This is a genomic window from Solimonas fluminis (assembly GCF_002930645.1).
Classification (GTDB): Bacteria; Pseudomonadota; Gammaproteobacteria; order Nevskiales; family Nevskiaceae; genus Solimonas_A; species Solimonas_A fluminis.
In genome coordinates this window covers 386,367-555,776 of sequence record NZ_PSNW01000002.1, presented here as the reverse complement: position 1 = coordinate 555,776, position 169,410 = coordinate 386,367, and the positions used below count along the sequence as shown (strand labels likewise).

The window sequence follows — 169,410 nt, the reverse complement described above, 5'->3', positions numbered from 1 at the left end:
GACATCGTCGATGCCATGAGCGCCGGCGGCGACGTGGAGGCGGTCATCGCCCGCGTCCGCGGCGAGGTCGAGCAGCTCTGCGCCGGGTTCCCGGTGTACGGCTCGGTCAGGAAGGCCGCCTGAATTGATCGGCGGGTGAAAGCAGAAAGGCGGGAGCCGCTACAGGCCCCCGCCTTTTTTGTTGCAGCCGGATTCAGTCGTCCCGCATTTCCAGATTGCGGTTCACGCCCAGCGCCAGCAGCGTGCCGACGGCGCCCGAGAGCAGGTAGAGGCCGACGTAGCCCACACCCAGGTTCGAGGCCAGGAACAGGGCCACCAGCGGCGCGAAGGCCGCGCCCACCAGCCAGGCGAAGTCCGAGGTGACGATGGCGCCGCTGTAGCGGTAGCGGCTGGGGAAGGTGGAGTTGATGGCGCCGGCCGCCTGCGCGTGGCTGAAGCCCAGCAGCGTGAAGCCCACCAGGATGAACAGGTAGGCGCCCAGGCGGCTGCCTTCCTGGAAGACCGGCAGCATGCCGACGATGCTGAAGATGGCGATCAGCACGGCACTGATGGCCAGCGTGGCGCGGCGGCCGATGCGGTCGGCCACCTTGCCGGAGACCAGCATGCTGATCACGGCCAGGGTGGCGCCGGCAATCTGCACGAACAGGTAGTCGGTGATCGCATCCTGCGTGAACAGCGAGGCCCAGGACAGGGGGAACACGGTGACCAGGTGGAACAGCGCGAAGCTGCCCAGCGGCGCGAAGGCGCCCAGCAGGATGCTGGCACGCTGCGTGCGGAACAATTCCCCGAGCGGCGCCGGTTCCAGTTCGCGCGATTTCAACAGCTGCGTGAACTCCGGCGTCACCACCAGGCGCAGGCGGGCGAACAGGGCGACCACGTTGATCGCGAAGGCCACGCAGAAGGGATAGCGCCAGCCCCAGGCCAGGAAGTCCTCCGGCTTGAGTTGCAGCAGCAGGAACACGAACAGGCCGGCCGCCAGCAGGAAGCCCAGCGGGCCGCCGAGCTGCGGGATCATGGCGAACCAGCCGCGGCGCTGCGGCGGCGCATTCAGCGCCAGCAGCGAGGGCAGGCCGTCCCAGGTGCCGGCCAGGGCCACGCCCTGGGCGATGCGGCAGGCCGCCAGGATCACGACGGAGGCGACGCCGATCTTCTCGTAGCCGGGCAGGAAGGCGATGCCGGCGGTGGCGGTGCCGAGCAGGAACAGGGCGATGGTCAACTTGGTGCCGCGCCCGTACCAGTCATGGATGATGCGGAACAGCAGCGAGCCGAAGGGACGCGCGACGAATGCCAGCGAGAAGATGCCGAAGGAGTAGTACATCGCCGTGGTCTTGTCGACGAACGGGAAGACCACGGACGGGAATACCAGGACGGCGGCGATGCCGAAGACGAAGAAGTCGAACATCTCCGACAGGCGGCCGATGATCACGCCGATCGCGATCTCGCCGGGGGCGACACGGTGCTGGTCGGCCCCGGCTACGTGGGCCTGGCCTTCCAGCGAGCCGGGGCCCGCATTCGATTCATGGCTGACGGTCGACATCCTGCTCTCGCTCGCTTGAGGGATTACCCCATCTGGTGCATAAGCTTCACATGGTCCGGGGTACGCGCGACATAGGACAAAACGTCCAATCGCGAGGCCCGGCCCGGCTGCTTAAAGTGAGTCATCCGGTATAACCGAAAGATACGCCATGGCTGCCAGAATTGCTCGCTGCATCCTGTTGTTACCGCTGGTCTTTCTCCTGGCCGGCTGCGACTGGGTGGTGCTGCGCCCCTCGGGCGACATCGCCATGCAGCAGCGCGACCTGATCGTGGTGTCCACGATCCTGATGCTGCTGATCGTGCTGCCGGTGATGGCATTGACCGCGCTTTTTGCATGGCGCTACCGCCAGTCGAACAGGGAAGCAGCCTATGACCCCGAATGGCACCACTCGACCCAGCTGGAGCTGGTGATCTGGTCCGCGCCGCTGCTGATCATCATCGCCCTGGGCGCGGTGACCTGGATCGCCACGCATACCCTGGACCCCTTCCGCCCGCTGGAGCGCATCGACGCACAGCGCGAACTGGCCGCCGACGTGAAGCCGCTGAAGGTGCAGGTGGTGGCCATGGACTGGAAGTGGCTGTTCATCTATCCCGACTACGGCATCGCCAGCGTCAATGAGATGGCGGCACCGGTGGACGTGCCCATCGAGTTCAGCATCACCGCCTCCACGGTGATGAACTCCTTCTTCGTGCCCGCGCTGGCCGGCCAGATCTACGCCATGCCCGCCATGGAGACCAAGCTGCACGCCGTCATCAACCAGGCCGGCGACTACGAGGGCTTCTCGGCCAACTACAGCGGCCACGGCTTCTCGCACATGCGCTTCCGCTTCGCCGGCCTCAGCGGCGCCGACTTCGACGCCTGGGTGGCCAAGGTGAAGGCCGCCAAGGACCCGCTGAACCGCGAGGAGTACCTGCGCCTGGACCAGCCCAGCGAGCGCGAGCCGGTGCGCCACTACGGCACCACCATGGCGGGCCTGTTCGACGCGGTGGTCAACCTCTGCGTGGACCCCGCCAAGATGTGCATGCGCGACATGATGGCCATCGACGCCCGCGGCGGCCTGGGCCTGGCCGGCGTCTACAACGTCTCGCGCCTGGCCTACGACCGGCCGCGCTCGCGCGACGTCCGCACCCAGGCCGAAGCCTTCGTGCTGTCGCTGTGCCAGGTCGGCCCCGAGGTGATGCTGTCGCCCGCCACCGATGCCCCGATGTACGGCCTGCTCCGCTAGAGATTCGTCATGCAAGAACGTTCGGAACTGATGCAGACCCTGTTCGGCCGCCTCACGCTGGAGGCCATCCCCTACCACGAGCCGATCCTGGTCTGGACCTTCGTGGCCACCGCGATCCTGGGCATGTCCCTGCTCGCGTACATCACCAGGAAGCGCGCCTGGGGCACGCTGTGGAACGACTGGTTCTGCAGCATCGACCACAAGAGGATCGGCGTGATGTACATGGTCCTGGGCATCGTCATGCTGCTGCGCGGCTTCGCCGACGCCATCATGATGCGCGCCCAGCAGGCCTTCGCCTTCGGCGACTCGATGGGCTACCTGCCGCCGCACCACTACGACCAGATCTTCACCGCCCACGGCGTGATCATGATCTTCTTCGTGGCCATGCCCTTCGTCACCGGCCTGATGAACTACGTGGTGCCGCTGCAGATCGGCGCGCGCGACGTGGCCTTCCCCTTCCTGAACAACTTCAGCTTCTGGATGACCACCGCCGGCGCGGTGCTGGTGATGATGTCGCTGTTCGTCGGCGAGTTCGCTCAGACCGGCTGGCTGGCCTACCCCCCGCTGTCGGGCATCGCCTACAGCCCCAGCGTGGGCGTGGACTACTACATCTGGGCACTGCAGATAGCCGGCGTGGGAACGCTCTTGTCGGGCGTGAACCTGCTGGTGACCATCGTCAAGATGCGCGCCCCGGGCATGACGCTGATGAAGATGCCGGTGTTCACCTGGACCGCGCTGTGCACCAACGTGCTGATCGTGGCCGCCTTCCCGGTGCTGACGGCGGTGCTGGGCCTGCTGTCGCTGGACCGCTACGTGGGCACCAACTTCTTCACCAACGACTTCGGCGGCAACGCCATGATGTACGTGAACCTGATCTGGATCTGGGGCCACCCGGAGGTCTACATCCTGATCCTGCCGCTGTTCGGCGTGTTCTCGGAGGTGGTCTCCACCTTCAGCGGCAAGCGCCTGTTCGGCTATACCTCGATGGTCTACGCCACCGTGGTGATCACGATCCTGTCGTACCTGGTGTGGCTGCACCACTTCTTCACGATGGGCTCGGGCGCCAGCGTCAACTCGTTCTTCGGCATCACCACGATGATCATCTCGATCCCCACGGGCGCCAAGATGTTCAACTGGCTGTTCACGATGTACCGCGGCCGCATCAAGTTCGACGTGCCGATGCTGTGGACCATGGGCTTCATGTTCACCTTCGTCATCGGCGGCATGACCGGCGTTCTGCTGGCCGTGCCCCCGGCGGACTTCGTGCTGCACAACAGCCTGTTCCTGATCGCGCACTTCCACAACGTGATCATCGGCGGCGTGGTTTTCGGCGTGTTCGCCGGCATCAACTACTGGTTCCCCAAGGTGGCCGGCTTCAAGCTGGACGAGTTCTGGGGCAAGGTTTCGTTCTGGTTCTGGCTGGTCGGCTTCTGGGTGGCCTTCGCGCCGCTCTACGTGCTGGGCCTGATGGGCGTGACCCGCCGCGTCAGCCACTTCGAGGACATGAGCCTGCAGATCTGGTTCCAGATCGCCGCGGTGGGCGCGGTGCTGATCGGCGTGGGCATCCTGGCCTTCCTGATCCAGATCTTCGTCAGCATCCGCCGCCGCGACAGCCTGCGCGACGAGACCGGCGACCCCTGGAACGGCCGCACCCTGGAGTGGGCCACCTCGTCGCCGCCGCCGGCCTACAACTTCGCCTTCACGCCGCGCGTGCACGACCAGGACGCCTGGTTCGACATGAAGCGCCGCGGCCACCAGCGCCCGGTGAGCGGCTTCGTCGACATCCACATGCCGAAGAACACCGCCGCCGGCATCGTGCTGGCCGGCATCGCCACGGTCTGCGGATTCGCCCTGATCTGGCACATCTGGTGGCTGGCTGCGGCGTCGTTCTTCGGCCTGATCGCCGCCACCATCATCCACACCTTCAACTACGACCGCGACTACCACATCCATGCCGATGAGGTGAGCCGCGTCGAGGACCAGCGCACGAGCCAGCTCGCGGCGCTCCAAAAGGCCTGATCCATGAGCGCACACGCCGCTGAAACCACTTTCCCGCCGGACAGCTTCTACGATACCGGCGAGCATCACCCGCAGAACGGGACGATGCTGGGCTTCTGGCTCTACCTGATGAGCGACTGCCTCATCTTCGCCGTGCTGTTCGCGATGTACGGCGTGGTGGGCGCCAACTATGCCGCCGGTCCCGGCCCGAAGGACCTGTTCGACCTGGGGCTGGTGGCGGTCAACACCTCCATGCTGCTGCTGTCGTCGATCACCTACGGCTTCGCGATGCTGGAGATGGCGCGCGGTCGCCAGAACGCCGTGCTGGGCTGGCTGGCCGTCACCGGCCTTTTCGGCCTGGCCTTCGTCGGCCTGGAACTCTACGAGTTCAACCACTTCATCCACGAGGGGGCCGGCCCGCAGCGCAGCGCCTTCCTGTCGGCCTTCTTCGCGCTGGTAGGCACCCATGGCCTGCACGTCAGCTTCGGCATCGTCTGGCTGGTGGTGCTGATGGTGCAGGTGCGCAAGATGGGCCTGACCGAGCCCAACCGCCGCCGCCTGGCCTGCCTCAGCCTGTTCTGGCACTTCCTCGACGTCGTCTGGATCGGCGTCTTCACCTTCGTCTACCTGATGGGAGTGCTGCGATGAGCACCGCCGACACGGAACGCGCCTACGACCAGCGCCACGTCCACAGCCACCACCACCCCGAGGGCGAGGCCCACGGCACGTTCAAGGGCTACATGACGGGCTTCATCCTGTCGGTGATCCTGACGACGATCCCGTTCTGGCTGGTGATGGGCGACGTGCTGCCCAGCAAGCAGGCCACGGTGTTCATCATCATGGGCTTCGCGGTCGTGCAGATCCTGGTGCACATGATCTACTTCCTGCACATGAACACCAGTTCCGAGGGCGGCTGGAACATGCTGGCGCTGATCTTCACGCTGGTGCTGGTGGTGATCACGCTGGCCGGCTCCCTGTGGGTCATGTTCAACATGAACGACAACATGATGCCGGTCTCGGCGCACGAGATGCGCAACGCGCCGTGACGCCGGACGAGGCCAGGCCGCGCTCCGCCGCAAGCCTCGCGCTGCTGGGGATCGTCGGCCTGGCCCTGTTCGCCGGGCTGGTCTGGCTCGGCAACTGGCAGGTCCAGCGCCGCGCCTGGAAGCTGGACCTGATCGAGCGGGTGGAGCAGCGCCTGAAGGCCGCCCCGTCTCCCGCCCCCGGGCCCGAGGCCTGGGCCGCCATCGGCAGGCCCGACGAATACCGCCGGGTCTTCGCCGAGGGCGAGTTCCTTCACGACCAGGAAACCTGCACCCAGGCCGCGACCAAGCTCGGCGCCGGCTGCTGGGTCATGACCCCGCTGCGGCAGGCCGATGGCTCCCTGGTCTGGATCAACCGTGGCTTCGTGCCGCCGGAGCGGCGCGACCCGGCCCGCCGCCTGGCGGGACAACTCGTGGGGCCGCAGCGGGTGGAAGGCCTGCTGCGCCTGACCGAACCCGGCGGCGGCTTCCTGCGGCGCAACGATCCCGCCGCGAACCGCTGGCATTCGCGCGACGTGGCGGCCCTGACGGGCTCCCGCGGCCTGCGCACGGACCGCACGGCACCCTACTTCATCGACGCCTCCGCCTCGGCCGAGAACGGCCCGGTCGGCGGCCTGACCGTGGTGAGCTTCCACAACAGCCACGCGGTCTACGCCCTGACCTGGTATGGGCTGGCGCTGATGGTGGCGGGCGGCCTGGGCATGGTGGGGCGGCGCGAATGGCGGCTGCGGCGCGGCCGGCACGCTTGAACGCACGCCGGAGCTCCGAGCCGCCGCCATACCGGGGCAAGCGGGTATCCAACCGATCCGACGTCCACTCCCGTTCGGTACCGGATATCGGCTTCCGCCGGGATGACGGTACATCCCAAGCTCTTGCCCACGGTAGGATCACGCCCATGTCGCTGATCCAGACCACGGCCAGAAACCTGTCGCTGCTCGCCTCCATGGGCCAGACGGCGGGGCAGCAGAACCTGATGCAGCTGATCCAGCTGCGCTGGATGGCGGTATTCGGCCAGGTGCTGACCATCGCCCTGACTACCTCCCTCTTCGGCATCCCGCTGCCGCTGCAGGAGATGTTCGCGGTGGTGGGCTGCCTGATCCTGCTCAACCTGTTCAGCCTGCTGCGCCCGCGGCGGCTGGGCGAAGTGCGCAACGCCGACCTGCTCGCCGGCCTGCTGCTGGACGTGGCGGCGCTCACGGCGCTGCTCTACTACAGCGGCGGCGCCACCAATCCCTTCGTGTTCCTCTACCTGCTGCAGGTGGCGCTGGGCGCGGTGCTGCTGGAAACCTGGTCGGCCTGGCTGCTGCTGGGTGTCACCAGCCTCTGCTTCGCCGGCCTCATGCACTGGTACCGGCCGCTGCAGATGCCGAGCCACGAGGAACTGTTCCAGCTGCACGTGCTGGGCATGCTGGTCTGCTTCGTGCTCGACGTGGCCCTGATGGTGGTGTTCATGACCCGCATCAACGCCAACCTGCGGCGGCGCGACGCGCGCCTGGCCGATCTGCGCCAGCAGGCGGCGGAGGAGGACCACATCGTGCGCATGGGCCTGCTGGCCTCGGGTGCCGCGCATGAGCTGGGCACGCCGCTGGCGACGCTGTCGGTGATCCTCGGCGACTGGAAGCGCATGCCGCAGTTCCGCGACGACCCCGAGCTGCTGCAGGAGATCGTGGACATGGAGGGCGAGGTGCGGCGCTGCAAGTCCATCGTCACCGGCATCCTGATGTCGGCCGGCGAGGCTCGCGGCGGCGCCCTGGCGGTGACGACCGCCGGCAGCTTCCTGGACGAACTGGTCGGCGAATGGTGCAACACGCGCCCATCGGTGAGCCTGGACTACCGCATCGACGATACCTCGAGCAGGACCTGGATGAAGGAGCCGGTGATTTCCGACTCTGCCCTCAAGCAGGTGATCTGCAACGTGCTGGACAATGCCGCCGACGCCTCGCCGGCCTGGGTGGGCCTGGCGGCCGGCTGCACCGACGGCCTGCTGACGCTGACGGTGCAGGATCGCGGCCCCGGCTTTGCTCCTGAAATGCTGGAGAAGATCGGCAAGCCCTACCAGTCCAGCAAGGGCCGCCCGGGCGGCGGTCTCGGCCTGTTCCTGGTGGTGAACGTGCTGCGCAAGCTCGGCGGACAGGTGCGCGCGGAAAACCTGCCGGAAGGCGGAGCCCGCGTGCGCCTGCAGCTGCCGCTGTCCGCCCTGGCGATCGGAGAGGATGATGAACGACGCGGCTGAACGCCTGATGCTGATCGTGGAGGACGATGCCGCCTTCGCGCGTACGTTGAAGCGCTCCTTCGAACGGCGCGGCTGCCGCGTGCTGCACGCCGCCAGCGTCGAGGAAACCCGCGAACTGCTGAAGACGCAGGCTCCCGAGCGCGCCGTGGTGGACCTCAAGCTCGGCCAGGAATCGGGCCTGAGCGTGGTGCAGATGCTGCATCAGCACGATCCGGAGATGATGATCGTGGTCCTGACCGGCTTCGCCAGCATCGCCACCGCCGTGGAGGCGATCAAGCTCGGCGCCTGCAACTACCTGGTCAAGCCCTCCAACACCGACGACATCGAGGCCGCCTTCAGCAACGAGCCGGCGGAGCCCCAGCTGCAGGCTCCGGTGGCGGCGCGTCCCACCTCCATCAAGACGCTGGAGATGGAACGCATCCACGAGGTGCTGGCCGAGACCGGCTTCAACATCTCCGAGACCGCGCGGCGCCTGGGCATGCACCGGCGCACGCTGGCGCGCAAGCTGGCCAAGCGCTGGGTGCCCTAGGAAAGCGCTGAAAGGTCCGTTCGAGCTGAGCCTGTCGAAGCACGGGCGGACCTCCCCCCGTCGGTCAACGAGTTACGTCCACCCGTCGACAGGCTCAGGGCGAACGGTGACTTCTTCGGAGTTTCCCTAGGGCCCCACGACCTCCGCAAACGAGTAGCGCTCCGGCCCGCCGTCGCGCGCCGCGTCCACCTGGCCGGCACAGCCCAGGCGCAGATTCTCGCACTTGAAGCGGCCGCCGCCACGCAGGCGGATGTCGAGGCGCGAGTGGTAGTGCCAGGAGAGCAGGTTGGGATCGCCGGCCGCATCGGCCTGCGCCGTAGCGCTGTCGTCCTGCCAGCGCCTGCTGAGCAGCAGGGCATCGGCGCCGGGATCGTTCTTCAGGTACTTGGAAAACCAGGCCGCGGTGTACCAGGCCACCAGATCGATGCCGCGCAGCGACGCGGGCAACACCGCGGGCACGTCGTTGAAGTCGAAGTGCGTGCCGCCGCGAATGACGATGGTGCCCGTGTCCACGCCTTGCTGGGAGTAGATGTGCGAAGCCTCCGCCTTGATGTCCGGATCGGGCGGGGCCAGGTAGGGCGCGGGCACCAGCAGGTAGTCGGAGGTAATGCTCAGCGCCGGCTTGGTGATGGCCGGGGCAGGTCCGGCCGGAGCGCCGAAGCACTCCGTGGGCAAGCCGTACCCGGCGGGCAGCGGCAAGGCGCCGGCGAGACGGTTGACAGGCGCAGTAGCCAGCGCGATGGCTTCATCCGGCGAGGGAGAGACCGGAACGCAGAGCGCGTCCCAGGCCACCGCGGCAGACAGGCGCGAATCCTGCTGCACCAGCCAGCTGGCCGCCTCGGCACCGTAGGAATGCCCGGCGATGCCGATGCGCGAGGCGTCCAGCAGTTGCCACAGCGGGTTGTACGCGGCATTGAGTCCCGCGGCGACGCGGCGTTCCTGCTTCGCGGCATGCGAGGTGCCGGAACTGCGGCTGGGCACCGGCACATAGGGCGCCGTGGGCGTGGACAGCAGGAAGTCCAGGGCGTCGGCGCCGCCATCGTAGAACGGCAGGCCATTGCCGCCGAGGCCGAAGCCGGCGACATCGGCCGGTTTCACCAGGCCCAGCGCCGGGATGCCCGCGAAGGCGGCTTCCAGCTGGTCGGGTGCCTCGCCGAATTGGTCGGACATGCCCTCGCCCTGGGCGTCGAAGGTCATCACCACGAAGCCGCTGCGCGCCAGCGTCTGCGCGGCATACCAGTAGATCGGCTCATAGCCGACGACGGAGCCATTGACGATGATGACGCCCGGACGCTTTGCCGGCCCTGCGGCCGTGGCCCAGACATGGCCGGAGATGGTGGCGCCGGAACGCGAGGTGTAGAGCACCGGCGCGACCAGTTCGCCGGCAGCCTCCCAGCCCTGGACCCGCGGATCGATCGGGCACAGGGCGATGGCCGTGCAGCTGTTGGGATTGGGCTGGCGCTCGGGATCGGTCAGCAGCAGCGAAAGCCTTGCCACCTGGTAGCGCGTGGTATCGGACAGCAGTCCCGGCAGCAGCGCCGTATGCAGCGTGGTGTTCTGCAGCGTATTGGCGATGTTCTGCGCCTCGCATAGCGTCCACGCCGCCGAGGGAAATGCCGCGGCATCGCAGCCCCGGGCCTCACCGGTCACCGGGTTCTCCGCCGGAGCCTCCGGCAGAGACGAAGACGAACCGCAGCCGGCCAGGGCAGCGGACAGGACCAGGACGCCGCCGGCGGCACGACGGCGGAACTTGCCGGACATCTTCATGAGCCTTCTCCTCGACGACAGGGCCGGGGCGCTCGGACAGCCGCCCTCTCATATAAGTAACATTAGTGTTATTTTTAATCGTAACAATGTTGTTAAGATTTTGGCAAGCCCATCCCGTCCCTTTCCTGGCCCATGAGCCGCAGCAGCCCCAGTTCCCGCAAGCCCGTCCGCCGGCGCCGGCCGGGCCGGCCGTCGGCAACGGAGCCCTCCGGCGAGCAGCTCCGCGAGGCGGTGATCGAGGCGGCGATGCGCGTGTACGCCGAGCATGGCTACCAACGCAGCTCGGTGGAGTTGATGCTGCAGGCTGCCAACATCTCGCGCCCGACCTTCTACCGACTGTTCTCCGACAAGCGCGAAGTCATCCGCGAGGCGCTGGGACGCGCCTACCTCGACCTGCTCACGGCGCTGCCCGCCGCGGTAGCCAGTGCCCGCACGCTGGAGCAGGGCATCAACCTGGCGCTGGACGCCTACTTCGACTGGGCGCGCCGCAACGTGCCCGGAGTGGGCGCGTTCTATCGCGAGATCCACGACCGCGACTCCCCCGCCGGCGAACTGCGCGGACAGGCGCTGGAAACCCTGCAGGAGGTGGTAAGGCAGCGCGCCGAACAACTGGGGTTGCCCGGCATAGACCCTACCTTCGTCGAAACGCTGCTGCATGTGGCCGAGCACGTAGGAGGAAACTGCTTCGCGCTGGAGCAGCCCACGGAAGATCAGATCCGGCACGCCCGCAAGGTGACGGGACGGATCATCCTGGCGGCCGTGCTCAGCGGCCTGGACAACCAGGCGATACCGCCGCTGTCGGATTTCCTCACCCTGGGCGGCGGCTCGCAGTCGCGCTAGACGGGCTTGCGGTAGAGCTGCACGATGCTGGAAAAGTCCAGCGCGCCGGCGGCATGGCTGTGCAGGCCATAGAGATTGCGCGCCAGTTCACCCAGCGGGATCGGGCTGCCGCTGGCGATGGACGCCTCCGCCGCCAGCCCCAGGTCCTTGAGCATCAGGCTGCTGCCGAAGCCTCCCTGATAACCGCGCGAGGCGGGCGCGTGGTCCTGCACGCCGGGCCAGGGGTTGTACAGCTCCAGCGACCAGTTGCGGCCCGAACTCTTCACCATGATCTCCGACAGCACCTTGGGGTCGAGGCCGTTGGCCACGCCCAGCGCCAGCGCCTCCGCGGTGCCGGCCATGTGGATCGCCAGCAGCATGTTGTTGGCGATCTTGGCCACCTGCCCCGCGCCGCTGCCGCCGGCATGGAAGATATTCTTGCCCATGGCCGACAGGCAGGGGCGCGCACGCTCCAGCGCCCCGGCCTCGCCGCCGACGATGAAGGTCAGCGTGCCGGCCGCCGCGCCGGCGGTGCCGCCGGAGACCGGAGCGTCGATGAAGACGATGCCACGCGCCTGCGCCGCCTCCGCCACCTTGCGCGAGCTGGCGGGCGCGATGGTGGAACAGTCGATCACCAGCGTACCGGGCGCGATCTGCGCCAGGAGGCCATCGGTGCCGAGGTACAGCGATTCGACATGCCGGCTGGCCGGCAGCATGGAGATCGCGGTCTGCGCTCCCTGCACGGCCTCCGCCGGGCTGGCCGCCACCGTGGCGCCGGCCGCACGCGCGGCCTCCAGCGCGGCGGGCGAAAGATCGAACACGCGCAGGGCGTGGCCGGCCTTGATCAGGTTGAGCGCCATGGGACCGCCCATGTTGCCCAGGCCGATGAATGCGATGTTGCTCATGTTTTTCCTCTATCTGGTCTCCTCTCGCCCGCTTGCGGGAGAGAGCATTTGGCATTGCTTCGGGAGTGGCTCGCTGTCACTCCCAAGGGGGCTCGATGCGGGAGAGAGGGAGCCCGATCAGGCACCACCCTCTCCCTAGCCCCTCTCCCGCAAGGGAGAGGGGATCTGGTTACGCGCCCACCGACGCCACGCTGTCCGTCCAAGGTGCATGGAAGTGTTCTTCCACCCACTCCGGCGTGACTTCGGCCAGCGTCGGCGGCGTCCACTTCGGCGCGTTGTCCTTGTCGATCAGCAGGGCGCGCACGCCTTCGGCGAAGTCCGGGTGGGCGCAGCACTGCAGCGCCACGATCAACTCCAGGCGGAAGACCTCGGCCAGGCTCAGTCCCGCGACGCGCTCGCGCAGCGCCCAGACCAGCGCGGCGGTCGTGGGGGAGCCGGCAGCGAGCGTCGCGGCGGCGCGCTTGAGCCAGGGATCATCGCCGGCATAGCCGGTGATGGCGGCATGTACCTCGCGCAGCGAGGCCCCCGCGGTGAGCGCCTCGATGGCCTGCGCATGCTGCAGCAGCGGCGAGGCCGGCATCAGGTCCTGAGCACGCCCGGAGAACCCGGCCAGCAGCGCGCTCAGCGCAGCGCCGTTGCCGGCCGCGTCGTCACTCCAGTCCACTGCGGCGAGCTGGCGGAACAATGTCTCGCGGTCGGCACTGCGGACGAAGTGATCGCCCAGCCCGGCCACCAGCAGGTCATGCCCGTTGATGGAGGCCCCGGTCAGGGCCAGGAATAGCCCCGTGCGGCCGGGCATGCGACGCAGGAACCAGCTGCCGCCCACGTCGGGGAACAGGCCGATGGTGATTTCCGGCATGGCCACGCGCGAGGTCTCGGTGACCACGCGGTGGCTGGCCCCCGCCATCAGGCCCAGGCCGCCGCCCATGACGATGCCGCTGCCCCAGACCATCAGTGGCTTGGGATAGCGGTGGATGCGGTAGTCGAGGCTGTATTCCTCGTCGAAGAAGGCGAGGTTCGCCAGGTTGGGCGGAGGTCCCTGGTGCTCCCGGATGGCGCGATACAGGCTGCGCACGTCGCCGCCGGCACAGAAGGCCTTTTCGCCGGCGCCCTGCAGCACCACGCAGGCGATGCCGGGGTCCGCAGCCCAGCGCTGCAGTTGCGGGTCGAGCAGGCGGATCATCGGCAGGTCCAGCGCGTTGAGCGACTTCTCGGCGTTGAGCTGCGCGAAGCCGATGCGCTTGCCGTTGGCCGCCTCCTGCTCGCGGAACAGCACCGGGGCTTCCAGCGTCGTCGTGTCAGCCATTGCGCCACTCCGGCTTGCGCTTCTCCAGGAAGGCGTTGACGCCCTCCTTCTGGTCCTGCGTGTCGAACAGGTCGACGAAGCGCTCGCGCTCCACCGGCAGGATCTGGCGCAGGGGATTGCCGCGCGCGCCCTGGATCAGGCTCTTGCAGGCCGCGACGCTGGTCGGGCTTTGCTTGGCCACCTGCCCGGCGAGCTGCAGTGCGGCCTCCAGGGCGCCGCCGCTGGGCACCACCTGCTCGACCAGGCCGATGCGCAGGGCCGTGGCGGCATCGACGCGCTCGCCGCAGAGGATCAGGCGCTTGGCCCATCCCTCGCCCACCAGCCAGGGCAGGTTCTGCGTGCCGCCGGCGCAGGGCAGCAGACCCACGGTGGCTTCCGGCAGCGCCATCTGCGCGTGCTCCTCGGCGATGCGCAGGTCGCAGGCCAGCGCCGCTTCCAGGCCGCCGCCCATGGCATAGCCGTTGATCGCGGCGATGCTGACGCCGCGGAAGTCCGACAGCGCCTCGAAGGCCTCGCCGAAGCGGCGCGCCAGTTCGCGCGCACGCGCCTTGTCGCCGTCGGCGAACAGCTTGAGATCCGCGCCGGCGGAGAAGAACTTGGCACCCTCCCCGGTGATGACCAGGGCGTAGATTCCGCGGTCGGCGTTCAGGTCGGCGACCAGGCGCTTCAGGTCGGCCAGGCTTTCCGCCGTCCAGGTATGGGCCGGCGGATTGTTCAGGAACAGCACCGCCGTGTGGCCGCGCTTCTCCAGCTTCAGGTTGGTGTAGCTCATCTCAACTCCTCGGTTGCGCCCTCGCGCAAGATGGCGCGGGCGACGATCACCCGCATGATTTCGTTGGTTCCTTCCAGGATCTGGTGCACGCGGTTGTCACGCAGGTGGCGCTCCAGCGGAAACTCCTTCATGTAGCCGTAGCCGCCATGCAGCTGGAGCGCCTCGTTGGCCACCTTGAATCCGGCGTCGGTGGCGTAGCGCTTGGCCATGGCGCAGTAGGTCGTCGCATCCGCGCTGCCGGTGTCCAGCTTCCAGGCCCCGAGCCGCACCATCTGCCGGGCCGCCACCAGTTCCGTCAGCATGTCGGCAAGCATGAACTGCAGGGCCTGGAACTGCGCGATGGGGCTTCCGAACTGCTTGCGCTCGTGGATGTAGCCCTGCGCGCGATCCAGCGCCGCCTGGGCCGTGCCGATCGAGCAGGTAGCGATGTTGATGCGCCCGCCATCGAGCCCCTTCATGGCGATCGCAAAGCCCTGACCCTCGGCACCGATCCGGTTCTGCTCCGGCACTTCGACGCGATCGAAGCTGATCATCCGCGTGGGCTGGCTGTTCCAGCCCATCTTGTGCTCCTTCTTGCCGTAGGAAATGCCCGGGCTGTCGGCCGGCACCGCGAAGGCGCTGATCCCCCTGGCCCCCTCCGCCCCGGTGCGCGCCATCACCACCAGCCAGTCGGTGGACCCTGCACCGGAGATGAACACCTTGGTGCCGTTGAGCACGTAGCGATCGCCGTGCTTCTCCGCCCGGGTCTTCAGCGAGGCCGCATCGGAACCTGCGCCCGGTTCGGTCAGGCAGTAGGAGGCCAGCAGCTCGCCGGCCGCGAGCCGCGGCACCCATCGGCGGGCGACCTCTTCCTGCCCCCAGGTGGCGAACATCCAGGTCGCCATGTTGTGGATCGTGATGAAGGCCGTGGTGCTGGTGCAGCCGGCCGCCAGTTCCTCGAAGATGACCGAGGAGTCGAGGCGCGACAGGCCCAGCCCGCCGAATTCCTCCGGCGTGTAGAGGCCGCAGAAGCCCAGTTCGCCCGCCTTGGCGATGGTCTGGCGGGGAAACTCCGAATCCGCGTCCCATTGGGCGGCGTAGGGCGCCAGCTCATGGCGCGCGAAGTCGCGCGCCGCCGCCTGCAGCGCGCGCTGCTCGTCGTTGAGTGAGAACTCCATGACGCATGGCCTTACTTCAGGCTGATCGTGGTGTTCACGCCGACCGACAGGGTGCTGTCGTCGAACCAGCGCTGGGTGACCGTCTTGGTCTGGGTGTAGAACAGGATGACCTGCTTGCCATAGGGGCCCAGGTCGCCCAGCTTGGAACCGCGCGAGCCGGTGAAGGAGAACAGCGGCACCGGCACCGGGATCGGCACGTTGATGCCGACCTGGCCGACGTCGATGTCTTCTTGGAACCTGCGCGCGGCGGCTCCGGACTGGGTGAACAGCGCCACGCCGTTGCCATTGGGGTTGCGGTTGATCAGCTCGATCGCATCGTCCAGGGTGTCCACCGAAACGATCACCTGCACCGGCCCGAAGATTTCCTGGTCGTAGATCGACATGCCGGGTTTGGCGCCGGAAAAGATCGTGGGGCCGACGAAGTTGCCGCTCTGGTAGCCGGGGACGGAGGGGTTGCGCCCGTCCAGCTCCAGCCTGGCGCCGTCGGCGAGCCCGCGCGCGATCAGGCCGTCGACACGCTCGCGCGCCGCGCAGGACACCAGGGGCCCGACATCGGTGCCGGGCTCATGGCCGGCGTTGACCTTCAGCGTCCTGGCCTTGGCGACGATATCCGGAATCCAGCCATGGGCCTCGCCCACCAGCACGGTCACCGAGGCCGCCATGCAGCGCTGGCCGGCGGCGCCGAAGGCGGCCCCGGTAAGGTTGTTGAGCGCCTGTTCCTTGTTGGCGTCAGGCAACACCACAGCGTGGTTCTTGGCGCCCATCATGCACTGGGCGCGCTTGCCGGCCAGCGTGGCGCGGTTGTAGACGTGCGTGCCGACCCTGGTAGAGCCCACGAAGGACACCGCCTTGATGTCGGCGTGGTCGCAGATGCCGTTGACGATGTCCGGCCCGCCGTGGACCACGTTGAGCACGCCCTTGGGGATTCCAGCCTCCAGGGCCAGTTCCACCAGGCGCATGGTCACCATCGGGTCCTGTTCCGAGGGCTTGAGCACGAAGGTGTTGCCGGTGGCGATCGCCATGGGGAACATCCACAGCGGGATCATCGCCGGGAAGTTGAAGGGCGTGATGCCGGCGCAGACACCCAGCGGCTGCAGGATGGTGTAGGTATCCACGCCACCGGCGACGTTGGTGGCCAGTTCGCCCATCTGCAGCGTGCCGATGTTGGCGGCGTGCTCCACCACCTCCAGGCCGCGGAATACATCGCCCTCGGCGTCCGGCAGGGTCTTGCCCTGCTCGGCGGTGAGGATGGCGGCGAGTTCCTTCATGTTCTCGCGGATCAGCTGCTGGTACTTCAGGAAGATGCGCGCGCGAGCACCGATCGGCGTCTTGCGCCAGGTGCTGAAGGCCTGCTTCGCCGCGGCCACGGCGGCGTCGAGTTCGGCCGGCGTGGCGAAGGGCACGCGGGCCAGCACCTCCTGCGTGGCGGGGTTGACCACGTCGCGCCACTCGCGCGAGGTCGATTCGATGAATTCGCCGTTGATCAGCAGCTTGACGCTGGGAATGGCCGCATTGGGCTTGAGGACAGCCGACATGGTGTGTGCTCCGCGAGATGTCGCGGTTTGCCCGGCAAGGCGCGCACAGCCGCCCGGCCGGGCAAGGCTCGGGTCAGGGCACGCGCTCTTCGTGTTTCCGTCTGCAAACCGCCATGCCGTCACGCCCTCCGCGAACGGGATTCTTGAACGCATGGCCTGTCGATCCAGGTCATGCGCATGCAGGCCGGTCTCCGGACTTGCAAGGATTTCTGCGCGGCCTTCCCGATGCGGGACATCAGTGGCGTAGAGGCGCAGCGACGCTTGCTTACCGTTGCGGGGGCAGTTGCGGAATGGCCGGGCTTGTCGCCCAGGGCACCGCATTCCCGTTTCACCCGGATCCGGAAAGGACCAGGGCACCTGCATGGCGCGGATTCTAGTGCGGCAGCCCGGCGGATACAGTGACGGAAGCGATCCGTTCAGCTGGATTCTTTTGCCATGCCGGTCCGCCGACCTGCGGCCGGGATCAGCGCAGACGCTCGAGGATCGCCGCCTCGTCGGCCGCCGCGAACCCGGCATGCAGCCAGCCTTCTTTTGCAATGACCGGCCGCTTCGCCAGCGAGGGCTGGGCCGCGAGCAGGGCGGCGGCATTGCCGGCCGTGAGGCCGTCCCGGGTGGGCGCGTGGAGCTTGCGCCAGGTGGTGCCCTTGCGGTTGACCACGGCGTCCACGCCCAGCGCGTCGATCCAGGACTGTGCCAGCTCGCGCGGCAGGCCCTCGGTCTTGAAGTCGTGGAAGCGGTAGGCGAGCCCGGCTTCCGCCAGCCGGCGCAGCGCGCGCTGCACGGTGTCGCAGTTCTTGATGCCGTGGACGACGATCATGGGGAGGTCCGGGAAGATTCGGCCCGCGAGCTTACTCCTTCAGCCGTCCGACAGGATGGTCTGCATCAGCGCGCGGTAGTAGGCCACGCGCGGGAAGCGGTTGATGCCGAGGTTGAAGGTCCGGTAGCTGACGCCCCAGTGGTGCGTGCGCACCGCGCCCAGGTGCCGGTTGTGCGCCACGGGCAGCTGCGGGGCCTCCGGCAGCAGGTTGTCCGGCAGCGCGACCTGTCCGTCGTTGTAGACGGTGATGGGGTCGGTGACCAGGGCCTGGCGGTGCATGGCCCAGTCATCGAGGTTGAACTGCCACCAGCGGCGACGGTAGTCGGCCAGCGGCATGATCGCCGCCGCCGTGTAGTAGCGCAGTTGCGGCGGCAGGCGCGGCGCATAGTCGCGCGCCCGCTCCTGCCGCACCGCATGCCCCAGCGCGCCGACGCCATGCATCATGTCGTCGCACAGCTGCGGCGTGCCCAGCCCCGCCAGCTTGCCGAACCAGGGATGCCGCCGCGCGAAGGCCACCAGCTTGTCCATGGCCACCAGCTGCGGCGATTCGCCGAGGCAGTCGTCGGCCAGGTACGAGCCGCCGATGTCGCCGCAGAGGCCGAGGAAGCCGCGTGTCGCCGGCAGGATGAACTCGTCGGCCAGGACGCCGCCATGCAGGTCGGCCAGCAGCTCCAGCGACAGCGGCGCGCCATAGGAGTAGCCGATGAAGAACAGGCGATAGCCCTCGGCCACCCAGCGGCGCAGGCTCGGGCTGCCCTGCAGCAGGCGGAACATCGCCGGCACGATGTGCGGGCTGGCGGCATTGGAGCGCGGGTAACGCAGGTAGACCAGTTTCAGCCCGTCGCCGTCCTGGTAGAGCTGCTCGCGCGTGCCCTCGCCGTCCGGGTGCAGCATCAGCACCGTATGCGGCGAGTCCTTGCGCTGCACCTGCTCGTGCCAGGAGAAATTCTTCAGCGTCTCGTGCGTGAAGCCGGGCACCATCACCAGCACGGTCTTCTCTCGGCGGAAGAAATGCTCGTCGATGCGCAGCGAGGGTTCCGGCAGGGTCTTCAGCAGCTCCTCGATCTCGGCTTCGCCATAGGCCAGGTGATCCAGGCCGCGGTCGCGCTGCGGCCCGAGGATGCGCAGCGCCGCCGGATCGTAGGGCTTCCACATCCACCGCGCGATCTGCGCCGGGGCATGGCCCTCGGCGCGCAGCTGCCACAGGAAATGGTCCCGGAACCGCCGGGCGGCCTCGTCGTGCATGGTTCCCCTCGTCCTATGCGCTTGTTTTGCCGACTACGGTAGCGCGAAGAACCTTCGTTCATCGAGCGACGCTTGAAATGTACCATTGGACGATGTAAATATTACGTCGAAGCATGCCGACCGCCGGAGTCCGAAACATCATGACCAGCCGCACCGAGCGCCACGTCCTCCAGGCGCGCCGCGCCCAGTTCGATTTCAGCCAGACGCCGCTGCACTGGATTCCGGACGATCCCTTCGCGACCCACATGGTCAACGGCATCCACCTGCTGCTGCCGGCCGGCGAGCTGTGGTTCTGCCGCGTCTACAACCAGGCGCTGCCGCTGGTGACGGACGCCGCGCTGCGCCAGGACGTGGAAGGCTTCATCCGCCAGGAGGCCTGGCATGCGCGTGCGCACATCGGCGCCCACGACTACCTGCGGCGCCACGCCCTGGAGACCGACGGGTTCCTGGCCCGGGCCAACCGCCTGTTCGGCGACCTGCTGGGCGATACGCCCTTCGGCCTGAAGCTGCTGAAGCGCGAGCCGCTGAAGCGGCACTGGCTGGTGCTGCGCGTCGGCCTGATCGCGGCGATCGAGCACTTCACCGGCATGCTGGGCCAGTGGGCCATGGACAACCGCAGCTGGGACAAGGCAGACCCGGTGATGGCGGACCTGTTCCGCTGGCACCTGGCCGAGGAAGTGGAGCATCGCTGCGTCGCCTACGACCTGTTCGAGCATCTGTGCCGCACCCAGCTCGGCTTCTACGTGAGCCGCCAGGCCCTGATGGCCGTGGTCTTCCCGATGTTCCTGTTCGCGCTGTCCGAGAGCTACCGCGAGCTGGCCAGCCAGGACCGCAGCGACCGCGCAAGCCGCGCACTGTCGCGCCGCTCGCTGCTGCGCCTGCTGCTGGAACTGGAAAGGGTCGGGCACCGCACCGAGAACGTCCCGCCGTTCAGCTTCCTGGTGGCGGGGGCGCTGCGCTGGATTTCGCCGCGGTTCCACCCCGTCACCGAGGGCGACACGCAGCAGGCGCTGGACTACCTGTCGCGCTCGCCGGCCGCGCGCGCGGCCATGCAGCAATAAGCAGGCGCGGCAAGCCCTAGTGCTTGCCGTCTTCCTGCAGCTCGGCCCCCGGCAAGTAGGACACGCCCTTCATGCCGGAGTCCAGGATCGCCTGGCGCAGCACGGCGATGGCCTTGCGGCGCGGCCAGGACTTGCGCCAGACCAGGGCGATGCGGCGATTGGGCGACGGCGGCACGAAGGGCTTGGCCAGCAGGTGGCCCGGATCCTGCGCACGGTTCTCCACCGAGGCACGCGGCAATACGGTGATGCCCAGGCCGCCCACCACCATGTGGCGGATCGTCTCCAGGCTGCTGCCGCTCTGCGGCCTCGGGCCATCGCCGTCCGGCTCCACGCACTTGGGGCAGGCCTCGATGACCTGCTCGCGGAAGCAGTGGCCGGGCCCGAGCAGCAGCAGCGGCTCGCCGGCGAGCTGGCGCGCCGGCACCTGCTTCTCCTTGGCCCAGTGGTGGTCGCTGGGAATCAGCACCACGAAGTCCTCATCGTAGACCGCCCAGGCAGCAAGGCCGGTGAGGTCCACCGGCAGCGCGAGGATCGCCACGTCCAGCTCGTTGTCGCGCAGCTGCTCCAGCAGCTTGGCGGTGAAGTTCTCCTCGATCACCAGCGGCATCAGCGGCGCGCGCTCTCGCAGCAGCGGCACCAGGCCCGGCAGCAGGTAGGGGCCGACGGTGTAGATCGCGCCGAAGCGCAGCGGCCCATTGAGCTCGTCGCGCCCTTCGCGCGCCAGGTCCTCGATCAGCTTGGACTCGGCCAGCACGCGGCGCGCCTGGGTGATGATGCGCTCGCCCACCGCCGTGGGCTTGGCCTCGCCGCGGTTGCGCTCGAACAGGGTCACCCCCAGCTCGTCCTCGAGCTTCTTCACCGCCACCGACAGCGTCGGCTGCGACACGAAGGAACGCTCGGCGGCGCGGCCGAAGTGGCGCTCCTTGTCGAGGTTCACCAGGTAACGGAGTTCGGTGAGGGTCATGGTGCCCAAGGGTAAACGCTGGCGGCGGCGGCGCAAAGCTGCCCCCGGGTTATGCTGCGGGCCGCCCTCCCCCTGGATGGAATCCCGTGCTGCGCCTGCTGCTGACCCTGCTCTGCCTCTGCGTCCTGCCCGCCCGCGCCGGCTTCACCGACGAGCGCCCGGACCTGCAATCCCTGTTCGGCGGCACGCCCGGCTGCTTCGTCCTCTACGACCTGGGCGCCGACCGGCTGCTGCTGGTGAACCCGGAGCGCGCACAGCGGCGCTACATCCCGGCGTCCACCTTCAAGCTGGCCAACAGCCTGATCGCGCTGGAGACCGGCGCGGTGCACGACGCCGACGAGGTGATTCCCTACGGCGGCCGACCCCAGCCCTTCAAGGCCTGGGAGAAGGACATGCCGATGCGCGAGGCCTTTCCCGTGTCGAGCGTGCCGGTGTACCAGGAGATCGCGCGGCGCATCGGCCTGCCGCGCATGCAGGCGATGCTGCGGCGGCTGGACTATGGCAATCGACGGACCGGCCCGGCGGCGGACCGCTTCTGGCTCGACGGCCCGCTGCAGATCAGCGCGGTGGAACAGGCCCGGTTCGCCGCCCGGCTGGCGCAGGGCAGCCTGCCGCTGTCCGCACGCAGCCAGTCCACCGTGCGCGAGATCGCCCGGGTCGGCAGCCGTGACGGCAGCACGCTCTACGGCAAGACCGGCTGGGTCTTCGGCACGCAGCCGCAGATCGGCTGGTGGGTGGGCTGGATCGAACGCGAAGGCCGCGTCTACGGCTTCGCGCTCAACATCGACATGCAGGGCGAGCAGGACATCGGCAGGCGGACGCAGATCGGCGAGGCGATCCTCGGGAAGCTGGAGTTGTACTAGCCGGCCCGTACTCGTCATGCCGGCGAAAGCCGGCATGACGGCCTCTCTTCAGATCCAGTCCCGGGGCTTTAGGTAGCGCTCCAGCAGCGCCGCCTCGGGCGAGCCGGGCTCGGGATGCTGGTCGTACTCCCAGCGCACCTGCGGCGGCATCGACATCAGGATCGACTCGGTGCGGCCGCCGGACTGCAGGCCGAACAGCGTGCCGCGGTCCCAGACCAGGTTGAACTCCACGTAGCGGCCGCGGCGCAGCAGCTGCCACTGGCGCTCGCGCTCGCCGTAGGCCTGGTCCTTGCGGCGCTCGACGATGTCCGCGTAGGCCGCGCCGTAGGCATCGCCCACGCGCTGCATCAGGGCGAAGCCGGCGTCGAAGCCGCCCTCGCTCCAGTCGTCGTAGAAGATGCCGCCAATGCCGCGCGGCTCGTTGCGGTGCTTGAGGAAGAAATACTCGTCGCACCACTGCTTGAGCTTCGGATAGACGTGATCCCCGGCCGGGGCGCAGGCATCGCGCGCGGCGCGGTGCCAGTCGCGGCAATCCTCGTCATGGCCGTAGTAGGGCGTGAGGTCGAAGCCGCCGCCGAACCACCATACCGGCTCCTCGCCCGGCTTCTCGGCCAGGAACAGGCGCACGTTGCAGTGGCTGGTGGGCGCATGCGGGTTGCGCGGATGCATCACCACCGACACCCCCATGGCGCGCCAGCTGCGGCCCTGCAGCTCGGGGCGATGCGCGGTGGCCGAAGGCGGCAGCCTGGTGCCGTGCACCAGCGAGAAGCCCACGCCGCCGCGCTCGAACACCGCGCCATCCGCCATCACGCGCGACACGCCGCCGCCACCCTCGGCGCGCTGCCATTCGTCGCGGCCGAAGCGGGCCTGGCCGTCGATGGCCTCGAAGCGCTCGCAAAGGCGCTGCTGCAGGCCGCGCAGCCAGGTTTCGACGGCGGTGAAGTCGGGAGTGCTCATCGGCGCAGGATATGCCCGGTGGTTACGTCGCGGATGGTGGTCGGCTTGGCCAGGTGGCCGAGCGCGCCCGGCATCAGGAAGTCGATCTCGTTGCCGAAGTAGAGACGCACCTGCGCCACCGTCAGCGCCGGCGCGCGGCCGGCCGGGTTGGCGCTGGTGGAGACGATGGGGCCGCCGTAGGCCTCGCAGAGCGCCACCACGGCCGGGTGGCTGCTGACGCGCACGGCGACGCCGTCATGGTCGCCGCTGATCCACATCGGCGTATGGTCGGTGGCGGGAAACACCCAGGTCGCCGGCCCGGGCCAGGTGGCCGTGGCGCGCTTCAGGGCGTTGTTGGACGGCACCTGCACGTAGGGTTCGACCTGCTCGAAACGCGAGGCGATCAGGATCACGCCCTTTTCCCAGGGCCGGCCCTTGAGCGCCAGCAGGCGCATCACCGCGCGCTCGTCCTGCGGCTCGCAGCCCAGGCCCCAGACGGCCTCGGTAGGATAGGCGATGACGCCGCCGCGCTGCAGCGCGCGGACGGCGGCCTTGAGGCGCAGCGGCGCGACGTCCGGCAGCACGGCTCAGCCCTTCTTCTTGGTCGCGGCCTTCTTCGCCGGGGCCTTCTTGGCCACGGCTCTCTTCGCCGCCGTCTTCTTCACGGTGGCCTTCTTGGCGGCCGGTTTCTTCGCCGCTGCCTTTTCGGCCTTCCCGGCGGCGGGCGCGGCGGCCTTCCTGGCGGCCGCCTTGCCCTTCTTGCCGCCCTTCTTCGGCGCCGCCGCGGCGGCTTCCGCCAGCCAGGCCTCGCACTCGAAGACCGTCACGCCATCGACATCCCGGTTGCGCGGAACGTTCGCGCGGCGGCTGCCGTCGGTGATGTAGGCGCCGAAGCGGCCCTTGATGATGCGGATGCCGGTGCCGTCGAAGACCTTCAGCGTCGCCGCTTCCAGCGCCGCCGCCTTCTGCTCGATCAGCTCGATCGCGCGCGGCAGCTCGATGGTGTAGGGATCGTCGTCCTTCTTCAGGGAGACGAAGCTCTTGCCGTGCTTCACGTAGGGCCCGAAGCGGCCGATGTTGACCTCCACCTCGTCGCCGTTGGGCAACTGGCCGATCCTGCGCGGCAGCTGGAACAGCGCCAGGGCCTGCTCCAGCGTGATGGTGTCGATGCGCTGGTTGGCGCGCAGCGAGGCGAAGCGCGGCTTGTCCTCGTCATCCTTGGTGCCGATCTGCACGAAGGGCCCGAAGCGGCCCAGGCGCGCGCTGACCGGCTTGCCGGAGGCCGGGTCCACGCCGATGACGCGAGCCTCCGACACTTCCTTGCGCGACAGCTCCATCTTCTCCTCGATGCGCGGCTTGAAGGAGTTCCAGAACTGCGCCAGCAGCGGCTTCCACTGCTTCTCGCCGCGCGAGACGGCGTCGAGATCGTCCTCCAGATGCGCGGTGAACTCGTAGTCCACGTACTGCTCGAAGTGATCGGTGAGGAAGCGGTTGACGATCATGCCGACGTCGGTCGGCACGAAGGCCTTGCCCTCCAGGCGCACGTAGTCGCGGCCCTGCAGGGTGGAGATGATGGTGGCGTAGGTCGACGGACGGCCGATGTCGAACTCTTCCAGCGTCTTGACCAGGCTGGCTTCGGTGTAGCGCGGCGGCGGCTGGGTGAAATGCTGCTCGGGCAGCAGCTCCAGCAGCTTGACGCGCTCGCCCTGCACCAGCGCCGGCAGGCGCTTGTCGTCCTCGTCGCCCTCGTCGCGGTCTTCCGGGTCCTGCGCGCGGATGTCGTAGGCGGCCAGGAAGCCGGGCTCCACCAGGACCGAGCCGGTGGCGCGGAAGGCATGCTCGCTGCCGGCGCGCAGCTCGGCGCTGACGGTATCGAACACGGCCGCCTCCATCTGCGAGGCGACGGTGCGCTTCCAGATCAGCTCGTAGAGCTTGGCCTGGTCGGGCTTGAGGAACTGCGCCACCTGCCGGGGCAGGCGCGCCGCCGAGGTGGGGCGCACGGCTTCATGCGCTTCCTGGGCATTCTTGGACTTGGCCTTGTAGGTCCGCGGCTCGGAGGGCAGCGCACCGGCGCCGTACTGCAGCTGGATGACGTTGCGGATGTCCTTGATCGCATCCTGCGACAGGGTCACCGAGTCGGTACGCATGTAGGTGATCAGACCCACCGTCTCGCCGGCGATGTCCACGCCCTCGTACAGCTGCTGCGCGGTCTGCATGGTGCGCTTGGAGGTGAAGCCGAGCTTGCGGTTGGCTTCCTGCTGCAGCGTCGAGGTGGTGAAGGGCGCGCCCGGATTGCGGCGGCGCTGCTTCTTCTCGATGGCCTTGACCAGCAGCGTGCCGCCGGCCGCGGCCAGGATCTTGTTCTTCGCGGCCTCGGCGGCGCCGGCATCGCCGAGGGTGAACTGCTCGACCTTCTTGCCGTCCAGCTCGATCAGGCGCGCGGTGAAGGCCTGGGCGGACTTCTCGGCGCGCGCGTCCAGCGACCAGTATTCCTGCGGCTTGAAAGCCCGGATCTCGAGCTCGCGCTCGCAGATCAGGCGCAGTGCCGGCGACTGCACGCGGCCGGCCGACAGGCCCGGCTGCACCTTGCGCCACAGCAGCGGCGACAGGTTGAAGCCCACCAGGTAGTCCAGGGCGCGGCGCGCCTGCTGGGCGTTGACCAGGTCCTCGGAAATGTCGCGCGGGTTCTGGATCGCTTCCTGGATCTCGCGCTGGGTGATCTCGTAGAACACCACGCGCTTGACCGGCTTGCCCTTGAGCGCGTTCTTCTCGCGCAGCAACTCGGCCAGGTGCCAGGAAATGGCCTCCCCCTCGCGGTCAGGGTCGGTGGCCAGCCACAGTTCGTCGGCCTCCTTCAGCGCCGAGACGATCGCCTTGACGTGCTTCTCGTTGCGGTCGATCACCTGGTACTTCATGGCGAAGCCGTTCTGCACGTCCACGGCGCCGTCCTTGGGCACGAGGTCGCGCACGTGGCCGTAGGAGGCCAGCACCTCGAAGTCCTTGCCCAGGTATTTCTTGATCGTCTTGGCCTTGGCAGGCGACTCGACGATGACCAGGTTCTTAGTCATTTAAATGATGCATTCAGCGCGGCGGGCGGCTGCCCGCAGGGGCCTGCTTATATGCGGAAGACGCGCCGCCTGTCCAGCGCCGGAACGCGGCACCCGACCGGCAAATTACTGATTCAATGAAGGAATTCGCCGCTGTAGTAAACCATCTCCTCGAGATGGGCAAAGGCGTCTTCCGCGTCCGGCTCGTTCATCAGCACCAGCAGGCAGACCCATTTGACCCTTTCGAGGTCGATTTCCTCGTTCAGCGCCATCAGGCGGTCGATCACCAGTTCGCGCGCCTGGGCGCCGAAGATGCCCAGCTGCTCCAGGTACATGATGAAGCCGCGGCATTCGGTGGAGAGCTTGGACATCTCCTCGCGGGCATAGATGCGCACCGCACCGCCCGGGCTGAAGATGATCGGCAGCTGCCGCTGCTGCGCCAGTCCGTCGACCCAGTCGAACGCATGGGCGACCTCTTGGTCGGGGAATCCGGCCGCGACCAGCTCGTCGCGCAAAGTGACCTGATTGTCGGAATCGGAGAACTCGCCTTCCTGGTAGTTCTCGAACAGGTACATCAGCACATCCAGTACGGTCTCTTTCATGAAACGCTCCGGTGCTGTGTGTTTTTAATGTATTTCAGAACAGAATTGTTGAAATTATATGAATCTCGCGTTTCTGTCTGATCTCCATGTGATTTTGTATACCACAATTTGCAGGAACCTCAAATTAAATCACGCCCCGGGGGGCGATGCCCTTGATCTGCAGCAATCATGCCGGAACCCGCAACCGCTGGTAGGTCCCGCCGGCCGCTGCGGCCACTTCGCCGGCCAGCTCCAGTGCCAGCAGGGCTTCGCTGAGCGCGGCGGCATCCAGCCCGCTGCCAGCCTGTAATTGATCGAAAGACTGGGGTTCGGTTCCCAGGCATTGCAGCAGCCGGGCCTGCAGGGGGTCTTCCGGCGGCGCGTCGGCCGCCACCAGGGCTGCGCGCCGCTGGCGCAGCTGCGGGGCGATCTCCTCCAGGATGTCGTCCACCGACTCCACCAGCTTGGCCCCCTGGCGGATCAGGCGGTGGCAGCCCCGCGCCTGCGGGTTGTGGATGGAACCGGGGATGGCGAACACCTCGCGGCCCTGCTCGTTGGCGTAGGCCGCGGTGATCAGCGAGCCGGACTCGGGCGCCGCCTCCACCACCAGCACGCCCATGGCCAGCCCGGAAATGATGCGGTTGCGGCGCGGGAAGTGCTCCGGCAGCGCCGCCACCCCCACCGGGAACTCCGAGATCATCAGCCCCTCGCGGACGATGTCATGCGCCAGCTCGCGGTGCCGCGCCGGGTAGACACGGTCCAGCCCGGTGGCACAGACGGCGATGGTCATGCCGCCGGCCTCCAGGGCCCCGCGATGGGCGGCGCCGTCGATGCCCAGCGCCAGGCCGCTGGTGATGCACAGCCCGCGGCGCGCCAGTTCGGCGGCAAAGGCGCGGGCGTTCTCCAGGCCCTGGGGCGTGGCGGAGCGGGCGCCGACGATGGCCAGCTGGGGCAGTGCCAGCAGGTCCGGATCGCCCTGGTAGAACAGTGCTCCCGGCGCCTGCGCGATCTGCCGCAGCCGCTCGGGATAGCGCGGGTCCTCCAGCGTCAGCAGGCCGCGGCCGGGCTTGTCCAGCCACTCCAGGTCGCGGGCGATGCCCTCGGGATCACCCTTGGAGAAGAACTGCAGCGCCTCCTCGGGCAGCCCCAGCGGGCGCAGCGCCGCGGGGCCGGCGGCCACCGCCGCCTCGGCCGAGCCGAAGGTGGCGAGCAGGCGCGCCACGGTGACGCCGCCCACGCCAGGAGCGCGCAGCAGCGTCAGCCAGGATTGCAGGGCGGGGAGGTTCACGCCGGGAGCGTGAAACAGAACGCCCGCCGGTAGCAAGCCGCGTTTGTGACGGCTTGCCGCGGGCGGGCGCGGTAAATCCTTGGAAGCTACTCGATGGCGACGCGCGTGCCCGGCTTGACCACCTTGTCCTTGGCATGGACCGGGCGGATCGCCGACATGACCAGCGCGTAGGACACGCGATCCTCGAGCTTGAATACCATCACCTGGCCGGCATAGGTCTCCGGCAGGGCGACGTAGCCGACGCCATGCGGATCGCGGGCGGTGCGGCCGGCCTGCAGGATGTCCAGCACATGGCCGGCCTCCAGGCCGTCGCGCGCACCCTTGCTCAGCGTCACGACCTGGTACTGGCCGATCTGCGAGACGCCGTCGAACACCGACAGGATGCGGCCGGTGAACGGCGCCTTGGGCACGTGCGGGTAGAAGTTGGCGTCGAAGGTTTCCGACAGCGGCTTGATCAGGTAGTCGCCGGCGCGGGTCTCGCGGTAGCTCTTGGTCAGCATCACCGTGCCGGGCTCGGCGAACTCGCGCACCTCGACCTGCGCCACCGGGATGGCCTCGTAGCCGAGCAGCTCGTTGCTGTCCGGGTCGATGTAGCTCTGGCCCAGGCGCACCGCTTCCAGCGCGCTGCCATGGCTGCGCTTGAGCTTCTTGACATAGGCGCCGTTGCCGCTGGCGCCGACGATGTGCAGGTCCACGAAGTCCAGGACGTAAGGCGCCTGCTTGAGCTGGTCCAGCGTCACCAGGCGCGGGCTGCGCAGGAAGTCGCGGATCGCGTCGAGCGGGATCACCGGGATGGCGGCACCCAGGTCGGACTCGCGCACGCGCGGCGACAGGCGGTCGGTGGCTAGCTCCGGCTCGCGCGCCACGCGCGGGCGGCCGTCGCGCCAGATCAGCGTCAGCACGTCGCCGGGATAGATCAGGTGGGGATTCTTGACCTGGTCGTTGACGATCCAGACCTCGGGCCACTGCCAGGGCTCGACCAGGAATTTCTGCGAGATGCCCCAGAGGGTGTCGCCCTTCTTGACGACGTAGCGCAGCGGCGCGTCTTCACGCACCAGCCCGCCTTCGTCGGCGGCGGGGGACACGAAGCGCTCGTCGGCGCTCAGCCCGTCCACTTCCGCCTGCAGCGGCTGCGCCGGAGCGGGACGCGCCGCAGGCGCGGGCGTCACGTTCGCCGAGCTGCGTTCGCCGGGCGTCGTGGCACAGCCGGCCGCGAGCGCGGCAGCAGCCAGCGCCAGAGCTTGAACACGGTATAAAACGCTATACTTCCGCATGGCGGCACCTTCCCCGCGGTTACGCCGGATTTGCGGCAAACTCTAGATGAGTCAATCGTTTGCCGTCAAATCCAATAGTCGTTTCTAAGTTGTAGGCTGGTTCCTGACATGGCATTACTCGAAATCCTGCAGCATCCCGATCCCCGCCTGCGGCAGAAAGCCGCCCCGGTGACGCAGTTCGACGAGGCCCTGCAGCGCCTGATCGACGATATGTTCGAGACCATGTACGACGCCCCCGGCGTCGGCCTGGCCGCCACCCAGGTGGGCGTCGCCAAGCGACTGGCGGTGATGGACACCAGCGAGGACAAGGCCCAGCCGAAGCCCATGGTAATCATCAACCCCGAGATCTTCGAGGCCGGCGACCGCCAGACCATGGACGAGGGCTGCCTGTCCGTGGCCGGCTACAGCGACAAGGTGGAACGCTACAACAAGCTCCGGATGCGTGCCCTGGACCGCCACGGCCAGCCTTTCGAGCTGGAAGCCGAGGGCCTGATGGCCCAGGCGATCCAGCACGAGATCGACCATCTCGACGGCAAGCTCTACATCGACTACCTCTCCAGCCTCAAGCGCGAGCGCCTGCGCAAGAAGATGGAGAAGGACGCCCGCCACAAGGCCAAGGCCTAGACCGGATTCCCCACGATGCGCCTGGTGTTCGCCGGTACGCCGGACTTCGCGGTTGCGGCGCTGGACGCCCTGCATGCCGCCGGCCATGAGATCGCCGGCGTCTATACCCAGCCCGACCGCCCCTCCGGGCGCGGCCAGAAGCTCAGCCCCTCGCCGGTGGCGCAGCGCGCCGCCGCCCTCGGCCTGCCGCTGTTCAAGCCCGAGAAGCTGCGCGGCGAGGCGGTGGACGAGTTGCGCGCCCTGCAGCCCGAGCTGATGGTGGTGGTGGCCTACGGCCTGCTGCTGCCGCAGGCGGTGCTGGACATCCCCCGGCACGGCTGCTTCAACATCCACGCCTCGCTGCTGCCGCGCTGGCGCGGCGCGGCACCGATCCAGCGCGCCATCGAGGCCGGCGACACCCGGACCGGCGTCACCATCATGCGCATGGATGCCGGCCTGGACACCGGCCCGATGCTGCTGGAAGAACCGCTCGACATCGGCCCCGAGACCACCGCCGCATCGCTGCACGACCAGCTCCAGGCCCTGGGCAGCCGCCTGATCGTGGACGCCGTGGCCCGGCTCGCGCGCGGCGAGCTGCGGGAACGCGCGCAGCCCGCCGAGGGCGCCACCTACGCCAGGAAGCTGAGCAAGGACGAGGCCCGCGTCGACTGGACCCGGCCCGCGGCGGAGATCGCGCGCCGCATCCGCGCCTTCAACCCCGTGCCGGTGGCCTGGAGCGAGCTGGGCGGCGAGCGCCTGCGCCTGTGGCAGGCGCGCGAGGAGGCCGGCGCTGCCGGCGGCGAGCCGGGCACGATCCTGGCGGCGGATGCCCAGGGCATCGCGGTGGCGGCGGGCGAGGGCGTCGTGCGCCTGCTGCAGCTGCAGTGGCCCGGCGGCAAGCCGGTGGCCGCGGCGCAGGCCGCCAGCGGCCGCAAGCTGGTCGGGGAGCGTTTCGCATGAGCGGCGTGCAGCCTTTCCGGTATCCCACGCCGGACGAAACCGACCTGCCGCCCTACCCGGACCAGCCGGACTGCTGCAACGGCGGCTGCGCCGTCTGCGTGCTGGAGGGCTGGCCCGAGGAAGTTCAGGCCTGGAAGGACAAGGTCGAGCAAATCCGGGCAAAGCGAGCCGTCACGCCGCCCTCCGCGCCGTGACTCGGCGCCTCGCCCGTTCCTGAAAAAACGGGCGAGGGCTTCGCCACCCTTACCGCCCCCGCGATCCGTTGTGCCGCCGTCCATGGCGAGACAGAGGTGCTCTTTTCCACCCCCGGCCCGTGTTTGGCTTACTTCGGCATGACATCGAGTCATCCCTCAGCGAGGCCAAACACTCCATGTGCGGGGCGTTCGCCGGCGCGGAGTGCCATTCAAGGCACTCCGCGAAAACCCCGGCTCACCCCCCGCGATTCTTCCGGGCCTTGCGCCCCAAGCAGCAATTCCAGCTGCTGCGGCGCCATCGCCGCCCCCAGCAGGTTGCCCTGCACCAGGTCGCAGCGGTGCTCGCGCAGGAAGGCCAGCTGCTGCGGCGTCTCCACGCCCTCGGCGACCACCTGCAGGCCCAGCGTCCGCGCCAGGGCGATGATCGCCTTGCAGATCGCGGCGTCGTTGTCGTCCACGCTGATGTCCCGTACGAAGGTCTGGTCCACCTTGAGGCGGCTCAGCGGGAAGCGCTGCAGGTAGGCCAGCGAGGAATAGCCGGTGCCGAAGTCGTCCAGCGCGAGCTTCACGCCCATGCCGCGGATTTCCTGCAGGATGCCGGCCACGCGGGCGACGTCCTGCATCAGCACCGACTCGGTCACCTCCAGTTCCAGCCAGCGCGGCTCCAGCCCGCTGGACTGCAGCGCGCGCCCCACCTTGGCGACGATGTCGCGCCGGTAGAGCTGGAAGCCCGACAGGTTCACCGACACCGGCAAGGCCTTCAGGCCGCGCCGCTGCCATTCGCGGGCCTGCCGGCAGGCCTCGTTCAGCACCCAGTCGCCGATCTCCTCGATCAGGCCGCTTTCCTCGGCCACGCGGATGAACTGCCCGGCCAGCAGCAGGCCGCGCTGCGGATGCTGCCAGCGGATCAGCGCCTCCATCGCCAGGATCTCGCCGCTGGCCGCGTCGAACTGCGGCTGGTAGTGCAAGCGGAACTCGCCGTTCTTGAGCGCGCTGCGCAGGTCGTTCTCCACGCGCAGGAACTCGCGCACCCGGGCGTTCATGTCGGCGGTGAAGAACTGGAAGCTGTTGCGCCCGGAACTCTTGGCCACGTACATCGCGGCGTCGGCATTCTTCAGCAGGCTCTCGGCATCCTCGCCGTCGCCCGGATACATCGCGATGCCGATGCTGCAGGTCACGCTCAGCAGGTGCTGGTCGATGGTCAGCGGGCGCTCCACCGTGGCCAGCATCTTGGTGGCGACCTGGGAGACCTGGGCCGCGTCGTGGACCTGCGGCAGCACCACCACGAACTCGTCGCCGCCGTGCCGCGCCAGCGTATCGCCCGCGCGCACGCAGACGCCAAGGCGGCGCGACATTTCCTGCAGCAGCGTGTCACCCGTGCCGTGTCCCAGCGAGTCGTTGATGTTCTTGAAGCGGTCGATGTCGATGAACATCACCGCGAACGGCTGCCGGTTGGCGCGCGCCTCGGCCAGCACATCGCCGAGCCGGCTGGCGAGCATCGAGCGGTTGGGCAGGCCGGTGAGCGCGTCGCTCTGCGCCAGGTAGCGGATGCGTGCCTCGGCCTGCTTGCGCGCCTCGATGTCGGTGCAGACCACCACGTAGTGCTGCGGGCGCGAGTCCCCGCTGCGGATCGCGGAAACGGTGGAGTCGGCCCAGGCGTGGCGGCCGCCGGCGGCGCGGAAGCGCTTCTCGATGCGGTAGCTGTCGCGCCGGCCGGACTCCACCTCGCGGAACAGCTCCATCTCGCGCGGCGCGTCCTCCGGATGCGTCAGCGAGGGAAAATCCATGCTGCGCAGGGCTTCGGCCGAGTATCCGAGCTGGGCCTGGAACGCCGCGTTGCTCTGCAGGATGCGCCCGCGCGCGTTGGCGAAGGCGATGCCGGTGCTGGCGCTTTCGAAGATGCCGCGGAAACGCTCCTCGCTCTCGCGCAGGGCGGCCTCGCTGCGCTGGCGCTGCTCCACCTCGCCGGACAGCGCCCGGTTCTTCTGCTCCAGTTCGTCGGTGCGCTCGCCCACCAGTTGCTCGATGCGCGCCGCGCGCCCCGTCAGCACCAGCAGGAAACCGCCCAGCAGCCCGGAGAACAGGAACACGCCGGCCTGCGTGACCCAGGCCTGCAGCGAACGATGGGCCTGCAGGTAGGCATTGCCAGCCACCACCTGCAGGCTCCAGCGCGCCGGCCCGAAGGCCAGTTCGCCCTCATGGACCAGGCTGTTGGCGTCCCGCGACGGCAGCCGCCCGGCGCTGCCGTAGAGCAGTGCCCGCTCGGCTGCCGCGCCGCGATCCACCAGGGCCACCTCGACTCCCGGCGGCAGGCTGCCGCCCAGCACCTGCTCGATCAGGGTGTCGAACTGCAGCAGGGCGAAGACCAGGCCGTCGATGCGCCAGGAACCGTCGCGCTGCAGCCGGCCCAGCGGCGTCGCGGCCAGCACGCCGCCGCCGCCGCTGGCCACGGCGGCGGGCAGTGCCCGCGACACCGCCATCGCCCGCGAGGCCGTCAACTCGCCCAGCAGCGCCTGCTGGCCGACATCCGCGGCCAGGTCGTGGCCCAGCAGGGCCATGTTGCCGTCGCGCGGCATGATGTAGGTGACGGGGTAGCGCTCGCCGGACAGGCGCGGCGCCCAGCCCAGCGAGCGGATGCCCGGCGTGCCCAGCAGCTGTCCGCCGGCGAAGGCGATGAAATCCTCGGACGTCACCTCGCTGGAGGCCTGGTAGAAATCGCCAAGCGTGCGCACCGCCCGCTCGGCGCCCATCAGGCGCTCGGCCAAGCCCCGCTCCACCGTCTGGGCCTGCTCGCCGAAGGCGCTGCGGATGCGGCTGTTCTCGACCAGGTTGGTCTGCTGCACCACCAGGGCCCCCAGCAGCACCGACACCGCGACCGAGCCGACCACCGTCGGCAGGCGCCGCTGCCAGCTGCGGCGCCGCTCCAGCGCCCAGACCACCAGCAGCGGGGCGATCAGGAACACGCCCATGGCATCGCCCACCCACCAGGTGAAGCCGGTGAACAGCAGGTCGCCCGGCACGACCCGGCCGCTGAAGTACAGCGTGGCGGTACCGACGCTGGGCGCGATGACGCAGGCCAGCATGCCGCCCAGCAGCATGAAGGCCAGCACGTCGCGGCCGGAGTCGAGCATGGTCGGCCAGCCGACATGGCGCCGGATCAGGGTCGCGCCGCAGACGGCCTGCAGGCTGGAGCCGCTGGCGATGGACGCCGCGATCAGCACGCCCTGCAGGGTCAGGCTGCCGGCCACCTGGTAGCCGACCACGCAGTTCAGCAGCAGCGAGCCCAGCCAGACGCCGGGCCAGAGACCGCGCCCCCAGAGCAGCAGCAAGGCCAGCGAGATGCCGGAGGGCGGCCAGATGGCCGTGGCGTAGCCCGGCGGCTGCGCCAGCTGCAGGCCGAGCCAGCCGGTGGCCAGGTAGGACAGCGCCAGCGCCAGCAGGCGCCAGACGATGCCGGCCCAGGTGTCGGCAGGGCGCGCAAAACGCCGGCGCCAGTCGCCCGCCTCGTCGCCGCCGCGGCGGGCAGACGGTCCTTCGGCGGTTCCGGCCAGGTCCAGGATTCTCATCCTGCCAAGCTACGCCGATGCTCCTGGCCGGGCAGTAGATACTATGTACCCCGCGGCGCCGTTGCCGCCGCAATCGACACCGCCTGTCGCAAAGCCATGAAAGCCATCGTCATCGACCGCCCCGGCAGCTACGAGCGGCTGCAGCTGCGCGAGCGGCCGGACCCGCAGCCGCGGCCCGGAGAGCTGCGCATCGCCGTGCGCCATATCGGCGTCAACTACGCCGATTGCGTCATCCGCATGGGGCTCTACGAATCGGCCAAGCGCCTGGTGGGCTGGCCGATCACGCCGGGCTTCGAGGTGGCGGGGGAGGTCGAGTCCGTGGGCGAGGGCGTGCCGGGCTGGCAGGCCGGCGACCCGGTGCTGGCCCTGACCCTGTTCGGCGGCTACGCCAGCCGTCTCTGCGTGCCGGCCGCGCAGGCCTTCCGCATCCCGCCGGGCCTGGACAGCGCCCAGGCCGCCGCCCTGCCGACCATCTTCCTGACCGCCTGGTTCGCGCTGCACGAGCTGGCGCACCTGCGCCGCGGCGAGCGTGTGCTGGTGCATTCCGCTGCCGGCGGCGTCGGCAGCGCCGCGGTGCAGCTCGCCGCCCAGGCCGGCGCCGAGATCACCGCCGTGGTCGGCAGCGCCCACAAGCGCGAGTTGCCGCGGCGGCTGGGCGCACACCACGTCATCGTCAAGTCTGAACAGGCGTTGTGGGCGGAGGCGGAGCGCCTTGCCCCCGGCGGCTACGACGTGATCCTGGACCCGAACGGCGTCGAGACCCTGGGCGACAGCTATCGCCACCTGGCCCCGATGGGCCGCCTGGCGATCTACGGCTTCCACACCATGCTGCCGAAGAAGGGCGGGCGCCCGGACTGGCTCAAGCTGGCCTGGGACTGGCTGCGCACACCGCGCTTCGATCCGCTGAAGCTGACGGTGGAGAACCGCAGCGTGCTGGGCTTCAACCTCAGCTTCCTCAGCGAGCGCGCCGACCTGCTGCTGCCGGCGATGACCCGGATCCTGGCCGGCGTGGAAGCGGGAACGCTGCAGCCGCCGCCGCTGACCGTCTACCCCCTCTCGGCCGCCGCCGAGGCCCACCGCGCCCTGGAGTCCGGCCAGACCCAGGGCAAGCTGCTGCTGGCCCCCGACGCTTGAAATGACCGCCATGCCTGACACAAGCTGCCCGCCGGGGGAGACCACGATGAGCGAACTGCTGCCGGACACCGACACCTACTACATGGGCATCGCCTTCGCCGTGCGCGAAAAGGCGAACTGCACCGGCAACCGCGTGGGCGCCGTGATCGTGAAGGAGAACCGGGTCATCTCCACCGGCTACAACGGCGTGCCGGAAGGCATGCCCAACTGCCTCGACGGCGGCTGCCTGCGCTGCCGCAACCCCGGCGGCCAGTTCAGATCCGGCGTCGGCTACGACCTCTGCATCTGCGTGCATGCGGAGCAGAACGCGCTGCTGTCCGCCGCGCGCTTCGGCATCTCGGTGCAGGACGCCACGCTCTACACCACGATGCAGCCCTGCTTCGGCTGCGCCAAGGAGATGCTGCAGGCCAAGATCAAACAGGTGCTCTACGTGCACCCCTGGACGCCGAGCGATCCCGACCCCGAGATGGACCGGATGAAGAAGGCGGAGTACGACCGCATCGTGACGCGGCTGGGGGCCAAGCAACTGAAGATCGAGGATGCGCGGGCGGCATGGGCGGTGACGAGTTTGCGGAAGGCGCCCTTGTTGTAGTCGTTCATCCGTGAGCGCAGCGAATGCTGTTGATGGTCCGGGTTCCCTTCCACCGGGCAGGTTGCTCCGCCTCAGCGGGACCGCGGATGGAGGGGGTCCTTTCTCTTGGTTACTTCTCTTCGCCTGGAGGCGCCTCCAGGCGAAGAAGCAACTCGCCCTTGGGCGAAACGAACCATCAGGGAGCCACCACGCCCGAGCGGCCTCAGGGCCGCCGCCCCCAGCCAGGCGCGTGCCTCGATACACCGCTTCGCGGCACTCGGCATGAACGGTTTTGGGACCACGCGAAAAAAAGGCCGCGATCTCTCGCGGCCTTCTTGCTTCAATCCAAAGCAGCTTCGCTCAGCGCGGCGCCTCGATCGCCGCCACCGGCACCACCGGCAGCACGATGCTCGACGGATGCTCCGCATCGCTGCGGATCGTCATCACGCCCAGCAGCTGGTTGAGCAGGTCGCCCACCGGCGGCAGGCCGTGCGGGAAGTCGGCCGTGCTGATCGCGATGCGCAGGCTGTGGCCCTTCTTGATCACCGTGCTGGTCGGGAAGATCTCCACGCTGGCCAGCACCGGCTCGCCGGACTTCAGCGGCTGGCGCGACTCTTCGGTGTACGGGTGCCAGGGCTGGATCATCACGCCGCCGATCTTGCGCGAGCGCGACTCGTCCACCAGGCGCATCGAGGCGGTGAGGATGCCGTTGGTCAGTTCCGTGGAGCTGCCGTTGGGCGCCACCGAGGTGATGCGCGCGGCGATGCCCGCATCCGTCGCCAGGCTGGAGATCCACAGGTCGGCCTGGATCGGTCCGTTGATGTAGTAGTCCTGCTCCATCGGCTCGGTGGTGTAGGTCACCGCGCCGATCAGCGGCAGCTCGTTGAGGTTGTTGTTGCCCTGAAGGCAGGGCAACGGCACCAGGCCCAGCAGGCCGGCGGTCCATTGCGAGGTGCTCAGCGAGCAGAGGTTGAGCAGCGACACCACCGGCAGCGTGACGTTGCTGCCTTCGTCGGCGGCCGGCTGCTCCTGGGTCAGGCCGCGGTCGCCGCGCAGGTACCAGCGCTCGGCGCGGGCCTTGGGATGCGGCCAGTCGCCAGCGATGGAATAGCGCTCCTCGCCGGTGAGGTACTGCGTGACGTTGGGCACGCGCTCGGCGCCGGTGTTCAGGCCCTTGAGGTACTTGTCGAACCACATCAGCGCGATGTGGTTCAGGTCGGGCACGCCGTCCAGCGGCAGGCCGGCGCCGGTGGAGGCGCCCAGGTGCTGCCAGGGGCCGACCAGCAGCTTGGTGGTGGTGTTGCGCTTGATCACCTCGTACAGCATCGGCTCGCCGCGCTGGAAGATGTCGTTGAGGCCGCCGACGATGAAAGTGGGGATCTTCACGCGGTCCGCCACCTCGATCGGCGAGCGGGTGCGCCAGAAGTCGCTGTCGTAGTTGCGGCCGTCGGCGCCGGTGACGGCCTCGACGATGGTCGGCACCTGGAACTTCAGCACCGCATCCAGCGCGTGGTCCAGCGAGACCAGCAGCGTGGAGGGATCCGCCTCGGCCGGCAGCACGCCCAGGCCGGTGACCAGCAGCATCCACAGCGGGATGAAGCCGGCGTTGACCTGCCCGCCGGAGAACACGATGTCGCGGTAGGCGTCGCCCATCGGCACGATCGCGAACACCGTCTTGTGCGCCGGGTGCTGGTGGGCGGCGGTGAAGATCTGGGTGATGCCCATGAACGACGGACCCCAGGTGCCGACCTTGCCGTTGCTCCAGGGCTGCACGGCGACCCAGTCCATGATCTCCTTGTAGTCCAGCTGCTCGCGCTCGCTGAACGCCTCCCAGTCGCCCTCGGAGACGCCGGTGCCGCGCACGTCGACGGCGACGTGGGCGTAGCCGCGCTGCACGAAGAAGCTGTTGAAGGTGGGGAAGGCCGGGATCACGGTGGCCAGGCTCTTGTTGTAGCCGGTCTGGGTCAGGATCACCGGCAGCGGGAAGTCCACGACGTTGCCTTCGGCGTCGGTCGGCAGGGCCACCTTGACCGACAGCTTCACGCCGTCGCTCATCTCGACCTTCTGCTCCGGCATCTGCTGCATGCCGGCGTACTCCTCGGCACGCTCGTAGTCGAACCACTTGGCGCCGGCGCTGCCGGCGGCCTCGTCCACCGACTCGGAGGAACCGCCGCAGGCGGCCAGGGACAGGGCGACGGCGAGCGCAGACGCCCGCAGCAGGGACTTCATCATCGGGGGATTCCTCCGGACAGAACTTTTGTAACCACTAATGCCGCCATTATGGGGCGCGGCCCGGTCCGGTTCCATCCTCCGTCCACGGCAATCCGCCGTCGGGGCGGGGCCTACGATACGGGCCGCCCCCTACATCGCCTACAGGGCGAGGCCCTCCGGGTCCGCCGCCTCGGCCAGCTGGTAGCGCAGCACGAAGTCGCCCGGGGCGATGCTCCGGCCCGGCGCCAGGCCGATGTCCCAGGCCCAGGGCGAGCGGGGGCGGGCCCGCAGGGCATGGCTGCTGCTGACGCTGCGAACCGGCAGGCCGCCGTGCAGGGCCACCTTCAGCGACAGCCGTCCGGGGTCGACGGCCTCGCCGCCCCGGGCCAGGGGCAGCGCCAGTTCGTGCATGCCGCGGAAGGCCGGCACGGTCTGGCGGTAGCGCAGCACGATGCGCACCGGCTGGCCGGGGGGAAGCGCCGGCAGGCGCTGCACGAACTCCTGTCCGCCGGCATCCGCGGCGGTCTTGCGGACGAGCGGGGCGGCCTCGGGCAGCGCCGTCTCGGCACCCTCGCCGATGGCCAGGCGCATCTCCTGCACCGCGGCGTCGCGGTACAGCGGGAACCGGTAGCAGGCCTCCAGCGCCTGCCGGTGGGGGTTGAGAAAGACCTGCACGACCGTGATCTCGGCGCGGTCGCCCCGGATCTCGGCGCGGATCTCGGTCTTCAGGCTCGGCAGTTCACCGCCCTGCCCGGCGGTCAGCGTGCCGGCGATGGGCTGCGCGGCCTCGGCCGGGGCCAGCAGGACCGGCAGCAGGAACAGCGCGGCGACGAAGCCGAGGAACAGCAGGCTGCGGCGGCGCAATCCGGGTGAGGTGTGGATCGCGGTGGCGGCGTTGGACATGTCAGGCACTCCCTGTGGGGACGGAGTGCAGTGTCCGGCCCGCCGGTGCAAGGACCCGGCGGGCCCGGTGCAAAGCCCGAGGAAGATTGTGCAATTGCGGTGCAGTCCGGGTTTTCGCCGCGGCACCGACGCTAGGCTGCGCCGCAGTTCCCACCTCCGGCCGCCATGTCAGCCCAAAAACCGCCGCAACGATCCTGCCTCGGCCTCTGGCCGGCCTTCTGGCTGGTCTTCATGCTCGCCGGGCACGGCTACCTGGCCGCCACGCTGGCCCTGGTGTTCTGGGCCGACGACCTGGGCTGGGGCGCCGGCCTGCGCGGCATGTTCCTGGCGATGCTGCTGTCGCCCTCGCTGATCATCCTCGCGGCCCTGCCGGTGCTGCGCGCCCCCGACCGCGGCGAGGGCCGGCTCTGGCATGGATTGCTCAAGACCTGGACGGCGCTGAACGCCATCGCCTGGCTGCCCTTCGCACCGCTGGCCCTGCTGCTGCTCGCCGCCGCCCTGGGTCGCGGCGCGTGAGCCTGCTTGCCGCCACCCCCGCGCTTGCCGCTAGGATGCCTCCACCTTCACCGACGCCGCCCCCGAACATGCAGACCATCCTGGTCGTAGACGACGATCCCAACATCCGCGAGGTGGTCTGCTTCGCGCTGCAGAAGGCCGGCTTCCGCACCGTCACGGCCGACAACGGCGCGCAGGCCCTGCAACGCCATGCCGGCGAGCGTCCGGACCTGGTGGTGCTGGACATCACCATGCCCGAGCTGGACGGCACCGAGGTCTGCCGCCGCCTGCGCGCCGACCCCTCGCAAAGGCAGACGCCGATCATCTTCCTCAGCGCCCGCGACGACGAGGTGGACCGCATCATCGGCCTGGAGCTGGGCGGCGACGACTACATGGCCAAGCCCTTCTCGCCGCGCGAGCTGGTGGCCCGCGTGCGGGCCTGCCTGCGCCGCTACAGCGTCCCGGCCGAAGCCGCCCCGCAGCGCCTGCAGCATGGCCGCCTGAGCCTGGACCCCGAGCAGTACAAGGCCTGGTGGGACGACCGTGAGATCGTGCTGACGCTGACCGAATTCGGCATCCTGCGCACGCTGATGACACGCCCCGGCCGCGTCTGCACCCGCGACCTGCTGATGGGCGAGGCCTACGAGCTGCACAAGATCGTCAGCGACCGCACCATCGACAGCCACGTGCGGCGCGTGCGGGCGAAGCTGGAGGCGGTGGGAATCGATCCGATCGAAACGGTACACGGCATCGGCTACAAGCTCGGGCCCTGCACTTGAAGAAGTGGTTCCGCCTGCGGCTGCGCAGCATCCTGCTGCTCACCAACCTGGTGATCCTGGCGCTGCCGCTGGGCGGCATCATCTGGCTGCGGCTCTACGAGAGCGCGCTGATCCGCCAGACCGAGTCGGAGCTGATTGCCCAGGCCGCCTTCGTGGCCGCCAGCTATCGCGCTACCGCCGAGCGGCTCACCGCGCCGGACAGCGGCGATCCGATCGCCGCCAACCGCGCGCTGGAGGACTACGGCTACGTGCTGGTGGCCGCGCCGAAGGGGCGCGACCCCAATGAGCACTGGCGCCCGCGCGCGCCGGTACTGGACCTGGCCGAGGACCGCGTCCTGCCGACTGCACCGCCGCCGGAACCCGGCGCCGACAACGCCGATCCGCTGGCCTGGCGCATCGGGCAGGAGCTGAACCCGATCCTGCAGCAGGCCCAGCGCACGACGCTGGCCGGCATTGCCGTCGTCGACTACCGCGGCGTGGTCGTGGCCTCCACCCGCGACCGCGACGAGGATGATCTCGGCCTGTCGCTGACGAACCATGAGGAGGTGCGGCGCGCGCTGGGCGGCGAAGCGGTCAGCAGCCTGCGCGCACGGCGCAACGACCAGCCGGCACCGCCGCTGGATTCCATCAGCCGTGGCGCGCGGCTGCGCGTCTACGTGGCCGAGCCGATCCTGCGCGAAGGCCGCGTGCTGGGCGCGGTGCTGCTGGTGCGCACGCCCGCCAACCTGCGCCAGGCCATCGAGGGCAAGCGCCAGCCCCTGATCCTGGCGGGTCTCGCCCTGCTGGGCCTGGTGCTGGCGCTGACGCTGTTCAGCGCGCTGACCATCAGCCGGCCGGTGCGCCAGCTGGTGGAACAGGCACACCGCGCCGCGCGCGGCGAGACCGGCGCGGTGACGCCGCTGGCGCATCCGGGCACCCAGGAGATCGCCGAGCTGTCGGAAACCGTGGCCGCCATGGCACGCACCCTGGAACAGCGCGCGCAGTACATCCGCGACTTCGCCGCCCACGTTTCGCACGAATTCAAGACGCCGCTGACCGCGATCCAGGGCTCGGTAGAGCTGCTGCGCGAACATGGCGCGGACATGTCCGCCGCGGAGCGCACGCGCTTCCTCGACATCCTCAACCAGGACGCCCAGCGGCTGGAGAACCTGGTGCGCAAGCTGCTGGAACTGGCGCGCGCCGACGTGATGCGCGTGGGCGACGAATCCTGCGAGCTGGCGGCCGTGCTGGCCGGCGTCGCGCAGCGCCAGCAGGCGCTGGGCCTGCGGGTGCAGCCGCCCGCCCGCGAGGACTCGGTGACGGTCGCCATGGCCGCCGAGACGCTGGACTCCATCCTCGGCAACCTGCTGGACAATGCCCGCCACCACGGCGGCGCCGGCGTCAGCGCCCGCCTGGACTGGGCCGTGGACGGCGGCGCCGCGCCCTGCGCGGTCATCACCGTGGCCGACGACGGCCAGGGCATCTCCGCCGCCAATGCCGAGCGCATCTTCGAGCCCTTCTTCACTACCCGGCGCCAGAGCGGCAACACCGGCCTGGGCCTGGCCATCATCCGCTCCCTGCTGACCGCGCACGGTGGCGGGATCGAACTGGCGCCGGCGGAGCGGGGAGCCTGCTTCCGGGTACGGGTGCCGCTGAAGGGCTGACGCCGCGCCCGGCGGTGCGCCCTGGCGGAGAGCGCCAGGCCGAGCTGAGCGATAATGGCGGCATGAAGCCCTCCCGCAACAGCCGCGTGAACGCCGCGCGCATCGTCGCCCGCGTCATGCTCGGCCACTCCCTGGACGACTGCTACGCCAGCCTTCCCCCGGACCTCCCGGACCTGTCCTTCATGAAGGCCCTGGTCTACGGCGTGATCCGCGACCACCGCCTGCTCTCGGCCCTGCTGGACCGCCTGCTCGACAAGCCGCTGTCCCCCGATCCCCTGCTGCATGCCCTGCTGCTCTGCGGCCTGTACCAGCTGCGCTCGATGGACGTGGCCGATCACGCCGCGCTCAACGAGACCGTCTCGGCGGTCGAAGAGCTCAAGTTCGCGCCGGCGCGCGGCCTGGTCAACGCCGTGCTGCGCCGCTACCAGCGCGAGGGCAAGGCGCTGGAGGCCCAGTTGCCGGCCGATCCGGCGCTGCGCAACTCGCACCCGGACTGGCTCGCCGGCAAGCTCGAGGCCGACTGGCCGCGCGACTGGCAGCACTTGCTCGCCGCCAACAACCGGCAGGGCCCGATGACCCTGCGCATCAACCGGCGCGAGATGTCGCGTGAAACCTGGCTGGAGCGCGCCCGCGGCATCGGCATCGGCGCGCAGGCCCTCGACGACTGCCCGGACGCGGTGGTGCTGGACGAGGCCCGGCCGGTGGCCAAGATTCCCGGCTTCAATGCCGGCCACGTCTCGGTGCAGGATGCCTCGGCGCAGCTCGCCGTCGAGCTGATGGACCTGCGATACGGCCAGCGCGTGCTGGACGCCTGCGCCGCGCCCGGCGGCAAGACCGCGCACATGCTGGAGCGCCAGGCGCTGGAACTGACCGCGCTGGACAGCGACAGCCGCCGCCTGGTCCGCGTCGACGAGAACCTGCGTCGCCTGAAGCTGCGGGCGCAGCTCATCGCCGGCGACGCCGCCACGCCCGCCAAGTGGTGGGACCGCAAGCTCTACGACCGCATCCTGGTCGACGCCCCCTGCTCCGGTACCGGCGTGATCCGGCGCCACCCCGACATCAAGTGGCTGCGGCGCAAGACCGATATCCCCCAGCTGCAGCTGCAGCAGCTGCGCCTGCTCAAGTCGCTGTGGCCGCTGCTGGCGCCGGGCGGGCGCCTGGTCTACGCCACCTGCTCGATCCTGCGTGCCGAGGGCGACGAGGTGATGGGCCGCTTCCTGTCCCTGTCCGACGACCTGCAGGCGACCCGGATCGAGGCCGACTGGGGCGAGCCGACCGAGTTCGGCCGCCGGATCGCGCCGGGCGATACGCACGACGGCTTCTACTACGCGGTGCTCGTCAGAAACGTCTGACAGCCAGCCCCCTCCCGGCCTGCTATACCGCTGGCACCCGAGGCTTGGCGAGGGGAAGCTCATGGCGGACGGAAAGGGATTTTCCGGGGCGGCGCTGCGCGCGGCCCTGACCGGGATGGTCCTGCTGGCCGGCGGCGGCGCCATCGCCGCGCCGGGCGATCCGCTGGGACCGCCGAAGCGGCCCACGGCGGTCGCCGCCCATGCCCAGGAGGGCCTGCTGCTGGCGCGTGCCGCGACCGGCGCCCATGCCGCCGCCTGGTTCGACCACATCGACGACCTCTCGCAGCGCGCGCTCTGGGCGCGGGCCTATGCCGCCGACGGCAGTCCGCGCGGAGCCGCCTTCGAGGTCGATCCTGGACGGCAGGGACTGCAGCGAAGCCCGCGCCTGGCGACGGACGGCCAGGGCCGCTTCCTTGTCACCTGGATCGATGATTCGGGCCTGGTGGGCCGCCGCTTCGCCGACGACGGGGCGCCGATGGGCGACCGTTTCAGCATCGCCACGTTCGCCACCGGGCTGATCGACGACTACGGCTTGGCCATGGCGCCAGATGGCCGCTTCGTGGTGCTGACCCAGCGCCCGCTCACGCAAAGCGGTGCGATCCCCCTGGGCCTGTTCGGCTTCCTTCTGGAACTGCGGCCTTGCCTGCTGACCGTGCAGCGCTTCGACGCCGACGGCAGCCGCCGCGGGCTCGCCATCCCGGTCGCCACGAGGCTGGACTCCAGCCTCGACCTGCCGCTGGGCATTCCCACCACGCTGCCGCCCTCGGTCATCACGCGCCAGCAGACCAGTTCGGTCGATCTGGGCATCGCGGCAGACGGCGGCTTCGTGGTGACCTGGTCGGACTACGCCCAGGCGGGCGTCACTCCCGGCTACTACGGCAACGGCCCCGACTACGCGCCGCTGAAGGCCGAGATCCTGGCACGCCGCTACAGCGCCGCCGGCTTCGCCAAGGGTGCGCTGATCAGGGTGGACACGATCTCCGGGCTGCCCGGCCCCGGCCTGCGGCGCTGGGACAGCGCCCCCGTGATCGCCGCGGGACCGGGCGGCGACTTCCTGGTGGCCTGGAAGCGTCCGGACGAGCGGCTGATGGCGCGGCGCTACGATGCCGGCGGCGCGGCGCAGGCCGCCGCCGCGGAGGTTGCCGCGGGCGCCATCACGACGCCGGCCGAGATCGACGCCAGCCTGGCCGCCGACGGACGCGGCATCGTGACCTGGGCGCAGCGGGTCCCGCCCGGCCCGTCCTACCTCAACAGCAAGGTACTGGCACGGATGCTGAACCCGGATGCCAGCCCCGCCGGCGCCATCCTGTTCGCCGACAACGCCGACCCTTCCGCCGGTGAGTCGGACCCGCAGGCGGCTAGCGACGCACAGGGCAACTTCGTGCTGGGCTGGCAGGGCCTGCGCCAGACCGGCCCCGCGCAATACGAGGCAACGGTCTGGCTGCGGCGCTTCTCGGGCCTGTAGCCGGGCTGTCATCTCCTCGGTGGCCGCCGGGCGTAGACTCGGCGGCATGAGCGCGCTCGAGACCTGGGAGTTCCTCAGCTACGTGGTGACCGTGATCGGCCTGCCGCTGGCGATCTTCGTGTTCGTCTACGAGCAGCGCAAGGAACGCCGCAACGAGGAAGAGGAGATCTACCAGCAGCTCTCCGACGAGTACGCCGAATTCCTGCACCTGGTGCTGGAGCATTCCGACCTCCACCTGCTGCGCCGCCACGGGCCGCCGCCGGAGCTCAACGAGGAGCAGCAGGAGCGCAAGGGTGTGCTGTTCGACCTGCTGATCTCGCTGTTCGAGCGCGCCTACCTGCTCGTCTATGAGGACGACATGCCGCGCCAGGCGCGGCGCATGTGGCAAAGCTGGGAGGACTACATGCGCGAGTGGTGCCGCCGCGAGGACTTCCGCGCCGCGCTGCCGGAACTGCTGCGCGGCGAGGACGAGGATTTCTGCCGGCACATCCAGCGCATCGCCGAGGAAGAAAGCACCCCCCATTAGGGGTGTGCCATGCCCCCCATCAGGGGTGCGCTGCACGACGGCCCCAGCCTCTAGGCTTTGGCGCAACCGTTCCAGTCCGTGGACGGACGCCATCCAGACCCAGAGGGAATTGCCATGCGTACCACATCGATCCTGGCGGGCAGCCTCGCGCTGCTGGCCGCCGCCCTGAGCGGCGTCGCGGCCGCCGAGGAAACCGCCGCCGCTTCCGCCACCGTCTCCGCGCCCTCGGCGCTGGATCCCGACGCCTACTTCAAGGGACAGACCGGCGGCACCTTCGGCAAGAGCGTCACCAGCGTGCTGCTGCCCAAGACCAAGCGCGTGGCCGTGGCCGGCTTCCGCGTGGTGTTCATCAACTACAACACCGTCAGCGCCCAGGTCCGCGCCAGCTACCTGCCGGGCCGCGACACCAGCGGCGCCAAGGCCTCGATGAACGTCACCCTGGAGGGGGTCGACTCCGCCACCATGCAGGCGATCACCGACAAGGCCTATGCCGACTTCCTGGCGCAGCTCGCCGCCGCCGGCCGCGAGGTGGTGCCGGCTTCGGAACTGGCCAGCTTCCATGCCGAAGTGGAGCCCAGCGCGCAGCCCTACGAAAAGGAGGTTGCCGGCGCCAAGGGGATTGCCTTCGCGCCGAGCGGAACGCCGCTGTTCTTCACCTATGCCGACTTTGGCTGGACCGACAAGACGCCGTTCAACCAGAAGAGCTACCGCCTGCTGGCGCCGCTGTCGGAGAAGCTGCAGGCCATTGTCGTGGCGCCGCTGATCGTGGTGGATTTCGCCAACATGACCAGCAGCGGCAACCGCTCGGGCCTGATGGCGCGCGACGCCGAGGTCGGCGCCTCGCTGGCCATGTCGGTCAAGAGCTTCTACACGCCGATGATCCGCGCCGAGGAATCCAAGATGGGCATGACCTCCAAGGGCGAGGAAGCCAACGCCACGCTGCAGCAGGCCATCGTCAGCGACCTGGCCTTCGGAACCCTGGAGCAGATGGAGCAGACCGACAACGAGTCGACAAAGAAGATGTTCGACATGATCGGCGGCTTCATGGGCATGGCCAATGCCGGCGGAGCCGCGCGCAAGAAGTCCAGCAATTCGGCCAAGACCGACAGTGCCGCCTACAGCGCCGCCGCCCTGGACGCGCTGGGCCGCAGCACCGCGACCTTCGCGGCCTGGTTCCAGAAGTACCCCGCGCCGTAACGCCGAAGGGCTCTTCACCGCTTCATCCGAAGGGCGCCGCAAGGCGCCCTTCGGCTTTCCGGCGGCCCCGCCCGCCGGCTTGTCATCGCCGTTCGCCGCCTTGGTGTTACCCTCGGCCAAACCGTCCAGGTCCATGATCCGCATGACCGACACCGCCGCCCCGACGACCGACGCCGCTCCCTCGCTGCGCGTGCTGTCGCTCAACATCCAGGTGGGCATGCAGAGCCACGGCTATCATCACTACCTGACCAATGCCTGGAAGCATGTGCTGCCCTCGCGCGGCACCAGGGCGCAACTGGACCGCATCGCCCATCTCGCCAGCCAGTACGACGTGGTGGCGCTGCAGGAGGCCGATGCAGGCAGCCTGCGCACGCAATCGCTGAACCAGGTGGAGTATCTCGCCGCGCAGGGCGGCTTCCCGCACTGGCACGCGGCCGTGAACCGCGACCTGCGTCCCTTCGCGCAGCATGCACTCGGTTGCCTCTCGCGCGTGCCGCTCAAGGTCCTGCGCCACCATCCGCTGCCGGGCCGCTTGCGCGGCCGCGGCGCACTGGAGCTGGAGCTGCAGCCGCAGGGCTCGGCGCCGCTGCGGCTGATCGTCACGCACCTGGCGCTGACCCGCAGCACCCGCAGCCTGCAGCTGGAATACCTGGCGGAGATCATGCGCGCGCACCCGCGCAGCCTGCTGGTGGGCGACCTCAACTGCGAGCCGGCGGAGCTGGCGGCGCATGGCGTGCTGCAATCCTGCGGCCTGCGCAGCCTCCATGAGATGCCCACCTACCCGAGCTGGAAGCCCTCCCGCATCATCGACCACGTGCTGGCCGGCGACGGCCTGCGCATCAGCCGCGCGCACGTGCTCGCCGAGCGTCTTTCCGACCACCTGCCGGTGGTGACCGAAATCGCCCTGGACACCGCCGGCCCATGATCCACTGGCACCTGCTCGGCACCGCCGTCGCGCTGCTGCTGTCCCTGTTCGCCTGCGGCCACGCGCTGCTGCTGAAGCGCGATCCGCGCGCCGCCTGGGGCTGGATCATCGTCTGCCTGATGCTCCCTTACGGCGGCGCGCTGCTGTATTTCCTGTTCGGCATCAACCGCGTGGAGACGCGCGCCCACCGCCTGCGGCCGCCACGCCATACCCTCGGCCGCGGCGTCGGCCTGGATCATGAACGCGATGCACGCCACCGCCGCAGCCCCGGCCACGAGCGGCCCGCCGTCCCGTCCGCCTTCGAGCAGCTGGCCCGCACCGCCGACGTCATCACCCGCCGCCCGCTGCTGGACGGCAACCTGGTGGAGCCGCTGCACGATGGCGAACAGGCCTATCCGCGCATGCTGGAGGCGATCGCCGCGGCACGCCAGTCGGTGCTGCTGGCCAGCTATATATTCGACGTGGACAAGACCGGCGAGCAGTTCATCGCCGCGCTGGCGGACGCGCAGAAGCGCGGCTTGCAGGTCTGCGTGCTGGTGGACGGCTTCGCCGAATTGAGCCTGCGCCGCGGCTGTGCCAGCCGCCGGCTGCGCCAGCTGGGCGTGAACACCTTGCGCTTCCACCCACCCACGCTGCTGCCGCCCTCGCTGCACCTCAACCTGCGCAACCACCGCAAGCTGCTGATCGTCGACGGCGACCTGGCCTTTACCGGCGGCATGAACATCAGCCTGCGGCACATGGCCCACGATCCGGAAAACTCCAGGCCCGAGCATGACCTGCACTTCGAGCTGCGCGGCCCGGTGGTGCAGCAGCTGGCGGAGGTCTTCGGCCAGGACTGGCGCTACGCCGGCGGCGGCGACTGTCCCTGTCCCGCACTGCCACCACCGGAAGTGGAGGGCGGGGCGATCTGCCGCGTGATCACCGATGGCCCCAACGAAGACCTGGGGCAACTGACCCTGGTGCTGCTGTCGGCGCTGGCCTCCGCGCGCCGGCGCGTCCGCATCATCACGCCCTACTTCCTGCCGCCCCGCGAACTGGTGGCGGCCATGGAGGCCGCCGTGCTGCGCGGCGTGCACATCCAGATCCTGCTGCCGGAGAAATCCGACCAGGGCAAGATGCACCGCGCCATGCGCCACCAGCTGCCGCACCTGATCCTGCGCGGCATGCGCATCTACTACCAGCCGCCGCCCTTCGCGCACAGCAAGCTGCTGATCGTGGACGACGAGTACGTGCTGCTGGGTTCGGCCAATCTCGACCCGCGCAGCCTGCGCCTGAACTTCGAGCTGGTGGTGGAGGCCTACGACCGCCAATTCGCCGGGCGCATGAGCACGCACTTCAAGGAATTGCGTACGCGATCGCGGCTGCTGCACGCCAAGGCCCTGCAACGGCGGCCGCTGCCGTCGCGGCTCTACGACGCCTTCTGGTGGCTGTTCTCGCCGTACCTCTAGGGGCTGGAGGCTACTCGAACCAGGCGATCGCCCGGTTGCGGCCTTCGCGCTTGGCCTGGTAGAGCGCAGCGTCGGCGTGGCGCAGCAGTTCGGCGAGATCGCGCGTGGTCGGCAGCAGCGTGGAAATGCCGATGCTGACCGTGTAGCTGAGTTCCTGGCCCTGCAGCGGGATGCGCTGGGCCGCGATCAGCAGGCGCAGGCGCTGCGCCATCTCCAGTGCCGCCTGCTTGTTGGCACGCGGCAGCAGGATCGCGAATTCCTCGCCGCCGAGGCGGCCCAGCAGGTCGATCTTGCGCAGGTTGTTGCTGCAGGTGCGCGCCAGGCCGATGATGGCCGTGTCGCCCACCTCATGCCCATGGGTGTCGTTGATCTTCTTGAAATGGTCGATGTCGAGCATCGCCAGCGACAGCGGCTCGGCGAAGCGGCGCGCGCGCTCGATCTCCTGCTGCGCCGTCTCGTTGAAATGGCCGCGGTTGAAGACGCCGGTGAGCGGGTCGCGCGTGGCACGCAGGTACAGGCGTTCCTCGCGCTCCTTCTGCTCGCTGATGTCATGGAATACCTCGACGAAGCCCAGGATCTCGCCGGCGTCGTCGCGCACCGCATCCAGCGTGCTCAGGGCGTAGAACTCCTCGCCCCCCAGCCGCCGCCGCCGGTGCTCGTCGCGGCAATGGCGGTTGTTGGCGGCGAAGTCGAGGTTGCGCAAGGCCTGGCCTTCGCGCTGGGCCTGCTCGGCGAACAGCGCGCTGAAATGCTGTCCCAGCATCTCCCGCTCGCCGAACCCGGTGAGGTTCTCGGCGCCCTGGTTCCAGCTCTGGATGCGGCCCTCGCGGTCCATCAGGTAGATGCCGAAGGCGGTGACCGTGCGGACCATCTCGGCGTAGCCGCCGGGATCGGTGCGCAGCAGTGCCTCGTGGCGGCCCGGATCGAAATCCCCCGCCTCCGTGCGCGGTTCCCCGCGGGTCATCGGGTATACCTTGCCGGCCTTCCAGTTCATCACGTTCATGAGCCGATTCTAGGCCTCCCGGCGCCCGCGGCCTATCCTCCGGCGGACCCGCCGGGGGTAGGAAAGCACCGACTTCCCGGTCAGGTCTTGCCGAGGATCGCGGACAGGGCGCCCGGCAGTTCGGGATACTGGAAGCGGAACCCGCCGTCCAGCGCCCGTTGCGGAAAAACCCTCTGTCCGGTCAACAGGATATCGGCGATACCGCCGGCCATGGCCTTGAGCGCCAGGCCCGGCATCGGCAGCAGGGCCGGCCGGCCCACCGCCCGGCCCAGCTCGCGCGCGAAGTCGGCATTGGTCACCGGCTCGGGGGCGGTGCCGTTGTAGACGCCGCGGCAGCGCTCGTCCTCCAGCAGCCAGAGGATCATCGCGACCAGGTCCGCGCGATGGATCCAGGACATCCATTGTCGGCCGCTGCCCAGCCGGCCGCCGAGCCCCGCGCGGAACGGCGGCAGCATCCTGGCCAGGGGGCCGCCGTCGCGCTCCAGAACGATGCCGGTACGCAGCAGGCAGACGCGCAGCCCCAGCTTCTCCGCCTTGCGCGCCTCGGCCTCCCAGGCGCGGCACAGCAGCGACTGGAACTCGTCGTAGCCCCCCGAATTCGACTGCTCGTTGAGCACCTCGTCGCCGCGGGCCCCGTACCAGCCGATGGCCGAGCCCGACACCATCACCCGCGGCAGATCCCCGGCCGAGCGCAGGTGATCGACCATGCGCCGCGTGGTCTGCACGCGGCTGTCGATGAACAGTTGCCGCCGCTCCTCGGTCCAGCGATGCTCCGCCAGGCTCTCGCCGGCCAGGTTGACCACGGCATCGAAGCCGCCGATGCCGTCCATCTTCATCGCGATGCGCGTGCCGAACGGCAGTTCGCGCGCCTTGCCGCCGTTGCGGGTCAGCACCGTCACCTCGTACTCGCGCTCCAGCAGCGCCTCGCAAAGCGCCTTGCCGATGAAGCCGGTACCGCCGGTGACCAGCACGTGCATGAAAGACCCTCTGGAAGAATGGCGCGTACGTTAACGCGGCCCGCGCCATGGCGCATCTACCCCCGCTCCGGCACACTGCGCGCCGTCTCGCCCCAGCCGGATGCCCGCGTGAACGACTTCCACGACCTCAGCCTGCTGCTGCGCTCGCGCTTCCCGATCATCACGGTCGATACGCACGAGGAGTCGCGCCTGCTCGAACTGCTGGCCCGCGCCTGCAACCTGGAGCAGTGGCCGCTGTACCGCTGGAACATCGCCGACGGCCTGCGCGCCCACGCCGGCACCACGCCCGACCCGCACACGGAGGGCGCCGAGACCCGCGAGCTGGAGACGACCCTGCGCCTGATCGAGCGCTCGATGTCGGTGGGCGTCTACGCGCTGATGGATGCCCACGCCCTCCTGCAGTCGCCGGCCTGCCTGCGGCTGGTCAAGCAGATAGCGCTGGACCACGAACGGCGCGCGCGCACGCTGGTGTTCGTGGGACATGGCGTGGAGCTGCCGGAGGAATTGCGCCGGCTCAGCGCGCGCCTGTCGCTGAGCCTGCCGGACCTGGAGCGGCTCAAGGCCATCCTGCGCGAGGAGGTCGCCGCCTGGGAGCGCGGCCCCCGGCTGGCCAAGCTGCGCGGCGAGGCCGCCGCGGTCCATCAACTGCTGCAGCAGCTGGTGGGTTGCGCCGAACCCGAGGCGCGCCGCCGCATCCGCCACGCGATCCGCGACGACGGCATGCTCACCCGCGAGGACGTGCACCGCCTGCTGCAGGCCCGGCACGAAACCCTGGGCCAGGCCGGCGCCCTGAGCCTGGAACTGGACGCCGCCTCCCTGGACGAGGTCGCCGGGCTGTCCAATCTGAAGCACTGGCTGGAGCGCCGCCGCCCGGTCTTCCAGGACCCCGCCTCCAGGCTCGACCCCCCACGCGGCGTGCTGCTACTGGGCGTGCAGGGCTCCGGCAAGAGCCTGGCCTGCAAGGCCATCGCCGGCGCCTGGGGCCTGCCGCTGCTGCGCTTCGACATGGGCGCGCTGTTCAGCAAATGGATCGGCGAGACCGAGAAGAACCTTCGCGACGCGCTGAAATCCGCCGAGGCCCTGGCGCCCTGCGTGCTGTGGCTGGACGAGATCGAGAAGGCCCTGGCGCCCGACGGCGAGGACCAGGGCGTGGGCCGCCGCGTGCTCGGCACCCTGCTGACCTGGATGAGCGAGCGCCGCGCCCGCGTGTTCGTCGCCGCCACCGCCAACGACATCTCGGCCCTGCCGCCGGAACTGCTGCGCAAGGGCCGCTTCGACGAAATCTTCTTCGTGGACCTGCCCGATGCCGCGGCGCGTGCCGCGATCTTCCGCATCCATCTCAAGCGCCGCGAACTGGACCCCGCGCGCTTCGGCCTGGAGGCTCTGGCCCAGGCCGCAGAGGGCTTTTCCGGCGCCGAGATCGAGCAGGCCGTGGTCGGCGCGCTGTACGAGGCCGCCGCCCTCCAGCGTCCGCTGGACGACGCCCTGCTCAGCGCCGAACTGGAGCGCACGCGGCCGCTGTCGGTGGTGATGGCCGAGCGCATCGAATCGCTGCGCGCATGGGCGCGCGAGCGCACGGTGCCGGCTTGAGCGCCGACGAAACGCGCAAGGGCCTGGCCGCCGCGCTGGGCGCCTACTTCATCTGGGGCCTGTTCCCGCTCTACTGGAAGATGCTGGCCGCGGTGCCCGCCGTGCAGACCATGGCGCACCGCACCGTCTGGTGCGCCCTGCTGGTGACGCTGTGGCTGGGCCTGCGCGAGGGCTTCGGCTGGCTTCGCACGCTGTCGCGCTGCGCCGTGGGCATGCTGCTGATCAGCGCCCTGCTGATCGCCTGCAACTGGTGGCTCTACATCTGGGCCGTCACCGCCGGCCACATCGTCGAGACCAGCCTCGGCTACTTCATCAATCCGCTGCTGAGCGTGCTGCTGGGCGTCTTCGTGCTGCGCGAGCGCCTGCGCCCGCTGCAATGGCTGGCCGTGGGCATCGCTGCCGTCGGCGTGGTCTACATGACCGCGCAGGCCGGGCGCCTGCCCTGGATCGCCCTGGCCATCGCCGCGAGCTTCGGCGGCTACGGCCTGTGGCGCAAGCTGATGCCGGTGCCCGCCGTACAGGGCCTGGCCGTGGAGAGCGGCCTGCTGTTCCTGCCCGCGCTGGCCGCGCTGCTGTGGTGGGAGCACCAGGGCACGGGAGCTTTCGGCCACCAGGGCCTGCAGACCGACGGGCTGCTGGCCTTCGGCGGCTTCGTCACGGCGCTGCCGCTGGTGTGGTTCGCCTACGGCGCGCGCCGCATCCCGCTGTCGCTGGTGGGCCTGCTGCAGTACCTCACGCCGACGCTGCAGCTGCTCTGCGGCGTGCTGGTGTTCCATGAGCCGTTCCTGGAGGTGCACTGGATCGGCTTCGGGTTCATCTGGAGCGCGCTGGTGATCTATGCGGGCGAGGGTGTTTGGCGAATGCGGAACAGCCCGTCACGCTGAAGCAGGAATTCGCAATCCATCAACCGCAGGGTGGGAAAGCGCAGCGCATCCCGTCTCCTGCGCGTCATGAACGGTTCGCGTCTTCCCCGGCAGCGATTCAATACCCCGGTGCCGCCCCCGGCAACGCCGCCGCATCGATGCCTTGCTCCCGCAGGTGCGCCACCAGCGTCTCGGTATGCCCGTGCATCGCCAGCACGCGCCTGGCGCCGCTCTGCCCGATGCTCAGCAGCAGGCCGTCCCAGTCGGCATGGTCGGACAGGATGAAGCCGCGGTCGTAGGCCTCGCGCCGCAGGTCCTTCTGCATCCAGCCCGAGGCGAAACCGCAGCGATACGGCCGGAAGCGCTTCATCCAGGGCGTGCCCCGCGCCGCCGGCGGCGCCAGGATCAGCTCGCCGGCGAAATCCTTCGTGCGCGGCGGCGCCACGGCGGATTCGGTCGGCAGCATCCTCACGCCGGCCTTGCGGTAGACCTCCACCAGCGGCGTCATCGCGCCATGCAGCCAGACCTTGCGGCCGGTATAGCGCGTCAGCTCCGCCAGGATGCGCTGCGCCTTGCCCAAGGCATAGGAGAACAGCACCGAGGCCTGCCCTTCGGCGGCGTTCTGCTCCCACCACTGGTGAATCTCGCGGGCAGTCTCGCTGGCCGCCGGCCAGCGATACTCCGGCAGGCCGAAGGTGGCCTCGGTGACGAAGACGTCGCAGGGCACCGGCTCGAAGGGCGTGCAGGTAGGATCGTCGTCGCGCTTGTAGTCGCCGGAGATCACCCAGACCTGCCCCTCGGCCTCGATGCGCACCTGCGCCGACCCCAGCACATGGCCGGCGGGATGCAGCGAGACGCGTGCCGCACCGATCTGCGCGGGCTGCCCCCAGTCCAGGGCGTTGATCCAGGTCTTCTGGCCGACCCGCACGCGCAGCAGGGCCTCGCCTTCGCGGCTGGACCAGTACTGCATGGAGCCCTTGCGCGCATGGTCGCCATGGGCATGCGTGATCACGGCCCGCGCCACCGGCTTCGCGGGGTCGATGTAGAAGTCGCCGGCCGGGCAGTACAGGCCCGAGGGGCGCATCACCACCAGCTCAGACACGGTCGAGCAGGACCAGCAGCTTCTGCAGCGCACCGCGATTGGCGACCACGGCACGGCGGCCGGCGTCGCCCATGGCGTTGCGCCGCGCCGGGTCCTGCAGCAGCCGCAGCAGTGCCGCGGCGAGTTGCGCGGCATCCGCCACCTGCTCGCCCGCATGCTCTCCCAGCAGCAGGTCGCGCGCGGCGATGAAGTTGTGCATCTGCGGCCCGAACAGCACCGGCAGGCCCAGGGCCGCCGGCTCCAGCACGTTGTGCCCGCCCACCGGCACCAGGCTGCCGCCGACGAAGGCGACCTGCGCCGCGGCGAAGTAGGCGAACATCTCGCCCATGCTGTCGCCCAGCAACACGTCCGCCGACAGCGCCTCGCCGCCCCAGGTCCGGCGCCGCGCGCAGGAGAAGTCCCGCGTCACCAGCTTGGCGATGCCGTCGAAACGCTGCGGGTGTCGCGGCACCAGGATCAGCGCGGCGTCCGGCAGGCTCTTGCGCAGTTCGCGATGCGCCGCGAGGGCGGCTTCCTCCTCGCCTTCGTGCGTGCTCGCGGCGATCCAGACCGGGCGCTGTCCCAGCGCGTCGCGCAGGCTGCGCCCCAGTTCCAGCTGCGCCTCCGGCACGGCCAGGTCGAACTTGATGTTGCCCATGGTGCTCACGCGCGGCGCGCCCAGCGCGCGGAAGCGCGCGGCGTCCGCCTCGCTCTGCGCCGCCACCTCGCTGCAGTCCGCCAGCACGGAGGCGGTGAACCCGCGCACGCGGCCGTAGCCGCGGAAGGAGCGCGGCGACAGGCGCGCATTGGCCACCAGCAGCGGCACGCCGCGCCGCGCCAGCGTACGGAACAGGTTGGGCCAGAGCTCGGTTTCCATCACCACGACGCGGCGCGGGCGCATCCGCGCGACATAGCGGGCCACCACGCCGGGCAGGTCGTAGGGCAGGTAGGTATGCAGCACCTGGGCCCCCAGGGCCTCGCGCACGCGCTGCGAGCCGGTGGGCGTCATGGTGGTGACCAGCACGCGGCCCTCGCCGTGGCGCGCGACCAGCGCGCGGATCAGGGGCAGGGCGGCCAGCGACTCGCCCACCGACACGGCGTGCACCCAGACCTCCACCGGCTGCGCCGGCGCCGGCACGAAGCCGAAGCGCTCGCCCCAGCGGCGACGGTAGTCGGGCAGTTCGAAACCCTTCCACCACAGGCGCAGCAGCACCAGGGGCGTCAGCAGGTACAGCAGGCAGGAATAGAGCAGTCGCATCCCGGGAAGCGTAACCAGCGGCGGCGGCGGCTACAATTCACGGATGGCCGACCGATCCTTCCAGCCTGCCTTCCTCTCGCCCCGCTACTGGCCGACCTGGTTCGGCATCGGCCTGATGCGCCTGCTGTGCCTGCTGCCGGTGCCCTGGCTGCTGGCCCTGGGGTCGGGCCTGGGCCGCTTCCTCGGCCGGGTCATCCCCAGCCGCCGCCACATCGTGCGCCGCAACCTGGAGGTCTGCTTCCCGGAATTGCCGGCCGCCGAGCGCGAGCGCCTGGCGGACGAGCATTTCGCCGACCTGGGCGCCGGCGTGTTCGAGGCGGCGCTGGCCTGGTTCGCCTCCGACGACAAGCTGCGTCCCCATGGCGAGGTGGTGGGGCTGGAGCACCTGGACGCGGCCATGAAGGACGGCCAGGGCGTGCTGCTGCTGACGGGGCATTTCACCACCCTGGAGCTGGGCGCCCGCTACCTCTGTCTTGCAAATCGCCCGTTCCATGCCATGTACCGGCCCTACGAGAACAAGGTCATGGACCACTACATGCACCACTGGCGCGAGGCCCGTTCCGGCCTGCCGGCCCTGCCGCGCGAGGACCTGCGCAAGCTGGTGAAGGCCCTGCGCGAGGGCCGCTGCATCTGGTACGCGCCGGACCAGACCCTGGACCGCCGCAACGCCGTGTTCGCGCCCTTCTTCGGCCACCCGGCGCTGACCATCAGCGCCACCGGCCGCCTGGCGCAGATGGGCCGGGCCAAGGTGGTGCCCTACTTCCCGGCCCGGATCAACGGCCGCTACCGCGTCACCTTCTTCCCGGCGCTGGAAGACTTCCCGGGCGGAGACGACGTGGCCGACACGGCGCGCATCAACCGGGTGCTGGAAGAGGGGGTGAAGCTGGCCCCGTCGCAGTACTTCTGGGTCCATCGCCGCTTCAAGAAACGCCCGCCGGGCACGCCGGACGTCTACGCGCGCTGAATCCTCCTTTCCGGTGCCGCTTCCGCAGGCGCGTTGCTGATATATTTAGCGGCAAATCAAATCACACTCAATGCCCGAGGTCGGCGTGATGCTCAAGTTCTGCCGTATCGCCGCTGCTGCGATCGTTTTCGCTTCCGCTCCCGTGCTGGCCGCCAGCGTCGCCGAGGAAGCCCAGGCCCTGCTGAACCAGGGCAATGCCGCCGACGCCCTGCGCAAGGTGGAAACCCACCTGCAGGCCAACCCCCAGGACGCGCAGGCCCGTTTCGTCCGCGGCCTGGCCCTGGTGCGCCTGAACCGCACCGAGCAGGCGATCCGCGTGTTCGCCGACCTGACCCGCGACTACCCGCAGCTGCCCGAGCCCTACAACAACCTGGCCGTGCTCTATGCCCAGCAGGGTGACTACGAGCGCGCCCGCGACGCCCTGGAAGCCGCCCTGGCCACCCACCCGAGCTACGCCACGGCCCACGAGAACCTGGGCGACATCTACGCCGCCCTGGCCGGCGCCTCCTACAACCGCGCCCTGATGCTGGACCCCGGCAACGGCGCCCTGCGCCGCAAGCTGAGCCTGGTCGGGCAGCTCGACAACGCCCCCAGCGACCCGGCCACCACCGTCGCCGCCCCGGCGCCGCGTGCCGCCGCCCCGGTGGCGTCGGCCCCGGCCCTGGCCCCGGCGCCGGCCACCATCCCGCCGCCGGCCGCCGACATCGACGCCGCCACCACCCAGGCGGTCACCGCCACCCTCGCGGCCTGGTCGCAGGCCTGGTCCGGCAAGAACCTGGAAGCCTACTTCGCGCTCTACGCGCCGGACTTCCTGCCCGAGGGCAGCCTCAGCCGCGGCGCCTGGGAAGCCCAGCGCCGCGACCGCATCAGCCGTCCCAAGCGCATCAGCGTCAAGACGGTGAACCCGCAGATCGCCCGCACCAGCGACGGCCTGCGCGTCAGCTTCCGCCAGGACTACGAGTCCGACGCCTTCTCCGACCAGGTCGCCAAGACGCTGGAACTGAAGCAGGTGGGCGGCAGCTGGAAGATCAGCCGCGAATACACGCGCTGAGCGGCAGCTGACCACCCACCCAGCTTCGATGCCAGGTCGCTACACCCTGTGGATAGCCTCGCTATCCGCCCTGGCCGCCGTGTGCTTCACCGCGCTCGGCGCGAGCTTCCTGTTGCCGCGGATGGCACAGAACGATGCGCCGCCGGCGGTCAGCGTGCCGATCGCCCAGCTGACCGTCTCGCGGCCGCCGCCACCGGTGCCCAATGCCGCCAAGCCGGCCGCCCCGCAGCGCGTCGCCTGGAAGGATGACGGCCAGCCGATCGACGCCGAGTGGGCCCTGGGCGAAGCGATCCGGCATCTCGAGGCGGGCAAGGCCGGCGAGGCCTTGAGCCTTCTGCAGGACATCACACACAAGGAGCCGGACTTCATCCCGGCCCGACCGGTCTACCGCCAGCTGCTCGCCGCCTCCGAGAAGGGGGCCCCGGAACCCAAGCGCATGGCCGAGCTGGCCGAGGAAGCCCGCATCCGCCTGGACAGCGAGAAGGCCGTACCGCCCGAAGGCACCGTCCCCAACGCCGTGCTGCAGCTGCCGGCCTCGCACAAGCACCTGCTGGTCACCGACCTGCAGCGCGCGCGCCTCTACGTCTTCGAGAACGACGGCGGCAGGCTTCGGCTGATGCGCCATCACTACGCCGCCATGGGCAAGAACGGCGCCGGCAAGGAAGCGCGCGGCGACAACCGCACGCCGATCGGCATCTACCACATCACCCGCTGGCTCAAGGACGAATCGCTGCCGGAGCTGTACGGCGCCGGTGCCTGGCCGACGAACTACCCCAACCCCTGGGACGTCTTCAAGCGCCGCACCGGCCACGGCATCTGGCTGCATGGCGTGCCGCGCGACACCGAAAGCCGCGCCCCGCGCTCCAGCGAAGGCTGCGTGACCATGGCCAACGACGACCTGCTCTCGCTCAAGCCCTACATCGATCTGGGCGACACCCCGGTGGTGCTGAGCAACGAGCTGGAGTGGGTCACGCCCGCCGCGCAGCAGAAGGACCGCGAGGAATTCCTGGCCCGCGTCGAAAGCTGGCGCGCCCGCTGGTCCGCCCGGGACACCGAAGGCTACCTGTCCTTCTACGGTCCCGAGTTCACCGTCAGCGGCATGAACCTCAAGCAGTTCACCGAGCACAAGAAGCGCGTGAACGCCGGCAAGAAGCACATCGACGTGAAGCTCGGCAACATCAGCCTCTACCGCTACCCGGGCGCCGGCACGCCGCTGCTGCTGGCCGAGTTCGAGATGGACTACCGCAGCGACAACTTCAACCAGCGCAGCCGCAAGCAGCAGTTCTGGAAGCAGGACGGCGAAGGCGTGTGGAAGATTTTCCGCGAGGAGAACCTTTAGGATCCGGGCGCCTGATCGCGTTCATCCTTCGACAGGCCCAGGACGAACGGGTGCGTCATCGCGCTTCGGCCCGGCCCCCATGGCATGGCCTGCGATGGAGCACGGGCGGCCATGGAGGGCCGCCCTGGGGCTCGATCCGGAAGTGAAGTCCCGCCAAGGATGGCTACCCGGATGCCTTCACCCTTCGACAAGCTCAGGGCGAACGGCTGGGGCAACCGCTTCACCCGTCCCGCAAGCCCTCTCGGCAACTGCTCCTGCGTTGCCCTAGCTGCGGGCGTCCTGCCCTTGTCGGCCATTGCTCCATGCGCGGCCCTGCCTCGGGCATCCATGTCCTGGCCCACCGTCTCTCCGCTTGGCCAGGAGCGGGCGGCGGACAAGGAAAAGGCCGCTTCTAGCGGCCTTCGTTCCCACCATTCCAGGGATGGTCGTCCAGCCGCTGGTACAGCGCCGGCTCGGTCTTCGGCAGGTTCTTCTCCAGCCACTGCAGCATGTCGTTCCAGATGCGCTGCGACTGCGCGGAGGACGGCATGATGCCCGCGTGCGGCAGCTCCAGCGTGATCACCGGCATGCCCAGGTACACGCCCGCGTAGTTGCCCAGCGAGCCCGGATAGGTGCCCAGCTGGTGCAGGTGCAGGTAGCCGAAATTCTCCGGCGCCTGCGCCGGGCCGTCGTAGTCGAGCAGTCCGTAGGGCGCATGCACCGACACGATCGCGTCCGGACGGAAGGCCTTGATCGCCTCGTCCAGCCAGCGGCTTTCCGGCTCCGACAGCGGCGAGGGACCCGGGTAGCGCCGAGGGTCCTTGCGGGTGCGGTTTTCCCAGTAGGCCAGCGCGTCGGACTTCCAGTCCGGCGTCATGAAGTTGCGGTTCAGGTCCACGCCGCGGGCGTTCACGCGCGTCGGCGGGCGCAGCAGCATGCCGTCGGGATTCACGCAGGGCGCGACGCGCCAGTAGAAGGCCTGGTCCTGCTTGGTCTCCAGTTCCTTCATCCACTGGAACACGGTGCTGACCGAGGACAGCTCGTCGCCGTGGATACCGCCGATCAGCAGGATGCGGCGCGGCGTGGCCTTGCGGCTGGTGGGAGCGAAATCCCGCCACAGGATCGGCAGGCCGTTGACGCTCTGGCCGCCGCTGGGCCGCAGGCCGGCGTTGAGGCAGTTCTCCACGCCGACGCTCTGCAGGCGGCCGCCGATCAGCTCGCAGGCCTTCTGCAGCGACACCAGCGGCGTCGCCACCCTGGGCGCCGCCGCAGGCCGGGCCGGGGGCTTGGGCGGCGTCTGGGCCTGGGCCGCGCCCACAACAAAAAGCCCGGCGAGGAGCCGGGCCAACCAGATGTTGCGGGGCCTGCGCTTAGCGGCCGCCACGTTCCTTGCGCACCTTGACGACCAGGGCATCCACCACCTTGAGCATCGACTCGAAGCTGCCGGCCATGGCGGCGCTGGTCATGTACTTGCCGCCCACCACCACGACCGGGACGCTGGTGATGCCGTAGTCCTTCGACAGCTGCTCCGACTTGCGGAAGCGCGCATCCACCGCGAAGCCCTTGAAGGTGTTGCCGAAGATGTCCGGCATCAGGCCCAGCGTGCGATTGAACACGGCCGCGATCTGCGCCTCGTTCTCCAGGTGCTGGCCTTCCTTGTGGATGGCGTCGAACAGCGCCGGATGCATCTTGTCGAGCGCGTTCAGCGATTCGGCGGTGTAGTAGGCCTTGGCGTGCAGCGCGCCCACCGGGCGGCCCAGGGTGTTGGGCACGCGCGTGAAGTCGACGTCCGCCGGCTTGGTCTTGGCCCAGTTGGTGATCGCCGGGTCCAGGGCATAGCAGTGCGGGCAGCCGTACCAGAAGAACTCCTCGACCAGGATGCGCTTCTTGTCGGCCGGCTGCTGAATCTCACGCACCTTGCGGTACTGCTTGCCCTCGGTGAACTGGCCGTCCTGCGCCGAGCAGGCGAGGGCGGTCAGGGCCAGGAAGGCAGCGCTGAGGTAGCGGGCGAAGGCGCGCATGAAGAATCCTTTGAGGAACGTTTGGACGGTTTAACGCAGCTTTACTGCAGGCCGTTGACGTAGGACGCGAGCGAGTCGATTTCCTTGTCGGACAGCTTCGCTGCGACAGCGGCCATCATCTTCTGGTTCCCGTCCGGCAGCTCGCCCTTCAGGCCCAGTTCGCGATAGTTGCGCAGGCGGGCGGCGACATAGGCGGCGTGCTGGCCACCCAGGCGCGGGTAGGCGGCGGCGGCATTGCCGGCGCCGGCGGGGCCGTGGCAGCCCGAGCAGGCCGGCAGGGCGCGGCTGGCGTTGCCCGCCAGGTACAGCGGCTTGGCGACGGCCACGGCGTCCTTGCTGGCCAGGCCCGGGGCCGGCTTCTGCAGGGCGTAGTGGGCGGCGAGGTCACGCATGTCCTGCTCGCTCAGGGCGGCGACCTGGCCCTGCATGATGGGGTTCTGGCGCGTGCCGCTCTTGAACGCCTTGAGCTGGTCGAAGATGAAGCGCGAGCTCTGGCCGGCCAGCTTCGGCCATTCCGGCATGGCGCTGTTGCCGTTGGGGCCGTGGCAGGCGCCGCAGGGGGCGGACTTGGTGGCGCCGGCAGCGGCATCGCCCTGCGTGATCGGGTCTTTCTTCGCCGGAGCCGCTTCCGCGAACACGGACAGCGGGGCGCACAGGGCGAGGACAAGCAGGACGCGCTTCATCTGGAAAACTCCCTAAAAATGAGTTCTGTATCTTGACGGTGGCTCGCGCAAGGCTGGCTTTAAAGCGCGACAATAGATTCTTGAACCCCCAATTCTACATGGCCGACGCCCGATGCTGAATCCCTTTGCCCAAGCCGGCTTCATCCTGTCCTGCGCCCGCCTGGACCAGCTGCCCGCGGACGCCCTGCCGGAAATCGCCTTCGCCGGCCGTTCCAATGCCGGCAAGTCCAGCGCCCTCAACCTGATCTGCGGCCAGAAACAGCTGGCCCGGGTCAGCAAGACCCCCGGCCGCACCCAGCTGATCAACCTGTTCGGGGTTCCCGGGGGGCGCTTCGCCGACCTGCCGGGCTATGGCTACGCCGAGGTGCCGGAACAGGTGCGCCGCGACTGGGGCAAGCTGATCGGCCGGTACCTGGAAGACCGGCAGAACCTGGTCGGCGTGGTCCTGATCATGGACATCCGCCACCCCCTGGGCGACCACGACCGCCAGATGCTGGCCTGGGCCGACCACCGCGGCCTGCGCGTCCATGTCCTGCTGACCAAGGCCGACAAGCTCGGTTTCGGCGCCGCCAAGGGCACGCTGCTGAAGGTGCAGAAGGAACTGGGCGGCTCGGCCACGGTGCAGCTGTTCTCCTCCGAGAACCGCGCCGGCCTGCCGGAGGCGCAGAAGCTGCTCCGGGAGTGGCTGGGGATCGAGGAGGACGCGACCTTCGCCAAGGTGGGAGGGGGACTCGGCGATCGCAGTTGATGCCGTTTAGGCATCAACTGCGATCGCCGAGCGGGCGGCCATGGATGGCCGCCCAGGGGTTCATTCAGGGGGAATCGCTGCCCGGCCATGGATGGCGTCACCACCGGTCTGCACGGGACCGCGTTGAATCGCATCACCTGGGCCGCCCAGCGCCCGCCACGGACGGCCACCTGAATACGTCCCCCTTCGACAAGCTCAGGGCGAACGGTTGGGTCAGCGCGTCTCGTTTCCCTCTTACGCTTGTGGGAGAGGGGCCAGGCGAGGGCATGGAGTCGTTGCCGTGGAGAGGGCCTCTGTGAAGCCTGCCTGGGTTGACCCTGCGAGAGTTACAGCAACCCTCTCCCGGCCTTCGGCCACCCCTTCCCGCAAGCGGACGAGGGGAAGAAGGGAACTTCCCGCTTCTCAGCCCCACAAATAAAAATGCCCAGCGGACCGGGGGAGGATCCGCTGGGCAACTGCTCCGGCTTGGGGGCGCCGGATTTCCGTCCAGGGAGTCGAGACGGATGAGTGTGACAGGGAGAATCAGCACTCGAAGGATTAGATGGGGCCGCGCCCGCGAAGTTCAATGGAGTTTCATGTTCCCCTCGATATGTTTTATTCGATAGAATAAAACACTTCCAAAACAGATCGTTAGCTTGACAACAATCGCGGCTTTCGGGGCGGTTTCAAACTATAAATCGATCTTTTTCAGCTACTTGCGTGACCCTCGGCCTCGTGCGCCGCATCCCAGTTGGAACCGGTGCCCCAGTCCGCCACCAGGGGGACGGCAAGTTGCGCGACCTGGCACATCAGGCCGGCAATCTGCGGCGCGTGCTCCTTCAGCAGGGCCGCCGGACCCTCGAAAACGAGTTCGTCGTGCACCTGCATGATCATGCGGATGTCCGGCAGATCCTGGCGCAGGTGCCGGTGCAGTTCGATCATGGCCTTCTTGATCAGGTCGGCGGCGGTGCCCTGCAGGGGCGCGTTGATCGCGGTGCGCTCGGCGTACTGGCGCAGGGCCTGGTTCTTGGAGTGGATGTTCGGCAGGTAGAGCCGGCGGCCGAACAGGGTTTCCACGTAGCCCGTCTCATGCGCCTGCACGCGGGTTTCGTCCATGAAGCGCTTCACGCCGGGATAGCGGCCGAAGAAGCGGTCGATGTAGTCCTGGGCCTCGCCGCGCGGGATCGCCAGCTGGCGTGCCAGGCCAAAGGCCGACATGCCGTAGATCAGGCCGAAGTTGATCGCCTTGGCGGCGCGGCGCTGCTCGGCGCCGGTTTCCTCCAGTGTCAGCCCGAAGACCTCGGCGGCGGTGGCGCGATGGATGTCCAGGCCGCGGCGAAAAGCATCCTGCAGGCGTTCGTCCTTCGAGAAATGCGCCATCAGGCGCAGCTCGATCTGCGAGTAGTCGATCGACAGCAGCGCATTGCCCGCCTCCGGCACGAAGGCCTGGCGGATGCGGCGCCCTTCGGCGTTGCGTACCGGGATGTTCTGCAGGTTGGGGTCGGACGAGGACAGGCGGCCGGTGGCGGCGATGGCCTGGCCATAGGACGTGTGCACCCGGCCGCTGCGCGGGTTCACCGCCAGCGGCAGCTGCTCGGTATAGGTGGAGCGCAGCTTCTGCATGCTGCGCCAGTCGAGGATCAGGCGCGGCAGCGGGTGCTGCGCGGCCAGTTCCTCCAGCACGTCCTCGGCGGTGGAGGGCTCGCCCTTGGGCGTCTTGCCCAGCACCGGCAACTGCAGCTTCTCGAACAGGATCGCCTGGAGCTGCTTGGGCGAACCCAGGTTGAACTCGCCTCCGGCCTGCTCGAAGGCGGCCTTCTGCAGCTCGTCCATGCGCTGGGCCAGCTCGCCGCTGATCTGGCGCAGCAGCGCCACGTCCAGCTTCACGCCGCGCTGCTCCATCGCGGCCAGCACCGGCACCAGCGGCATCTCGATGTCTTCGTAGACGCGCAGCAGCGGCGGGTCCGCCTCCAGGCGCGGATGCATGATCTGGTGCAGGCGCAGCGTGATGTCGGCATCCTCGGCCGAGTAGTCGGCGGCCTTGTCCAGCGGCACCTGGTTGAAGCTGAGCTGGTTCTTGCCCTTGCCGGCCACGTCCTCGAACTTGATCGTGCGATGGCCCAGGTACTTCTCCGCCAGCGTGTCCATGTCGTGACGGTTGCCTGCGGCGTCGAGCACGTAGCTCTGCAGCATGGTGTCATGGGCCAGGCCCTGCACCGCGATGCCATGGCGCGCCAGCACGTTGATATCGTACTTGGCGTGCTGCGCCAGCTTGGGGATCGCAGGGTTCTCCAGCACGGAGCGCAGGCGGTCGCGCAGCGCATCGAGCTTCAGCTGCTCCGGCGCCCCCAGGTAGTTGTGCGCCAGCGGCAGGTACCAGCCCTGCCCGGCCTGCACCGAGAAGGCCAGCCCGACGAGGCCGGCGGCGTTGGAGTCCAGCGCGTCGGTCTCGGTGTCGAAGCAGACCAGCGGCGCGGCCAGCAGCTTCGCCAGCATCGCCTCGAAGGCCGCCTCGTCGAGCACGCATTCCACCTGGGTGGGCTGGGCATTGCCGGCCGGAGACGGCGGGCTCTCCGGCGCGGCCGCCAGCACCGCCGGAGCGGCTTCAGCCACCGCCGTGGCCGCCTCCGCAGGGCGGGAGAGCTCCTCCGCCCAGCGATTGAAGCCCAGCCGGCGATACAGCGCGGCCAGCACGCCGGGTTCCGGCGCCTGCGGCCGCAGGTCTTCCAGCGTGACCGGCAGCGGCACCTCGCAGTGGATGGTGGCCAGCTCGCGCGACAGCGGCAGCTTCGGCAGCGCTTCGCGCAGCTTCTCGCCGACCTTGCCGCCGACCTTGTCGGCCTGCGCCATCAGGTTGTCGAGCGTGCCGTACTCGTTGATCCACTTGGCGGCGGTCTTGGGTCCGACGCTGGGCACGCCCGGGATGTTGTCGACGCTGTCGCCCATCAGGGTGAGGTAGTCGACGATGCGCTCCGGCGGCACTCCGAACTTCTCGACCACGCCGGCCGGGTCCATGCGGACGTTCTTCATCGTGTCCAGCAGGTGGACGCAGTCGTTGACCAGCTGCGCCATGTCCTTGTCGCTGGTGACGATCAGCACATGGCGGCCGCTGGCGCAGGCCTGCCGGGTCAGCGTGCCGATGACGTCGTCGGCCTCGTAGCGCTCCACGGTCAGCACCGGCAGCCCCATGGTGCGCAGCATCTCGGTGACCAGCGGGAACTGCGACAGCAGGTCCTCCGGCGTCTCGCTGCGGTTGGCCTTGTACTCGGGATAGAGCTCGTTGCGGAAGACGTCGCCGCGCGGGTCGAACACCACGCAGAAGTATTCCGGCGCGTAGTCCTTCATCAGCCTGCGCAGCATGTTGCCCATGCCGTACACGGCGCCGGTGGGCTGGCCGTCCGGCGCCGTCAGCGGCGGCAGGGCGTGGAAGGCGCGGAACAGCCAGGACGAGCCGTCGATCAGGATCAGCGGCTTGTCCGCGGGAGGGTCTATTGGCATATGTCTGGTCGCTGCGCCGGAGGCTGCTTTTGCGCCCCGCCAGGCGCGAGGAGTGCGGTGTACTTAATGTACATCAGCGACGAGCAACAACGCGGGGCGCAAAAGCAGTCCCGGCCCTGCGGGTTGCTGCCCGGAATGCGCCACGCGGCGCCAGCCGTCACTATTTGAAACCCTGAAACATCTCCAGATCCGCTGGGCTGGCGCGATTCCGGGCGGCAACGCAGCGACCAGGCATGTGCCGATAGACCCTCAGCTCACAGCAGGTTCTCGCCGCGCAGCAGGTCGTCGATGGTTTCGCGCGCGCGCACCACGTGCGCCCTGCCGCCGTCCACCATCACCTCGGCGGCGCGGCCGCGGGTGTTGTAGTTGGAGGCCATCACGAAGCCGTAGGCGCCAGCGCCGCGCACCGCCAGCAGGTCACCCTCCTCGATGGCCAGGGCACGGTCCTTGCCCAGCCAGTCACCGGTCTCGCAGACCGGGCCGACCAGGTCGTATTCCGTCGTGGCGCCGTCGCGCGGCGTCACCGGCACGATGTCCATCCAGGCCTGGTACAGCGTCGGGCGGATCAGGTCGTTCATGGCGGCATCGATCACGGCGAAGTGCTTCTCGCCGCTGTCCTTGATCGCCTCGACGCGCGTCACCAGCAGGCCGGCATTGGCGGCGATGGCGCGGCCGGGCTCGGTCAGCACGCGCAGGCCGCGGCCCGCGAGCCTGGGCAGCAGCGCCGCGGCCCAGTCCGAAGGCAGTGGTGCCACCTCGTCCTTGTAGCGCACGCCCAGGCCGCCGCCGACGTCGATGTGGCGCAGGCGGATGCCGGCGGCCTGCAGGCGGTCTATCAGGCCCAGGACCTTGTCCAGCGACTCCAGCAGCGGCGAGATGTCGAGCAGCTGCGAACCGATGTGGCTGGCCACGCCCAGGATCTCGATGCCGGGCATCGCCGCGGCCTCGCGGTACAGCGACTCGGCGGTGGCGAAATCCACGCCGAACTTGTTCTTCTTCAGCCCCGTGGAGATGTACGGATGGGTCTTGGGGTCCACGTCCGGATTCACGCGCAGCGCGATCGGCGCGCGGCGGCCCAGCGATTGCGCCACGCGATCCAGGCGGCGCAGCTCGGATTCGGATTCGACGTTGAAGCAGTAGATGCCCGCGTCCAGCGCCTCGCGCATCTCGGCCTCGGTCTTGCCGACGCCGGAGAACACCACCTTGCCGGCGCTGCCGCCGGCACGCAGCACGCGCTGCAGCTCGCCGCCGGACACGATGTCGAAGCCGGCACCGGCCTGGGCCAGCGTCTGCAGCACCGCCAGGTTGGAATTGGCCTTCACCGCGAAGCAGACCAGGTGGTCCACCGGCGCCAGCGCGCTGTCGAAGGCGCGGTAGCGCTCCAGCAGGGCGTTGCGCGAATACAGGTACAGCGGCGTGCCGTGGCGCGCGGCCAGCTCGGTGACAGGAATCTGTTCGGCCAGCAGCTGGCCGTCGCGGTAGGTGAAAGCGTCCACTAGGGGGAGTCCGGGGAAGAGTCGTTCTTGGGCTTGGCCACGGCGGCAGGCGGCGCCTCGGGCACCGGGTTCTGCGCGGCGTCGGCGGGCGGATGAGCCACGGCGGGCGGCGGCGCCTGCGGCACCGGCGCCTTCTCCTTTTCGGGCAGGTACAGCGCGCCGGACTGGCCGCAGGCGGCCAGCAGGAGGGTCAGGGACAGGGCGAGGGTCGGCAGCTGGGTCATGGCGGCGCTCCGGGGGCGGCAAGTGTACCAAGTTGGCACCCTGGGCCGGCTGTAGAATCCCGCCCCATGAAAAAGCACGAATCGGCGGACGCGGTACGACTCGAGCCGGACGCCCCGGCGGATGCCACGGTCATCTGGCTGCACGGCCTGGGCGCGGACGGGCATGACTTCGTGCCCATCGTGCCGGAACTGGGACTGCCGGCCGGCCACCGCGTGCGCTTCCTGTTCCCCCACGCGAAGATCCAGCCGGTGACCATCAACGGCGGCATGCCGCTGCGCGCCTGGTACGACATCCCGGCCCTGGACCGCGCGGCGCGGCAGGACGAAGCCGGCCTGCGCGAGTCCGAGAAGCGCATCGCCGGACTGATCGGGGCCGAGATCGCCTCCGGCATCCCGGCGCGGCGCATCCTGCTGGCCGGCTTCTCGCAGGGCGGCGCCGTCACCCTGCACCTGGGCGTGCGCCATCCGGAACCGCTGGGCGGCCTGATCGCGCTGTCCACCTACATGCCGCTGCACCAGAAGGTGGAATCGGAAATCCACCCGGCCAGCTTCCGAACGCCGATCTTCATGGCGCACGGCCGCTTCGACCCCATCGTACCCTTCGCCTGGGGCTCGGACTCCGCGCGCGGCCTGCGCGCCGCCGGCTACGAGCTGGAATGGCACGAGTACCCGATGCAGCACCAGGTCTGCGAGGAAGAGATCGAGCAGATCGGGCGCTGGATGCGGGAGCGGCTCGGCGCCGCCTAGGGTTCGCCTGCCGGCGGCGCGACCGACGGATGGAACTCCAAGGGGACGCTGGCGCGAACGTCCACCGGCTGGCCGCCGCGCAGCGGCGGCGTGAACTGCCAGCGTGAAACCGCGGTGACCGCAGCCCAGGCCAGGCCCTCGTCCGGCGAACTCAGTGCCCGGGGCAGCTGCGCCCGACCGTCGCGATCGATGAAGAATTCCACGACCACGGTGCCGCCGATATCGGCGCCCCGCGAGCCCGGTGGACGCAGCGGCACGGGCTGGTGGACCGGCAGGGGCAGGGCGTCGAGGTCCGCCAAGCCAGGAATGTCGGGCTGGCCTTCCTTCAGCACCCGCAGCAGGCGCAGGGCCGACTCGCCCGGGGCATCGCGTCCGCTGCGCTCGAACTTGGTTTCACGGGTGATCAGTGCCCAGGCAGGCTTGCCCTGCTTGCGTGCCGGCTCGAACTCCCAGGCTTCCATCGCGGCGCGCGCCGCAAGGCCGAATTCCGGACGCGTAGCGTTCAGGATGCGGGCCTCCTGCACCCTGCCGTCCGGACGGATCACCGCGTTGACCGTGGCCGAGCCGGTGACACCCTCCGCCAGCAGCTCGAACGGATAGGCCGCGGCCTGCGCCAGCTTCACCTGTGGCGGCTGGTCGTAGCGGAACTCCTCGGGCAGGTTCTCCGGAAAGCGCAGCTCCCCGGAGAGGGCATAGGGCTCGGCCGCCGTCAGCCGCAACATGCTCAGCGGCGCGTTCTGCAAGGAGAACGGCAGCCTCATGGAGAATTCTTCCGTCACTGCCTGGCCGCGCCGGGTTGCCGGCGCAAAGCGCCATTGGCCCAGAGCCTCCACCACCGCGCGTTCCAGCGCCGGGTGCGCGGACTCGATGACCCGGATACCGCGGGGCTCACCCCCGGCGGTGACGGTGAACGCCACCTGCACGTCGCCCTGGTTGCCTGACTTGCGCAACTCGAGCGGATACTCCGGCATCACCCGCTTCACGGCGGCAGGCAGCGTCGTGAGCACCAGCGGAATGCGCAGCAGGCCGGCAACCGCCTTGCCCTCGCGCTGCGCCGGCTCGCAAGCGCGGCCGCGCCGCAGCGCGGCTAGCACTGCGGCGAGGGAAAGCTCCGGATCGACGGACTGGAGCACGCGGACACTCTTGATCTCACCGTCGGCGGCCACCGCCGCTTCGAGCAGGATCTCCGGATCGGCACCCTTCCAGGTCTTGCCCTCCGGATAGAAGACGCGCATCTCCTTCTTCAACCGCGCCGGCGCATCGGCCGCGGGCAGTGCCGCGAAAACGAAGCCGATTTCGCGGGTCCAGGCGACCGGCCTTCCCTCCTCGCGATCCGGGCGGAAGCGCCAGCCCAGCAGGGCACGCGTCACATCCTCTTCAAGCTCCGGCCGGCTGGACGACAGCACGCGCGCGTGCAGCACCACGCCCTCGGCATCCCCCCGGAGTTCCACACGCAAGTCCGGCTCGGCCTTGCCGTAGGCCACGAAGAAATCCTCGGGGTAGCGCAGCGCGGCCGCGGGTTCCGCGGCAGGGACCAGGCTGGCCCAGGACAGGCAAAGCAGCAGGAGCAGGCGCATGGCGAAAATCCGGTCTCGTCGACTACAGCCTGTCGGCACGGCCCATGCCGCGCAAGCTGACGACATCGTCAGGTGCTCAACGCTCGATCGTGTACAGCAGGTCGCCGCCGGCCTCCACGCCGGATTCGGTCTGCAGCTTGAAGCCGTGGCCCAGATCGTAGGCCAGCTTGAAGATGTTGCCCGGCTGGAAGATGCCGATGCCGTAGCTGACGTAGAGCTTTGGCGAGAGGTACTTGCCCACGGTAAGGCGCGCCTGGTCGGAGGTCTCGCCGGGCTTGGAGCCCACCGTGATCTCGTCGATGCCGACGCTGGTGCCGAGGCGGTTGGCCAGGAAACCGCCGCCGCTCAGGCCCAGCGCCAGCGCGGCGCTGGCCAGCATGTTGCGGTCGCCCTCGGTGTTGTTGCCCTCGTCCATCGGGCGGCCGAGGATCAGCCAGGACAGCTGCTGCTGCTGCGTCATCGACGGCGTGGAGTAGACGCTGAACTGCGGCTTTTCGAGCGTGCCGCGCACCAGGATGCCGACGGTGACGTCCTCGCTGGGCTTGCGCTCCGCCTTCAGCTCCAGCAGCGGGGTGGTGATGAAGCCGCCGTTGTAGATCAGCCGGCCGGTCTCGATGCTCAGGTCCTGGCCATAGGCCTTGTAGCGCCCGCCGATCAGGTTGATCTCGCCCGCGGCGCGGGTGTCGCGGCCGCTCTCCTCGAAGATGGTGATGCCGCCGCCGAAGCGGGTGGTCAGGCCGTAGCCCTTGAAGCTGACCTGGTCGCCCAGCTTGAGCTGCACCTCCGCCAGCAGCTTGAGCAGCCCGCCCGGCTCCGGCAGCTGGCCGTCACGGCCGACGATGATCTGGTCGGAGCTGGGGCCGATGCCGGTGGCGAAGTCCGGCGGCGCGATCTCGGCGCGCGGCACCAGCACCTCGCCGGTCACGCGCAGCTGGCGCTTGCTCAGGCCGAGCTTGAGATCGGGCGAGATCCAGACCTTGGCGCTGGGCAGGCGCGCCGCCTGGAAGTCCTTGCCGGTGACTCGGATGTCGGCCTGCACCGGGTCGCTGCGCGGATCGATGCGGCCGGCGACGCGGACTTCGCCGCCGCCCGAGAAGCCGGAGACGTCCAGCTCCAACACGCCCTCGGAACCGCCGCGCAGGCTGCCCTTCAGCGGGCTGATCTCGATGCCCGGCGTGGCCAGCCGCAGCTTGCCGTCGCGCAGCGCCAGTTCGCCCTGGGCCAGCGGCTTCTCCAGCGTGCCGCCCAGCTGGAACTTCCCGCCGATGGATCCCTCCACCGAGGTCACCTCGGTGGTGAACAGCCGCAGCCAGGTCAGCTCCGGCAGCTCCACCTCCAGCTCGCCCGACAGCGGGCGCTGCGCCAGCAGCGCTCCCGGCCCCAGGCGCGCGTCGAGCCGGGCCAGGCCCTGGGCAAAGGGCAGGTCCAGCCTGGCGCGCAGCGAGTCGCCCTCCTGCGCCAGCTGGGCGGTGCCGGCCTTGAACTCGAACAGCCTGCGCTCGTTGACGGTCCATTGGCCGGCGCTGGTGGCCAGATCCGCACGCAGCACGGCGATGCGCCCGGCGGGCGTCAGGTCGATCTGCCCCGAGCCATCGACGCTGCCGTCCACCTCCCAGCCCTTGGGCATGAAGGGCTGCAGGTAGGCATAGGCGAAATCCTCCAGGCGGAAGGCCACGCGTTGCACGCGGGGGTCGCGCAGCAGGCGCAGGCAGGCGCGCGCCGGCGCGCTGCGCCAGCAGGCGGGCTCCAGCGATTGTGCCGTGGCGGACAGCTCCAGCGCCGCCGGCTCCTGTAGCGTCCAGGCGGCGAGCTGCTTCGGCGCCAGGCGGCCGCTGGCCAGCTGGCCGCGCCAGCGCTGGCGCGGCAGGTCGGCGGCGCCGCGCAACGCCAGTTCCGCATCGCCCTGGTCGGTCTGCGCCGCCAGGCGCAGCTCGTGCTGGGCAAGGCGGCCATCCAGCTCCAGCGTGGCCACGGCGATGCGCAGGCCGGCATCCGCGTCGGCCAGCCGGACCCTCAGGCGGTTGTCGCGGCGCAGGTCGAGATGGCCGTCGAGCTGCAGGCTGGCGGCGCGGAGGTCGCCAGAGGCCAGGCTGCGCGCATCCAGCGTCGCCTGCAGCTTCCAGTCCTCGGGATTGCTGCTGCCGCGCAGGTCGGCGTCGGCCTGCAGCTTCAGCGATGCCAGGCCATGGGACTGGTAGCGCAGCTGCTGCGCCTCGGCCTGTGCCTTCACGCGCGGGCCTTCCACCGGCCCCTGGGCCTGCGCGCGAACCTGCAGCTTTCCGCCAAGCCCGGGCCACAGCGGCGCCAGGTCGGTACTGGCCAGTTCGGCCTGGGCATCCAGCGTCGGCCAGACGCGGCCACTGGCCTCGAGCCGCGTGGGCCCGCTGCGCAGCTCCGCGGCGGCCAGCGTCAGCGTATCGTCGGCGTAGAGGCCGTCCGCCTTCAGGTCGAGCCGGTAGTCGCGCCACACCGAGTCGTACAGCGCGGCGCTGAAGCCGATGCGCGGCTTGCCGTCCTGCAGCTGCGTCTGCACGCGGAAGCGGCCGTTGAGGATGCCGGCCAGTTCGGGCAGGACCTGCTCGGGATGGATGCTGCGCATCTCGCCCTCGGCCTCGACGCGCAGCTGCGGCGCCCAGGCGACGTCGGCCTTGGCGTCGAGCCGCCCGCCCAGGCCCCGGGCCTGCAGGCGCTGCAGCCGCAGCGTCTCCATCGTGCCCTCGCCCTCGGCTTCCAGGTCCACCGCGGCACGCGCCTCGGCGAAGCGGGCCTTGAGCCGGTAGGCGTAGGATTCCGGCGAGCCCTTGACCGCGGCCTCGCCCTTCGGGCTGGTCAGCATGGGCTCGTCCAGCAGCGGCCAGCGCAGATCCCGCCAGCGCAGCGTGGCATCGAACTGGCCGGCATAGGCGTATTCGCCGTGCAGCTCGGCAAGCCCGGGCCCGCTCAGCCTGAACTGCTCCACCTGCACGCGCTCCGGCGACAGCCGCAGGTCAGCCACCGCCAGCAGGGGGCCGGTCTGCGGCAGCGTGGCGGCGAGCCTGCGCAGTTCCACGCGGCGGCCGACCCAGCGCAGGTCCAGGCCGATGGCGTCGATCTGCAGCGGCGCTTCCGCGTCAGGCAGGCGCAGGCGCAAATGCTGCACGCCGGCATTGACCACGCGCAGGCCCAGCGGCAGCTCGCTGATCGGCGGGGTCTGTTCCTCGTCCGGCGGCGTGTCGCGCAGTGTCACGTCCACCTTGCCGGCCTGCAGATCGGTGATGCGCAGGCGGCCGCGCAGCAGCGAACGCGGCCGCCAGCGCAGCGTCGCCTCGTCGATCTCCACCGTGGCGGCCTCGTTCTCGAAGCGCAGGCCGCGCAGCACCAGGGGGCTGAGCAGCGAGCCCTCCACCGATCCGATGCGCAGGCCGGGCACCCATTGCTGCGCCTGGTCCGCGGCGAAGCGCGTGCCCGCCTCCGTACCCAGCAGCCAGGCCGCCAGCAGCAGCGGCAGCGCCGGCACGGCCAGCAGCGCGAGCAGCACGACCAGGAGGCGCTTCACAGGCCCACCCGGATGCCGATGTGCAGGCGCACGCCGCTGTCGTCGCCATCCAGCGGATGCGCGATGTCGGCCTGGATGTAGCCGACCGGCGAGCGGTAGCGCGCGCCGATGCCGATGCCCTGGAACAGCTTCGGCATGACCTCGTCGTCGGCACCGCCGGCGTCGTAGAACACGGCGGCACCCCACTTGTCCCAGAAGTAGTAGTCGGTCTCCAGGCTGGCGCCGGCGAGGAACTTGCCGCCCACGACCTTGCCGTCGGCGTCCTTCGGCCCGATCGACTGGTAGCTGTAGCCGCGCACCGACTGGTCGCCGCCCGCGAAGAAGCGCTGCGAGGCCGGCAGCTCGGAGAAGTCGTCGACGATGTTGGCGCCGTACTCCGCGCGCCCCAGCACGCGCCACCGGCGCGAGAGCGGATAGACGCCGCGCAGGATGCCGTGGGCCTGGACGAAGCTGGCGTTGGACAGCAGTCCCTTCTGCGCACCGTGGGTATCGAGGAACACCGCCCAGCCGCGCCGCGTCAGGATCGGATCGTTCAGCTCGCTGCGGTTCAGCTCCAGGCCCGGCATCAGCAGGTCCGCGGTCTGCGCCTTGTCGGACAGCTCGGATTCCTCGTGCTCGAAGCTCAGGTACCACTTGCGCTTCCAGTTGCCGGGGAAGCGGTTGAGGCTGGTGTTGAGCACGTACTTGAGGCTGTCGCCATCCTCGTAGCGTTCGGTCTCCACCGCGCCGCCGAAACCCCAGTATTCGCCGGGCTTGCGCCCGAGGGGGATGCGGTACTCGGCGCTGGCCTTGTTCTTGATCTGCGACAGCTGCATTTCCGCGTGCAGCTTGTGGCCGGAGCGGTTGAAGTAGCGCACGTCGTTGGCCACCGAGGTGCGGGCGCCGGTGTCGGTGCCGTAGCCCACGCCGAAGTCCCATTTGCGCTTGGGCCGCGGCGTGGTGTGGATCTCCATCGGGATGCGATGGTCCTCGGCCTTGTCGCGCCGCGGCTCGATCTCCACGCTCTGGAAGTAGTCCAGGTCGGTCAGGGCGAACTGCGTGTCCACCAGGACCTGCGGATCGAACGGCGCCCCGGGCTGGATCGTGACGTAGCGCTCCACGATACCGGGATCGAGGTGGGTCTGCTCCACCGTGACCGGGCCGAAGTAGTAGCGCGGCCCGGTGCTGAGGATCAGTTCCACCTCGGCGCTGCGCTCTTCCGGATTGACGCGCAGCTGCGAGCTGGTGAAGGTGGCATCGAGGTAGCCCTCGGCGTAGGCGGCCTGGGCCAGGCTGGTCTTGGCCTGCTCGTACTCGCTGTGCTGCAGCCGCTCGTAGGTGGTCAGCGGAAAGCGCCGGAAGATGCGCCGGAAGATGCGGTCCTTCTGGCCCTCGCCCTCCACTTCCACGTCGATGCGCGTGATCAGGGTCGGCAGGCCCTTGTCCACGGTGTAGCGCGCCTTCCAGTGGGGCGCCTCGCCTTCCAGCGAGGACTCGATCTTCGGGCTGTAGTAGCCGAAGGGCTGCAGCGCGCCGCGGATGTCGTCCCCGGCACGGGCATGCAGGCCCTCCACCAGCAGGTCGTCCAGCTCCTCGGACCTGGCCGAGGCACGGATGCGCAGGCGCTGCTCGACGTTCTCCTTCTCCGCCCCCTCCAGGCCCAGGACCTCCACCTCGACGCCGGCATGGGCAAACCCCGCCCACAGCAGGAGTGCAGGAAGCAGCCGGCGGCAGGCAGGTGAGAAGGGGATCGACGTCACGGCATCTGTCTTGCTTGGGCTCGTATTATTTGTGATTGTGACGGCCACAGTGAAGTGAAGCGTCCAACCGGACGCCTTCCGGCCAGGGAGTGCCGCATGCAGCAGAAACTCACGCTCGTTCTCGGCAGCAAGGCCCGCTCCAGCTGGTCGCTGCGGCCCTGGCTGTTCCTGCGCCACCACGAGGTGCCGTTCGACGAGATCCTGCTGCCCCTGGGCCAGCCGGACAGCCGCGCACGTATTCTTGAACACTCGCCCAGCGGCAAGGTTCCCTGCCTGCTGCAGGGCCGGCTCAAGGTCTGGGAATCGCTGGCCATCTGCGAGTACGCCGCCGAAACCCTGGCCCTGCCGCTGGCCTGGCCGCTGGACCCGGCCGCGCGGGCGCTGGCCCGGGCCATGTCCGCCGAGATGCACGCGGGCTTTGCCGACCTGCGGCGCGAACTGCCGTTCGACGCGTTGCGCAAGCCGGCGGCCCGGGAGGTCGGCGAACAAGCCGCGTCGGACATCGCCCGCGTGCGCGCCCTGTGGCGCGAGGCCCGCAGCCTCCATGGCCGCGGCGGGCCCTGGCTGTTCGGCCGCTTCGGCATCGCCGACGCCATGTTCGCGCCGGTGGCCCTGCGCTTCCATGCCTACGCCGTGGCGCTCGACGGCCCCGAGCGCGAGTACGTCTACAACGTGCTGATGCATCCGGCGGTGCAGGAGTGGCTGGACGCGGCGGCGGCCGAATCGCCGCAGGAGCCGGTGGTGGAAACGCCGGCCGAGCGTACCGCGGAATTCCTGCCGGAGCCGGAAACGCCGGCGGCGGTCGCCACCCGCTACGTCGACGACCCGGCGGAGACGCAGGAGACGCCGCTGGAGAATACCCACCGCGACCTGCCGCCGGCCGCCAGGCCGGGCGAGGAGTCGCTGGCGGACCTGCTGGCGCCGCGCGATCCGGCGACGCGGCCGGCCCCGGCACCGCTGCCGGTGATCGAGAGCCAGGCGGCGGAGCCGCTGCCGGTGGACCCGGTGAAGCTCCGCTCCTTCATCCTGCCACCCTAGGCCGCCAGGTCCTTCAGCGCAGCCGCGCCTGCGGCGGCAGCGCCCGCCGCGGCGACCCGGCGGCAGCCTGGTCGGCCTGCTGGATGCGGTAGCCCTTCTGGCGCAGCAGCGCCACCAGCCCGTCGGGGCCGTAGAGATGTGCGGCGCCCACGACCACCATCTGCGGCTTGTCGCCGTCCATCGCGGCCTGCAGCCGCGGCAGCCAGGCGCGGTTGCGCGCCGCCAGCAGCCGCTCGTAGACCAGCGGGGCACGGGCCTTCAGCTGCCCGGCGACCTGTTCCAGCGCCTCGGCGTCGCCTTCGCGCCAGGTGCGCAGCAGGTCCTCCGGCTCCGTGCCGGCCTCCACCAGCTCGTCCACGGTGGCGGAGAGGAACTGCTCGGACTGCGCCGGCGTGGTGTCGATGAACAGCGCCAGGTGCGCCTGCGGTTCTTCCAGCCAGCGCACCGGCTTTTCGTCCTGCACGGCACGCTGGAAGAACTGCTGGTCGATGCCCAGGTCGGCACGGAAGCCTGCGTGCTGGTAGCTGAACAGTTCCAGCGACAGCGCACAGAACCAGGCGCGGAAGGGCTCGCAAAGCGCCATCGGCATGCCGACGTCGGCGGCGCGTCGCACCAGGCGCTCGTAGAGGGCAGGCGCGACGCTGGCCTTGAGCGGCTTCTCGGCCTTGGCCGCCGCCAGCAGCTTGGCCTGCATCTCCGGCGACGACAGCGCGGCGATGTCGCTTTCGAAGATCAGCTCGGCGGAGCGCAGGTAGGCCTGCTCCAGGCCGTCGGGCAACTGCCCGGCGTCCTCCGGCAGCAGGTGGACCGAGCCCAGCAGGTAGTGGCGCGCCTTGCCGCCCTCGACCTCCCACAGGAAGGGAGCCCGCGAGGGTTCCTGGGCCAGCGCCGGCAGCGCGGCCAGCAGGCCCAGCAGCGGCAACAGGCAGCGGCGGATGATGTTCATGTCAGCGAGGCCTCTGCGCGCTCGGGCGCACCTGCAGCCAGGCGGCGTGCTCTTCGCGCGTGCCCAGCGGATCACGGCCCTGCAGGAACAGGTCCATGTATTCCAGATCGTCGAATCCCCAGAACAGTTCCGCGTGCCCCGGCGCCTTGCAGACCCGCATCGCCGGCACGCCGAAGACCCCGGCGGCGACCGCCGCTTCGGTGTTGCGCCGCAGGCGATCCTTGGCCGGCGCGGAGGCCGCTTCGCTGAGCCAGGTATCGGCGTCGACACCGGACTCCGCCAGCACCGAGCGCAGCGCCTCGGCCTCGCTCACCGGCCGGCCCTCGGCCCAGGCGGCGCGGAACAGGGCGTCGATCAGCTTCAGGCGCTGGTCGGCATCCTGCCCGCAGCAGGCCAGGCGCAGCGGCAGCAGGGGATTGAAGGGATGCGAGTGCGGCGGCGCCAGCGGGATGCCGAGCTGGCGGGCCTTGCGCAGCACGTTCCAGATCATCCACTGGTTCTTGGCCGGCACCTCGGCCGGTCCCTTCTGGCCATGGGCATTGAGCAGGCCGGCGAACAGCACCGGGACCGGCTCCAGCGCCAGGCCATGCCGCCGGGCCAGCTCGGGGATGCGGTTCCAGGCCAGCCAGGCGTTGTGGGAGATGAAGTCGAAGAAGAAGTAGAGGCGGCCGGGGTCGTCAAACATGGCCGGACTCGTCGCCGGCTTCGGCGCCCGGCATCAGCCAGTCGCCGCCGCCGCGGCTGTCGCCGCCCAGGCCGGCGAAGTCGAACAGCTTCGGATCGGCCAGCTGCGAGGGCGCCACGTTGGTCAGCGACGCGAAGACCTGCTCGATGCGCGCCGGGTGCTCCTTCTCCCAGCCTTCCATCATGCGGCGCACCTGCTTGCGCTGCAACTGCTCCTGCGAACCGCAGAGGTTGCAGGGGATGATGGGGAACTGCTTGAGCTGGGCGTAGGCGGCGATGTCGCGCTCGCGGCAGTAGGCCAGCGGGCGGATCACCACGTTGCGGCCGTCGTCGGATTGCAGCTTGGGCGGCATGGCGGACAGCTTGCCGCCGTGGAACAGGTTGAGGAAGAAGGTGGCGACGATGTCGTCCTTGTGGTGCCCCAGCGCGATCTTGGTGTAGCCGTGCTCGGCGGCGTAGCTGTACAGCGAGCCGCGGCGCAGGCGCGAGCACAGCGAGCACATGGTCTTGCCTTCCGGGATCACGCGCTTGACCACCGAGTAGGTGTCCTGCTCGATGATGTGGTACGGCACGCCCAGCGACTTCAGGTATTCCGGCAGGATGTGCTCGGGGAAGCCCGGCTGCTTCTGGTCCAGGTTCACCGCCAGCAGCTCGAACTTCACCGGCGCCTTCTGCTGCAGCTGCAGCAGCATGTCCAGCAGGGTGTAGCTGTCTTTTCCTTCTATCGGATATAAATCGTTCAGCATATTAATAAATGCATGAATAAATTGATGTATCCGATGGCAGCCGATTTGTTTCTTGTAGCCGAATCGGGCGCTGCCGGGCTAAAGCTGATTCGACTGGTTTCGATGAGCTTGGTCTCACAGCGAACCGGGAGTCTCGGTCTTCAGTGTCGTTCAACGACTCTGGCGCCGCAACCAGCGAATCGTCTGCCCCACGCCAGCCGGTCTGCGCATCGGCCCCCTAGCAAATGCGCACTGACGCCAAGACGCTGCGCATTTACATCAGCCAGTTGCTCAACGGCATCAGCTTCCTGCTCACCCTCCTCCCTGAGCCTGCGCACCCTTGACCGCAACAAGCGGGCGCCGATCGATGAAGATCGGCGCCCATCTTAGGGCTGCCTCAGCCGAACTTCACCAGATTGTGCGTAGGCAGCGACCCACCCGGGAACTGAGCCAGCCGGCCACCCACCGCCAATGGACCGAGGTCCATCGCGAAGAAGCCGAGCCGGTCGATGAGCGCAGTCACCTTGGCCTTGGCCGCTGCATCGTCGCCCGACACGAACAGCACGCGCCGTCCACCCTCAGCCCGAGGATCACCTGAAACCAGCGCGGGCTGCAGGTGGTTGAAGGTCTTCACCACCTTCGCGCCCGGAACGAGGTCCGAAAACACCTCGCTCGATACACGGCCATGCAGCTCGGCCGGCTGAAACAGCGGCGCCTCGATCGGATTGTTCGCGTCGATGACGATGCGACCATCCCAGTCCGGCAGTCCCTTCAGCGCCTCCGGCAGCTTCGACCAGTTCACCGCGACCAGGACGATGTCCTTCGACGCCGCTTCCTCTCGCGTCCCCGCCATGATCGAGGGCCCGAGTTCCTTGACCAGTTGCGCGAGCGATTGCGGGCCGCGGCTATTGGCGAGAGTGGCCTGGAGGCCGGCGCGCGCCAGCGCGCGAGCAAACGCCGAGCCGATGCTGCCGGCGCCGATGATTCCGATAGTGCTCATGGAGGTCTCCTACGTATCAGGCAGTAAAGCCGCCGTCAGCGACGATGTCGGCACCCGTGACGAAGGAGCCGTCCGGTCCGGCGAGGAAGGCCACCACGCCGGCGATCTCGCCCGGCTGACCGTAGCGGCCGAGCGCCAGGCCCGGGCCCACGATCTGCGCGACGGGGCCAGTGGCTGGGTTCATGTCCGTGTCCGTCGGACCGGGATGGACCGTGTTGACCGTGATGCCGCGCGGCCCGACGTCACGGGCCAGGCTGCGGTTGAAGCCCGACACCGCGCTCTTGGTCAGTGTGTACACGGACGCGGTACCGAAAGCCGCATAGCGCGTCATCGAGCTGCCGATGTGGATCACCCGGCCGCCTTTCTTCATATGCCGCACGGCCTCCTGGGTCGCCACGAACACGCCGGTGACGTTGACATCGATCATGCGCTGGTAGTCCTCCAGCTTGTACTCGTCGATCGGCGCGTTGATGGCGATACCGGCGTTGTTCACCAGGATGTCGATGCCGCCCAGCTCCGCCACCGTCTGGCGCACCGAGGCGCGCACGGCTTCGGCGTTGCCCGCGTCCGCCTGGATGGCAACAGCCCGGCCGCCCGCCGCCTGGATCTCATCCACGACGGCCTGCGCCTTGTCCGGAGACGCGCTGTAGGTGATGGCGACGGCGGCGCCATCGCGGGCGAGCCGCTTCGCGATGCTGGCGCCGATAGAGCGTGAGCCGCCGGTGACGAGGGCGACCTTGCCGCTGAGGGGGAGCTGCTGGTTCATGGTGAATCTCCTGCGGGGTTGGAAAGTGAGGCCAGTCTCCCAACTTGATTGACCCTTGATTAGTGGGTAATGATTGGTTTCATTTATTACTTTTGATTGAAAATAGGGCGAAGCATGGAAACGCTGGCCAACCTGGAGTCCTTCGTCCGCAGCGCCGAGAACGGCGGCTTTTCCGCCGCCGCCCGCCAGCTGGGCCTGACGCCGGCGGCCGTCAGCCGCAACGTGGCCATGCTGGAACGCAATCTCGGCGTGCGCCTGTTCCAGCGCAGTACACGCAAGCTCACGCTTACCGAAGCCGGCGAGCGCTTCCTGGAAACGGTCCGTGGACATCTGCGCGGACTGCAGTCGGCCATCGCCGATGTCTCACGGGATGACGAGGAGCCGGCGGGGGTCCTCAAGGTCAGCATGGCGCTGACGTTCGGCATGGATTACCTGCTGCCCTTGCTGCCGGAGTTTCTGGCGCGCTACCCGAATATCCGCATCGACTGGGACTTCGAGAATCGCCAGGTCGATCTGATCTCCGAGGGTTTCGACGCGGCGATCGGGGGCGGCATCGAGCTGGCGCCCGGCGTCGTCTCCCGGCCGCTGGCTCCGGCGCACATCATCGCGGTGGCTTCGCCCGCGTATCTGGCCGGAAAAGACCTGCCCACCGATCCCTCGGAACTGCTCAAGTTCACCGGCATCGGCATGCGGTCCGTCCGCACCGGGCGCATCCGTAACTGGACCATGCGGAATGTCGCCGGCCAGGAGATGGCTGCGCAGACGACCGATACGCTGGTGATGAACGATCCCGAGGCGATGTGTCGCAGCGCGCTGCTCGGCCTCGGCGTCGCACTAGTCGCGGTGCCGCATGCCTCGCCGCACTTGGAAAGCGGCAGGCTGGTGCGTGTCCTACCGAAGTGGTACGCGGACGCTGGCCCTATTTCACTGTACTACGCGACGCGGACGATGCTGCCAGCCAAGACCCGTGTTTTCGTGGAGCATGTGGTAGAGGCGTTCAAGAAGCAGCGGCTGGCACAGCGGTTCGCTGGAAGTCTTGGTTGAAGGCCACAGCGCAAGTGACTCGCCTTGGATATGTCTTCCGCTTTGGTAATCCCAACGACAATCGACGCAGTAGATATCGTTGTCAATTCAGATGGATCGAGAACACTTTTCGCTGCTTCGCCGTCAGAAGGTAGTGCGCAAGTCTGCTGGTGTCGCCGCGCGAGTTGGCTGGCGTTTTGTGCGCAACGAGATGGCGTTCTGTAATATCCCGGGGCACGGCAGCCAAGCAGCTCTTTGATTGTGGTTGCAAAGCCATCCCATGCGGGAATGTCGTGCCCTCTGGGCGATGGCACAGCCCAGCATCAGGACCAGCGCCGCCCGATGATATCGGCGGCGTCATCAGGCGTCGCCGAGCCGCTTCGCCGGCTTACCCGGGCATGGAAGGTGGGCGCATGCTTATCCAGGAAGCGCGTCATGGGGCCGCGAAAGCGGAAAACATCGGCGGGAATGTCTACGCCCAGGTGGCGAGCTATGGTGCCGGCAAAGCGCACCTGTCGATCCGTCGGCGGCTGCAGGTCGAAGTCCAACGTATGGGCAACAGCGTCGGCCACAACTGTCGACACCCGACGGAATAGCGCGTCGCGGCTTACTTTATCCGCAATGCGCTCCAGCTGGATCGCAAGCGCCTCGGCGACATGCTCAGGCAGCACAGCCCTAAGCTCTAGTTCGCCGCTATCCGGATGGAGACACAGATGCATGGTGTCGCTGCGGCGCGGAAAGCGCGGGCCTTGGGATATTGCAATTAATGAACACTATAGATTGTAGCTCTATAGTGTGCAAGAAACTAAATAGGTGGCTCCTCTTCGGGAGCCACCATGAAGCTTGCAGGCGCGTTTGCCGAGTCCCTTCGCAAGGTTCGCCTGTATGCGGACCTCAGCCAGGAGGACTTCAGCGATGTCTCGAGTCGAACCTATATCAGCAGCCTGGAACGGGGGATGAAAAGCCCGACGCTCGAGAAGGTGGATGCCCTCGCCGGAAAGATGCGTGTCAGCCCGCTTTCCCTCTACGTGCTGACCTACGCCATATTCACGCGGACCACGCCCGCCGCATTGCTCAGACAGGTGAGCGACGAGGTATCGCAACTGCAGGGCAAGGCACCGAACGCTGATAGGATTAGGCCCTCTCGTGGGCGTATCAATGTAGCCGGGGGGAACCCACGAGGTGGATAAAGCGGACCGAGCAGGACACTCAGACGTCTGCATCGAGGCTGCGAGATCAATGATCTCTTGATTTTTCGTTGGCCACTTGCAGTACCGCTCGCTCCGAATCGCTCAGCCACGATAGGTTAGGGAGCGTGGTCGGGATACTCGCGTACTCGGTCACGGGCATATCCGGCTCGCGTCGAGGATCGGGCACCTGCCAGTAGTACCCCGAGAGCAACTCGACCAAGGTCAGTCGACCATCCTCCATACCGGCGCCGGTGTCCAAATGCAGACGATTTCGCGCTAAAAGCGGCTGCCTGGAGGCCAGGGTTGTATGCCCGGAGACCAGCAGGTCAAGCCCCAAGACGGGGCACGTCGCCAATTCGTGCTCGAAGCGAGTCGCTGGCGGATACAGGCGGTGGATGTCCTTTTCGATGTCAGGGATGGAAGCAATGCCAGCGGCGATCGTCGTGCTTCGATCCCAGAGAATTCGTCTCTGAAGACGGCCGTATCTCTCGTACAGGTCTGATCCATGCTCGTGCATGTCGCTAACATCTGCCCAGGTCCATTCGTTGGGTAGGCCGGCATGGACAATGCCGACCTTGCGCCCATCCGCCAGGAGAATTTCAAAGGCCAGCGGCAGACGGCTTAGTATCTTCTCCATGCGTGCCTGATCGTTATTGCCAGGCCGCAAGGGATCATTCGGACCGAAGTACTCGCACATCGAATAGACCAGGCCTCGTTCCGATGAAATGGCGCCACGATAGGCCCCCATCTGCATGGCTTCGTGATTGCCCATGACAGCATAAAACCAAGGCTTTTCCGCCAGCCGTAGGCACTCAACTGACGAAGGCCCGCGGTGCACCAGGTCTCCGACGGAAAACAAGCGATCCTGTCGGGGGTTGAAGCGGACCTCGAAGAGCAACCGGTTCAGCATCTCCAAGCAGCCGTGGAGGTCCCCAATGCAGAAATCTCTTCCCATTGAGTTGGGCGGCAAAGTGATGAAAGGCTTTTCGAACAGCATATGGGGTGCCATTTACCAATGAATACTATAGGGTTCATATTGTACCGGCAGTTCCCCCCTTACACAGCCCCGACCGAGGCGCAACTGAGCTAGGGACTGCCGCCCTGCGGCGGCAGTGCGCTCGTCGCAGAACTGCTGAGTCGACCTTAATGGCGGTCCGCGGTCACCGGCGGTGGATCAGGATTGAACAATCCTGCGTTCCCCCAGTAGGCACGGTGGCGATGCAGAATCCAAGGAAGGATCGCGATTCTGGCCTCCCTTTTTTCTACAGTCCGCCAGCTTGTTGCGCAGCTGCTTTCAGCGAAACTGCGCAGTGGCTCCATGGGAGCTGAATGACGGCTTCCGTGAAGCTGCGCAGGAAGTGCGAAGAAGAACTCCCCCTGATGGTCCGCGACAGGTTCTAAGCCCCAACGCGGGCCCGCTTGAAGCCCCACGCCGGGGTGTGGTGCATGCCTGCCTAGTTTCGGAAGCTGAGCAGGGCTGCTACGGCATTGCGCATGGAGAGTCTTCGCAAGATTGGGTTTCGGTCGTTCGCTGCTGACCGTAACGAGAAATTGGAATAAAAGCTGCGGAGGTCTCCGTTCAGGCATCATCAGCGAAGCTCTATCCGTAAATGTTGCCGATGTGGCCGAGTCTCATGCAGACATCTTCAAGCTCCTTTTGCATAGGCGGGCGTATCTCGGGTGGGGAGCCGATACCAGAGCGCGTAGAGCGCGGGCACAAAAAGCAGCGTGATCGCCGTCCCGACGATAACGCCGCCAATCAGCACCACTGCCAGCGGTCCCCAGAAGCCGTTGAAGGCCAGGGGAATGAATGCGAAGGCAGCAGCGGCGGCGGTCAGAACCACCGGCCGTGCGCGTCGAACGGCGGCCTCGACGACCGCCGCGTAAGTGCTCATCCCGTCGGTGAGGTTGTCGGACACCTGCTGGGTGAGAATCAGCGTGTTGCGCATGAGGATGCCCGCCAGGCCGATGATGCCCAGCGTGGCCACGAAGCCGAAGGGCATGCCTGAAAGCAGCAGTGCCGCGACCGCTCCCATCAGACCGAGCGGTGCAGTAGCCAGCACCATGAACATGCCTGAGAAGCTGCGCATCTGAAGCATGATGAAACTCATCATCAACACTACAACCAAGGGTTGCAGCTTCTGGATGGCAGCATTGGCTGTTTTCGAGCGTTCGACCGAGCCGCCGATCTCGATGCTGTATCCGTCCGGCAATTCCGATCTAAGTGGCTCCAGCGATCGCCATACTTCTGCGGTCACGTCATTGACTTGCGCCCCTTCGATATCGGCATGTACAGGAATGTAGAGACGCCGGTTGTACCGCCGCAGCACCGGGTCCTCGAAGTCCACCACGAAGTCGCCGAGCTGCGCAATTGGAATCTTGCGCCCTTCGCGCGTCTTCAGTTCCAGCGAACCGCCGTCTCGACGATAGGCCTCAGAGCCACGCACGCGCAGCTCGACGCTGCGTACGTCTTCACGAATGATCGTCGCGGTGCTCCCGTGCAACTCCCCCTGCATTTGCTCGGCCACGTCGCGTGGTGTCAGGCCGATCAGGCGCAGGCGTTCGGCATCGGCACGTAGCCTGATGGTGGGCACCCGCTCGTCCCACTCCAGATGGGTCATCCGCGTGTTGGGGTGTGCAGCCATTGCGGCTCGCACCTTCTCCGCGATGCGGCGCAGCTCGACAGGATCATCGCCAAGCACGCGCATCGTCACCGGCCAGTCAACCGGCGGCCCGTAACGCAGCCGGGAAACGCGCACCATCACGCCAGGGAAAGCTCCGCCGTCGATCTGGGCCTGTAGCCGGCTGATGATGGTCTCGCGCGCGGCAACGTCTTCGCTAATCACCAGCACACGGGCGAAGGCTGGATTGGGCAACTGCGGAGACGCCGAAATGAAAAATCGTGGTGCTCCGGCACCGACGTAGGTGGAGTGGCTTCGGACGCCCGGCATCTTGACGAGCTGCGTCTCGACCGCCCGCGCCACAGCATCGGTGGCGGCAATCGAACTGCCTTGCGGCAGGTATATGTCGATCAGCACCTCTGGCCGATCCGAGGGTGGAAAGAACTGCTTTTCCACCAATAGGATCATGCCCAGCACCGACAGCACCAGCAGCACCACAGTGCCACCGACGACGGTGCGGCGACGGTGCACGCACCATTCGATAACCCCTCTCAGACGGCGATATCCGGAGGTGTCATACAAGCCGGCCCCACCGTGCTGTGCAACGGTAGCTGCTGGCGGCGGCAGCAGGCGCGCGCCGAGATAGGGGGTGAAGGTGACGGCCACGATCCAAGACAGCAGCAGGGCAAAGGCCAGAACCCAGAAAATGCCTCCGGCATACTCGCCGGTGCTCGACGCTGCAAAGCCGATGGGCACGAAGCCGGCGATGGTGACCAGTGTCCCGAACAGCATCGGCGCGGCCGTGCTCGTCCAGGCGAAAGCGGCCGCATGCAGACGATCAAGGCCCTCCTCCATTTTTACCAGCATCATCTCGATGGAGATGATGGCGTCATCCACCAGCAGGCCGAGCGCAAGGATCAGCGCACCCAGTGTCACAAGGTTGAGATCGTGTCCGGCGAGGTGCATCAGGAAGAACGTCAATCCCAAGGTCACTGGCACAGCGATGCCCACCACCAGGGCAGCGCGCAGGCCGATTGCCACCGCGCTCACCAGCAGCACCACGCCGACGGCAATGAAGAACTTCAGCTGGAAGAGGCTGACTGATCGGTCGATTGACTCGGCTTGGTTGGTAAGCCGGGTTAGATTGATGCCCAGTGGCAGTTGGGCGTGTTCTGTGGTCAGGAATTTGTCCAGCGACTTGCCGAGTGTCAGACCATTGAAGCCGGATTTCATGACCACTCCGATCAGCACCGCGTCCTCACCGACCGCGCGAACGAGGTAACTCGGAGGTTCTTCGTAGCCGCGATGGATGGCGGCAATCTCATCCAGACGCAGGATGCGCTCGCCGATGCGGATCGGAAGCGCCAGCAGATGCTTGATGTCCGAAAGGTCGGCGTCCACGCGGAAATAGATGCGCGGTCCGCGGGACTCGATCAGGCCAGCCGGCAACAGGTGGTTATGGTCTTCGAGAGCAGCGAAAATCTGCTCCGGCGGTATGCCCAGATTGAGCAATCTGTCGTTGTCGATATCCACGTAATAGCGTTCGGGGCGCTCCCCCAGCAGCAAGGCCTTGTGGACTCCGGGAACGGCCTGCAGCCGGTCGCGGATGGCTTCAGCCTGACGCAGAACCAGCCGCTGCGGCAGGCCGGGTGCGGTCAGCGACAACAGGCAAAAATAGACATCGCTGAAGTCTTCATTGACGATGGGACCGATGGCTCCAGGCGGTAGTGTTCGCGCTTCCTCCTCCATCCGGCGCCGCACCTCGTAACGCAACTGGCGGGCACGCTCGCTACTGATGTAGTCCTGAAACTCGACCATGAGGTCCACCCGGCCGGGGCGGATAGTGGTGTCGACGTGATGGACTTCGTCAACCTCTTGGATACGCTTTTCCAAACGTTGCGCGACCTGATCGCGCAGCGTTGCGGCGTCGGCCCCAGGCCACAGCGCCGATACCACCATCACCTTGAGCGTGAAGCTGGGGTCCTCGGCGCGCCCCATGCTGAAGAAGGTGTAGGCCCCGACGGCGAGCGACAGCAGCAGGAAGAAAAGAGTGACCGCGCCCTCGCGCACAGAAAGTGCGGATAGGTTGGGAAGCCTCATTGCCGCCGCTCGCGCACCGCCATGCCAGGTCGCAGCAAATTCCCGCCGACAGCGACGATGCGCGCCTCCGGCGGCAGTGAAGTCTGCACACGTGCGGTGTCTCCTTCAAGCGTAAGCACCCGCACCGGAACGGGCTCCACACCGGCGTTGGTCATACGCCAGATTCGAGGACCTTCGCCGCGCTCGTCAACGGCGGAGAGGGGCACGCGATAGACCTCTGCTGTGGCTGCTTGGTCCACTTTCTGTCCTGGCTCTGGTTGCGGAACGTCGAAGCGTGCACGCACTACGGTGCCCAGCGGCAATTGCGCGGCTTCTTGCGGCAGCTGATAGCGCGCACGCCAGGTGCGGCTGATGGCATCCGCAGCACCTGCTGCCTCGCGCAGGGTCAGCTTGAGTGTCGAGCTGTCATCCAGCTGCAGCAGGCCGCTCGCAGGCGGGCGCAGCCGTTCGGGCAGAAAGACTTCGACCTCGTGTAGGGCCCCGCTGGCTAGACGACCAACGGGTTCGCCGGCGGCGACCACTTGGCCTGGCTCGCCGGTGACCTCGATCAGCACACCGTCTTGCCGAGCGGAGATACGCGAATAGCCGAGAACATTGCGCGCCTGCTGAAGCCGGGCTTTTGCGGCCTGCTCCTGCGCGCGCGCTTGCTCGTCCGCCACCTGCTCGCGTTGCAGCGCCTGGCGACTGATCGTGCCTTGCGCTGACAAGGTTTCTGCGCGAGCCAGGTCGGCACCACGCAGGCTTCTTGCGGCCTGCGCGGAGGCAAGGTCCGCTTCAGCAGCACGCATGGACTGCTCGAAGTCCTTCGGATCCAACCGAAAAAGCGGCTGACCAGCCACTACCTTGTCCCCGGCTTCGGCGAGACGCGCCGCGATGCGCCCACCGACCTCAAAGGACAGTAGCGTCTCGAAGCGTGCGCGCACTGTGCCGGACACGACCACTGCTGTGCCTGAAACAGGCTCTAGCGCCACGCTCAAAACCCATGGAGCGGGCTCGGTGACGGGTTCATCGCTGCGCTTACAGCTCATGAGCGCACCACATAGGAGAGCCAGCGACATCGCGAAAAGATGGCGCGCAGGAGATGCTGCATCGTTGGGAGATGAGGAGACCAGCGGATTCGGCGAGAGGCGGATGGCTTGCGTTCTCATTGCGTTTGGCCGTCTGTCTGCGCGCGCGTCCCGGCTTGCTGCGCCAGCAGGCGCCTGATGGCGTCCGCGACCGCCTGCGGATGCTCCATTGGCAAAAAGTGCGTCGTGTTCGTCACGGTAGTGACCTCGGCAGCCGGCAAGACAGTCCTCAAGCGCTGACGCGCGGCCGGCGCAAAGGTCGAAGCATGCGACGCGCTCAGTGCGATGACGGGACAGCGCAATCGGCGGATGTCTGGCCAGGCGTTGTGCTCGGTATGCGTGAAGGTCGCGCTCTCCCAAGCCGGTGCGCAGGCCAGGCGAACACCCATGTCGTCATCCACGAAGCCGTGCTCGACGTAAGCATCCAGCCACGGCGCTGGCCAACTGCGGAAGCCGCCTCTCCCGCGATATTTCTCGACGGCCTCGGCGCGGGATGCAAAATGCGCGCGGCGGCGCGCCGCCCCCGCAGCTAAACCGAAGCGGTGCGATTGCCGCAGCAGCTTGGCGGTGCGCAGCTGCAAACCCTGCACGCGGTCGAGGATCACCGGCTCGGCCAGCACCAGGCCCTGCACACGCGCTGGCAGACGGGCAGCCGCCATGATACTGGCGGTGGCGCCAATCGAATGGCCGGCCAGCCAGACTGGCTCTTCCTGACTCTCGACCAGCGCGCAGAGGTCATCGTAGTAAGTCCGCCAGCCACGGAAGCTGCTTAGTGCGCCCGCTGCCGCGCTGGCACCGTGGCCGCGCATGTCCCAGGCCAGCACGTTGAAGTCTTCGGCCAGCGTATCGAGCAAGGGGTGATAGGTGCGACCGTGGAAGCCGGTGGCGTGTGCCCAGTGCAGCGTCGGGCGACCGCGCTGGTGCGGCCAGCGCCAGACGGTGATCTCCTGGCCATCCGGTGCGACGATGGCAACGGGTTCAACGCCCATGCGACCGGCATGCGCATCGCTACCCAAAGTCATTGCTTCGGCAGTCGCGGTCACGCGGATGCCTCCGCCGCAGAGGGTTCCGCACTGGCGGTGGACGAATTGAGAAGAATCTGCACGCGGCCGGTTGCCACCGGCACGCGATCCTCCGACTGCCAGCAGACGACCCTGGCCAGCACGGTGCGTCGGGTGCGGCGAACGATCTCCGCCGTGGCGTAGGAGTCCACCGTCCGCGCCGAACGCAGATAGTCGATGTCGCAGTTGAGGATCCGCAGCGCGCTGTTCTCGCCCTGGCCAGCTCCGACGGCCACGCGCGCGGCCTCCTCGATCAGACCACCCAGCACGCCACCATGCAGGGCAGGAATCTGGATATTGCCGATCAGCGCTTCACGGAAAGGTAGATGCAGCCGCAGGCCATCACTCCCACCAAGCACTTCAACGCCTAGATACTGCGCGTAGGAGCGGGCCGGTTTACTGAGGTTCGGCGCCGGAGTGGCCGTCTGCAGCAAGCTCGCAGGCCGTGTGTCGAGTGGCGGCGCGGCGTCAAAACGCCGGCCCCGGGTGCTACGCATGAAGGTGGCATCGCCCGTGGCCAACTGCTCCCGGCTGCCTTCGGCATGCACCAGGCAACGCACGAAAGCCACATCGTCGGTAACGGCCTCGCATCTCGCATCGACGACCAGAGCATGGTCGCACGGCGCGGGCCGCAGGTAGTTCATCCGCAGGTCCAGCGTGGCGATTGGCGTCAGCGTCCGCGTGGCGGCGAATACGGCCAGGCCGGCTGCGGAGTCGGCGAGCGAATAAAGCACGCTGCTGCATATCGATTCGCCGGGTTCATCCAGAAAATGAGCTTGCGGCACCAGACGCATACAGGCCTGCGGCCCTTCTGTTGGCAGGATCGCCATGCCGAGGTCGCGGCTGTGCGGGACGCGCTCACAGAAGAAGCGAGCAAGTGCGACCGGATCGCCCAGAGAGTTGAATCGGGCGTCGGTGGCCGCCATGCTGTCCTCAGGAATGTCAGGCCTCATCGATCGGATGCGACTTCGCTACGCACGTCATCGTCGAAGTTTGACTCTTCGAGACGGCTCATCTGGCTGTAGTGCTGGCGGAAGGTCGTCACCATGCTGGCGAGCGGAACGTCGTCGAACTCGCCGCGCATCGACAGGTATTCCATGTGGCGGTTTCCGGCACGGTCGAGGGGGTGATAGATCGAGTCCTCGCGGCCGTCGAACTCCAACGGCAGCAAGCCGAAGCGTTCGCACAGCTCGATGTTGAACGCCGGCGTCGCCTTGACCCATCCGCCATCAAGCCGGATCGAGGTGTAGCCATGCCAGTAAAAGATATCGGTCTTCATCGTCTCCCGCAGACGCGCCGTGGACAGGTGATTGCGCACATCGGCAAACCCGACTCTGGCGGGGATGCTCAAAGCCCGGCAGGCGGCGGCCAGCAGCACGGCCTTGGTTACGCACCAGCCGTGTCCGGTGTCTAGCACGCGACTGGCCTTCATGCCGTAGGGGGTCAGATCCAGCTGATAGGGGTCGTAGCGGAAGCCGTCACGAACGGCGTAGTAAAGCGCCACGGCCTTTTCACGCATGGGCTGGCCTGCTCTTTCATGCGCTTGCGCGAACCGTATGACCGCAGCGTGGTCGGAATTGATGATGGCGGTGGGACATAGCGCCCCGGAGATGGTTTGCGTCGCGGCAGCGTCCTGGCAATCGCTGGGTCGAAGGGAAGCCGTGGTCATGGGAATCGGAATGGGAAGACGGGCGCGTGGATGCGGCGCTGCATACCCCATCGCTGGCGGCAGAGCCGTCGGCGATGGGGTATAGCCTATTCAAGCTGCCTCGCGGAGCTTCTCGATGGCCTGTTGGGCGAGCGCGTCATTGTCGCGCAGCAGGTCCTGCTCAGAGAGCTGGCTGGCGTTCTTGCCGCCGGCGTAGGCCATCAGGCCAGCCTTCTCGTAGTAGCTCTCCATGCGGGGCGAGAGCAGGCCGATGTATTGGAGATTCGGCACCAGGCGCTGGAACATGATGCTGCGGAACTTGGTCATGGCTGGCGACTCGGCCATCAAGCGGTTCCAGGTCGCGCGCGGAACGCGGTGCGCAAACCACTCGTCGTGGATTTCGTGGGCGAAGAAGCGGTTGCGCATCAGCATCGCCACCTCGAAAGCCCAATCCTCACGCTCGCGACGCTCCGAGGCAGAGAGGTTCTTGGTGAAGTGCTCACGAAGCGCCAAGACGCCATAGTGGACATGGCGGGCTTCGTCCTGGATCACGTAGCGGAGCAGGTTCTTCAGCAGCGGCTCGCCGGTCTGGTTGTACATCGTGGAAAAGGCACCCAGCGCGAGCCCTTCGACCATGATCTGCATGCCGAGGAATTTCACGTCCCAGCGCGAGTCGGTGAGCAGGTCATCGATGATGACGAAGAGGTTGTCGTTGACCTTGTATACACGCTCTATTTTGGTCTCCAGGTAACGCAGAAACACCTCCAGATGGCGCGCCTCATCCATCACCTGGGTGGCGCCATAGAGCTTGCCATCGACCCAACTGACGGCTTCCGTGCATTGCGCAGAGGCGTAGAGCGCGCCTTGCTCGCCGTGCATGAACTGCGACAGCATCCAGGCCGCGAAGTGGTAGTTGAGCTTCTGCTTTTCGGTAGCGTCGAGCTTCACACCCGCAGCCTCCAGCCCATCGAACGGCGCAAACGGCGTGTGGCCGAGGATGGGCGTTTCTGGATTCATCGGATCGACCTGCGTGCTCCAGTCGAGCTGCCATTCGCCGTCCCACTGGTTGGCGACTGCCCGGCGGTAAAGGTCATACATCTCGGGGAAGTCGGTGCCGTAGTTCAGGTCGAAATGCACGGCATGGCCGGATTTCATCGGCACGCAATCGTCGCCCTTGCCCTTGCGCTGCCAGAGGCCGCGGTAAGCTGAGGGCAACATGCTCGCCCCGACCTTGGGGTCGCGAATCTCCGCGACGAGTGAGATGTTCTCCATCGTCTGCGTGACCTTGTTCTGCATCTTGAGCGGCAGGCCGTTCAACATGCGGCCAAGTTTCAGGGCAGCGGGGGTGGCGGTACTCATACGGTTCTCTCCTCCTGGGACGGGGTCGTCTGCGCTGCGGAGGCCCCATACACCTCCAGCAGCGCCGAAATCATGCGTTCATGGCGGATCACCAGCAGCCGGTGGATGGCCGGGATAACGGTGTGCAACAGCGAATCGATCTCAGCCGGGCGCAACTGCTGAACGCGGTCCTTGAACAAAGCGACTTCGCGCTCGAACAGCAGCTTGGCGGCCTGATCGATGTAGCCGATGTCGCGAGGGCTGAAACCCTTTTCGGCGTTGATGCCGGCATCGCGCACCACGGTCCAGAGCCGCAGGCACTCGGCCTCGTCGGCGTCGAGCGCCTCGTTATCGGCAGAGGTGAGCAGCTTGATGTCGCGCAGCTCTTGCAGCTCGCCGGGGGTAAGGCCCAGCTCACCGGCAAGATCGCCTGCGGTCTTGCAGTCGCCGCCGGGCCTCTGCTGACGAAGGTCGTTGAGTCTCAAACGACGCAGGGCTTGCAGCGTGGCGAACTGGTCGGCACTGAACTGAAGTTCCGGCTGGTCGTCGAGAAGGCTCTTGATCGCCTTCAAGGGCAGCAGATGCTCCTCACGCAAGGAGCGGATCAATCGCAGACGGTGCAGGTGTTCGTCGCCGTAGAGGGCGGCGTTGTGCGCGGTCTTGCGGGCCGGTGGGAGCAGCCCTTCACGTAGGTAGAAGTGGATGGTCTCCCGGGTCACGCCCGAGCGCCGAACCACTTCGGCCATCCGGTAGGTGGACTCCGCGGCAGCACTCATCATGCTGTCTCCACGACGGTGATAGTCGCCTGACGATGCGGGTAGGCGCAGCAGGCCAGTGCGTAGCCGGCCTGGCGCTCGGGTTCGGTTAGGCAGTTCGGCGCGTCGGTGGCGACGTCGCCATCGAGCACCTTCACCTTGCAATGTCCGCAGCCGCCCATCGTGCAACTGAAAGGCAGCGCGACGCCCGCGCGCAGACCCGCCTCCAGCAGGGTTTCGCCGGGCCGCACCGTTACCTCTTTCTCTGCCCCCCCCACCCGGAACAGCACCGGATGCGGGTCCTTGGGATGCGGGCGCGATTCACGCGCGAAGGTCGTGAAACGCTCGCTGGCGATGGCCTGTGGCGGAACCCCGAGCGCGACGAGTTGGCGGCGCAGCGAGTCGTTGAAATTATCCGGACCGCAGAGGAAGTAGTGCACCGCAGCACCCGGCGCGGCATCCCGCAATGCGTCGCCGCCAATGCGCCCGCGATGGCCGTCCCAGCCCTTTTCGGGTTTGCTAAGGACGTAGCGGACGTCGAGGTTCTTGTTCCGGCGGGCCAGAGCATCCAGGCGCTCGCGGAACAGAATGTCCTGCTCGCGCCGGTTGCCATAGAACAGGGTGATCGGCGTGGTGCGGTGTTCCTGCCCCAGCAGCTGGTCGAGCATCGCCATCATCGGGGTGATGCCCGAACCCGCTGCAGCAAAGACGTAGTGACCCGGCGCTTGCGCTGGCAGAACGAAGTCGCCACTGGGGCCTGCGAACTGAAGCCAGTCACCCTCGCGCAGCCGCGCGTTCAGGTACGCCGACATCACGCCGCCCTCGACGCGCTTGCTGGTGATAGTCAGCGTGCCGTCTTTCGGAAGCTCGCTGAGGGAATACGCCCGCTTCACCGGCTTGCCATCGATCTGTGCGACCAGGGTCAGGAACTGGCCGGCCCGCACGCCCTCGGGGATGCCGTTGTCTGGAGCAAGCACGACGGACGCTGCACCATTGGATTCCTTGACGATGCGACGCACTTGCGCCCGATGGTGAAGCTGGTCAGGACGGACGAAACGAGCCCAGCGCTTGGCGCTCGGGCGAGGGCCCGAGGAAATCAAGACAGCGTGCTGGGTTGGAGCCTGGGCAATCATCGGCGAAGCTGAATCCTAGTGTGTAGTGTATAGATGCACTATACACTATACTTCATGCGCAAGCAAGTTCAGTACTTCGGGAGGGAGCTCGCGCTTGGGCCTTCATCTCGTCCCGGGCCAGAATCAGCAAATCATGATCTTGAAGCGCGTCCGCCGAGCCAGCTCTCGGTAGGAGGAAGTGGATCGTGTTTCGCCGCTTCTGCACTTACATCAGCAGGTAGTGCGCTAGTGCGCTTGCCCGTTACCTAGGCACCGCCTCGGCCTTGTACGGCGGCTTCTTGGCTCGAACGAGCAGGAAGGCCTGACGATTGGCTGAGCCGCAAATGTCCGCCGTCAAACGTCAGGCTCTCTCCTCATACACGCGCACCTGTCTCACTAGACGCTTTCGTCTGCCCCCATCTCTTCCCTCGAAAGCGAAAAGAAGTCAAACAATTCCCTGTCTGCCAACTGCGAGGGACGAATGTGCTGCATCGAGCGGAAGATGTTGTGCTTGCGCCGCGAATCTACTTTGTCCCACTCGTCAATCATCTTTCGCATTTGGAGTCTTTGCAGATTCTCCTGGGAACCGCAAAGGGTGCAAGGGATGATTGGAAACTTCATGCCGTCAGCGAATCTCTTAAGGTTTCGCTTTTCGCAGTACGCCATGGGACGTATTACTACGTTCCCCCCATCATCACTTTTCAACTTCGGAGGCATCGCCTTAAGCTGCCCGCCGAAGAACATGTTCAAAAACAGCGTTTCGATCATGTCATCCATGTGGTGGCCAAGCGCGATCTTCGTTGCACCAATTTCTTTGGCTACGCGATAGAGAATGCCTCGCCTCAACCGGCTGCACAGACCACACATCGTTTTCCCTTCCGGGACTTTTTCTTTGACGATGGAGTATGTGTCCTGCTCAATGATCTTGTAGGGCACACCAAGCGACTCGAAGTGCCGAGGAAGAACCTCCTCCGGAAAGCCCGGCTGCTTTTGATCCAGGTTGACGGCGATGATCTGAAAATCAATTGGCGCGCGCTTTTGAAGATCCATCAGCAATGAAAGCATTGACATTGAGTCAATGCCGCCACTGATGGCACACATTACAACGTCACCCTCGACAATCATGTTGTAGTCAACAATTGCGCGACCCATGTCTCGAATCAGCGACTCCCGGAGCCGCTCAAAAGTCTTCGACGTTGTAGGCACGAGCGACCTAAGGTCGAGAACGGGAGCTTCGGTGGTTACATTGTTCATTTTCTACTCACGTACTACCTGGGAATTGAATGAGCTTCTGGTCCTTTCGGGCCTGAAGCTGGTCGCGGGCGGCCCTCAATCGAGCGACATGCTCCTTGGCTCTCTGCAACTCTGCTGCTCCTTCGTGGACCCGGAGCATTAGGGTTGCATTGACGGAATCCGCCTCTGCGAGTTGCCTCTCGAGATCGGCCACGCGCTTACGCAGATCGGCGATGACGTTCACCGACGAGGTCTCGGGCGTTGCCGGCCGCATTTTAGCAAGAACCTGCTTGCGGGCATTTACATACTGCGAATCCTCAACGGCGATGAGACCACGCGCTCGGCCTGCTTCTTTCGCCACCGTAGAGAAATTAATCTTCAATCGATGTGCCTTGGCCCTGGCGATGAGGTCCGGATGCGTCGGGCTGCCAGCCTCCAAGCGCAGCAGGGCTTCCAGGAACTCCCTTTCAATCGCAGGGTCGCATTCCTCCCGCTTAGTGCGCCCCATCAGGTGTGCTCCATCTGAATGGAAATCCGTCTCAGTACTGATCTCGCTTGGGCGAGCCGTAGCTGCACGACGCGCGGTGGCTTTTCACCGACACGTTTCGATGCCAGCGCAAGCACTTCATGCGCATCGAGCCGTCGCTGCCAGTAGTCACGATGGTCATGATCAACATAGTAGTGACTGCACCCGGCGCAGACCGACGGCTCCCGGGTGGCCACGTTCGGAGCTTGATTGCTCCAAGACGACGTACCGGCCTTCTCATGACATTTTGCGCCGTCAGGGTTCAAGCCAATGAAGCAGTGCCCGTGGTCGGAGAACCAGATGCGCAGATCGTTCGTGACCACGTAGTCTCGAATGGCGCTGGTTGCTTCCTCCTCAGACTTTCCTTCAACTAGCACGGCAATCTGGCGTCGATGCTCCCTTAGCCGACCCGAGAAGAAGCCCGCCGAGGCCTGATCGTTCTTCGACCAAGCCCTGAAGAGTTCGACGGTTTTTTGAGTCCGGGCGGAGTTGATGTCTTTCAGAAGAACAATGTCGTTTCCGATGTACGCTTCCTCGGTCATTGCCAGGGACAAATGCTTGAACTGCTGTGCGATCGCAGGCGCCATGCGACTATCTACGCGCCACAGGTACTGAGCAAAGTTCTTACGCCATTGGCGAGGAGCGACACATCCTCCCATGGTGTCCTTGTACGCACTCAAATCCTCGCCACGAGCGCTAGTCGCCGGTAACGATGCCAGATCAACATTGCGTACGATGAACTCACGCTGGGCATCCCGAATCGAGTGAAGCTGCATCGGCGCGACTGCCGAGGCCGGCTCATCGAATGGGCGGAACCCCAGTTGAACGAACGACAGCAGCAAGGATGTGCGAACCTCCTCCGGCGCCCCTTCGCACTGCCGCCAAGGCCTGTAGAGCCTCTCAAGAATCTGGACGGCGCGCACAGGCGGCGGGATGTAATCAGAGCCCCTGGGCCGCATGCCGATCAGCCACTCTGTCTCTTCAGGCATCGGGCGAAGCTTGTAGGTCGTACCCCGCAGAAAGAACAGATCGTTCAGTCCCGTCTGGGACGTTCTGATGCTTATGCAGGAGGGAAGCTGGGATGCTTCACCAATCCCGGACTGGAAGCTTCCCATCTCACTGATCCGGACCCCGGATTCGCTTTGAATGACGTGTATGCAGGCATCTCGCAGATCATCGATGGTAGCTGATACCTTTCTCCCGACATTGAGATTCCGAACTCGCGGTTTGAAGAGGTTGCCGTCCCATGAAAGCTCTTCCTGCCGTTCTTTTATGGTTAGCCAAGGCTTGGTGTCGCCGATCAAGATGGACGACTTCCATTTCAACATCGACAATCGGGTGGATCGTATTCGACTCTGGGCGTTCCTTGATCGGTCCGAGTATCTCCAGGAGAAATGATCCTCGGCCAGCCGAATCACGTCATTTGCCATCGGTCCGATCCAGCGATGTGCCGCATTGAGAATGGAAAGGGCGACCTCCTCGGGGACCGGCTGGACGCGTTCATCGATCTTCGCATTGAGCCGTCGAGCCAACTCGCTGCCGGATAAGCCATCGAGAGGGGCCTCTGGAAGTGAGCCATAGCCTTCCTTCTCCATGTAGGGCTTCTGGGTCCAGAGTAGTTGTAGAACCGATACTGCAGTCCTGACGGCAGAAACTGATAACTCGCGCCCGTCCTTCTCAATCTCGATTACATAGTCCGAAAGGAAGTTCCATGACGCTGAGTTGGTAAGCTGACAGAGATCGGTGAAGTCGTGCTCCGCCATCCATCGAACTAACGGCCGCCAGATGAAGCTATGTCGATGAAGCGTTTGCGCCTTCTTCGGAAGTCCCTCCTGTGGAGCCTTGAGAAGGCTCCACACAAAGCATCGTAGTTCCTCGCGCAACAGCTCCCATCGGCTGTCGACAAATGCAGACCCATCAGGCATATCGAAGTCCCACTTTACGCTGCAGAAGCTGGCGTGCAGGTTCTTCAGCTCGGAGTCCAGAAACCAGACCTTGTCTGCCCATTCCGACCGTCTTGAGACCCTACGACTGTGTCTGGCATCAGCTTCATTCCGCTGCTGAAGCGTGTCTCTTGCGGCAGTGCTGTTCATTAGTCGATCGGCGGCAACGGTGTAAGAATGAGAATTTCGCTCTTTGCGAGGGTTTCCGGACGAAACTGGGGCAGCCAGAATTGATCAATCCGCTTCAATCTCGGCGCCCAAGTACTCAGCCATCGTTGAGCTGGAATTTTTGTCTGAGCATTGAGAATGAGCTCGCGGAGCTGGGTAACCCTCTTAGCGGATGCAGGGGAATCAATGTCGAGTTGAGCGTGGGGGCATACGGGGCATCCGCCATATTCCGTGCATAGCTTGCCGGCCACCTGCCCCACCATCGGGGAGTGGAATGGATCGAGACACCCCCAGCCAGGCGTTGCAGCGCCTACGTCGTGTGCATCATCTTGACTCGATCGAGCGTCGATAAGGCCGTCGGATTCAACCCACCGGCTGCGCAGCGCAATGCCGGCCCCGAGGCGCTCCCATTGTCGCTGTCGCTCCGCGTCGGAGGTGTAGGATCGATCGGTCGTGTCTCGGCTTCGGTGATTAGCGGCCACCTGCGAGGCACGAATGTCTCCATCAAAGAGGACGCGTACCTGTTCCAGCGAGCTGGGCCTCAGTTGCTTGAAGACGAACTGGTCAAGTCCATGGTCGTCGCAGAACTCCCGGATGGCGGCCCCTACAGAAAAACCTGTGACAGCACGGACTCCGGCCTCTTGTCCGTCAAGGAGCTTGTCGCTGAACAGAAACAGTCGGTCCTTACACCAAGGCTTGGCGCTCATACGTAGTCGCGCCGTCCACCTGATCAGCTGACCGTACATCGCATGCGGATTCGCAGCATCTTCCGAGATGCCGCATGTTCGGATTTGGGACCGCCTGGATTTGGTCTTGTAGGGATTGGCCCAGAATCGTTCACTGCCGAGCACCGACACCGTCCTGAAGTTGCTCACCTTTGCGTTTATCGCGGTAGAAGGGTTGTACGAAAAGTACATCGCGTACAACAGCAGGTAGGGCACGAGCTGGCGAGTTCGCGAAGGATAGAGGCTCTCAGCAAACTGTTTCACCACAGACGCGTTTGCTGCTCCGCCAAACAGGTAGTCGTACAAAGCCTTGTTTCGAAGCGACAGCTCCTCCCGGGTGCAGATGGCACCGGTGCCGTAAGCTGTCAGCAAAGCCCCGAGTGCTAGCGTCATGCTTTCGGAGAAGACGGCCGGCGTTTCCGCTTTCGCGGACACCTTGAAGAGTGCATATTCTCGAACCGCGTCAGCGCTCATGCGTTCGAATTCGGCGAACGCCATCCGCCGTGACACCACTTCCTCCACTGCGGCGATGTATACCTTTTCCCAGAATTCGTTATCCAGAACTCTCGTGGGCTCGTAGAACTTCTTGGGATCCGCCATCACCGGAATTCGAAGGCCCGGTGGGAATGAGCCTTTCCACAGCTCATGTCTGCGCATCGTACGGATAATCCCCGTGAGGGCGCGGTACTTACCTTTCTGGGTGCCCTTCTCCCAAACTGGCTTTCCGTTTTCTTCACGGCCGCACCACGCGAGAAACTCCTGAAGGAGTTCGGTCGTGATCCCTTCCACGGATATCGATTCTCTAGAGGTGTGCTTCAAGAACTCGATGAAACCGGTGCGCAGCGAAGTCCCGAGGACTGACCTCGTCTTTACTTCACTTCGACGCCCTATCAGCACAAACCCCTGCGAAAGAGCCTCCTGCAATTGAGGAACAGCCGCTAGAAAACTTAGATCGATCCGCTGTTCACCTTTGGATTCCAACGGCGTGGGAAAAGTGGCCGTCAGCACGAGTCCACTCGGATGCATCGCCAGCTCTGGGAATTTATCCTTGTAGGCGGACGCCAGTGTCGGCTCTTTAGCTCGTACTTGGTCGTAGCGGGTCGGCTTCATGCAGCAGATCGGATCGCATTGAAGTGCCGAACTACGGCATCCGACACCTGGCCCTCGAAGACTGCGCAGGGGCGCAGATAAATGGCCAGAGTCGTGGCTAGGCTCTTATGCCCTAATAGCACTTGAACGATTTTCCAGGGCTCATGAATTCCAGCGGCATACTCGGCGTAGTAACGCCAGATTGCGAAAGTGTGCCGCAGAGCATGGAAGGTGAACTGAGGCGCTTGCGCAGAATAGGCCGTGCCGGTTTCGGGATCAAAGCGCGGGGCTTCGATCACTCTGCCAGACCGAAGCACTGCCAGCCTGAACGCCCTGTCAATCGTGTCGTTGCTAATGGATCGGCCAGCATTGTGCTTTGCCGACACGCCGTTCACGAACAGTCGCTTGGCATCGTTAACACCTGCATCCGCAAGCCGGGCTATGGCTTCCACTCTTTCCGTATCAACGTATGTCCTAAGTTCTCTGATCAGCCAATTCGGCACCTCGACCTTCCGTGCGCGGAGGCCTTTGGTCTTGGAGATTGGCAGCAGGCAGGCTCCATGCTCGATTGCGTGATCTGGGTGGAGGTTCAGTATCTGAAGTAGGGTGAGATGAGAAATCTCATCCCTACGCATTCCGGTGTTTAACGCGAGCTCCGCAATTAGCCGGTCTCGGGAACTATCGCTTGACCACGTCTTCTCACTTGGCAACGGTCCAAGCTCTGCAAAGACAGCAAAGACATCTTGATGTGAAAGGGCTAAGACGTGATCGTCTTCGCCTGACGTTGCGCCAGGCATCAGAGTGCCAGCGTCCCTTACTTTCGCACGCACACCAGGCTGCTCAGAATTACTTGAGTAGTCTGTAGTGGAGAGGTCCACGGAGCAGTCAAGGATGCCTTTGGCACTTGCCCACGCGTAGAAGTTGCGAACTGAGCCGATGCGCTTCCTGATCGTCTTTCTCTTGTATCGCTCATGCGTGAGCGGCGATACAGTCTGCTCCATGATGTCTGCGTAGTATCGAATGTCAGTTTCATCGATGGCATCCCATGGCGTTTCGTGGGCTCGCAGGTAGGTCCACCAATCCTTGAGATCATTTGCGACGCTCAGCGCGCTGGCAGGCCGCTTCCGATACTTGTCGTGTACATAACGCAGCACCGGTTCCACAGGTATGCGCGACTGACGGAACACTAGGATGGGAAACCCGGGGGGCAGGGTCAGGCCGTCCCCGATGCGCTCAGTTGTCCCTTTGGAGAGCCTGACCGCCTTTACTACCTCGGTTTCCTGGTTCTCTGGCAACACCATTACCCCACGCCCTGAGACTGCTCAGGGGTGAAGGCTAGCACAACTGGTGAACAATTTAGATCGCGTAGAACTTGCCGCCGGAGAGGCAGACCATGACGCGGTCGCCGTCGACGATCATGTTGTAGTCCATGATCGCCTGTCCCACCTGGCGGCGCAGGCGCTTGTTGAGCTTGTTCTGCTCCAGCTGGAGCGTGCGGGCGTCCTGCTGGACGTCGCGGGCGACGGCGGACATCGGTACAGCCTTGTTCCGGGATAACGCCTTATTGTGGCATGCCCGCTCCCCGGGCGGCTTTGGCCCTGCCGTCAACCTGCCGGCCGGCCCAGCCGACGGCGCAGTTCCGCGTCGTCCAGGCCCTCGATCTCCAGCAGCTTGTTCGGCTGGGACTCCCCCCGCAGGACCCGGATGCGGGATTTCGGCACGCCCAGCACCTTGGCCAGCAGCTCGATCACGGCCTGGTTGGCCTTGCCCCGCTCGGGCACCGCCGTGACGCTGACCTTCAGGGCATCCCCCATCCAGTCGCCCACGGCGTCGCGGGAGGCCTTGGGACTGACCTTCAACGGGAGTCGGGCCACGTTCAGCGGGCTTCTGTTAGCATGGCCGCCCTTATTTACGCGCCAGGGCCGCACCATGCAAGCCGCAGAAAACTCCGTCGTTTCCATGCACTACACCCTCACCAATACCAAGGGTGAGGTGCTGGACAGCTCCCAGGGCGGCGACCCGCTGACCTACCTGCATGGCGCCGGCAACATCATCCCGGGCCTGGAGAAGGCCCTGGCCGGCAAGCAGGCCGGCGACAAGCTGCAGGTGACGGTGGACCCGGCCGAAGGCTACGGCGTGCACGACCCGGCCCTGGTGCAGCAGGTGCCGAAGCGCGCCTTCCAGGGCGTGCCGAGCATCGAGCCGGGCATGACCTTCCATGCCCAGAGCAGCCAGGGCCCGATGCGGGTCACGGTGACGGCGGTGCAGGGCGACATGGTGACGGTGGACGGCAACCACCCGCTGGCCGGCGAGACGCTGAACTTCGACGTGGAGATCACCGAAGTGCGCGCCGCCACGCTGGAAGAGATCGCCCACGGCCACGTCCACGGTCCGGGCGGCCACCACCACTAAGGTCCGGGAACCCGAGGGGGCGCCGGCCGGCGCCCCCTTTGTCGTTCAGCGCGCCAGTTCCGGCGCGTAGCGGGCATCCCAGCTGTCGCGCTGCCCGACCAGGCGGCGGTCCTGCCACATCACATAGGCCTTGGTGCGCAGGGCACGGCCCACGTCGCTCACCGCCAGGTCCAGGCTGCTGGCCATGCGCAACTGGCCGCTGGTCCATTCCGTGCGCCCGGTCTTGCTGCGGGGCAGCTGCGGGTACTGCCCGCGGAAGGCCTTGGTGTAGGCCTCGGCATCGTTCGGCCGGAACTCGACCTCGAACAGCCGGTCGTTGAAGAACTGCAGGGTCAGGGACCCGGTCTGCCCCAGGTGGCGGTACTCCCCGACGGCAATCCGGTCGATGTTGTAGGGCGGATACTCCTCGGGCACCTGGCGATGGTTGGACGTCAGCTCCGGCGAGTACCCCGCCTTCTCCAGCGCGGCGGTCACGCTGTCCAGGCTGGCATAGCTGCGGAAGGCCATCAGCTCGATCACCGAGGTCTCGACGCGCGTATAGGCCTTGTAGTCCGACACCTGCTGCGACGGCAGCTCCTCGATCACCGCCACCGGCGCGGGAGCCGGCTTGGCGGCAGGGGGCGCCGGCACTGGCTTGGGTTCCGGGGCCGGGGCGGGAGCAGGCTCCGGCTCGGGCGCCGCGGCAGGGGCCGGCTCGGCCACGGCCACCTCGGTGACTTCGGGCTCCGGCGCGGCAGGTTCCGCGGAAGCTTCCGCCGGCACGGCCTTGGGCACCGCCTCGTCGCCCTCCAGCAGGCCCCGCCCCCACATCGCCAGCGCGGCCAGCAGCGCGCCGCCTGCCAGCCAACGCAGCGGACGCCACTTGCGCCACCAGTCGGGGGGAGAGAAACGGTCCTTCTGCGGTTTGCGGGCGGCTTTTTCCATGATCCCGCGATTAGAGCCTGTCGGCCTGCGCCCGGCAACTGGCATCCCGGCGGATGCGCAAATCTCTGTCAGCCCTGTGCGAATGCGCCTATACGCGCGGGCGGGGGCCGATGCGCAGGTGGATCAGCCCCAGGTGGATCTCGCGCATGAAGCACAGCAGTCCGAAGATGAAGGCCAGCATCGCGGCGATGAACAGCATGGCCACCACGGCGAAGGCATTGAGGTCCAGCACCGCCGAGATGAACAGGATCACCACCACCAGGGCCACCAGCAGGGCACAGCCGACGCAGGCGCCGATCGCCAGCTGCAGGTAGCGGGCCCGGCGCGCCAGCACGCCCAGTTCGGCGTCGCGGGCGATGTCGGGCGTGGCGGGGTCGCTCGGCGGCGGAACGCGCTCCTCCAGCTTGCGGGCCTTGTCGATCACCCGGGCCATGCGGTTGGTCAGCACGCCCAGCATCGAGCCGATGCCGGCCAGCAGGAACACCGGCGCCACCGCCAATTGGATGGTATGGGCGATCGACAGCACCTGGCCTTCTTCCACCATCGCCGCCCCCTTCGTCAGTCTTCCGGCTCGTAGCCCAGGTTCGGCGCCAGCCACTTCTCGGCCTCGGCCAGCGTCCAGCCCTTGCGGCGGGCATAGTCGGCGACCTGGTCGCGGTTGATGCGGCCCAGCACGAAGTACTGCGCCGCGGGATGGGAGTAGTACCAGCCGCTCACCGCCGCCCCCGGCCACATGGCGTAGCTCTCGGTCAGCTGGATGCCGCAGTTCTTCTCCACGTCCAGCAGCTTCCACAGCGTGCCTTTCTCGGAGTGCTCGGGGCAGGCCGGGTAGCCGGGCGCCGGACGGATGCCGGCGTACTTCTCCTGGATCAGGGACTGATTGTCGAGATGCTCGTCCGGGACGTAGCCCCAGAATTCCTTGCGCACGCGCTGGTGCAGGCGCTCGGCGAAGGCCTCGGCGAGGCGGTCGGCGAGCGACTCCAGCATGATCGCGCTGTAGTCGTCGTTGGCCTTCTTGAAGGCCGCGACACGCTCGGCGCAGCCGATGCCGGCGGTCACCGCGAAGCCGCCGACATAGTCGTGCAGCCCGGTTTCCTTCGGCGCCACGTAGTCGGCGAGGCTGCGATTGGGCACACCCTCGCGATGCTCTCCCTGCTGGCGCAGGTTGAACAGCGTGGCGGCCACCGTCGTGCGGCTTTCGTCGCTGTAGACCTCGACGTCGTCGCCGTTGACCTGGCTGGCGGGGAACAGGCCGATCACGCCGGAGGCGCGCAGCCACTTCTCGTCGATGATCCGGTCCAGCATCGCCTGCGCGTCGGCGAACAGTTTGCGCGCCGCCTCGCTGGTGGCGGGGTTGTTGAGCAGTTCCGGGAACTTGCCCTTCATCTCCCAGGCGATGAAGAAGGGCTGCCAGTCGATGTACTCGCGCAGCTCGGCCAGGGGGTAGTCCTTGAACACCTTCACGAACTGCGTGGCGTGCTCGTGGTGGTGGTCGCATGCGGGCCCCTCGCAGACGTCCTTGGCCTGCTGCAGCAGCAGGCGCGGACGTGGCGGGCGGTAGCCGCTCCACTCCACCGGCGTGCGGTTGGCGCGCGCCTTCTCCAGCGTCAGGAACTTCTCCTGGCGGTCCTTGGCGGCGTGGCGCTCGCGAATCTGGTCGTATTCCTTCTTCACCTCGGCCAGCAGCTTCGGCTTCTGCTCGACGGACAGCAGCGCGGCCGCCACCGGCACCGAGCGCGAGGCGTCCTTCACCCACACCACCGGCCCGTGGTACGAGGGATCGATCTTCACCGCGGTGTGCGCGCGCGAGGTGGTGGCGCCGCCGATCAGCAGCGGGATGTCGAAGCCCTGGCGCTCCATCTCCCTGCCCAGGTTCACCATCTCGTCCAGCGAGGGCGTGATCAGGCCGGAGAGGCCGATGATGTCGGCCTTCTCGGCCTTCGCGGCGTCAAGGATCTTCTGCGCCGGCACCATCACGCCGAGGTCCACGACCTCGTAGTTGTTGCACTGGAGCACCACGCCGACGATGTTCTTGCCGATGTCGTGCACGTCGCCCTTCACCGTGGCCATGATGATCTTGCCGTTGGAGCGCGACGCTTCCCCCGGCTTCTTCTCGGCCTCGATGTAGGGGATCAGGTAGGCCACGGCCTTCTTCATCACGCGCGCCGACTTCACCACCTGCGGCAGGAACATCTTGCCGGCGCCGAACAGGTCGCCGACCACGTTCATGCCGTCCATCAGCGGACCCTCGATCACCTCGATGGGGCGCTTGCCTTCGGCGGCCAGCGCGGCACGCAGCTCCTCGGTGTCGGCCTCGACGTACTGGTCCAGGCCCTTCACCAGGGCGTACTTGATGCGCTCGCGGGCGGTGAGCTCGCGCCAGGCCAGGTCCTCGGCCTTGCTCTCCAGCTTCTCGCCCTTGAAGCGCGCGGCGATCTCGATCAGTCGCTCGGTGGCATCGTCGCGGCGGAACAGCACCACGTCCTCGATACGCTCGCGCAGCTCGGGATCGAGCTGGTCGTAGACCATCAGCGCGCCGGCATTGACGATGCCCATGTCCATGCCCTCCTTGATGGCATGGAACAGGAATACCGAGTGGATCGCCTCGCGGACATGGTTGTTGCCGCGGAAGGAGAACGACACATTGGACACGCCGCCGCTGACCTTGGCATGCGGCAGGTTCTGCTTGATCCAGGTCACCGCGTGGATGAAGTCCAGGCCGTAGAGGTTGTGCGCTTCGATGCCGGTGGCCACGGCGAAGATGTTGGGGTCGAAGATGATGTCCTCGGGCGGAAAGCCGACCCGCTCGACCAGTACCTTGTACGCCCGCGCGCAGATCGCCTTGCGGCGCTCCAGCGTGTCCGCCTGGCCCTCTTCGTCGAAGGCCATGACCACGGCGGCGGCGCCGTACTTGCGGCACAGGCGGGCCTGCTCGATGAACTTGTCCTCGCCTTCCTTCATCGAGATGGAATTGACGATGGGCTTGCCCTGCACGCACTGCAGGCCGGCCTCGATGATTTCCCACTTGGAAGAGTCGATCATGATCGGCACGCGCGCGATGTCCGGCTCGCTGGCGATCAGGTTGAGGAAGCGCACCATCGCGGCCTTGCCGTCGAGCATGCCCTCGTCCATGTTGACGTCGATCACCTGGGCGCCGGCTTCCACCTGCTGGCGCGCGATGGCGACGGCGGTGCCGTAGTCGCCGGCCTTGATCAGGTCGCGGAACTTGGCGGAGCCGGTGACGTTGGTGCGCTCGCCGACGTTCACGAACAGCGTGCTGCTGCCGATGTTGAAGGGCTCCAGGCCCGACAGCCGGCATTCCACCGGCGGCTTCGAGGGCTCGCGCGGCTGGATGCCGGCCACGGCGCGGGCAATGGCGCCGATATGGTCCGGCGTCGTACCGCAGCAACCGCCGACGATGTTGACCAGTCCGGCGGAGGCGAACTCGCCGACGATGCCGGCCGTGTCCTCGGGCTTCTCGTCGTACTCGCCGAAGGCGTTGGGCAGGCCGGCGTTGGGATAGCAGGACACATGGCAGTCGGCCAGGCGCGACAACTCGGCGATATAGGGCCGCATGTCCTTGCCGCCCAGCGCGCAGTTCAGGCCCACGGCCAGCGGCTTGGCGTGGCGGATCGCGTTCCAGAAGGCTTCGGTGGTCTGGCCCGAGAGGGTGCGGCCGGAGGCGTCGGTGATGGTGCCGGACAGGATCACCGGCCAGCGCTCGCCGCGCTCCTCGAACAGCGTCTCGCAGGCGAAGATGGCGGCCTTGGCGTTGAGCGTATCGAAGATCGTCTCGATCAGCAGGATGTCGGAGCCGCCATCGACCAGGCCGCGGGCCTGCTCGAGGTACGCCGTCACCAGTTCGGCATAGCTGATGTTGCGGTAGCCCGGATCGTTGACGTCCGGCGAGATGCTGGCGGTGCGATTGGTGGGGCCGATGGCGCCGGCGACGAAACGCGGCTTGTCCGGCGTGGAGTGCTCGTCCGCCGCCCGGCGGGCCAGCTTCGCGGCCTCCAGGTTCAGCTCGTAGGCCAGCGCCTCCATGCCATAGTCATGCAATGCGACCGTGGTGGAGTTGAAGGTGTTGGTCTCGATGATGTCCGCACCGGCCGCCAGGTACTGGCGATGGATGCCCAGGATGATCTCCGGCTGGGTCAGCACCAGCAGGTCGTTATTACCCTTGACGTCGCGATGCCAGTCGCGGAATCGTTCCCCGCGGTAGTGCGCTTCCTCCAGCTTGTGCCGCTGGATCATCGTACCCATGGCGCCGTCCAGGATCAGGATGCGGCGCCCGAGCAGGTCTAGGAGCAGGTCTTGGCGGGCGTTCGGGGACATGGCGGGCGCGGGGACGTTAAAGCAACATTATATCCGTTAATGCGGATGAGCGGATAATGACGCTCTTTTCACCCTTTCCAACCTGATGCATAGTTCAGGTTGGCGAACGAGTGTGTCCGGCCGACAGACGCGCGGGGCGTGGCGGACAACGTAGCGTATGATTTTTACTGACTTTTTTTGATCGCAACATGGGCGTTTTCGCCAGACGATGGAACGGGGATCCCAGGACGGGGTACGTGGCGGCATGAGTGCCCAGGTCCATTCACTGTACCCGGGCCAGCAGGGCGCCGACAGCCTGGCGCCCGAGACCGCCGGTGAATTGCTGCGCGAACTGCGCGGCCTGGTGATGCGCGGCCTGGGCGAACGCCTGGGCCGCATGTTCAATGGCGCCGACGACCTGCTGTTCGACATGAGCGAACGCGCGGCCAACAACGACCAGCAGCGCGTCTACTTCGACACCATGCGCGCCATCCGCCTGGGCCGCGCCCGCATCGCCGAGCAGTACGAAACCCGCATCCGCGAATCCTTCGACACCCTGCGCGCCCAGGTCGGCGGCGAGCAGGCCGACCCCGGCGAGATCGACTTCGAGAACCTGGCCCTGCTGGAAAGCGAGGACCTGGAAGAGTCGATCGCGCTGTCCAACATGTCCGGCCGCGCCGAGAGCGCCTACCAGAACGCGCTGTTCGAGCTGGAGAAGCGCCTGGAATGGCTGGGCAAGCACAGCCCGCTGCAGCTGCCGCTGACGGCGATCGGCCCCACCGGCTTCTGCGACGCCTTCCGCGCTTCGCTGAAGGTGCTGGAGATCGAGTTCAGCATCAAGCTGGTGCTCTACAAGCTCTACGAGCGCCTGGTGATCGGCGATCTCGGCCCCCTATACGGCGAGATCCTGGGCCTGTTCGACCGCTTCGGCATCCACCCGGAGAAGAAGGCGGCTCCGCGCAAGCCGAACCCGGCGATGGCCGGTGTCGGCGGGGCCGCGGCCGCCGCTGCGGCCGCCGCGTCGGGCCTGCCGCCGGTGGGCAGCCCCGGCCCGCTGCCGTCGCTGGATGAGCAGACCCTGGGCCTGCTGCAGCAGTTCGGCACGCAGTTCCCCGGGCTGGGCGGAATGGTGCCCGGCGCCGGGCTGGGGGGGGCCGCCATGGGCCCGCTGGGCGGGGCCGGCGGCGTCGGCGGAGCCGGCGGCGGCTACGGCAACTCCTCCTATGCCGGCGCGGTGCTGGGCAATGCCTACGCCGACGCCATGCTGGCCTCCGAGTTGATGTCGGCCGCGCGCGGCCAGAGCGTGCAGGGCCTGGACCCCGGCCATGCCTGGGCCATGACCCAGCGCGCCGGGCTGGTGGGCCGCATGTTCAACGAGATCGTGGCGGACCCGAACCTGCCGCGCGGCGTCACCGGCGCCATGGAAGACCTGCGCTTCCCGGTGATCAAGACCGCGCTGTCCGACGTCAGCTTCTTCTCCGATCCGCAGCACCCGGTGCGCTCGCTGATCAACGACCTCGCCTCCATGGCCGCCTCGACCCGTGCCGGCGGCGCCCCCGCGGTGCAGCGCTTCGAGGAGCTGGCCCGCAAGGTCAAGCAGCAGTTCGACCTGAACGCCGAGACCGTGCGCCCCAAGGCGCGCGAGGCGGCGCCGCTGGAAGAGAGCGACATCGAGCGCTTCCTGGACCAGCAGATCGCCCAGGGCCGCGAGCGCCGCCAGGCCATCGTCGAGAAGGTCCGCAAGGTGGTCTCGCAGGAGCTGGAGCTCAACACGCTGACCCAGCCGGTGCCCGAGACCCTGGAGCCGCTGCTGCGCTCCGGCTGGGGCCCGATGATGGCCATGCGCCTGCTGCGCCATGGGCATGACAGCGAGTTGTGGCGCGCCGGCATGGAGCTGCTGCACCGCGTGCTGTTCGCGCTGAACCCCAAGTCTCCCAATGCCCGCAGCGCCGCCGAGCGCGAGGCGCTGCGCCGTGACATCGGCGTCGCCCTGGCCGAGGTCGGCATGGCGGAAGACCGCATCGACCCGCTGCTGTCCGGCCTGGACCAGGCCCTGGACGACGTGAACCACGACGCCGAGGAAGCGCTCAAGCGCCAGGCGCGCGAGGAAGCCGAGGCCGCCGAACTGGCGGTCAAGAAGGCCCGGGCGAAGGCCAAGGGCAAGACCAAGGATCCGGACGTCCACGCCGAGGTTCCGCCGCCCAAGGCCGCTCCCGAGCCGGCACCCGAACCCGAGCCGGCGGCTTCCGGCGAGCGGCTGCTGGAGCAGCTGTTGCAGATCGGCAGCTGGTTCCGCGTCTACGATCGCAGCAACCACGACACCCGCTGGCTCAAGGTCACCTCCTGGTATCCGCAGACCCAGCGCGTGTCCTTCGCCGAGTTCGACGGCAAGAACGTGCTGACCCTGCATACCAAGGACCTCTACGAGGACCTGATCTCCGGCCGCTCGGAACCCATCGACAGCGCGCCGACCACCCTGAACCTGCTGAAGACCCTGCGCGAGCAGAGCCAGCCGCCCGCGAGCGCCGCCCCGGCGGCCTGAACCGGCCGCAACGCCCAGATAGGCATCGCCGCAACGGGGAAGCCGTCCATCGCCGGACCTCGGCTCGCCCGTCCAGCCCTGGGCATGTCCGGCTTTACGCAGAGCGACATCGAGTCGCTTGCGCTGGGGCCGAACGCTCCCATGGCCGCCCTGGACACGCAGGCGATGCCGCTCAGGCCTCGCCAAGGCGCGCAGCATCAACCACTCGTCCGGGCGGTGCTACCGTTCATTTCACGGGAATTGACCGTTTGGTCCGTTCATCCGTCGCCGGGGGCCCGTCGTCGGGCGCGGGCGTTCTGCACGGCGGCAGGGGGTAGTCTGTGTTCCACGGCTGACGAAGAACCCGCAAGCGCCCCCCGGCCCCGGATTCTCCGCCAGCCCAACTCTCCCCCAACCCGGATCCCCAACCACCGGGTTCTTGAACGGCCTGGTGCATACCGGGCCGCTTTTTTTGGCTGATTTGTTTTTATTTATATGAATCTGAACTATTGATTCATATAAAATCAAAATCCGGACAACTTCGCCACCACCCGCCGGGTGATGGCCGCCGGACTCAGGCGGATCGCCAGCGCCATCAGCCTGGCCTGCAGGCCGACGATCCAGTGCGTGCGGCCCGGCCGCTTCGCGGCGCGCCAGACGGTTTCGGCCACGTCCTGCGGCGTCAGCCGCACACCCATCGAATCCAGGCTCCGGGCGCTGCCGGCCCCCACCGCGTCGATCATCGCGGTGCGCACGAACAGCGGCCAGACATCCATCACCTCGACGCCCAGCGGCTTCCATTCCACCTGCAGCGCCTCGGTCAGGCCGCGCACCGCGAACTTGGTGGCGGAATACACCGCCAGCGAGGGCGCGCCGTAGATCGCCGAAGCCGAGGCCATGTTGATCAGCCGCGCGCCCGGCGTCTGCCTCAGATAGGGCAGCGCGGCATGGGCGCCGTTGATCACGCCCTTGAAGTTCACGTCCACCAGCCAGTGCTGCCTCTCCAGCGGAATCTCGCCGAAGGGTCCGCCGACCAGCACCCCGGCATTGTTCAGCAGCACGTCGAGCCGGCCGCCGCTGGCGGCGGTGAAGGCGGCCAGCGTGTCGCGCCAGCCCTGGGGATCGGTGACGTCGAGCCTTGCCGCCCAGCCCTGCACGCCCAAGCGCTGCGCCAGCGCGCGGGCGCCGGCCTCGTCGATGTCGCAGACGCCGACGAACCAGCCCTCGCGGGCGAAGCGCTCCGCGCAGGCGCGGCCGATGCCGGCGGCGGCGCCGGTGACCAGGATGGCGGGGCGCGAGGCCGTCATGCCCAACGCTCCTTCAGCCATCCGGCGATGCCGGCCAGCGATTCGTCGGCCGCGCGCAGCAGGCCGCCGTGCACCTGGAAGACATGCCACAGCCCCTCCCAGCGGCGGAAGGCGACCTCGACCCCGGCTGCCTCGGCGGCGGCGGCCAGGCCCTCGGCGTCGGAGCGCAGGATTTCGTTGCTGCCGACCTCGATGCGCAGCGGCGGCAAGCCGGCGAGATCCGCCGCCAGCAGCTGCACCCGCGGATCGTCCGCGGCGATGCCGCCGCGGAATTCGGCGCCGCTGAGCCGCGCCCAGGCCGGCGTCAGCATGGGGTCGTTCGCGCCCACGCCGCCGACGCTCTCGCCATCCAGGCGCGTGTCGGCCCAGGGCGACAGCAGCGCGGCCGCGGCCGGCAGCGGCAGGCCGTTGTCGCGCAGCGCCAGCAGCAGCGACAGCGCCAGGTGTCCGCCGGCGGAGTCTCCCGCCACGGCGATGCGCTGCGGCGCCACGCCGTGATCCAGCAGGGCACGGTAGGCCGCCAGCGCATCCTGCAGCTGCGCCGGGTAGGGATGCTCCGGCGACAGGCGGTACTCCGGCAGGTAGACCGTGGCGCCGGTGAGGCGTGCCAGCCGGCCGCTGATGGCGCGGTGCGTGCGCGGCGAGCCCATGAAGTAGCCGCCGCCGTGCAGGTACAGCAGCACGTTGCGGCTCAGCGGCCCGGCGGCGCGCACCCGCTCGGCCGGGCGCCCGCCCAGCGTGCTGGCTTCGTAGCGGCAATCGCGCGGCGCCAGGTTGGCCTGCGAGGCCAGTTCCAGCCAGCGCCGGCGCAGGCCGATCGGCAGGCGCGGATTGAAGGCCGGCTTGACGGTGCCGCGGATCACGCGCGGGATGATCCTCTGCATCGCGCCCATCAGATCTTGCCCTTCATGAAGCGCGCGATCAGCGGCTGGTAGCCGATGCCGAGCAGGCGGGCGAGGCCGCCGATCACCACCGCGTCGCCGCCCACCAGGATGCGCGGCTTGTCCGCCAGGATGCCGCGCACGATGGTGGCGGCGGCTTGCTCCGGCGTGGTGCGGGCCAGCTTCTCGAACTCGCCGCCGAGGTCCCGCTCCCTGTTGGACTCGCCCTTGCGCGCGGTGCGCGCGATGTTGGTGCGGATGCCGCCCGGGTGCACGCAGCTGACCTGCACCGGATGGCCCTGCATCATCAGCTCCATGCGCAGGCATTCGGTGTAGCCGCGCACGCCGAACTTGGCGGCGTTGTAGGCGCTGTTGCCAGGGGCGGCGATCAGGCCGAAGACACTGGAGATGTTCACCAGGTGGCCGTCGCCGGAGGCGATCAGCTGCGGCAGGAAGGCCTGGGAACCGTAGGTCACGCCCCAGAAGTTGATGCCCATGAGCCACTCGAAGTCGGCCCAGGAGGTCTCGGCCGCCAGCGCCGCCACGGCGACGCCGGCATTGTTGATCACCAGGCTGGCGTTGCCGAAGTCGCGCTGCACGTCCTCGGCGTGGGCATAGACCATCTCGCGCTTCGACACGTCCAGTGCGTAGCCCCGCGCCTCCACCCCCAGGGCCTCGCAGGCGGCCACGCTGCCGCGCAGGCCGGCCTCGCTGACGTCGGACAGGGCCAGGCGGCAGCCGGCGCGGCCCAGTTCCAGCGCCAGGGCCCGGCCGATGCCGCTGCCGGCGCCGGTGATGACGGCGACCTTTCCTTTCAAATGTTTCATTTTTCTGCCACCCGATGAAATTTGGCGCCGATCTTGGCACGGTTTCGGCTTCCCGGCCTGGGCCGGCCGCCGTTGCCCGGCGTCCCGGCGGCTAACGTAGACCCGGCGCGGGGTCTGCTAAGATTCGCCGCTCTTTTTTTCCATTAGACGACGGTTGGAACCAGCAATGCGCAAGTGGCGCTGTCTGATTTGTGATTTCGAATACGACGAGGCCAAGGGCCTTCCGGACGAGGGCATCGCCCCGGGCACGCGCTGGGAAGACATCCCGGACAGCTGGACCTGCCCTGACTGCGGCGCCTCCAAGGCCGATTTCGACATGGTCCCGGCGTGAGCGCCCCGCTCACGATCCTCGGCAGCGGACACGCCGGCATCACGCTGGCCCGCGACCTCAGAAAGCTCGCGCCTGACCTGCCCCTGCGGCTGATTACCCGCGAGGACGGTCATTACTACTACAAGCCGGACCTGTCCAAGGCCTTCGCGGCCGGCAAGGACGCCGACGGCCTGATCAAGAATCCGCTGGAGCAGCTTGTCGAGCAGCTCAAGGCGGAGGTGCTGGCGCGCAAGGACGTCACCGCCATCGACCCCGCGGCGCATGCCGTGCAGGTGGACGGCCAGTGGCTGCCTTACTCCAAGCTGGTGCTGGCCACCGGCGCCGACGTGATCCGCCTGCCGATCGCCGGCGATGCCGCGGCCGAGATGCTGTCGGTCAACGACCGCGAGGACTACGCCCGCTTCCGGAGCCTGCTGCAGCCCGGCGCGCGCGTGCTGATCATCGGCGCCGGACTGATCGGCTGCGAGTTCGCCAACGACCTCGCCGCGGGCGGCTACGCCGTGCGCGTGGTCGACATCGCCGGCTGGCCGCTGAACCGCCTGCTGCCGGAAGCCCAGGGCCGCGCCCTGCAGGACGGCCTGGGCAAGCTCGGCGTCACCTGGCAGTTGGGCGCCAGCGTCGCCAGCCTGGACCGCGTCGGCGGCGCCATCGAGGCGCGCTTCAGCGACGACAGCCGCGCCACGGTCGACGTGGTGCTGTCCGCCGTGGGCCTGCGCCCGCGCATCCGCCTGGCGGCGGATGCCGGCATCGCCTGCAAGGCCGGCATCGTGGTCGACGACCACCTGCAGACTTCGGCGCCGGACGTCTACGCGCTGGGGGACTGCATCGAGGTCAACGGCCGCCTGCTGCCCTATATCCTGCCGATCGCCAATGCCTCGCGCGCCCTGGCGGCCACCCTGGCGGGCACGCCGACCAAGGCCCGGTTCCCGGCCATGCCGGTGATCGTGAAGACCCCGGCCTGCCCGACCCTGGTCAACCCCCCGCCGCCGGTCGCCGGCAGCTGGGAGGTGACCGGCACCGCGCCGGACCTGGAAGCGGTCTACAAGGACGAGGCCGGCAAGCCGCTGGGCTTCGCCCTGACCGGTGCCGCCACGTCCAAGCGCGGCCAGTACGTCCCCCTGATGCCGGCCATCCACGAGCCGGCCTGAGAAGAACCGCGGCCGGGCCCGCTCTCGCGGCAGTGCCGCAGGAGCGGGCCCGGCCGCGAAACACCACCCCAAGGAAACACCATGTCCCAGTTCGACCAGGTCAGCGTTCTCAAGAAGGCCAACGTCTATTTCGACGGCAAGTGCGTCAGCCATACGGTCCTGCTGGCCGATGGCACCCGCAAGTCGGTGGGCGTGATCCTGCCGGCGACGCTGTACTTCGGCACCGCCGCCCCCGAGATCATGGAACTGATCGAGGGCCGCTGCCGCGTGCGCCTGAAGGGCGAAACCGCCTGGAAGGACTACGCCGGCGGCCAGTCCTTCTCGGTGCCGGGCGACAGCGGCTTCGACATCGAGGCGCTGGAGCCGGTGCATTACGTCTGCCACTTCGGGTGATTCCTCGCGCTGGCGATGCCGAGCGGCATCGCCAGCGCCGACTCACGGGCACCTGGACGGGCCGCCCCAACCCGGCGAGCACCCCTCACCCCAGCCCTCTCCCCGCAGGCGGGGAGAGGGAGTTCGAGATGGCTCCCCCGAAAGAATGGCGTCCGGCACCCCGGACCTGTGGTATCCAGGCCTCCCGGAGCCGGCCAAGGCCCTGGTCCGGACCGAAAAACCTCATGCTGTAAACGGGTTGCGCTTCCGCTAAACTCGTCGCCCTGTCGCAAGCGCCGGGCGACGATTCGGCGTGCGCATCGTCCAGTAGCTCAAAAAACGTACCTTGGGAGTGATCATGCCGGTCAAAATCGCCGTGCTGAAAGAGACCGCCGCACGCGAAAAGCGCGTGGCACTGGTGCCCGCCGTCGCCGACAAGCTGGCCAAGCTGGGCTGCGAAATCCACATGCAGACCGGCGCAGGCCTGGCCAGCAAGATCCCGGATTCGTCCTACAAGAACGTCAACTTCGCCGCCAACCCGCAGGGCCTGGTGTCGGAGGCCGACATCGTCCTGGCAGTGCAGCCGCCGCCGGCCGACGTGGTCAACGCGATGAAGGAAGGCGCCATCCTCATCTGCTACGTCTACGCCCACAACCAGGTGGCCCTGGTGAAGCAGCTGCGTGACCGCAAGATCACCTGCTTCGCGATGGAACAGGTGCCGCGCACCCTGTCCCGCGCGCAGGTGGTCGACGCCCTGTCGTCGCAGCAGGCGCTGACCGGCTACTACGCCGCGCTGCTGGCCGCCACGCACCTGGCCCGCATCGTGCCGATGACCACCACCGCCGTCGGCTCGCTGCGCCCCGCCCGCGCCGTGGTGCTGGGCCTGGGCGTGATCGGCCTGCAGACCGTGGCCACGCTGCGCCGCCTCGGCGCGGTGGTGGAAGCCACCGACACGCGCCAGGTCACCAAGGAACAGGCCGAGTCGCTGGGCGCCAAGTTCATCGCCCATGACGTCGATGCCGTCGGCCAGGGCGGCTACGCCCGTCCGCCGACGCCGGAAGAACAGCAGCGCCTCGACGCCGCGGTCGGCAAGGCCATCCTCACGGCGGACATCGTGGTCACCACGGCCGCCATCCCGGGCCGCGCCTCGCCGCGCCAGCTCACCAAGGCGCATGTCGAAAGCATGAAGCCGGGTGCGGTGGTCATCGACGTCGGCGCCGAAGGCGGCGGCAACTGCGAATACACGGTGCCGGGCGAGACGGTGGAAGTCGGCCAGGTCACGGTCGTCGGCCCGATCAACATCCCGTCGATGCTGGCCGAGCACGCCAGCGAGCTGTACTCCAAGAACCAGTACGCCCTCATCGAACTGATGATGAAGGACAAGGCACTGGCCATCGACTGGACCGAGGAAGTGCAGGCCAAGATGTGCCTGACGCATGCCGGCGAGATCAAGAACGAAGCCGCCAAGAAAGCGGTGGAAGGCTAAGGGGAACAACCATGGAACACGCAGGAACCGTACTGACGGGCTTCGTCGCCCTCTACATCTTCATGCTCGCCGCGTTCACCGGCTACGAGATCATCGGCCGCGTGCCGTCGATCCTGCACACGCCGCTGATGTCGGGCTCCAACTTCGTGCACGGCATCGTCGTGGTCGGCGCGATCTACGCCACGCTCAACGCCACCTCGGTGCTGGAGCAGGCCATCGGCTTCTTCGGCGTGCTGCTGGGCGCGGGCAATGCCGCGGGCGGCTACGTGGTGACCGAGCGCATGCTCGAGATGTTCAAGTCCTCCGACAAGAAGCCGGCCGGCAAGTAACAGGGACGCCAGACCAATGAATGCACAACTCCTGATCGAAGTGAGCGCCCTGGCGGCCTCCTTCCTGTTCATCTACGGCCTCAAGCGCATGTCCTCGCCGGTGACGGCGCGGTCGGGCATCGTGGTGGCCGGCTACGGCATGCTGGTGGCGGTGCTGGCCAGCTTCCTCTACACCTTCGGCGTGGCCGAAGCCGCCAAGCCGCACCTGACCACCAACGCGATCATCGCGGTGGTGGCGCTGCTGATCGGCGTGGGCTGGGCCTGGCGCAGCGGCAAGACGGTCGAGATGACCGCGATGCCGCAGATGGTGGCGCTCTACAACGGCATGGGCGGCGGCTCCGCCGCCGCGATCGCCGCGATGGTGCTGCTGGCCGTTCCGGCCGAAGGCGCCAGCCACGGCTCGCTGCACTACCTGGTCACCGTGTTCGGCGGCCTGATCGGTGCGGTGTCGCTGTCCGGCTCGCTGATCGCCTGGGCCAAGCTCGACGGCCGCATCAACAAGACGCTGCGCATGACCGGCATCCAGGCCATCAACGGCTCGATCATGCTGGCCACGATCGGCATCGGCCTGTACATCGTGTTCGGCGCCGGCGGCCATGCCCCGGCCGGCGTCACGGTGGCCTTCTTCGCGCTGGCCCTGATCTTCGGCGTGATGATGACCATGCCCATCGGCGGCGCCGACATGCCGGTGGTGATCTCGCTGTACAACGCCTTCACCGGCCTTGCCGTGGGCCTGGAAGGCTACGTGCTCAACAACCCCGCCCTGATGATCGCGGGCATGGTGGTGGGCTCGGCCGGTACGCTGCTGACGCTGCTGATGGCCAAGGCCATGAACCGCTCGGTGAGCAACGTGATCTTCTCCAACTTCGGCGCCGCCGGCGACGAACAGCAGGGCGAGATCAAGGGCAGCCAGAAGCCGGCGGAAGCCGGCGACGCGGCCGTGAACATGCGCTACGCCTCCAAGGTCATCATCGCCCCGGGCTACGGCCTGGCCGTGGCCCAGGCGCAGCACAAGCTCTACGAGTTCGTGAAGCTGCTGCAGGATGCCGGCGTGGAAGTGAAGTTCGCCATCCACCCGGTGGCGGGCCGCATGCCCGGCCACATGAACGTGCTGCTCGCCGAAGCCGGCGTGCCGTACGACATCATCTACGACATGGAAGACATCAACGGCGAGTTCAAGGAAGCCGACGTCGCCATCGTCATCGGCGCCAACGACACCGTGAACCCGGCCGCGCGCACCAACAAGTCCTCGCCGATCTACGGCATGCCGATCCTCAACGTGGACCACGCCAAGCAGGTCTACGTGGTGAAGCGCGGCCAGGGCAAGGGCTACTCGGGCGTGGAGAACGAGCTGTTCTTCGCCGACAACACCAACCTGGTGTACGGCGACGCGCAGAAGGTGATGGTCTCCATGATCCAGGCGATCAAGTCGCTGGACGGCGGCGGTCACTGAAGCCAGAGAGCTGCACAAAAGGGCCGCCTTCGGGCGGCTTTTTTGTGCGCCACGATGCCCGCCCGTTCATGCCGAGGATGAGCGGTCCGGTCGGTTTCTACGACAAGGCTTGTTCTCGCTGGGGCCGTAGCGGCGGCCACTTGCTTGCAGGCCACGGACACGAAAGCCGCCGAAAGGCGGCTTTCGTGCCGATCCCGTCCGAAGCTCAGGCCTTGCGGCAACGCGCGATCACACCGTCCACGTCCGCCTGCAGCATCTCGCGCCGCACGAAGTGCGCGCCCGGCAGTTCGTACCACTCGTGCGGGATGCCCCGCCCGGCCAGCAGGCCGCGGAACTCGCGCTGGCCGGCGCGCACGAAGGTCTCGTTGACGTCCTCGTCGAGGCCGCAGACCAGGAAGATGCGCTTGTTGTAGTAGCTGTTGAGGCGCTCCACCGGGTTGTCGGCGGTCACGCGGCCCTGGTCCCAGAAGGGATCGCCGTAGAGCGAGCCGCCACCCAGTTCGGCGAACTTGGCGCTGGTGTTGGCCCAGTGCACCACCGCGCCGGCATCGCGTCGCAGGCTCGCCGGGCCGGAGTGCGAGCTGACCGAGCAGAAGTGGCCGTAGTACTTGGCCGCGTACTTCAGCGCGCCGAAGCCGCCCATGGAGAAGCCGGACACCGCGCGGCCGTCGTGCTCGGCATAGGTGCGGAAGTTGGCGTCGATCCAGGGGATGAGCTGGTTGAGGTGGAAGCTCTCCCAGTTCCTGGCGCCGGAAAAGGATCTCACCGGATTGCTGTACCAGCCGGCGGTGCCGCCGTCGGGCATCACCACGATCAGCTTGCGGCCGGCGGTGAGTCCGATGATGTCGTCCTCCAGGTGGAACTTGCGGAAGTCCTGCGCGCCGCCGTGCAGCAGGTACAGCACCGGATAGCGGCGCCAGGTCTCCTGGTAGTAGCCGTCGGGCAGCAGGACGTTGATGCCGGGCTGCCAGGAAATCTGGCTGGTGGCGAAGCGGTAGTACTCCAGGCGACCCGACGCCGCCTGGTCGGTGATGGTCAGGCCGAAACCGTTGCCCGCCGCCTGCGCTGTGCCCGAAAAGGACAGCCATGGTGCCAAAGCGGCCAGCGCGCCGGCGCCGCCCGCGGCCTTGAGCAGGCGGCGTCGGCTCATCTGATGCGGGGTCTGCATGACGTCTCCTCCGTGATCTGTTGTGGCCGCACTATTGGCCGCAGAAGGTCCGTTGTCAGTGGCGCCTCGGGACGAGATGATGGTCATCTCGGGCCAGGGAGTAGACGCGGCATGAGACCGGATGATCTCGGCAGACCGTTCGTACCGGTGGTCTACGGCGTGCTGATCCAGGACGTGGCGGAACGCCATGGCGTGGATCGCGCGGCGCTGCTGGCCGCGGCCGCGGTGCCGCAGGCCTTGCTCGACGATCCCAACGGCCGGCTCACGCAATTGCAGGCCGGCACCCTGCTGTACCAGGCCGTGGCGCTGAGCCGCGAGCCGGCGCTGGGCTATGAGATCGGCCTGCACAGCAGCCTGACCTCGCACGGCCTGATGGGCTACGGGATGATCAGCTCGTCCACGCTGCGCGAGGCGATCGAGCTGAGCGTGAAGTTCCTGCAACTGCGCCTGCCGATGTTCCGCATGCGGCTGTTCACGGACGGCGGGCATGCGGCCATCGAGATCTCCGAGGCGATGCCGCTCAACGCCGCCGTGCGCCAATGCCTGCTGGATCTGTTCCTGGTCGGCATGTCGCGCGTGGCGCCGGCGCTGACGGGTCATCGCATGCCGGAGATCCAGCTGTGGTTCGACAGCCCGGAGCCGCCGTACTACGCGCGCTACCGCGAACGCCTGCCGCCGATGCGTTTCGACATGGGCTCCAGCCAGCTGCGCTTCCGCTCGACCTACCTGGACCTGCGGCCCGACACGGCCAATCCGGTGACGGCCCGGATGGTGGAGGAGCAATGCCGGCGCGAGCTGGAGCAGCTCGGCTTCGCCGGCGACATTCCGGGGCAGGTGCGCGCGATGCTGCGTGACGCGCAGGGCGACTATCCGGGCCTGGAACGGATCGCGCGGCGGCTGCACATGTCCAGCCGCACGCTCAAGCGCAAGTTGAAGGAGCACCGCACCAGCTTCCACCGGCTGCTGGAAGAAACGCGCCGCGCCGAGAGCATCCGCCTGCTGCGCAGCACGGCCCTGTCGGTGGAGCAGATCGCGGAACGGCTGGGCTACTCGGACACCAGCAACTTCTGCCGCGCCTTCCGCAAGTGGACCTCGGCCTCGCCCAATGTCTTCCGCGCGAAGGATGCCGCGCCGGGGCCCTGAGCTTGGGCTTCATCAGGCACCTGTGCCGCGCTCGCGCAGGCCGCCGCCCAGGGCACGGTACAGGTCCACGAGGTTCAGCAGCCGCTGCTGGCGCGCCTCCACCAGGTCCTGCTCGGCATCGAACAATTCGCGCTGCGCATCCAGCACATCGAGATAGCTGGCGATGCCGGCCTTGTAGCGCTGCTCGGCGAGCTGCAGGCGATCCGCCTGGCCCTGGCGCAGGCGCTCCTGTGCCTCCACCTGCTCCTCGAAGCTGCCGCGCGCCGCCAGCGCGTCGGCCACTTCACGGAAAGCCGCCTGGATGCTGCGCTCGTAGCCGGCCACGGCCAGGTCGCGGTCGACCTGCGACACGCGCAGGTTGGCGCGGTTGCGGCCGGCGTCGAAGATCGGCAGCGTGATCTGCGGCACGAAGGACCAGCTGCGGCTGCCGGCTTCGAACAGCTCCGACAGCTCCGGCGAGGCGCTGCCGATGCCGGCGGTCAGGGAGATGCGCGGGAAGAACGCGGCGCGCGCGGCACCGATGCTGGCGTTGGCCGACTGCAGGCGCAGTTCGGCGGCGCGCAGGTCCGGACGCTGCGCCAGCAGCTGCGAAGGCAGGCCGGCAGGCAGGTCGGCGACGAACTGCTGGTCCGACAGCAGGGACGCATCCTCGCCCCGCGCCACCGGCGCGCCCACCACCAGGCTCAGGGCATTGCCAGCCTGGGCACTGCGGCGCGTCAGCGTGGCCACCGCCACGCGGGCCGACTCCACCAGCGTCTCCACCAGCTTGAGGTCCAGCGCCGAGGAGGCGCCGGCCTCGTAGCGCTGGCGCGCCAGCGTCAGTGCCTCGCTGCGCGCCTCCAGGGTCTTGCGGGCGAGGTCCATCTGCTCGCGCAGTGCCAGGTCCGCAAGCCAGGCCTTGGCCACCTCGGCGATCAGCGCGATGCGCGCGGCATCGCGCGCCTCTGCCGTGGCCAGGTACTCCGCCAGCGCGGCATCCTTGAGGCTGCGCACGCGGCCGAACAGGTCCAGCTCGAAGGCGGTGATGCCCAGGCCCACCTGGTACTCGCTGCCGGTGACGGCGGCGCCGGTGGCGCTCAGGTCGGCCGGCGTGCGGCCGCGCGTCAGGCTGCCCTGCGCGTCGATCTGCGGCAGTTGCCCGGCACGCTGCACGCGGTACAGCGCCTGGGCGCGTTCGGCATTCAGCACCGCCGTGCGCAGGTCGCGGTTGTTCTCCAGCGCGGCGGCGATCAGGGCCTGCAGGCGCGCATCGGTGAACATCTCGCGCCAGCCCAGTTCCACGGCGTCGCGGGCCGGCACGCTGTCGCCGGCCGGGTACTGCGCGGCCACCGGCAGCGCAGGCCGCTCGTAGCGCGGTGCCAGCGTGCAGCCGGCCATCGCCAGGGCCAGCGTCCAGGCGCCGAGGCGGAAGATCGTCTTACTCATGGACAGGCTCCAGTGCGGGTGCGGCGCGCCGCGAGACCAGCCGCTTCACCACCACGAAGAACACCGGCACCAGGAACACGGCCAGCACGGTGGCGGCGATCATGCCGCCCATCACGGCGGTGCCGATGGCGCGCTGGCTGGCGGAGCCGGCGCCGTCGGCGATCACCAGCGGCAGCACGCCGAGGATGAAGGCCAGCGAGGTCATGATGATGGGGCGGAAGCGCAGCTTCACCGCCTCCAGCGTAGCCTCGACCAGGTCCCGGCCCTGCTCGTGCAGGTCCTTGGCGAACTCGATGATCAGGATGGCGTTCTTGGCGGACAGGCCGATGATGGCGATCAGGCCCACCTTGAAGTAGACGTCGTCCGGCATGCCGCGCAGGGTCACGCCCAGCACCGCGCCGAGCACGCCCAGCGGCACCACCAGCATCACCGCGAAGGGAATCGACCAGCTCTCGTAGAGCGCCGCCAGGCACAGGAATACGGCCAGGAAGGACAGCAGGAACAGCGCCGGTGCCTGCGCGCCGGAGAGCTTCTCCTCGCGCGACTGGCCGGACCATTCGTAGCCCACGCCCCTGGGCAGCTGCGCCACCAGGCGCTCCACCTCCGCCATGGCCTCGCCGGTGCTGTAGCCGCTGGCGGCGTCGCCGGTGATGCCGATGGTGGGGAAGCCGTTGTAGCGCATCAGCTGCACCGAGCCGGGAATCCAGCGCGATTGCACGAAGGACGACAACGCCACCATCTCGCCGCGGCCGTTGCGCACGTACAGTGCCGCCAGATCCTCCGGCTGCATGCGCGCCTCGGCCACCGCTTGCACGATCACGCGCTGCTGGCGCCCCTGGCTGGGGAAGTCGTTGACGTAAGCCGACCCCAGCGCGGTGGAAAGCGCGGTGTTGACGTCGTCGAAGGACACGCCCAGCGCGCTGGCCTTCTCGCGGTCCACGTCGAGCTGCAGCTGCGGCGCATCCTCCAGGCCCTCGACGATGACATTCATCAGCACCGGACTCTTCTGCGCCATCTCCATGAACTGGTTGCGCGCCTCGATCAGCTTGTCGCGGCCCAGGCTCCCGCGGTCCTGCAGGCGCAGGGCCCAGCCGGTGGCGCTGCCCAGTTCCGGGATCGGCGGCGGCACGATGCTGAGGATGTGCGCGTCGCGCACGCTGGACAGCGCGCCGTTGGCCTTGCCGGCCAGCGCCATCGCGGATTCCTCCTTGCTGCGCTCGCTCCAGTCCTTGAGGTTGGCGAAGCCCAGCGCCGCGTTCTCGCCGGCGCCGGCGAAGCTGAAGCCCACCACCGTGACCAATCGCGACACCGCCGACTCGGCGCCGAAGAACTGCTCCACCTGCTCCACCACCTGCTCGGTGCGGTGGATGCTGGCGCCCGGCGGCAACTGCACCAGGGTCAGGGTATAGCCCTGGTCCTCGGTCGGCAGGAAGGAGCTGGGCAGGCGCAGGAACAGCCAGCCCAGGCCCACCAGCAGCACCGCGTAGACCAGCATGTAGCGGCCGGTGCGGCGCAGCACGCGCGCCACGGAGCCGTGGTACTGGGCGGTGGCGCGCTCGAAGCGGCGGTTGAACCAGCCGAAGAAGCCGCGCTGCCGCTCATGCTGTCCCGGGGCGATCGGCTTGAGCAGCGTGGCGCAGAGCGCCGGCGTCAGCGTCAGCGCCATCAGCGCGGAGAAGACCATCGACGAGGCCATCGACAGCGAGAACTGCTTGTAGATGGCACCCACCGAGCCGCCGAAGAAAGCCATGGGGATGAATACGGCTGTCAGCACCAGGGTGATGCCGACGATGGCGCCGGTGATCTGGCCCATGGCCTTGACCGTGGCGTCGCGCGGCGACAGGCCCTCCTCGCGCATGATGCGCTCGACGTTCTCCACTACCACGATGGCGTCGTCCACCAGGATGCCGATGGCCAGCACCAGTCCGAACATGGTCAGCACGTTGATCGAGAAGCCCAGCGCCAGCATGGTGACGAAGGCGCCGGTCAGCGCCACCGGCACGACGATGGTGGGGATCAGCGTGGCGCGCAGGTTCTGCAGGAACAGGTACATCACCAGGAACACCAGCACCACGGCCTCGAGCAGGGTCTTGACCACCTCCTTGATCGAGATGCGCACGAAGCCGGAGCTGTCGTAGGGGATGTCGTAGCTGAAGCCCTCGGGGAAGTAGGTCTTCAGCTCCTCCATCTTCTCGCGCACCGCGTCGGCCGTGGCCAGGGCATTGCCGGTGGGCGTGAGCTGCACGCCGATGGCGGCCAGCGGGCGGCCGTTGAGGCGCGCGGTGGCGGCATACTCCTGCCCGCCCAGTTCCACGCGGGCGACGTCGCGCAGCCGCAGCACCGAGCCGTCCGGGTTGGCGCGCAGCAGGATGTTGCCGAAGGCCTCGGGCGTGGTGAGCTGGCCGGTGACGACGACGCTGTGGGCGATCTGCTGCGTGTCCGGCGAGGGCTGGCCGCCGATCATGCCGGCCGCCACCTGGGCGTTCTGCTTCTCGATGGCGGCGACGATGTCGGCCGGCGTCAGGTTCAGGCCCACCAGCTTGGCCGGGTCGATCCACACGCGCATCGCGCGCTCGGTGCCGAACAGCAGCGCCTGGCCGACACCGGGCAGGCGGCGGATGCTCTCGATGACGTTGCGCGAGATGTAGTCGCCCAGCACCACCGGATCGATCTTCGGGTCGCTGGACGACAGCGTCACGAACAGCAGGAAGTTGTTGGTGGCCTTGTTGACCTGCACGCCCTGCTGGCGCACGGCCTGCGGCAGGCGCGCCTCGACCCGCTTCAGGCGGTTCTGCACGTCCACCGAGGCGATCTCGGGGTTGGTGCCGACACGGAAGGACGCGGTGATCGTGGCCTGGCCGTTGCTCTGGCTCTTGGACTCGACGTACTCCAGGCCCTCGGCGCCGTTGAGCTCCTGCTCGATCAGGCTGGTGACGCTTTCGTCCAGGATCTTGGCGGAGGCGCCGGGGTAGGTCGCGGTGATGACGACCGCCGGCGGCGCGATGGTCGGGTACTGCGAGATCGGCAGCTGCGTGATCGCCAGGCCGCCGGCGATCAGGATGAACAGCGAGATCACCCAGGCGAAGATCGGGCGATCGATGAAGAAACGGGCCATGGCTTGTGAACCTCTGGAGGAACCGCCGCCCGCGCCGGGCCGGACCCGGTACGGGCGGCGGTTGGTGATCTACGTTGGGGCTATGCCGCCTCGATGGCCGGCGTCACCCCCCGGGGCCGCCCGGTCGGAGCGGACGGTTTCAGGACATCCGCTAGGGCGTCTTCGGCGGCGGTTCGGTGGCCGCGACCTGCGCGCCCGGCCAGGCCACGGGCTTCACGTCGGCCCCCGGCTGCACGCGCTGCAGTCCATCCACCACGATGCGCTCGCCGGCGGCGAGGCCGGAGGCGATGACCCACTGGTCGCCATGGGCGGCGCTGACCTGCACCGCGCGGCGCTCGGCCTTGCCGTCCTTCACCACCCAGACGCTGGCACCGTCGCCGGCGCGCACCACGGCCTGCTGCGGCACCGTGATGGCGTCGCGCGCCACCGCCTGCTGCAGGCGGGCGCGCACGTACATGCCGGGCAGCAGGCTGCGGTCGGGGTTGGGCACCTCGGCGCGCAGCGCGATGGTGCCGGTGCCCTCGTCGACGCTGACCTCGCTGAACAGCAGGCGGCCCGGCAGCGGATGCTCGCGGCCGTCCTCGGTGAGGATCGTCACCTGCGCCGCGCCATCCTCCGCCGCGCTGCCGCTTTCCAGTGCGCGCTTCAGGCGCAGGGCGTCGCTGCTGGACTGGGTCAGGTTCACGTAGACCGGGTCGATCTGCTGCACCGTGGCCAGCGGCGTGGCCTCGTTCTGGCCCACCAGGGCTCCTTCGGTGACCGCCGCACGGCCGATGCGGCCGCGGATCGGTGCCGTGACGGTGGCATAGCCCAGGTTCAGGCTGGCGGTTTCCAGCGCCGCCTCGGCCAGGTTCACGTCGGCCTGGGCCAGTTCCCGGGCGGCCACGGCGTCGTCGTATTCTTGCTGGCTGATGGCGCGGGTCTCCACCAGGGAGGCATAGCGCTCGGCCTTGAGCCGGGCCAGCTTCAGCGTGGCCTGGGCGCGCGACAGGCTGGCCCGGGCACTGGCCTGGGCGGCGCGCAGCGGCGCGGGGTCGATCTGGAACAGGCGATCGCCGGCCCTCACCTCGCTGCCTTCCTCGAACTCGCGCTTCAGCACGATGCCGGCCGCCCGCGCCCGGACCTCGGCCACCCGGGAGGCCTCGACCCGGCCCGGCAGTTCCGCCACCAGGGGAATGGCACTGGCGGCCACGGTCAGCACGCCCACTTCCGGAGCTGCCGGTGCCGGGGGCGCCTCGGCCCGGGTGCAGGCCGCCAGGGCGCTGATTGCGAACGCGGCCATCCCTACTGCAAACGGAGTGGTGCGGAGAAGACGGGGACCTTTCATGATGCGCACTTGGGGACTGGGGGGACAGGGCCATTATATTCATTCATGAATGAATGTAAAATGACGATCCCTGCCCGTTGTACAGCCGCAACAGGGAGGGGCCCGCCCGCCAGCCGGGGCCGGGACCCTGTGGCGAGCCGTGATCGAGGATTGAAGGCCGATGGCCAAGCGCAGCAAGGAAGAGGCACTGGAAACCCGCGAACGCATCCTGGATGCCGCAGTCCAGGTCTTTCACGCCCGGGGGGTATCGCGCCCCTCGCTGTCCGACGTGGCCGAACTGGCGGGCGTGACCCGCGGCGCGGTCTACGGCCACTTCAAGAACAAGGCCGACCTGTTCGACGCCCTCTGCGAGCGCGTGCGCCTGCCCACCGAGGTGGTCTGCGAGGGCCGCCAGATGATCCAGGAGGACGATCCCCTGGGCGAACTGCGCATCACCTGGCTGGTGGTGCTGTACAACGCCGTGGGCGACTGGCAGCCGATCCTCGACATCATCTTCCACCGCTGCGAGATCGTGGAGGAGAGCGGCGGCATCCGTGAGCGCCTGCTGGCCGGCCACGCCGAAGCCGCCGAACAGATCACCGGGCTGCTGACCCGGGCCGTGGCGCAGGGGCAGCTCTCCCCGGACCTGGACATCCCGCTGGCCGCGGTGATGGCGCACGGCACCCTGGCCGGCCTGCTCAGCAACTGGCTGCTGGCGCCGCAGTCCTTCGACCTGGCCGAGCACATGGAGCGCTGCGTGGACGTGGTGATCGAGACCCTGCGCAGCAACCCGGCGCTGCAGAAGCCGGCCTGAGGGCCGCTTGATGTTGCAGCGCGGCGCGGGCCACGGCAGCATTCCGCGCCATGGAACCCACCCAAGCCCTCAACATCGTCCGCGCCCTCGCCGCCGGCACCGATCCCGCCACCGGCGAAGTCTTTTCTCCCGAAAGCCCCTACCAGCAGCCGGACGTGATCCGGGCGCTGGGGCTCGCCGTCACCGCCCTGCAGCAGGCCGCCAACGCCGCCCGCAAGCACCAGAAGCTGCCCGCCGCCACCGGCAGGCCCTGGACGCCCGAGGAAGACCAGGCCCTGGTCGCCGCCTTCGAGTCCGGCAGCACGCCCAAGCAGCTCGCCGCCGCGCACGAGCGCACCAACGGCGCGGTGCGCTCGCGGCTGATGAAGCTGGGCAAGCTCGACGTCCGCTGACCCGGAGCGGACGCATGACGGAAGAGGAGTTCGAGGCTTTCGTCGATGCGGCCCACGACGAGCTGCACGACAAGCAGCAGGCGCTGGCCGACCGGCACGGCATCGGGAAGTTCGCGCGCTGGTGGTTCGACCAGAACATCGGCCGCCTGCAGTTCTTCGACGCCGACGACCGTCTCGCCCTGGAGGCCGAGGTCATCGAGGCCGGCAGCTACTCCCCGCGATCCAACACCTGGATGTGGGCCTGGGCCAACCCGAGCCTGCTGGCGCCGCTGCGGGAACGCGCGAGCCGGCTCCGGGCGCTCGAGGAACTGACGGGCTACGAGATCTTCGGGCGCGACCACGCCTTCGAGATCGAGGACGAGGCCATGGCCTGGGAGCTGGCGGCCATCGCGGTGAAGCACCTGGGGGCGATGGGCTGCTACCGCGCGCCCTCCTCGAAGCAGGACGGCCCGCGGACCTTCTTCGCCCTCATGGGCCTGCACCGCCGCCCGTAGCGCCGCCCTTCACCGCACGCGGAAGCGCATCTCCCCGATCAGCTGCCCGCCGTCGGTGATCACCTGCACCTTCCAGTCGCCCGTGCTGTCCGCCGGGAAGCCGGTCTTGCGCGTCCAGGCGCGGTAACCCTGCTCGCGGCCGCCCTCGATGTGCAGCGGGATGCGGTCCACTTCCCGGCCCTCGTGCAGCCAGCGGTGGAAGACCTGCTCGCGCAGGCCGCGCGGCGCGCGGATGGCGCTGTAGGCATACAAGCCGCCGGCGTTGAGATCGGCCGCGCTGATCTCGCGCAGCGGCGGGCCCGGCTCGCGCGCCGGCTCGTCCACCTGCCGGCTGATCACGCCCTGGTTGATCCATAGCGTCACCGGCGGCACCCAGGGACCGTAGAGCCAGGCCAGCAGGCCCAGGCCGGCAGCCCCGGCGAAGGACGCCAGCCAGTGACGCAGCCGGCGCTGCGGGATCAGCTGCGCCAGGCTCGGCACCGCCAGCACCGCTACCGCCGCCGCCGCCCAGGCCAGCGTCTCGGTGGTGGTCAGGTGCACGAAGGTGGGCAGCAGGATCAGCGTCGCCACGTAGACCGACAGCGCGTGGTAGGCCAGGAACACCGAGGGTCGCCCGGTCATCCGGTGGTGGTAGACCGGGTCCCAGCAGGATGCCAGCGCCGCCAGCAGCACCGCCGCCGTGAACAGCGCCTGTATCGAAGTCCAGGTGGTGGTGTGCAGCAGGAAGGGCAGGGAGAAGAAGAAGGTTTCCTGGTGGATGCCCTGCGTGACGAAACGCAGCAGCCAGGGCGAGGCATGGCCCCATTGCGGCCGCAGCCGCGCCAGCCACTGCCCCAGCGTGCCCTCCGCCAGGATCATCAGCCAGCCCAGCAGCAGGAAGCCCGCCAGCCACAGGCCCATGACCTCCTGCCGGTTGATCAGGAAGAAGCTGCCCACGCCCAGCGCGAAGTTGGCCGGCGCCCACCAGCGCCGGCAACGCCACAGCCAGCGTTCCAGCCGCGGTGCGGAGGGAGAGGGCGCGGCAGGGGCAGGGGTGGAAACGTCGGTCATCGTCGAAGTGTAGCGGGCAACGGCGCCGCGCCTGTGGGGCCCACCAGCATCCCGGTGTAAGCTGAACCCCGACTGACTCCAGGGGCGACGATGAACACGCAGGCCGTACCGGCACAGGGCTTCAAGTACTACGACTTCCTGCTCGGCGGCATGGTCGCGGTGCTGCTCTGCTCCAACCTGATCGGGCCGGGCAAGGTCTGCACCGTCACGCTGCCCTTCATCGGCGAGTTCGCCTTCGGTGCCGGCAACCTGTTCTTCCCCATCGGCTACATCTTCGGCGACGTGCTCACCGAGGTCTACGGCTATGCCCGCGCCCGCCGCGCCATCTGGGCCGGCTTCGCCGCCATGCTGTTCGCCACGCTGATGTCCGCCATCGTCGTCGGCATGACGCCCAGCCCCCACGAGCCCTGGAACGCCACCCTGCAGCCGGCGCTGGAAGTGGTGTTCGGCAATACCTGGCGCATCGTGGCCGCCAGCATGCTGGCCTACTGGGCCGGCGACTTCGTCAACTCCTACGTCATGGCGCGCATGAAGGTGCGCTTCGGCGGCCGCCACCTGTGGATGCGCACCATCGGCAGCACCTTCTGCGGCCAGGGCGTGGATTCGCTGATCTTCTACCCGCTGGCCTTCTACGGCATATGGACCAACGACGCCCTGCTCGCCGTGATCGCCTTCAACTTCGCCTTCAAGCTCGGCGTGGAAGTGGCGATGACGCCGCTGACCTACTTCGTGGTGAACCGCCTGAAGAAGGCCGAGGGCGTGGATACCTTCGACACCGACACCGACTTCACGCCGTTCTCGCTGAAGGACGAGGGCGTGAACCGGCGGTAAGCGGAGCGCTCAAGGCTTCCGTTGCGTTCGGCGGTCGCGGCGCCTGACCACGGGGCCATTGCAGTAGCGGCGGCGCTACGGACAGGCGCCGGTGGTCGTCTTGGTGATGCTGCCCCGGCCGGTGGCCGTGAGCGTCAGCACGCGCTCTTGGTTGCCCAGCGGACGCTCCCGGCAGATCTTGAACACCTGCGCCGTTGCAGCGGCTCCCGTAGGATCAAAGTTCAGGGTCGTAGCTCCTCCCTGGGCGATGACCCGGACGCCCGCGGCGGCGCTGCCCTCGGCCTGCAGCACCAGGCGGTTGCTTCCTCCCGCCGTGCAGTTGATGTTGTCGCTGGTGGCACAACTGACGATCCAGCCCTGCTCCCATGTCCCGCCGCAGCTGCTGCCATTGGAGGACGGACACAGCGCGACAACCGCGTTGCGCTTGATGGCCTCGCTGCGGGCCGCGACGGTGGCGACCAGCAGGCTGTTCGCGGTCGCTCGCAGTTCGGAGGCAAGGGCGGCCTGCCGGAAGGAAGGGATGGCGATACCCATCAGGATCCCGATGACGGCGATGGTGATGAGCAGTTCCATCAGCGAGAATCCACGCGCCGGCTCTTTTCGGGACATGGCGGAAACTCGCGGATTCAGAGGGCTCCTCATTCGATGTACCAGAAGAGCCGTCGCCGAGGTTCACGCGGCAGGGAGAGGGACGGCAACGGCGGCCGCTTGGCCTCCAGCGGAGAGTCCTTGTCGCAGCCGATGCAGAAGGCTTCCAGGCGCCCGTCATCCAGCTTGACGATGCCGGCCACCGGGGACGGCGGCAACCCAACAGGCGGCAGCACAGCAGAGCGCTCGGTTTGGCCCTGCCCCGGTGAACCGTCCTTGTAGGACAGGCTGTACAGGCGCGTAGTACCCAGCGCGCTCGTGCAGGCATTGGCACTGGGCTGCTGAGGCTGGTGGGTGCTGAAGCTGACCGTGCCGAAGATGGTCAGGGACGCCGTAACCACTTGCTCGGTCGCACGCAGGCCCAGGTACCAGCCCTTCTTGCTCGCCAGCTGGGCAGGCGTAGGCGCGGTAGTCGACCCGCTTGGGATCGATATCAGCGAGCCGAGGCAGATCGTTCCATTGCAGCTGCTGGGCTCGTTCGCCAGCCAATTGGCATCCGTGGGCTTGTCGCGCAGCATGAAGAAGTAATTCTCGACAGACGCCGCGCTGCTGTACTGCAGCAAGGGCTTCTCGCGATCGCCGGAGCCCAGCAGCAGGATGAATTCGTCGCCGCTGCGCACGACGTCCGGTGTGAACATGAACTTGCGCCCCGCGGTGCAGGAACTGGCCGCCGTGCTGCAGCCCAGGGAGGCAATCTTGATGATCGTCCAGGCCGAGGGCGCCTGCGTCCCCATGTTGATCCGGTAGATATTGCCTTCAAGGTCGGCCACGTACGCGTAGGTGGCCAGGCCGGTAACCGCATCGGGGACAACCGCCACGTCGGCGATCACGCCTGCCGCCGTGTTGAACGTGGTCAGCACCGACCCGGTGTCGGCATTCAGGACATAGACGATGTTGCCCTTCCGGCTCGAACTGCAGGCCCGCGGATCGGCATCCTCGCAGGTATCGTATCCGCCGCTCAGGAAGAGAACCGGGGAGCTGCCGTTGCCATAGCCCGCGACCTTTGCCACCACCGGGGCGGCCCAGGTCTGTCCGATGCGGCTCCATGAAGTGTCGCTGGTATCGCAGCCGCTGTCGTTGGTCAGGTTGGGACAACCGCGCTTCCATTTCAACGTGACATCGGCCTGGTTCGAGGAACCGACGTTGAACGAGTACAGGACCCGGCCGCCACGCCGCATCGTCGCGTAGATCCAGCGATTGCTGCCGTCGGCATAGCTGGACACCGGACCATCGGGGCCATAGGCCTTCGGCGCGCCGGTGATGCCCGGATAGCTGATCTGCTCCGTGTTCTCGTAATTGCGCCGGATGAGCCGGTAGGACTCGGGAGGCAGGAAGCCCCACATCTCGCCGCCGGCCGGCACCGAGCCGATGGACCCGCTGCGGTTGCCGTTGATGGATCGCAGTATTCCGTCGTTGCCGCCGTAGAACACGCTGATCTTGGGCAAGGCGTCAGTGCCGAAGTTCACGGCGACAGGCCGTGAATGCACGACGTCGCCATGCACCGAGGGTCGCGCTTCGGTGTAGTTGGCGTTGGTGTTCTCATCCTGTACATCATTGCCGCGCGCCCAGTTGATGAGGGCATCGCGAGGAGAGGCGACGGTCGCCGACAGGTCCGAACTCGTGAGCGCCGAGTTGGCCGTATCGAAGTTCGTCAGCGTGGTCTGGCAAGACGAGAAGGCGCTGCTGCAGGTCTTGAGCTGACGCGCCGTGGGACTTGCCTGGCGCAGGACATAAGCCTGTCCGCCCTTCTCCACCACGTTGCCGTCGGGACTGTTGGAATTTTTGTAGTAATCGACGGGTTGACCCGCAGGAGCAATGCAATTACCCAGTGGCTTGAAGGTCCAGTAGGCGTCGATGGTGCTGGGGGTCCAGTAGGAGCGGGCGCACTCGGTAATGAAGCCCGTGGACGTATTCACCGCCCGCGAACCGGTAGCATCGACCAGTCGCAACTGGTCTCCATCCAATTGCAGCTTGTATTGCTTCAGGTTGCCGGTCCACCGGGGCAGGGCATTGCCATCCGGACGGAACATGCCGACATAGACCTGGTTCAGGTAGCTGCCCTGCGTGTTCACGCTGACAGGCAGGCTGACCGACGCGAAAACAGTATTCACAGACTGGATTTGCGAGAGGATGTCGTTGATCGCATCGACGATCGCGCTGGAGCCGGCGCCGGAACTTACCGCGGTGTACTTGCCGCCGCTGACGTTGGCCATGCTCTTGAGCAGGGCCGTCCAGCCCGGCCCCTGGCCATTGGTCACCGGATCGACGTCGATGGTGAATGTGGTTACCCCAAGAGGGCTTTGCTTCATGAAGCGTGCCCATTCGTCCGCCGGGTTTTCCTGCGAACCGTTCGGGGAAAGCGGGATCATGCTCGTCGCTCCCCCGGCCTGCGTCAGCATGTTGTTCGCGATGGCGTCCTGCGCTGCCGCCTCCTGATTGGGACCATTGCTGATGTAGATGATGTAGTTTCTGGGAGCACAGTTGGCGGTCGGAACGGGAGAGTTGTAGGCCGTGGCGTTCTTCGAGTTCAGGGCATTGCCGCTCAGGGCATAGACCGCTGCATTGGCGGACTTTTGGGCTGCCGTCATCTGCTTCTGGCATTCGTAACAGGCATTGCCGGTATAGTCGGTTTTCGCCTTCTGGTTTCCCGCATAAGGCGCGCCGCCGCTGAAGTAACGGTACACCTCGGCCATCTGCACGCCCGAAAAGCCGGCATTGCCCTTGTCGTAGCCGACATCGAGAGCATTGATCAAGGTCTGGTACTTGAGCTTGTTGGCGTTGTCCATGGTGCGCACCGCCGCACGGACGTAGCCACCGCCGACATTGTTGTCGAACCCGCCGGTCTCCGTCGCGAACATGATGCCGACGCGGAACTTGTTCTCCGGCATTCCGGCGAATGTCTGCGCCAGGGCCGACATTTCGTTCGTGAACGGCTGTGTCCAGTTTGCGGTGTTGTCCACGACAAACAAGACGTTGGGAAGGTTGGCTCCGCTCGGGGGCGTGGCTCCGGTAAACAGGTCGATGTCCTCGGCCGAGGACACCCACGGCACACAAGCCAGGGCGATAGTCACTACAGTCTTCAGAATGCGTGCATTCATGACAGATTCCCGTCGGTTAGGGGCAGGACGCGGTGCGACGCGCCTGGTTGATCAGTACGACCACGCCCTGGTGTATTCGCACCGAGACCCCGCTGTTGCGCAGGTCGGTCGCGGTTGCGACAAGCTCCCATACGGAGCGGAAGTAATTTGCAGCGACGACATTGAAGGAGTCGCCCAGGATGATGCTGCTGGGCGGCGGATTGGTCGCCGCCACCTGCGCGGCGGTCAGGCAGGCTGGCGCGGCGAAGTTCACCTGATAGTCGGAGGTGCCGTCGTTGTCGATATCGATGTTGTAGCCCTGCGCGATGGGGTTGGTCGTGAAGTCCACCGTGGTGCCCGAACCATCCGTCGTCGAACTGATGAGCCTTTCGATCGCTTCGTTCGTTGCCGCAATCGCCTCGTCGCGGGTCTGCATGTTGCCCACGGCCTTGACATTCACCGAGCTCATGGAGAACGAGCCCACGATGACGAGCGTGATCATGACCAGCATGATCAGGCCCACGGCCAGCACGGCACCCCGCTGCGCGGATTTCGACGATCGGATCATGGCGTTTCCCTGCGCGCGGAGACGTTGACAAGCCGCACCGTGCTGGCAAATACATGCCTCGTATAGTGGTCGTTGGCGGCAGGCACGAGGCTTTCCGCCGGACAGGTGCCGGCACCCGAGAGCTCACCGAGGCAGTACGACTTCGCGTCGGTGTAGGCGGGGGTCTGGTCGCGGCTGCGTGCCAGCACGTAGATGCGGACACTGACCGTATTGGCCAGTTCCTGTGCCGTACAGGGATTCGCGTCGGTACAGCGCTTGTACCGGTCCGGAGCGCCGTCGCCCCGATTGATCGGCAGCGTGTTGGCGTAGCTGTTGCCCGCGTTCGAGGTGCAGGTTGAAGGCTCGACATTGCTGCGGGCGGCCCCGTAGTTGACCGCCGTCGCGGGCGAACAACGCGTCATCGTGTCATCGATGCCTAACTCGATTCGGAACTGCTCGATGCCCTCGACCAGCATTTCCGGTGCCTGCTGTACGGCCCCCGAACTTCCGTCGAACTGGGAGCGGACCAGGGTGGGAATGGTCTCTCCCGGCCGGTCCGGATGGCTGGCATCCGTGACGTAGTAGATGTTCGATATGTAGCGCCGCATCGGTGCTGCCGTGAGGCAATTTCCCTGGCGTAGCGGAAACACTTCCGTCGCCGAAGCTGCGGGGCGCAGGAGATATTCGAACGAGTAGGTCGTGGGGTTCGAGTAGATGTCCACGCTGGGCGCTGGACTCCAGTTCGGACTGATGGCGGCGGTGCGGCTGCTGCCGTCGTAGTCCGTTATCAACCGGTACTGCCCGGCCCCCGTGCCGCCGGAGGTCCGCAGCATCATGCCGACGTAGGCATCATCGGTGCTGCTCGAGCTTGCGGGGGTGAACACGATGTTGTTGGGATTGAAAGCGGCATCCACCGAGGCGACTTGCTGGAGCGCTGCCGCGTTTCGCTGGGTGTCGCACAATGGGCTCTGGAAGTAGAGACGCCCTGCTACTTGCGGGCAATTGGCCGAACCAGCGATGCACATATCGGCATGCCGCACCAGCAGGGTGTCGGTGCCGGCCCGTTTCGCGGGAAACGCAGCACAGCCGGCTCCGCTGGGCATGGTGGCCCCCCAGGCCTGCACTGGAATTCCCATCAGGTTGATCCGGAAGTTCCGGTCCCAATTGGCGTAGGTCGTGCAAGGGTTCGGCACGGCGGTGGGCACGTCATTGGGAACCCCGACTGAACCGAGATCGTCGAATTGAGGAACATATCCTCCCCAGTACCCGGCATGCACGAGGTCGCTTTCGATGATCTGGACTGCGAATCGCCCGTTCTCGATCAGGCCGCTGACCTTGGCCATCTCGCTGCTCACGCGCGAGGTGCTGACGAACAGCGAGACGAGAGCCCCCAGGATCACAAGCGATATCGCCATGCTCACCATGAGCTCGACTATGGTGAAGCCCGAAATTTTTTTTGCTTTTTTCATGAGAGCGCCCATCGCGCGAGCCGTGCCTGGTCGCACACTCAAATCAATGTGCCGAGCCGCACGACCATGGTTTCCACACGGCGACAGCGATCGCTGGTGCAGGCCGCACCGTCGTTGTATTGTCCGGCACCGCAGGCGACCCCTGCGGGAGGCGCGGCAATGGGGAGCAGCCCCTGCCATGCAACCGTCACCAGGTAGGCATCTCCTCCGAGGGCCGTAACGCAGCCACGTGCGCCGATCATGGCTCCCCGATCCGTTGTGTTCTGTCGCTCTGCAACGCCCTGCAGGAAGCGGCACCACTGAGCGCGATCGCGCTCCTGCCGAGTGGGAATCGCCGATGGGACCGGGCACGTCATGCCCGCCCCTAGCGGGGCTGTCGTGACATAGCTGGCCGCCGCCTTCCGGTTGGCCGCGATGCTGCTGGCCATGTCCTTCACCAGCATCAGCGCCTGCGCCCGCTGGTAGGCCTCCATGTCCGACAGCTGCATCTTGGACTGCAGCTGCGCCAGGCCCAGCAGTCCGATCGACACGATGATGAGCGTCACCAGGACCTCGATCATGGTGGTGCCGGACTGACGCAGAGGAGAGGCCTTCACTTCTTCCATTTGTCCGCCGGGGTCTTGATGCCCTGGTGATTCAAGGTCAGCGGCCCGTCCGATGCCTGGGCGCCGCTCGGGGTGAAGGTGATCAGGAAGGATGGCGCTCCCGTGGACCCCACCGTAATGCTGTAGCTGTAGTACGGGGTCAGTGTGCTGGGCAGGGCGTACCCGCTGCCCTCGATCTCCGCCTTGGAAGCATAGGCGCGATGTGCCAGCAGGAATTGCTGCTCCCGGTTGGCGATTTCCATGATCTCGGTCTTGGCTTCTGCTCGCCGGCCGCGAATGACGAAGCTCTGGTAACTGGGCAAGGCGATGGCCGCCAGGATGCCGATGATGGCCACGACCACCACCAGTTCGATCAGTGTCACGCCCAAGATGCGCCGCCGCATGCCTTCCCCCAAAGCCAGGTTTACCCCCACATCCCTGCTGCTTTACCCAGGTCGGCAGAGTCTAGCCCCCGATCCACCGATCCTGACAGTCAGCCGCCATCCATTTAATCACATTTCCAGTGCCTTTCATCTGGAAAGATAACGAATACCGTTGAAGTATCGCGACTTAATTTTCGGTTTGCTGGATGATGAGAAGTATTATCGTTTTAGCAGTTCCATGAACTCGCCACTGGCGGGCGTTCCCGGTCTTTAAAGCCTTAGACCATGCTTTCCTTTCTTGTCGCAATGAGAGCAATTCTTATGCAGCTGACTAGGCTTTAAATACGGACAAAGTAAGTACTTTCGCCCTCATTTTTCATGAGAACGGTATTTGTCCTGATATTTTTAATCACTCTACAGAAAATAAGCTTGCAATCCCCCCATCTGTCCACCGGACCCGAACGCTTTGCGCGCGCCAACCCGGTCGACAGAGCCCCCGGATGAAAGCCCTTGAGGCTTTTGCCCGTATCCAGCTACACGAACGGAAAGGGAAAAAGGTTCCATCGGCTGCTCGCATGGGGCGGCAAACGGAGAGCGGAGCCAGGGCACGGGGGCGAACCGGGTAGGGGGCCACGGCGAACGTCCGGAGGCTCCGGTCAGCCCAGTGGGAAGCCCCGGTGGACCGGCTGCGGCATCGGCGGCGAAGAATCCTGGGCTAGGAGCGCCCCGCGGAGGCTGCGCCGGGCATGGCGGGCCCCGGATTCAGCGGGGGGGGGTGCCGGGCGTCGGGGTGCAGGGCCCGCTTCGGCCCTGGGAGGGCAGGACACAGCCGGACCATGGGCCTGCGGATCGCCGGCACTCAGGCTGGGGCAGTCGGTGCTGCCGACACCGGGTCAGAAGTACTCGAAGCCCCCGGTAAGCTCCAGCTTCTCGTACTCCAGGGCTTCGATGCTGCTGCGATTGCTGGAGGCGAAGATTCCCAGGCGCGGCCTCAGTCCCAGCGTATAGGGGAACCGCAGGTAGAGCCCGAGCCCCGCCAGCATTTCCTCGCGGCGTTCGCTGCGCAGCTCCGTACCATCCTGGTAGAGGTCTTCGTCGGCATAGCGGCTGTAGCGCAACTCGGCAACGATCTCGGTCTCCACCGGGGCAAACCAGGTGGGCTGCCAGGCGGCGTACAAGCCATGGCGCACTGGCGACTGGCTGAAGAACTCGTCGCCTAACGCCTCATCTTCGCGGTCGTTGTACTCCAGCGCATAGCTGGCGAAGAAGCGGCTGGCGATGGCGGAGAGCTCCAGCCGCGCACGCCAGCCTTCCAGGTAATCGAAGCGCTCGGGGGCCGTGACATGATCCACGCCCAGGCCGATGCGCGGCTGCCACGTCCCGCTGCCGCGGTACAGGCCGCTGAACTGCAGGCCGGCAAGTTCCTGCAGACGCTCGCCGCCCAGGCGCACGGCGGAACCGCCGCCGCCGAGCTCGAAGGCCCAGCGTCCGGCAATGAAATTGCGAGAGGCGTTCAGCTGGAGGCCAAGCTGGTTGCTGTCATCGAGCTGGAAGTAGCTGCGCTGGTATAGCGAACCGCCATAGCGCCAGGCGCCGCGCCGGTGCTCGATACTGCCCAGCGCCTCCGAGAAGCCGTCGGCACGCGGCGACAGGCCCAGGGCCTCGTCATCCGGTACGAGTTCCACATTGCTGTCGTAGCCCCCCATGGCGCGAAGGTACCAGGACGTGGTCGGCGATTCCGGCCGGCCGGTGATGCGCGCGCGCGCCAGGTCGACTCGATCCTCCAGGATCGGGTCGAGGGCCTGCGCCGTGTTGAGGTGCTGCAGGGCGTCGTCGCTGCGGCCCTGCTGGAAGGCAATGAGGCCCAGGTGATACTCGGCCGCAGCCCTGAAGTCCTCGTCGCGGGTCAGGCTCAGGAACTGCTCCTGCGCCTCGGCATAGCGGCGCAGGCGGTACTGGCAAAGAGCGATATTGAAACGCAGCGTGGGCGTCGCCAGGCCGGCGGCGAAGGCACCCTGGAACAGCCGCAGGGCCTCTTCGGTTTCGCCGGCGCGGTAGGCCTTCACGCCGGCCGCATAGTCCTCGGGCGCACCCGCGCGCGCCGGAATGCTGCCCAGCAGGGCGAGCGCCAGCAGCACAGGGCGCAAAAAAAACCAGCCGACAGGTGGAAATGCAGGCTGGCTTGGGAAGTCTCGTTCCTGGGCTGACACTGTCATGCGCCGAGATTAGCGCCGCGCACCCCGCTTGTCATTGCCGCCAATGGGGGCCTGACTTTTGGCGTTGCCGTTGCCATTGTTCGAGCCCGAACCTTGTCCATTGTTGCTTCCCGGACCCTGGCCGTTGCTGTTTCCGGGGCCTTGGCCGTTGTTATTGCCCGGACCCTGGCCGTTGTTGTTGCCTGGCCCTTGTCCATTGTTGTTGCCTGGCCCCTGGCCGTTGTTGTTTCCGGGGCCTTGGCCGTTGTTATTGCCCGGGCCCTGGCCGTTGTTGTTGCCTGGCCCTTGTCCATTGTTGTTGCCTGGCCCCTGGCCGTTGTTGTTTCCGGGGCCTTGGCCGTTGTTGTTGCCTGGGCCCTTGCCGCCTCCGCGGCCGGAATTGCCGTGCTGGCTGCGCGCCTGCTCGGCTGTGTCCTGGCCAAAGCTGTTGCCGAGGCCGTTGCCGTTGCCGCGCTCGCGGCCCGGGGCAGAGGCCGACTGCCCCTGCCCGTCCTTGCCGGAATGGGGGCTCGATGCGCCCGGCAGGGCGATGCGGAACATTCCTCCGGTCGGGGTTTCGCCGGGCTCGATCACATCCATCTCGAGGCCTTCGAGTGGATCTTCGGCACGCGCCACCGCGCTGGCCAAGTGGCCGGCTGCGATGGCGAGGGCGAACATGATCTTGCGCACGGACACTCCTTAGCTTCAACTCAGGGCAGACTGTATGTCAATCCAAACCCGGGCTTCAGGGAAAATCGACGGTCGTGGTCTGGCCCGCGACGATCACGGCATCCGCCGGTGCGGAGAAGGCCAGCACATCCTCGGTCGCCGGATCATCATCGGCCGCGTCGCAGGTGAAGGCCACGGTATAGCTGCCGACCGGCAGGTACGCCACGACGTAGCGGTAGTCACCGCTCTCGGCATCGAGGGTCAGTGAAGCACTACTCAGCGGAGCGGCAGCAGAACCTTCGTCATCGGGCGTGACGCCCGCACCGCTATAGACATAGACCGCCGGGGTGCAGTTCTCGGCGGCGAGGCTTTCCGCGCCGACCGTGCCGGCCAGGGTCCCCACCTTGCTGTCGTCCACGATGCGCAGCGAAGGCCTCAGGATGTAGTCCCCATCCAGGCCCGCGGGGTTGTGCACCGACTTGCGCAGGTCGAAGTCGATGGTGAAATTGCTGGTGGTGTCGGCTGCCACGGTGAAGCCGCCATTGAGCTTCAGGCCGCTCTGGTTGCCGCTGGGAATGAACAGCGCATGGCGGCTGCCGTCATCCAGGTCGATGTAGGAGTCCGACGCCTCCCGCCCGGCATTGACCTTGAGGCGCAGCCACTCGTAGGGGCCGGCGGGCAGCACCACGCCCTCCAGCAGCAAGGCGCTATCGCCGCCCTGCAGCGCCAGCAGATCGATCTGGCGCGGCGCTGGGAAATCGAAGGAAAGCGCGCGACCGCCCTGCGGCTTGGCCTCCACCCCGGAGAACTCCACGACCACGGCGGTCGCGGAATCGACCGGCGCGTCGGTCACTCCAAGATTGACCGTCCCTGTATCGCCACTGCCGCCGCCCCCACCGCAGGCGGCAAGCGCCGCCGCGAGGACAACGGCAGCCGGCAGGGCTCGCGGATTCTTATAGCTAGGCATGCTGGTACTCCGAGGAAAGTTCGGGCTCGTTTCGGGTACGGGTCTGCGCGGTGGATTCCAGCGGGAGCGGCAGTGTCCGCTGCGAACCGCGGTAGCTGACCGTGGCCAGCGCCACGCCCTTGCCCGGGCCATGGATGGTCACTTCCAGCAGGTTCGGGCCCTCGACAAGATCGGCGGTCCACTCCAGTACGCGCTGTCCCTTGTAGGCCGCGAACTCGCTGTGGTCGGGCAACTCCAGGCGTATTTGCGCACCCGGCAGGGCGCGCGGCGCGGTGAGCACCAGGCGTACGGTACGAGGCTCGGCGTGGCCGCCCGCCGGCACGGTGGCCAGCGTCGCCTCCGCCTGCGGCGGCATCCGCAACGAGAGAATCCCGCCCGCCACCGCCAGCAGCAGTGCCGCCGCAGCGGCATAGCGGACCCAGGCTCCGCGTCGCGGGCTGGGTGCCGCCCGCATGGCGGTTCGCAACACTCGGTCTTCGAATGAGCCCCGCGGCATCGGGGTAGGCAGTTGCCTCAGTGCCTCGCGCAGGCGCCGTTCCGACGCGACGCGACTCCTGCAATCCGGGCAACCCTCCAGGTGGCGCACGCAGGCCTCGTGGCCGGCCACCAGCCGGCCGTCCAGATATTCGTCGAGTTGCGAGCGGAAGTCGGAACAGTCCACGTCAGTCTCCTGTTTCCCTTACACGGATGGCAGGGGAAAATGGTTCCCCCAGCAGCTTTCGCAGATGCGCCCGGGCGCGATGCAACCGGGACTTGAGCGTGCCGATCGCCAGGCCCTCGCGGCCGGCCAGCTCTTCCAGCGTATAACCCTCGATGTCGTGCCAGGCGATCAGGGCACGGTGCTCGTCGGACAGCCGGAACAGCGCCTGCAGGATGTGCTCCTGCTGCAGCTGGGAGTCCGTGAGTTCTTCGGGGCCCGGCAGTTCCGAGGCCTGTTCGGGCAGTTCGCCGACGCATTCCACCGGACTGTTGTCGCGCCGGCGCCGCTGGTCGACGAACTGGTTGTAGACCACCCGGGCCAGCCAGGGCCCCAGGACCTCGATCTTCTCGAGTTCCTCCAGGCGCGGGTAGAGGCGAGTGCAGACCTCCTGCACCAGGTCCTCGGCATCGTCGCGGGAGCCCGTCAGGTGATAGGCCAGCCGGTACATCCCCGATAGCTGAGGCCGCAACAGGCGCTCAAAACGCCCGGCGGCGGCAGCTCGGCCCGGGAAGGGGATCAGGGAGACCATACGTTATATACACGAATGGGCGCGGGAAAAGGTTCCCTGGCAGGGGCGGATCGAAGGCGTTATGAATCATCGAATTATACGGCGGCGCGGTGGCCTCCGGCGCTGCGGCCGCAAAGAACGGCATCGACTCTTCGCCGGCCGAAAGCGAGTTTGCCGCGGCGCTGCCGATGGGCGCACGGTGAGCCTGCCGGATGGAACGGTGATGGACCTGCCGTGGCGCAAATGACCCGCGGCTGCCCTCCGCTCAGGCGGGCATCGCCTGCCTGAAGCGCCGCGCGTTCGCGGCGAGCTGCTGCCTGGTTCCCGCTTCCTGCTCCGCGCAGTCCACGCGCAGCTCGGGATCGCCGAAGGGCTTCCGGATGAAGCCGCAGAAGTGCGGCTTGTCGCGGTCACCGCTGGCATGGGGCTGGAAGAAGCGGCAGCCCAGGCAGGTGCGCGGCCCGCTGGCCAGGCCCTGCTGCTGCGCCTCGAACACCAGCAGCTGCGTGATGCGCAGCAGCGCCCCCAGGTCCTCGGCACCCAGGCGCTTGAGCAGGGCCGCCATGCCGCCCTCACCGCCCAGCAGCTCCTGCGCCAGGGCCTTGCCCTGGGCGCTCAGGCGGATGATGGCCGCGCGCCCATCCGCCGGGTCCGGCAGGCGCTCGATCCAGCCCTTGGCCTCCAGCGCCTTCAGCGAGTCGCTGAGGCTGGCAGCCGAAATGCCCAGGCGCTCCGCCAGCTGCCGTGCCCGCTGGCCGGCGGAAACGCTTTCCAGCACGCGCAGCACCGCCGCCTGCGTGGGCGGCAGGTCCTTGCGCCAGGACTGCGCGCGGACCAGCGAGGCGAGCTGGTCCAGCCCCGCCGCTGCCTGTCGCCGCTGGTCGCTGCTGGTAGCCATGCCTACTAAAATAGGAGTCCTAGCTAAATACTTCAAGCGCGGAAGTCCTGTCGCCGCACCGGCCCGCCGCCGTCGGCAACGGCGGCGGATCCTAGGTCGCCGGCTCCAGCAGCGAGGCCGCGATCCAGCCCTGGCGGCCGTCGCCGATGGCGATCTCCTGCCAGGCGCGGCCGTCGATCTCCTGCGCATCGCCCAGCAGCTTCACCTCGGTCCCGCGCTGGAGGGTGAAGAGCCTGTGCTGGCCGGGACTGTTGCGCACCACCGCGCTGCTGGCGGCGACATAGGCATGCGGCGCGCGCCTGGGAGCCGCCGGCTCCGCCGTCGCCTGCGCAAGGTCCTGTGCCGGCTTGTGCGCGGTGCGGGCGGCACGCAGCGCGAGGCGCTGCAGTCGGGCGAGGTCCAGCTTGAGTCCGGCGAGTTCGGCCTCCGCCGCACGATGGCTGGCCGCCTGTCGATCCAGCAGCACGGCCTGCGTGGCGATCACGCCCGCGGCCGCGATGCTCGCCGCGGTGGCCACGATGCCCAACCGCTGCAGCAAGCGGCTGCGCACTTTCTGAAAGAACTCGTCGCGGATGCCGCCGATCTCGCGCCAGAGCAGCGCGACCAGAAGCGCGGCAGCAACGACCGTGGCGATGGCGAACAGCATGGCCATGGTTTCCCCTCCCTGGATCCCCCCACCGATCTTATACGGACAGGCTCGGCGGCGTCGCAAGGATAAATCTCCCCTACGGCCGCCGCAGCGTCGGGCATTTTCCACGCCAGGCGCCGGGCGAATGCGCGCTCAGCCACGTGCCCCCATTCGCCGCCTCAGGCGGCTCCATGAAAACGGCGATGCAATTCCCGCAGCGGCCCTACCAGTTCCGGCACGGGCCCTTCCACTGCCAGCCCCGGCACCAGCTCGCCAATGCGCAGGAAGCGGATGGGAGCTTCCGGCACGCCCCATGCGCCCAGCCACTGCCCGAGCTGTCCGGCGGAGCTGATGTAGACGATGCGCCCCAGCCCCACCCAGCCATGCGCCGCGGCGCACATCGGGCAATGCTCGGTGGAGGTGTAGACCGTGGCCCGCTTCCTGGCGTCGGGGCTCAGGTTCGCCGCGGCCCAGCGCGCAATCTCGAGCTCCGGGTGGCGGGTATGGTCGCCACCCCCTACGCGGTTGCGGTCCTCGAACAGGGTGCGTCCGTCCGCCGCGACCAGCACCGACCCGAAGGGCTGGTCGCCGGCCTCCAGCGCCTCCTCCGCCAGCTCCACGCAGCGGCGCAGGTACTTCATCTCCGAATCCTCGACCATGCCGGGCTCCCCCGTGGTCGGTAGCGGCGCGGAGTATAGGAGCGGCCGGAGCTGATGCGGTCCGCCCCGGCCATCGGCGTCACCGCCTTACTTGCGCAGCGAGTCCAGCGCCTCCTGGTTCCGCACCACGGCCTGCGGCGGCGCCCGCGCGGGCGCCGCCGGTCGATGTGCTTACGATTTCGCCGTCAGCGCGTCGTAGCTGGTGATGAGGTTGCGGTAGTCGGGGATGTGCGCCGAGAACAGCGCGGCCAGGCCCGGGATGTCGTTGCGCCAGTCGCGGTGCAGCTCGCAGGCCGTGCCGAACCAGGTCATCAGCTGCGCGCCGGCCTGCGACATGCGATCCCAGGCGGAGTGGCGCGTGATCTCGTTGAAGGTGCCCGAGGCGTCGGTGACCACGAACACCTCGTAGCCCTCTTCCAGCGCCGACAGCGCGGGGAAGGCCACGCAGACCTCGGTCACTACGCCGGCGATGATCAGTTGCTTCTTGCCGGTGGCCTTCACCGCCTTGACGAAGTCCTCGTTGTCCCAGGCATTGATGTTGCCGGGGCGGGCGATGTAGGGCGCGTCCGGGAACATCTGCTTCAGTTCCGGCACCAGCGGGCCGTTCGGGCCGGTCTCGAAGCTGGTGGTCAGGATGGTCGGCAGCTTGAAGTACCTGGCGAGGTCGGCCAGCGCCAGCACGTTGTTCTTGAACTTGTCGGGATCGATGTCGCGCACCAGCGACAGCAGGCCGGCCTGGTGGTCCACCAGCAGCACGGCGGCGTTGTTCTTGTCGAGGCGGACGTAGGGTTTGCTCATGGAGTGACTCCTGGGTTTGGGATGAAGCGATGACAAAGAAGGCCCCGGGACCGCATCGGTCCCAGGGCCGGGGTTACGCCGTCGCCGGCGCGATCTTTCCGAAGTTGCCGCTGTTGAAGTCCTCGATCGCCTCGGCGATCTGGCCTTCCGTGTTCATCACGAAGGGGCCGTAGCCGCGGATCGGCTCGTTCAGCGGCTCGCCGCTGAGCAGCAGCAGCGAAGCGTCGTTGTTGGCCTCCAGCAGCAGGTCGGCGCCTTCACGGTCCAGCACCACCAGCTGGCCTTCGCGGGCGATCTCCGCGCCGTTGACCTCGACGGTGCCGCGCAGCACCACCAGGGCCAGCGTGCGGCCGGCGGCCACCGGCAGGCGGACGATGCCGCGGGCGTTCAGGCGCAGGTCCCAGACGTCCATCGGGCTGAAGGTCCGCGCCGGTCCCTTGCGGTCGCCGTACGCACCGGCGATCACGCGGACGCGGCCGGCGCCCTCGGGCAGCTCCACCGCCGGGATGTCGCGGTCCAGCAGGGTCTGGTAGCCGGGCGCGGTCATCTTGTCCCTGGCTGGCAGGTTGACCCAGAGCTGCACCATCTCCAGCGTGCCGCCGCTGCTGGCAAAGGCCTCGGAATGGAACTCCTCGTGCAGGATTCCGGACCCGGCGGTCATCCACTGAACGTCGCCGGGGCCGATACGGCCGCCGGCACCGGTGGAATCGCGGTGCTCCAGCTCGCCCTGGTAGACGATGGTCACGGTCTCGAAACCGCGGTGCGGGTGCTCGCCGACGCCGCGGCGGTGCGCGGTGGGCGCGAACGGCGCCGGGCCGGCGTAATCCAGCAGCAGGAAGGGGCTCAGCTGCTCGCCATGGCTCTGGTAGGAGAACAGCGAGCGCACCGGAAAGCCGTCGCCGACCCAGTGCCGGCCCGGGGTGCTGTAGACGCCAAGGATCTTCTTCATGACCTTTCTCCGCTTTCGGGGCCTCGGCGAGGCCCTTTCCGATGACGGACAAGGTAGATTCGGGACGCTGGCCCCGGTAGACGGCGATTTCTATACTCAGCGTTCCATTGTCGGAACGATGAGCGGGCAATGCAGGACCTGAACGATCTCTATTTCTATGCCCAGGTGGTGGATCACGGCGGCTTCGCGCCGGCTGGCCGGGCCCTGGGCCAACCCAAGTCCAAGCTCAGCCGGCGCATCGCGCTGCTCGAGGACCGGCTCGGCGTGCGCCTGATCCAGCGCTCCTCGCGGCGCTTCTCGGTGACCGAGATCGGGCAGACCTACTACGCGCACTGCAAGGCCATGCTGGTGGAGGCGGAGGCGGCGCAGGATTCCGTGGCGATGACGCGCTCGGACCCCTGCGGCGTGGTGCGCCTGAGCTGCCCGGTGGCCCTGCTGCATACGCGCGTGGGTACGATGCTGGCCGATTTCATGCTGCAGAACCCGCGCGTGGAGCTGCACGTGGAAGCGACCAACCGCCGCGTCGACGTGATCGCCGAAGGCTTCGACGTCGCCATCCGCGTGCGCTATCCGCCGCTGGAGGACAGCGACCTGGTGTTGAAGATACTGGCGCAGCGCAGCCAGTGCCTGGTGGCGAGCCCCATGCTGCTGCAGCGCCAGGGGCCGGTGGCGGCACCGCCCGAACTGCACCGCTTGCCGACGCTGGACCTGGGCCCCGCGAAGCCCGGCCACGTCTGGCGCCTGATCGGCCCCGACGGCAGCGAGGCCGCCATCCATCACCACCCGCGCCTGGTCACCGACGACATGGTCGCCCTGCGCACCGCCGCCATCGCCGGCGTCGGCATCGTGCAGTTGCCGACGCTGGTGGTGATCGACGAAATCCGCGCCGGCCGGCTCGCGCAGGTGCTGCCCGGCTGGGCGCCGAAGAAGCACGTCATCCACGCGGTATACCCGTCGAAGCGCGGACTGCTGCCGTCGGTGCGCGCGCTGCTGGACTTCCTCGCGCAGCGCTTCGACGCGCTGCACGAGGACTGAAGGCGCTCAGCCGCTGAAGGCCGTCAGGTCCTGCGGCTCGATGCCATTGGCCTGGCAGTAGGCCAGGTAGCGCTGCATCGAGGTCTTCCAGTTCTCGATGGCGATGACGCGATCCTCCTGGTCCAGGTAGACCAGTTCGCCGACGATGATGTTGAGCGCCAGGACCTCGCCGCCCTCCGGCATCGCCACCGGCGTGTGCTCGGTGGACGCGGTCTCGTACACCACGCTGCCCGGCGTGGCCACCCAGTCGTGCTCGCGGTACTTCCACTGCCCGCTGAGCGTGTAGACGATCACCGTGCCGGTATGGTGATGGCGCGGCATCTGCATGCCGCCCGGCGCCTTGAGCAGCACGACCATCTCGCCGCGCACCGGATCCAGCTTGATGTACTTGAGCAGCACGTCCGGGCTGTAGGGCGTGAACGGCACCCAGGGCAGGGATTCGACGTCGATCAGGCCGGTGTTCACGGTTTCGTACATCATCATGAGGGTTCTCCTTGGTCGGGCGTCATCGGGATTCATGCTTTCTTCCTCAGGCGGCGGCGCGGGGGATATCCGCGGGCAGGCCGAACTGCTCCTCGAGCTCGGCCATGGCGTCGGCCATGTACACGGCCAGGCGCTGCAGGTGCGGCAGGCTGTCGCGGCAGCCGAGCAGGCCGAAGTTGAGGCTTCCGGCATAGCTGGTGCAGGTGATGTTGAGCGCCTGGCCATGGGCGGCGATCGATACCGGGTACATCGCCTCCAGCCGGGCATCGCCCAGGAACAGCCGACCGGCCGGTCCCGGCACGTTGGATACCGTGACGTTGAAGAACGGCCGCGTGCGGCCCGTCAGGCCTGCCAGCGTCTGCAGCGCGAATGGCGCGGCGAACAGGCTGCTGTACAGGGCCTGAGCGTCCGTCGTCATCGTGCGCAGGTGATCCTTGGCGCGCTGCGTGCCTTCGCGGATCGCCGCCAGCCTGGCGGCCGGATCGGCGATGTCGGTGCCCAGGCGCGCGAGCATCAGGCTCACGGCGTTGCCGTCGGTCGCGTCGCCCGGGGGCCGCATGCTCACCGGAATCGCCGCCACCAGCGGCTGGGCCGGCAGCGTGTTGGCGTCCTTGAGGAAGCGACGCAGGGCCGCGCTGCACAGGGCCAGCACCACGTCATTGAGCGTCGCCTCGGCGGCGCGCGCCAGGCGCTTGATGCGCGCCATCTCGAACTGCTGCGTTGCCAGGCGTCGCTGCCCGGTGACGCGGCCGTTGAGCGGCGAGCGCGGGGCGGCGTAGGGCGCGACCAGCGAGCCCGCCTCGCGGCCGGCTTGCCCCGCCATGCGCGCCAGCCCCTGCAGGGCCCCAGCAGCAGTGGCGGCCCGCCGTTGCAGGGCTCTGGGCGCAGTGGGCGCGGGTGGCGGCATTCGCGCCTGCGCAGCCCAGGGCGGCACGAGGGGGCCGTGCGGATTCTCCGCCAGCGCCTGCATCAGCAGGCGCATGGTGGTGACACCGTCCACCAGTGCGTGGTGGATCTTGGTGTAGAGGGCGAAGCGGTGGTTCTCCAGCCCCTCGATGACGTGGCATTCCCACAGCGGGCGGCGACGGTTGAGGCGGTGGCTGTGCAGGCGCGATACCAGCACGCCCAGCTCGCGCTCGCCGCCGGGTTGCGGCAGGGCCAGATGCCGCACGTGGTAGTCCAGGTCCACGTCGTGATCCTCTTCCCAGGCCGGGGTCAGGCGCGACAGCGCCGACGGCCGAAGCCGCAGGTTCCAGGGCGCCGACAGCTCGCGCGGAGCCTTCAGTTCCGCCACCAGGCGGCGCAGGTAGTCCGGACCCGCGCCGGCCGGGAGCGAGAAAATCTGCAGCCCGGCGACGTGCATGGGGGTGTCGTGGCTTTCCATGTGCAGGAAGGCCGCATCGATGGCGGGAATCTTCTGGGTCATGTCAGGGCTCGGCGGGTATCGTTCGGTCGCGCGATCACGGCGTTTTCATGAAGGGCAGCGGCCGTGCGGCGAGCGCGCGGGCCGCACCGGGGACCAGGCGCTTGAGGTGGTAGCCGATCCAGGCCTCCGGCGTGACCGGCACCAGCGCCGCGTTGTCTTCCACCGCCTGCACGATGGCCTGGGCCACCCGGGAGGGTGGATAGTTGCGCCTGCGGTAGAAGTCCACGGCACCGGCCTGCCAGGGCGCCGCGCTGCCCTCGGCCGTGGTGGTGGCGATGATGTTGGTGTTCACGATGCCCGGACAGATGGCGCTGACGCCGACCCCCTTGTCCGCCAGGTCCGCGCGCAACGATTCGGAGAAGCCGATGACCGCGGATTTCGACGCGGCGTACACCGGCATTTCCGGCGAAGCGAAGTAGCCCGCCATGGAGGCGATGTTGACGACATGCCCCTGGCGCCGGGCGATCATCGCCGGCAGGAACAGCTTGCAGCCCAGCATCACGCCGCGGACATTGACCGCCCAGACCCGGTCCCAGGTCGCCGGCGTGGTGCCGAGGAAGCGCCCCGCGGCGCCGATGCCGGCGTTGTTGACCAGCACGTCCACGGCGTCATGGCGCTGATGCACGGCCTTCGCCAGGGCATGCATGGCGCTCTCGTCGGAGACGTCGGCCGGGTGGGTTTCGCAGCGACCGCCGGCCCGGACGATCGACGCCTGCGTCTCCGCCAGCCCGCTTTCGCCGAGGCCGGCGGCGATGACCAGCGCACCACGCGCCGCGAAGGCCTGCGCGGTGGCACGGCCGATGCCGCTGCCCGCGCCGGTCACCAGCACGACGCGCCTCTCGAATCTCTTCATGCCGGCGCTCCTTCACGATTGCGGGCACGCGGCGCGGCCTTTGCCGCGGGCCACCAGCCCTTGCGGCGTGCCAGCAGGCAATGCGGCACCTCTTCGTCGAGCCAGTAGGCATCGTCGGCCGTTACCACCAGGATCTCCTCCCACTTGGCACCGACGCGGTAGTTGGGCGTGGCCAGGTGCGGCTCCACCGCCCACAGTCCCGGCGAGGGCGCATGGTCGGATTCCGGCCCGTCGTTCCACAGCGGCGACTCGAACCAGCGCGGCGCCAGCCGGGCCAGCGCCGACTTGCCCAGCACGTAGACATAGCTCGGCAGGCCGAAACCCATCACGCGAAAGCGCTGCAGGAACTGCTGCGCGCGCGAATGCTCGTAGCGGAACACCCGGTGCGCCAGCACGCGCTCGGGATAGGCGCGGTGGACATTCAGCAGGCCATGCGAGGCCAACAGGCCGTCCAGTTCGCGGTAGATCTGGCGGAAGGTCTTGCGCGCGCGCACCGATTGCAGGATGAAGTCGCGCGCCTCCATCAGCACCTGCTGCAGCCGGTCCACTTCCTCGTTGCCGCCGAGGCTGGTGGAAAACCCGATGTCGGCGGTGTAGCCCTCGCGGATGGGCGCGATGTCCAGGATCACCGGCATGCCCTTCTCCAGGCGGCGGTCGCTCGGCAGGAAGTCCTGGTCGCGGAGGATGTCGCGGAATGCGGTTCGGTCGCCGAACCAGGCGAAGGGCTCGTGGAACATCTGGTCGATGCCCCGCTCCGTCAGGTAGCTCTTCATCAGCGCACAGGCTTCGAGTTCCGTCATGCCGGGGCGCAGTTGCGCCTCGACGGCCTGCACACAGTCGTAGGCGAGTCTTTGCGTGGCGCGAAAGCCCTGCAGCTCCGCGAGATCGAACCGGTCGAATTTCATGAGGCGCTCCACCCATTGGGGAAATCGAGGCGCCATCATCGGCAGGGGGCCTTCCTGCCTCTTGTCATTTTCTGCCAAGATGCTGTCATGGATGGCCAGCCATGACCGCCGCCGTCACGCGGATGCCGGCACGCTACTTCGCGACGCTCTGCGACCTGCTCAAGGATCGCGGCTTCGACGTGGACGCCATCCTTCATGCCGCCGGCATCTGGCCCACGCAGATCCATGGGCCCGATGCCACGATCACGGTTCCGCAGCTGGAAAGCCTGGTCGCCGAGGTCCATCGCGTGACCGGCAGGAGCGATCTCAGCTTCGAGATGGGCCGCGGGATCAAGCCCAGCAGCCACGAAATCCTCGGCTACGGCATCCTGACCAGCCCCACGATCGACTACGCCGCGCAGCTCGCCGCGCGCTACTACCGGCTGATCACCCCGACCTTCCGGATGCAGTACGTCCGCGGCCGCGAGCAGGCCGAGCTGCGCTTCCAGCCTGTCGTGAACCTGTCGCCTGCCGCGCTGCAGTTCATGCTGGAGGTGGTGGTGGTCAGCACCCACGAGCAGGTGAAGGGGCTCGCCGGTCCCGCGCTGACGGGCTACGACATCCACGTCTCCTATGCCGAGCCCGGCAACGTCACGCGGTACCGCGAACTGCGCCCGGCCCGCTTCCATTTCGGTTCCGAGCCCCTGCCCGGGGCGCGGATGGTGCTGGACATCGGCACGGTGGCGCAGAACCTGCCGATGGCCGACGCCAATGCGCTCAAGATGGCGGAAGGCCGCTGCGAGCAGTTGCTGCGCAACGCCACCCAATCGGGCCTGATGACGGAGTGGGTCACGATGATGCTGCGCGAGTCGCAGGAGGGCATGCCCTCCCTGGCGGACCTCGCCCGCCTGGTCAACCAATCGGTGCGCAGCCTGGACCGGCAGCTGGGACGGGAGGGCAGCCGCTTCCTGGAGATTTCCAAGCGCGTGCGCCACGAGAAGGCCTGCGCGCTGCTGCGTGGCGGCGAGCTCAGCGTCACGCAGATCGCCTACCAGCTCGGCTACCGCGACGTGGCCAACTTCACCCGCGCCTTCAAGCGCGACAGCGGCATCAGCCCCAGCAGCTTCCGCGAAAGCCGCGAAGACGCCTGAGCATCCGGCCTCAGGCCGCCGCCGGCGGGCGGTGCACGATCAGCGGCCCCTTGAAGGCCTCCATCACCGCCGCGGCGGGCAGGCCCGCCGCCAGCAGCTGCGCCATCGCGTTCATGTATTGCGTGATGTGGCGGAAGTACTTGAGCATGCCCGTTCTCCCCTGTAGACCTACAAAGGACCGCCCCCGCAACGCTATACCGCCGGGGCTAGGTCAGCTCGCATCGGCGGCCGGCGACAGTCCGGCCCCTACGGCATCCGGACTACGCGCGCCGCCGGGCCGGCTGGCATGGTGGCCCCACCTGCCCAAGCCAAGCCCTGGCATCGGAGCCCGCATGACGGAACTGCAAAGGCTGCTCGCCCTGGAGGAGATCAAGGCGCTGAAGGCGCGCTACTTCCGCGGCGTGGACAGCAAGGATGCCGCGCTGCTGCGCTCGGTCTTCGCCGACGGCGCCGAGACCGACTTCCGCTCGGAATCGCCTACGCGCGACCCGGCATTCCACCGCCGCGACCCCGATGCCTTCGCCGAGAACACGGTCTACATGCTGCAGGGCAGCATCACCATGCACATGGGCTTCATGCCGGAGATCGAGCTGCTGTCCGACACCGAGGCACAGGCGCGCTGGCCGATGAACGACCGCATCTGGGTGCAGGACGCGGGCCTGGCGCGCCTGCCGTTCGCCACGCTGAACGGCTGGGGCTGGTACCACGACCGCTACCGGCTCGGGCCCGAGGGCTGGAAGATCGTCTCGACGCGGCTGGAGCGCAGCAAGGTCATCGTGACCTGAGCCGCCGGCGGCGACCGCGCAGCACCAGCAGCCCGCCGACCAGACCGCCCAGGTGCGCGAAGTGCGCCACGCCGGACAGCGTGCCGGTGACGCCCGCGTACAGTTCGAAGGCGGCGTAGAGCAGCACGAACAGTGGCGCCGGCAGCGGGATCGGCGGGAACAGCAGGATCAGCTTGCGGTGCGGGAACAGGATCGCATAGGCCGCCAGCAGGCCGAACAGGCCACCCGAGGCCCCGACCGTGGGCACCGGATCGCCGAAGCTCACCGCGACCAGCTGCGTCGCCGCCGCCGCGAGCACGCTCACCGCATAGAGCCACAGGTAGCGCAGCGAGCCCATCGCGGATTCCAGCTCGCGGCCGAAGGTCCAGATGCCCAGCATGTTCACGCCCAGGTGCAGCAGGCTGCCGTGCAGGAAGGCGCTGCTGAGCACCTGCCAGGGCTGGAAGCCCTCGCCTAGCGGCCATAGCGCATAGCGTGGGATCAGGCCGTCCGGCGCCTGCGTCTGCAGCACGAAGATGGCGATGTTGGCGGCCAGCAGGAACAGCGTGACGGGTGTTCTCATGCAGCCAGCCTAACCGATCCGCCCGGATCAGCGCAGCGCGAACACCTCGTAGCGCACGTAGCCCTCCGGCCCGCCCTTCAGTTCCACCGCCCGGCCGACCGCCTGCACCCGGTTGAGCCAGGCGTACTCCGGGTGCGCGGTCTGGAAGCAGGGCGTGGTGAAGAAATACATCTCCTGCGCCGTCAGCGTGCCCCCGCCGCCCATGCGCGCGAAGTTCTCCGGCGCAATGCCGATGACGCCGCCGTAGCTGGCGTGGATCAGCGCCCCGTCGCTGGCCTGCAGCGTCATGCGCGCATCCACGCGCAGGCTGCCGCCGGGCATGGCGCGCAGCCAGTCGCCGGTCGGCGCGAGGATCTGCGCCTCCAGCCTGGGGCCACGCGCCCAGCCGCCGGGGCCGGCCTGGTAGATCGTCAGCGAGGCATCGATGGCCTGCGGCAGGCCGCCGGTGGGGCTGTGCAGCGTGAAGAGGTACTCGCAGCCGGGCAGCGTGGTGGCCTGCTGCGTCATGACCCGGCCCTCAGGCAAAGCGCCTCGACATTGTTGCCGTCAGGGTCGATCAGGAAGGCCGCGTAGTAATGCGGGCCGTAGTCCAGGCGCAGGCCCGGCGCGCCGTTGTCGCGTCCGCCCGCCTCGAGGCCGTCGCGATGGAAGCGATCCACCGCCGCGCGGTCCGGCGCGCGAAAGGCGACGTGCACGCCGGAGCCGGCGGTGCGGGCCTGTGCATGCAGCCACAGCGCCGGCTCGCCCGCCGGGCCGATGCCGGCGCCATGATCGTCCTGCATGCAGACGCCATGGCCCAGCGGCGCCAGCGCCGCCTCGTAGAAGCGCAGGCTGGCGCCCAGGTTCCTCACTCTCAAACCGAGGTGGTCGTACATGTCGTGGTCTCCTTGATGGGTGGAGACCAGACTAGGCACGGACGGCGATCTTCTCTTGGAAAATCTTGCGGTCGCCCTGCGCCGCCAGGCGGAAGCCGCGGGGCGAGACGCCGGCGGCGCGGTGGAAGCTGCGCACGAAGTTGGAAAGATCGCCGAAACCCACGTCCAGCGCCACGTCGGTGATGGAGCGCTCTTCCTCGGCCAACAGCCGAGCGGCACGGCGCAGACGCGCGCGCAGCAGGTACTGGTGCGGCGTCACGCCCAGTACCTTGGCGAACAGGCGCAGGAAGTGGAACGGGCTCAGGCCGGCCTCGCGCGCGGCCCGCTCCAGGTCCACCTCGCCCGCCGAGTTCTCGTCCAGCCACAACGCCGCCTCGACGGCGCGCCGGCGGTCGCGTGGCGCGGCCTCCGGCGGCTTGCGCCGCGATCCGCCCACCAGCTCGACGAAACGCGCGGCGAACAGCAGGCCCGCCTCGTCCACGCCGACATCGCTGCCGCCTGCGGCGGCGGCCTGGGCCAGTTCGCCCAGCACCACCAGCTGCGGCAGCGGCGGCAGGCCGATCTGGCCCCAGGGCTTGAGCCCGCCGCCGAGCGAATCCACCAGCGCCGCGGACAGGCGGAACGACAGGCACTCGTCGCCGCAGACATGGTGATCGTGGGTGCAGAGGTACTCGTCGCCAGGCCGGCCGATCATCACCGAACCGGCCACCAGCTCGAAGCGGCTGCCGCGGCTGTGCAGCCCGAAGCTGCCGCGCCGCACATAGGACACCGAGTAGGCGCCGTGCAGCTCGGTGAACGGCCGGTCCTGCGGGCCGGCACCGCAGCGGTAGTCCGTCACCGCCAGCGATGCGCTTTCGAATACGGTCGTGGCTGTCATGGTCGGGAATCCTGGGAGGCCAGTACACGCCTGCGGGGCATGCGGGTCAAGGCCGATGCGCTCGCGGGAGCGACGCGAGCCGCGATCTTCTTGCGCGAAAATCGCGACTTGCGCCGCTCCCGCAGGCCTTTCAGAACAGATCCTGCTGCCCTTTGCCGCCCGCCTCGATGCGCAGCAGCTTCTTCTTGGTTTCCACGCCGCCGTGCGCGGAAAAGCCGCCGCTCCACTCGCCCGCACCGAGGATGCGGTGGCAGGGAACGACGATGGGAAACGGGTTGGCGCCCAGCGCCCGGCCCACCGCCCGCGCCGCGGCCGGATCGCCCAGCGCCGTCGCCAGCTCGCCGTAGGTCCGCGTCTGCCCCGGCGGGATCGCGCGGGCCAGCTCATAGACCCGCAACGCGAAATCCTGCAGGCCCTCCAGGTCCAGCGCGACCTCCATCAAGTCCCGGGGCTCGCCGCCGAGCAGCGCGACGATGCCGCCGATGGCGGCTTGCACCGCCGGGGGAGGCAGCGCTTCCTGCAGGGCCGGGTGGCGCCGCCGCAGGCGTGCCAGCGTGTGGCGGTCGCTGGCTTCCGGCAGCTGCGTGGCGAGCAGGCCGCGCTCGCCCCAGGCGATGCCGCAGCGGCCGATGGGGGTGTCGAACAGGCAGAGTCCCTCGTTCATGGCCACAGTCTGTACCCGTTCTGGCGGGAATACTTGCCGGATCTTGCTCAGTCCTTCGGCTTCAGGAGCCGCCGGGGCCCGGGACCCTCGGCCGCCAGCTTGTCGTAGGGGTTGCGCAGGCGGCAGCGCTCGATGGACAGGCAGCCGCAGCCGATGCAGTCGGTGAGCTGGTCGCGCAGCTGCGTCAGCTGCTCGATGCGCGCATCGAGCTCCTCGCGCCAGCTGCGCGACAGCCGCGTCCAGTCCGCCAGCGTCGGCGTGCGTCCTTCCGGCAGCTTCGCCAGCGCCGCGCCGATGGTCTCCAGGGGGATGCCCACGCGCTGCGCCACGCGGATGATCGCGATATGGCGCAGCGTGTCGCGCGTGTAGCGGCGCTGGTTGCCGGCATTGCGGCGGCTGCGGATCAGCCCCCGGCTCTCGTAGAAGTGCAGCGTGGAAACGGCGACGCCGCTGCGCTTGGCGACCTGGCCCACGCTGAGCTCGTCGAAGGGAGAAGGCATGTCCTTGACCTCAACTTAAGTTGAGGTTCTATGCTGATCCCCAGCCCTGAAGAGGTCAAGCATGAACAGCCCCGTCGTTGTCCGCCTGAAGGCCGCTGCCTCGTGCCCCGCGGCTCCCGCCGCCATGCGCGCTCTGCTGATCGAGGAATACGGCGGACCCGAGGTGCTGAAGATCGGCCGCCGCCCGCTGCCGGAGCCGGGTCCCGGCGAGTTGCGCGTGCGCGTGATCGCCGCCGGCCTGCAGCCGGTGGACGCGGCCCTGCGCCGCGGCTTCTTCGCGCAGGGCGGCGCCTTCACCTCCCGCCTGCCGGTGACGCCGGGCAACGAATTCTCGGGCCTGGTGGATCGCGTCGGCGAGGGGATCGGGCATTTCCGGCACGGCGAGGCGGTGCTGGGCTGGACGCTGCTCAATGCCTGCGCCGAGTACGTCGTGGTGCCGGCCGCGCAGTTGCTGCACAAGCCCTCGATCCTGTCCTGGGACGAAGCGGCGGCGCTGTCCGCCTCCGGGCAGACCGCGCATACCGCGCTGGAAGCGCTGGCGCTGAAGCGCGGCGAGACGCTGCTGGTGCACGGTGCCGCCGGCGGCGTCGGCAGCATGGCGGTGCAGCTCGCGCGGGCGCGCGGCCTGCGCGTGATCGGCACCGCCAGCACGCGCAACCACGACTACCTGCGCGTGCTCGGCGCCGAGCCGGTGGAGTATGGCGCCGGGCTGCTGGAACGCCTGCGCGCGATGGCGCCGCAAGGAATCGACGCGGCGCTGGACGCCGCCGGCGGCCAGGCCCTGTACGTATCGGTGGAGCTGGTGCGCCAGCGCCGCCGCATCGTCACGCTGGTGGATTTCATCAAGGCCGAGCTCTTCGGCGTGCAGGCGGTGCGCAGCCAGCGCTCCGCGGCACGCCTGGCCGAACTGCTGCAGCTGCAGGCCCAGGGCCAGCTGCGCGTGCACGTCTCCGGCCGCTACCCGCTGGAGGACGCCGCGGCCGCGCACCGCGAGATCGAGACCGGCCACGTCCGCGGCAAGCTGGTGCTGCGCATCGGGCGCGAGCCGTGAACCAGGGCCTGATGTCGCGCCCCCTACCGCGCGCTGGCCACCGGCATCGTCGCGCCGATCTCGCGGATCGGCTTCGAGTACCTCGCCATCACCACCGCGATGCCCGCCGTGGTGCGCTCTGGACGGCTTGCCGCTGTACACGCTGGCCTTCGGAGGACCGTGCCATGAAGGATCGCGGTTGAAGCCGCTCCCACAACGGCTTTTCAACCATCATCTTTCATGGCCCGGCGGCACCACAGGATGCCCGCCAGCACCACCGCGCCGCCCAGCGCCTGCTGCACGCCAAAATGCTCGCCCAGCAGCAGCCAGGCAAAGGCACCGGCGGCCAGCGGCTGCAGCAGCAGGCTGACCGACGAGAACGAGGCCGGCAGGTGCGCGAAGCCGTAGGCGATCAGGCCCTGGCCCATCGCATGCGACAGCAGCGCCAGGCCGGCCAGCACCGCCCAGCCCTGCGCGGACGCCGGCAGGATCGTTTCGCCCATCAGCAGGGCCAGCGGCAGCAGTACCACTGCCGCGCTGGCGCTGGTCCAGAACATCACCGCCAGCGTCGAGTGCAGCCGCCGCTGGCGGCTCAGCACCAGCAGGTAGCCGGCATAGAACAGCGAGGTGAGCACCGCCAGCAGGTCGCCGATCAGCGTCTGTCGCGATACCTCCAGGCTGTCGGCCATCAGCAGCAGCGCGCCCAGCAATGCCAGCAGGATGCCGCCGGCGAAAGCCGCGTTGACCCGCTCCTGCCACAGCAGCCAGGCCGCCAGCGTCACCCAGACCGGCGCGAGGTTGGTCAGCAGCGTGGAGTTGGCCACCGAGGTCCACAGGATCGACTGGTGCCAGACGGCAAGGTCGCCGACAAAGAACAGGCCGGCCAGGACCAGCCAGCCCAGCGAGCGGGCCCTGGCCGCGCCGAAGCCCTCCTTGCGCATCATCAGCAGCGCGAACACCGGTGCCGCCAGCGCCACGCGCCAGAAGGCGACCGCGGTAGGGCCCACGTCGGCCAGGCGCACGAAGATCGGCGCCAGGCCGATCAGGGACGCGCCGCCCAGCAGGGCCGTCAGGGGCGACAGCCGGCGGCTCAACGCGACTTCCAGCCTTGCAGCATCTCGTCGTAGCCGCGCACTTCGGTGCGGAAGCGCCGGTCCCAGAGTCCGAGGAAGCCGGCGTAGTTGCCGCGCACGCGCGCATGGTGGGCATCGTGGTGCAGCGCGCCGTCGGAGAACGGCAGCCAGCGCGTCGGCGACCAGGGGAAGGCGTAGCCGCAATGGCCCTCGGCCGCCTCCCATTGCCGGAACAGGATCCAGGTCCACAGCAGGGCGACATGCGCACCGAGCAGCGAAGGCCCGAGGAAGGCCAGCGATCCGGTCAGCACGTACTCCACCGGATGCATGTAATGGCCGGTGACGGCCCAGGGCGCCAGCACGCGGTGATGCCGGCCGTGCACGTTCGACAGCAGCCAGCGCGTGTGCATCGCGCGGTGCATCCAGTAGTAGAGGAAGTCGTCCAGGTAGATGCAGAACAGCAGCTGCAGCGGGAACAGCCACCACCAGCCGGCGGGAACCGGTCCGAGATGCACGCCCGACAGGCTCATCAGCGGCCAGGCGGCGAGGGTGACGGCCAGCATGCAGAGGTTGTTGCGCGCCCAGGCCCATAGCGACTCGCGCAGCATGCGCGGCCCCTGCACCAGGATGCCGCGGCGCTCCGCCTCTTCCTGCGACAGGGCAGAGGCACCGCGCGGGTTCTGGATCTTCCAGCGCCGTGCCCAGGCCGGGTCGCGCGCCGCCAGCGCCGTCAGCGGCAGCGCGAAGGCCAGGAAGCCGAAGGCGCTGAGCAGGACCGTGGCGAGGCCCACCCAGACGAAGCGCGGGTCGGCGTAGGCGGCGGCGATGAACTCAGGCATGGCGCACAGCTTACACCTGCCGCCCAAGCCGCCGGCTTGACGGCCATGGGGATTCACCGCGGCGGGTGATGCGGAAGAGGCGAACCTGCAGTGGGCATTTGCCCCGCTGGACGCCCGGCCGCGGAGGGCCGGGCCGGGGGTCAACGAGGGAGTTGCCGTCCCGCCGGTGTGGCATCCCTTAGCGTGGTCGCCGGTCCTTCGGCGGCTTGCAGGGCTCGCCCGGTTCGCAGCCCAGCAGCCTGCGCTCCTCCTCGCCCGGCGGCCGGTGCTGTTCACGCAGTTCGCGGAAGCGCTGGCGGATGCGCTCCTGCTCCTCCGGCGGCAGCCGGCGGAACTGCTCGGCGCGCTCGCGCAGGCGCTCGCGCTGCTCCGGCGTCAGGCGGCGGAAGCGGTCGCGCTTGTCGCGCATCTGCTGGCGCTCCTCCGGCGACATCTGGCGCCAGTGCTCCAGGCGCTGGCGCGCATGCTCGCGCTGCTCCGGGCTGAGCTGGGTCCAGCGCTCCGCGCCGCGGGCGAGGCGGTCCTGCTTCTCGCCGGGCAGGGCCGCCCACTGCTCGCGCATCGGTTCCAGCACCTCGCGCTGGGCGGGGCTGAGCTGCGCCCAGTCCGTGGCCGCCTGCCCCGGGCCCAGCCACAGCAGGCCCAGCAGGGCGACGAGGCTAGCGACGCTTCGCATCGGGCTTCTCCTGGCGTTCATCCTGTTCCTTGTCCTTTCCCGAAGCCCCGGCCCGCTGGTCGAACAGGCCTTGTGCCGCCTCGTCCGGCCACTCGGCCAGGAACTCCAGCAGCTCCGCGCTCGGCGCGGCGGCCTTGGGCGGCAGCGCCGCGGCGGCCAGCAGCAGCAGGCCCTCAAGCACGGCCCGCCTCCCGGTCCAGCCACTCGTACAGTTCCAGGTCCTGGTAGAAGTCCGGCGACTGCTCGTCGGTCAGCACGTCGAGCGCCTCGGACGCGACCGCGGTCCCCGCGGCCTGCGGCTGTGGCCCGGTCACCGGCGGAGCCCCTGGCAGCCACAGCGCCGCCACCAGCACCGCCGTGGCGGCGGCCGGTACGGCCCAGAGCCAGGGCCGGGCCGGGCGGCGGGCGGCATCGACCGCGCGGGCACGGGCGGCACGCAGCTTCGCGGCGGCCACCATGTCCAGCCGCTCGCTGTCGCGCAGCGCCTGGCGCAGCGCCTCCAGCCGCTCCTCTTGTTCGTTGTTCATGGCCAGACCCCCTCCAGTTCCTGGCGCAGCGCGGCGAGCGCGCGGTGCAGATGTGTCTTGACGCTGCCGTCGCTGCAGCCCATGGCGCGCGCCGTGTCCTCCACGCTGAGCCCCTCCCAGAGACGCAGCTCGAAGGCCTCGCGCTGGCGCGCCGGCAGGCTCCGCAGGGCCTGCTCCAGGCGGCGCATCTGCTCCACCTTCTGCAGTTCTTCCTGCGGGCCCGCCCCAGGTTCCGGGACCAAGGCCATCGGGTCCTCGTCCTCTTCTTCGTCCCGCGCCGGGGCACGCCAGAAGAACAGGCGGTTCTTCACCGTCTGCCGGCGCTGCCAGTCGCGGATGCGGTTCTCGACGATGCGGTAGAACAGCGCCGGCCATTCCTGCGCCGGGCGGGCCGCATAGCGCCGCGACAGCTGCAGCATGGCGTCCTGCACGATATCCAGGGCCTCGTCGCGGTCGCGCGTGGCGACTTCCGCCATGCGGAAGGCACGGCGCTCTACCGACGCCAGGAAAGCGTCGAGGGACTGGAGATCGGCGGTGCTCACCCCGCCGAGTTTACTGGTCAGCGTCGCGTCGACGGTCACGGCGGCGTTCAATGCGGTCACCCTTGGCGTCCAGGCGGTTCTCGACGCGCTCCCCCTTGCGGTCCAGGCGCTCATCGGCATGGTCGCCGCGACGATCCAGGCGGTCCTCGATACGGTCGCCCTTGTTTTCCAGGCGCTCGGCCCGGGCCTCGTTGCCATGGGCCTCGGCGCGGTCGGCGCGGCGGTCCAGGCGGTTTTCGATGCGCTCGCCCTTGGCGTCGAGACGCTCGTCGCGGCGGTCGCCCCGGCGGTCCAGGCGCTCCTCGATGCGCTCGCCCTTGGCATCCAGGCGCTTGTTCGCCGGGCTGTCGGCCAGGACCGGGGTGGCGGAAAAGGCCAGCGTCATCAGGCCGAAAACGGCGGATACTGGGGTTCTCATGGGACAATCTCCCTGCGGGCTGTGGTACGAGATAAAACGTGCCAACCGCGAACCGGTTGACCGGCCGAGTTTCGGTGCAGTGCAACATGCTTATGCACAACACCAGTGCGCCCGAATTCGGGCGGCGGTCAAGCCTTGACAGCTTCACAATGCAGTAATGTCGGTAGAAGTTACTGAATTGAATATGCTTATTTTCGAAGTTGCAGAGCCGCAAAGATGACGCTAGCCCGCCTCGACATGAGCCAGATTTACTAGCCGGAACTATCCCCAAATTTATCCACAGCCTCCGTGAGCCTCGAATTGGTGGCGGTTGCCGTCCCGGTGCCGCTCTACAAGACCTTCGATTACCTGGTGCCGGCGCGGCTGCGCGGACGGCTGCAGCCAGGCATGCGCGTCAAGGTGCCGTTCGGGCGCCGGCAGCTGGTGGGGGTGGCGCTGGAAGCGCCGCGCGAGGCGGGGGGTGACCTGGCGCAGTACCGCCATGTCGAGGAGCTGCTGGACGAAGAGACCCTGCTGCCGCGCGAAATGCTGGGCCTGGCGCGCTGGGCGGCGGACTACTACCGGCACCCGCCGGGCGAGGTGATCTGGGCGCTGCTGCCGGGCAACCTGCGCCGCGGCCAGCCGGCCCGGCTGCCGGACGACGCCGGCCTGCGCCTGACCCGCTCCGGCTCCGCCGCCCTGGCGGAACTGCCCAGCCGCAAGAAGGCCCTGCGCAGCCTGCTGCAGGCCCTGGGTCCCGGCCCGCAACCGCGCTCCGCCCTGCCGCGCGGCCCGGCCCTGGCCACCGCCCTGGAATCGGGCTGGGTGGAGACGGTGCCGGCCGCTGCCCTGCCGTTCACGCTGGCCGAAACACCGCCGGAGCTCACCCCCGAGCAGAGTGCAGCATGGACCGCGTTGCAGGCCACCGGCGGCTTCGACGTGGCCCTGCTGCAGGGCGTCACCGGCAGCGGCAAGACCGAGCTCTACCTGCGCCGGGTGGCGGAAGTGCTGGAGCGCGGCGGCCAGGCCCTGGTGCTGGCCCCCGAGATCGGCCTGACGCCGCAGCTGGTCGCGCGGCTGCAGCAGCGCTTCGGCGAGGGCGTGGCCGCCTTCCACTCCGGCATGAGCGAGGGCGAACGGACCAAAAGCTGGCTGCGCGCCCGCAGCGGCGCCGCGCGCGTCGTGGTGGGCACCCGCTCCGCCGTGTTCCTGCCCTTCGCCCGGCTGGAGCTGATCGTGATCGACGAGGAGCACGACCCCTCCTACAAGCAGCAGGAAGGCTTCCGCTACTCGGCCCGCGACGTCGCCGTGCTGCGCGCCCAGCGCCTGGGCATCCCGCTGATCCTGGGCAGCGCCACCCCGGCGCTGGAAACCCTGCACAACGCCCGGACGGGCCGCTACCGCCGCATCGAGCTGTCCGCACGCGTCGGCCGCGGCGCCCCGCCGCAGGTGCGCGCGCTGGACCTGCGCGGGCAGACGCTGCAGCACGGCCTGTCGGCGCCGCTGCTCGACAAGGTGCAGCAGCACCTCGACGCCGGCGGCCAGGCCCTGCTGTTCATCAACCGCCGCGGCTACGCGCCGATGCTGCTGTGCCACGACTGCGGCTGGATCGCCCCCTGCGCGCACTGCGATGCGCGCATGACCCTGCACCGCGGCCGCCGCCGGCTGATCTGCCACCACTGCGGTGCGCAGCAACCCGCGCCCAGCGCCTGCGCGAGCTGCGGCGGCAAGAACCTGCAGCCGGTCGGCGAGGGCACCGAGCGCATCGAGGACGCCCTGCGCAACCGCTTCCCGATGGTGCGCACCGAGCGCTTCGACTCCGATCGCCTAGCCAAGAAAGGCGAACTGGAACAGCTGCTTGCCGGCATCCGCAGCGGCGACATCCGGATCCTGGTCGGCACCCAGATCCTGGCCAAGGGCCATGACTTCCCCGGCCTGTCGCTGGTGGGCATCGTCAGCGCCGACCAGGCCCTGTACGGCGCCGACTTCCGCGCCGTGGAGCGCATGGGCCAGCTCGTCACCCAGGTGGCGGGCCGCGCCGGCCGCAGCGCCGGCATCCAGGGCGACGCCGCTCCGCCCGCGGAGGTCCTGCTGCAGACCCACGAGCCGGAGCACCCGGCCCTTCAGCAATTGATGCGGGGCGGCTATCCCGCCCTGGCCGAGCTGCTGCTGGCCGAGCGCGAGGCCGCCGGCCTGCCGCCGTACTCGCACCTGGCCCTGCTGCGCGCCGAGTCCATGGAGGCGGAACTGCCCCTGCGCTTCCTCGCCGCCGCCCGCGAGCTGCTGGCCCCGCATGCCGACGGCGTGATGCTGTCCGACCCGGTGCCGGCGCTGATGGAGCGCCGCGGCGGCTTCACCCGCGCCCAGCTCCTGCTGCAGTCCGGCAGCCGCGCCGCCCTGCAGAAACTGCTGGCCGCCTGCGTCACGCGGCTGGACGGATTGCCGGAAGCCAGGAAGGTCCGCTGGTCGGTGGACGTGGATCCGGCGGACCTTTTCTAGCAAGCCCCCACCCGTTCACACCGAGTAGCGCCGCGAAGCGTTGCGTATCGAGGTGCCGCGCGGGCCTCGATACACCGCTTCGCGGCACTCGGCATGAACGGTTCGGGAGTTAGTGCGCCAGGCTCCGCCCAAACACCAGCGTCAGCACGCCCAGCACCACGAACAGGCCCGCCGCCGCGAACCGGATCGGCTTCAGCGGCAGCCTGGACGCCAGGGCCGCGCCCAGGAACACCACTGGCACGTCCGCCAGCAGCATGCCGGTGGTGGTGCCCGCGACCACTGCCGCCAAGGCCTCGTACTTCACCGCCAGCACGGTGGTGGCAACCTGGGTCTTGTCGCCGATCTCGGCCAGGAAGAAGCAGAGCGTGGTGATCCAGAACACGCTGCGGCCGGCGCGCTCGGCCTCGTCCTGCTCGACGGTATCGGGCTTCAGCGCCCACAGGCCCACGCCGATGAAGGAGAAGCCGACGATCCAGGGCAGCCAGGCCGGGTCCAGCAGGCCGCGCAGCCACTGGCCGGCCAGGCCCGCCAGGGCATGGTTGAACAGGGTGGCGACGAGGATGCCCGCGATCAGCGCCCAGGGGCGATGCGGGAAACGGCTGGCGAGCAGCAGGGCGAGCAGCTGGGTCTTGTCACCGATCTCGCCGAGGAACACGGCGCCGGTCGAGACGAAAAAGGCTTCCACTTTGGATACTCCGGCCGGGCGCGAGATGGACGCAAGACACCCACGCAGGCGCCCGGCGGCGCAGCATGGCTGTCTTGGTCTCGCATGCCGGAAAGGCTGGATGCACCATGGCCATGAGGGCCAAGTATGTTGACGCATCCCCTCGCTTGCGCGAGGCGCTACTCCCCAAAAACGGTCGCGATCATACCCCAATAGGACCCCGAAGCCCATCCTTGGGGCCGGGGCCGGCTACAATTCGCACCTTAAACACCTGATTCAACGCTGATGAAAGCCCATTTGCACGACCTGCTGCGCGCCGCCCTCGACGCGCTGCTGGCCGAGGCCGGCACCGACGCCGCCCCGGCCATCCAGCTGGATGCCACCAAGGACGCCAAGTTCGGCGACTTCCAGACCAACCTCGCCCTGCAGCTGGCCAAGCCGCTGGGGCAGCCGCCGCGCGCCGTCGCCGAGAAGCTGGTGCAGAAGCTGCCTTCCTCGGCCCAGGTGGCCAAGGTGGAGATCGCCGGCCCCGGCTTCATCAACTTCTTCCTGAACCAGTCGGCCTTCCAGGCGGTGGTCGCCGAGGTGCTGAAGCAGGGCGCCGACTACGGCACCGACCGCAGCGGCAAGGCGGGGAAGATCATGGTGGAGTTCGTCTCCGCCAACCCTACCGGCCCGATGCACGTCGGCCACGGCCGCGGCGCCGCCTACGGCGACAGCATCTGCAACCTGCTGGCCGCCACCGGCTGGACCGTCTGGCGCGAGTACTACATCAACGATGCCGGCCGCCAGGTGGACATCCTCGCGATCTCGGTATGGATCCGCTACCTGGAACTCTGCGGCGTGACGCTGCCCTTCCCCAAGCGCGGCTACCCGGCCGACTACATCCGCCGCACCGCGCAGAAGGTGAAGGACGCCCACGGCGACGCGCTCAAGCGCGGGGCTGATGCGGTGCTCGACGGCCTGGCCGCCGAGCCGGTGGTGCCGGAGGGCGCCAGCGACAAGCAGAAGGAAGAGATCAAGCTGCAGCAGGAAGCCTACGCCGACACGCTGATCCAGCGCGCGCGCAGCCTGCTGGGCGAGGGCTATGCCCAGCTGCAGCGCATCGCGCTGGACGACCAGCTCGGCGTGATCCGCAAGACCCTGTCCGACTTCAACGTCGGCTTCGACCAGTGGTCCTCCGAGGCCGAGCTGGTGAAGAGCGGCTTCGTGGAGAAGGCCATCAAGCGCCTGCGCGACCAGGGCCTGGTCTACGACAAGGACGGCGCGGTCTGGATGAAGACCGAGGCCTACGGCGACGAGAAGGACCGCGTGCTGGTGAAGGCCGACGGCGCCGCCACCTACTTCTGCAACGACCTGGCCTACCACGTCGACAAGCTCGACCGGGGCTGGAACCTGCTGATGGACGTCTGGGGCGCCGACCACCACGGCTACATCGCCCGTGTGCGCGCCGCCATCGAGGCCCTCACCGGCCGCAAGGACGCGCTCAACGTCCAGCTGATCCAGTTCGTCACGCTGTCGTCCGGGCGCATGGGCAAGCGCAGCGGCAACTTCGTCACGCTGCAGGACCTGATCGACGAGGCCGGCACCGACGCCACGCGCTTCTTCTACCTGATGCGCGGACACGAGCAGCACCTGGAATTCGACATCGACCTGGCCCGCTCGCAGACCACCGAGAACCCGGTGTTCTACGTGCAGTACGCGCATGCGCGCATCTGCCGCGTGTTCGACCAGCTGGCCGAGAAGGGCGGCAAGTTCGACCCCGCCGCCGGGGTCGCCGCGCTGCAGCGCCTGGACAACGAGCACGAGAAGGCCCTGCTGACGCTGCTCAACCGCTACCCCGAGACGCTGCGCCGCGCCGCCGCCGACTACACGCCGCATACGCTGGTGTTCTTCCTCAAGGAACTGGCCGAGGGCCTGCACAGCTACTACAACGTGCACCGCTTCCTGGTGGAGGACGATGCCGAGCTGCAGAACGCCCGCCTGGCGCTGATCAGCGCCGTGGCGCAGGTGCTGCGCAATGCCTTGGGCATCCTGGGCGTCAGCGCCCCCGAGAAGATGTACCGCGAAGAGGTCGCTGAATAAATGGCACGCGATTACGCACACTCGCCGAAGCGCGGCGGCCGGCAGGCCAAGGGCCGCGGTGGCGGCGGTGGCGGCGGCATGCCCGGCTGGGTCTGGCTGATCTTCGGCCTGGCCATCGGCCTGGTGGTGGCGGCCTTCGTCTACATCAAGCGTCCGGCCGGCGGCATGCCCAGCGCGCAGCCGGCGGGCGAGATCACGGAAGAACCGGCAGCAGGGCCTGCCGCCAAGCCGAAGAAGGAACCGAAGGAGACGGTGAAGCTGCCGCCCAAGGAGAAGGCACGCTTCACCTTCTACGAGCTGCTGCCCAGCGAGGAAGTGGTGGTGCCGCGCGGCGACAAGGAAGCCGCCAAGACTCCCGCCGCCGGCGACGGCTCGACCTACGTCATCCAGGTCGCCTCCTACCGCGACCGCGAGGAAGCCGACAAACAGAAGGCCACGCTGGCGCTGCTCGGCATCGAGTCCCGCATCGAGACCGTCACCATCGACGGCTCCGACACCTTCTACCGCGTCCGCGTCGGCCCGCTGAAGGACTTCGGCAAGGTGCAGATCATCAGCAACCGCCTGGAAGACAACGGCATCCAGGCGATGGTGGTGAAGGTAAAGTGACCTCATAGCGTGGAGGGCCCCCCGCGCTGTGCGCGGGGGATCCTAGCGTCATGAGGTCCGTGGTCATCGTGGACACCAACCCGCTTTATCCTGGATTCGCCACCGAACCGCTCACACCGAGTAGCGCCGCGTATCGAGGTACGCCACCCTGCCTCGATACGCACGCTCCCCCTCGATAAGCCGCTTCGCGGCGCTCGGGGTCACGAGGCTACTCGGCACGAACGGTCGGGGCGGTGCTCATGAGGGGGCTCCTTCCGCCACGGCCCCCTGCAAGGCAGCCACCGGATCCAGCCGGTAGTAATCCGCCAGCAGCGCATACAGCTCGGCATGATGCCGCTGCAGTTCCTGCGGCCGCTGGAAGAAGGCTTCCGTGACCACGCCGAAGAACTCGCCGGGGCTTTCCGCGCCGTAGGGGTCCAGCACCGGCGGGCGGCGGTGGCGCTGCAGTCGGGCGTACTCCTTCTGCATGATCTCCGACCAGCGGCCGTAGTCCTGCAGGCGCGGCGCGCCATCGCCGCCGTGGTGCTCGTCGTCGAGCTGGTGGGCGAACTCGTGCACCACCACGTTGACGCTGTCGCCCAGCTGCGCCGCCTCGACATCGGTCCAGGACAGCAGCACGCGCTCGCCGGCCCAGGATTCGCCCAGGCGCTCCTCCGGGTCGTCCGGCACCAGGCCCATTTCGTCGGGCTCGGTCTGCGGCACCAGGAAGGCGTCGGGGTAGAGCAGCACGCTGCGCAGCTCGGGAAACACCTGCGCGTCCGGCCGCAGCAGCAGCAGGCCGGCATAACCGGCGATGGCCAGGCGCTGCTCGTCGCCGACCTGCTCAAGGCCGCCGCAGGGCACGAAGCGCTTGGTCTTCAGGAAGGTCTCGACGCGGGATTCGTACAGGGCGCGCAGCCCGGGCGGCACCCAGGCGGAAGGCGGCACCAGCTCCGCCAGGCGCGCCTGCCAGTGCTCCGGCAGCGGCTGCGCGGCCAGCGGCGCCGGCCGGAACAGGCGCCACAGCGCCAGCACGAGGCCGGCGACGACGAGCAAGCCGATCAGGCCCTGCGCGTCGCTCACCAGAACCCGCGCGGCTTGTCGCCGCTGCCTTCCTCGGCCTTTTCCTTCGCTTCCATTTCCTTCTGGCGCTTCTTCACCGACTCGCTGACCCGCAGGCGATACGCGGAGACGGCGCGCAGGGTCGCGAAGGGCCCCGCCAGCAGGATGACCACCAGCACGGCAACCCAGAAGAATTCAGCGCCCATGGCAACCTCCTGCTTGCAGGCAAGCTAAAGCGCCTGCAGGTTTGCGACCGACAACAGCAGCCACTTGTTCCCGGCGGTCTTGAACTTCACCTCGGCGCGCGCGCGGTCGCCATCGCCGTCGAAGCTCAGGATGGTGCCCTCGCCGAACTTGGCATGCTTCACGCGCTGGCCCAGCGAGAAGCCGCCGGGGCCGATGCTGCTTTCCTTGAGCAGGGTACGCGCCGCGTTCTGGCGGTCGTAGCCGGCGTAGCCGCCGCGCGGGTACTCGTCGCCGCCGCGGCCGCCGCCGCTGTTGCCGTAGCCGCCGCCACCTCGGGAATAGCCACCGCCGCCATAGCCGGACTCGCGCGCGATGAAGGCCGGGCGCAGCACCTGGGCGCGGGGCCGCGTCTCCTGCAGCGTCTCGGAAGGGATTTCCTTGAGGAACTGCGAGGGGCTGCCGATCTGCTCCACGCCGTGCACGCGGCGCACCTCGGCGTAGGACACGTAGAGCTGCTCGCGGGCACGGGTGATGCCGACGTAGCACAGGCGGCGCTCTTCCTCGATGTTGCCCTCCTCGATCGAGCGCATGTTGGGGAACAGGCCGTTCTCCACGCCCACCAGGAACACCACCGGGAACTCCAGGCCCTTGGCCGCGTGCAGCGTCATCAGCTGCACGCTCTCCTCGCCGGGTCCGGCCTGCTGCTCGCCGGCCTCCAGCGCCGCATGCGCCAGGAAATTGGTCAAGGGGTCCATCTCGGGCAGCTGGTCATCGCCCTGCGGCAACGGCAGCAGCTCGAAGCCGCGCGCGGCGCTGACCAGTTCGTCCAGGTTCTCCAGGCGCGATTCGGCCTGCTCGCCTTTCTCCTTGCGGTAGTGGTCGCGCAGGCCGGTACGCGCGATCACCAGCTCGGTGAGCTGCGACAGCGGCAGGTCCTTGCCCTCGGCCGCGATCGCGTCGATCAGCGCCATGAACTGGTTCACCGCGTTGGCGGAGCGCCCCAGGTGCTGCTGGCCGAGCTTGGCCGCCGCCCACAGCGAGATGTCCTGCTCGCGCGCCCAGAGGCGCAGCTTCTCGACGGTGGTGGCGCCGATGCCGCGCGGCGGCGTTCCCACCGCGCGCTCGAAGCTGGTGTCGTCGTCACGGATGTGCAGCAGCCGCAGGAAGGCCAGCGCGTCCTTGATTTCCTGGCGCTCGAAGAACTTCAGGCCGCCGGTGATGCGGTACGGCATGCGGTTGCGGATCAGGATTTCTTCCACCACGCGCGACTGCGCGCCGGTGCGGTAGAGGATCGCGTGATCGCTGTAGCGGCGGCGTCCTTCCACGCCGTCGCGGATGCGGTTGACGACGAATTCGGCCTCGTCGTACTCGTTGAAGGCGGCGTAGAGCTGGATCGCCTCGCCGTCGCCGCCGTCGGTCCACAGGTTCTTGCCCAGGCGCCCGC

Annotated in this window: 156 protein-coding genes, 1 pseudogene and 2 riboswitches (1 of these 159 cut by a window edge); of the genes and pseudogenes, 54 read left to right on the top strand and 103 right to left on the bottom strand. The window is 68.1% G+C overall.

Annotated elements, in window-relative coordinates; genetic code table 11:
• Window positions 1-193 precede the first annotated feature (193 nt).
• On the bottom strand, window positions 194-1,537 hold the full coding sequence (locus C3942_RS06390; protein WP_104229521.1) for an MFS transporter: 1,344 nt from the start codon (window positions 1,535-1,537) through the stop codon (window positions 194-196).
• Between the two features lie 148 nt (window positions 1,538-1,685).
• On the opposite strand from C3942_RS06390, the gene cyoA reads away from it, so the two are divergent.
• The 7 genes from cyoA (at window position 1,686) to C3942_RS06355 (ending at window position 8,565) form a co-directional block, all read left to right on the top strand.
• Window positions 1,686-2,762, top strand: coding sequence for a ubiquinol oxidase subunit II (gene cyoA, locus C3942_RS06385; RefSeq protein WP_104229520.1), 1,077 nt, complete (start codon window positions 1,686-1,688; stop codon window positions 2,760-2,762).
• 9 nt (window positions 2,763-2,771) lie between these two features.
• Complete coding sequence (gene cyoB / locus C3942_RS06380) at window positions 2,772-4,781, top strand: cytochrome o ubiquinol oxidase subunit I (RefSeq protein WP_104229519.1); 2,010 nt, start codon at window positions 2,772-2,774, stop codon at window positions 4,779-4,781.
• A 3-nt stretch (window positions 4,782-4,784) separates the two neighbouring features.
• Window positions 4,785-5,408, top strand: coding sequence for a cytochrome o ubiquinol oxidase subunit III (gene cyoC, locus C3942_RS06375; protein WP_104229518.1), 624 nt, complete (start codon window positions 4,785-4,787; stop codon window positions 5,406-5,408).
• Window positions 5,405-5,806: a cytochrome o ubiquinol oxidase subunit IV gene (cyoD, locus tag C3942_RS06370; protein WP_104229517.1), complete on the top strand. Its 402-nt coding sequence runs from the start codon at window positions 5,405-5,407 to the stop codon at window positions 5,804-5,806. The genes cyoC and cyoD overlap by 4 nt, the downstream gene beginning before the upstream one ends.
• Window positions 5,803-6,552: an SURF1 family protein gene (locus tag C3942_RS06365; protein ID WP_104229516.1), complete on the top strand. Its 750-nt coding sequence runs from the start codon at window positions 5,803-5,805 to the stop codon at window positions 6,550-6,552. Before cyoD ends, C3942_RS06365 begins: the two co-directional genes overlap by 4 nt.
• Before the next feature lie 146 nt (window positions 6,553-6,698).
• Window positions 6,699-8,036: an ATP-binding protein gene (locus tag C3942_RS06360; protein WP_104229515.1), complete on the top strand. Its 1,338-nt coding sequence runs from the start codon at window positions 6,699-6,701 to the stop codon at window positions 8,034-8,036.
• Window positions 8,020-8,565, top strand: coding sequence for a response regulator transcription factor (locus C3942_RS06355; RefSeq protein WP_104229514.1), 546 nt, complete (start codon window positions 8,020-8,022; stop codon window positions 8,563-8,565). Before C3942_RS06360 ends, C3942_RS06355 begins: the two co-directional genes overlap by 17 nt.
• Before the next feature lie 126 nt (window positions 8,566-8,691).
• Here the strand turns inward: C3942_RS06355 and C3942_RS06350 are convergent, their stop codons facing one another.
• Complete coding sequence (locus tag C3942_RS06350) at window positions 8,692-10,332, bottom strand: alpha/beta hydrolase (RefSeq protein WP_104229513.1); 1,641 nt, start codon at window positions 10,330-10,332, stop codon at window positions 8,692-8,694.
• A gap of 132 nt (window positions 10,333-10,464) precedes the next feature.
• Between C3942_RS06350 and C3942_RS06345 the strand changes: the two genes are divergently transcribed.
• Window positions 10,465-11,172 carry a TetR/AcrR family transcriptional regulator gene (locus tag C3942_RS06345; protein ID WP_104229512.1) on the top strand — a complete coding sequence of 236 codons (708 nt, stop codon included), beginning with the start codon at window positions 10,465-10,467 and terminating at the stop codon, window positions 11,170-11,172.
• On the opposite strand, the gene mmsB is transcribed toward C3942_RS06345, so the two are convergent.
• The 7 genes from mmsB to C3942_RS06310 form a co-directional block, all read right to left on the bottom strand.
• Window positions 11,169-12,056 carry a 3-hydroxyisobutyrate dehydrogenase gene (gene mmsB / locus C3942_RS06340; RefSeq protein WP_104229511.1) on the bottom strand — a complete coding sequence of 296 codons (888 nt, stop codon included), beginning with the start codon at window positions 12,054-12,056 and terminating at the stop codon, window positions 11,169-11,171. The genes C3942_RS06345 and mmsB overlap by 4 nt on opposite strands.
• 169 nt (window positions 12,057-12,225) lie before the next feature.
• Window positions 12,226-13,362 carry an enoyl-CoA hydratase/isomerase family protein gene (locus C3942_RS06335; protein WP_207765992.1) on the bottom strand — a complete coding sequence of 379 codons (1,137 nt, stop codon included), beginning with the start codon at window positions 13,360-13,362 and terminating at the stop codon, window positions 12,226-12,228.
• Entirely contained in the window at window positions 13,355-14,134 is a 780-nt protein-coding gene (locus tag C3942_RS06330) for an enoyl-CoA hydratase (RefSeq protein WP_104229510.1), read from the bottom strand. The genes C3942_RS06335 and C3942_RS06330 overlap by 8 nt, the downstream gene beginning before the upstream one ends.
• Complete coding sequence (locus C3942_RS06325) at window positions 14,131-15,291, bottom strand: acyl-CoA dehydrogenase family protein (RefSeq protein ID WP_104229509.1); 1,161 nt, start codon at window positions 15,289-15,291, stop codon at window positions 14,131-14,133. Before C3942_RS06325 ends, C3942_RS06330 begins: the two co-directional genes overlap by 4 nt.
• A gap of 11 nt (window positions 15,292-15,302) precedes the next feature.
• On the bottom strand, window positions 15,303-16,826 hold the full coding sequence (locus C3942_RS06320) for a CoA-acylating methylmalonate-semialdehyde dehydrogenase (protein WP_104229508.1): 1,524 nt from the start codon (window positions 16,824-16,826) through the stop codon (window positions 15,303-15,305).
• A gap of 166 nt (window positions 16,827-16,992) precedes the next feature.
• Window positions 16,993-17,202, bottom strand: a riboswitch (cobalamin riboswitch).
• Window positions 17,203-17,289: 87 nt separating this feature from the next.
• A complete protein-coding gene (locus C3942_RS06315) occupies window positions 17,290-17,643 on the bottom strand; it encodes an ArsC/Spx/MgsR family protein (RefSeq protein WP_104229507.1) in 354 nt (117 codons plus the stop codon).
• 39 nt (window positions 17,644-17,682) lie between these two features.
• Window positions 17,683-18,888: a hypothetical protein gene (locus C3942_RS06310; RefSeq protein ID WP_104229506.1), complete on the bottom strand. Its 1,206-nt coding sequence runs from the start codon at window positions 18,886-18,888 to the stop codon at window positions 17,683-17,685.
• Window positions 18,889-19,028: 140 nt separating this feature from the next.
• Between C3942_RS06310 and C3942_RS06305 the strand changes: the two genes are divergently transcribed.
• On the top strand, window positions 19,029-19,949 hold the full coding sequence (locus C3942_RS06305) for a metal-dependent hydrolase (protein WP_104229505.1): 921 nt from the start codon (window positions 19,029-19,031) through the stop codon (window positions 19,947-19,949).
• 16 nt (window positions 19,950-19,965) lie between these two features.
• Here C3942_RS06305 and C3942_RS06300 read toward each other — a convergent pair whose 3' ends face one another.
• Window positions 19,966-20,913: a hydrogen peroxide-inducible genes activator gene (locus C3942_RS06300; protein WP_104229504.1), complete on the bottom strand. Its 948-nt coding sequence runs from the start codon at window positions 20,911-20,913 to the stop codon at window positions 19,966-19,968.
• Window positions 20,914-20,999: 86 nt separating this feature from the next.
• Here C3942_RS06300 and blaOXA point away from each other — a divergent pair, with 86 nt between their 5' ends.
• Entirely contained in the window at window positions 21,000-21,776 is a 777-nt protein-coding gene (blaOXA, locus tag C3942_RS06295; protein WP_104229503.1) for a class D beta-lactamase, read from the top strand.
• A gap of 48 nt (window positions 21,777-21,824) precedes the next feature.
• On the opposite strand, the gene hemF is transcribed toward blaOXA, so the two are convergent.
• The 6 genes from hemF to C3942_RS06265 all read right to left on the bottom strand — a co-directional run bounded on the left by hemF (window position 21,825) and on the right by C3942_RS06265 (window position 28,902).
• A complete protein-coding gene (gene hemF / locus C3942_RS06290; protein ID WP_104229502.1) occupies window positions 21,825-22,733 on the bottom strand; it encodes an oxygen-dependent coproporphyrinogen oxidase in 909 nt (302 codons plus the stop codon).
• Entirely contained in the window at window positions 22,730-23,296 is a 567-nt protein-coding gene (gene tsaC, locus C3942_RS06285; protein ID WP_243393529.1) for an L-threonylcarbamoyladenylate synthase type 1 TsaC, read from the bottom strand. The genes hemF and tsaC overlap by 4 nt, the downstream gene beginning before the upstream one ends.
• Before the next feature lie 3 nt (window positions 23,297-23,299).
• Window positions 23,300-25,780: a DNA topoisomerase I gene (locus C3942_RS06280; RefSeq protein WP_104229501.1), complete on the bottom strand. Its 2,481-nt coding sequence runs from the start codon at window positions 25,778-25,780 to the stop codon at window positions 23,300-23,302.
• A 113-nt stretch (window positions 25,781-25,893) separates the two neighbouring features.
• Entirely contained in the window at window positions 25,894-26,361 is a 468-nt protein-coding gene (locus C3942_RS06275; protein ID WP_104229500.1) for a Smg family protein, read from the bottom strand.
• Between the two features lie 166 nt (window positions 26,362-26,527).
• Window positions 26,528-27,628 (bottom strand): DNA-processing protein DprA, encoded by a 1,101-nt coding sequence (dprA, locus tag C3942_RS06270; RefSeq protein ID WP_104229499.1) that lies wholly within the window; start codon window positions 27,626-27,628, stop codon window positions 26,528-26,530.
• Between the two features lie 86 nt (window positions 27,629-27,714).
• Window positions 27,715-28,902, bottom strand: a complete 1,188-nt coding sequence (locus C3942_RS06265; protein WP_104229498.1) for a LysM peptidoglycan-binding domain-containing protein — start codon at window positions 28,900-28,902, stop codon at window positions 27,715-27,717.
• A gap of 108 nt (window positions 28,903-29,010) precedes the next feature.
• Here C3942_RS06265 and def point away from each other — a divergent pair, with 108 nt between their 5' ends.
• The 3 genes from def to C3942_RS06250 are packed head-to-tail and all read left to right on the top strand — an operon-like array spanning window position 29,011 to window position 30,659.
• Complete coding sequence (def, locus tag C3942_RS06260) at window positions 29,011-29,526, top strand: peptide deformylase (RefSeq protein WP_104229497.1); 516 nt, start codon at window positions 29,011-29,013, stop codon at window positions 29,524-29,526.
• A gap of 15 nt (window positions 29,527-29,541) precedes the next feature.
• Window positions 29,542-30,465, top strand: coding sequence for a methionyl-tRNA formyltransferase (gene fmt, locus C3942_RS06255; RefSeq protein WP_104229496.1), 924 nt, complete (start codon window positions 29,542-29,544; stop codon window positions 30,463-30,465).
• Window positions 30,462-30,659 (top strand): oxidoreductase-like domain-containing protein, encoded by a 198-nt coding sequence (locus C3942_RS06250; RefSeq protein WP_104229495.1) that lies wholly within the window; start codon window positions 30,462-30,464, stop codon window positions 30,657-30,659. The genes fmt and C3942_RS06250 overlap by 4 nt, the downstream gene beginning before the upstream one ends.
• Before the next feature lie 209 nt (window positions 30,660-30,868).
• Here C3942_RS06250 and C3942_RS06245 read toward each other — a convergent pair whose 3' ends face one another.
• Complete coding sequence (locus C3942_RS06245) at window positions 30,869-34,225, bottom strand: EAL domain-containing protein (RefSeq protein WP_104229494.1); 3,357 nt, start codon at window positions 34,223-34,225, stop codon at window positions 30,869-30,871.
• A gap of 96 nt (window positions 34,226-34,321) precedes the next feature.
• Between C3942_RS06245 and C3942_RS06240 the strand changes: the two genes are divergently transcribed.
• Complete coding sequence (locus tag C3942_RS06240) at window positions 34,322-35,359, top strand: synaptic vesicle VAT-1 family membrane protein (protein ID WP_104229493.1); 1,038 nt, start codon at window positions 34,322-34,324, stop codon at window positions 35,357-35,359.
• A gap of 46 nt (window positions 35,360-35,405) precedes the next feature.
• Window positions 35,406-35,951: a deoxycytidylate deaminase gene (locus C3942_RS06235; RefSeq protein ID WP_207765991.1), complete on the top strand. Its 546-nt coding sequence runs from the start codon at window positions 35,406-35,408 to the stop codon at window positions 35,949-35,951.
• A gap of 339 nt (window positions 35,952-36,290) precedes the next feature.
• Here the strand turns inward: C3942_RS06235 and C3942_RS06230 are convergent, their stop codons facing one another.
• Both C3942_RS06230 and C3942_RS06225 read right to left on the bottom strand, forming a co-directional pair.
• Window positions 36,291-38,162: a CocE/NonD family hydrolase gene (locus tag C3942_RS06230; RefSeq protein WP_104229492.1), complete on the bottom strand. Its 1,872-nt coding sequence runs from the start codon at window positions 38,160-38,162 to the stop codon at window positions 36,291-36,293.
• Window positions 38,163-38,300: 138 nt separating this feature from the next.
• Window positions 38,301-39,044 (bottom strand): VIT domain-containing protein, encoded by a 744-nt coding sequence (locus tag C3942_RS06225; RefSeq protein WP_104229491.1) that lies wholly within the window; start codon window positions 39,042-39,044, stop codon window positions 38,301-38,303.
• Between the two features lie 165 nt (window positions 39,045-39,209).
• Between C3942_RS06225 and C3942_RS06220 the strand changes: the two genes are divergently transcribed.
• From C3942_RS06220 to C3942_RS06180, 9 genes are all read left to right on the top strand, one after another.
• On the top strand, window positions 39,210-39,560 hold the full coding sequence (locus tag C3942_RS06220) for a hypothetical protein (protein ID WP_133164245.1): 351 nt from the start codon (window positions 39,210-39,212) through the stop codon (window positions 39,558-39,560).
• Between the two features lie 68 nt (window positions 39,561-39,628).
• Complete coding sequence (locus C3942_RS06215; protein ID WP_104229489.1) at window positions 39,629-40,318, top strand: response regulator transcription factor; 690 nt, start codon at window positions 39,629-39,631, stop codon at window positions 40,316-40,318.
• On the top strand, window positions 40,315-41,961 hold the full coding sequence (locus tag C3942_RS06210) for a sensor histidine kinase (RefSeq protein ID WP_104229488.1): 1,647 nt from the start codon (window positions 40,315-40,317) through the stop codon (window positions 41,959-41,961). The genes C3942_RS06215 and C3942_RS06210 overlap by 4 nt, the downstream gene beginning before the upstream one ends.
• A gap of 62 nt (window positions 41,962-42,023) precedes the next feature.
• A complete protein-coding gene (gene rsmB / locus C3942_RS06205; RefSeq protein ID WP_104229487.1) occupies window positions 42,024-43,313 on the top strand; it encodes a 16S rRNA (cytosine(967)-C(5))-methyltransferase RsmB in 1,290 nt (429 codons plus the stop codon).
• A 61-nt stretch (window positions 43,314-43,374) separates the two neighbouring features.
• Window positions 43,375-44,778: a hypothetical protein gene (locus tag C3942_RS06200; RefSeq protein ID WP_104229486.1), complete on the top strand. Its 1,404-nt coding sequence runs from the start codon at window positions 43,375-43,377 to the stop codon at window positions 44,776-44,778.
• A gap of 46 nt (window positions 44,779-44,824) precedes the next feature.
• Complete coding sequence (locus C3942_RS06195) at window positions 44,825-45,304, top strand: hypothetical protein (protein WP_104229485.1); 480 nt, start codon at window positions 44,825-44,827, stop codon at window positions 45,302-45,304.
• A 114-nt stretch (window positions 45,305-45,418) separates the two neighbouring features.
• The gene (locus C3942_RS06190) at window positions 45,419-46,501 is read left to right on the top strand and encodes a hypothetical protein (RefSeq protein ID WP_104229484.1); all 1,083 of its coding nucleotides are present in this window, start codon (window positions 45,419-45,421) and stop codon (window positions 46,499-46,501) included.
• Window positions 46,502-46,643: 142 nt separating this feature from the next.
• Complete coding sequence (locus tag C3942_RS06185) at window positions 46,644-47,426, top strand: endonuclease/exonuclease/phosphatase family protein (protein ID WP_104229483.1); 783 nt, start codon at window positions 46,644-46,646, stop codon at window positions 47,424-47,426.
• On the top strand, window positions 47,423-48,874 hold the full coding sequence (locus tag C3942_RS06180; RefSeq protein ID WP_104229482.1) for a phospholipase D-like domain-containing protein: 1,452 nt from the start codon (window positions 47,423-47,425) through the stop codon (window positions 48,872-48,874). Before C3942_RS06185 ends, C3942_RS06180 begins: the two co-directional genes overlap by 4 nt.
• Before the next feature lie 10 nt (window positions 48,875-48,884).
• Here the strand turns inward: C3942_RS06180 and C3942_RS06175 are convergent, their stop codons facing one another.
• The gene (locus tag C3942_RS06175) at window positions 48,885-49,877 is read right to left on the bottom strand and encodes a GGDEF domain-containing protein (RefSeq protein WP_104229481.1); all 993 of its coding nucleotides are present in this window, start codon (window positions 49,875-49,877) and stop codon (window positions 48,885-48,887) included.
• A gap of 80 nt (window positions 49,878-49,957) precedes the next feature.
• Window positions 49,958-50,854 (bottom strand): TIGR01777 family oxidoreductase, encoded by an 897-nt coding sequence (locus C3942_RS06170; RefSeq protein WP_104229480.1) that lies wholly within the window; start codon window positions 50,852-50,854, stop codon window positions 49,958-49,960.
• Window positions 50,855-50,962: 108 nt separating this feature from the next.
• Here C3942_RS06170 and C3942_RS06165 point away from each other — a divergent pair, with 108 nt between their 5' ends.
• Both C3942_RS06165 and rarD read left to right on the top strand, forming a co-directional pair.
• Window positions 50,963-52,444, top strand: a complete 1,482-nt coding sequence (locus C3942_RS06165; protein WP_207765989.1) for an AAA family ATPase — start codon at window positions 50,963-50,965, stop codon at window positions 52,442-52,444.
• Window positions 52,414-53,328, top strand: coding sequence for an EamA family transporter RarD (rarD, locus tag C3942_RS06160; protein WP_104229478.1), 915 nt, complete (start codon window positions 52,414-52,416; stop codon window positions 53,326-53,328). Before C3942_RS06165 ends, rarD begins: the two co-directional genes overlap by 31 nt.
• Before the next feature lie 97 nt (window positions 53,329-53,425).
• Here the strand turns inward: rarD and C3942_RS06155 are convergent, their stop codons facing one another.
• Entirely contained in the window at window positions 53,426-54,391 is a 966-nt protein-coding gene (locus C3942_RS06155; RefSeq protein ID WP_104229477.1) for a ligase-associated DNA damage response exonuclease, read from the bottom strand.
• A 10-nt stretch (window positions 54,392-54,401) separates the two neighbouring features.
• Window positions 54,402-55,646 carry a lipid IV(A) 3-deoxy-D-manno-octulosonic acid transferase gene (waaA, locus tag C3942_RS06150; RefSeq protein ID WP_104229476.1) on the bottom strand — a complete coding sequence of 415 codons (1,245 nt, stop codon included), beginning with the start codon at window positions 55,644-55,646 and terminating at the stop codon, window positions 54,402-54,404.
• Window positions 55,647-55,689: 43 nt separating this feature from the next.
• On the opposite strand from waaA, the gene lpxL reads away from it, so the two are divergent.
• From lpxL to C3942_RS06135, 3 genes are all read left to right on the top strand, one after another.
• The gene (gene lpxL, locus C3942_RS06145) at window positions 55,690-56,610 is read left to right on the top strand and encodes an LpxL/LpxP family Kdo(2)-lipid IV(A) lauroyl/palmitoleoyl acyltransferase (protein WP_104229475.1); all 921 of its coding nucleotides are present in this window, start codon (window positions 55,690-55,692) and stop codon (window positions 56,608-56,610) included.
• A 70-nt stretch (window positions 56,611-56,680) separates the two neighbouring features.
• The gene (locus C3942_RS06140; protein WP_243393527.1) at window positions 56,681-57,661 is read left to right on the top strand and encodes a nuclear transport factor 2 family protein; all 981 of its coding nucleotides are present in this window, start codon (window positions 56,681-56,683) and stop codon (window positions 57,659-57,661) included.
• A gap of 28 nt (window positions 57,662-57,689) precedes the next feature.
• Window positions 57,690-59,000 carry a L,D-transpeptidase family protein gene (locus C3942_RS06135; protein WP_243393526.1) on the top strand — a complete coding sequence of 437 codons (1,311 nt, stop codon included), beginning with the start codon at window positions 57,690-57,692 and terminating at the stop codon, window positions 58,998-59,000.
• A 391-nt stretch (window positions 59,001-59,391) separates the two neighbouring features.
• Here C3942_RS06135 and C3942_RS06130 read toward each other — a convergent pair whose 3' ends face one another.
• From C3942_RS06130 to C3942_RS06120, 3 genes are all read right to left on the bottom strand, one after another.
• A complete protein-coding gene (locus C3942_RS06130; protein ID WP_243393525.1) occupies window positions 59,392-60,234 on the bottom strand; it encodes a M14 family murein peptide amidase A in 843 nt (280 codons plus the stop codon).
• A gap of 115 nt (window positions 60,235-60,349) precedes the next feature.
• Window positions 60,350-61,000, bottom strand: a complete 651-nt coding sequence (locus tag C3942_RS06125) for a thiol:disulfide interchange protein DsbA/DsbL (protein WP_104229473.1) — start codon at window positions 60,998-61,000, stop codon at window positions 60,350-60,352.
• Between the two features lie 41 nt (window positions 61,001-61,041).
• Window positions 61,042-61,683, bottom strand: a complete 642-nt coding sequence (locus tag C3942_RS06120) for a c-type cytochrome (RefSeq protein WP_104229472.1) — start codon at window positions 61,681-61,683, stop codon at window positions 61,042-61,044.
• Window positions 61,684-61,795: 112 nt separating this feature from the next.
• Here C3942_RS06120 and yihA point away from each other — a divergent pair, with 112 nt between their 5' ends.
• On the top strand, window positions 61,796-62,431 hold the full coding sequence (gene yihA, locus C3942_RS06115) for a ribosome biogenesis GTP-binding protein YihA/YsxC (protein ID WP_104229471.1): 636 nt from the start codon (window positions 61,796-61,798) through the stop codon (window positions 62,429-62,431).
• 687 nt (window positions 62,432-63,118) lie between these two features.
• Here the strand turns inward: yihA and polA are convergent.
• From polA to lptM, 3 genes are all read right to left on the bottom strand, one after another.
• A complete protein-coding gene (polA, locus tag C3942_RS06110) occupies window positions 63,119-65,908 on the bottom strand; it encodes a DNA polymerase I (RefSeq protein ID WP_104229470.1) in 2,790 nt (929 codons plus the stop codon).
• A gap of 254 nt (window positions 65,909-66,162) precedes the next feature.
• Window positions 66,163-67,404 carry a diaminopimelate decarboxylase gene (lysA, locus tag C3942_RS06105; protein WP_104229469.1) on the bottom strand — a complete coding sequence of 414 codons (1,242 nt, stop codon included), beginning with the start codon at window positions 67,402-67,404 and terminating at the stop codon, window positions 66,163-66,165.
• Complete coding sequence (gene lptM, locus C3942_RS22535; protein ID WP_207765987.1) at window positions 67,404-67,628, bottom strand: LPS translocon maturation chaperone LptM; 225 nt, start codon at window positions 67,626-67,628, stop codon at window positions 67,404-67,406. The genes lysA and lptM overlap by 1 nt, the downstream gene beginning before the upstream one ends.
• A 66-nt stretch (window positions 67,629-67,694) precedes the next feature.
• On the opposite strand from lptM, the gene C3942_RS06095 reads away from it, so the two are divergent.
• A complete protein-coding gene (locus tag C3942_RS06095) occupies window positions 67,695-68,375 on the top strand; it encodes an alpha/beta hydrolase (RefSeq protein WP_104229468.1) in 681 nt (226 codons plus the stop codon).
• Here C3942_RS06095 and C3942_RS06090 read toward each other — a convergent pair.
• The 3 genes from C3942_RS06090 to C3942_RS06080 all read right to left on the bottom strand — a co-directional run bounded on the left by C3942_RS06090 (window position 68,372) and on the right by C3942_RS06080 (window position 75,226).
• Window positions 68,372-69,952: a TonB family protein gene (locus C3942_RS06090; RefSeq protein WP_165797349.1), complete on the bottom strand. Its 1,581-nt coding sequence runs from the start codon at window positions 69,950-69,952 to the stop codon at window positions 68,372-68,374. The genes C3942_RS06095 and C3942_RS06090 overlap by 4 nt on opposite strands.
• A gap of 76 nt (window positions 69,953-70,028) precedes the next feature.
• The gene (locus C3942_RS06085) at window positions 70,029-73,487 is read right to left on the bottom strand and encodes a translocation/assembly module TamB domain-containing protein (RefSeq protein WP_104229466.1); all 3,459 of its coding nucleotides are present in this window, start codon (window positions 73,485-73,487) and stop codon (window positions 70,029-70,031) included.
• Window positions 73,484-75,226, bottom strand: coding sequence for an autotransporter assembly complex protein TamA (locus C3942_RS06080; protein ID WP_133164244.1), 1,743 nt, complete (start codon window positions 75,224-75,226; stop codon window positions 73,484-73,486). The genes C3942_RS06085 and C3942_RS06080 overlap by 4 nt, the downstream gene beginning before the upstream one ends.
• A gap of 96 nt (window positions 75,227-75,322) precedes the next feature.
• On the opposite strand from C3942_RS06080, the gene C3942_RS06075 reads away from it, so the two are divergent.
• The gene (locus tag C3942_RS06075; RefSeq protein WP_104229464.1) at window positions 75,323-76,264 is read left to right on the top strand and encodes a glutathione S-transferase family protein; all 942 of its coding nucleotides are present in this window, start codon (window positions 75,323-75,325) and stop codon (window positions 76,262-76,264) included.
• A 13-nt stretch (window positions 76,265-76,277) separates the two neighbouring features.
• Here C3942_RS06075 and C3942_RS06070 read toward each other — a convergent pair whose 3' ends face one another.
• The 5 genes from C3942_RS06070 to C3942_RS06050 form a co-directional block, all read right to left on the bottom strand.
• A complete protein-coding gene (locus tag C3942_RS06070; protein ID WP_104229463.1) occupies window positions 76,278-77,210 on the bottom strand; it encodes a TraB/GumN family protein in 933 nt (310 codons plus the stop codon).
• Window position 77,211: 1 nt separating this feature from the next.
• Complete coding sequence (locus C3942_RS06065) at window positions 77,212-77,895, bottom strand: 2-hydroxychromene-2-carboxylate isomerase (RefSeq protein ID WP_104229462.1); 684 nt, start codon at window positions 77,893-77,895, stop codon at window positions 77,212-77,214.
• The gene (gene ttcA, locus C3942_RS06060; RefSeq protein ID WP_104229461.1) at window positions 77,888-78,640 is read right to left on the bottom strand and encodes a tRNA 2-thiocytidine(32) synthetase TtcA; all 753 of its coding nucleotides are present in this window, start codon (window positions 78,638-78,640) and stop codon (window positions 77,888-77,890) included. The genes C3942_RS06065 and ttcA (C3942_RS06060) overlap by 8 nt, the downstream gene beginning before the upstream one ends.
• A gap of 376 nt (window positions 78,641-79,016) precedes the next feature.
• The gene (locus C3942_RS06055; RefSeq protein ID WP_104229460.1) at window positions 79,017-79,619 is read right to left on the bottom strand and encodes an NADPH-dependent F420 reductase; all 603 of its coding nucleotides are present in this window, start codon (window positions 79,617-79,619) and stop codon (window positions 79,017-79,019) included.
• Window positions 79,620-79,635: 16 nt separating this feature from the next.
• Window positions 79,636-80,385, bottom strand: coding sequence for a 3-oxoacyl-ACP reductase family protein (locus C3942_RS06050; RefSeq protein WP_104229459.1), 750 nt, complete (start codon window positions 80,383-80,385; stop codon window positions 79,636-79,638).
• Window positions 80,386-80,499: 114 nt separating this feature from the next.
• On the opposite strand from C3942_RS06050, the gene C3942_RS06045 reads away from it, so the two are divergent.
• Window positions 80,500-81,429 carry a LysR family transcriptional regulator gene (locus tag C3942_RS06045; protein WP_104229458.1) on the top strand — a complete coding sequence of 310 codons (930 nt, stop codon included), beginning with the start codon at window positions 80,500-80,502 and terminating at the stop codon, window positions 81,427-81,429.
• A gap of 302 nt (window positions 81,430-81,731) precedes the next feature.
• On the opposite strand, the gene C3942_RS06040 is transcribed toward C3942_RS06045, so the two are convergent.
• Entirely contained in the window at window positions 81,732-82,127 is a 396-nt protein-coding gene (locus C3942_RS06040) for a hypothetical protein (RefSeq protein ID WP_133164243.1), read from the bottom strand.
• A 117-nt stretch (window positions 82,128-82,244) separates the two neighbouring features.
• Between C3942_RS06040 and C3942_RS06035 the strand changes: the two genes are divergently transcribed.
• Window positions 82,245-82,598: a helix-turn-helix domain-containing protein gene (locus C3942_RS06035; protein WP_104229456.1), complete on the top strand. Its 354-nt coding sequence runs from the start codon at window positions 82,245-82,247 to the stop codon at window positions 82,596-82,598.
• A 46-nt stretch (window positions 82,599-82,644) separates the two neighbouring features.
• Here the strand turns inward: C3942_RS06035 and C3942_RS06030 are convergent, their stop codons facing one another.
• The 16 genes and pseudogenes from C3942_RS06030 to C3942_RS05955 all read right to left on the bottom strand — a co-directional run bounded on the left by C3942_RS06030 (window position 82,645) and on the right by C3942_RS05955 (window position 101,858).
• Entirely contained in the window at window positions 82,645-83,595 is a 951-nt protein-coding gene (locus C3942_RS06030) for a metallophosphoesterase (protein WP_165797348.1), read from the bottom strand.
• Window positions 83,596-84,244: 649 nt separating this feature from the next.
• The gene (locus tag C3942_RS06025) at window positions 84,245-87,319 is read right to left on the bottom strand and encodes an efflux RND transporter permease subunit (protein WP_104229454.1); all 3,075 of its coding nucleotides are present in this window, start codon (window positions 87,317-87,319) and stop codon (window positions 84,245-84,247) included.
• A complete protein-coding gene (locus tag C3942_RS06020; RefSeq protein ID WP_207765986.1) occupies window positions 87,316-88,467 on the bottom strand; it encodes an efflux RND transporter periplasmic adaptor subunit in 1,152 nt (383 codons plus the stop codon). The genes C3942_RS06025 and C3942_RS06020 overlap by 4 nt, the downstream gene beginning before the upstream one ends.
• The gene (locus tag C3942_RS06015) at window positions 88,464-89,375 is read right to left on the bottom strand and encodes an alpha/beta fold hydrolase (protein WP_104229452.1); all 912 of its coding nucleotides are present in this window, start codon (window positions 89,373-89,375) and stop codon (window positions 88,464-88,466) included. The genes C3942_RS06020 and C3942_RS06015 overlap by 4 nt, the downstream gene beginning before the upstream one ends.
• A gap of 50 nt (window positions 89,376-89,425) precedes the next feature.
• Window positions 89,426-90,373 (bottom strand): PaaI family thioesterase, encoded by a 948-nt coding sequence (locus C3942_RS22215; RefSeq protein WP_165797347.1) that lies wholly within the window; start codon window positions 90,371-90,373, stop codon window positions 89,426-89,428.
• A 23-nt stretch (window positions 90,374-90,396) separates the two neighbouring features.
• Window positions 90,397-91,116 (bottom strand): transglutaminase-like domain-containing protein, encoded by a 720-nt coding sequence (locus tag C3942_RS06005; RefSeq protein WP_104229451.1) that lies wholly within the window; start codon window positions 91,114-91,116, stop codon window positions 90,397-90,399.
• Between the two features lie 90 nt (window positions 91,117-91,206).
• Window positions 91,207-92,454 (bottom strand): ferritin-like domain-containing protein, encoded by a 1,248-nt coding sequence (locus C3942_RS06000; protein WP_104229450.1) that lies wholly within the window; start codon window positions 92,452-92,454, stop codon window positions 91,207-91,209.
• Window positions 92,451-93,212, bottom strand: coding sequence for a MerR family transcriptional regulator (locus C3942_RS05995; RefSeq protein ID WP_207765984.1), 762 nt, complete (start codon window positions 93,210-93,212; stop codon window positions 92,451-92,453). The genes C3942_RS06000 and C3942_RS05995 overlap by 4 nt, the downstream gene beginning before the upstream one ends.
• Window positions 93,209-94,207 carry a ferredoxin--NADP reductase gene (locus tag C3942_RS05990; RefSeq protein ID WP_165797346.1) on the bottom strand — a complete coding sequence of 333 codons (999 nt, stop codon included), beginning with the start codon at window positions 94,205-94,207 and terminating at the stop codon, window positions 93,209-93,211. Before C3942_RS05990 ends, C3942_RS05995 begins: the two co-directional genes overlap by 4 nt.
• 489 nt (window positions 94,208-94,696) lie before the next feature.
• Window positions 94,697-95,554, bottom strand: coding sequence for a tRNA 2-thiocytidine(32) synthetase TtcA (gene ttcA / locus C3942_RS05985; RefSeq protein WP_104229448.1), 858 nt, complete (start codon window positions 95,552-95,554; stop codon window positions 94,697-94,699).
• A 7-nt stretch (window positions 95,555-95,561) separates the two neighbouring features.
• Complete coding sequence (locus tag C3942_RS05980; protein ID WP_104229447.1) at window positions 95,562-96,041, bottom strand: cytochrome P450 family protein; 480 nt, start codon at window positions 96,039-96,041, stop codon at window positions 95,562-95,564.
• Window positions 96,041-98,152, bottom strand: a complete 2,112-nt coding sequence (locus tag C3942_RS21985; RefSeq protein WP_133164242.1) for a hypothetical protein — start codon at window positions 98,150-98,152, stop codon at window positions 96,041-96,043. Before C3942_RS21985 ends, C3942_RS05980 begins: the two co-directional genes overlap by 1 nt.
• Entirely contained in the window at window positions 98,152-100,005 is a 1,854-nt protein-coding gene (locus C3942_RS05970) for a hypothetical protein (RefSeq protein WP_133164241.1), read from the bottom strand. Before C3942_RS05970 ends, C3942_RS21985 begins: the two co-directional genes overlap by 1 nt.
• A complete protein-coding gene (locus tag C3942_RS05965; RefSeq protein WP_104229444.1) occupies window positions 100,002-101,285 on the bottom strand; it encodes a tyrosine-type recombinase/integrase in 1,284 nt (427 codons plus the stop codon). Before C3942_RS05965 ends, C3942_RS05970 begins: the two co-directional genes overlap by 4 nt.
• Window positions 101,286-101,355: 70 nt before the next feature.
• Window positions 101,356-101,517: pseudogene (locus tag C3942_RS05960) on the bottom strand (tRNA 2-thiocytidine(32) synthetase TtcA); the annotation flags it as partial.
• Between the two features lie 71 nt (window positions 101,518-101,588).
• Entirely contained in the window at window positions 101,589-101,858 is a 270-nt protein-coding gene (locus C3942_RS05955; RefSeq protein WP_104229443.1) for a DUF167 domain-containing protein, read from the bottom strand.
• A gap of 55 nt (window positions 101,859-101,913) precedes the next feature.
• Here C3942_RS05955 and C3942_RS05950 point away from each other — a divergent pair, with 55 nt between their 5' ends.
• A complete protein-coding gene (locus C3942_RS05950; RefSeq protein WP_104229442.1) occupies window positions 101,914-102,396 on the top strand; it encodes an FKBP-type peptidyl-prolyl cis-trans isomerase in 483 nt (160 codons plus the stop codon).
• Window positions 102,397-102,441: 45 nt separating this feature from the next.
• Here C3942_RS05950 and C3942_RS21980 read toward each other — a convergent pair whose 3' ends face one another.
• From C3942_RS21980 to metH, 3 genes are all read right to left on the bottom strand, one after another.
• Complete coding sequence (locus tag C3942_RS21980) at window positions 102,442-103,320, bottom strand: hypothetical protein (RefSeq protein ID WP_133164240.1); 879 nt, start codon at window positions 103,318-103,320, stop codon at window positions 102,442-102,444.
• A gap of 88 nt (window positions 103,321-103,408) precedes the next feature.
• The gene (locus tag C3942_RS05940; RefSeq protein ID WP_104229441.1) at window positions 103,409-103,864 is read right to left on the bottom strand and encodes a DUF2721 domain-containing protein; all 456 of its coding nucleotides are present in this window, start codon (window positions 103,862-103,864) and stop codon (window positions 103,409-103,411) included.
• Window positions 103,865-103,878: 14 nt separating this feature from the next.
• Window positions 103,879-107,655, bottom strand: coding sequence for a methionine synthase (gene metH / locus C3942_RS05935; RefSeq protein ID WP_104229440.1), 3,777 nt, complete (start codon window positions 107,653-107,655; stop codon window positions 103,879-103,881).
• A gap of 244 nt (window positions 107,656-107,899) precedes the next feature.
• Here metH and C3942_RS05930 point away from each other — a divergent pair, with 244 nt between their 5' ends.
• Window positions 107,900-110,176, top strand: a complete 2,277-nt coding sequence (locus tag C3942_RS05930) for a DUF1631 family protein (RefSeq protein WP_165797344.1) — start codon at window positions 107,900-107,902, stop codon at window positions 110,174-110,176.
• A gap of 503 nt (window positions 110,177-110,679) precedes the next feature.
• Here C3942_RS05930 and C3942_RS05925 read toward each other — a convergent pair.
• The 3 genes from C3942_RS05925 to C3942_RS05915 are packed head-to-tail and all read right to left on the bottom strand — an operon-like array spanning window position 110,680 to window position 113,170.
• A complete protein-coding gene (locus C3942_RS05925) occupies window positions 110,680-111,462 on the bottom strand; it encodes an SDR family oxidoreductase (protein ID WP_104229438.1) in 783 nt (260 codons plus the stop codon).
• Window positions 111,459-112,346 (bottom strand): alpha/beta hydrolase, encoded by an 888-nt coding sequence (locus C3942_RS05920; RefSeq protein WP_165797343.1) that lies wholly within the window; start codon window positions 112,344-112,346, stop codon window positions 111,459-111,461. The genes C3942_RS05925 and C3942_RS05920 overlap by 4 nt, the downstream gene beginning before the upstream one ends.
• An 8-nt stretch (window positions 112,347-112,354) precedes the next feature.
• Entirely contained in the window at window positions 112,355-113,170 is an 816-nt protein-coding gene (locus tag C3942_RS05915; protein WP_104229436.1) for an SDR family NAD(P)-dependent oxidoreductase, read from the bottom strand.
• A 166-nt stretch (window positions 113,171-113,336) separates the two neighbouring features.
• Between C3942_RS05915 and C3942_RS05910 the strand changes: the two genes are divergently transcribed.
• The 6 genes from C3942_RS05910 to C3942_RS05885 all read left to right on the top strand — a co-directional run bounded on the left by C3942_RS05910 (window position 113,337) and on the right by C3942_RS05885 (window position 118,289).
• A complete protein-coding gene (locus tag C3942_RS05910) occupies window positions 113,337-113,501 on the top strand; it encodes a rubredoxin (RefSeq protein WP_104229435.1) in 165 nt (54 codons plus the stop codon).
• Window positions 113,498-114,649 carry an FAD-dependent oxidoreductase gene (locus C3942_RS05905; protein WP_104229434.1) on the top strand — a complete coding sequence of 384 codons (1,152 nt, stop codon included), beginning with the start codon at window positions 113,498-113,500 and terminating at the stop codon, window positions 114,647-114,649. The genes C3942_RS05910 and C3942_RS05905 overlap by 4 nt, the downstream gene beginning before the upstream one ends.
• Window positions 114,650-114,730: 81 nt before the next feature.
• Window positions 114,731-115,042 (top strand): pyrimidine/purine nucleoside phosphorylase, encoded by a 312-nt coding sequence (gene ppnP / locus C3942_RS05900; RefSeq protein WP_104229433.1) that lies wholly within the window; start codon window positions 114,731-114,733, stop codon window positions 115,040-115,042.
• A 337-nt stretch (window positions 115,043-115,379) separates the two neighbouring features.
• A complete protein-coding gene (locus tag C3942_RS05895) occupies window positions 115,380-116,507 on the top strand; it encodes an NAD(P) transhydrogenase subunit alpha (RefSeq protein WP_104229432.1) in 1,128 nt (375 codons plus the stop codon).
• An 11-nt stretch (window positions 116,508-116,518) separates the two neighbouring features.
• Window positions 116,519-116,836, top strand: a complete 318-nt coding sequence (locus tag C3942_RS05890) for an NAD(P) transhydrogenase subunit alpha part 2 (RefSeq protein WP_104229431.1) — start codon at window positions 116,519-116,521, stop codon at window positions 116,834-116,836.
• 16 nt (window positions 116,837-116,852) lie between these two features.
• Window positions 116,853-118,289, top strand: coding sequence for an NAD(P)(+) transhydrogenase (Re/Si-specific) subunit beta (locus C3942_RS05885; protein ID WP_104229430.1), 1,437 nt, complete (start codon window positions 116,853-116,855; stop codon window positions 118,287-118,289).
• A 205-nt stretch (window positions 118,290-118,494) separates the two neighbouring features.
• Here the strand turns inward: C3942_RS05885 and C3942_RS05880 are convergent, their stop codons facing one another.
• The gene (locus C3942_RS05880) at window positions 118,495-119,457 is read right to left on the bottom strand and encodes an alpha/beta hydrolase (protein WP_104229429.1); all 963 of its coding nucleotides are present in this window, start codon (window positions 119,455-119,457) and stop codon (window positions 118,495-118,497) included.
• Between the two features lie 111 nt (window positions 119,458-119,568).
• Between C3942_RS05880 and C3942_RS05875 the strand changes: the two genes are divergently transcribed.
• Window positions 119,569-120,600, top strand: coding sequence for an AraC family transcriptional regulator (locus tag C3942_RS05875; protein ID WP_165797342.1), 1,032 nt, complete (start codon window positions 119,569-119,571; stop codon window positions 120,598-120,600).
• Between the two features lie 12 nt (window positions 120,601-120,612).
• Here the strand turns inward: C3942_RS05875 and C3942_RS05870 are convergent, their stop codons facing one another.
• The 3 genes from C3942_RS05870 to C3942_RS05860 all read right to left on the bottom strand — a co-directional run bounded on the left by C3942_RS05870 (window position 120,613) and on the right by C3942_RS05860 (window position 126,422).
• Window positions 120,613-122,025, bottom strand: a complete 1,413-nt coding sequence (locus tag C3942_RS05870) for an efflux transporter outer membrane subunit (protein WP_104229427.1) — start codon at window positions 122,023-122,025, stop codon at window positions 120,613-120,615.
• Complete coding sequence (locus C3942_RS05865) at window positions 122,018-125,140, bottom strand: efflux RND transporter permease subunit (RefSeq protein ID WP_104229426.1); 3,123 nt, start codon at window positions 125,138-125,140, stop codon at window positions 122,018-122,020. The genes C3942_RS05870 and C3942_RS05865 overlap by 8 nt, the downstream gene beginning before the upstream one ends.
• A gap of 151 nt (window positions 125,141-125,291) precedes the next feature.
• On the bottom strand, window positions 125,292-126,422 hold the full coding sequence (locus tag C3942_RS05860) for an efflux RND transporter periplasmic adaptor subunit (RefSeq protein WP_104229425.1): 1,131 nt from the start codon (window positions 126,420-126,422) through the stop codon (window positions 125,292-125,294).
• Between the two features lie 205 nt (window positions 126,423-126,627).
• Between C3942_RS05860 and C3942_RS05855 the strand changes: the two genes are divergently transcribed.
• From C3942_RS05855 to C3942_RS05845, 3 genes are read left to right on the top strand one after another with little or no spacing between them, the layout of a single operon-like run.
• Window positions 126,628-127,260 (top strand): TetR family transcriptional regulator, encoded by a 633-nt coding sequence (locus tag C3942_RS05855; protein ID WP_104229424.1) that lies wholly within the window; start codon window positions 126,628-126,630, stop codon window positions 127,258-127,260.
• A 50-nt stretch (window positions 127,261-127,310) separates the two neighbouring features.
• Window positions 127,311-127,652, top strand: a complete 342-nt coding sequence (locus C3942_RS05850; protein WP_104229423.1) for an SANT/Myb-like DNA-binding domain-containing protein — start codon at window positions 127,311-127,313, stop codon at window positions 127,650-127,652.
• Window positions 127,653-127,666: 14 nt separating this feature from the next.
• Complete coding sequence (locus C3942_RS05845) at window positions 127,667-128,146, top strand: DUF6882 domain-containing protein (RefSeq protein WP_104229422.1); 480 nt, start codon at window positions 127,667-127,669, stop codon at window positions 128,144-128,146.
• Window positions 128,147-128,155: 9 nt separating this feature from the next.
• Here the strand turns inward: C3942_RS05845 and C3942_RS05840 are convergent, their stop codons facing one another.
• Window positions 128,156-129,196, bottom strand: a complete 1,041-nt coding sequence (locus tag C3942_RS05840; RefSeq protein WP_104229421.1) for a DUF5924 family protein — start codon at window positions 129,194-129,196, stop codon at window positions 128,156-128,158.
• A 90-nt stretch (window positions 129,197-129,286) separates the two neighbouring features.
• Between C3942_RS05840 and C3942_RS05835 the strand changes: the two genes are divergently transcribed.
• Window positions 129,287-130,027: a queuosine precursor transporter gene (locus C3942_RS05835; protein WP_104229420.1), complete on the top strand. Its 741-nt coding sequence runs from the start codon at window positions 129,287-129,289 to the stop codon at window positions 130,025-130,027.
• A gap of 75 nt (window positions 130,028-130,102) precedes the next feature.
• Here the strand turns inward: C3942_RS05835 and C3942_RS05830 are convergent, their stop codons facing one another.
• From C3942_RS05830 to C3942_RS05760, 16 genes are all read right to left on the bottom strand, one after another.
• Window positions 130,103-130,636 carry a GspH/FimT family pseudopilin gene (locus tag C3942_RS05830; protein ID WP_279330984.1) on the bottom strand — a complete coding sequence of 178 codons (534 nt, stop codon included), beginning with the start codon at window positions 130,634-130,636 and terminating at the stop codon, window positions 130,103-130,105.
• A gap of 29 nt (window positions 130,637-130,665) precedes the next feature.
• Window positions 130,666-133,773: a pilus assembly protein gene (locus tag C3942_RS05825; protein ID WP_104229418.1), complete on the bottom strand. Its 3,108-nt coding sequence runs from the start codon at window positions 133,771-133,773 to the stop codon at window positions 130,666-130,668.
• A gap of 16 nt (window positions 133,774-133,789) precedes the next feature.
• Window positions 133,790-134,320, bottom strand: a complete 531-nt coding sequence (locus C3942_RS05820; protein WP_104229417.1) for a pilus assembly PilX family protein — start codon at window positions 134,318-134,320, stop codon at window positions 133,790-133,792.
• A complete protein-coding gene (locus tag C3942_RS05815) occupies window positions 134,317-135,768 on the bottom strand; it encodes a PilW family protein (protein ID WP_165797340.1) in 1,452 nt (483 codons plus the stop codon). Before C3942_RS05815 ends, C3942_RS05820 begins: the two co-directional genes overlap by 4 nt.
• A gap of 38 nt (window positions 135,769-135,806) precedes the next feature.
• On the bottom strand, window positions 135,807-136,373 hold the full coding sequence (gene pilV / locus C3942_RS05810) for a type IV pilus modification protein PilV (RefSeq protein WP_114409711.1): 567 nt from the start codon (window positions 136,371-136,373) through the stop codon (window positions 135,807-135,809).
• Entirely contained in the window at window positions 136,361-136,756 is a 396-nt protein-coding gene (locus tag C3942_RS22815; protein ID WP_104229415.1) for a type IV pilin protein, read from the bottom strand. Before C3942_RS22815 ends, pilV begins: the two co-directional genes overlap by 13 nt.
• 872 nt (window positions 136,757-137,628) lie before the next feature.
• Window positions 137,629-138,873, bottom strand: coding sequence for a tetratricopeptide repeat protein (locus tag C3942_RS05800; RefSeq protein WP_104229414.1), 1,245 nt, complete (start codon window positions 138,871-138,873; stop codon window positions 137,629-137,631).
• Window positions 138,874-138,960: 87 nt separating this feature from the next.
• Complete coding sequence (locus C3942_RS05795; RefSeq protein ID WP_104229413.1) at window positions 138,961-139,620, bottom strand: hypothetical protein; 660 nt, start codon at window positions 139,618-139,620, stop codon at window positions 138,961-138,963.
• A 55-nt stretch (window positions 139,621-139,675) separates the two neighbouring features.
• The gene (locus tag C3942_RS05790) at window positions 139,676-140,566 is read right to left on the bottom strand and encodes a DUF4382 domain-containing protein (RefSeq protein ID WP_165797338.1); all 891 of its coding nucleotides are present in this window, start codon (window positions 140,564-140,566) and stop codon (window positions 139,676-139,678) included.
• Window positions 140,559-141,227 (bottom strand): anti-sigma factor family protein, encoded by a 669-nt coding sequence (locus C3942_RS22210; protein WP_165797337.1) that lies wholly within the window; start codon window positions 141,225-141,227, stop codon window positions 140,559-140,561. Before C3942_RS22210 ends, C3942_RS05790 begins: the two co-directional genes overlap by 8 nt.
• Window position 141,228: 1 nt before the next feature.
• Complete coding sequence (locus C3942_RS05785; RefSeq protein ID WP_207765983.1) at window positions 141,229-141,735, bottom strand: RNA polymerase sigma factor; 507 nt, start codon at window positions 141,733-141,735, stop codon at window positions 141,229-141,231.
• Window positions 141,736-142,039: 304 nt separating this feature from the next.
• Complete coding sequence (locus C3942_RS05780) at window positions 142,040-142,672, bottom strand: MarR family winged helix-turn-helix transcriptional regulator (RefSeq protein ID WP_165797336.1); 633 nt, start codon at window positions 142,670-142,672, stop codon at window positions 142,040-142,042.
• 91 nt (window positions 142,673-142,763) lie between these two features.
• A complete protein-coding gene (locus C3942_RS05775; RefSeq protein WP_104229409.1) occupies window positions 142,764-143,324 on the bottom strand; it encodes an SH3 domain-containing protein in 561 nt (186 codons plus the stop codon).
• Window positions 143,325-143,479: 155 nt separating this feature from the next.
• Window positions 143,480-143,959 carry a nucleoside deaminase gene (locus C3942_RS05770; RefSeq protein ID WP_104229408.1) on the bottom strand — a complete coding sequence of 160 codons (480 nt, stop codon included), beginning with the start codon at window positions 143,957-143,959 and terminating at the stop codon, window positions 143,480-143,482.
• Window positions 143,960-144,130: 171 nt separating this feature from the next.
• A complete protein-coding gene (gene ycaC, locus C3942_RS05765; protein WP_104229407.1) occupies window positions 144,131-144,757 on the bottom strand; it encodes an isochorismate family cysteine hydrolase YcaC in 627 nt (208 codons plus the stop codon).
• 73 nt (window positions 144,758-144,830) lie between these two features.
• Window positions 144,831-145,706 (bottom strand): pirin family protein, encoded by an 876-nt coding sequence (locus C3942_RS05760; RefSeq protein WP_104229406.1) that lies wholly within the window; start codon window positions 145,704-145,706, stop codon window positions 144,831-144,833.
• A gap of 129 nt (window positions 145,707-145,835) precedes the next feature.
• On the opposite strand from C3942_RS05760, the gene C3942_RS05755 reads away from it, so the two are divergent.
• Window positions 145,836-146,741: a LysR family transcriptional regulator gene (locus C3942_RS05755; RefSeq protein ID WP_104229405.1), complete on the top strand. Its 906-nt coding sequence runs from the start codon at window positions 145,836-145,838 to the stop codon at window positions 146,739-146,741.
• Between the two features lie 6 nt (window positions 146,742-146,747).
• Here the strand turns inward: C3942_RS05755 and C3942_RS05750 are convergent, their stop codons facing one another.
• The 4 genes from C3942_RS05750 to C3942_RS05735 are packed head-to-tail and all read right to left on the bottom strand — an operon-like array spanning window position 146,748 to window position 150,408.
• On the bottom strand, window positions 146,748-147,221 hold the full coding sequence (locus C3942_RS05750; RefSeq protein ID WP_104229543.1) for a 2,4'-dihydroxyacetophenone dioxygenase family protein: 474 nt from the start codon (window positions 147,219-147,221) through the stop codon (window positions 146,748-146,750).
• Window positions 147,222-147,270: 49 nt separating this feature from the next.
• The gene (locus C3942_RS05745) at window positions 147,271-148,650 is read right to left on the bottom strand and encodes a WS/DGAT/MGAT family O-acyltransferase (protein ID WP_104229404.1); all 1,380 of its coding nucleotides are present in this window, start codon (window positions 148,648-148,650) and stop codon (window positions 147,271-147,273) included.
• A gap of 34 nt (window positions 148,651-148,684) precedes the next feature.
• Window positions 148,685-149,503, bottom strand: coding sequence for an SDR family NAD(P)-dependent oxidoreductase (locus C3942_RS05740; RefSeq protein WP_104229403.1), 819 nt, complete (start codon window positions 149,501-149,503; stop codon window positions 148,685-148,687).
• Window positions 149,500-150,408, bottom strand: coding sequence for a M24 family metallopeptidase (locus tag C3942_RS05735; protein ID WP_104229402.1), 909 nt, complete (start codon window positions 150,406-150,408; stop codon window positions 149,500-149,502). Before C3942_RS05735 ends, C3942_RS05740 begins: the two co-directional genes overlap by 4 nt.
• A gap of 101 nt (window positions 150,409-150,509) precedes the next feature.
• Between C3942_RS05735 and C3942_RS05730 the strand changes: the two genes are divergently transcribed.
• Window positions 150,510-151,538, top strand: a complete 1,029-nt coding sequence (locus C3942_RS05730; RefSeq protein WP_104229401.1) for an AraC family transcriptional regulator — start codon at window positions 150,510-150,512, stop codon at window positions 151,536-151,538.
• 10 nt (window positions 151,539-151,548) lie between these two features.
• Here the strand turns inward: C3942_RS05730 and C3942_RS22205 are convergent, their stop codons facing one another.
• Window positions 151,549-151,686, bottom strand: a complete 138-nt coding sequence (locus tag C3942_RS22205) for a hypothetical protein (RefSeq protein ID WP_165797335.1) — start codon at window positions 151,684-151,686, stop codon at window positions 151,549-151,551.
• A 184-nt stretch (window positions 151,687-151,870) separates the two neighbouring features.
• On the opposite strand from C3942_RS22205, the gene C3942_RS05725 reads away from it, so the two are divergent.
• On the top strand, window positions 151,871-152,323 hold the full coding sequence (locus tag C3942_RS05725) for a nuclear transport factor 2 family protein (RefSeq protein WP_104229400.1): 453 nt from the start codon (window positions 151,871-151,873) through the stop codon (window positions 152,321-152,323).
• On the opposite strand, the gene C3942_RS05720 is transcribed toward C3942_RS05725, so the two are convergent.
• The 6 genes from C3942_RS05720 to soxR form a co-directional block, all read right to left on the bottom strand.
• A complete protein-coding gene (locus C3942_RS05720) occupies window positions 152,310-152,885 on the bottom strand; it encodes a rhomboid family intramembrane serine protease (protein WP_104229399.1) in 576 nt (191 codons plus the stop codon). The genes C3942_RS05725 and C3942_RS05720 overlap by 14 nt on opposite strands.
• Before the next feature lie 27 nt (window positions 152,886-152,912).
• Window positions 152,913-153,392: a DUF3237 domain-containing protein gene (locus C3942_RS05715; RefSeq protein WP_104229398.1), complete on the bottom strand. Its 480-nt coding sequence runs from the start codon at window positions 153,390-153,392 to the stop codon at window positions 152,913-152,915.
• Window positions 153,389-153,760 (bottom strand): VOC family protein, encoded by a 372-nt coding sequence (locus C3942_RS05710; protein ID WP_104229397.1) that lies wholly within the window; start codon window positions 153,758-153,760, stop codon window positions 153,389-153,391. Before C3942_RS05710 ends, C3942_RS05715 begins: the two co-directional genes overlap by 4 nt.
• A gap of 31 nt (window positions 153,761-153,791) precedes the next feature.
• Complete coding sequence (locus tag C3942_RS05705) at window positions 153,792-154,637, bottom strand: helix-turn-helix transcriptional regulator (protein WP_104229396.1); 846 nt, start codon at window positions 154,635-154,637, stop codon at window positions 153,792-153,794.
• 130 nt (window positions 154,638-154,767) lie between these two features.
• A complete protein-coding gene (locus C3942_RS05700) occupies window positions 154,768-155,301 on the bottom strand; it encodes a methylated-DNA--[protein]-cysteine S-methyltransferase (RefSeq protein ID WP_104229395.1) in 534 nt (177 codons plus the stop codon).
• A gap of 47 nt (window positions 155,302-155,348) precedes the next feature.
• Complete coding sequence (soxR, locus tag C3942_RS05695) at window positions 155,349-155,801, bottom strand: redox-sensitive transcriptional activator SoxR (protein WP_104229394.1); 453 nt, start codon at window positions 155,799-155,801, stop codon at window positions 155,349-155,351.
• Window positions 155,802-155,925: 124 nt separating this feature from the next.
• On the opposite strand from soxR, the gene C3942_RS05690 reads away from it, so the two are divergent.
• Window positions 155,926-156,852 carry an NADP-dependent oxidoreductase gene (locus C3942_RS05690; RefSeq protein ID WP_104229393.1) on the top strand — a complete coding sequence of 309 codons (927 nt, stop codon included), beginning with the start codon at window positions 155,926-155,928 and terminating at the stop codon, window positions 156,850-156,852.
• A 203-nt stretch (window positions 156,853-157,055) separates the two neighbouring features.
• Here the strand turns inward: C3942_RS05690 and C3942_RS05685 are convergent, their stop codons facing one another.
• From C3942_RS05685 to C3942_RS05655, 7 genes are all read right to left on the bottom strand, one after another.
• Window positions 157,056-157,925, bottom strand: coding sequence for a DMT family transporter (locus tag C3942_RS05685; protein WP_207765980.1), 870 nt, complete (start codon window positions 157,923-157,925; stop codon window positions 157,056-157,058).
• Complete coding sequence (locus C3942_RS05680) at window positions 157,922-158,743, bottom strand: sterol desaturase family protein (protein WP_104229392.1); 822 nt, start codon at window positions 158,741-158,743, stop codon at window positions 157,922-157,924. The genes C3942_RS05685 and C3942_RS05680 overlap by 4 nt, the downstream gene beginning before the upstream one ends.
• A gap of 178 nt (window positions 158,744-158,921) precedes the next feature.
• Complete coding sequence (locus C3942_RS05675; RefSeq protein WP_165797334.1) at window positions 158,922-159,419, bottom strand: DUF3106 domain-containing protein; 498 nt, start codon at window positions 159,417-159,419, stop codon at window positions 158,922-158,924.
• Entirely contained in the window at window positions 159,403-159,600 is a 198-nt protein-coding gene (locus tag C3942_RS05670) for a hypothetical protein (protein ID WP_104229390.1), read from the bottom strand. The genes C3942_RS05675 and C3942_RS05670 overlap by 17 nt, the downstream gene beginning before the upstream one ends.
• Window positions 159,593-159,946, bottom strand: coding sequence for a hypothetical protein (locus C3942_RS05665; protein ID WP_104229389.1), 354 nt, complete (start codon window positions 159,944-159,946; stop codon window positions 159,593-159,595). The genes C3942_RS05670 and C3942_RS05665 overlap by 8 nt, the downstream gene beginning before the upstream one ends.
• Window positions 159,943-160,539: an RNA polymerase sigma factor gene (locus C3942_RS05660; RefSeq protein WP_104229388.1), complete on the bottom strand. Its 597-nt coding sequence runs from the start codon at window positions 160,537-160,539 to the stop codon at window positions 159,943-159,945. The genes C3942_RS05665 and C3942_RS05660 overlap by 4 nt, the downstream gene beginning before the upstream one ends.
• Window positions 160,499-160,906, bottom strand: a complete 408-nt coding sequence (locus tag C3942_RS05655) for a hypothetical protein (protein WP_104229387.1) — start codon at window positions 160,904-160,906, stop codon at window positions 160,499-160,501. Before C3942_RS05655 ends, C3942_RS05660 begins: the two co-directional genes overlap by 41 nt.
• Window positions 160,907-161,194: 288 nt before the next feature.
• Between C3942_RS05655 and C3942_RS05650 the strand changes: the two genes are divergently transcribed.
• The gene (locus tag C3942_RS05650; RefSeq protein WP_104229386.1) at window positions 161,195-163,384 is read left to right on the top strand and encodes a primosomal protein N'; all 2,190 of its coding nucleotides are present in this window, start codon (window positions 161,195-161,197) and stop codon (window positions 163,382-163,384) included.
• Window positions 163,385-163,493: 109 nt separating this feature from the next.
• On the opposite strand, the gene C3942_RS05645 is transcribed toward C3942_RS05650, so the two are convergent.
• On the bottom strand, window positions 163,494-164,069 hold the full coding sequence (locus C3942_RS05645) for a TMEM165/GDT1 family protein (protein ID WP_104229385.1): 576 nt from the start codon (window positions 164,067-164,069) through the stop codon (window positions 163,494-163,496).
• A gap of 7 nt (window positions 164,070-164,076) precedes the next feature.
• Window positions 164,077-164,248: riboswitch (yybP-ykoY riboswitch) on the bottom strand.
• 85 nt (window positions 164,249-164,333) lie between these two features.
• Between C3942_RS05645 and argS the strand changes: the two genes are divergently transcribed.
• Both argS and C3942_RS05635 read left to right on the top strand, forming a co-directional pair.
• On the top strand, window positions 164,334-166,133 hold the full coding sequence (gene argS / locus C3942_RS05640; protein ID WP_104229384.1) for an arginine--tRNA ligase: 1,800 nt from the start codon (window positions 164,334-164,336) through the stop codon (window positions 166,131-166,133).
• Window positions 166,134-166,739 (top strand): SPOR domain-containing protein, encoded by a 606-nt coding sequence (locus C3942_RS05635; protein WP_104229383.1) that lies wholly within the window; start codon window positions 166,134-166,136, stop codon window positions 166,737-166,739.
• Window positions 166,740-166,976: 237 nt separating this feature from the next.
• Here the strand turns inward: C3942_RS05635 and C3942_RS05630 are convergent, their stop codons facing one another.
• The 3 genes in view from C3942_RS05630 to uvrD are tightly spaced (at most 24 nt apart) and all read right to left on the bottom strand, a layout consistent with a single transcriptional unit that may run on beyond the window.
• Window positions 166,977-167,801: a M90 family metallopeptidase gene (locus C3942_RS05630; RefSeq protein ID WP_243393523.1), complete on the bottom strand. Its 825-nt coding sequence runs from the start codon at window positions 167,799-167,801 to the stop codon at window positions 166,977-166,979.
• The gene (locus C3942_RS05625) at window positions 167,798-167,986 is read right to left on the bottom strand and encodes a hypothetical protein (protein ID WP_104229382.1); all 189 of its coding nucleotides are present in this window, start codon (window positions 167,984-167,986) and stop codon (window positions 167,798-167,800) included. Before C3942_RS05625 ends, C3942_RS05630 begins: the two co-directional genes overlap by 4 nt.
• A gap of 24 nt (window positions 167,987-168,010) precedes the next feature.
• A protein-coding gene (gene uvrD, locus C3942_RS05620) for a DNA helicase II (RefSeq protein ID WP_104229381.1) crosses the window boundary here: on the bottom strand, window positions 168,011-169,410 show its 3' portion. 925 nt of this gene lie beyond the right edge of the window; 1,400 of the gene's 2,325 nt are visible here — the last part of the coding sequence; the start codon falls outside the window, past its right edge; the stop codon is at window positions 168,011-168,013.

Coding starts and splice junctions, on each gene's coding strand:
- C3942_RS05750 (WP_104229543.1), bottom strand. CDS start 147,221: ATGATGTACGAAACCGTGAACACCGGCCTGATCGACGTCGAATCCCTG.
- C3942_RS05845 (WP_104229422.1), top strand. CDS start 127,667: ATGACGGAAGAGGAGTTCGAGGCTTTCGTCGATGCGGCCCACGACGAG.
- cyoA (WP_104229520.1), top strand. CDS start 1,686: ATGGCTGCCAGAATTGCTCGCTGCATCCTGTTGTTACCGCTGGTCTTT.
- C3942_RS05720 (WP_104229399.1), bottom strand. CDS start 152,885: ATGAGAACACCCGTCACGCTGTTCCTGCTGGCCGCCAACATCGCCATC.
- C3942_RS06040 (WP_133164243.1), bottom strand. CDS start 82,127: ATGCATCTGTGTCTCCATCCGGATAGCGGCGAACTAGAGCTTAGGGCT.
- C3942_RS05995 (WP_207765984.1), bottom strand. CDS start 93,212: ATGATGAGTGCTGCCGCGGAGTCCACCTACCGGATGGCCGAAGTGGTT.
- C3942_RS22815 (WP_104229415.1), bottom strand. CDS start 136,756: ATGCGGCGGCGCATCTTGGGCGTGACACTGATCGAACTGGTGGTGGTC.
- ttcA (WP_104229448.1), bottom strand. CDS start 95,554: ATGAACAATGTAACCACCGAAGCTCCCGTTCTCGACCTTAGGTCGCTC.
- C3942_RS21980 (WP_133164240.1), bottom strand. CDS start 103,320: ATGGAAAAAGCCGCCCGCAAACCGCAGAAGGACCGTTTCTCTCCCCCC.
- C3942_RS06230 (WP_104229492.1), bottom strand. CDS start 38,162: ATGATGAAGTCCCTGCTGCGGGCGTCTGCGCTCGCCGTCGCCCTGTCC.
- C3942_RS06200 (WP_104229486.1), top strand. CDS start 43,375: ATGGCGGACGGAAAGGGATTTTCCGGGGCGGCGCTGCGCGCGGCCCTG.
- yihA (WP_104229471.1), top strand. CDS start 61,796: ATGCTGAATCCCTTTGCCCAAGCCGGCTTCATCCTGTCCTGCGCCCGC.
- C3942_RS06050 (WP_104229459.1), bottom strand. CDS start 80,385: ATGAACCAGCAGCTCCCCCTCAGCGGCAAGGTCGCCCTCGTCACCGGC.
- C3942_RS05710 (WP_104229397.1), bottom strand. CDS start 153,760: ATGTACGACCACCTCGGTTTGAGAGTGAGGAACCTGGGCGCCAGCCTG.
- polA (WP_104229470.1), bottom strand. CDS start 65,908: ATGCCAATAGACCCTCCCGCGGACAAGCCGCTGATCCTGATCGACGGC.
- C3942_RS05730 (WP_104229401.1), top strand. CDS start 150,510: ATGACCGCCGCCGTCACGCGGATGCCGGCACGCTACTTCGCGACGCTC.
- C3942_RS05740 (WP_104229403.1), bottom strand. CDS start 149,503: ATGAAGAGATTCGAGAGGCGCGTCGTGCTGGTGACCGGCGCGGGCAGC.
- C3942_RS06325 (WP_104229509.1), bottom strand. CDS start 15,291: ATGGAGTTCTCACTCAACGACGAGCAGCGCGCGCTGCAGGCGGCGGCG.
- C3942_RS06000 (WP_104229450.1), bottom strand. CDS start 92,454: ATGAGTACCGCCACCCCCGCTGCCCTGAAACTTGGCCGCATGTTGAAC.
- soxR (WP_104229394.1), bottom strand. CDS start 155,801: ATGCCTTCTCCCTTCGACGAGCTCAGCGTGGGCCAGGTCGCCAAGCGC.
- C3942_RS05950 (WP_104229442.1), top strand. CDS start 101,914: ATGCAAGCCGCAGAAAACTCCGTCGTTTCCATGCACTACACCCTCACC.
- cyoB (WP_104229519.1), top strand. CDS start 2,772: ATGCAAGAACGTTCGGAACTGATGCAGACCCTGTTCGGCCGCCTCACG.
- cyoC (WP_104229518.1), top strand. CDS start 4,785: ATGAGCGCACACGCCGCTGAAACCACTTTCCCGCCGGACAGCTTCTAC.
- C3942_RS06250 (WP_104229495.1), top strand. CDS start 30,462: ATGAGCGGCGTGCAGCCTTTCCGGTATCCCACGCCGGACGAAACCGAC.
- C3942_RS05775 (WP_104229409.1), bottom strand. CDS start 143,324: ATGGCCATGCTGTTCGCCATCGCCACGGTCGTTGCTGCCGCGCTTCTG.
- C3942_RS06315 (WP_104229507.1), bottom strand. CDS start 17,643: ATGATCGTCGTCCACGGCATCAAGAACTGCGACACCGTGCAGCGCGCG.
- C3942_RS05725 (WP_104229400.1), top strand. CDS start 151,871: ATGACGGAACTGCAAAGGCTGCTCGCCCTGGAGGAGATCAAGGCGCTG.
- C3942_RS06265 (WP_104229498.1), bottom strand. CDS start 28,902: ATGCGGAAGTATAGCGTTTTATACCGTGTTCAAGCTCTGGCGCTGGCT.
- C3942_RS06190 (WP_104229484.1), top strand. CDS start 45,419: ATGCGTACCACATCGATCCTGGCGGGCAGCCTCGCGCTGCTGGCCGCC.
- C3942_RS05675 (WP_165797334.1), bottom strand. CDS start 159,419: ATGCGAAGCGTCGCTAGCCTCGTCGCCCTGCTGGGCCTGCTGTGGCTG.
- C3942_RS06070 (WP_104229463.1), bottom strand. CDS start 77,210: ATGAACATCATCCGCCGCTGCCTGTTGCCGCTGCTGGGCCTGCTGGCC.
- lpxL (WP_104229475.1), top strand. CDS start 55,690: ATGGCCGACCGATCCTTCCAGCCTGCCTTCCTCTCGCCCCGCTACTGG.
- C3942_RS05780 (WP_165797336.1), bottom strand. CDS start 142,672: ATGGCTACCAGCAGCGACCAGCGGCGACAGGCAGCGGCGGGGCTGGAC.
- C3942_RS06025 (WP_104229454.1), bottom strand. CDS start 87,319: ATGAGGCTTCCCAACCTATCCGCACTTTCTGTGCGCGAGGGCGCGGTC.
- C3942_RS06035 (WP_104229456.1), top strand. CDS start 82,245: ATGAAGCTTGCAGGCGCGTTTGCCGAGTCCCTTCGCAAGGTTCGCCTG.
- C3942_RS05965 (WP_104229444.1), bottom strand. CDS start 101,285: ATGGTGTTGCCAGAGAACCAGGAAACCGAGGTAGTAAAGGCGGTCAGG.
- C3942_RS06330 (WP_104229510.1), bottom strand. CDS start 14,134: ATGAGCTACACCAACCTGAAGCTGGAGAAGCGCGGCCACACGGCGGTG.
- C3942_RS05925 (WP_104229438.1), bottom strand. CDS start 111,462: ATGACGGCCTCGCGCCCCGCCATCCTGGTCACCGGCGCCGCCGCCGGC.
- C3942_RS05915 (WP_104229436.1), bottom strand. CDS start 113,170: ATGAAACATTTGAAAGGAAAGGTCGCCGTCATCACCGGCGCCGGCAGC.
- C3942_RS06305 (WP_104229505.1), top strand. CDS start 19,029: ATGACCAGCCGCACCGAGCGCCACGTCCTCCAGGCGCGCCGCGCCCAG.
- C3942_RS05830 (WP_279330984.1), bottom strand. CDS start 130,636: ATGTCCCGAAAAGAGCCGGCGCGTGGATTCTCGCTGATGGAACTGCTC.
- C3942_RS05635 (WP_104229383.1), top strand. CDS start 166,134: ATGGCACGCGATTACGCACACTCGCCGAAGCGCGGCGGCCGGCAGGCC.
- C3942_RS05880 (WP_104229429.1), bottom strand. CDS start 119,457: ATGCAGACCCCGCATCAGATGAGCCGACGCCGCCTGCTCAAGGCCGCG.
- C3942_RS06240 (WP_104229493.1), top strand. CDS start 34,322: ATGAAAGCCATCGTCATCGACCGCCCCGGCAGCTACGAGCGGCTGCAG.
- C3942_RS05820 (WP_104229417.1), bottom strand. CDS start 134,320: ATGATCCGATCGTCGAAATCCGCGCAGCGGGGTGCCGTGCTGGCCGTG.
- metH (WP_104229440.1), bottom strand. CDS start 107,655: ATGTCCCCGAACGCCCGCCAAGACCTGCTCCTAGACCTGCTCGGGCGC.
- C3942_RS05705 (WP_104229396.1), bottom strand. CDS start 154,637: ATGACAGCCACGACCGTATTCGAAAGCGCATCGCTGGCGGTGACGGAC.
- cyoD (WP_104229517.1), top strand. CDS start 5,405: ATGAGCACCGCCGACACGGAACGCGCCTACGACCAGCGCCACGTCCAC.
- C3942_RS05850 (WP_104229423.1), top strand. CDS start 127,311: ATGGAACCCACCCAAGCCCTCAACATCGTCCGCGCCCTCGCCGCCGGC.
- argS (WP_104229384.1), top strand. CDS start 164,334: ATGAAAGCCCATTTGCACGACCTGCTGCGCGCCGCCCTCGACGCGCTG.
- C3942_RS05840 (WP_104229421.1), bottom strand. CDS start 129,196: ATGACCGACGTTTCCACCCCTGCCCCTGCCGCGCCCTCTCCCTCCGCA.
- C3942_RS05825 (WP_104229418.1), bottom strand. CDS start 133,773: ATGAATGCACGCATTCTGAAGACTGTAGTGACTATCGCCCTGGCTTGT.
- C3942_RS05970 (WP_133164241.1), bottom strand. CDS start 100,005: ATGAAGCCGACCCGCTACGACCAAGTACGAGCTAAAGAGCCGACACTG.
- C3942_RS05770 (WP_104229408.1), bottom strand. CDS start 143,959: ATGGTCGAGGATTCGGAGATGAAGTACCTGCGCCGCTGCGTGGAGCTG.
- C3942_RS05745 (WP_104229404.1), bottom strand. CDS start 148,650: ATGACCCAGAAGATTCCCGCCATCGATGCGGCCTTCCTGCACATGGAA.
- C3942_RS06235 (WP_207765991.1), top strand. CDS start 35,406: ATGAGCGAACTGCTGCCGGACACCGACACCTACTACATGGGCATCGCC.
- fmt (WP_104229496.1), top strand. CDS start 29,542: ATGCGCCTGGTGTTCGCCGGTACGCCGGACTTCGCGGTTGCGGCGCTG.
- C3942_RS05920 (WP_165797343.1), bottom strand. CDS start 112,346: ATGCAGAGGATCATCCCGCGCGTGATCCGCGGCACCGTCAAGCCGGCC.
- C3942_RS06125 (WP_104229473.1), bottom strand. CDS start 61,000: ATGCGCGCCTTCGCCCGCTACCTCAGCGCTGCCTTCCTGGCCCTGACC.
- C3942_RS05910 (WP_104229435.1), top strand. CDS start 113,337: ATGCGCAAGTGGCGCTGTCTGATTTGTGATTTCGAATACGACGAGGCC.
- C3942_RS06345 (WP_104229512.1), top strand. CDS start 10,465: ATGAGCCGCAGCAGCCCCAGTTCCCGCAAGCCCGTCCGCCGGCGCCGG.
- C3942_RS06015 (WP_104229452.1), bottom strand. CDS start 89,375: ATGGGCGTTGAACCCGTTGCCATCGTCGCACCGGATGGCCAGGAGATC.
- C3942_RS05625 (WP_104229382.1), bottom strand. CDS start 167,986: ATGGGCGCTGAATTCTTCTGGGTTGCCGTGCTGGTGGTCATCCTGCTG.
- C3942_RS05755 (WP_104229405.1), top strand. CDS start 145,836: ATGCAGGACCTGAACGATCTCTATTTCTATGCCCAGGTGGTGGATCAC.
- pilV (WP_114409711.1), bottom strand. CDS start 136,373: ATGGAAGAAGTGAAGGCCTCTCCTCTGCGTCAGTCCGGCACCACCATG.
- C3942_RS06055 (WP_104229460.1), bottom strand. CDS start 79,619: ATGAGCACTATCGGAATCATCGGCGCCGGCAGCATCGGCTCGGCGTTT.
- C3942_RS05735 (WP_104229402.1), bottom strand. CDS start 150,408: ATGAAATTCGACCGGTTCGATCTCGCGGAGCTGCAGGGCTTTCGCGCC.
- C3942_RS06390 (WP_104229521.1), bottom strand. CDS start 1,537: ATGTCGACCGTCAGCCATGAATCGAATGCGGGCCCCGGCTCGCTGGAA.
- C3942_RS05885 (WP_104229430.1), top strand. CDS start 116,853: ATGAATGCACAACTCCTGATCGAAGTGAGCGCCCTGGCGGCCTCCTTC.
- rsmB (WP_104229487.1), top strand. CDS start 42,024: ATGAAGCCCTCCCGCAACAGCCGCGTGAACGCCGCGCGCATCGTCGCC.
- C3942_RS05655 (WP_104229387.1), bottom strand. CDS start 160,906: ATGAGAACCCCAGTATCCGCCGTTTTCGGCCTGATGACGCTGGCCTTT.
- C3942_RS05690 (WP_104229393.1), top strand. CDS start 155,926: ATGCGCGCTCTGCTGATCGAGGAATACGGCGGACCCGAGGTGCTGAAG.
- C3942_RS05700 (WP_104229395.1), bottom strand. CDS start 155,301: ATGAACGAGGGACTCTGCCTGTTCGACACCCCCATCGGCCGCTGCGGC.
- lptM (WP_207765987.1), bottom strand. CDS start 67,628: ATGACCCAGCTGCCGACCCTCGCCCTGTCCCTGACCCTCCTGCTGGCC.
- C3942_RS06180 (WP_104229482.1), top strand. CDS start 47,423: ATGATCCACTGGCACCTGCTCGGCACCGCCGTCGCGCTGCTGCTGTCC.
- C3942_RS06280 (WP_104229501.1), bottom strand. CDS start 25,780: ATGACTAAGAACCTGGTCATCGTCGAGTCGCCTGCCAAGGCCAAGACG.
- C3942_RS22215 (WP_165797347.1), bottom strand. CDS start 90,373: ATGGCGGCCACCGACGCCCGATTCAACTCTCTGGGCGATCCGGTCGCA.
- C3942_RS06360 (WP_104229515.1), top strand. CDS start 6,699: ATGTCGCTGATCCAGACCACGGCCAGAAACCTGTCGCTGCTCGCCTCC.
- ttcA (WP_104229461.1), bottom strand. CDS start 78,640: ATGCTGAACGATTTATATCCGATAGAAGGAAAAGACAGCTACACCCTG.
- C3942_RS06175 (WP_104229481.1), bottom strand. CDS start 49,877: ATGAACGTGATGAACTGGAAGGCCGGCAAGGTATACCCGATGACCCGC.
- C3942_RS05930 (WP_165797344.1), top strand. CDS start 107,900: ATGAGTGCCCAGGTCCATTCACTGTACCCGGGCCAGCAGGGCGCCGAC.
- C3942_RS06140 (WP_243393527.1), top strand. CDS start 56,681: ATGCCCGAGGTCGGCGTGATGCTCAAGTTCTGCCGTATCGCCGCTGCT.
- C3942_RS06300 (WP_104229504.1), bottom strand. CDS start 20,913: ATGACCCTCACCGAACTCCGTTACCTGGTGAACCTCGACAAGGAGCGC.
- def (WP_104229497.1), top strand. CDS start 29,011: ATGGCATTACTCGAAATCCTGCAGCATCCCGATCCCCGCCTGCGGCAG.
- C3942_RS06020 (WP_207765986.1), bottom strand. CDS start 88,467: ATGAGAACGCAAGCCATCCGCCTCTCGCCGAATCCGCTGGTCTCCTCA.
- waaA (WP_104229476.1), bottom strand. CDS start 55,646: ATGCGACTGCTCTATTCCTGCCTGCTGTACCTGCTGACGCCCCTGGTG.
- C3942_RS06005 (WP_104229451.1), bottom strand. CDS start 91,116: ATGACCACGGCTTCCCTTCGACCCAGCGATTGCCAGGACGCTGCCGCG.
- C3942_RS21985 (WP_133164242.1), bottom strand. CDS start 98,152: ATGAACAGCACTGCCGCAAGAGACACGCTTCAGCAGCGGAATGAAGCT.
- C3942_RS06120 (WP_104229472.1), bottom strand. CDS start 61,683: ATGAAGCGCGTCCTGCTTGTCCTCGCCCTGTGCGCCCCGCTGTCCGTG.
- C3942_RS06135 (WP_243393526.1), top strand. CDS start 57,690: ATGCCAGGTCGCTACACCCTGTGGATAGCCTCGCTATCCGCCCTGGCC.
- C3942_RS05980 (WP_104229447.1), bottom strand. CDS start 96,041: ATGGGGCGCACTAAGCGGGAGGAATGCGACCCTGCGATTGAAAGGGAG.
- C3942_RS06155 (WP_104229477.1), bottom strand. CDS start 54,391: ATGCGCCCCTCGGGCCTGTACTGCCCGGCCGGCGACTTCTACATCGAC.
- C3942_RS05835 (WP_104229420.1), top strand. CDS start 129,287: ATGAACACGCAGGCCGTACCGGCACAGGGCTTCAAGTACTACGACTTC.
- C3942_RS06045 (WP_104229458.1), top strand. CDS start 80,500: ATGGAAACGCTGGCCAACCTGGAGTCCTTCGTCCGCAGCGCCGAGAAC.
- C3942_RS05860 (WP_104229425.1), bottom strand. CDS start 126,422: ATGGCCGCGTTCGCAATCAGCGCCCTGGCGGCCTGCACCCGGGCCGAG.
- C3942_RS06195 (WP_104229485.1), top strand. CDS start 44,825: ATGAGCGCGCTCGAGACCTGGGAGTTCCTCAGCTACGTGGTGACCGTG.
- C3942_RS06075 (WP_104229464.1), top strand. CDS start 75,323: ATGCAGCAGAAACTCACGCTCGTTCTCGGCAGCAAGGCCCGCTCCAGC.
- C3942_RS06030 (WP_165797348.1), bottom strand. CDS start 83,595: ATGCTGTTCGAAAAGCCTTTCATCACTTTGCCGCCCAACTCAATGGGA.
- C3942_RS05665 (WP_104229389.1), bottom strand. CDS start 159,946: ATGAACAACGAACAAGAGGAGCGGCTGGAGGCGCTGCGCCAGGCGCTG.
- C3942_RS05790 (WP_165797338.1), bottom strand. CDS start 140,566: ATGCCTAGCTATAAGAATCCGCGAGCCCTGCCGGCTGCCGTTGTCCTC.
- C3942_RS06310 (WP_104229506.1), bottom strand. CDS start 18,888: ATGCACGACGAGGCCGCCCGGCGGTTCCGGGACCATTTCCTGTGGCAG.
- C3942_RS06185 (WP_104229483.1), top strand. CDS start 46,644: ATGACCGACACCGCCGCCCCGACGACCGACGCCGCTCCCTCGCTGCGC.
- C3942_RS05890 (WP_104229431.1), top strand. CDS start 116,519: ATGGAACACGCAGGAACCGTACTGACGGGCTTCGTCGCCCTCTACATC.
- C3942_RS05715 (WP_104229398.1), bottom strand. CDS start 153,392: ATGACGCAGCAGGCCACCACGCTGCCCGGCTGCGAGTACCTCTTCACG.
- C3942_RS05815 (WP_165797340.1), bottom strand. CDS start 135,768: ATGAAAAAAGCAAAAAAAATTTCGGGCTTCACCATAGTCGAGCTCATG.
- C3942_RS06245 (WP_104229494.1), bottom strand. CDS start 34,225: ATGAGAATCCTGGACCTGGCCGGAACCGCCGAAGGACCGTCTGCCCGC.
- C3942_RS06275 (WP_104229500.1), bottom strand. CDS start 26,361: ATGAAAGAGACCGTACTGGATGTGCTGATGTACCTGTTCGAGAACTAC.
- C3942_RS05680 (WP_104229392.1), bottom strand. CDS start 158,743: ATGCCTGAGTTCATCGCCGCCGCCTACGCCGACCCGCGCTTCGTCTGG.
- C3942_RS06335 (WP_207765992.1), bottom strand. CDS start 13,362: ATGGCTGACACGACGACGCTGGAAGCCCCGGTGCTGTTCCGCGAGCAG.
- C3942_RS05870 (WP_104229427.1), bottom strand. CDS start 122,025: ATGAGTAAGACGATCTTCCGCCTCGGCGCCTGGACGCTGGCCCTGGCG.
- C3942_RS05895 (WP_104229432.1), top strand. CDS start 115,380: ATGCCGGTCAAAATCGCCGTGCTGAAAGAGACCGCCGCACGCGAAAAG.
- hemF (WP_104229502.1), bottom strand. CDS start 22,733: ATGAGCACTCCCGACTTCACCGCCGTCGAAACCTGGCTGCGCGGCCTG.
- C3942_RS06220 (WP_133164245.1), top strand. CDS start 39,210: ATGTCAGCCCAAAAACCGCCGCAACGATCCTGCCTCGGCCTCTGGCCG.
- rarD (WP_104229478.1), top strand. CDS start 52,414: ATGGGCGCGCGAGCGCACGGTGCCGGCTTGAGCGCCGACGAAACGCGC.
- C3942_RS22205 (WP_165797335.1), bottom strand. CDS start 151,686: ATGCTCAAGTACTTCCGCCACATCACGCAATACATGAACGCGATGGCG.
- C3942_RS06095 (WP_104229468.1), top strand. CDS start 67,695: ATGAAAAAGCACGAATCGGCGGACGCGGTACGACTCGAGCCGGACGCC.
- ppnP (WP_104229433.1), top strand. CDS start 114,731: ATGTCCCAGTTCGACCAGGTCAGCGTTCTCAAGAAGGCCAACGTCTAT.
- ycaC (WP_104229407.1), bottom strand. CDS start 144,757: ATGAGCAAACCCTACGTCCGCCTCGACAAGAACAACGCCGCCGTGCTG.
- C3942_RS06350 (WP_104229513.1), bottom strand. CDS start 10,332: ATGAAGATGTCCGGCAAGTTCCGCCGTCGTGCCGCCGGCGGCGTCCTG.
- C3942_RS05865 (WP_104229426.1), bottom strand. CDS start 125,140: ATGGCCCGTTTCTTCATCGATCGCCCGATCTTCGCCTGGGTGATCTCG.
- C3942_RS06225 (WP_104229491.1), bottom strand. CDS start 39,044: ATGTCCAACGCCGCCACCGCGATCCACACCTCACCCGGATTGCGCCGC.
- C3942_RS05940 (WP_104229441.1), bottom strand. CDS start 103,864: ATGGTGGAAGAAGGCCAGGTGCTGTCGATCGCCCATACCATCCAATTG.
- C3942_RS06355 (WP_104229514.1), top strand. CDS start 8,020: ATGAACGACGCGGCTGAACGCCTGATGCTGATCGTGGAGGACGATGCC.
- C3942_RS05855 (WP_104229424.1), top strand. CDS start 126,628: ATGGCCAAGCGCAGCAAGGAAGAGGCACTGGAAACCCGCGAACGCATC.
- mmsB (WP_104229511.1), bottom strand. CDS start 12,056: ATGAGCAACATCGCATTCATCGGCCTGGGCAACATGGGCGGTCCCATG.
- C3942_RS06170 (WP_104229480.1), bottom strand. CDS start 50,854: ATGCACGTGCTGGTCACCGGCGGTACCGGCTTCATCGGCAAGGCGCTT.
- C3942_RS05760 (WP_104229406.1), bottom strand. CDS start 145,706: ATGAAGAAGATCCTTGGCGTCTACAGCACCCCGGGCCGGCACTGGGTC.
- C3942_RS05875 (WP_165797342.1), top strand. CDS start 119,569: ATGAGACCGGATGATCTCGGCAGACCGTTCGTACCGGTGGTCTACGGC.
- C3942_RS06320 (WP_104229508.1), bottom strand. CDS start 16,826: ATGTCGGCTGTCCTCAAGCCCAATGCGGCCATTCCCAGCGTCAAGCTG.
- C3942_RS06215 (WP_104229489.1), top strand. CDS start 39,629: ATGCAGACCATCCTGGTCGTAGACGACGATCCCAACATCCGCGAGGTG.
- C3942_RS06065 (WP_104229462.1), bottom strand. CDS start 77,895: ATGTTTGACGACCCCGGCCGCCTCTACTTCTTCTTCGACTTCATCTCC.
- C3942_RS06090 (WP_165797349.1), bottom strand. CDS start 69,952: ATGCGCCTGCTCCTGCTGCTTTGCCTGTCCTGGGCCAGCCTGGTCCCT.